206 protein-coding genes, 10 pseudogenes and 3 riboswitches are annotated in these 215,742 nt (G+C 70.3%); of the genes and pseudogenes, 127 read left to right on the plus strand and 89 right to left on the minus strand.

Annotated elements, in window-relative coordinates; genetic code table 11:
- Nucleotides 1-540 precede the first annotated feature (540 nt).
- A complete protein-coding gene (locus tag J7E91_RS00295) occupies nucleotides 541-1,389 on the minus strand; it encodes a hypothetical protein (RefSeq protein WP_214898333.1) in 849 nt (282 codons plus the stop codon).
- A gap of 126 nt (nucleotides 1,390-1,515) precedes the next feature.
- Between J7E91_RS00295 and J7E91_RS00300 the strand changes: the two genes are divergently transcribed.
- The gene (locus J7E91_RS00300; protein ID WP_214898028.1) at nucleotides 1,516-1,797 is read left to right on the plus strand and encodes a hypothetical protein; all 282 of its coding nucleotides are present in this window, start codon (nucleotides 1,516-1,518) and stop codon (nucleotides 1,795-1,797) included.
- A gap of 36 nt (nucleotides 1,798-1,833) precedes the next feature.
- Nucleotides 1,834-3,024 (plus strand): glutathionylspermidine synthase family protein, encoded by a 1,191-nt coding sequence (locus tag J7E91_RS00305; RefSeq protein ID WP_214898033.1) that lies wholly within the window; start codon nucleotides 1,834-1,836, stop codon nucleotides 3,022-3,024.
- Nucleotides 3,025-3,133: 109 nt separating this feature from the next.
- Here J7E91_RS00305 and rocD read toward each other — a convergent pair whose 3' ends face one another.
- Nucleotides 3,134-4,339, minus strand: coding sequence for an ornithine--oxo-acid transaminase (rocD, locus tag J7E91_RS00310; RefSeq protein ID WP_214898035.1), 1,206 nt, complete (start codon nucleotides 4,337-4,339; stop codon nucleotides 3,134-3,136).
- A 119-nt stretch (nucleotides 4,340-4,458) separates the two neighbouring features.
- Nucleotides 4,459-4,550, plus strand: a riboswitch (ZMP/ZTP riboswitch).
- Nucleotides 4,551-4,590: 40 nt separating this feature from the next.
- Here rocD and glyA point away from each other — a divergent pair.
- Entirely contained in the window at nucleotides 4,591-5,886 is a 1,296-nt protein-coding gene (glyA, locus tag J7E91_RS00315) for a serine hydroxymethyltransferase (protein WP_214898036.1), read from the plus strand.
- A gap of 31 nt (nucleotides 5,887-5,917) precedes the next feature.
- Here glyA and J7E91_RS00320 read toward each other — a convergent pair whose 3' ends face one another.
- Nucleotides 5,918-6,652, minus strand: a complete 735-nt coding sequence (locus tag J7E91_RS00320) for a hypothetical protein (protein WP_214898363.1) — start codon at nucleotides 6,650-6,652, stop codon at nucleotides 5,918-5,920.
- Nucleotides 6,653-6,957: 305 nt separating this feature from the next.
- Nucleotides 6,958-7,449, minus strand: a pseudogene (locus J7E91_RS00325) (RNA polymerase sigma factor); the annotation flags it as partial.
- Nucleotides 7,450-7,560: 111 nt separating this feature from the next.
- On the opposite strand from J7E91_RS00325, the gene trpS reads away from it, so the two are divergent.
- Complete coding sequence (trpS, locus tag J7E91_RS00330) at nucleotides 7,561-8,574, plus strand: tryptophan--tRNA ligase (protein ID WP_214898038.1); 1,014 nt, start codon at nucleotides 7,561-7,563, stop codon at nucleotides 8,572-8,574.
- 129 nt (nucleotides 8,575-8,703) lie between these two features.
- Entirely contained in the window at nucleotides 8,704-9,297 is a 594-nt protein-coding gene (locus J7E91_RS00335) for a 2'-5' RNA ligase family protein (RefSeq protein ID WP_214898040.1), read from the plus strand.
- Nucleotides 9,298-9,373: 76 nt separating this feature from the next.
- On the opposite strand, the gene J7E91_RS00340 is transcribed toward J7E91_RS00335, so the two are convergent.
- Entirely contained in the window at nucleotides 9,374-10,129 is a 756-nt protein-coding gene (locus J7E91_RS00340; RefSeq protein WP_214898042.1) for a decaprenylphospho-beta-D-erythro-pentofuranosid-2-ulose 2-reductase, read from the minus strand.
- 65 nt (nucleotides 10,130-10,194) lie between these two features.
- The gene (locus J7E91_RS00345) at nucleotides 10,195-11,580 is read right to left on the minus strand and encodes an FAD-binding protein (protein WP_214898044.1); all 1,386 of its coding nucleotides are present in this window, start codon (nucleotides 11,578-11,580) and stop codon (nucleotides 10,195-10,197) included.
- 183 nt (nucleotides 11,581-11,763) lie between these two features.
- On the opposite strand from J7E91_RS00345, the pseudogene J7E91_RS00350 reads away from it, so the two are divergent.
- The 4 genes and pseudogenes from J7E91_RS00350 to J7E91_RS00365 all read left to right on the plus strand — a co-directional run.
- Nucleotides 11,764-12,258 (plus strand): annotated as a pseudogene (locus tag J7E91_RS00350) (phosphatase PAP2 family protein); the annotation flags it as partial.
- A 211-nt stretch (nucleotides 12,259-12,469) separates the two neighbouring features.
- Nucleotides 12,470-13,414: a decaprenyl-phosphate phosphoribosyltransferase gene (locus J7E91_RS00355; protein ID WP_214898334.1), complete on the plus strand. Its 945-nt coding sequence runs from the start codon at nucleotides 12,470-12,472 to the stop codon at nucleotides 13,412-13,414.
- 17 nt (nucleotides 13,415-13,431) lie between these two features.
- Complete coding sequence (locus J7E91_RS00360) at nucleotides 13,432-13,860, plus strand: GtrA family protein (RefSeq protein ID WP_308375885.1); 429 nt, start codon at nucleotides 13,432-13,434, stop codon at nucleotides 13,858-13,860.
- A gap of 9 nt (nucleotides 13,861-13,869) precedes the next feature.
- On the plus strand, nucleotides 13,870-14,907 hold the full coding sequence (locus J7E91_RS00365; RefSeq protein WP_214898047.1) for a YihY/virulence factor BrkB family protein: 1,038 nt from the start codon (nucleotides 13,870-13,872) through the stop codon (nucleotides 14,905-14,907).
- On the opposite strand, the gene J7E91_RS00370 is transcribed toward J7E91_RS00365, so the two are convergent.
- The gene (locus tag J7E91_RS00370) at nucleotides 14,855-16,126 is read right to left on the minus strand and encodes a D-alanyl-D-alanine carboxypeptidase (RefSeq protein ID WP_308375886.1); all 1,272 of its coding nucleotides are present in this window, start codon (nucleotides 16,124-16,126) and stop codon (nucleotides 14,855-14,857) included. The two genes, J7E91_RS00365 and J7E91_RS00370, sit on opposite strands and share 53 nt — an antisense overlap.
- Nucleotides 16,127-16,298: 172 nt before the next feature.
- On the opposite strand from J7E91_RS00370, the gene J7E91_RS00375 reads away from it, so the two are divergent.
- Both J7E91_RS00375 and J7E91_RS00380 read left to right on the plus strand, forming a co-directional pair.
- Nucleotides 16,299-16,550: an SCO4848 family membrane protein gene (locus J7E91_RS00375; RefSeq protein ID WP_028812255.1), complete on the plus strand. Its 252-nt coding sequence runs from the start codon at nucleotides 16,299-16,301 to the stop codon at nucleotides 16,548-16,550.
- 2 nt (nucleotides 16,551-16,552) lie between these two features.
- Nucleotides 16,553-17,941, plus strand: coding sequence for a metallophosphoesterase (locus J7E91_RS00380; RefSeq protein WP_214898053.1), 1,389 nt, complete (start codon nucleotides 16,553-16,555; stop codon nucleotides 17,939-17,941).
- Between the two features lie 6 nt (nucleotides 17,942-17,947).
- On the opposite strand, the gene J7E91_RS00385 is transcribed toward J7E91_RS00380, so the two are convergent.
- From J7E91_RS00385 to J7E91_RS00395, 3 genes are read right to left on the minus strand one after another with little or no spacing between them, the layout of a single operon-like run.
- Entirely contained in the window at nucleotides 17,948-18,652 is a 705-nt protein-coding gene (locus tag J7E91_RS00385) for a TetR/AcrR family transcriptional regulator (RefSeq protein WP_214898054.1), read from the minus strand.
- Between the two features lie 11 nt (nucleotides 18,653-18,663).
- Complete coding sequence (locus J7E91_RS00390) at nucleotides 18,664-19,095, minus strand: DCC1-like thiol-disulfide oxidoreductase family protein (protein WP_308375887.1); 432 nt, start codon at nucleotides 19,093-19,095, stop codon at nucleotides 18,664-18,666.
- Entirely contained in the window at nucleotides 19,092-19,499 is a 408-nt protein-coding gene (locus J7E91_RS00395) for a hypothetical protein (RefSeq protein WP_214898056.1), read from the minus strand. The genes J7E91_RS00390 and J7E91_RS00395 overlap by 4 nt, the downstream gene beginning before the upstream one ends.
- A gap of 143 nt (nucleotides 19,500-19,642) precedes the next feature.
- On the opposite strand from J7E91_RS00395, the gene J7E91_RS00400 reads away from it, so the two are divergent.
- The 3 genes from J7E91_RS00400 to J7E91_RS00410 all read left to right on the plus strand — a co-directional run bounded on the left by J7E91_RS00400 (nucleotide 19,643) and on the right by J7E91_RS00410 (nucleotide 20,778).
- Complete coding sequence (locus J7E91_RS00400) at nucleotides 19,643-20,131, plus strand: MarR family winged helix-turn-helix transcriptional regulator (RefSeq protein WP_214898058.1); 489 nt, start codon at nucleotides 19,643-19,645, stop codon at nucleotides 20,129-20,131.
- Between the two features lie 215 nt (nucleotides 20,132-20,346).
- Complete coding sequence (locus tag J7E91_RS00405) at nucleotides 20,347-20,514, plus strand: hypothetical protein (RefSeq protein WP_251014978.1); 168 nt, start codon at nucleotides 20,347-20,349, stop codon at nucleotides 20,512-20,514.
- A 24-nt stretch (nucleotides 20,515-20,538) separates the two neighbouring features.
- The gene (locus J7E91_RS00410) at nucleotides 20,539-20,778 is read left to right on the plus strand and encodes a hypothetical protein (RefSeq protein ID WP_308375900.1); all 240 of its coding nucleotides are present in this window, start codon (nucleotides 20,539-20,541) and stop codon (nucleotides 20,776-20,778) included.
- A 4-nt stretch (nucleotides 20,779-20,782) separates the two neighbouring features.
- Here J7E91_RS00410 and J7E91_RS00415 read toward each other — a convergent pair whose 3' ends face one another.
- Nucleotides 20,783-21,712 carry an SMP-30/gluconolactonase/LRE family protein gene (locus tag J7E91_RS00415; protein WP_214898060.1) on the minus strand — a complete coding sequence of 310 codons (930 nt, stop codon included), beginning with the start codon at nucleotides 21,710-21,712 and terminating at the stop codon, nucleotides 20,783-20,785.
- A gap of 77 nt (nucleotides 21,713-21,789) precedes the next feature.
- Here J7E91_RS00415 and J7E91_RS00420 point away from each other — a divergent pair, with 77 nt between their 5' ends.
- Nucleotides 21,790-22,263, plus strand: a complete 474-nt coding sequence (locus J7E91_RS00420; protein ID WP_214898062.1) for an Lrp/AsnC family transcriptional regulator — start codon at nucleotides 21,790-21,792, stop codon at nucleotides 22,261-22,263.
- On the opposite strand, the gene J7E91_RS00425 is transcribed toward J7E91_RS00420, so the two are convergent.
- The 6 genes from J7E91_RS00425 to J7E91_RS00450 form a co-directional block, all read right to left on the minus strand.
- Nucleotides 22,239-22,733 (minus strand): hypothetical protein, encoded by a 495-nt coding sequence (locus J7E91_RS00425; protein WP_214898064.1) that lies wholly within the window; start codon nucleotides 22,731-22,733, stop codon nucleotides 22,239-22,241. The genes J7E91_RS00420 and J7E91_RS00425 overlap by 25 nt on opposite strands.
- A gap of 108 nt (nucleotides 22,734-22,841) precedes the next feature.
- Complete coding sequence (locus J7E91_RS00430) at nucleotides 22,842-23,609, minus strand: succinate dehydrogenase iron-sulfur subunit (RefSeq protein WP_069927308.1); 768 nt, start codon at nucleotides 23,607-23,609, stop codon at nucleotides 22,842-22,844.
- On the minus strand, nucleotides 23,609-25,363 hold the full coding sequence (sdhA, locus tag J7E91_RS00435) for a succinate dehydrogenase flavoprotein subunit (protein ID WP_214898066.1): 1,755 nt from the start codon (nucleotides 25,361-25,363) through the stop codon (nucleotides 23,609-23,611). Before sdhA ends, J7E91_RS00430 begins: the two co-directional genes overlap by 1 nt.
- Nucleotides 25,364-25,385: 22 nt before the next feature.
- Nucleotides 25,386-25,862 (minus strand): succinate dehydrogenase hydrophobic membrane anchor subunit, encoded by a 477-nt coding sequence (locus tag J7E91_RS00440; RefSeq protein ID WP_214898068.1) that lies wholly within the window; start codon nucleotides 25,860-25,862, stop codon nucleotides 25,386-25,388.
- A 7-nt stretch (nucleotides 25,863-25,869) separates the two neighbouring features.
- Nucleotides 25,870-26,250: a succinate dehydrogenase, cytochrome b556 subunit gene (sdhC, locus tag J7E91_RS00445; protein WP_078606921.1), complete on the minus strand. Its 381-nt coding sequence runs from the start codon at nucleotides 26,248-26,250 to the stop codon at nucleotides 25,870-25,872.
- A 148-nt stretch (nucleotides 26,251-26,398) separates the two neighbouring features.
- Nucleotides 26,399-27,016: a 2-oxo-4-hydroxy-4-carboxy-5-ureidoimidazoline decarboxylase gene (locus tag J7E91_RS00450; protein WP_214898338.1), complete on the minus strand. Its 618-nt coding sequence runs from the start codon at nucleotides 27,014-27,016 to the stop codon at nucleotides 26,399-26,401.
- A gap of 177 nt (nucleotides 27,017-27,193) precedes the next feature.
- Here J7E91_RS00450 and J7E91_RS00455 point away from each other — a divergent pair, with 177 nt between their 5' ends.
- The 9 genes from J7E91_RS00455 to J7E91_RS00495 all read left to right on the plus strand — a co-directional run bounded on the left by J7E91_RS00455 (nucleotide 27,194) and on the right by J7E91_RS00495 (nucleotide 35,541).
- Nucleotides 27,194-28,810, plus strand: coding sequence for a glycoside hydrolase family 20 protein (locus tag J7E91_RS00455; protein ID WP_251014980.1), 1,617 nt, complete (start codon nucleotides 27,194-27,196; stop codon nucleotides 28,808-28,810).
- A gap of 130 nt (nucleotides 28,811-28,940) precedes the next feature.
- Nucleotides 28,941-29,777, plus strand: coding sequence for a DUF4328 domain-containing protein (locus tag J7E91_RS00460; RefSeq protein WP_214898069.1), 837 nt, complete (start codon nucleotides 28,941-28,943; stop codon nucleotides 29,775-29,777).
- 34 nt (nucleotides 29,778-29,811) lie between these two features.
- The gene (locus J7E91_RS00465) at nucleotides 29,812-30,318 is read left to right on the plus strand and encodes a hypothetical protein (protein ID WP_214898070.1); all 507 of its coding nucleotides are present in this window, start codon (nucleotides 29,812-29,814) and stop codon (nucleotides 30,316-30,318) included.
- Between the two features lie 97 nt (nucleotides 30,319-30,415).
- On the plus strand, nucleotides 30,416-31,003 hold the full coding sequence (locus J7E91_RS00470) for a hypothetical protein (protein WP_214898071.1): 588 nt from the start codon (nucleotides 30,416-30,418) through the stop codon (nucleotides 31,001-31,003).
- 245 nt (nucleotides 31,004-31,248) lie between these two features.
- Nucleotides 31,249-31,617 (plus strand): hypothetical protein, encoded by a 369-nt coding sequence (locus J7E91_RS00475; RefSeq protein ID WP_214898072.1) that lies wholly within the window; start codon nucleotides 31,249-31,251, stop codon nucleotides 31,615-31,617.
- A gap of 182 nt (nucleotides 31,618-31,799) precedes the next feature.
- Nucleotides 31,800-32,429, plus strand: coding sequence for an RNA polymerase sigma factor (locus J7E91_RS00480; protein ID WP_214898073.1), 630 nt, complete (start codon nucleotides 31,800-31,802; stop codon nucleotides 32,427-32,429).
- A complete protein-coding gene (locus J7E91_RS00485; protein ID WP_214898079.1) occupies nucleotides 32,426-33,397 on the plus strand; it encodes a hypothetical protein in 972 nt (323 codons plus the stop codon). Before J7E91_RS00480 ends, J7E91_RS00485 begins: the two co-directional genes overlap by 4 nt.
- A gap of 396 nt (nucleotides 33,398-33,793) precedes the next feature.
- A complete protein-coding gene (locus J7E91_RS00490) occupies nucleotides 33,794-34,501 on the plus strand; it encodes an RNA polymerase sigma factor (protein WP_214898342.1) in 708 nt (235 codons plus the stop codon).
- On the plus strand, nucleotides 34,501-35,541 hold the full coding sequence (locus J7E91_RS00495) for a hypothetical protein (RefSeq protein WP_214898085.1): 1,041 nt from the start codon (nucleotides 34,501-34,503) through the stop codon (nucleotides 35,539-35,541). Before J7E91_RS00490 ends, J7E91_RS00495 begins: the two co-directional genes overlap by 1 nt.
- Before the next feature lie 739 nt (nucleotides 35,542-36,280).
- Here the strand turns inward: J7E91_RS00495 and J7E91_RS00500 are convergent.
- On the minus strand, nucleotides 36,281-37,216 hold the full coding sequence (locus tag J7E91_RS00500; RefSeq protein ID WP_214898087.1) for a L,D-transpeptidase family protein: 936 nt from the start codon (nucleotides 37,214-37,216) through the stop codon (nucleotides 36,281-36,283).
- Nucleotides 37,217-37,426: 210 nt separating this feature from the next.
- On the opposite strand from J7E91_RS00500, the gene J7E91_RS00505 reads away from it, so the two are divergent.
- From J7E91_RS00505 to J7E91_RS00515, 3 genes and pseudogenes are all read left to right on the plus strand, one after another.
- Nucleotides 37,427-39,007 (plus strand): methylmalonyl-CoA mutase, encoded by a 1,581-nt coding sequence (locus tag J7E91_RS00505; protein WP_214898089.1) that lies wholly within the window; start codon nucleotides 37,427-37,429, stop codon nucleotides 39,005-39,007.
- Between the two features lie 91 nt (nucleotides 39,008-39,098).
- Nucleotides 39,099-39,755 carry a leucine efflux protein LeuE gene (gene leuE, locus J7E91_RS00510; RefSeq protein WP_214898091.1) on the plus strand — a complete coding sequence of 219 codons (657 nt, stop codon included), beginning with the start codon at nucleotides 39,099-39,101 and terminating at the stop codon, nucleotides 39,753-39,755.
- 75 nt (nucleotides 39,756-39,830) lie between these two features.
- Nucleotides 39,831-40,013 (plus strand): annotated as a pseudogene (locus tag J7E91_RS00515) (hypothetical protein); the annotation flags it as partial.
- 81 nt (nucleotides 40,014-40,094) lie between these two features.
- On the opposite strand, the gene J7E91_RS00520 reads toward J7E91_RS00515, so the two are convergent.
- Both J7E91_RS00520 and J7E91_RS00525 read right to left on the minus strand, forming a co-directional pair.
- Nucleotides 40,095-41,441 (minus strand): alpha-2,8-polysialyltransferase family protein, encoded by a 1,347-nt coding sequence (locus tag J7E91_RS00520; RefSeq protein WP_214898095.1) that lies wholly within the window; start codon nucleotides 41,439-41,441, stop codon nucleotides 40,095-40,097.
- Nucleotides 41,441-42,430, minus strand: a complete 990-nt coding sequence (locus J7E91_RS00525) for a glycosyltransferase family 2 protein (RefSeq protein ID WP_214898097.1) — start codon at nucleotides 42,428-42,430, stop codon at nucleotides 41,441-41,443. The genes J7E91_RS00520 and J7E91_RS00525 overlap by 1 nt, the downstream gene beginning before the upstream one ends.
- Before the next feature lie 187 nt (nucleotides 42,431-42,617).
- Between J7E91_RS00525 and J7E91_RS00530 the strand changes: the two genes are divergently transcribed.
- The 20 genes from J7E91_RS00530 to J7E91_RS00625 all read left to right on the plus strand — a co-directional run bounded on the left by J7E91_RS00530 (nucleotide 42,618) and on the right by J7E91_RS00625 (nucleotide 65,970).
- Nucleotides 42,618-43,910 (plus strand): DUF6716 putative glycosyltransferase, encoded by a 1,293-nt coding sequence (locus J7E91_RS00530; protein WP_214898100.1) that lies wholly within the window; start codon nucleotides 42,618-42,620, stop codon nucleotides 43,908-43,910.
- Complete coding sequence (locus tag J7E91_RS00535; RefSeq protein ID WP_214898102.1) at nucleotides 43,907-45,160, plus strand: acylneuraminate cytidylyltransferase; 1,254 nt, start codon at nucleotides 43,907-43,909, stop codon at nucleotides 45,158-45,160. The genes J7E91_RS00530 and J7E91_RS00535 overlap by 4 nt, the downstream gene beginning before the upstream one ends.
- A 42-nt stretch (nucleotides 45,161-45,202) precedes the next feature.
- Complete coding sequence (locus J7E91_RS00540) at nucleotides 45,203-46,129, plus strand: N-acetylneuraminate synthase family protein (RefSeq protein WP_214898105.1); 927 nt, start codon at nucleotides 45,203-45,205, stop codon at nucleotides 46,127-46,129.
- A 22-nt stretch (nucleotides 46,130-46,151) separates the two neighbouring features.
- Complete coding sequence (locus tag J7E91_RS00545; RefSeq protein ID WP_214898108.1) at nucleotides 46,152-47,243, plus strand: hypothetical protein; 1,092 nt, start codon at nucleotides 46,152-46,154, stop codon at nucleotides 47,241-47,243.
- 244 nt (nucleotides 47,244-47,487) lie between these two features.
- Nucleotides 47,488-48,735, plus strand: a complete 1,248-nt coding sequence (locus J7E91_RS00550) for an amidohydrolase (protein WP_214898110.1) — start codon at nucleotides 47,488-47,490, stop codon at nucleotides 48,733-48,735.
- A gap of 137 nt (nucleotides 48,736-48,872) precedes the next feature.
- A complete protein-coding gene (locus J7E91_RS00555; protein WP_214898112.1) occupies nucleotides 48,873-49,916 on the plus strand; it encodes a BMP family protein in 1,044 nt (347 codons plus the stop codon).
- A gap of 236 nt (nucleotides 49,917-50,152) precedes the next feature.
- Nucleotides 50,153-51,679, plus strand: coding sequence for an ABC transporter ATP-binding protein (locus tag J7E91_RS00560; protein ID WP_214898344.1), 1,527 nt, complete (start codon nucleotides 50,153-50,155; stop codon nucleotides 51,677-51,679).
- Nucleotides 51,679-52,791, plus strand: a complete 1,113-nt coding sequence (locus J7E91_RS00565; RefSeq protein WP_214898114.1) for an ABC transporter permease — start codon at nucleotides 51,679-51,681, stop codon at nucleotides 52,789-52,791. The genes J7E91_RS00560 and J7E91_RS00565 overlap by 1 nt, the downstream gene beginning before the upstream one ends.
- A complete protein-coding gene (locus tag J7E91_RS00570; RefSeq protein ID WP_214898116.1) occupies nucleotides 52,791-54,053 on the plus strand; it encodes an ABC transporter permease in 1,263 nt (420 codons plus the stop codon). The genes J7E91_RS00565 and J7E91_RS00570 overlap by 1 nt, the downstream gene beginning before the upstream one ends.
- A complete protein-coding gene (locus tag J7E91_RS00575; RefSeq protein ID WP_214898118.1) occupies nucleotides 54,050-54,475 on the plus strand; it encodes a cytidine deaminase in 426 nt (141 codons plus the stop codon). Before J7E91_RS00570 ends, J7E91_RS00575 begins: the two co-directional genes overlap by 4 nt.
- A 5-nt stretch (nucleotides 54,476-54,480) precedes the next feature.
- Nucleotides 54,481-55,758: a thymidine phosphorylase gene (locus tag J7E91_RS00580; protein ID WP_214898120.1), complete on the plus strand. Its 1,278-nt coding sequence runs from the start codon at nucleotides 54,481-54,483 to the stop codon at nucleotides 55,756-55,758.
- 101 nt (nucleotides 55,759-55,859) lie between these two features.
- A complete protein-coding gene (locus tag J7E91_RS00585; RefSeq protein WP_214898122.1) occupies nucleotides 55,860-56,174 on the plus strand; it encodes an STAS domain-containing protein in 315 nt (104 codons plus the stop codon).
- 240 nt (nucleotides 56,175-56,414) lie between these two features.
- A complete protein-coding gene (locus J7E91_RS00590) occupies nucleotides 56,415-57,596 on the plus strand; it encodes a glycosyltransferase family 4 protein (RefSeq protein WP_308375888.1) in 1,182 nt (393 codons plus the stop codon).
- A complete protein-coding gene (locus tag J7E91_RS00595) occupies nucleotides 57,593-59,047 on the plus strand; it encodes an exopolysaccharide biosynthesis polyprenyl glycosylphosphotransferase (protein WP_214898124.1) in 1,455 nt (484 codons plus the stop codon). Before J7E91_RS00590 ends, J7E91_RS00595 begins: the two co-directional genes overlap by 4 nt.
- A 2-nt stretch (nucleotides 59,048-59,049) precedes the next feature.
- Nucleotides 59,050-60,357 carry an O-antigen ligase gene (locus J7E91_RS00600; protein ID WP_214898126.1) on the plus strand — a complete coding sequence of 436 codons (1,308 nt, stop codon included), beginning with the start codon at nucleotides 59,050-59,052 and terminating at the stop codon, nucleotides 60,355-60,357.
- Nucleotides 60,354-62,126: a lipid II flippase MurJ gene (locus tag J7E91_RS00605; RefSeq protein ID WP_214898128.1), complete on the plus strand. Its 1,773-nt coding sequence runs from the start codon at nucleotides 60,354-60,356 to the stop codon at nucleotides 62,124-62,126. The genes J7E91_RS00600 and J7E91_RS00605 overlap by 4 nt, the downstream gene beginning before the upstream one ends.
- Complete coding sequence (locus J7E91_RS00610) at nucleotides 62,116-62,874, plus strand: polysaccharide deacetylase family protein (RefSeq protein WP_214898130.1); 759 nt, start codon at nucleotides 62,116-62,118, stop codon at nucleotides 62,872-62,874. The genes J7E91_RS00605 and J7E91_RS00610 overlap by 11 nt, the downstream gene beginning before the upstream one ends.
- Complete coding sequence (locus J7E91_RS00615) at nucleotides 62,871-64,022, plus strand: glycosyltransferase (RefSeq protein ID WP_214898132.1); 1,152 nt, start codon at nucleotides 62,871-62,873, stop codon at nucleotides 64,020-64,022. The genes J7E91_RS00610 and J7E91_RS00615 overlap by 4 nt, the downstream gene beginning before the upstream one ends.
- Nucleotides 64,019-64,762 carry a lipopolysaccharide biosynthesis protein gene (locus tag J7E91_RS00620; protein WP_251014983.1) on the plus strand — a complete coding sequence of 248 codons (744 nt, stop codon included), beginning with the start codon at nucleotides 64,019-64,021 and terminating at the stop codon, nucleotides 64,760-64,762. The genes J7E91_RS00615 and J7E91_RS00620 overlap by 4 nt, the downstream gene beginning before the upstream one ends.
- Nucleotides 64,762-65,970 carry a GNAT family N-acetyltransferase gene (locus J7E91_RS00625; protein WP_214898134.1) on the plus strand — a complete coding sequence of 403 codons (1,209 nt, stop codon included), beginning with the start codon at nucleotides 64,762-64,764 and terminating at the stop codon, nucleotides 65,968-65,970. Before J7E91_RS00620 ends, J7E91_RS00625 begins: the two co-directional genes overlap by 1 nt.
- Here J7E91_RS00625 and J7E91_RS00630 read toward each other — a convergent pair.
- Entirely contained in the window at nucleotides 65,924-67,237 is a 1,314-nt protein-coding gene (locus J7E91_RS00630; protein ID WP_214898136.1) for a glycoside hydrolase family 26 protein, read from the minus strand. The genes J7E91_RS00625 and J7E91_RS00630 overlap by 47 nt on opposite strands.
- A 183-nt stretch (nucleotides 67,238-67,420) precedes the next feature.
- Nucleotides 67,421-68,713, minus strand: coding sequence for a cytochrome P450 (locus J7E91_RS00635; RefSeq protein ID WP_214898138.1), 1,293 nt, complete (start codon nucleotides 68,711-68,713; stop codon nucleotides 67,421-67,423).
- A gap of 342 nt (nucleotides 68,714-69,055) precedes the next feature.
- On the opposite strand from J7E91_RS00635, the gene J7E91_RS00640 reads away from it, so the two are divergent.
- Nucleotides 69,056-69,610, plus strand: a complete 555-nt coding sequence (locus J7E91_RS00640) for a tyrosinase cofactor (RefSeq protein WP_214898140.1) — start codon at nucleotides 69,056-69,058, stop codon at nucleotides 69,608-69,610.
- A gap of 16 nt (nucleotides 69,611-69,626) precedes the next feature.
- On the plus strand, nucleotides 69,627-70,490 hold the full coding sequence (locus J7E91_RS00645; protein ID WP_308375889.1) for a tyrosinase family protein: 864 nt from the start codon (nucleotides 69,627-69,629) through the stop codon (nucleotides 70,488-70,490).
- Between the two features lie 39 nt (nucleotides 70,491-70,529).
- On the opposite strand, the gene J7E91_RS00650 is transcribed toward J7E91_RS00645, so the two are convergent.
- Nucleotides 70,530-71,516 (minus strand): sigma-70 family RNA polymerase sigma factor, encoded by a 987-nt coding sequence (locus J7E91_RS00650; RefSeq protein ID WP_214898142.1) that lies wholly within the window; start codon nucleotides 71,514-71,516, stop codon nucleotides 70,530-70,532.
- Between the two features lie 101 nt (nucleotides 71,517-71,617).
- A complete protein-coding gene (locus J7E91_RS00655; RefSeq protein WP_214898143.1) occupies nucleotides 71,618-72,916 on the minus strand; it encodes an MFS transporter in 1,299 nt (432 codons plus the stop codon).
- Nucleotides 72,917-72,978: 62 nt separating this feature from the next.
- On the opposite strand from J7E91_RS00655, the gene J7E91_RS00660 reads away from it, so the two are divergent.
- Nucleotides 72,979-73,932, plus strand: coding sequence for a LysR family transcriptional regulator (locus tag J7E91_RS00660; protein WP_214898144.1), 954 nt, complete (start codon nucleotides 72,979-72,981; stop codon nucleotides 73,930-73,932).
- Between the two features lie 9 nt (nucleotides 73,933-73,941).
- On the opposite strand, the pseudogene J7E91_RS00665 reads toward J7E91_RS00660, so the two are convergent.
- Nucleotides 73,942-74,382, minus strand: a pseudogene (locus J7E91_RS00665) (ionic transporter y4hA); the annotation flags it as partial.
- A gap of 90 nt (nucleotides 74,383-74,472) precedes the next feature.
- On the opposite strand from J7E91_RS00665, the gene J7E91_RS00670 reads away from it, so the two are divergent.
- A complete protein-coding gene (locus tag J7E91_RS00670; protein ID WP_214898146.1) occupies nucleotides 74,473-74,748 on the plus strand; it encodes a hypothetical protein in 276 nt (91 codons plus the stop codon).
- A 123-nt stretch (nucleotides 74,749-74,871) separates the two neighbouring features.
- On the opposite strand, the gene J7E91_RS00675 is transcribed toward J7E91_RS00670, so the two are convergent.
- Nucleotides 74,872-75,648 carry an alpha/beta hydrolase gene (locus J7E91_RS00675; RefSeq protein ID WP_214898147.1) on the minus strand — a complete coding sequence of 259 codons (777 nt, stop codon included), beginning with the start codon at nucleotides 75,646-75,648 and terminating at the stop codon, nucleotides 74,872-74,874.
- A gap of 103 nt (nucleotides 75,649-75,751) precedes the next feature.
- Between J7E91_RS00675 and J7E91_RS00680 the strand changes: the two genes are divergently transcribed.
- Together J7E91_RS00680 and J7E91_RS00685 are read left to right on the plus strand one after the other, a co-directional pair.
- Nucleotides 75,752-76,906, plus strand: a complete 1,155-nt coding sequence (locus J7E91_RS00680; RefSeq protein ID WP_214898149.1) for an adenosine deaminase — start codon at nucleotides 75,752-75,754, stop codon at nucleotides 76,904-76,906.
- A 125-nt stretch (nucleotides 76,907-77,031) separates the two neighbouring features.
- Nucleotides 77,032-77,406, plus strand: coding sequence for an ATP-binding protein (locus tag J7E91_RS00685; protein WP_214898151.1), 375 nt, complete (start codon nucleotides 77,032-77,034; stop codon nucleotides 77,404-77,406).
- Between the two features lie 78 nt (nucleotides 77,407-77,484).
- Here the strand turns inward: J7E91_RS00685 and J7E91_RS00690 are convergent, their stop codons facing one another.
- The 5 genes from J7E91_RS00690 to afsQ1 all read right to left on the minus strand — a co-directional run bounded on the left by J7E91_RS00690 (nucleotide 77,485) and on the right by afsQ1 (nucleotide 81,253).
- Nucleotides 77,485-77,685, minus strand: a complete 201-nt coding sequence (locus J7E91_RS00690) for a PspC domain-containing protein (protein ID WP_028812196.1) — start codon at nucleotides 77,683-77,685, stop codon at nucleotides 77,485-77,487.
- A 93-nt stretch (nucleotides 77,686-77,778) separates the two neighbouring features.
- Nucleotides 77,779-78,333, minus strand: coding sequence for a VanZ family protein (locus tag J7E91_RS00695; RefSeq protein ID WP_308375890.1), 555 nt, complete (start codon nucleotides 78,331-78,333; stop codon nucleotides 77,779-77,781).
- Between the two features lie 93 nt (nucleotides 78,334-78,426).
- Entirely contained in the window at nucleotides 78,427-79,032 is a 606-nt protein-coding gene (locus tag J7E91_RS00700) for a hypothetical protein (RefSeq protein ID WP_214898153.1), read from the minus strand.
- A complete protein-coding gene (locus J7E91_RS00705) occupies nucleotides 79,029-80,579 on the minus strand; it encodes a HAMP domain-containing sensor histidine kinase (RefSeq protein WP_214898154.1) in 1,551 nt (516 codons plus the stop codon). The genes J7E91_RS00700 and J7E91_RS00705 overlap by 4 nt, the downstream gene beginning before the upstream one ends.
- Complete coding sequence (afsQ1, locus tag J7E91_RS00710) at nucleotides 80,576-81,253, minus strand: two-component system response regulator AfsQ1 (RefSeq protein WP_176733210.1); 678 nt, start codon at nucleotides 81,251-81,253, stop codon at nucleotides 80,576-80,578. The genes J7E91_RS00705 and afsQ1 overlap by 4 nt, the downstream gene beginning before the upstream one ends.
- Nucleotides 81,254-81,423: 170 nt before the next feature.
- Between afsQ1 and J7E91_RS00715 the strand changes: the two genes are divergently transcribed.
- Entirely contained in the window at nucleotides 81,424-82,179 is a 756-nt protein-coding gene (locus J7E91_RS00715; RefSeq protein ID WP_214898155.1) for a SigE family RNA polymerase sigma factor, read from the plus strand.
- Between the two features lie 168 nt (nucleotides 82,180-82,347).
- On the opposite strand, the gene J7E91_RS00720 is transcribed toward J7E91_RS00715, so the two are convergent.
- On the minus strand, nucleotides 82,348-82,983 hold the full coding sequence (locus J7E91_RS00720; protein ID WP_251015002.1) for a uridine kinase: 636 nt from the start codon (nucleotides 82,981-82,983) through the stop codon (nucleotides 82,348-82,350).
- 114 nt (nucleotides 82,984-83,097) lie between these two features.
- Here J7E91_RS00720 and J7E91_RS00725 point away from each other — a divergent pair, with 114 nt between their 5' ends.
- The gene (locus J7E91_RS00725) at nucleotides 83,098-83,511 is read left to right on the plus strand and encodes a hypothetical protein (RefSeq protein WP_214898157.1); all 414 of its coding nucleotides are present in this window, start codon (nucleotides 83,098-83,100) and stop codon (nucleotides 83,509-83,511) included.
- 66 nt (nucleotides 83,512-83,577) lie between these two features.
- Here the strand turns inward: J7E91_RS00725 and J7E91_RS00730 are convergent, their stop codons facing one another.
- Genes J7E91_RS00730 through deoC form a run of 3 tightly spaced genes read right to left on the minus strand, consistent with a single transcriptional unit; the run spans nucleotide 83,578 to nucleotide 86,877 of the window.
- Entirely contained in the window at nucleotides 83,578-84,474 is an 897-nt protein-coding gene (locus tag J7E91_RS00730; protein ID WP_214898159.1) for an aldehyde dehydrogenase, read from the minus strand.
- Nucleotides 84,467-85,921 (minus strand): aldehyde dehydrogenase family protein, encoded by a 1,455-nt coding sequence (locus tag J7E91_RS00735; protein ID WP_214898160.1) that lies wholly within the window; start codon nucleotides 85,919-85,921, stop codon nucleotides 84,467-84,469. Before J7E91_RS00735 ends, J7E91_RS00730 begins: the two co-directional genes overlap by 8 nt.
- Before the next feature lie 5 nt (nucleotides 85,922-85,926).
- Nucleotides 85,927-86,877: a deoxyribose-phosphate aldolase gene (gene deoC / locus J7E91_RS00740; protein WP_214898162.1), complete on the minus strand. Its 951-nt coding sequence runs from the start codon at nucleotides 86,875-86,877 to the stop codon at nucleotides 85,927-85,929.
- A 259-nt stretch (nucleotides 86,878-87,136) separates the two neighbouring features.
- Here deoC and J7E91_RS00745 point away from each other — a divergent pair, with 259 nt between their 5' ends.
- Nucleotides 87,137-87,736 (plus strand): hypothetical protein, encoded by a 600-nt coding sequence (locus tag J7E91_RS00745; protein WP_214898163.1) that lies wholly within the window; start codon nucleotides 87,137-87,139, stop codon nucleotides 87,734-87,736.
- Between the two features lie 87 nt (nucleotides 87,737-87,823).
- Entirely contained in the window at nucleotides 87,824-88,459 is a 636-nt protein-coding gene (locus J7E91_RS00750) for a PH domain-containing protein (RefSeq protein WP_214898164.1), read from the plus strand.
- 265 nt (nucleotides 88,460-88,724) lie between these two features.
- Here the strand turns inward: J7E91_RS00750 and J7E91_RS00755 are convergent, their stop codons facing one another.
- The 4 genes from J7E91_RS00755 to J7E91_RS00770 form a co-directional block, all read right to left on the minus strand.
- The gene (locus J7E91_RS00755; protein WP_214898165.1) at nucleotides 88,725-89,936 is read right to left on the minus strand and encodes a glycosyltransferase family 39 protein; all 1,212 of its coding nucleotides are present in this window, start codon (nucleotides 89,934-89,936) and stop codon (nucleotides 88,725-88,727) included.
- A 154-nt stretch (nucleotides 89,937-90,090) separates the two neighbouring features.
- The gene (locus J7E91_RS00760) at nucleotides 90,091-91,743 is read right to left on the minus strand and encodes a phospho-sugar mutase (protein WP_214898166.1); all 1,653 of its coding nucleotides are present in this window, start codon (nucleotides 91,741-91,743) and stop codon (nucleotides 90,091-90,093) included.
- Between the two features lie 291 nt (nucleotides 91,744-92,034).
- The gene (locus J7E91_RS00765; RefSeq protein WP_214898168.1) at nucleotides 92,035-92,865 is read right to left on the minus strand and encodes a purine-nucleoside phosphorylase; all 831 of its coding nucleotides are present in this window, start codon (nucleotides 92,863-92,865) and stop codon (nucleotides 92,035-92,037) included.
- A 102-nt stretch (nucleotides 92,866-92,967) separates the two neighbouring features.
- Nucleotides 92,968-93,405: a gamma-glutamylcyclotransferase gene (locus J7E91_RS00770; RefSeq protein WP_028812183.1), complete on the minus strand. Its 438-nt coding sequence runs from the start codon at nucleotides 93,403-93,405 to the stop codon at nucleotides 92,968-92,970.
- 192 nt (nucleotides 93,406-93,597) lie between these two features.
- On the opposite strand from J7E91_RS00770, the gene J7E91_RS00775 reads away from it, so the two are divergent.
- Together J7E91_RS00775 and J7E91_RS00780 are read left to right on the plus strand one after the other, a co-directional pair.
- A complete protein-coding gene (locus J7E91_RS00775) occupies nucleotides 93,598-95,037 on the plus strand; it encodes an NAD(P)H-quinone dehydrogenase (protein ID WP_214898170.1) in 1,440 nt (479 codons plus the stop codon).
- A 143-nt stretch (nucleotides 95,038-95,180) separates the two neighbouring features.
- Nucleotides 95,181-96,155 (plus strand): DeoR/GlpR family DNA-binding transcription regulator, encoded by a 975-nt coding sequence (locus J7E91_RS00780; RefSeq protein ID WP_214898171.1) that lies wholly within the window; start codon nucleotides 95,181-95,183, stop codon nucleotides 96,153-96,155.
- Nucleotides 96,156-96,175: 20 nt separating this feature from the next.
- On the opposite strand, the gene J7E91_RS00785 is transcribed toward J7E91_RS00780, so the two are convergent.
- Complete coding sequence (locus tag J7E91_RS00785; protein ID WP_214898173.1) at nucleotides 96,176-96,736, minus strand: TetR/AcrR family transcriptional regulator; 561 nt, start codon at nucleotides 96,734-96,736, stop codon at nucleotides 96,176-96,178.
- Here J7E91_RS00785 and J7E91_RS00790 point away from each other — a divergent pair.
- On the plus strand, nucleotides 96,735-96,968 hold the full coding sequence (locus J7E91_RS00790) for a hypothetical protein (protein ID WP_214898175.1): 234 nt from the start codon (nucleotides 96,735-96,737) through the stop codon (nucleotides 96,966-96,968). The genes J7E91_RS00785 and J7E91_RS00790 overlap by 2 nt on opposite strands.
- 64 nt (nucleotides 96,969-97,032) lie before the next feature.
- Here J7E91_RS00790 and J7E91_RS00795 read toward each other — a convergent pair whose 3' ends face one another.
- Nucleotides 97,033-98,787, minus strand: a complete 1,755-nt coding sequence (locus J7E91_RS00795) for a biotin carboxylase N-terminal domain-containing protein (protein ID WP_214898177.1) — start codon at nucleotides 98,785-98,787, stop codon at nucleotides 97,033-97,035.
- Between the two features lie 354 nt (nucleotides 98,788-99,141).
- Here J7E91_RS00795 and J7E91_RS00800 point away from each other — a divergent pair, with 354 nt between their 5' ends.
- Nucleotides 99,142-99,636 carry a resistance to Congo red protein gene (locus J7E91_RS00800; RefSeq protein ID WP_214898178.1) on the plus strand — a complete coding sequence of 165 codons (495 nt, stop codon included), beginning with the start codon at nucleotides 99,142-99,144 and terminating at the stop codon, nucleotides 99,634-99,636.
- 57 nt (nucleotides 99,637-99,693) lie between these two features.
- Nucleotides 99,694-99,945: a hypothetical protein gene (locus J7E91_RS00805; protein WP_214898179.1), complete on the plus strand. Its 252-nt coding sequence runs from the start codon at nucleotides 99,694-99,696 to the stop codon at nucleotides 99,943-99,945.
- Between the two features lie 126 nt (nucleotides 99,946-100,071).
- On the opposite strand, the gene J7E91_RS00810 is transcribed toward J7E91_RS00805, so the two are convergent.
- The 5 genes from J7E91_RS00810 to J7E91_RS00825 all read right to left on the minus strand — a co-directional run bounded on the left by J7E91_RS00810 (nucleotide 100,072) and on the right by J7E91_RS00825 (nucleotide 101,956).
- Nucleotides 100,072-100,686, minus strand: a complete 615-nt coding sequence (locus J7E91_RS00810) for a nucleoside triphosphate pyrophosphatase (protein WP_214898180.1) — start codon at nucleotides 100,684-100,686, stop codon at nucleotides 100,072-100,074.
- 20 nt (nucleotides 100,687-100,706) lie between these two features.
- Nucleotides 100,707-101,141, minus strand: a complete 435-nt coding sequence (locus J7E91_RS00815; RefSeq protein WP_214898181.1) for a type II toxin-antitoxin system VapC family toxin — start codon at nucleotides 101,139-101,141, stop codon at nucleotides 100,707-100,709.
- Nucleotides 101,138-101,380, minus strand: a complete 243-nt coding sequence (locus J7E91_RS00820; RefSeq protein ID WP_214898182.1) for a CopG family transcriptional regulator — start codon at nucleotides 101,378-101,380, stop codon at nucleotides 101,138-101,140. The genes J7E91_RS00815 and J7E91_RS00820 overlap by 4 nt, the downstream gene beginning before the upstream one ends.
- Nucleotides 101,381-101,417: 37 nt before the next feature.
- Entirely contained in the window at nucleotides 101,418-101,546 is a 129-nt protein-coding gene (gene mmpB, locus J7E91_RS36640) for a morphogenic membrane protein MmpB (RefSeq protein ID WP_285439013.1), read from the minus strand.
- A 71-nt stretch (nucleotides 101,547-101,617) separates the two neighbouring features.
- Entirely contained in the window at nucleotides 101,618-101,956 is a 339-nt protein-coding gene (locus J7E91_RS00825) for a TetR/AcrR family transcriptional regulator C-terminal ligand-binding domain-containing protein (protein WP_308375891.1), read from the minus strand.
- A gap of 21 nt (nucleotides 101,957-101,977) precedes the next feature.
- Between J7E91_RS00825 and J7E91_RS00830 the strand changes: the two genes are divergently transcribed.
- Nucleotides 101,978-102,154 carry a hypothetical protein gene (locus J7E91_RS00830; RefSeq protein WP_214898183.1) on the plus strand — a complete coding sequence of 59 codons (177 nt, stop codon included), beginning with the start codon at nucleotides 101,978-101,980 and terminating at the stop codon, nucleotides 102,152-102,154.
- A 59-nt stretch (nucleotides 102,155-102,213) separates the two neighbouring features.
- Here J7E91_RS00830 and J7E91_RS00835 read toward each other — a convergent pair whose 3' ends face one another.
- Both J7E91_RS00835 and J7E91_RS00840 read right to left on the minus strand, forming a co-directional pair.
- A complete protein-coding gene (locus tag J7E91_RS00835) occupies nucleotides 102,214-102,420 on the minus strand; it encodes an acyl-CoA carboxylase epsilon subunit (protein WP_214898185.1) in 207 nt (68 codons plus the stop codon).
- A 15-nt stretch (nucleotides 102,421-102,435) separates the two neighbouring features.
- A complete protein-coding gene (locus tag J7E91_RS00840) occupies nucleotides 102,436-104,022 on the minus strand; it encodes an acyl-CoA carboxylase subunit beta (RefSeq protein WP_214898187.1) in 1,587 nt (528 codons plus the stop codon).
- Nucleotides 104,023-104,127: 105 nt separating this feature from the next.
- Between J7E91_RS00840 and J7E91_RS00845 the strand changes: the two genes are divergently transcribed.
- The 5 genes from J7E91_RS00845 (at nucleotide 104,128) to hutH (ending at nucleotide 110,460) form a co-directional block, all read left to right on the plus strand.
- A complete protein-coding gene (locus tag J7E91_RS00845) occupies nucleotides 104,128-105,009 on the plus strand; it encodes a biotin--[acetyl-CoA-carboxylase] ligase (RefSeq protein ID WP_214898189.1) in 882 nt (293 codons plus the stop codon).
- Nucleotides 105,010-105,373: 364 nt separating this feature from the next.
- On the plus strand, nucleotides 105,374-106,519 hold the full coding sequence (locus J7E91_RS00850; RefSeq protein ID WP_214898347.1) for an adenylate/guanylate cyclase domain-containing protein: 1,146 nt from the start codon (nucleotides 105,374-105,376) through the stop codon (nucleotides 106,517-106,519).
- Nucleotides 106,520-106,558: 39 nt separating this feature from the next.
- The gene (locus J7E91_RS00855) at nucleotides 106,559-107,359 is read left to right on the plus strand and encodes an enoyl-CoA hydratase/isomerase family protein (protein ID WP_214898191.1); all 801 of its coding nucleotides are present in this window, start codon (nucleotides 106,559-106,561) and stop codon (nucleotides 107,357-107,359) included.
- Between the two features lie 44 nt (nucleotides 107,360-107,403).
- Nucleotides 107,404-108,552, plus strand: coding sequence for a diguanylate cyclase domain-containing protein (locus J7E91_RS00860; RefSeq protein ID WP_214898193.1), 1,149 nt, complete (start codon nucleotides 107,404-107,406; stop codon nucleotides 108,550-108,552).
- Between the two features lie 363 nt (nucleotides 108,553-108,915).
- The gene (gene hutH / locus J7E91_RS00865; RefSeq protein WP_214898195.1) at nucleotides 108,916-110,460 is read left to right on the plus strand and encodes a histidine ammonia-lyase; all 1,545 of its coding nucleotides are present in this window, start codon (nucleotides 108,916-108,918) and stop codon (nucleotides 110,458-110,460) included.
- Between the two features lie 53 nt (nucleotides 110,461-110,513).
- Here hutH and J7E91_RS00870 read toward each other — a convergent pair whose 3' ends face one another.
- Nucleotides 110,514-110,855 (minus strand): hypothetical protein, encoded by a 342-nt coding sequence (locus J7E91_RS00870; protein ID WP_308375892.1) that lies wholly within the window; start codon nucleotides 110,853-110,855, stop codon nucleotides 110,514-110,516.
- Nucleotides 110,856-110,964: 109 nt separating this feature from the next.
- Between J7E91_RS00870 and J7E91_RS00875 the strand changes: the two genes are divergently transcribed.
- The 4 genes and pseudogenes from J7E91_RS00875 to J7E91_RS35605 all read left to right on the plus strand — a co-directional run.
- A complete protein-coding gene (locus J7E91_RS00875; RefSeq protein ID WP_214898197.1) occupies nucleotides 110,965-111,291 on the plus strand; it encodes a hypothetical protein in 327 nt (108 codons plus the stop codon).
- Nucleotides 111,292-111,491: 200 nt separating this feature from the next.
- The gene (locus tag J7E91_RS00880; RefSeq protein WP_214898198.1) at nucleotides 111,492-112,760 is read left to right on the plus strand and encodes an Ig-like domain-containing protein; all 1,269 of its coding nucleotides are present in this window, start codon (nucleotides 111,492-111,494) and stop codon (nucleotides 112,758-112,760) included.
- A gap of 168 nt (nucleotides 112,761-112,928) precedes the next feature.
- Nucleotides 112,929-113,522: pseudogene (locus J7E91_RS00885) on the plus strand (ABC transporter permease); the annotation flags it as partial.
- Between the two features lie 29 nt (nucleotides 113,523-113,551).
- Nucleotides 113,552-113,638: pseudogene (locus tag J7E91_RS35605) on the plus strand (ABC transporter ATP-binding protein); the annotation flags it as partial.
- 82 nt (nucleotides 113,639-113,720) lie between these two features.
- Here the strand turns inward: J7E91_RS35605 and J7E91_RS00890 are convergent.
- Entirely contained in the window at nucleotides 113,721-114,182 is a 462-nt protein-coding gene (locus J7E91_RS00890) for a GNAT family N-acetyltransferase (protein ID WP_214898349.1), read from the minus strand.
- Nucleotides 114,182-115,036: a helix-turn-helix transcriptional regulator gene (locus J7E91_RS00895; protein WP_214898199.1), complete on the minus strand. Its 855-nt coding sequence runs from the start codon at nucleotides 115,034-115,036 to the stop codon at nucleotides 114,182-114,184. Before J7E91_RS00895 ends, J7E91_RS00890 begins: the two co-directional genes overlap by 1 nt.
- A gap of 119 nt (nucleotides 115,037-115,155) precedes the next feature.
- Between J7E91_RS00895 and J7E91_RS00900 the strand changes: the two genes are divergently transcribed.
- Nucleotides 115,156-116,205 carry an NAD(P)-dependent alcohol dehydrogenase gene (locus J7E91_RS00900; RefSeq protein WP_214898200.1) on the plus strand — a complete coding sequence of 350 codons (1,050 nt, stop codon included), beginning with the start codon at nucleotides 115,156-115,158 and terminating at the stop codon, nucleotides 116,203-116,205.
- Nucleotides 116,206-116,298: 93 nt separating this feature from the next.
- Here J7E91_RS00900 and J7E91_RS00905 read toward each other — a convergent pair whose 3' ends face one another.
- From J7E91_RS00905 to J7E91_RS00915, 3 genes are all read right to left on the minus strand, one after another.
- On the minus strand, nucleotides 116,299-117,369 hold the full coding sequence (locus tag J7E91_RS00905) for a DUF4034 domain-containing protein (RefSeq protein WP_214898201.1): 1,071 nt from the start codon (nucleotides 117,367-117,369) through the stop codon (nucleotides 116,299-116,301).
- 69 nt (nucleotides 117,370-117,438) lie between these two features.
- A complete protein-coding gene (locus J7E91_RS00910) occupies nucleotides 117,439-118,038 on the minus strand; it encodes a GNAT family N-acetyltransferase (RefSeq protein WP_214898203.1) in 600 nt (199 codons plus the stop codon).
- Between the two features lie 82 nt (nucleotides 118,039-118,120).
- Nucleotides 118,121-118,552 (minus strand): hypothetical protein, encoded by a 432-nt coding sequence (locus J7E91_RS00915; protein WP_214898205.1) that lies wholly within the window; start codon nucleotides 118,550-118,552, stop codon nucleotides 118,121-118,123.
- 328 nt (nucleotides 118,553-118,880) lie between these two features.
- Here J7E91_RS00915 and J7E91_RS00920 point away from each other — a divergent pair, with 328 nt between their 5' ends.
- From J7E91_RS00920 to J7E91_RS00930, 3 genes are all read left to right on the plus strand, one after another.
- A complete protein-coding gene (locus tag J7E91_RS00920) occupies nucleotides 118,881-119,648 on the plus strand; it encodes an SDR family NAD(P)-dependent oxidoreductase (protein ID WP_214898207.1) in 768 nt (255 codons plus the stop codon).
- Nucleotides 119,649-119,674: 26 nt separating this feature from the next.
- A complete protein-coding gene (locus tag J7E91_RS00925; RefSeq protein ID WP_214898350.1) occupies nucleotides 119,675-120,046 on the plus strand; it encodes a MerR family transcriptional regulator in 372 nt (123 codons plus the stop codon).
- Nucleotides 120,047-120,693: 647 nt separating this feature from the next.
- Nucleotides 120,694-120,936 carry a hypothetical protein gene (locus tag J7E91_RS00930; RefSeq protein ID WP_214898209.1) on the plus strand — a complete coding sequence of 81 codons (243 nt, stop codon included), beginning with the start codon at nucleotides 120,694-120,696 and terminating at the stop codon, nucleotides 120,934-120,936.
- Nucleotides 120,937-121,025: 89 nt separating this feature from the next.
- Here J7E91_RS00930 and msrA read toward each other — a convergent pair whose 3' ends face one another.
- Both msrA and J7E91_RS00940 read right to left on the minus strand, forming a co-directional pair.
- On the minus strand, nucleotides 121,026-121,688 hold the full coding sequence (gene msrA, locus J7E91_RS00935; RefSeq protein WP_374224593.1) for a peptide-methionine (S)-S-oxide reductase MsrA: 663 nt from the start codon (nucleotides 121,686-121,688) through the stop codon (nucleotides 121,026-121,028).
- A 137-nt stretch (nucleotides 121,689-121,825) separates the two neighbouring features.
- Nucleotides 121,826-122,932, minus strand: a complete 1,107-nt coding sequence (locus tag J7E91_RS00940; protein WP_214898211.1) for a hypothetical protein — start codon at nucleotides 122,930-122,932, stop codon at nucleotides 121,826-121,828.
- Nucleotides 122,933-122,991: 59 nt separating this feature from the next.
- Here J7E91_RS00940 and J7E91_RS00945 point away from each other — a divergent pair, with 59 nt between their 5' ends.
- Nucleotides 122,992-124,149, plus strand: a complete 1,158-nt coding sequence (locus J7E91_RS00945) for a cystathionine gamma-synthase (protein ID WP_214898212.1) — start codon at nucleotides 122,992-122,994, stop codon at nucleotides 124,147-124,149.
- 59 nt (nucleotides 124,150-124,208) lie between these two features.
- Here J7E91_RS00945 and J7E91_RS00950 read toward each other — a convergent pair whose 3' ends face one another.
- The 4 genes and pseudogenes from J7E91_RS00950 to J7E91_RS00965 form a co-directional block, all read right to left on the minus strand.
- Nucleotides 124,209-124,400 carry a DUF1059 domain-containing protein gene (locus J7E91_RS00950; RefSeq protein WP_214898214.1) on the minus strand — a complete coding sequence of 64 codons (192 nt, stop codon included), beginning with the start codon at nucleotides 124,398-124,400 and terminating at the stop codon, nucleotides 124,209-124,211.
- A 98-nt stretch (nucleotides 124,401-124,498) separates the two neighbouring features.
- Nucleotides 124,499-124,750, minus strand: coding sequence for a hypothetical protein (locus J7E91_RS00955; RefSeq protein WP_214898216.1), 252 nt, complete (start codon nucleotides 124,748-124,750; stop codon nucleotides 124,499-124,501).
- A pseudogene (locus J7E91_RS00960) lies at nucleotides 124,747-125,269 on the minus strand (sigma factor-like helix-turn-helix DNA-binding protein). The gene J7E91_RS00955 and the pseudogene J7E91_RS00960 overlap by 4 nt, the downstream one beginning before the upstream one ends.
- Nucleotides 125,270-125,301: 32 nt before the next feature.
- Nucleotides 125,302-125,850 carry a MarR family winged helix-turn-helix transcriptional regulator gene (locus J7E91_RS00965; RefSeq protein ID WP_214898218.1) on the minus strand — a complete coding sequence of 183 codons (549 nt, stop codon included), beginning with the start codon at nucleotides 125,848-125,850 and terminating at the stop codon, nucleotides 125,302-125,304.
- Between the two features lie 145 nt (nucleotides 125,851-125,995).
- Between J7E91_RS00965 and ilvA the strand changes: the two genes are divergently transcribed.
- The 3 genes from ilvA to J7E91_RS00980 all read left to right on the plus strand — a co-directional run bounded on the left by ilvA (nucleotide 125,996) and on the right by J7E91_RS00980 (nucleotide 129,229).
- A complete protein-coding gene (gene ilvA / locus J7E91_RS00970; RefSeq protein WP_214898220.1) occupies nucleotides 125,996-127,225 on the plus strand; it encodes a threonine ammonia-lyase in 1,230 nt (409 codons plus the stop codon).
- Nucleotides 127,226-127,406: 181 nt separating this feature from the next.
- On the plus strand, nucleotides 127,407-128,378 hold the full coding sequence (locus J7E91_RS00975) for an ATP-binding cassette domain-containing protein (protein WP_214898222.1): 972 nt from the start codon (nucleotides 127,407-127,409) through the stop codon (nucleotides 128,376-128,378).
- On the plus strand, nucleotides 128,375-129,229 hold the full coding sequence (locus J7E91_RS00980) for an ABC transporter permease (protein WP_214898224.1): 855 nt from the start codon (nucleotides 128,375-128,377) through the stop codon (nucleotides 129,227-129,229). The genes J7E91_RS00975 and J7E91_RS00980 overlap by 4 nt, the downstream gene beginning before the upstream one ends.
- 81 nt (nucleotides 129,230-129,310) lie before the next feature.
- On the opposite strand, the gene greA is transcribed toward J7E91_RS00980, so the two are convergent.
- Nucleotides 129,311-129,808: a transcription elongation factor GreA gene (gene greA, locus J7E91_RS00985; protein WP_214898226.1), complete on the minus strand. Its 498-nt coding sequence runs from the start codon at nucleotides 129,806-129,808 to the stop codon at nucleotides 129,311-129,313.
- Nucleotides 129,809-129,954: 146 nt separating this feature from the next.
- The gene (locus J7E91_RS00990; RefSeq protein ID WP_214898228.1) at nucleotides 129,955-130,374 is read right to left on the minus strand and encodes a DUF4307 domain-containing protein; all 420 of its coding nucleotides are present in this window, start codon (nucleotides 130,372-130,374) and stop codon (nucleotides 129,955-129,957) included.
- Nucleotides 130,375-130,471: 97 nt separating this feature from the next.
- Between J7E91_RS00990 and mca the strand changes: the two genes are divergently transcribed.
- A complete protein-coding gene (gene mca, locus J7E91_RS00995; protein ID WP_214898229.1) occupies nucleotides 130,472-131,353 on the plus strand; it encodes a mycothiol conjugate amidase Mca in 882 nt (293 codons plus the stop codon).
- Nucleotides 131,346-131,654: a hypothetical protein gene (locus tag J7E91_RS01000; protein ID WP_214898230.1), complete on the plus strand. Its 309-nt coding sequence runs from the start codon at nucleotides 131,346-131,348 to the stop codon at nucleotides 131,652-131,654. Before mca ends, J7E91_RS01000 begins: the two co-directional genes overlap by 8 nt.
- A 270-nt stretch (nucleotides 131,655-131,924) precedes the next feature.
- Here J7E91_RS01000 and J7E91_RS01005 read toward each other — a convergent pair whose 3' ends face one another.
- Nucleotides 131,925-135,149, minus strand: a complete 3,225-nt coding sequence (locus J7E91_RS01005) for a tetratricopeptide repeat protein (RefSeq protein ID WP_214898231.1) — start codon at nucleotides 135,147-135,149, stop codon at nucleotides 131,925-131,927.
- Nucleotides 135,150-135,255: 106 nt separating this feature from the next.
- Between J7E91_RS01005 and J7E91_RS01010 the strand changes: the two genes are divergently transcribed.
- Nucleotides 135,256-137,277, plus strand: coding sequence for a thioredoxin domain-containing protein (locus J7E91_RS01010; protein WP_214898232.1), 2,022 nt, complete (start codon nucleotides 135,256-135,258; stop codon nucleotides 137,275-137,277).
- Between the two features lie 28 nt (nucleotides 137,278-137,305).
- On the opposite strand, the gene J7E91_RS01015 is transcribed toward J7E91_RS01010, so the two are convergent.
- Nucleotides 137,306-138,523, minus strand: a complete 1,218-nt coding sequence (locus J7E91_RS01015; RefSeq protein WP_214898233.1) for a glycosyltransferase family 2 protein — start codon at nucleotides 138,521-138,523, stop codon at nucleotides 137,306-137,308.
- Nucleotides 138,520-139,734 (minus strand): glycosyltransferase, encoded by a 1,215-nt coding sequence (locus tag J7E91_RS01020; protein ID WP_251014984.1) that lies wholly within the window; start codon nucleotides 139,732-139,734, stop codon nucleotides 138,520-138,522. The genes J7E91_RS01015 and J7E91_RS01020 overlap by 4 nt, the downstream gene beginning before the upstream one ends.
- A 514-nt stretch (nucleotides 139,735-140,248) precedes the next feature.
- Here J7E91_RS01020 and J7E91_RS01025 point away from each other — a divergent pair.
- Nucleotides 140,249-141,625 (plus strand): glycosyltransferase family 39 protein, encoded by a 1,377-nt coding sequence (locus tag J7E91_RS01025; RefSeq protein WP_308375893.1) that lies wholly within the window; start codon nucleotides 140,249-140,251, stop codon nucleotides 141,623-141,625.
- Complete coding sequence (locus J7E91_RS01030) at nucleotides 141,622-144,087, plus strand: galactose oxidase early set domain-containing protein (protein ID WP_214898239.1); 2,466 nt, start codon at nucleotides 141,622-141,624, stop codon at nucleotides 144,085-144,087. The genes J7E91_RS01025 and J7E91_RS01030 overlap by 4 nt, the downstream gene beginning before the upstream one ends.
- 98 nt (nucleotides 144,088-144,185) lie before the next feature.
- On the opposite strand, the gene J7E91_RS01035 is transcribed toward J7E91_RS01030, so the two are convergent.
- Nucleotides 144,186-144,824, minus strand: a complete 639-nt coding sequence (locus J7E91_RS01035; protein ID WP_374224594.1) for a TetR/AcrR family transcriptional regulator — start codon at nucleotides 144,822-144,824, stop codon at nucleotides 144,186-144,188.
- Nucleotides 144,825-145,176: 352 nt separating this feature from the next.
- A complete protein-coding gene (locus tag J7E91_RS01040; protein ID WP_214898243.1) occupies nucleotides 145,177-145,887 on the minus strand; it encodes a hemolysin III family protein in 711 nt (236 codons plus the stop codon).
- Between the two features lie 222 nt (nucleotides 145,888-146,109).
- On the opposite strand from J7E91_RS01040, the gene J7E91_RS01045 reads away from it, so the two are divergent.
- A complete protein-coding gene (locus J7E91_RS01045; RefSeq protein ID WP_214898245.1) occupies nucleotides 146,110-147,954 on the plus strand; it encodes a phosphoenolpyruvate carboxykinase (GTP) in 1,845 nt (614 codons plus the stop codon).
- Nucleotides 147,955-148,148: 194 nt separating this feature from the next.
- Here the strand turns inward: J7E91_RS01045 and J7E91_RS01050 are convergent, their stop codons facing one another.
- Nucleotides 148,149-148,538 carry a hypothetical protein gene (locus J7E91_RS01050; protein ID WP_214898247.1) on the minus strand — a complete coding sequence of 130 codons (390 nt, stop codon included), beginning with the start codon at nucleotides 148,536-148,538 and terminating at the stop codon, nucleotides 148,149-148,151.
- 119 nt (nucleotides 148,539-148,657) lie between these two features.
- A complete protein-coding gene (locus tag J7E91_RS01055; protein WP_214898249.1) occupies nucleotides 148,658-149,869 on the minus strand; it encodes a pyridoxal phosphate-dependent aminotransferase in 1,212 nt (403 codons plus the stop codon).
- Nucleotides 149,870-150,209: 340 nt separating this feature from the next.
- On the opposite strand from J7E91_RS01055, the gene J7E91_RS01060 reads away from it, so the two are divergent.
- From J7E91_RS01060 to mptB, 3 genes and pseudogenes are all read left to right on the plus strand, one after another.
- The gene (locus tag J7E91_RS01060; protein ID WP_214898252.1) at nucleotides 150,210-151,055 is read left to right on the plus strand and encodes a serine protease; all 846 of its coding nucleotides are present in this window, start codon (nucleotides 150,210-150,212) and stop codon (nucleotides 151,053-151,055) included.
- Between the two features lie 129 nt (nucleotides 151,056-151,184).
- Nucleotides 151,185-151,830 (plus strand): annotated as a pseudogene (locus J7E91_RS01065) (trypsin-like peptidase domain-containing protein); the annotation flags it as partial.
- Between the two features lie 51 nt (nucleotides 151,831-151,881).
- The gene (gene mptB / locus J7E91_RS01070; RefSeq protein ID WP_214898253.1) at nucleotides 151,882-153,456 is read left to right on the plus strand and encodes a polyprenol phosphomannose-dependent alpha 1,6 mannosyltransferase MptB; all 1,575 of its coding nucleotides are present in this window, start codon (nucleotides 151,882-151,884) and stop codon (nucleotides 153,454-153,456) included.
- 34 nt (nucleotides 153,457-153,490) lie between these two features.
- On the opposite strand, the gene J7E91_RS01075 is transcribed toward mptB, so the two are convergent.
- Together J7E91_RS01075 and J7E91_RS01080 are read right to left on the minus strand one after the other, a co-directional pair.
- On the minus strand, nucleotides 153,491-155,092 hold the full coding sequence (locus tag J7E91_RS01075) for an amidohydrolase family protein (protein ID WP_214898255.1): 1,602 nt from the start codon (nucleotides 155,090-155,092) through the stop codon (nucleotides 153,491-153,493).
- Nucleotides 155,093-155,121: 29 nt separating this feature from the next.
- Nucleotides 155,122-156,429, minus strand: coding sequence for an amino acid deaminase (locus J7E91_RS01080; RefSeq protein WP_214898256.1), 1,308 nt, complete (start codon nucleotides 156,427-156,429; stop codon nucleotides 155,122-155,124).
- Nucleotides 156,430-156,521: 92 nt separating this feature from the next.
- Here J7E91_RS01080 and J7E91_RS01085 point away from each other — a divergent pair, with 92 nt between their 5' ends.
- The 5 genes from J7E91_RS01085 to J7E91_RS01105 all read left to right on the plus strand — a co-directional run bounded on the left by J7E91_RS01085 (nucleotide 156,522) and on the right by J7E91_RS01105 (nucleotide 161,040).
- Nucleotides 156,522-157,739, plus strand: a complete 1,218-nt coding sequence (locus J7E91_RS01085; RefSeq protein WP_214898257.1) for a sugar kinase — start codon at nucleotides 156,522-156,524, stop codon at nucleotides 157,737-157,739.
- A complete protein-coding gene (locus tag J7E91_RS01090; RefSeq protein ID WP_214898258.1) occupies nucleotides 157,736-158,506 on the plus strand; it encodes an IclR family transcriptional regulator in 771 nt (256 codons plus the stop codon). Before J7E91_RS01085 ends, J7E91_RS01090 begins: the two co-directional genes overlap by 4 nt.
- Entirely contained in the window at nucleotides 158,503-158,913 is a 411-nt protein-coding gene (locus J7E91_RS01095; RefSeq protein ID WP_214898259.1) for a RidA family protein, read from the plus strand. The genes J7E91_RS01090 and J7E91_RS01095 overlap by 4 nt, the downstream gene beginning before the upstream one ends.
- 128 nt (nucleotides 158,914-159,041) lie before the next feature.
- Nucleotides 159,042-160,523: a GntP family permease gene (locus J7E91_RS01100; protein WP_214898260.1), complete on the plus strand. Its 1,482-nt coding sequence runs from the start codon at nucleotides 159,042-159,044 to the stop codon at nucleotides 160,521-160,523.
- A gap of 115 nt (nucleotides 160,524-160,638) precedes the next feature.
- Nucleotides 160,639-161,040 (plus strand): hypothetical protein, encoded by a 402-nt coding sequence (locus J7E91_RS01105; protein ID WP_214898261.1) that lies wholly within the window; start codon nucleotides 160,639-160,641, stop codon nucleotides 161,038-161,040.
- A gap of 57 nt (nucleotides 161,041-161,097) precedes the next feature.
- On the opposite strand, the gene J7E91_RS01110 is transcribed toward J7E91_RS01105, so the two are convergent.
- Nucleotides 161,098-162,447 (minus strand): M14 family metallopeptidase, encoded by a 1,350-nt coding sequence (locus J7E91_RS01110; protein ID WP_214898263.1) that lies wholly within the window; start codon nucleotides 162,445-162,447, stop codon nucleotides 161,098-161,100.
- 214 nt (nucleotides 162,448-162,661) lie between these two features.
- Here J7E91_RS01110 and J7E91_RS01115 point away from each other — a divergent pair, with 214 nt between their 5' ends.
- The 9 genes and pseudogenes from J7E91_RS01115 to J7E91_RS01155 form a co-directional block, all read left to right on the plus strand.
- Nucleotides 162,662-163,969 (plus strand): Nramp family divalent metal transporter, encoded by a 1,308-nt coding sequence (locus J7E91_RS01115; protein ID WP_214898265.1) that lies wholly within the window; start codon nucleotides 162,662-162,664, stop codon nucleotides 163,967-163,969.
- Nucleotides 163,970-164,173: 204 nt separating this feature from the next.
- Entirely contained in the window at nucleotides 164,174-164,596 is a 423-nt protein-coding gene (locus J7E91_RS01120) for a hypothetical protein (protein ID WP_214898267.1), read from the plus strand.
- A complete protein-coding gene (locus J7E91_RS01125; protein WP_214898269.1) occupies nucleotides 164,593-166,395 on the plus strand; it encodes an alpha/beta hydrolase in 1,803 nt (600 codons plus the stop codon). The genes J7E91_RS01120 and J7E91_RS01125 overlap by 4 nt, the downstream gene beginning before the upstream one ends.
- A gap of 35 nt (nucleotides 166,396-166,430) precedes the next feature.
- A complete protein-coding gene (locus tag J7E91_RS01130) occupies nucleotides 166,431-166,970 on the plus strand; it encodes a hypothetical protein (protein WP_214898352.1) in 540 nt (179 codons plus the stop codon).
- 61 nt (nucleotides 166,971-167,031) lie between these two features.
- On the plus strand, nucleotides 167,032-167,466 hold the full coding sequence (locus J7E91_RS01135) for a hypothetical protein (RefSeq protein WP_214898271.1): 435 nt from the start codon (nucleotides 167,032-167,034) through the stop codon (nucleotides 167,464-167,466).
- Between the two features lie 164 nt (nucleotides 167,467-167,630).
- Nucleotides 167,631-168,773 carry a S8 family serine peptidase gene (locus J7E91_RS01140; RefSeq protein WP_308375894.1) on the plus strand — a complete coding sequence of 381 codons (1,143 nt, stop codon included), beginning with the start codon at nucleotides 167,631-167,633 and terminating at the stop codon, nucleotides 168,771-168,773.
- 135 nt (nucleotides 168,774-168,908) lie between these two features.
- Entirely contained in the window at nucleotides 168,909-169,763 is an 855-nt protein-coding gene (locus tag J7E91_RS01145) for a DUF5753 domain-containing protein (protein ID WP_214898275.1), read from the plus strand.
- Nucleotides 169,741-169,962, plus strand: a complete 222-nt coding sequence (locus J7E91_RS01150) for a DUF397 domain-containing protein (RefSeq protein ID WP_214898277.1) — start codon at nucleotides 169,741-169,743, stop codon at nucleotides 169,960-169,962. Before J7E91_RS01145 ends, J7E91_RS01150 begins: the two co-directional genes overlap by 23 nt.
- A 28-nt stretch (nucleotides 169,963-169,990) precedes the next feature.
- Nucleotides 169,991-170,293: pseudogene (locus J7E91_RS01155) on the plus strand (divalent metal cation transporter); the annotation flags it as partial.
- A 64-nt stretch (nucleotides 170,294-170,357) separates the two neighbouring features.
- Here the strand turns inward: J7E91_RS01155 and J7E91_RS01160 are convergent.
- The 3 genes from J7E91_RS01160 to bcp all read right to left on the minus strand — a co-directional run bounded on the left by J7E91_RS01160 (nucleotide 170,358) and on the right by bcp (nucleotide 174,346).
- Complete coding sequence (locus tag J7E91_RS01160; protein ID WP_251015021.1) at nucleotides 170,358-171,998, minus strand: chitinase; 1,641 nt, start codon at nucleotides 171,996-171,998, stop codon at nucleotides 170,358-170,360.
- Nucleotides 171,999-172,239: 241 nt separating this feature from the next.
- Nucleotides 172,240-173,748 carry a glycine betaine/L-proline transporter ProP gene (proP, locus tag J7E91_RS01165; protein ID WP_214898279.1) on the minus strand — a complete coding sequence of 503 codons (1,509 nt, stop codon included), beginning with the start codon at nucleotides 173,746-173,748 and terminating at the stop codon, nucleotides 172,240-172,242.
- Between the two features lie 130 nt (nucleotides 173,749-173,878).
- Nucleotides 173,879-174,346: a thioredoxin-dependent thiol peroxidase gene (bcp, locus tag J7E91_RS01170; protein WP_214898281.1), complete on the minus strand. Its 468-nt coding sequence runs from the start codon at nucleotides 174,344-174,346 to the stop codon at nucleotides 173,879-173,881.
- Between the two features lie 148 nt (nucleotides 174,347-174,494).
- On the opposite strand from bcp, the gene J7E91_RS01175 reads away from it, so the two are divergent.
- From J7E91_RS01175 to J7E91_RS01185, 3 genes are all read left to right on the plus strand, one after another.
- A complete protein-coding gene (locus tag J7E91_RS01175) occupies nucleotides 174,495-174,815 on the plus strand; it encodes a DUF3618 domain-containing protein (RefSeq protein ID WP_214898283.1) in 321 nt (106 codons plus the stop codon).
- Between the two features lie 50 nt (nucleotides 174,816-174,865).
- The gene (locus J7E91_RS01180; protein WP_028811655.1) at nucleotides 174,866-175,201 is read left to right on the plus strand and encodes a co-chaperone GroES; all 336 of its coding nucleotides are present in this window, start codon (nucleotides 174,866-174,868) and stop codon (nucleotides 175,199-175,201) included.
- Nucleotides 175,202-175,299: 98 nt separating this feature from the next.
- Nucleotides 175,300-175,367: riboswitch (guanidine-III (ykkC-III) riboswitch) on the plus strand.
- A 36-nt stretch (nucleotides 175,368-175,403) separates the two neighbouring features.
- Nucleotides 175,404-175,724, plus strand: coding sequence for a multidrug efflux SMR transporter (locus J7E91_RS01185; protein ID WP_028811654.1), 321 nt, complete (start codon nucleotides 175,404-175,406; stop codon nucleotides 175,722-175,724).
- A 24-nt stretch (nucleotides 175,725-175,748) separates the two neighbouring features.
- Here J7E91_RS01185 and J7E91_RS01190 read toward each other — a convergent pair whose 3' ends face one another.
- Nucleotides 175,749-178,223, minus strand: coding sequence for a transglycosylase domain-containing protein (locus J7E91_RS01190; protein WP_214898286.1), 2,475 nt, complete (start codon nucleotides 178,221-178,223; stop codon nucleotides 175,749-175,751).
- Nucleotides 178,224-178,432: 209 nt separating this feature from the next.
- Between J7E91_RS01190 and J7E91_RS01195 the strand changes: the two genes are divergently transcribed.
- From J7E91_RS01195 to J7E91_RS01210, 4 genes are read left to right on the plus strand one after another with little or no spacing between them, the layout of a single operon-like run.
- The gene (locus J7E91_RS01195; RefSeq protein ID WP_214898354.1) at nucleotides 178,433-179,233 is read left to right on the plus strand and encodes an ABC-2 family transporter protein; all 801 of its coding nucleotides are present in this window, start codon (nucleotides 178,433-178,435) and stop codon (nucleotides 179,231-179,233) included.
- Between the two features lie 46 nt (nucleotides 179,234-179,279).
- Nucleotides 179,280-180,131: an ABC transporter permease gene (locus J7E91_RS01200; RefSeq protein WP_308375903.1), complete on the plus strand. Its 852-nt coding sequence runs from the start codon at nucleotides 179,280-179,282 to the stop codon at nucleotides 180,129-180,131.
- 6 nt (nucleotides 180,132-180,137) lie between these two features.
- Entirely contained in the window at nucleotides 180,138-181,103 is a 966-nt protein-coding gene (locus tag J7E91_RS01205; RefSeq protein WP_214898288.1) for an ATP-binding cassette domain-containing protein, read from the plus strand.
- A 40-nt stretch (nucleotides 181,104-181,143) separates the two neighbouring features.
- Complete coding sequence (locus tag J7E91_RS01210) at nucleotides 181,144-181,941, plus strand: DUF1707 domain-containing protein (RefSeq protein ID WP_214898290.1); 798 nt, start codon at nucleotides 181,144-181,146, stop codon at nucleotides 181,939-181,941.
- 37 nt (nucleotides 181,942-181,978) lie between these two features.
- Here J7E91_RS01210 and J7E91_RS01215 read toward each other — a convergent pair whose 3' ends face one another.
- Nucleotides 181,979-183,271 (minus strand): SGNH/GDSL hydrolase family protein, encoded by a 1,293-nt coding sequence (locus J7E91_RS01215; protein WP_214898292.1) that lies wholly within the window; start codon nucleotides 183,269-183,271, stop codon nucleotides 181,979-181,981.
- Between the two features lie 203 nt (nucleotides 183,272-183,474).
- On the opposite strand from J7E91_RS01215, the gene J7E91_RS01220 reads away from it, so the two are divergent.
- Together J7E91_RS01220 and J7E91_RS01225 are read left to right on the plus strand one after the other, a co-directional pair.
- A complete protein-coding gene (locus J7E91_RS01220) occupies nucleotides 183,475-184,782 on the plus strand; it encodes a DUF445 domain-containing protein (protein WP_251015023.1) in 1,308 nt (435 codons plus the stop codon).
- A gap of 917 nt (nucleotides 184,783-185,699) precedes the next feature.
- Nucleotides 185,700-186,617, plus strand: a complete 918-nt coding sequence (locus tag J7E91_RS01225; protein ID WP_214898294.1) for a S1 family peptidase — start codon at nucleotides 185,700-185,702, stop codon at nucleotides 186,615-186,617.
- Nucleotides 186,618-186,899: 282 nt separating this feature from the next.
- Here J7E91_RS01225 and J7E91_RS01230 read toward each other — a convergent pair whose 3' ends face one another.
- Nucleotides 186,900-187,718: an excalibur calcium-binding domain-containing protein gene (locus tag J7E91_RS01230; protein ID WP_214898295.1), complete on the minus strand. Its 819-nt coding sequence runs from the start codon at nucleotides 187,716-187,718 to the stop codon at nucleotides 186,900-186,902.
- Between the two features lie 394 nt (nucleotides 187,719-188,112).
- On the opposite strand from J7E91_RS01230, the gene J7E91_RS01235 reads away from it, so the two are divergent.
- The gene (locus J7E91_RS01235; protein ID WP_214898296.1) at nucleotides 188,113-189,102 is read left to right on the plus strand and encodes a hypothetical protein; all 990 of its coding nucleotides are present in this window, start codon (nucleotides 188,113-188,115) and stop codon (nucleotides 189,100-189,102) included.
- A gap of 99 nt (nucleotides 189,103-189,201) precedes the next feature.
- Here the strand turns inward: J7E91_RS01235 and J7E91_RS01240 are convergent, their stop codons facing one another.
- The gene (locus tag J7E91_RS01240; RefSeq protein WP_214898298.1) at nucleotides 189,202-189,411 is read right to left on the minus strand and encodes a DUF397 domain-containing protein; all 210 of its coding nucleotides are present in this window, start codon (nucleotides 189,409-189,411) and stop codon (nucleotides 189,202-189,204) included.
- Nucleotides 189,411-190,256 (minus strand): helix-turn-helix transcriptional regulator, encoded by an 846-nt coding sequence (locus tag J7E91_RS01245; protein ID WP_214898300.1) that lies wholly within the window; start codon nucleotides 190,254-190,256, stop codon nucleotides 189,411-189,413. Before J7E91_RS01245 ends, J7E91_RS01240 begins: the two co-directional genes overlap by 1 nt.
- A gap of 167 nt (nucleotides 190,257-190,423) precedes the next feature.
- Between J7E91_RS01245 and J7E91_RS01250 the strand changes: the two genes are divergently transcribed.
- The gene (locus tag J7E91_RS01250) at nucleotides 190,424-191,116 is read left to right on the plus strand and encodes an ATP-binding protein (protein ID WP_308375895.1); all 693 of its coding nucleotides are present in this window, start codon (nucleotides 190,424-190,426) and stop codon (nucleotides 191,114-191,116) included.
- A gap of 47 nt (nucleotides 191,117-191,163) precedes the next feature.
- On the opposite strand, the gene J7E91_RS01255 is transcribed toward J7E91_RS01250, so the two are convergent.
- Both J7E91_RS01255 and J7E91_RS01260 read right to left on the minus strand, forming a co-directional pair.
- A complete protein-coding gene (locus J7E91_RS01255) occupies nucleotides 191,164-191,955 on the minus strand; it encodes a restriction endonuclease (RefSeq protein WP_251014988.1) in 792 nt (263 codons plus the stop codon).
- 374 nt (nucleotides 191,956-192,329) lie between these two features.
- On the minus strand, nucleotides 192,330-193,346 hold the full coding sequence (locus J7E91_RS01260) for an SEC-C domain-containing protein (protein ID WP_214898305.1): 1,017 nt from the start codon (nucleotides 193,344-193,346) through the stop codon (nucleotides 192,330-192,332).
- A 216-nt stretch (nucleotides 193,347-193,562) separates the two neighbouring features.
- Here J7E91_RS01260 and J7E91_RS01265 point away from each other — a divergent pair, with 216 nt between their 5' ends.
- Nucleotides 193,563-194,321, plus strand: a complete 759-nt coding sequence (locus J7E91_RS01265; RefSeq protein WP_251015026.1) for a class E sortase — start codon at nucleotides 193,563-193,565, stop codon at nucleotides 194,319-194,321.
- A gap of 182 nt (nucleotides 194,322-194,503) precedes the next feature.
- Nucleotides 194,504-195,076 (plus strand): hypothetical protein, encoded by a 573-nt coding sequence (locus J7E91_RS01270; protein WP_308375896.1) that lies wholly within the window; start codon nucleotides 194,504-194,506, stop codon nucleotides 195,074-195,076.
- A gap of 509 nt (nucleotides 195,077-195,585) precedes the next feature.
- On the opposite strand, the gene J7E91_RS01275 is transcribed toward J7E91_RS01270, so the two are convergent.
- Nucleotides 195,586-197,385: a triacylglycerol lipase gene (locus tag J7E91_RS01275; RefSeq protein WP_214898310.1), complete on the minus strand. Its 1,800-nt coding sequence runs from the start codon at nucleotides 197,383-197,385 to the stop codon at nucleotides 195,586-195,588.
- A gap of 761 nt (nucleotides 197,386-198,146) precedes the next feature.
- Between J7E91_RS01275 and J7E91_RS01280 the strand changes: the two genes are divergently transcribed.
- The 5 genes and pseudogenes from J7E91_RS01280 to J7E91_RS01300 all read left to right on the plus strand — a co-directional run bounded on the left by J7E91_RS01280 (nucleotide 198,147) and on the right by J7E91_RS01300 (nucleotide 202,100).
- Nucleotides 198,147-199,298 (plus strand): ISAs1 family transposase, encoded by a 1,152-nt coding sequence (locus J7E91_RS01280; RefSeq protein WP_308375897.1) that lies wholly within the window; start codon nucleotides 198,147-198,149, stop codon nucleotides 199,296-199,298.
- A gap of 37 nt (nucleotides 199,299-199,335) precedes the next feature.
- Nucleotides 199,336-199,804 (plus strand): annotated as a pseudogene (locus J7E91_RS01285) (sodium:solute symporter family protein); the annotation flags it as partial.
- A 90-nt stretch (nucleotides 199,805-199,894) separates the two neighbouring features.
- Nucleotides 199,895-200,197, plus strand: a complete 303-nt coding sequence (locus J7E91_RS01290; RefSeq protein ID WP_214898314.1) for a DUF6412 domain-containing protein — start codon at nucleotides 199,895-199,897, stop codon at nucleotides 200,195-200,197.
- A 149-nt stretch (nucleotides 200,198-200,346) separates the two neighbouring features.
- Nucleotides 200,347-201,114, plus strand: a complete 768-nt coding sequence (locus J7E91_RS01295) for a YidC/Oxa1 family membrane protein insertase (protein WP_214898316.1) — start codon at nucleotides 200,347-200,349, stop codon at nucleotides 201,112-201,114.
- A 122-nt stretch (nucleotides 201,115-201,236) separates the two neighbouring features.
- Nucleotides 201,237-202,100, plus strand: coding sequence for a fumarylacetoacetate hydrolase family protein (locus J7E91_RS01300; RefSeq protein WP_214898318.1), 864 nt, complete (start codon nucleotides 201,237-201,239; stop codon nucleotides 202,098-202,100).
- Between the two features lie 122 nt (nucleotides 202,101-202,222).
- On the opposite strand, the gene J7E91_RS01305 is transcribed toward J7E91_RS01300, so the two are convergent.
- Both J7E91_RS01305 and J7E91_RS01310 read right to left on the minus strand, forming a co-directional pair.
- The gene (locus J7E91_RS01305) at nucleotides 202,223-202,783 is read right to left on the minus strand and encodes a heme-degrading domain-containing protein (RefSeq protein WP_374224595.1); all 561 of its coding nucleotides are present in this window, start codon (nucleotides 202,781-202,783) and stop codon (nucleotides 202,223-202,225) included.
- Nucleotides 202,780-203,904: a Gfo/Idh/MocA family oxidoreductase gene (locus J7E91_RS01310; RefSeq protein WP_214898319.1), complete on the minus strand. Its 1,125-nt coding sequence runs from the start codon at nucleotides 203,902-203,904 to the stop codon at nucleotides 202,780-202,782. Before J7E91_RS01310 ends, J7E91_RS01305 begins: the two co-directional genes overlap by 4 nt.
- Before the next feature lie 56 nt (nucleotides 203,905-203,960).
- On the opposite strand from J7E91_RS01310, the gene J7E91_RS01315 reads away from it, so the two are divergent.
- The 5 genes from J7E91_RS01315 to J7E91_RS01335 all read left to right on the plus strand — a co-directional run bounded on the left by J7E91_RS01315 (nucleotide 203,961) and on the right by J7E91_RS01335 (nucleotide 208,599).
- Nucleotides 203,961-205,142 (plus strand): ROK family transcriptional regulator, encoded by a 1,182-nt coding sequence (locus tag J7E91_RS01315; RefSeq protein WP_214898320.1) that lies wholly within the window; start codon nucleotides 203,961-203,963, stop codon nucleotides 205,140-205,142.
- Between the two features lie 155 nt (nucleotides 205,143-205,297).
- Nucleotides 205,298-206,236: a hypothetical protein gene (locus J7E91_RS01320; RefSeq protein WP_214898321.1), complete on the plus strand. Its 939-nt coding sequence runs from the start codon at nucleotides 205,298-205,300 to the stop codon at nucleotides 206,234-206,236.
- 174 nt (nucleotides 206,237-206,410) lie between these two features.
- Nucleotides 206,411-207,190: an HAD-IIA family hydrolase gene (locus J7E91_RS01325; RefSeq protein WP_214898322.1), complete on the plus strand. Its 780-nt coding sequence runs from the start codon at nucleotides 206,411-206,413 to the stop codon at nucleotides 207,188-207,190.
- A gap of 115 nt (nucleotides 207,191-207,305) precedes the next feature.
- Nucleotides 207,306-207,872 carry a hypothetical protein gene (locus tag J7E91_RS01330; protein ID WP_214898324.1) on the plus strand — a complete coding sequence of 189 codons (567 nt, stop codon included), beginning with the start codon at nucleotides 207,306-207,308 and terminating at the stop codon, nucleotides 207,870-207,872.
- 1 nt (nucleotide 207,873) lies between these two features.
- On the plus strand, nucleotides 207,874-208,599 hold the full coding sequence (locus J7E91_RS01335; protein WP_214898326.1) for a class F sortase: 726 nt from the start codon (nucleotides 207,874-207,876) through the stop codon (nucleotides 208,597-208,599).
- Between the two features lie 10 nt (nucleotides 208,600-208,609).
- Here J7E91_RS01335 and J7E91_RS01340 read toward each other — a convergent pair whose 3' ends face one another.
- Together J7E91_RS01340 and J7E91_RS01345 are read right to left on the minus strand one after the other, a co-directional pair.
- Nucleotides 208,610-209,374 (minus strand): CbtA family protein, encoded by a 765-nt coding sequence (locus tag J7E91_RS01340; RefSeq protein WP_214898328.1) that lies wholly within the window; start codon nucleotides 209,372-209,374, stop codon nucleotides 208,610-208,612.
- Nucleotides 209,375-209,390: 16 nt separating this feature from the next.
- Nucleotides 209,391-209,609, minus strand: a complete 219-nt coding sequence (locus J7E91_RS01345; protein WP_028811616.1) for a CbtB-domain containing protein — start codon at nucleotides 209,607-209,609, stop codon at nucleotides 209,391-209,393.
- A 33-nt stretch (nucleotides 209,610-209,642) separates the two neighbouring features.
- A riboswitch (cobalamin riboswitch) is annotated at nucleotides 209,643-209,810 on the minus strand.
- Nucleotides 209,811-209,952: 142 nt separating this feature from the next.
- Here J7E91_RS01345 and J7E91_RS01350 point away from each other — a divergent pair.
- Nucleotides 209,953-210,984: a glycoside hydrolase family 6 protein gene (locus J7E91_RS01350; protein ID WP_214898361.1), complete on the plus strand. Its 1,032-nt coding sequence runs from the start codon at nucleotides 209,953-209,955 to the stop codon at nucleotides 210,982-210,984.
- A 68-nt stretch (nucleotides 210,985-211,052) separates the two neighbouring features.
- On the opposite strand, the gene J7E91_RS01355 is transcribed toward J7E91_RS01350, so the two are convergent.
- A complete protein-coding gene (locus J7E91_RS01355) occupies nucleotides 211,053-212,987 on the minus strand; it encodes a kelch motif-containing protein (protein WP_214898330.1) in 1,935 nt (644 codons plus the stop codon).
- A complete protein-coding gene (locus J7E91_RS01360) occupies nucleotides 212,984-214,933 on the minus strand; it encodes a glycosyltransferase (protein ID WP_214898332.1) in 1,950 nt (649 codons plus the stop codon). Before J7E91_RS01360 ends, J7E91_RS01355 begins: the two co-directional genes overlap by 4 nt.
- Nucleotides 214,934-215,742: the final 809 nt, after the last annotated feature.

Raw genomic sequence — 215,742 nt, forward strand, 5'->3', positions numbered from 1 at the left:
CCGCGGCTGCAGTACTAGGCAGTGCGGCCTATCTCGCTACGCGAAGTAGCCAGGATTCCGGCCGGCTGGACCTCCCTGAATTTGGACATAAGCGTGCTAGTTGCCCACCCTTGCCGACCGGTGATCACTCAAGGTCACGGAAACGCAGAGAGGCCCGGTACCACCCGCAGCGAGGCGAGTAGGTACCGGGCCGGAAAGCGCGGGGGGAAGGCGTGGGAGAGAAAGGTCAGCGAGCCCCTGCGCGCCCTTCTGACGGGCTCGGGTGAGCCTTGTGGGGCCCGAAGTAGCCTCACGGCGCTCTCAATGGCGCCACAGGGGGCGCGTGGGCGGGGGCGCTGGACGCCCTGTGCCGGGCGCTGCCGTGACGGCTCGCGCCCGCGTACGGGAGGAAGGGGAGCCCCGGCCGGACGGGGGGACCGACCGGGGCTCGTACGGGTGCGGCTGGCGGCCGCACCGGCGGCTCGCTCCACGCATGGGTGAACGATAAACCACCGCCGGCGAGCGCCTACGCCGGGGGCGGCTTCGGGGCCTCCGCGTCGGCTACGGGGCGTCGGCCGACCCCGGCGCCGCGATCGCCGGGGCCTCACCGAACCGGGCCAGGGCCAGCGCGCCCGCCACCGCCACCACGAAGCCCACGGCCGCCCAGGCCGCCAGGCCCTCGCGCGTACGGTCGCCGAGCCACACGATGCCCACCACGGCCGGACCGACCGTCTCGCCGACCACCATGCCCGCCGTCGCCGTGGTCACCGAACCGCGCTGGAACGCCGACGTGAGCAGCAGGAACGCCGTACCGCCGGCCAGGAGAAGGGCGTACACGGCCGGATTGGCGACGAGGGCCGACGGCGCCAGGTCGTCGATCAGCCGCACCGAGACCGACACCACCCCGAAGCCCGTGCCCGCGCCGAAGCCGAGGACCAGGGCTCGGGCCCGGCCCGGCAGGCGGCCGGCCACCGCGCCCGCGAGCAGCACGGCGAAGGTGACGCAGAGCAGGGCGTACCGCAGGGCGGGCGGGCCGTCGCTGCCCCCCTGCGCGCCGACGGAGAGCCCGAGCAGCGCCAGACCCGCGCAGACCACGGCCACCGCGGCCCACTCCAGGCCCCGGAGCCGGACCTTCAGTACGGGCGCGGCGACCACCGCGGTGACGGCCAGGCTCCCGGCCTGGGCCGCCTCGACGGCGTAGATGGGGATGGTGAGCAGGGCGACGACCTGGAGCGCGAAGCTGAGTCCGAAAAGGGCGAGACCGGCGACGTAACGCCACTGACGCAGAGCGCGCAGCACCAGCGTTACGTCGACTCCGCTGCCGGTGCCGAGCTGCGCGGCGCGGGCCGCGACGGCCTGGAGTACGGAGGCCGTACCGATGCAGACCGCCGAACTGAGCGCACAGATCATCCCAAGGATCACAAAACGACTCTAGATGGGTGGAGCTCGCGCACTGGGTTCCGGCGGCGGGAGCGGGCCATCTAGTCTGTCGGTCGGTCTGAGAATCTGTTCGAACGACGGGGGAGTGGCCGGTAGATGGCGGCACGACGGCGCAAACTGAGGTCGGGCACAGTCCTGCTCGGCGGCATGGGCGTCCTGGCGGCGACGCTCACCGCCTGCGGCTCGGAGCCGGACCGGCGGTGCGTGAAACCGGTCACCAAGGAAGTGCTGCCCGACTACGAGTGCGACGACGACTCCAGCAGCGGCAGGTACTACTACGGCGGCCACGTCAGCAACGGCAAGGTCACGGACGGCAGCTTCGACAAGTCCGCGGTCGACCGGGGCGGCTTCGGCTCCTCCGGCTCCGGCGGCGGCTGACAGAGCCCCCGGGCTCAGGCACCCAGGCACCCACTGATGAAGCGTCACGCGATCGAACCCCGCCCCGGCTGGCAGCAGACCGTCGAGGAGCAGGGCCTCATCTACCCGCTGACCCGTTTCCCCGACGGGTCGCTGCGCCCCTACTGGGACGAGAGCGCGTACTACGAATTCTCGCTGCCCGAGGTCGAGGCGATGGAGGAGGTCGTCGAGGAGCTGCACGCGATGTGCCTGGCCGCCGCCGCGCACATCGTCGAGCACGACCGCTTCGCCGACCTCGGCATCACGGACCCGCGCCTGGCGTCGAGGATCGCCACCTCGTGGCGGCGACGGGCCGAACTCCCCTCCATCTACGGGCGGTTCGACCTCCGGTACGACGGCACGGGTCCCGCCAAGATGCTGGAGTACAACGCCGACACGCCCACCTCGCTGGTGGAGGCGGCCAGTCCCCAGTGGTTCTGGATGGAGGAGCGCTTTCCCGGCGCCGACCAGTGGAACTCGCTGCACGAGCGGCTCGTCGACGCGTGGAAGCACCAGGCGCACCTCCTGCCGCCAGGGCCGCTGCACTTCGTCCACTCGGACGGCGACGAGCTCGGCGAGGACCTGATGACGGTCGCGTATCTGCGCGAGACCGCCCAGCAGGCGGGACTCGCCACCGAGGCGCTGTCCGTCGAACAGATCGGCTGGGACCGGCTCTCGGGCCGCTTCGTCGACGGACGGCTGCGCTTCATCCGCAGCTGCTTCAAGCTCTACCCGTGGGAATGGCTGACGACCGACCGCTTCGGGCCGCACGTCCTGAACACCCTCGACAACGGCGGCGGCACCGGCACCACCCTGTGGATCGAGCCGGCCTGGAAAATGCTGCTCTCCAACAAGGCGCTGCTCGCGATCCTCTGGGAGCTCTACCCCGGCCACCCGAACCTGCTCGCCGCCTACCTCGACGGCCCGCGCGAGCTGGCCGCTCCCGACGGCCCCGGTTACGTCGCCAAGCCGCTGCTCGGCCGCGAGGGGGCGGGCGTCACGATTCACGAGCCGGGCACGGCTCCTGCGGCGGCGCAGGAACAGCCGGTCTGTTATCAGGAGCTGGCCCCGCTCCCCGACTTCGACGGCAACCGTGTGGTGCTCGGTGCGTGGGTCGTCGAAGACGAGGCGGCGGGGCTCGGCATCCGCGAGTCGTCGGGCCTGATCACGGACGAGTACGCCCGCTTCCTGCCACACGTAATCCTCTGACGGCAGGCGGCCCGCGACGGGCCGCGCCCCGCGCCCCTGCCGTGCGTTCGCCGAGCCGTGCCGTAGGTGCCACGGCTCGGCGAACGCACGATCGCAGGCGAGCCCTTTCCTAGCCCGCCAGCACGGCGCCGAGCTGGTCGAGACCCCAGTCCAGGTCCTCCTTGCTGATCACCAGCGGCGGGGCGATCCGGATGGTCGAACCGTGGGTGTCCTTGACCAGGACACCCCGGTCCATCAGCTTCTCGGAGATCGCCCGGCCGGTGCCGCGCGACGGTGCGATGTCGATGCCCGCCCACAGCCCGCGGCCGCGCACCGCCTCCACCGAGCCGCCGCCCACCATCAGGCCCAGCTGCTGGTGGAGGTGGTCGCCCAGCTCGGTGGCGCGCTGCTGGAACTCGCCCGTGCGCAGCATCGCGATGACCTCCAGCGCCACCGCGCAGGCCAGCGGGTTCCCGCCGAACGTCGAACCGTGCTCGCCCGGCCCGTACACCCCCAGCACCTCGGCCGACGACACGACGGCGGACACCGGCACGACCCCGCCGCCCAGCGCCTTGCCGAGGATGTACATGTCGGGGACGACGCCTTCGTGCTCGCAGGCGAAGGTCTTGCCCGTACGCCCGAGGCCCGACTGGATCTCGTCCGCGATGAAGAGCACGTTCCGCTCGCGGGTCAACTCCCTTACACCCGCCAGGTAGCCGGCCGGCGGCACCAGGACCCCCGCCTCGCCCTGGATGGGTTCGAGCAGCACGGCCACGGTGTTGTCCGTCATCGCCGCGTCGAGCGCCGTCAGGTCCCCGTACGGAACGATCTCGAAGCCCGGCGTGTAAGGGCCGAAGTCCGCGCGGGCCTCGTGGTCCGTGGAGAAGCTGACGATGGTCGTCGTACGGCCGTGGAAGTTGTTGGCCGCGACGATGATCTTCGCCGTGCCGTCCAGCACGCCCTTGACCTTGTAACCCCACTTGCGGGCCGTCTTCACCGCGGTCTCCACCGCCTCGGCCCCGGTGTTCATCGGCAGCACCATGTCCATGCCGCACAGCTCGGCGAGCCGCGCGCAGAACTCGGCGAACCGGTCGTGGTGGAAAGCCCGCGAGGTCAGCGTCACCCTGTCGAGCTGTGCCTTGGCGGCATCGATGAGCCGACGGTTGCAGTGGCCGAAGTTGAGCGCGGAGTACCCGGCGAGCATGTCGAGGTAGCGACGGCCCTCGATGTCGGTCATCCAGGCGCCGTCCGCCGATGAGACGACGATGGGGAGGGGGTGGTAGTTGTGCGCGCTGTGCGCCTCGGCAGAGGCGATGGCGGCTTGGGTGGTCGACACGGGGTCTCCGATCGTCGAAACAAATCCATCCGGCGAGGGGCAGGCTGGTGCCCCTTTCTATCGTCGCTCGTATGCCGGACGAAGAAACCATGCTTGGCGCCGCGGCCGCTAGGGTGGCCGGTACGCACGGCGACTGGCGTACGCGGAACAGACCGCGGGGAATCCGTGCGGGGAACAACAGCACGAGGTGCCGCCCGCCTGGGCACCCCGGGATCACGACCGGACACTGACCGCTCGCCCCGGAGGACACGATGAATCTCCCGCCCAGCCACCCCGCGAACCTCCCCCTCAGCCACCCCGCACTGTCCGCCACGGACCCCGAACTCGCCGCACTGGTCGGCGCCGAGGAACAACTCCAGGCCGACACCCTGCGCCTGATCCCCAGCGAGAACTACGTCTCGCAGGCCGTACTCGAAGCCTCCGGCACCGTCCTGCAGAACAAGTACAGCGAGGGCTACGCGGGCCGGCGCTACTACGAGGGCCAGCAGAACATCGACCAGGTGGAGCGGCTCGCCATCGCCCGCGCCAAGGCCCTGTTCGGCGTGGACCACGCCAACGTCCAGCCCTACTCCGGCTCGCCCGCCAACCTCGCCGTCTATCTCGCCTTCGCCGAGCCCGGTGACACCGTGATGGGCATGGCCCTGCCGATGGGCGGCCACCTCACCCACGGCTGGGGCGTCTCGGCCACCGGCAAGTGGTTCCGCGGCGTCCAGTACGGCGTACGCCCCGACACCGGGCTCATCGACTTCGACGAGGTCCGCGACCTCGCGCTCAAGGAGCGCCCGAAGCTGATCTTCTGCGGTGGCACCGCCCTCCCCCGCACCATCGACTTCGCGGCGTTCGCGGAGATCGCCCGCGAGTCCGGCGCCGTACTCGTCGCGGACGTCGCCCACATCGCCGGACTGATCGCGGGCGGCGCCCACCCGTCCCCGGTCCCGCACGCCGACGTCATCTCCACGACGACCCACAAGACCCTGCGCGGCCCGCGCGGCGCGATGCTGATGTCCCGCGAGGAGCACGCGAAGGCCATCGACAAGGCCGTCTTCCCCGGCCTCCAGGGCGGCCCGCACAACCAGACCACCGCCGCCATCGCCGTCGCCCTCCACGAGGCGGCCCAGCCCTCCTTCCGCGACTACGCGCACGCGGTCGTCGACAATGCCAAGGCGCTCGCCGAGGCACTGCTCGCCCGCGGCTTCGACCTGGTCTCGGGCGGCACCGACAACCACCTGATCCTGATGGACCTCACCCCGAAGGACGTGCCCGGCAAGGTGGCGGCGAAGGCGCTCGACCGGGCCGGGATCGTCGTCAACTACAACACCGTCCCCTACGACCCGAGGAAGCCGTTCGACCCCTCCGGCGTCCGCATCGGCACTCCTTCCCTCACCTCTCGCGGTCTCGCCACCGAGCACATGCCGGCCGTCGCCGACTGGATCGACCGGGGCGTCACCGCCGCCCGCACCGGCGACGAGGACGCACTCGCCACGATCCGCGCCGAGGTCGCGGACCTCATGGCCGCCTTCCCGGCACCGGGCCTCTCGAGGGACTGACGTCACTCTCGTTCCGAAGGCGCAACCCGCTTTACGAATCGATGAGTTGCCGACGCGGCCCCGGCGGGCCCGGGTCCCACTGACCCTGATCCCGCCGGGCCGTGCCGCGCCGGACCAGAGTGACCCCGGCGAAGCCGATCAGGACCCCGGCCGCCGGCCCCGGTATCGCCCACCACCAGTCCGCCGAACCGGCGTCGCTGTCACCGGACCGCACCGGCGTGCCCGCGCCGGCTCCGGCCTCTCCGGGCACGGCATCTCCCGGCAGGGTCTTTCCCGGCTCTTCCCCGCCACGATCGCCCCCTTCGGCCAGGGCTTCGGCTTCGTACCTGCTGACGAAGTCCGGCGGGTAATTGCCTCCGCCGGTGCCCGGACCGGCCGCGCCCTCCGTGTCGCCCAGGACGCCCAGCGCGCCCAGCAGGCCGCGCAGCTTCACCGGGTTGTCGGCCAGATGCCAGCGCTCCGCGGGGACGGCCGGGCCGTCGGTCTGCGTACTGACCCAGATGGGCCCGCCCGACTTCGGCAGATGCACCCGGTCCACCCGCCACACGGACACATCGTGCCGCAGCCAGGTCACGGTGAGCCGGCGCCACGTCCCGCCCTCGTCCACGGCGCCGTCGATCTCCAGTGGCCGCTCACGCACGCCGTGCGCCTCCCCGGAGCCGAGGTACTTCTCCAGCTCCTGGTAGCGGGCGGCCGTGTGGTAGAGCGAAGCAGCCTGTCCGCTCTCCGGCGAGACCACCAGCACACTGGTCGGTCCACCCGCCACGCCCGGCGACGCGCCCAGCAGGACCACAGCCGGGCGGCCCCGCGCCGGGCGACCCGGGCGGCGGTGAGGCCGTCGGGTCGTACCGCACCACCACGCCGCCGAAGTCGAACCACTCCGCGACCGCCGCCCGTACCGGTGGCGTGAGCACCAGCACGACCAGCAGCCCCGACACGGCGGCGCTCAGCATCCGCCACCTGCGCCGCGCCCAGGCCCGCACCCGTTCCGCACGCCCCTGCGGCTCCGCCACCGGCACGGGCACCGCTTCCGCGATGATCTGCGCCAGCACCCGCTCGGCCATCGTGGCCCCGTCGACATCCGGACTTCACCGTGCCCCGTGGCCAGCCCAGTGCCTCCGCCGTCTCCGCCTCGTCCATCTGCAGCAGATAGCGGTACGTGACGACCCGGCGCTGTTCCTCATTTCAGCTCGTCCAGCGCGGCCAGCAGCTGCCTCCGCCGCTCCTCCGCGAGCGCCGCCACCGCCGGATCGTCCGATTCCGGTATCACCGGACCGGCGGCAAGCAGCGCCGCCTCCCGCCCCGTCGCGGCCCGCAGGCGACTCGCCGAGCGCACTGTGTTTCTCGTCTCATTCGCGACAATTCGAGCAACCACGGCCGGAAGGCCGAGCCCTCCCTGAAGCGCCCCAGCGACTGGTACGCCTTGAAGAAGGCCGCCTGCACCACGTCTTCCGCTTCCGCACCGGCTCCGAGGGCCACAGCCGCCCTGAGCGCGATGCCTGTGTAGGCGCGCACCAGTTCCGCGTACGCCTCGGGCTCCCCGGACCGTACGCGCGCGATCACCGCAGCATCGTCGATGCCGATGCGGTCCCCCTCCAGGGTCCCCTCCCGCGTCCTCACACTCTTGATACACCGGAGAGCCGAGTTGGGTTCCACACCTGAGAGAATGAGTTCATGGCCTCTGATCGTCCTCGCGTGCTCTCCGGCATCCAGCCCACCGCAGGCTCGTTCCACCTCGGCAACTACCTTGGCGCCGTACGCCAATGGGTCGCTCTCCAGGATTCGCACGACGCCTTCTACATGGTCGTCGACCTGCACGCGATCACGGTTCCGCAGGACCCTGCCGAACTGCGTGCCAACACCAGGCTCGCCGCCGCCCAGCTGCTGGCCGCCGGCCTCGACCCGGACCGCTGCACGCTCTTCGTGCAGAGCCACGTGCCCGAGCACGCCCAGCTCGGCTGGGTCATGAACTGCCTCACCGGCTTCGGCGAGGCCTCCCGCATGACGCAGTTCAAGGACAAGTCCGCCCGGCAGGGCTCCGACCGCGCCACCGTCGGCCTCTTCACGTACCCGATCCTCCAGGTCGCGGACATCCTGCTCTACCAGGCCCATCAGGTCCCGGTCGGCGAGGACCAGCGCCAGCACATCGAGCTGACCCGCGACCTCGCCGAGCGCTTCAACAGCCGCTTCGGCGACACGTTCACCGTCCCGGCGCCGTACATCCTCAAGGAGACGGCGAAGATCTTCGATCTCCAGGAACCGGCGATCAAGATGAGCAAGTCGGCGTCGACGCCGAAGGGCCTGATCAACCTGCTCGACGAGCCCAAGGCGACCGCGAAGAAGATCAAGAGCGCGGTCACGGACACGGACACCGTGATCCGTTACGACGCCGTGGAGAAGCCGGGCGTCAGCAACCTCCTCACCATCTACTCCACGCTCACCGGCGAGACGATCGCCGAGCTGGAGAAGAAGTACGAGGGCAAGATGTACGGCGCGCTCAAGACGGACCTCGCCGAGGTGATGGTGGACTTCGTCACGCCGTTCCGGACCCGCACCCAGGAATATCTGGACGACCCGGAGACGCTGGACTCGATCCTGGCCAAGGGCGCCGAGAAGGCCCGTACGGTCGCCGCGGAGACCCTCGCCCAGGCCTACGAGAAGGTCGGGCTCCTGCCCGCCAAGCACTGAGGGCGGGCCGTCGGCCGGATGTCCTGACCAAGGACTCTGGCCACGGAGGCGGCGCGCCCGCCACACTGCACACTGGCAGGACCACAAGCCCAGCACCACAGGACGTACCGGACGACGGAGGAGAACGACGTGGGGACCGTAACGCTCGGCGTTTCGATCGCGGTCCCGGAGCCGTACGGCAGCCTGCTCCAGGAGCGGCGCGCGAGCTTCGGGGACCCTGCCGCGCACGGCATCCCCACGCATGTCACCCTCCTGCCGCCCACCGAGGTCGACGCGGCGCTGCTGCCGGCCGTCGAGACGCACCTTGCGCAGGTCGCCTCGTCCGGGCGCTCCTTCCCGATGCGTCTGTCGGGTACGGGCACGTTCCGCCCGCTCTCCCCGGTCGTCTTCGTGCAGGTCGTCGAGGGCGCGGCGGCCTGCGCGTGGCTCCAGAAGCGGGTCAGGGACACGTCGGGCCCGCTCGTGCGCGAGCTCCAGTTCCCGTACCACCCGCACGTCACGGTCGCCCACGGCATCTCCGAAGAGGGCATGGACCAGGCGTACGAAGAGCTTTCCGAGTACGAGGCGGAGTGGGCCTGCGCCGGCTTCGCGCTGTACGAGCAGGGGGCGGACGGGGTGTGGCGCAAGCTGCGTGAGTACGCGTTCGGGGGCGGGGCGGCGGGTGTCGTGCCGGCCCAGAATTCGCCCGTGGACCAGCCCGCGGCCCCGTCGTTCCGCTCCTGACCGTAGGTGGCCCCTGACCGTGGGTGGCCCCTGACCCCGGCTGGGCCCTGAGGGGCTTTCCCCTGCCCGCCCCTCGTCACACCGGCAACCGCCGGAACAGCGGTCGCGGCACGTGCCGCAGCGCCGACATGACGAACCGCATCGTCCCCGGCACCCACACCGTCTCCGAGCGCCGCCGCAGCCCCGTCTCGATCGCCGCGGCCACCGCCTCCGGCGTGGTCGCCAGTGGGGCCTCCGGCAGGCCCGTCGTCATCTTCGAGCGGACGAATCCGGGACGTACGACCATCACGTGTACGCCCGTCCCGTGCAGCGCGTCGCCGAGGCCCTGCGCGAAGGCGTCCAGGCCGGCCTTGCTCGACCCGTAGATGAAATTGGCGCGCCGGGCGCGCTCGCCCGCCACCGACGACAGCACGACCAGTGAGCCGTGGCCCTGCCCCTGGAGCGCCTTCGCGCACACCAGGCCGGCCGAGACGGCGCCCGTGTAGTTGGTCTGCGCGACCCTGACCGCCGACAGCGGCTGTTCTTCGTCGTGTGCCTGGTCGCCGAGGACGCCGAAGGCCAGCAGCACCATGTCGATGTCGCCCTCGGCGAAGACCTTGCCGAGCTTCTCTTCGTGCGCCACGGGGTCGAGCGCGTCGAAGGCGACGGTACGGACCTCCGCACCCAGCGCGCGCAGCCCGGCCGCCGCCGTTTCGAGGGCGGGGGACGGGCGGCCGGCCAGCCAGACCGTACGGGTGCGGCGGGCGATCAGACGGCGGGCCGTCGCGAGGCCGATCTCGGACGTGCCGCCGAGTACGAGCAGGGACTGCGGGGTGCCGAAGGCGTCCTTCATGAAGCGCTCCTGGTCGGTCGGTCAGTCGGTCGGTCAGACGGTCGGTCGGTCACTCGGTCACCCGGTCACAGGGAAAGGCGGCGGGAGAGGTCCGACGTGAAGACGCCGCGCGGGTCGAGCTCCGCGCGCAGCGCCCGGAATTCCGGCAGCCGCGGATACATCGCGCCCAGCAGCTCCGGCCGCATCCGGGAGTCCTTCGCCAGGTAGACGCGGCCACCCGCCGCCACCACCTCGTCGTCCAGCTCGTCGAGGAACGCGCCGAGCCCCGGCAGGCCCGCCGGGATGTCCAGCGCGAGCGTCCAGCCGGGCACCGGGAAGGACAGCCAGCCCGGATCGCCGGCTCCGAACCGTTTCAGCACGGCGAGGAACGACGGGCAGCCCCGCCCCGAGATGCGGCCGACGATCCGGCGCAGGGCCTCCTCCTGCCCGTACCCGACGACGAACTGGTACTGGACGAACCCGCCGCGCCCGTAGATCCGGTTCCAGTGCGGGACGCCGTCCAGCGGGTGGAAGAACGTCGACAGCTTCTGGATCTCACCGGTCCGCGCGCGGGGTGCCTTGCGGTACCAGAGCTCGTTGAACAGCCCCACGGACGCCCGCCCGAGCAGCCCTTCGGGTACGAAGCCGGGTGCGGCCGGGAGCCTGCCCGGCCGGAACGCGAGCGGCGTTCGGCGGGCGCGCGTCGGGAGCGCGTCCAGCGCGGCGTGATCCCCCCGCGTGAGTACCGAGCGCCCCATGGCCGCGTCGCGCGCGAGCAGGTCGATCCAGGCGACCGAGTAGCGGTAGCGGTGGTCGGTGGCGGTGAGCCGGGCCATCAAGTCGTCCAGGTCGGTGGCGCGTTCCGTGTCGACGGACATCAAGGAGGTCTCGACGGGGAGGAGCTGGATGCTCGCCGAGAGGATGACGCCGGTCAGGCCCATGCCGCCCGCCGTGGCGTCGAAGAGGCCCGTACCGGAGGGGACGGTACGTACCTGGCCGTCGGCGGTGAGCAGTTCGAGGGAGAGGACGTGGCGGGAGAAGGAGCCGGAGCCGTGGTGGTTCTTGCCGTGGATGTCGGCGCCGATCGCGCCGCCCACGGTCACGTACCGCGTGCCGGGGGTGACCGGTACGAACCAGCCGAGCGGCAGCAGCACTTCCATCAGCCGGTGCAGGCTCACGCCCGCGTCGCACACCACGACGCCCGTCCGGGCATCGATCGTACGGATGCGGTCGAGGCCGGTCATGTCGAGTACGGAGCCGCCCGCGTTCTGCGCCGCGTCGCCGTACGCCCGGCCGAGCCCGCGCGCGATACCTCCCCGCACGCCGCGCCCGCCCCGCACGCCGCCCGTTCCGCAGTCGAGGACCGCGGCCGCCGCCTCCTCGTACGAACGGGGGCGGACCAGGCGGGCGGCGGCCGTCGGGGCGGTGCGGCCCCAACCGGTCACTTCCACTGAGGGGGTGTCGACAGGCATGGCAGTGACCGTATCGCCGGTAAACGTCGCAGTTCAGTAAATCGCCTGGTGTGCTGGGCGAATGGGTGATTGGTGGAGTGTCGTACGCAATTAACATGACTAGTCTGCTTAATCCGAGCAGAGTCGCCCCTTGCCTGCGCCCGACCGACCGGCCGGGCCGCCGCTACGGAAGAGGGGTGACAGATGCGAGAGGTTGATCGCCGTCTGCTGTCGGCCATGCGGGATTGCGGTACGGATCCACGCGTGGCGTCGGCCGCCCGGGGGCTCTCCTGGTGCGGTGAGCACGGCGCCGTCTGGATCGCCGCCGGCCTCCTGGGTGCGGGTGCCGACCACGAGCGCCGCGGGGCCTGGTTGCGTGGTACGGCGCTGATCGGTGCGGCGCACCTCGCGAGCATGGCCGTCAAGCTGGCCGTACGCCGCGCCCGCCCCCAACTCGCCGCCCTGAAGCCCCTGGTGAGCACCGCCGGCCGGCACTCCTTCCCGAGCTCCCATGCCGCGTCGGCCGCCGCCGCGGCGGTGGCCTTCGGCGCGCTGCGCCCCGTCGGCCACCACCTCGTGCCGCCGCTGGCCGCCGCGATGTGCGTGTCCCGACTGGTCGTCGGGGTCCACTACCCGAGCGATGTGGTGGCCGGTGTCCTGCTCGGCGGGATCACCGCCGGACTCGGGGCGGCCTGGATGGCAAAGCCGGCGCCGGCGCGGACCGCGACCTCCGCCTCCGCGCCCCTCCGCGCGCCCCTCTCCGCGCCCCTCCACGCGCCCGTCTCCGCCTCCGCAGTCGGGACCGTGGCCGAAGGCGGTGCCGCGCATGCCTGAGCGCAGCAGCAGCAACACCAGGACCACCGCAACCAGAAACAGAACCGCGACCGCAACAACCACCCCCACCACCGCGATGATCGGGCGGCCCCGCCGTGCCGCGCCGCGCCGGGCGCCCAGGCGGCGGCCGCTCAGCCTGCCCGCCGGGCTGCTGCGCACCGCGCGCCCCCGCCAGTGGGTCAAGAACGTACTGGTCCTCGCCGCGCCCGCCGCCGCGGGAGAACTGGCTTCCTACCGCGCCCTGGCCCAACTGGCCGTCGTCTTCCTGCTGTTCACCGCCGCCGCGTCCGCCGTCTACCTGATCAACGACGCGCGCGACGCCGACGCCGACCGCGCGCACCCCGTCAAGCGCCGCCGCCCCGTCGCCGCCGGACAGGTCCCCGTGCGCGTGGCGTACGCGGCCGGAGGGCTGCTCGCCGTCCTCACGCCGGTCGCCGCCGCCCTGCTCTGCAACGTGATGACGGCCGCTCTCCTCACTGCGTACGTCGTCATGCAGCTCGCGTACTGCATGCGGCTCAAGCACGTCCTCGTCGTCGATCTCGTCGTCGTCACCACCGGCTTCCTGATGCGCGCGATGATCGGCGGCGTGGCGCTCGACATCCCCCTCTCCCGCTGGTTCCTGATCACCGCCGGCTTCGGCGCGCTCTTCATGGTCGCCGCGAAGCGCTACTCCGAGGCCGTGCAGATGGCCGCCCGGCCCGGGCAGCGCGGCGCCACCCGCGCGCTGCTCGGCGAATACACCACCGGTTACCTGCGCTTCGTCTGGCAGCTCGCGGCCGGAGTCGCCGTACTCGGGTACTGCCTGTGGGCCCTGGAGAGCGGCGGCACGGCCAACGGCAGCCTGCTGCCGTGGCGCCAGCTGTCGATGGTCGCGTTCATCCTCTCCGTGCTGCGGTACGCCGTCTTCGCCGACCGGGGCACGGCGGGCGCCCCCGAGGACGTCGTCCTGCGCGACCGTGGGCTCGCCGTCATCGGGCTCGTGTGGGTGGGGATGTACGGGCTCGCCGTGGCCGATCTGTGAGACGCCCCGCACGGGGCGTGACCCGGTCCGAGCTGCGCGGCTTCGCGCTGGCAGGCGGCTGTGCGTACGCCGTCGACCTCGCGCTCTTCGGGTGGCTGCGCGGCCCGCTCGGCTGGGATCCGCTCACCGCGAAGGCGCTGTCGTTCGTCGCCGGATGCTCGGTCGCGTACGCCGGGAACGCACTGGGCACGTACCGGAAGCGGGCGGCGGACGGAACACGGGCCGTGGTCCGGGCCCGGTTACGGGTGCGCCAGTACGCCGTCTTCTTCGCCGTCAACGTCGCGGGCGCGGTCGTCCAGCTCCTCTGCCTCACCGCCTCGCACTACGGCCTCGGGCTGACCTCCCCCCGCGCCGACACCGTCTCCGGAGCGGTCGTCGGCATGGCGCTGGCGACCTGCCTGCGCTTCTGGGGGACCAGGACGCTGGTTTTCGGCCCCGGAGGGTAGGCGCACGTCATGGACTGGCTGAAGAATCTGCCCGTCGTCGGCCCGTTCGTGACGCGGCTGACGGTCACTCACGCGTGGCGTACGTACGAAACGCTCGATCGCGTCCACTGGACCCGGCTGGCTGCCGCGATCACCTTCATCAGCTTTCTCTCGCTCTTCCCGCTGATCACCGTCGGCGCCGCGATCGGCGCGGCCCTGCTCTCCGACGACCAGCTGCACCGCATGGAAAACAAGATCGCCGAGCAGGTGCCCGGCATCTCCGGGCAGCTCGACCTCGCGTCCCTCGTGGAGAACGCGGGCACTGTCGGCATCGTCGCCGGCGCCGTGCTGCTCTTCACCGGTATCGGGTGGGTCGGCTCGATGAGGGAGTGCCTGCGGGCCGTCTGGGAGCTGGACGACACCGACGAGGGGAACATCTTCCTCCGCAAACTCAAGGACGGCGGGGTGCTGGCCGGCCTCGGCGTCATCGGGCTTTCATCCTGGGCCGCCTCCTCGATCGGCTCGACGGCCGTCGACTGGACCGCCGAGCAGACCGGCGTGTCCCAAAGCGGCGCGGGCGGCGTGCTGTTGCGGATCGCCGCGCTCGCCCTCGCGGTCGGCGCGGACTTCCTGATCCTGCTGTACGTCCTGACGCTGCTGCCGGGGGTGCAGCCGGTCAGGCACCGGCTGATCACCGCTTCGCTCATCGGCGCGATCGGTTTCGAGCTGCTCAAGCTGCTGCTGGGCAGCTATATGAAGGGCGTCGCGGCGAAGAGCATGTACGGGGCGTTCGGCGTTCCCGTCGCACTGCTGCTGTGGATCAACCTCACGGCGAAGCTGCTGCTGTGCTGCGCGGCCTGGACGGCGACGCGGCACGACAGCGAGCGGGCGGCGGGCGAAGACCGGGATGCCGATGGCGAACGGCCGGACGCAGAGAAGGCCGAGGAGGCCCCGGCCGACGGCCCGCCTCCCAGCACCCCGCCGGCCGCTGGACCCCCGCCCGGCACCTCGCCTCCTAGCGGCGCGGGCGGCGACGCGACAGGGCGGGCAGCGGCCAGCGCCGGTTGACCAGGAGCGCCGCGGCGGCCAGTACCACCAGCGCACCGCCCGTGACCGCGACCGCCGTGCCGACGCCGCTGCTGCCGTCGTCGGTCGACGCGAGCTGCGTCTGCCCGTCCTCGGCGGCGATGTCACCGGTGCCCACGCCGCCGCCCTTCGCACCCTTGCCCTTGGCGGGCCCCGCGCCCTGGTCCGTCGCGGCGGACCTCGGCGGCACCAGTTCACCGACGGGGGTGACCTTCCCCGACGCCTCGAAGCCCCAGTCGAGCAGGCGGGCGGCCTCCTTGTAGACAGCGTTGCCCTCACTCGCCGACGGGTTCATGACGGTGACCAGCAGCACCTTGTCGCCACGCTGCGCGACACCCGTGAACGTCGCTCCCGCGTGGGTGGTGTTGCCGTTCTTGACGCCCGCCAGGCCCTTGTACGGCTCGACGCCCCAGGCCCCCGTCAGCAGGCGGTTGGTGTTCTGGATCTGGAAGCTCTCGCGCTTCTTCCCCTTCTTCTTCTCGCCCGGGAAGGTGGCGGTCGCCGTCGAGCAGTACTCGCGGAAGTCCTTCTTCTGCATCCCGCTGCGGGCGATGAGCGTCAGGTCGTACGCGCTGCTGACCTGGCCCTTCGCGTCGTAACCGTCGGGCGAGACGACAGTGGTGTCGAGCGCCTGGAGCTCATCGGCGTGCTTCTGCATGTCCACGACGGTCTTGTCCCACCCGCCGTTCATCTCCGACAGGACGTGCACGGCGTCGTTGCCGGACCTCAGGAACACCCCGAGCCACATGTCGTGGACCGAGTACGTGTGGTCCTCCTTGAGGCCGACGAGACTGCTGCCCTCGCCGAGGTCCGCCAGGTCGGTGTCCTTCACCGTGTAGACCTGCGACTTGGACAGCCGCGGCAGGACCGTGTCCGCGAACAGCATCTTCATGGTGGACGCGGGGGGCAGCCGCCAGTGGGAGTTGTGCGATGCGAGTACGTCGCCGGATTCGGCATCGGCGACGATCCACGACCGGCCGCTCAGCTCCTTCGGGAGCACGGGTGCGCGCGGGCCGAGCTCCACCTGCGTACCGGGGAGGCCGAGTTGTGTGCCGCCGACCGTCGACATCACGGCCGGGGGTTTCGGCTGCTGTGCACCTGGCTTGTCGTCTGCTGTTGCCGCGTGTGCGGGCAGTGCGGTGAGTGCGGGCAGCAACGCGGCGGAGAGGACCGTCAGTGCGGTCTTTTTAACGGCAGACACGGACGAGAACGTACAGGGCATGGATGTGGATGTGGACATGGCGGGGGTGAACCGCCGTGAGCTGCGCCGGGTCGGCCCAGCACCGGTGTCCGTACGTGCGTCCGTAGGTGCGTCGGGGCCTGCGGTCCCACCCCGGGGGCGGGAGGCGGGGGCCGGTGGCGATACTGGGCGTATGAAGCTCAGCCGCTCCGTCTCCTGGTTCCTGCTCGCCTTCGGGGTGTGGAGCTGGTTCATCTGGGTCACTTTCGTCCGGAACCTGTGGAAGGACGGCAGCGGCCTCGCCTTCGACGACGCGGGTGACCCGACCACGTACTTCTGGGTACATCTGCTGCTCGCCGTCACGTCCTTTCTTCTGGGGACGGCGGTGGGGGTGATCGGGTTCCGTGGTGTGCGGGCCCTGCGACGTGAGCGGAGACAGGGATAACTGTGGTCGTTGTCTTCGTTTTCATCGCGCTCTCGGTCATCGCCCTGCTGGCCGGGGCGCACTGGTACGTCTGGCGTCGGCTGGTCCGCGACACGACCGCGGGAGGCAGTGTCCTCCGGCGGGCGGGGACGGTGGCGGCTGTGCTGCTGCCGTTGCTGGCGGTCGGGGCGCTGGTGTCGGCACGGGCCGGCACGCCGTTCTGGGCGCAGCAGGTGCTGGCGTGGCCGGGGTACATGTGGCTGGCCGTGCTGATGTACCTGGTGATGGCGCTGGTCGTCGGCGAGGCGGTACGGCCGGTGCTGCGGTGGTGGTTGGGGCGTCGGGATGCCGAGGAGGCCACCGGGGTTTCGCCCCTCGCCTCCGCGCTTCCCCCGGCATCGGCCGACGGCTCCGCCGCGTCCGGGCCGCGAACCCCCCGTACGCGCGGCGGCGCCGGGACGTCAACGGCGCCCGCGGCCGGCGGCACGGACACGGTGACGGAACCCGAGGCGCCCGCACCTCCCGCGCCCGCGCCCGCGGCGCCGATCCCCGGCACCCGGCCCGGCGGCTCCACCGCCTCCGGGGACCTCTCGCGGCGCATGTTCGTGTCGCGGGTGGTGGGGGCGGGCGCCGCCGTGGCCGCGCTGGGCACTGTCGGTTACGGGACGTACGGCGTGCTGCGCGGTCCGCGGGTGAAGCGGGTCAGCGTGCCGTTGGCCAAACTGCCGCGTGGGGCGCACGGGTTCCGCGTCGCCGTCGTCAGCGACGTACACCTCGGTCCGATCCTCGGCCGCGCCCACACCCAGCGCATCGTCGACAGGATCAACTCCGTCCAGCCCGACCTGGTGGCCGTCGTCGGCGACCTCGTCGACGGGAGCGTGGCCGATCTGGGTCACGCGGCCGAGCCGCTGGCGCAGATCAGGGCCCGGCACGGGGCCTTCTTCGTGACCGGCAACCACGAGTACTTCTCCGGCGCCGAGCAGTGGGTCGACCATGTGCGCGAGCTCGGTCTGCGGCCGCTGGAGAACGACCGCGTCGAGATCGCGGGCTTCGACCTCGCCGGGGTCAACGACCTCGCGGGGGAGAGCGAGGGGCAGGGCCCCGACTTCGTACGGGCGCTGGGGGACCGGGACCGTACCCGCGCGGCCGTCCTGCTCGCGCATCAGCCCGTGGTCATCCACGACGCGGTACGCCACGGAGTGGACCTTCAACTGTCCGGGCACACGCACGGCGGGCAGCTGTGGCCGGGCAATTTCCTCGCCGCCCAGGCGAATCCGACGGTCGCCGGCCTTGAGCGGTACGGCGACACGCAGCTGTACGTCTCGCGCGGTGCGGGCGCGTGGGGTCCGCCGGTCCGGGTGGGCGCGGAGTCCGACATCACGGTGGTCGAACTGGCCTCGCGCCAGGCGTAGCCGCGGTCAGTCCGTCTTGCGGGCAGCGGCCGTCTGGGCCATCCCCGGCAGGAAGTCCGTGAACAGCTCGTGCACTTCGCGTACGAGCGGACGCAGCACCCGGAAGCGGGCGAGCGCGACCCCGCGCGTGGTGAGGCGGGCGCCGCGTTCGGCGAGGCGGCGGCTGCGCTCCCGGTCCTCGGAGCGGTCGAAGACCCAGTACAGGACGAGTCCCATCTGGGAGAGCCACATCAACTCGGGGAGGATGTCCCGCAGTTCCTCCGCGACCTTGGCCTTGGAGCCCGCCAGGACCTCCCGGTGCACGGCGATGGCCGCCTCGCGGGCGTGTTCCGACTCGGGGGAGAAGGGGCTCAGCGGGCTCTCGGGGTCGGCGGCGTTCTTGAAGAACTGGGCCGCGAACTCGTGGTACGGCGCGGCGATGTCGAGCCAGGCCTTCAGCACGCCCGCCAGGCGCGCTTCCAGGTCCGTCTCCTTGTCCAGTACGGGACGGACCGCCGCCTGGTGTTCGGCGGCGATCCGGTCGTAGAAGCCCTGGACGAGGTGTTCCTTGGAGCCGAAGTAGTAGTACGCGTTCCCTACGGAGACCCCTGCCTCCTTGGCGATGGCCCGCATGGTCGTCTTGTCGTAACCGCGGTCCTGGAAGAGCTGGAGGGCGGTTTCGAGGATGAGCGTGCGGGTCTGCTCGCTCTTCGGGGCCTTGTCTTCTTTCACGGTGTCCGAGCCTAACCGGGTACGGAGCACCGGTCGTCGCAGGGCGGCGCGAGGCCTGCCCCCGCCCCCGCCCCCGCCCCCGTCGCCTCGCGGTACTTGGCCGCCGCGAGCATCGTGACCCGTACGAAGGGGGAGCCCGCCGGGGTGGCGAGCCAGTGGGCCTTGGGCCGGTGGTCGGCCAGGGCCCAGAGGCAGACCACCCAGGCCGCGGGCCCGCCGTAGATCTGGCCCTTGTCGCCGATGACGGTGATCTCCCGCATGGTGCGGGCGTGGTCGAGGCGCGGGTACCTGCGCCGCGCCTCGTCCGAGCCGGCCGGAACCAGGTCCAGCGGTACGAGCTGCCGCTGGCGCAGCAGCCAGCTCCGCAGGTGGACGCAGAGGGCGCACTGGGCGTCGTACAGGACGGTCAGTCTGGTGACCGGGATGCGGGTCACCGTGCTCACGCCCCGGCGGGAGCGGTGGTCCAGCCCTGCGGCGGGACCGGCGGGACCTGCTCGCGCTCCATGATGGACCGCCGCCGGATCTTGTTGAGGACCCAGACGTTGCCGAGGTGCATGACGCCGAGGACGAGGAGGACGACACCGAGCTTCACCGAGAGCGCCTCGAAGAGCCCGCGGGCGTCCGCGACGGCGTCCGCGGCCTTGAGGTAGAGGGCGACGAAGCCGAGGTTGACGAGGTAGAAGCCGACCACCAGGAGGTGGTTGACCGCGTCGGCGAGTTTCTCGTCCCCGTGCAGGACGCTCGCGATGAAGATGCGCCCGTTGCGGCTCAGCGTCCGGGCGACCCAGATGGTGAGCGCCACGCTGATCAGCAGGTAGACGACGTAGGCGACGACAGTGAGGTCCATTCCCCACCCCTTCTTGAACGTGTTCAAAAGGCTGGCAGGGATGAATCTAGACCCATTTTTGAACATGTTCAAGTGGCTTGGCGGCCGCAGAGAAGTCCTCTTCGGGATAATCCGTCACGGATCGAATTGCTACGCTGGTGTGCATGACCGCCATGACGCCCGCCCGCACCGAATCGGACCTGTCCTTCCTCCTCGATCACACCAGTCACGTCCTGCGCACCCAGATGTCCGCCGCCCTCGCCGAGATCGGCCTGACCGCCCGGATGCACTGCGTACTCGTCCATGCCCTGGAAGAGGAGCGCACCCAGATCCAGCTCGCAGAGATCGGCGACATGGACAAGACGACGATGGTGGTCACGGTTGACGCCCTGGAGAAGGCCGGTCTCGCCGAGCGCCGCCCGTCCAGTACGGACCGGCGCGCCCGGATCATCGCGGTCACCAAGGAGGGCGCGCGCGTCGCCGGGCGGAGCCAGGAGATCGTCGACCGCGTGCACCGTGAGGCCCTGGCTGCGCTTCCCGAGGGGGACCGGGAGGTGCTCCTGCGCGCACTGAAGTTCCTGGTCAGTGACGGTCTGGCGACTCCGGTCGACCAGCCCCGGGCGGCCCGCCGCGCGCGCCAGGCCCAAAAGTAGGCCCGTAAGAAATAGTCTGCAACAAACCCATCTGCTACGGTCTCTCCTTTCGCCCCAACGGAGCAGGAGAGGCCGCATGTCTGCCGCATCCGCCCCGTCTCCCGCATCACCCGCCGCCCCCCGCTCGCGCCGGCTCGCCCTCGGAGTCATCGCCACCGGGATGCTGATGATCATCCTCGACGGCTCCATCGTGACCGTGGCGATGCCGGCCACTGGTGACGCTGTTCACCGAGCCCAAGGAAGGCTTCGGCCTCGCCCTCCCCGCGCTGACCACCCTCGGCATGTCCGGCGCGAGCGAGGAGGACGCCGGTCTCGCCTCCGGGCTGTTCAACACCACACAGCAGATCGGCATGGCCGTGGGCGTCGCGGTCCTCTCCGACTGAAACGCCGAGCAGCGCGTCCTGACCATCTCGTCCACCGCCGACCGCCTCAAGGTCCGTCAACTGCGCCGCGATCCGCATACGTCGCTGCACGTCGCCGGCCCCGACGTAGGGTCGTTCGCCGTCGCCGAGGGTGCGGCGGAGATAGTTGACCCGGCGGGCCGGGCAGCCCTCACCGAGCAGCCGGCGCCCGACCGGCGCGTGGTCATCCGCATCCAGGTGTCCCGCCTCTACGGAACCGCCCTCGACATCCCCGCCCAGGACTGACGGATCAGCGCGTACGGCGGATCCGGGGCGCCCCCGTCACGGACATCACCAGCGAGTACAGCGTCGTCGTCGCCGTGATGAACGCGCGGTTGCTCTTCGGGCCGCCGAAGGAGATGTTCGAGACGGCCTCGGGGACGAGGAGGCGGCCGATGAGCGTGCCGTCCGGGTCGTAGCAGTGGACGCCGTCGTCCATCGCCGCCACCCACAGCCGCCCCTCGTCGTCGAAGCGGAGGTTGTCGAACCGCGCGCCGTTCCTCGCCTCGGCGAACACCTTGCCGTCGGAGAGCGTGCCGTCCTCCCGTACGTCGAAGACGCGGATACAGCCGCCCCGCGTGTCGGAGACGTACAACTGCCGCTCGTCGGGAGAGAAGACGAGCCCGTTCGGCGCCTCGGTGCTGTCGGTGACGAGACGCACCTCGCCGGTCGCCGGGTCCGCCCGGTAGACGTTGCAGGAGCCGATCTCGCTCTCCGCGCGGTAGCCCTCGTAGTCGCTGGTGATCCCGAAGTCCGGGTCGGAGAACCAGATCGAGCCGTCGGAGTGCACGGTGGCGTCGTTCGGGCTGTTGAGCCGCTTGCCCTCGAAGCGGTCGGCGATGACGGTGATCCGGCCGTCGTGCTCGGTGCGGCTGACGCGGCGGTTGCCCTGCTCGCAGCTGATCAGCCGGCCCTCGCGGTCGAGAGTGTTGCCGTTCGTGTGCCCGGCGGGGGAGCGGAAGACGCTGACGGCGCCGGTCGTCTCGTCCCACCGCAGCAGGCGGTCATTGGGGATGTCGCTCCAGACGGTCTGCCGCCAGGCGGGCAGATAGAGCGGCCCCTCGGCCCAGCGGCAGTCGTCGTACAGCGTCTCCAGCCGCTCGTCCCCATTGGCACACCGTCCGGTGCGGAAGCGTTCGTCCAGGATCTCGTAAATCGAAGTACGGCCAGTGGAGGACATGGTCAAGCCCTTCTGCTGCATCGCTGAACATCATCCGGCTATGAATGACTATCGCAGGATGGGATACGGTGGCAAGCGTGGACCTGATAGACCGTGAACTCGTCGCCCTCCTCCAGCGGGACGCCACCCAGTCGTACGCGGCCCTGGGCAAGGCCGTCGGCCTCTCGGCGGGCGCCGCCCACGAGCGCGTACGCAAACTCCGCGAGCGCGGCGTGATCCGCCGTACGACGGTGGACGTCGACCCGGCGGCGCTCGGGCGCGGCGTACTGGCCTTCGTCCACGTCGAATCGTCGGCGTGGATGGGTGATTCGGCCGCCGCCTTCGCCGCGATCCCGGAGATCGAGGAGGCCCACGTCATCGCGGGCAGCGCGTCCGTACTCGTCAAGGTGCGGACCTCGACGACCGGGCAACTCCAGGACGTACTACGGCGGTTGTACGAGATCGAGGGCGTCAGCGGCACCAGTGCGACGGTGTCGCTTGAGACGTTCTTCGAGCGGCCCGTGATGCCGTACGAGCCTGACGAGCCTCAGGCGCTGAGCGAGCGGGCGTAGTTGATCTGCCCCATGACCGTGTGCAGGGTCTGCGGGCCGAGGGCCGGGACCACCGTGGAGTGATGGCGGCCGCCGCTGGTCACGGTGACCTGGACGTAGCCGGTCGTCACCTTCTCCTTCATCAGGAGGAAGAGCAGCCCGAGCAGGCAGAAGATGAAGAAGACGACGGCCAGCACGACTGCGGCCGTCGGCATCCGCTCCTCGGTGCGCGACATGTCGGTGACCGTCCACACCGCGCCCTTGAGCGGCATCGTGCCGGACGGGGTGACGATGGCGTCGGGCATGACGGTGATGTCACCGACCGACATGAGCGGCGCGCCCGCGAAACCCGCCGGCGGGCCGGTGTACGGCATCGGCGCCCCCGGCAGCGTCGGCTGCTGCGGGTAGCCGTAGCCGTAGCCGGGGACAGGGCCCCACTGGTAGGCGCCGTTCGGGTCGCCGTCCGTCGCGTACGGATTCGGATCACTCATGTTTCCGGGCTCCCCTCAGCCTGCTGCCCTGGTCCCCCCGATCCTGACACACAACGGCCCCGCCACCCGGAAGAACCGGGCGACGGGGCAGCGTTGTGCGCGTACAGGTCAGAAGCGGCGCGTGATCAGTGCGCGCTTCACTTCCTGGATGGCCTTGGTGACCTCGATACCGCGCGGGCAGGCGTCCGTGCAGTTGAACGTCGTACGGCAACGCCACACGCCGTCCTTGTCGTTCAGGATCTCCAGCCGCTGCTCGCCGCCCTCGTCACGCGAGTCGAAGATGAAGCGGTGCGCGTTGACGATCGCCGCCGGGCCGAAGTACTGGCCGTCGTTCCAGAACACCGGGCACGAGGACGTGCACGCGGCGCACAGGATGCACTTGGTGGTGTCGTCGAAGCGCTCGCGGTCCTCGGCGGACTGCAGACGCTCACGCGTCGGCTCGTTGCCCTTCGTGATGAGGAAGGGCATGACGTCGCGGTACGCCTGGAAGAACGGGTCCATGTCGACCACGAGGTCCTTGAGGACCGTGAGGCCCTTTATGGCCTCGATCGTGATCGGCTTCTCCGGGTTGATGTCCTTGATCAGCGTCTTGCAGGCGAGCCTGTTCTTGCCGTTGATCCGCATCGCGTCGGAGCCGCAGATGCCGTGCGCGCACGAACGGCGGAAGGTCAGCGTGCCGTCGGTCTCCCACTTGATCTTGTGGAGACCGTCGAGCACACGCTCCTTCGGGTCGATCTCGATCGGGAAGTCCTGCCACTCGGCCTCGGCGGAGATCTCCGGGTTGAAGCGGCGGATCCGGAACGTGACCGTGATGTACGGCGAGGGGACGGCCGCGGGCTTCGCGTCGTCGACCTTGTCCAGAGTCGGGGTAGCCATCAGTACTTACGCTCCATCGGCTGGTAGCGGGTCTGGACGACCGGCTTGTAGTCGAGACGGATCGACTGCGTGCCGTCGTCGCCGACCTCGCGGTACGCCATGGTGTGGCGCATGAAGTTGACGTCGTCGCGGTTCGGGAAGTCCTCGCGGTAGTGACCGCCGCGGGACTCCTTGCGCGCCAGGGCGGACACGGCCATGACCTCGGCCAGGTCGAGCAGGTTGCCCAGCTCGATGGCCTCCAGCAGGTCGGTGTTGAACCGCTTGCCCTTGTCCTGGATCGAGACGTTGAGGTAACGCTCGCGCAGCTCGCCGATCTTCTCGACCGCCGTCTTGATCGTCTGCTCGGTACGGAACACCATCACGTTGGCGTCCATCGTCTCCTGGAGCTCCCGGCGGATGTCGTGGACCCGCTCGCTGCCGGTGTTGCTGCGCAGGCGCTCGACCTGCGCGACGACGAGCGACGCCGGGTCCTCGGGAAGCTCGACATAGTCGTTCGCGGCCGAGTACTCGGCGGCGGCGATGCCGGCGCGCTTGCCGAAGACGTTGATGTCGAGCAGCGAGTTCGTACCCAGACGGTTCGCGCCGTGCACCGAGACGCAGGCGACCTCACCGGCGGCGTACAGACCTGGAACGACCGTGGTGTTGTCCGCGAGGACCTCACCCTTGACGTTCGTGGGGATGCCGCCCATGGCGTAGTGCGCGGTCGGCTGGATCGGGATCGGGTCCGTGTACGGCTCGATGCCCAGGTACGTACGCGCGAACTCCGTGATGTCCGGGAGCTTCGCGTCGAGCTGCTCCGGCGGCAGGTGCGTCAGGTCGAGGAAGACGTGGTCGCCCTCGGGCCCGCAACCGCGCCCCTCGCGGATCTCGGTGTAAATAGACCGCGAGACGACGTCACGGGACGCGAGGTCCTTCATGACCGGCGCGTACTTCTCCATGAAGCGCTCGCCGTCCTTGTTGCGGAGGATGCCGCCCTCACCGCGGGCGCCCTCCGTCAGCAGGATGCCCATGCGCCAGATGCCCGTCGGGTGGAACTGGAAGAACTCCATGTCCTCCAGCGGCAGACCACGGCGGTACGCCGCTGCCTGGCCGTCACCGGTCAGGGTGTGGGCGTTCGACGTCACCTTGAAGAACTTGCCGGTGCCGCCGGAGGCGAAGATGACCGCCTTCGCCTGGAAGACGTGGATCTCGCCGGTCGCCAGTTCGTAGGCGACAACGCCCGCGGACTTCTTGACGCCGTCGATCTCCTGCATGAGCAGGTCGAGGACGTAGAACTCGTTGAAGAACTCCACACCCTCCTTGACGCAGTTCTGGTACAGCGTCTGGAGGATCATGTGGCCGGTGCGGTCCGACGCGTAGCAGGACCGGCGGACCGGGGCCTCACCGTGGTTACGGGAGTGACCGCCGAAGCGGCGCTGGTCGATGGTGCCGTCCGGCGTGCGGTTGAACGGCAGGCCCATCTTCTCCAGGTCGAGAACGGAGTCGATGGCCTCCTTCGCCAGGATCTCGGCGGCGTCCTGGTCGACCAGGTAGTCGCCGCCCTTGATCGTGTCGAAGGTGTGCCACTCCCAGTTGTCCTCCTCCACGTTCGCCAGCGCGGCGGCCATGCCGCCCTGCGCGGCGCCCGTGTGGGACCGGGTGGGGTACAGCTTCGTCAGCACGGCGGTGCGGCTGCGCTTCGTCGACTCGATGGCCGCGCGCATGCCCGCGCCACCGGCGCCGACGATGACGGTGTCGTACTTGTGAATCTTCATGGTGGTTGCCTCAGCCCCGGGCCTAGCGGATGTTCGGGTCGAAGGTGAAGATCACCAGCGTGCCCAGAAGGACGGTGAACACCGTGGCGGTGTACAGCAGGTTCTTCAGCCAGAAGCGGGTGTTCGGCCGCTCCGCGTAGTCGTTGATGACGGTACGCAGGCCGTTGGCGCCGTGCAGCATCGCCAGCCACAGCATGAGCAGGTCCCAGGTCTGCCAGAACGGCGAGGCCCAGCGGCCCGCCACGAAGGCGAAGCCGATCTTGGACACGCCGCCGTCCAGCACGAGCTGGATCAGCAGGTGGCCGAGGACCAGGACGACCAGCACGATGCCGGACAGCCGCATGAACAGCCAGCCGTACAGCTCGAAGTTCGTGCGGGTCGACTTGGGCGTCTTCTTGGTACGAGCGCGGGGGGCCTCGATGACGGGAGCCGGGTGGTCCACGTCGTAGAGGCTCTCGCCCTCGACGGGACCGACGGTCGAAGCAGTGGTCTCAGACATCTCTGCGTCAGCTCCCGAAGACTTCGCGTACGGCGTGGCCGAGCACGGGGTAGAGGGCGCCTGCCATCAGCACGATCCAGATGCCCATCACAGTCCAGAGCATCTGCTTCTGGTAGCGCGTGCCCTTGGACCAGAAGTCCACGGCGATGACCCGCAGGCCGTTCAGCGCGTGGAAGAGGATGGCGGCGACAAGGCCGTACTCGAGCAGCGCCACGAGCGGGGTCTTGTAGGTGGCCACGACATCGTCATACGCCTCGGGAGAGACGCGGACGAGAGCGGTGTCGAGGACGTGTACGAACAGGAAGAAGAAAATGAGGACGCCGGTGACTCGATGAGCCACCCAGGACCACATACCTTCCCGGCCGCGATACAGCGTTCCAGCCGGCACGGAAAAACCCTCCGGGAGCGGGGATTGGGGCCATGCCGGCTTCTGTGTCGGTCTGGCCCGGCCGGGTACGGTCCACCGGCCCCGGCCATCGTAGCGACGAGTTGTCGGTTCGTTCGCGCGGGGTCCACTGGTGTGATCAAAGAGGCAATCAAACAGCCACGGACGGGCTATCGGGCCGGTCGGCGCGGCCGGTGTGGCCTGCAAGGTCGCCTCTTGTCGTAAGAACAGCCGCTTTCTGCGGATCTGAAATGAGATGGGCGAGCCGTCCCCGTGCCAGCCTGCGCAGCTCGTCGGCGGCGACCGCCTGTTCCTTCTCGGCTTCGTTGCCAAGCCGTGACCGGATGCCCGCCAGTACCTGGTCGAGATGCTCCTCGGGCGGGAAGCCGTCCAGGCAGATCACGAAGGCGTGGCCGAAGCTGCTCTCGTACGCCGCGTGGGCAGCGCGCAGCGCGGTGTGCGCGACGGCGGGGGCGCCCTCGGCCGGGCCCGCGGAGGATTCGCCGGTCAGCGCGTCCGCGATCTCGTCGCGGGACAGGTCGTACGCCGCCTCGTCGGCCGCGGCGAGCAGCGCGTCGAGGTCGGGGTACGGGCGGTGGCCGACGATGCGCCGCGCCCAGCGCAGGCTGTCGCAGCAGACGAGCAGGGCGGTCTCGGCGGCGTCGGCGGGCGCGGCGTTGAAGCGGTCGAGCCCGGTGGCGGTGGCGGCGGTGAGGGGTCTGCGGCTCTGGGCGGGGGTGGCCGTACGTCCCGGCGATTCGCTGGACAGCGTGAGCTCCTCGGAATGGGACAGGCGAGAAGGGTGGGGTGGCTGAGGCGCAACGCTAGCGATGCTTTGTGAGGGCTGTCCGACGGATGCGCGAATCTCACTCGAACGGGAGAGGTTGGACACACATACTGGACGATTGGTGGACGATTGAGGGTCTGATTGGGCATCGTTCGCCCAATGATGTCGCAATTCCGGGGGCCGCTGGCCATAGCCGCGGTCTCCCTGACCGTCCCGCTCATCGCCACCGTCACGCAGTCGGCGCCGTCCGCGCCGTCGGCGTCGTCGGCCACACCGGCAGCATCGCCGAAGCCGGCAGCACCAGCAACATCAGCAGCACCGTCGAAGCCGGCGAAGCCGTCCGCGAAGCCAGGACCGACCAAGGCACCCAGCGCCGTCCCCGCGGTTCAGGACTACGACGCCGCCTCCGGCCCCGGCTGGAAGCCCCAGCGCTCCACGCGTGTCGTCGTGGCGCCGGACAACAGCCGGGCGCTCGCCGACGAGGGCAAGCTCCTGGCCCAGGAACTCAAGCGCGGCTTCTCGGCCGCCGGGTCGGGCCGCGCGGGTGACATCGAGCTGGCGCTGAAGCCCGGGGGCGCGCCCGAGTCGTACACCCTCACTGTGCGTGACGGGCGTGTCCGTGTCACGGGTGCCGACGAGGCGGGTGTCTTCTACGGGACCCGCACCGTCAAGCAGGCCCTGGCCGCCGACGGCCGCCTGTCCGAGGGCGTCGTACGCGACAAGCCCGCCAAGCCGCAGCGCGGAGTGATGCTCGACACCGCGCGCAAGCACTTCAGCGCCGACTGGATCGAGGACACCGTCCGCGAGATGGGCGACCTCAAGCTCAACCAGCTCGGCCTGCACTTCTCCGACGACCAGGGTTTCCGTATCGCATCGGACAGCCACCCCGAGGTCGTGTCCCAGCAGCACCTCACCAAGGCCGAGGTCCGGCGGATCGTGAAGCTGGCCGAGAGCCGCCACATCACCGTGATCCCCGAGATCGACTCGCCGGGCCACCTCGGCGCGGTCATGGACGCGCACCCGGAGCTCCAGCTGCGCGACGCCCAGGGCGTGCCCGCGCGCGGCGCGGTGGACATCGCCAACCCGGACTCGGCGCGGATCGTGGACGATCTCCTGAGCGAGTACGCCGGCCTCTTCCCCGGCCGGTACGTGCACCTCGGCGGCGACGAGTACCAGGCGCTGACCAAGCGGAACCCGGAGGCCTCGTATCCGGGGCTCGCCCGTGAGGCGGTCCGTAAGTACGGCCCGAACGCGAAGATCCAGGACCTGGCCACCGGCTGGCTCAACGACCGCGCCGCGACCCTTCGCCCGCACGGCAAGAGCCTCAAGGCCTGGAACGACGGCCTGCACGCCGGCGGCGTCGTCAAGGCGGACCAGGACCGTGAGGTCGAGTACTGGACCGGCAAGGAGATCGGCGCGCGGGAGCCGCAGGAGTACCTGAGCGAGGGCCGCAAGCTGGTCAACGCCAACGACGAGTACCTCTACTACGTACTCGGCGAGCCCAACACCTTCACCTACCCGACGGGCCGCCGCATCTACGAGTCCTGGACGCCGCTGGTCCTGCGCGGCACCACCCCGGTGCCCGCCCGCTACGCGGACCAGATCCTGGGCGGCCGCCTCGCCATCTGGTGCGATCTCTCGAACGCGCAGACGCAGGAGCAGGTCGCGCGCGGCATCCACCTGCCGATGCGCGCCCTGGCCCAGAAGACGTGGGACTCGGGCAAGCCGGCCCTGGACTGGGAGGGCTTCAAGGCGCTGGCCGAGCGCACGGGCTGAGCTGCGGATTCGTGATGGACGGCCCGGTCGGCGGCAGCGTATGTTCCGCATGCTGCCGCCGGCCGGCGTCCGCACATTCGTCACGCCTCTGGGGAGGGGCGTTCCGGCGCTCTTGGGGGGCTGCCCAGTCATGCTGTGCGCTGATTGCGGGACAGAGAAGGTCACCACCGGTGAAGGGCTCTGCGACGGCTGCGTGATCGCCGCCGCCAAGTCCGAGCCGCCTCCACGCGCGCAGGCGGTGCCGCTGTCCGCCGGGCCCGCGGCCGTACCGCGCTCGCCGGTCGGGCTCTCGTACGCCGTGACGGCGCTGCTCTGCGCGATCGTCGCGGCCGACTGCTTCTCGCTCTTCGTCTCGTTCCGTGCGCGGGGTCAGTGGGGCGCCCTGGCGTCCGAGGGTTTCTCCTACATCGCCACCGCCGAACTGGAGCGGACCGAGACCCTGCTGGTCCGGTCGTCCCAGCTGTACGCCCCGGTGCTGGTGGTGACGGCCGTCGTCTTCCTCGTCTGGTTCTTCCGGGTACGGCGCAACGCCGAGGTCTTCGCTCCGGACCTTCAGCGCCGAGGGCCCGGATGGGCGATCGGCACCTGGTTCATCCCGTTCGCCAACTTCTGGATGCCGCGAGGGGTCGCCGTCGACATCTGGGCGGCGAGCAGGCGTGACCCGTACGGGCTGGAGACCGCGAAGCGGGAACCGAAGCTCGTCCTCGACCTGTGGTGGACGGCTTGGGTCGCGTCTTTGCTGTACGGCCGGTTCGCCGTCAAGACCTACGAGAAGGCCGAGGGGCCGGCCGCGATCCGCGACGCCCTCGACCAGCTGATCGTCGCCGATCTGCTCGACATCACGGCCGCCGTGCTCGCGATCCTCTTCGTGCGCGCGCTGACGCGCATGCAGCACCTCAAGGGCACGGCCGGGCCTGCCGGTTCGGCCGACCTGACCACAGAGCGACCTGTCGTGGGCAGAATGTGACAGGAACTGTTGGGGGCCGTGGGGGGAGCGGGGCATGGGTTTCTGGGGTTACTTCGTGGTGGGCCGCAGCGGGCGGCCGCTCGCGGAGCTGGCCGCGCTCGCGGACGTACGGGAAGGGCTGACGCTCCACGAGACGCGGGGCGACGGGTGGCAGGTGTGGGCGCGGCCCAGTGAGCCGCAGGTCGGTGACATGGGGGCGCTCGCCCGTGGCGTGTGCGGGGAGACGGGGACACCCGCGCTGTTCGCCTTCGTCATGGACAGCGCCTGCGTGGTCGTGGAGGGCGCCACCTCCGCGACGGCGGCCGGGTCCTGGTTCGGCTGCCTGGGGCGCGAGGCGATGGCGGCCTGTCTGAGCGCCGACGGGCTGGTCCTGGAGGACCTCTTCCTCTCGCCGCACGAAGCCGCGGCGAAAGCGGTGGAGTGGGCGGCCGCGACCGGGCGGACGGTGGCCGCGGGCGCACTGCTCGACGTACTGCGCGAAGAGGCGGACCCGGTGGCCGAGGAGCTGTTCGCGCGCTTCCTGGACCGGCTGGGACTGTGAGCGGCGATGAGCGGACTGTGACGCAATCGCGGCGCGGTACGCAGTCGGAAGGAGAAGGCCCGCACCGAGCGGGCCCTGCAGTGCCGAGGGAGGCACCGTGACCCTGGTGGAACTGATCGGCCGCGCCGACGAACGGACCCTGGCGGCGAGCGCGGTGGCCTGCCTGGACCGCTGCCTGCCCCTGCTGGAGTACGTCGAAGGCGCCGAGCGCATCGGCCTCGACACGGACGAGGCGCTCAAGCCGCTGTGGGTCGCGGTCGAGGGCGGCGACGCGTGGCTCGGCCGGCTGCGCAGAGTCGCCGCCGTGGTGGAGCGCGTCGCGGGCGCGGCCCCCGGCGAGCTGGCGGGCTTCGCCATCCGGATGGCCGCCGCGGTCCCCACCACCTATGACGGGCCCGCGCTGCGCGCCTGGGCCGAGGAGTGCTCGGCGGCGGTGCTGGAGGTCCATCTGCGGCTGGACGCGGTGGCGCCGGACGGCCACGAGGCGCGGGTGAAGGCGTACCGCAACGGCGAGACCGACGGCATCAGCCCGCTCACGGCCGGCGAACTGCGCCGCCAGTGCCAGCTCCTCGACATGCTCTCGGAGGACTCGGGCGGTGGCCTGAACCACGCCCTCCAGCTCTCCAACGAGGGCAAGCGCGTACTGCGGGCAGCGGCGTCGCGCCGGGCCCGCGGCAGCGCCTGAAGCGATGCGCGTGCGCGACAACACGACGGTCGAGAACTCACGGACCGGCGGACGGCATGCTGAGGACCCAGGCGGACTCGACGGCTGAGCCGTCTTCGTGGTCCCCGGCGCGTTCCTGGCGCTCCGCGACTGCATCGCAGCCACCGAACGGCGGTTCCGCCGTGTCGCACGGGCGTGCTGCCGGGGACAGACTGGGAGCAGGCGGAGGATCCCGAGCCTCCCAAGGGTCCCGCCGTGGAGGAGCCATGCAGGCAACGACCCGGAACGACGCTCCTGTCGAGATCGAGGGCGGCGGAGTGGAACTGCGCATGCAGGAGGTAGGCGGAGACATGACCGTCGCCTTCGCACGGTTTCCCAAAGGTACGGACATGGGGCCGCTGGCCAAGGGCCTGCCCGACGACCTGTGCCAGTGCCCGCACTGGGGATACCTGTTCAAGGGGCGGCTGAAGATGCGGACCAAGGACGGCGAAGAGGTCTACGAGGCGGGCCAGGCGTTCTACTGGGCGCCCGGCCACGTGCCGGAGGCCCTGGAGGACTGCGAGTACGTCGACTTCTCGCCGACCGAGGAGTTCAACGAGGTCATCGGTCACATCAAGGCGCAGATGGGCGGCTGACGGCCGAACCGCCGCAGGTCGCCGTCCGCAGGGCGCTCCGGCGCCGGATCCGACGGGGCGAGCCCGTGCTGGGAAGAGGCTGTGACGTTTCCGTGCCCGCGGGCGCAGAGCAATGGGGGGCCTCGTCCTCCCAGGGGGCATGGGCACGGTGATCAGTGCCGAGTCGGCACGAAGAGGGACGTGTGGCCAGGGGCGGGGAGCGGCGTCGTACGCAGGCGTACGACGCGGAGCTGGGCGCTGCCGTCGAGCGGGCCCAGCAGGGGGACGAGGACGGGTTCGCAGCGGCGTACCGGCTCGTGCATCCAGGGCTGCTCGGATACGTGCGGGGGCTGGTGGGGGAGGACGCCGAGGACGTGACGTCCGAGGCGTGGCTGGAGATCGCGCGGGACCTGGGGCGGTTTCGCGGCGACGGGGCGGGATTCCGCGGCTGGACGGCGACGATCGCCCGCCACCGCGCGCTCGACCATCTGCGCAAACAGAAGCGAAGGCCCCGTACGGCGCTGATCGAGCAGGACGTACTGGACCTTCCCGGCAGGCAGGACACCGCCGACGACGCGCTCGAAGCGCTGTCGACCGAGCAGGCGCTGGAAATGATCGCCGCGCTGCCGCGCGAGCAGGCGGAGGCGGTACTGCTGCGCGTGGTCGTCGGTCTGGACGGGCCCGCGGCGGCCAGGGTGCTGGGCAAGCGCAGCGGATCCGTGCGGACATCGGCGTACCGCGGACTCAAGCGGCTGGCCGAGCAACTGGCGGGCGGCGGCCGGGTGGACGCTGTGACGTCTCCGGCACCGCGCACGCTGAAGGATGAGACATGAGACGGGTATGGAAGCAGCCACAGGCGCAGGCACGGACGCGACGACGGACCGGGGCCGACGCGCAGGATCGGGAAGCGGTGGGTGAGGAGGCGGCCACGCGGGAGGTCGAGGCGTTGCTGGCCGCCGTACGCCGATCCGCGCCCCGCCCCGGCGGGGCGAACGAGGAAGCGGCGCTCGCCGCGTACCGGGAGGCGCGCGACTCCGGCGCGCATGCTGTCCCGGGGCGCTGGTGGCAGGCGCGCAGGCGCGACGACTGGCGGCCGTCCCGGCGGTGGCGCGGCGCACTTCCGGCCAGGGCGGCGTTCGCCTCGGTCGCGGCGACGGTGACGCTGGGTGGCGTGGCGCTGGCGGCGGGTACGGGGGCGATCCCGGCGCCGTTCGGCATCGGTGGCGGCGGTTCGGGCGGGCCCAGTGCGGCGACCGCGACCCGCACCGGTACGCCGCCCACGCCCGGCGCGGCGCGGGAGAGCGCGGCGGAGGGGGCGGTGCGCCTCCCCTCCGGCGGTGTCACCCGTTCCGGGTCGGCGCGACCGACGCGGGCGCAGGACGACGTGGCGCATTGCGTGGCGTACCTCGCGTCCAACGGGCGCTCGGTCTCCGGCCGCGGCGCGGCTTCCGAACGGCTGACGGCCGACGCCGCCGACGCCGGGCTGACGGTGGAGGCGTACTGCGAGGACTTGCTGGCAGCTGAGGAACGGCAGCCGGGGGCGGGCACCGGCGGAAAGGCCTCCACGAAGGCACCGAAGGGCTCGAAGGCCCCGAAGAATCCGGGAACGGCACCCAAGGCCCCGCCGGAGCAGCCCCCGGCGAAGCCGGACGACAACGCGGCCGGAGGCAGCGCGGTGAAGCCGACGGATCGTGCCGATCCGACGAAGCCCACGGACCAGCGCGAACCCGGCGACGGCGGCCGACCGGCAGGCAAAGGCACCACCCAGGGCAAGGGCGAGACCGAACCCCCCACGCCGTGACGCAGTGGTCACCGGCCCGGCGGGGCTCCGGGACGGCGTTCGGGAGGCCTGGGGGCGGCGAGCCCGGCGAGGGCTCGGATGCGACGGCACGCCGTGACGCCGTGGCGCCCAGGGAAGGGCCTCGCGGGCATGGGATAGGGCCGCCGCAGACCGAGGAAGGACGACCGGGGCCGCCACCCCCCACAGGAGAGGCCCCGGTCGCCGTCCGCGGACCGTGCGGCGGCCCGTACTACTCTCAGCGCCGGGCCTGCGTTTTCTGTCACACCGCTCTCTGTCAGCAGACAGTCGCGCGTTGTGCAGGTCGTGGACGTGACCCCTTCGGACGCCGTAGCGTGCTGACTCGCGCTGGGCTGCGCGGCAGCGGTGACCAGCTGCGATTTGGGACAGGTTGAGGGAGTGCTGGGGGACGACGCGGAGCTGACCGCCGCGGTGCTCGCGGCACAGGACGGGGACGAAGACGCCTTCCGGACTGTGTACCGCGCCGTGCACCCGCGGCTGTTGGGCTACATACGAACGCTGGTGGGCGAACCGGAGGCAGAGGACGTCGCCTCCGAGTCGTGGCTCCAGATAGCCCGCGACCTCGACCGGTTCAGCGGCGACGCCGACCGGTTCCGGGGCTGGGCGGCGCGCATAGCGCGCAACCGTGCCCTCGATCACATACGTATGCGCGGCCGGCGCCCCGTCGTCGGCGGCGACGAAACCGAGCTCACCACCAAGCCCGGCGCCTCCGACACCGCGGGCGAGGCGATGGAAGCCCTTGCCACCGGTGACACCCTCGCCCTCATCGCCCAGCTTCCGCAGGACCAGGCCGAGGCCGTCGTCCTGCGCGTCGTCGTCGGGCTCGACGCGAAGAGCGCCGCGCAGACCCTTGGCAAGCGCCCCGGCGCCGTGCGGACCGCCGCACACCGCGGCCTGAAGCGGCTGGCCGAGCTGCTGAACGCGGCGGACGCCGAGAGCGGTGAAGGCGGCAGGGGTACGGTTGCGGGCCCGGCCGGCGGGCGGGCGGAGCTCGGCGCGGTACCGCCCCAGCGAGGTCCGCGACCGGACCAGGTGACGTCCGCCGGTGTGACGCATTCGTGCGTGCGGACGCAGAAGGACATGTGATGGCCGACGAGCGTTACGAGTGGCTCGACAAGGACGCGGCGGAGCGACTGCTGCGCGGAGAACCTGTCGGCCCTGTCGGCGAACACGCACGCGCCCAGGCCGAGCGCCTCTCCGCCGCCCTCGACGGCGTGGCCCGGGCCGGCGGCCACGAGCCGGGTGAACTCCCCGGCGAGGCGGCCGCGCTGGCGGCGTTCCGCAAGGCCAGGGCCGCGTCCCCCGAGGCCGCCTTCTCGACGGTACGCATCGGACGCAGGGCCGCCGTACCCGTGCGCTGGGCACGCCCCGTACGCCTCGGGCTGGCCGGGGCACTCGCCGGTGTCGCGCTCGGCGGCGTCGCAGTGGCGGCGGGCACGGGCGTACTGCCCAGCCCCTTCGGCAGCGACACCGACCCCGCCCCGGCGTCCTCCGTGTCCGCCGCCGCGACACCACCGCCGGTCGTCTCCGGGACCACCACCGCTGAACCGGGCGACACCGGCCTTCCCACACCGGACAGCACCGGCACCCCCGGCGGCGCGCACGAGACGCCGGGCGGCGGGACCGGCAACGCCGAAACCTGGGGTACGCACGAGTCCTCCCCCGGGTCGGACACCGGCGTACCCCCCACCCACCCGGCCTGGCCCGGCGACGACGCACCGGGAACGGCCGACGGTGGGCCCGGTCCCGGTCCGGGTTCCGCCGACTGGTACCGCAAGACGGCCAAGGCCTGCGAGGACTACCGCGCGGGCAAGCTCGCCCCCGACCACGAACAACGCCTGGAGGCCGCGGCCAAGGGCCCCGACCGCGTGGAGCGCTTCTGCGACCGCGTGCTGGACGGCTCCGGTGACGTGAACGACGCGGGCGGTGGCGGAGACGAAGGCGGCAAGGGCCGCGAAGACAGCGGCGACAAGAACGGCAGGAACGGCGGAAGCGACGCGACCGACGGGAGCGAGGGCGCCCCCGCCGACATCCGCAGGATCGTGCCGCCGATCTCCTATACCCCGCCCCCCTCGCCGACCGTCGAGCCGTCCACAACCACCGGCGCCTCGGCCCACCCGGGCTGACCCACCGCGCCCCCGGCGGGTGCGGCTCACGCAGCCCGCGTTGCGGCAACCACCGGCGGACACGCCCAGCCCCGCCTCACCTGCCACGCCACCGGTGAGGGGACGTGCCGGGGCGCTCCGCAGGGCCGGGGGACGGCGCATGGCCACGCCCAGCGCCGCCTCACCTGCCAGGCCGCCGGTGAGGGGACGTGCCGGGGCGCTCCGCAGGGCCGGGGGACGGCGCATGGCCACGCCCGGCCCCGCCTCACCTGCCAGGCCGCCGGTGAGGGGACGTGTCGGGGCGCTCCCCGCAGGGCGTTGAACGCAACCCCCGCGAACGAACCCACACCTACCCGAACGTTCGACGCCCGAGGAGACGCCCCGGCGCGGCACCGCCCCCAACGCCCCGCGCACGCGACCCCCCGAAGCGACGCACACCGCACAGCCCCGACAGACGGAGTCCGGCGCAGCCGCCCGAAGCCCGCGAAGCCCCAGCGGCGCGAGGAGCGGCGTCCGAAAGCGGCTGCCCCGGCGCGGCACCGACCCCAACGCCCCGCACCTCGCTGACCTGCGCTTTCGCCCCCGACCTGGCGCAGGTGTGACGTTTTTCGAGTGGGTGACGCAGTACAGAGTGAGCCGACTGGTCATCGGCAGCGCGACGAGCCGGGGTTCCCCCCGTACCTTCGGCTCCGCGCAACAGGCGCGGGCGGGACACGTTCCCCCGGTCCCGCCCGCGCCACTTCTCCTTCTCCCTGGCCGGCTACCAGTAGATGACGACCTTGTCGCCGTTGCGCACCTGCGCGAACAGGCTCGCGATCTTCCCCTCGTCCCGGACGTTGACGCAGCCGTGCGACGCACCGCTGTAGCCGCGGGCCGCGAAGTCCGACGAGTAGTGGACGGCCTGCCCGCCGCTGAAGAACAGGGCGTACGGCATGGGGCTGTCGTACAGCGTCGAGACATGGTGCCGGGACTTCCAGTACACGCTGAACACCCCTTCGCGGGTGGGCGTGTACTGCGATCCGAACCGCACGTCCATCGCCGAGACGACCCGCCCCTCGACCATCCAGGACAGGGTGCGGCTGGTCTTGCTGATGCACAGGACCCGGCCCGTCATGCAGCGAGGGTCGGGCTTGGCGACCGGGTTGGCGGTCGTCGGGTGCAGCTCGGCGCGTGTCGGCTTCCTGGTCATCCCCAGCAGCTTGTCCCAGGTCACGGTGTCGGTCGTGCCCGTACGGGGCAGGCCGCGCTTGCTCTGGAAGGACGAGACGGCGGCAGCGGTGACGGGGCCGTAGTAGCCGGTGGGGGTCCGGTTGAAGTGGGCGATCTGACGGAGCCTGGCCTGCAGCTCGCGTACTTGCGCCCCTTCGGCCCCACTCGCCATGAGGACCTTGGGCGCGGGCGGCGCGGGTGGCGAGGTCTTCGGCTCGGCCGTCGGCTCAGCGGGTCCCTCCGACCTGCCCTCCGCCGGAGCCGCCTCGGACGACGCCGCCGCCACTGGAGCGTTCGCAGGAGCGTTCGCAGGCGTGTGCGCCGAAGCCGCTGCCGCCCGCTTCGCCCCACCCGCAGCCGCCGCCCCCGCCCCCGCCCCCGCCCCGGACGCCTGCGCCGTGCACCCCGCGGTCGTGGCCACCACGGCGGCCGCCGCCAGTGCCACCGCTCTGCGCATGGCTCTGCTGTTCCGCTGCTTCTCGTCCATTTCCCGCCCCCGGCATCTCGTTTGCCCTTAAGGACTGTTTCCCGCTCCGCCCGGTTGCGAAAGCCCCGCATGATGGGAAGAGCGACGTTGTGAGCAAGGTCCCAGCCTGCGGCTCTCCACCCGCCGCACGCCCGCCGCTACAGTCCGTCGCGAGGGTCGGTTAATTACCAGCCAGTACGTTCCCTGTACGTTCAGCGGGAGGCACAGCAAATGGCGCGCGAGTCGGAGTCGGGACTGCCTATTGAGCCGGTGTACGGGCCGGACGCCCTGGAGGGCTGGGACCCCGCGGAGAAGCTGGGGGAGCCCGGCAAGTACCCCTTCACGCGCGGCGTGTACCCCTCCATGTACACCGGCCGCCCATGGACGATGCGCCAGTACGCCGGTTTCGGCACGGCCACCGAGTCCAACGCCCGCTACAAGCAGCTGATCGCCAACGGCACGATGGGCCTGTCGGTCGCCTTCGACCTGCCGACCCAGATGGGCCACGACAGCGACGCGGCGATCGCGAGCGGCGAGGTCGGCAAGGTCGGTGTCGCGATCGACTCGATCGACGACATGCGCGTCCTGTTCGGCGGCATCCCGCTGGACAAGGTCTCGACGTCGATGACGATCAACGCGCCCGCAGCCCTCCTCCTCCTGATGTACCAGCTCGTGGGCGAGGAGCAGGGCGTACCGGCCGACAAGCTGACCGGCACGATCCAGAACGACGTGCTGAAGGAGTACATCGCGCGCGGGACGTACATCTTCCCGCCCAAGCCGTCCCTGCGGCTGATCGCGGACATCTTCAAGTACTGCAAGACCGAGATCCCGAAGTGGAACACGATCTCGATCTCCGGCTACCACATGGCGGAGGCCGGCGCCTCGCCCGCGCAGGAGATCGCGTTCACGCTCGCCGACGGCATCGAGTACGTCCGTACCGCCGTCGCGGCCGGGATGGACGTGGACGACTTCGCCCCCCGCCTGTCCTTCTTCTTCGTCTCCCGCACCACCATCCTCGAAGAGGTCGCCAAGTTCCGTGCCGCGCGCCGGATCTGGGCGAAGGTGATGCGCGACGAGTTCGGCGCGAAGAACCCGAAGTCGCTGATGCTGCGCTTCCACACGCAGACGGCGGGCGTGCAGCTCACCGCGCAGCAGCCCGAGGTCAACCTGGTGCGCGTCGCCGTCCAGGGCCTGGCGGCCGTCCTCGGCGGGACCCAGTCCCTGCACACCAACTCCTTCGACGAGGCGATCGCGCTCCCCACCGACAAGAGCGCCCGCCTGGCCCTGCGCACCCAGCAGGTCCTGGCGTACGAGACGGACGTCACGGCCACCGTCGACCCGTTCGCCGGCTCGTACGTCGTCGAGAAGATGACCGACGAGGTCGAGGCCGCCGCGCTCGAACTGATGGCGAAGGTCGAGGACATGGGCGGCGCGGTCAACGCCATCGAGCGCGGCTTCCAGAAGAACGAGATCGAGCGCAGCGCGTACCGCATCGCCCTGGAGACGGACAGCGGCGAGCGCGTCGTGGTCGGTGTGAACCGTTTCCAGCTGGAGACGGAGGAGCCGTACGAGCCCCTGCGCGTCGACCCCGCGATCGAGGCCCAGCAGGCCGACCGCCTCGCGAAGCTGCGCGCGGAGCGCGACCAGGCGGCGGTGGACGCGGCGCTGGTGGAGCTGAAGAAGGCGGCGGAGGGCACGGACAACGTCCTGTACCCGATGAAGGACGCGCTGCGGGCGCGGGCGACGGTCGGCGAGGTATGCGACGCCCTGCGGGAGGTCTGGGGGACGTACGTCCCGACGAACGCGTTCTGAGGCGCGGACGTGTCTCTCGTCGACGCGGACTTCCTGGACGCCATGTGAAACGCGGAGGCGGAGTGCCGTACGTACATGCGACACTCCGCCCATGCTGGGTGTAACCGATCTGCCGACCTACCTCGTCGGTCTCGTACTGATCATTCTTCTGCCGGGGCCGAACTCCCTCTACGTCCTGTCCGTCGCCGCGCGGCGCGGCATACGCACGGGCTATACGGCCGCCGCGGGCGTCTGGTGCGGCGACGCGGTGCTGATGGTGCTGTCCGCGGCCGGCGTGGCCTCGCTGCTCCAGGCGAACGCGCTGCTGTTCGGGATCGTGAAGTACGCGGGTGCCGGATATCTGACCTGGCTGGCGATCGGGATGATGCGCGCGGCCTGGTCGATGTGGCGCACGCGCAACGAGCGCACGGACGCGGGTACCGCCGACGCCGAGGCCACTGTGGCCACCGAGCGCCCGTTCCGCCGCGCTCTCGTGATCAGCCTGCTCAACCCGAAGGCGATCCTCTTCTTCATCTCCTTCTTCGTGCAGTTCGTCGACCCGGCGTACGCCCACCCCGCCCTCTCGTTCGTCCTGCTCGGCACCTTCGCCCAGCTCGCGAGCGTGCTCTACCTCTCCGCGCTGATCTTCGGCGGCACCCGCCTGGCCGCCGCGTTCCGCCGCCGCAAGCGCCTGTCGGCGGGCGCCACGTCGGCGGCGGGCGTCCTGTTCCTGGGCTTCGCGGCGAAGCTGTCATTCAGCAGCGTCTGAAGCGTCCGCCCCGCTGTCGCCGGTCCGCATGCTCGGCGAGCTCCTTCGGAGTTCCGCAGCGCAGCAGGGCGTGGGCGTAGGGGCATCTCCGTACACGACAAGAACCTCGCGGCGGTGCTCACCGAGCGCGCGCTGGGACTCCTTGACGACCACGCCGCGTCGGTGGCCGATGTGCACGGCCGGCAGCAGGAGCTGTGGAAGGTGACCGAGGCGAACGCCGCGGATCTGCGGGCGGTCCTCGGACGCCCGGCGTTCTGACCCGCTGACGCACGAAGAAGTGAGGGCGGGCCACTGATTCAGCAGTGGCCCGCCCTCACCGTCGTCGGCAGAGACCCGGCGTCAGCCCAGCGCCGCCTTCTTCAGCGTGGCCCGCTTGAAGGACCGGGCCCTGCGGACCACGCGCCGCAGCGTCGCGTTGCGCGGGATGAAGGCGAACTGCTGCGGGATCGCGCCCGGCAGCGCGAGCGTGGTCAGCCGGCGGCGCTTGAAATAGCGCCAGGTGGGGCCCTTGAGGTGCTGGGTGAGGAAGCGCTCGGCCGCCGGCCGCAGGTCGGAGCGGATCTGCGGCTGCATCGCGAAGCCGACCGCCTGGAGGAGGCCCGCCAGGTACGGCAGGGGAGCCGGGTCCGGGCGGTCGCCGTCGTTCGCCGTCAGGTCGGGGACCAGCGCGTCGACGATCGTGACGGGTACGCGGTTGCTGTTCTGGTACGGCGAGAGGCGTTCCAGCAGTGTGTCGGTCCCGGTGCGGGCCACCGGGATCTCGTAGAACGTGCTCGCCGTCATCAGCGCCGTCGAGAAGCAGCCGACCACCAGTGCGGGACGGAACCGCTGGTACAGCACCTCGGCCAGCACCGGGCTCTCCAGGACGGTGAGTTCGGCGCCCAGCGCCTGTGCCTCGCGCTCCAGCAGGCGCGACCAGCGGGCCGGCGCCGTGGGGTGCGGCTTGAAGACGATCTGCCGGTGGCCGCGGCCGACCGCCCCGCGCAACATCGTGACGTGGAGGTTCTCCTCCTCCTCGGCGGTCAGGATCGACAGCGCCGACAGGTACTGGCCGAGGAGCAGTGCCGAGCCCGTGGGCAGGGTCAACTCCACTTCCGCGTCGGACAGTTCCGTAAGGACCTTCCGGAAGGACTCCGTCGGTACGAGCTCCGGCGGTACGTCGAACTCCCCGAGCAGCAGCGGAGTCAGACCCGGTACGAGGTCCAGGTGGAGCAGGCGGCGTACGCGCGTACCGATCAGCGGGTCGATCTTGTTGCGGGTCGGGCCGTAGCTCATCAGCCCGTCGGCGTACACCTCGACCGGCGCGTCCGTGAAGAGCTGGGTCAGTGCCAGCGCCGGATTGACCTGGATGGATTCGACGACCAGCTCCACGGTGTCGTCGCCGAGGCCCCAGAGCAGCCGCAAGTGGCGTTCCCACAGCGGGATGTCGTCGACGCGCGGCGACCAGGCGCCGGGGTGGAAGGGCGCGATGGTCTCGTTCCAGGACAGTACGTCGTCGAAGCGGCCCCGCAGCCGTTCGAAGCCCGGCATCTCGTCGACGGCGGGCGTCGTCTCGGGCGTCGTGGCGTTGTTGCCGACCAGGAGCAGCCGTCGGCCGGCCGGAGCGAAGCAGTCGCTGTCGATCGCGGCGGCGAGCGTCGCGGCGCCGTACAGCGTGGAGGCGAAGAAGATCTGCGTGGTGGCCATCAGGCAGCGACCCCCGGCGCGGCGGAAGCGGACGCGGCCCGGCGGCGCAGGCGCCGCAGCCGTGCGGAACGCTCCACGTCCATGGAATCCAGCGCGTCCTTGAGGAAGTCCTGCGGCATCCGTTTGAGAGCCGCCGCACTCATCACCCGCAATTTCCGTGCCACGGCCGGTTCGAACCTTTCGATGCTTCCCAGGTGGTGGGAAATGATGGCGCAGTACGTGCGTACGGCTTTCGGGAGAAGCCGGTCGGCGTCCGGGTCCTTCGCCGTTTCCTCGATGACCTGATCGAAGGCCCGGATGAAATCGAGCTGCCGTACGTCGCCGATCTGCGTCAGCGACGACGCGACGCCCCGCCGGTAGAAGACGCCGAGCGTGCCGAGCGCCGCGAAGCTCTCGGCCTCCCGGTGCAGCCGCCAGATCCACGGCCGGTCCTCGGCCGTGCGCAGGCCGTCGGTGAAGTGCAGCAGCCCCCGGTCGGCGAGCCTGCGGTGGTACATGCCGGCCCAGGCGAACGCGTAGTCGACGGAGGTGGAACGGCCGGCGGGCAGGATCGCGTCGCGCGGCGACATGACCACGCCGCGCCTGCCGTGCGGGACGCGGTGGACCGTACGCGTACGCCCGGTGCACTGCACATGGTCGGTACGGACGAAGTCGCAGCCCAGTTCCTCCATCGCGGCCAGCAGGCGCGCGTAGTGGCCGGGGGCCAGCCAGTCGTCGCCGTCGAGGAAGGTCAGGTACTCGCCGCGCGCCGCGTCGAGACCGGTGTTGCGGGCGGTGGCCAGGCCACCGTTGGTCTCGTGTCTGACCAGGACCGCCCCCGGGAGGTCGCGCTCGGCGCGCTGGAGGATCTCCGGCGTTCCGTCGGTCGAACAGTCGTCGACGAGGATGAACTCGAAGTCGTCCCGCGCGTTCGCGCGAAGACTCCGAAGGGTGTCTGGGGCGTATGTCTGCACGTTGAAGAACGGCACGACGACAGAGAGCTTGACCACCTCCGTGACGCTAGGGCGCACCGCGGCATTCGTTGCGACCCCCGGAGGGATGCCGGGTGAACGAAGAATGGCGGAATGGTTAACCTGCCTGCTTTCCGGGCGCCGACGCCGATCGTCGATGTGCTGTTAACCGTTTGTTGCGGCTGAGTTGGGCCGTCAATCGGAATGCGTGCCTAGTTTCTTGGACGTGCCAGCAAGTACCAGCAAAGCCCTGCGGATCGCCGTGATCGCCGATTCCGATACGCGATGGAAATGGGGCGCCCTCACCGCCCGCCGTATAGCGCCGGAAGCCGAAGTCAGCGGATTTCTGCTCCGCGGCCGGGCCACCCCCACACCCCGCCAGCTCGCCGAGGTCGGCGTGCCGGTCGACGGTGTGCGGGAGGTGACCGCCGCCGAATTCATCGGGGAGGTCGAGCACGAGCCGTACGACGTCGTCCTGCTCGCCCTCGTCGGGGGAGCGGTGCAGGCGATGCTGCACGGCCTCGCGCCGCTGTGGCGGGACACCGACCGCCGGCCCGTCATCGGCACCGGCTATGTCGGCGTCGTCTACGAGAAGCTGGCCGACGGGCTGCTGCTGCGCCACGGCGCGGACATCGTCATCGCGAACTCGCGTCACGACGCGGAGCGCTTCCGCGCGGTGTACGAGGGCGTGGGCGCCGACGCCTCGGCCGTGACGGAGGCAGCGCTGCCGTTCCTGGGGGGCGCGCCTTACGAAGGCACCGACACCCGCACCGTCGTCTTCGCCGCGCAGCCCTCCGTCCCGCAGTCCCGCGCCGACCGCTCCTACCTGCTGCGCCGCCTCGTCCAGCACGCCCGGCTGCACCCCGGCCGCGAGGTGCTGCTCAAGCTCCGCAGCAAGCCGGGCGAGCACACCACGCACATCGAGGAACTGCCGTACCAGAAGCTCGCGGCCCGTATCGAAGGCGGCGTGCCCCCCAACTTCCGCCTCGTGTACGGACACATGGGCGAGGTCCTGGACCGCACCGACCTGCTCGTCACGGTCAGTTCGACCGCCGCCCTGGAGTCCCTGCACCGCCGCATCCCGACCGCCGTCCTCACCGACCTGGGCGTGCGCGAGGTCCTCGGCAACCATCACTTCCTCGGCTCCGGATGCCTCGCCTCCTGGGACCAGCTCGACGCCGGTCACCGGCCGCGGGCCGACGAGGAGTGGCTGGCAGGCCAGGGAGTGGCCGCGGACGGCTCGTACGAGACGGCCTTCGACGCCGTACGCGAACGGGTCACCGCACTCCTGGAGCGCCCCGGCCTGCCGCCGATCGCCCCCTACTACACCTCCGCCACCGCGCCGGGCTACCTCCCCGGCATCCTCGCCCGCCACCGCCTCGACGGCACGCACACCACCACCGACGTCACCGGCGTACGCCGCGTCCTGCGCGACGCCGTACGGGAGGCGGCGCGCGGGGCGTACCGCCACGGGGTGCAGCGCGTGGCGCCCGTCATCCGCCGCATGGGAGAACTATGAGCAGCCGGCCGCAGACCGACACCGACCCCGGGCGCGTGCCCCGCGTACTGGCCGTGATCCCCGCCCGCGGCGGATCCAAGGGTGTACCGGCGAAGAACCTCGCCCCGGTCGGGGGCGTGCCGCTCGTGGCGCGCGCCGTCCGGGCGTGCCTGGGCGCCGGCCGGGTCACGCACGTCGTGGTCTCCACGGACGACCCCGCCATCGCGGCGGCGGCGCGCGACGCGGGAGCGGAAGTGGCGCCGCGTCCGGCCGACATCGCGGGGGACACGGCCACCAGCGAGGCGGCCGTACTGCACGCCCTGGACGTCCATGAGGCGCTGCACGGCGCGGTGGTGGACGTGGTGCTGCTGGTGCAGTGCACGAGCCCGTTCCTGACCAGCGAGGACGTCGACGGCGTCTGCGCCGCGGTCACCGAGGACGGCGCGGACACGGCCCACACGGTGGCCCCGTTCCACGGCTTCGTCTGGCGGGAGGACCCCGAAGACGTGGCAGCCGCCGGGACCGGCGCTGTCGGCGTCAACCACGACAAGAGCTTCCGCCCCCGCCGTCAGGACCGTCCGCAGGACTTCCTGGAGACCGGTGCGGCGTACGCCATGGACGCCGCCGGGTTCCGGAAGGCCGGGCACCGCTTCTTCGGGCGGACCGCGCTCGTCGTCACGGACCCGGCCCGCGTCCTGGAGATCGACGACCCGCACGACCTGGCCCGCGCCCGCGCGCTGGCGCCGCTCCTCGACGCGCGGGCCACCTCCCTCCCGACCCGCGACGACATCGACGCCGTCGTCATCGACTTCGACGGCACCCAGACCGACGACCGGGTGCTGATCGACTCCGAAGGACGCGAACTCGTCGCCGTGCACCGCGGCGACGGGCTCGGCATCGCGGCCCTGCGCAAGTCGGGGCTCAAGCTGCTGATCCTGTCCACGGAGGAGAACGCGGTCGTCGCCGCACGGGCCCGCAAGCTGCGCGTCCCCGTGCTCCACGGCGTCGACCGCAAGGACCTCGCCCTCAAGCAGTGGTGCGAGGAGCAGGGAGTCGCGCCCGAGCGTGTGCTCTACGCCGGCAACGACGTCAACGACCTGTCCTGCCTGGCCCTCGTGGGCTGGCCGGTGGCGGTCGCCAACGCCCACGCCACCGTCCGCGGCGCCGCCCGCGCCGTGACGACCGTCCCGGGCGGAGAGGGCGCGATCCGCGAGATCGCCGCCTGGGTCCTCGGCCCGTCGCTCACCCACACCCCCATCCCCACCCCGTAACTCACCTCCCGTAACTCCCCCCCCGGTTAGGAAAAGAACGACATGAGCACCAACTCGCGCCTCCGCACCCTCGGTTCCAAGACCGCGGGCCCCGGCCAGCCCGTCTACGTCACCGGCGAGATCGGCATCAACCACAACGGCGACATCGAGAACGCCTTCGCGCTCATCGACGCCGCCGCCGACGCCGGCTGCGACGCGGTCAAGTTCCAGAAGCGCACCCCGGAGATCTGCACGCCGCGCGACCAGTGGGACATCGAGCGCGACACCCCGTGGGGCCGCATGACGTACATCGACTACCGCCACCGCGTCGAGTTCGGCGAGGACGAGTACCGCGCCATCGACGAGTACTGCAAGAAGCGCGGCATCGACTGGTTCGCCTCCCCGTGGGACACCGAGGCCGTCGCCTTCCTGGAGAAGTTCGACGTACCGGCCCACAAGGTCGCCTCCGCGTCCCTGACGGACGACGAGCTGCTGCGCTCGCTGCGCGCGACCGGCCGCACGATCATCCTCTCCACCGGCATGTCGACGCCGCGCCAGATCCGCCACGCCGTGGAGGTCCTGGGCAGCGACAACATCCTGCTCTGCCACGCCACTTCGACGTACCCGGCGAAGGCCGAGGAGCTCAACCTCCGGGTGATCAACACCCTCCAGGCCGAGTACCCCAACGTCCCGATCGGCTACAGCGGTCACGAGACGGGCCTCCAGACGACCCTCGCCGCCGTCGCTCTCGGCGCCGCGTTCGTCGAGCGTCACATCACCCTCGACCGCGCCATGTGGGGCTCCGACCAGGCCGCGTCCGTCGAGCCCGGCGGCCTCACCCGCCTGGTCCGCGACATCCGCACCATCGAGGCCTCCCTCGGTGACGGCGTCAAGAAGGTGTACGAGTCCGAGCTCGGCCCGATGAAGAAGCTGCGCCGCGTCGCGGGTGTCGTCGCCGAGGGCGCCGACCGCGAGCCCGTCGCGGTCTGACCGGAGAGACGGTCCAGTCGCCGTGAACGGCACCCCCGGCGCCCCCGCCACCGAGGCTCCCGAGGCTTATGGAACTCTCGCTTTCGTCGAGAGCCCGGTCCAGCTCCTGAACGTCCTGGAGTGGGCCCATGCCAAGGCAGGCCCCCAGGCGCGGACACGGCCGCACGACCTCACGGTCGTCGTCCTGTCGCCCACCGACCCCATGACCCGCGGCCAGCTGCGGCGCATGGCGGAGCTCGCACGCCACGAAGGCATGCGGGTGCGGTGGGAGGAGGCCCGGGGCGGGGCGGGGGCGCCGTTCCAGACGATCGGCGGTCTCGCGTCCGCCCTGCGGCGGGCACGCCGGATCGTGATCGGCGACCCGTTCTCGCGTTACGTACAACTGCTGCTGACGATCACGCGCGCCCGTGACCTGGTCGTCGTCGACGACGGCACGGCCACCATGGAGTTCATCGCCCAGCTCACCGGCGGCGAGCGTCTGGTGCGCTGGCACCGGCGCGGCGGCCGCCGGGGGCCGCGCGACCTCGTCTTCGGGCCGGTCTCGGCGGTCGCGCGCCGCCGCCTCACCCCGTCCCGGACCCGTACCGTCGAGGTCTTCACCTCGATGCCGGTCGAGGAGGCGCCGGGGGTCACCGTCACCGCCAACGACTTCGGCTGGACGCGCGCCCGCTTCGGCCCGCCCCGCGTCTCGCGCGGCGCCGACCTCGTCGGGACGTCGCTGGTGGAGACGGGCGTCGTCGACCCCGACCGGTACGTCGAGGCGGTCACCGCCCTGGCCCGCGCCCACGGGGCCACCCGCTACTTCGCCCACCGCCGCGAGAGCGCCGACAAGCTGCACCGGCTGGCCGTCGAGACGGGTCTGGAGATCGTCCGCCCCGACCTGCCGCTGGAGCTCATCGCCCGGCGCGGCCCGATCGGCCGGCTGGTCCTGAGCTTCCCGTCCACCGTGGTGCACACGCTCCCGCTCGCCCTGGCGGGCACGGGCGTGCGGGTCGCCGTCTGTGACGTGAACCCGCTATGGCTGAAGGAAACGGCCTCGCCCCGCGCCCAGGGCTTCCTGTCGGGCGTCACGACCACGGCCCGCGACGTCCAGCGGCTGCCCGCCCTGGGCTGAATGTCTAGTTCGCCACATATGTGACTTTGCCCACGGACTTAGGCGCTCGACCGGGGAAGGCGCGGGCCGGGGAGCAGGCCCATCGGGAGGTAAAACACCAGGCCGGCACGGGAACGAGAGCGGCGGAGCTTACCCGCCCAGCAGTACGCCCATGCATCGCGCAGCCGGTTTTCTTTCCCCTATGCGGCTGAAGTTTTGTAGATCGCTGGTTAGTTACCCCCCAAAGACGCCTACTCTTTCAGGGATGAGCCAGCTGATCTGCGAGTCCGAAGAAGCAGCACTGTCAGGGATGGTCCAGCTCCCCGGCACGCTGCCCGAGAGCCTGCGTCTTGAGCTGATCGCCTTCCGTCGCGACCTGCACATGCACCCGGAGCTCGGCAACCAGGAATTCCGCACCACCGCCGCGATCAAGGCCCGCCTAGAGCAGGCAGGCCTGGCGCCGCGCGTGCTGCCCTCCGGCACCGGACTCATCTGCGACATCGGCACGGACCGTCCCCGCCGGGACGGCGTACGCCCGATGCTGGCCATCCGCGCGGACATCGACGCGCTGCCCATCCCGGACACCAAGACGGGCGTCCCGTACCGCTCCACCGTCCCCGACCGCGCGCACGCCTGCGGCCACGACGTGCACACCACGGTGGTGCTCGGGGCGGGGCTGGTCCTCGCCGACCTGGACCGCCAGGGCCTGCTGCCGCAGCCGGTACGGCTGATCTTCCAGCCCGCCGAGGAGATGATGCCCGGCGGCGCGCTCGGCGTGATCGAGGCCGGCGGCCTGGGCGGCGTCGGCTCGATCATCGCGGTGCACTGCGACCCCAAGGTCGACGCGGGCCGCATCGGCCTGCGTACCGGCCCCATCACCTCGGCCTGCGACCGGCTCGAAATCTCGCTCGCCGGCCCCGGCGGCCACACCGCCCGCCCGCACCTCACCACCGACCTCGTCACGGCCGTCGCCAGGGTCGCCACCGACGTCCCCGCGCTGGTAGCCCGCCGGGTCGACGCGCGCGCGGGGCTCGCGGTGACCTGGGGCCGTATCGAGTCCGGCCACGCCTGCAACGTCATCCCGCAGCGCGCCGAGCTCGCCGGTACCGTCCGCTGCCTGGACCTCGACGCCTGGCACGAGGCCCCGGACCTGATCCATGCCGCGATCGACGAGATCGCGACCCTGCACGGCGCCAAGTCGGAGATCAACTACGTCCGCGGCGTCCCGCCCGTCGTGAACGAGCACTCCGTCACCGAGCTGCTCACCGACGCCATGGCCGCCCGGCGCGGATTGCACGCGATCGAGGACACCGAGCAGAGCCTGGGCGGCGAGGACTTCTCCTGGTACCTGGAGCAGGTCCCCGGCGCGATGGCCCGGCTGGGCGTACGCACTCCGGGGGACACCGCCCGGCGTGACCTGCATCGTGGTGATTTCGACGTGGATGAGGCGGCGATCGAGGCCGGAGTCGAACTGTTCACCGCCGCCGCGCTGCTTGGCGGACACCGTTCGTAATCAGCCACGGCGCCTTCCGTTCACGACGATCCGATAACAGCTGTCGTACGGTCGCTTATCCGGCATCTACGCGCGTTACGATCGCCGCGAAACCAGCGCCGGCAGAGGCGCTTCGGTCAGGTCGAAGGAGCCCTCCCTTGCGCCGCGTAACCAGGATTGCCACTGTGGCCATCGCGTCCACAGCTCTCGCACTTTCCGCCACCGCGTGTGGCAAGACGTCGGACTCCGGTTCCGGCTCGAAGGAAGCCAGCGCCGCCATCGCGTACGACATCGGCGGCCGTGGCGACCAGTCCTTCAACGACGCGGCCTACGCCGGTCTGTCGAAGGCCGAAAAGGACCTTGGCATCAAGGGCAACGACCAGGAGCCCTCCGAGGGCGAGTCGGACGCCGACAAGGTCCAGCGCCTCACCGAGCTTGCCCGCTCCGGCAACAACCCGGTGATCGGTGTCGGTTTCGCCTACGCCCCGGCCATCAAGAAGGTCGCGCCGAAGTTCCCGAAGACCACCTTCGGCATCATCGACGACACCTCGGTGACCGGTAAGAACATCGCGAACATGGTCTTCAACGAGGAGCAGGGTTCGTACCTCGCCGGCGTCGCCGCCGCCAAGGCCACCAAGACCAACAAGGTCGGCTTCATCGGTGGTGTCGAGGTCCCGCTCATCAAGAAGTTCGAGGCGGGCTTCGCCCAGGGCGTCAAGGACACCAACCCCAAGGTCGAGGTGCTGGAGCAGTACCTGACGCAGCCGCCGAACTTCGACGGCTTCTCCAAGCCCGACCTCGGCAAGGCCGCCGCCGAGGGCCAGCTCGACAAGGGCGCCGACGTGATCTACCACGCCGCGGGTCTCGCCGGCTCCGGCTCGATCGAGGCGGCTGCCACCAAGGGCAAGTGGGCCATCGGTGTTGACTCGGACCAGTACAACCAGGCCGGTCTGGCGAAGTACAAGGACAAGATCCTGACCTCCGTCACCAAGGACGTCTCCGACGCGGTTTACAGCCTGATCAAGTCGGTCAAGGACGGCAAGCCGCAGTCCGGTGAGGTCCGTTACGGCCTCGCCAAGGACGGTGTCGGCCTCTCCGACTCCAACCCGGAGTACAAGAAGATGACGGACCTCATCGCCGCCGTCGACAAGGCGAAGGCCGACATCATCGCCGGCAAGATCAAGGTCCAGACCGCGCCGTAAGGCCGCTGGTCAGGACGTGATCCTGGGGGCCCGGAGGGGCGGTTGTGCCGCCTCTCCGGCCCCCGGGCCGCATTCCGTGCCCGGTCTTTTCGTCATTTGGCATCGCTACGCGCGTAGACATTTCTTCAGCACGATAGTTTCGCCGCGCCCTGTCTCCTCCCGTCCACCGCCCTCCCGCTCCTTTCCGCCAAGGAGAGTGCGTCATCAACGCGTCCAGCCCGCCCCCCGCCGTAGAACTGCACGGCATCACCAAGCGCTTCCCCGGCGTCGTCGCCAACCACGACATCGACATCACCATCCGCAAGGGCACCGTGCACGCCCTCGTCGGTGAGAACGGTGCCGGAAAGTCGACCCTGATGAAGATCCTCTACGGCATGCAGAAGCCGGACGAGGGCACCATCACCGTCGACGGGGAGCAGGCCACTTTCCACAGCCCCGCCGACGCCATCGCACGCGGCATCGGCATGGTGCACCAGCACTTCATGCTCGCCGACAACCTCACCGTCCAGGAGAACGTCGTTCTCGGCGGCGAGAAGCTGTACGGCATCGGCAACAAGGCCCGCAACAAGATCAAGGAGATCTCGGAGGCGTACGGACTGAACGTGCGCCCCGACGCCCTGGTCGAGAACCTCGGTGTCGCCGACCGCCAGCGCGTCGAGATCCTCAAGGTCCTCTACCGCGGCGCCCGCATCCTCATCCTCGACGAGCCGACCGCCGTGCTGGTCCCGCAGGAGGTCGACGCGCTCTTCGCCAACCTCCGCGAGCTCAAGGCCGAGGGCCTGACGGTCATCTTCATCTCGCACAAGCTGGGCGAGGTGCTGTCGGTCGCCGACGACATCACGGTCATCAGGCGCGGTACGACCGTGGGCACCGCCGACCCGGCGAACACCACCACCAAGCAGCTCGCCGAGCTGATGGTCGGCAGCGAGCTCCCGTCACCCGAGACCCGCGAGTCGACGGTCACCGACGTACCGATGCTCCGCGTCGAGAACCTCCAGCTGAACGCCATCGACCCCGACGGCGCCGTACGCGAGGTGCTGGCCGGGATCGACCTCACCATCCACAAGGGCGAAGTCCTCGGCATCGCGGGCGTCGAGGGCAACGGCCAGGCCGAGCTCGTCGAGGCGATCATGGGCCTGCGCAACCCGGACGGCGGCGTCATCACGCTCGACTCCACCGACATCTCGCACGCGCCCACCCGCAAGCGCCGCGAGGGCGGCATCGGCTACATCCCCGAGGACCGCCACCGCCACGGCCTGCTGCTCGAAGCGCCGCTGTGGGAGAACCGCATCCTCGGCCACGTCACCGAGCAGCCCAACTCCAAGCGCGGGCTGCTCGACCTGAAGGCGGCCCGCAGCGACACCGAGCGGATCGTGCGCGAGTACGACGTCCGTACGCCCGGTATCGAGGTCACCGCGGCCTCCCTGTCCGGCGGCAACCAGCAGAAGCTGATCGTCGGCCGCGAGATGAGCCACGACCCGAAGCTGCTCATCGCCGCGCACCCCACGCGCGGTGTGGACGTCGGCGCGCAGGCGCAGATCTGGGACCAGATCCGCGAGGCACGCCGCGAGGGCCTGGCCGTACTGCTGATCTCCGCCGACCTGGACGAGCTCATCGGGCTCTCCGACACCCTGCGGGTCATGTACCGCGGCCGCCTGGTCGCGGACGCCGACCCGGCCACCATCACCCCGGAGGAGCTGGGCTCGGCCATGACCGGCGCCGCCAGCGGTCATCTGGAGCACGCCCCGGAGGACGAGGCCTGATGAAGAAGTTCGACAAGGACCGGCTGATCCTGGGCCTCGCCGGCCCAGTGCTCGCGCTGGTCGTCGCCATCGCGCTCACCTCGGTGGTGCTGCTCGCCTCGGGCCGCGACCCGTTCGAGCCGTACACGCTGATGGTCGAGAGCGCGCAGTACGCCGACATCCAGGTGCTCATCCTGAACCAGGCGGGTACGTACTACCTGGCGGCGCTCGCCGTGGCCATCGGCTTCCGGATGAACCTGTTCAACATCGGCGTCGACGGGCAGTACCGGCTCGCCGCGATGATGGCCGCGCTCGTCGGCGCGGCCGTCGAGCTGCCGGGCCCGCTGCACATCGCGCTGATCGTGCTCGTCGCGATGCTGACCGGCGCGTTCTGGGCCGGTATCGCCGGTGTGCTCAAGACCCTGCGCGGGGTGAGCGAGGTCGTCTCCACGATCATGCTCAACGCGATCGCCACCAGCCTGATCGCCTGGCTGATCCTCACCGACAACTTCGGTGTGCAGCTGCCGGGCTCCAACGACCTGACCACGGGTGAGATCGCCGAGTCCGGCTGGTTCCCGAGCCTGGACATGGGCGCCGGCGGCGAGATCTACGGCTTCACGTTCGTCGCCTTCGCGCTCGGCATCGTCTACTGGTTCATCCTCAACCGCACCCGCTTCGGCTTCGACCTGCGCGCCACCGGCGCCAGCGAGAGCGCCGCCGCGGCCTCCGGTGTCGACGCCAAGAAGATGATCCTCACCGCGATGCTGATCTCCGGCGCTGTGGCCGGTCTCGCGGGTATGCCCACGCTGCTGGGCGACACCCACACGTACAGCCTCAGCTTCCCGACCGGAATCGGCTTCACCGGCATCACGATCGCCCTGCTCGGCCGCAACAACCCGGTCGGCATCCTCTTCAGCGCCCTGCTGATCGCGTTCCTGGACAAGGCGTCCGCCGCGCTCGACCAGTACGGCTACGAGAAGGAGATCGCCACGATCATGCAGGGCCTGATCGTGATCGCGGTCGTCGTCAGTTACGAACTCGTCCGCCGCTACGGGCTCCGCCGCCAGCAGCAGAAGGTGGGCGAGGAGCTCGCCGCAGCCGCCCGCAAGAACCGTGAGGAGGTGGCGGCGTAATGAGTACCAGCACTGTCTCCGCCGTGAGCGCGGCGCCCAAGAAGAGCGCCCGCCGCAAGCTGTCCGTACCCGTCATCCTGCTGATCATCGCGGGCGGTCTCGCCCTGGTCTCGCTGGTGCGCATCATCAGCGGCGCCGACGACCTGACCTCCGTCGGCCAGGTCTCCGGCGCGCTCCAGCTCGCCATCCCGATCGGCCTCGCCGGTCTCGGCGGCCTGTGGGCCGAGCGCGCGGGCGTCGTCAACATCGGCCTCGAAGGCATGATGATCCTGGGCACCTGGTTCGGCGCGTACGCCGGTTACCAGTGGGGTCCGTGGGCGGGTGTCGCCCTCGGCATCCTCGGTGGCGCGCTCGGCGGCCTGCTGCACGCGATCATCACGGTCACCTTCGGCGTGAACCACATCGTCTCCGGTGTGGCCATCAACATCCTCGCCGTGGGCGCCACCCGCTACCTGTCCAACTTCACGTTCGACAAGGCCGCGGGCGGCTCCTCCAAGCAGTCACCGCGCATCGACGAGATCACCAAGGTCACCATTCCGGGGCTCTCCGACTGGCTACGGGACATCCAGGGCAAGCACTGGTTCTTCGTCTCGGACGTCGCAGGCGTCGTCGGCGGCCTGGTCACGAACCTCTCGCTGCTGACCATCGTCGCGCTGCTGCTGATCCCGGCCACGATCTGGATCCTGTGGCGTACGGCGTTCGGCCTGCGCCTGCGCTCCTGCGGTGAGAACCCGGTGGCCGCCGAGTCCCTGGGCGTCAACGTCTACAAGTACAAGTACATCGCCGTCGTCGTCTCCGGCGGCCTGGCCGGCCTCGCGGGCGCCTTCCTGGCGATCGTGGCCACCGGCATCTACCAGGAGGGCCAGACCGGCGGCCGAGGCTACATCGGTCTCGCCGCGATGATCTTCGGCAACTGGATGCCGGGCGGAATGGCGCTCGGCGCGGGCCTCTTCGGCTTCACCGACAGCCTCAAGCTGCGCGGCGGCGCCGAGAACGTCCACGCGATGCTGCTCCTGCTGGCGATCCTGCTGCTGCTCGTCGTGTTCTGGCAGCTTTACAAGAAGAAGTACGTGCCCGCGGCGATCTCCGCCGTGGCCGCGGTGCTCCTCTTCGTCTGGTACACCTTCACCAACGAGGTCCCGAGCCAGTTCGTGGACGCCGCGCCGTACATCACCACGCTGCTCGTCCTGGCGCTCTCCGCGCAACGGCTGCGGATGCCCAAGGCGGACGGCATGCCCTACCGCAAGGGCCAGGGCAAGTGACGGACGCCGCGGCGGCGGCCGACTGGGAAGCCCTGCGGGAGGCGGCGCGCGAGGCCATGTCCCACGCGTACGCCCCGTACTCGGGCTTCCCGGTCGGCGCCGCGGCCCTCGTCGACGACGGCCGCACCGTCACCGGCTGCAACGTGGAGAACGCCTCCTACGGGCTCTCCCTGTGCGCCGAATGCGGCCTCGTCTCGCAGCTCAACGCCACCGGCGGCGGCCGCCTGACGCACTTCGTCTGCGTCGACGGCCGCGGCGGCATCCTGATGCCGTGCGGCCGCTGCCGGCAGTTGCTGTACGAATTCGGCGGCCCCGCGCTGCTGCTCGACACGTCGGCGGGTATCCGTACCCTCGCCGACATGCTCCCCGACGCCTTCGGCCCCCAGCACCTGGCGCCCGGCACCCCGGAAGGAACCCGATAAACCCCATGGACGTCATCTCCGTAATCCGGACCAAGCGCGACAAGGGCGAACTGAGCCCCGAGCAGATCGACTGGGTCATCGACGCCTACACGCGCGGTGAGGTCGCCGACGAGCAGATGTCCGCCCTCGCGATGGCGATCCTGCTCAACGGCATGAACCGGCTCGAGATCGCCCGCTGGACCGCCGCGATGATCAACTCGGGCGAGCGCATGAACTTCGCCCAGCTCTCCCGCCCCACCGCCGACAAGCACTCCACCGGCGGCGTGGGCGACAAGATCACGCTGCCTCTCGCACCCCTGGTCGCCGCCTGCGGCGCGGCCGTGCCCCAGCTCTCCGGCCGGGGCCTCGGCCACACCGGCGGCACGCTCGACAAGCTGGAGTCGATCCCCGGCTGGCGCGCGCTGCTCTCCAACGAGGAGATGCTCAGCGTCCTCGAATCCACCGGCGCGGTCATCTGCGCGGCGGGCGACGGCCTGGCCCCGGCGGACAAGAAGCTGTACGCCCTGCGCGACGTCACGGGCACCGTCGAGGCGATCCCGCTCATCGCCTCCTCGATCATGTCGAAGAAGATCGCCGAGGGTACGGGCTCGCTCGTCCTGGACGTCAAGGTCGGCTCCGGCGCCTTCATGAAGAACATCGAGGACGCCCGCGAGCTCGCCGCCACCATGGTGGGCCTGGGCACCGACCACGGCGTACGCACGGTGGCTCTCCTCACCGACATGACGACCCCTCTCGGCCTGACGGCGGGCAACGCCCTCGAAGTCCGCGAGTCGGTCGAGGTGCTGGCGGGCGGCGGCCCCAAGGACGTCGTCGACCTCACCCTCGCGCTCGCCCGCGAGATGCTCGACGCGGCGGGCCTGAAGGACGCCGACCCGGCCAAGGCGCTCGCCGACGGCTCGGCGATGGACGTCTGGCGCCGCATGATCGCGGCCCAGGGCGGTGACCCGGACGCGGCCCTGCCGGTGGCCCGCGAGCAGCACGTCGTGCATGCCTCCGAGAGCGGTGTCCTCACCACCCTCGACGCGTACGCCGTCGGTGTGGCGGCGTGGCGCCTCGGCGCGGGCCGCGCGCGCAAGGAGGACCAGGTCCAGGCGGGTGCGGGCATCGAACTCCACGCCAAGCCGGGCGACAAGGTCACCGCGGGCCAGCGCCTGATGACGCTGCACACGGACACTCCGGAGAAGTTCGAGTACGCCCTCGAAGCCCTGAACGGCGGGGTCCTGACCGCCCCCGAGGGCACGGAGTTCACCCCGAACCCGATCGTGCTGGGCCGTATCGCCTGACGCGCGGGGACGAGTACGGCAGAGCGGGGCCGGTGGAATCCACCGGCCCCGCTCTTCTCGTTCACGGGGGCGTTCACGGGGGCGTCCACGGAGGCGCACCGATGAGTTACGGCCGTGGCCCGGGTCTGCCCCATGTGGATGCCACGACGCCGACCGTTCTCGTCGTCGTCGGCCGGGTGACCCCGGCCGACGTACCCCGTCTGTGCGACGAACTCGACGATCTGCTGTGCGGCGCGGCAGCCACCGAGGTGATCTGCGACGTCGCCCGGCTGACCGAGCCGGACCTCACCGCCGTCGACGCACTGGCCCGCCTGCGGCTCGCCGCCCGCAGAACCGGCTGCCGCCTGCGGCTGCGCGGCGCCCGCCAGGAGCTGCTGGCGCTGCTGCGTCTCGTCGGTCTTAACGACATCGCCTGAGCGATCACCCGATGGGCTGTTTCCGTAAAAAGCGGTCAACCGCTGAAGAGGCATGTCAATTCCGGGAGACGGCATTCCCTGACCGGGACTCCAAATGGCCGAAGGGGCGCGTTCAAGCGTGATTTTCCAACTGGCTTTCTGACAAAGTTCACTCCTGCTTTGGTCATCTTGTTTTGAAAGCCGAAACCCGCGTTGCTTTCTCGGTCAGTTTCTACGGTCCACGTACGAAGAGAGCCGCACGTGCAGCAACGAAGTTGGACTGAGCAGGGTCAACTGACGATTTTTCACCTGGTTCAGCCGGTGGAGGGCGGAGTCGCGCGCGTGGTCACCGATCTCGTCAGAGCGCAGGCGAGCGAAGGTCTGCGAACCGTGGTGGCCTGCCCCCCCGGCGGCACCCTGGCGTCGGACGCCGCCGAGGCCGGAGCGCACGTACACCCCTGGCCCGCCGAACGCGCTCCCGGCCCCACCCTGCCCGGCGAAGTCATGACCGCCGCCAGGCTGATCCGCCAGAGCCGCCCCCACGTCGTGCACGCCCACAGCGCCAAGGCCGGACTGGCGGGCAGGCTGGCCGTACGGGGCAGGGTGCCGACCGTCTTCCAGCCCCACGCCTGGTCCTTCGAAGCCGTGCGGGGACGGGAAGCCGCCCTGGCCCTCAAGTGGGAGCGGTACGCAACCCGTTGGGCCGCACGGACCCTGTGCGTCAGCGAGACCGAGCGCAGAACGGGTGAGGAGGCCGGCATCGCCGCCCGCTGGTCGGTGATCCGCAACGGCATCGACCTCCGCCACTTCCGCCCCGGCGAGGGCGCCGGCCGCTCCGCCGCCCGTGCCGCGCTGCCACTCCTCTCCGGGGTGCCCGCCGGAACGCCGCTGGTGGTCTGCGCGGGCCGCCTGTGCCGCCAGAAGGGCCAGGACGTTCTGCTGCGGGCCTGGCCGCGCGTGGCCTCGGCGGTGCCCGGCGCCAGGCTCGTCCTCGTCGGTGACGGACCGGACCGCGACCGGCTGATGGCGGACGCCCCGCCGGGCGTGCTGTTCGCGGGCGCGAGCCGCGACATCCGGCCGTGGTTCCACGCGGCCGACCTCGTCGTCCTGCCGTCCCGCTGGGAGGGCATGGCACTCGCCCCGCTCGAAGCCATGGCCTGCGGCAGACCCGTCGTCCTGTCCGACGTCAGCGGCGCCAGAGAGAGCCTTCCACCCGGCCACGAAGCCCACTGTCTCGTACCGCCCGAGAACCCGGTGGCCCTCGGGGCGGCGCTCACCACGCTGCTGGCCGACCCGGGACTCCGCGAGTCCCTCGGCCGCGCGGCACAGACCCACACCCGGTCGAGCTGCGACGTACGCCGGACCGCCGCGGCTGTCTCCGGCCTCTACCGGGAACTTGTCAGCCCTCACCGACCCATGACGAGGAAGCGCACGGAGCGATGACGACGGAGAGTGCATTCGCGCCCAACACCGCCCAGGCCACGGCCGTACCGCTCACGGCTCCATCGGTCCACCCGCCACGCAGCGCCACCGGCCGCCGCCCCGCGCCCCTCGCCACCCGGGGCATCCGCCGACGCGGCCCCGTGGCGGGACTGCTCGTCGCCGACGCGCTGGCCGTGGCCCTCACCCTGGCGCTGATGCCGTGGCCGGCCACGGTGTTCGCCCCACTCGCGGCGCTCATGCTCGCGCTGCACACCTACCGAGGCCTCTACCGCCCGCGCCTGTCCCCCTCGGCACTCGGCGAACTGCCCCCGCTCCTGCTCCTCGCCGTGATCCAGTGGTACGCCACGGCAGAGGCCCTCGCGGCGTACGCCCCGCAACACGCCGTCACCTGGAGCACCCTCACCCTCGCCGCCACCACGCACACACTGCTCGCCTGCACCGGCCGGGCCGTGGTCTACCGCACCCGCCGGCGGACGGCGGCCAGGCGCCCGCAGTCGGCGCTGATCGTGGGCCGGGGTCCGGTCGCCCACCAGGTCACTGCGGCCCTGCAAGACCGGGCCGAGTACGGACTGCGCCCCGTCGGCAGGGTCGACCAGACCCACACCTCACCCACGGACGACACCACCCGCACGGACACGCTGCCGGTCCTCGCCACCCCGGAGGACGTCAGCCGCGCGGTGATCCAGAACTCCGTACGCCACGCCGTCTTCACCCACCCGCCCGAGCCGGAACTCGTCACGCTCCTCGCCGACCACGACTGCCGGCTGTGGCAGGTGGACGGCAGCACACCCGGCACCCTCACGCACCCCCAACCCCCGGACCACCTCTGGGGATTCGCCGTACGCCCACTCCACACCGGACCGCACCGACCACTGTCACGCGCGGCCAAGCGGGCGATGGACACCCTGGTGGCCGCCGCGGCGCTCCTCGTGGCAGCGCCGGTCATGGCCGTATGCGCCCTCGCCGTACGCCTCTCCGACGGACCCGGCGTCATCTTCCGCCAGGAGCGCATCGGCCGCGACGGCCGCCCCTTCACCCTCCTGAAGTTCCGTACGCTCTGCCCCGCCGACGAGCACGAGTCCGCCACCCGCTGGAGCGTGGCCACGGACCACCGCATGAGCCTTACGGGCAACCTCCTCCGCCGCACGTCCCTCGACGAGCTTCCCCAGCTCTGGAACGTCCTGCGCGGCGACATGAGCCTGGTGGGCCCCCGCCCGGAACGCCCGTACTTCGTCAAGAAATTCAGCCACACCTACCCCGGCTACCAGGCCCGCCACCGGATGCCCGTGGGCATCACCGGCCTGGCCCAGGTGAACGGATTGCGCGGCGACACCTCCATCGAGGACCGCGCCCGCTTCGACAACCACTACATCGAGACCTGGTCGCTCTGGCAGGACGTGTGCATCCTCACGCGCACCGCCGCTTCCCTGTTCCGGCTCGGAGGCAGCTGAGCATGACCATGCTGTGGACGGCACCAAGCGTCCGCCGACTGCCCCTACTGCCCCTGATCGCGACAGTGCTGCTCCTGGCAGTACCGATCCAGACACCAGAAGCAGGAACATCCGCCAACATCACACCGGCGGACATCGCATCCTGCGCCCTGGTGATCCTCGCCGTCGCCGCAGCACTGCACCTCCGCCGACGCCCCCTCACACCCGCCGCCGCGCTCGTCCTGGGCCTCCCCGCAGTCGGCATCGCCGTGGCAACGGCGACCGCCGCGGACCCCGCGGCCGCCCTCACCGGATACGTCCGCTACCTCCAGGTCTTCGTCCTCGTCCCCGCAGCGGTGATCCTCCTCCTCCGCACCCCCCACCACTTCCGCCTCGTCACCGGCGCCCTGATCGTCCTGGCACTCGTCCAGGGAGCGACAGGCGTCTACCAGTACGCCACCGGCACGGGCGCGTCGTACATGGGCGAGGACATCAGGGCCGTGGGCACCTTCGGCCCCACCGACGTCATGGGAATGGCCACGGTGGTCTCGTACGGTCTCCTCGCGGCCCTGGCCCTGGCCCTGCGCCCACCCCACAACGCACCCTCCTGGCTGCGCCCCTGCGCGATCGCCACCGCGGCAACTCTCACACTCCCCCTGGCGGTGTCCTTCAGCAGAGGGACCTGGATCGCCACGGTGGTCGCGGCCCTGGCCATGATCTTCCTCACCGGCCTCCGCCAGGCGGCGAAAGCCCTGGCGGCCGTGACGGCAGCATCGGTCATCCTCGTGGGCGGCTTCGGCATCGGCTCCGAAATGATCTCCCAACGCCTCACCAGCATCACGGAGGTGACCGAAGCGCCCGACCGCTCGGTCAACGACCGCTACACGATGTGGGCCGCCGCGGCGAGCATGTGGCAGGACCGCCCCGCCACCGGGGTGGGCCTCAAGGGCTTCCCCGCCCACCGGGACGCTCACGCGTCGATCGGCCTCTCCTCGGGCAGCGACACGGCGGGCGCGGGCCAGTCGTTCCACAAGCAGCCACTGCTGTCCCCGCACAACATGTACCTCCTGATCCTCAGCGAACAGGGCCTGATCGGCCTCACGGCCTTCGTCGGCACCTGGGCGGCGGTCCTGACGGCGGGCCTGCGCAGACTCACCCACAAGGCCCCCCGCAGAGCCGCCGACTGCGGTCTGGCGGCCATGGGCCTGGCGATCTGGCAGACGGTCGACTTCCTGTACGCCGACATCGGCGGACCCACGACCGTGCTCACCGGCATCGTCCTGGGCCTGGCCGCCTGGTGGGCCCTGGCGCCGTCCGAGGAGACGGAATGACCGACGCTCCCGCCCCTCCGACGCGGCCCCACCCCGCCCAGCAGCCCGAAGTGCCGGGAGGGGACGTGCCGGGGCGCTCCCCGCAGGGCGTCGAACGCAACCACCCCGAACAAACCACCCCCCCGAACGTTCGGCGCCCGAGGAGACGCCCCGGCGCGGCACCGACCCCGGAGTCCCTGGAAGCGCGTACACCGAAGCTCGGCCGCTTCCTGGCGCGGGCCGCCGCCGTAACCGCCGCCCTGACCGCGGCAGGGGCACTGCTGGGCCTCGTACGGGACCAGACCATCGCCCACCTGTTCGGCGCGAGCGTGGAGAGCGACGCCTTCCTGATCGCCTGGACCGTGCCGGAGATGGCCGCCACCCTCCTGATCGAGGACGCGATGGCGCTCCTTCTGGTCCCGGCCTTCAGCCACGCCCTGGCCCACCGCGCCGCCCGGCGCACGCAGGACCCCACCCTGTCCTACGACGCCGTAAGGGCGCTGGTCCTGGCCACGCTTCCCCGGCTCTGTGCCGCCCTGGCCTGCGCGGCCGTGCTCCTGATCCTGGGCGCGCCCTGGCTCGTACGGCTCCTCGCGCCAGGCTTCAGCAACCCCCAACTGGCTGTCGACTGCACCCGCCTGACGGCCGTCACCGTGTTCACCTTCGGCATCACCGGTTACTTCAGCGCGGCCCTGCGGGCCCATGGCAGGTTCCTGCTCCCGGCCGGCGTCTACGCCGCGTACAACGTCGGCATCATCACCACGACGCTCACCCTGCACTCCCTCTGGGGCGTACGAGCAGCCGCGGTCGGCGTAGCCGCGGGCAGCCTCCTGATGATCCTGACCCAGCTCCCCACCTTCCTGAAGCTCACGAGCCTCCACCGCGCCCCCCGCCACCGCACCACTCCCGCCCCCACTCCCGCCACCGCACCCCTCCTGGCCACAGCGGTCCTGGCCCCCGTAGTGCTCTTCGCGGTAGGCCGCCAGGCCCAGGTCCTGGTGGAGCGCTTCCTCGCCTCGCCCCTCCCCGGCGGAGCGATCTCGCACCTGAACTACGCGCAGAAGGTGGCGCAGATGCCGATGGTGCTGTCCCTCATGATCTGCACGGTGACGTACCCGGTGGTCGCCCGCGCCATGGCCGAAGGGGACCGGGAGGGCGCCCGCCTCAGGGTGGAAAGGGACCTGGCCCTGGCCGGACTGGTCGTACTCCTGGGAACGGCGATGGTCCTCGGCTACGCGCCGCAGATCATCGAAGTCCTCTTCGAACGCGGCGCGTTCGACGCCCACGACACCGCGACGACCGCGACCGTCATGCGCGTGTACGCCGTCGGCCTGCTGGGCCACTGCCTGGTAGGCGCCCTGAGCAGGCCGTTCTTCTCCGCCGGCAGCACCACCTGGTACCCGGCGGCGGCCATGGCCGCAGGCCTGGTCGTCACCACCGCGGCCGGCGCGGCCCTGGCCGGACCGTTCGGCGTACACGGCATCGCGGCGGCCAACGCCGTCGGCATCAGCACCACGGCGCTGCTCCTCCTCGGCGGCCTCGGCTCGCGCGTGGTTCCCATCCGGGTACGGGCCGTCATCGCGTCCCTCGGCCGGCTGACGACCGCGGCGGCGGCGGCCGGCGCGGCGGGCTGGGCGGCCGCGCCAAGGGTGGCGGACCCCCTGCTGAGCGTGGCCGTCGGCTGCGTCCTCGTCCCCACCGTATTCGTCCTCTCCGGACTCGCGGTAAGAGCTCCGGAGGTCGTTCACCTGCTGGCCCTCACCCGACAGAGGTTCCGTCATGGCCGCTGACACGGCGACCCGTAGCACCGAACGCCCCGTATCCGGCCCCCACGGCCGGCCGTGGATCCTGATGTACCACTCGGTCGGCGACCCGGCGGACGACCCGTACGGCATCACCGTCTCCCGTGACCGGCTGGACCGGCAACTGGCCTGGCTGCGCCGCCGAGGACTCACCGGCGTCGATGTGGGCACACTGCTGCGCGCCCACGCGGCGGGCCGCGCCGGCCGCCTGGTCGGCCTGACCTTCGACGACGGATACGCCGACTTCCTGCACGAGGCCCTGCCGGTGCTGCGCCGGCACGAGTGCACGGCCACGGTGTTCGTACTGCCCGGCCGGTGCGGCGGCTCCAACGGATGGGACCCGCTGGGCCCGCGCAAACGGCTGCTGACCGAAGAGGAGATCTCCCGAGCGGCGAAGGCGGGCATGGAGATCGGCTCGCACGGCCTGTACCACCAGCGGCTGCCCGGCCTGCCCGACGGCGTACTGCGCCAGGAGACGCTCCACAGCCGGGAGTTGATCCGCGAAATCACCGGGACCGCCCCGGAGAGCTTCTGCTACCCGTACGGCACCGTCGACCAGCGAGCGGTCGACGCGGTACGCACCGCGGGCTACACGTACGGCTTCGCGATCGACCCCGGACCCCTGGTCGGCACGTACGCCCTGCCGCGCACACACATCAGCCACGCCGACCGCGGCCTGCGCCTGCGGGTGAAGCGCCTGCGGCACCGCTTCGCCCCGTCCGGTACCGGCCGATGAAGGCGCTGCACATCATCACCGGGCTCGGCATCGGAGGCGCCGAGCAGCAACTGCGGCTGCTCCTGCGTCACCTGCCCGTACCCTGCGACGTCGTCACGCTGACGAACCCGGGCCCGGTGGCGCACGGGCTGCGCGCGGACGGCGTCCGGGTCGCGCACCTGGGGATGAAGGGCAACCGGGACCTCAAAGCCCTGCCCGCGCTCACGCGACTGGTCCGCCGTGGCAAGTACGACCTGGTCCACACGCACCTGTACCGCGCCTGCGTCTACGGCCGGATCGCCGCACGGCTGGCGGGTGTCCCGGCGGTTGCCACGGAACACTCCCTCGGGAAGGCGGAGATCGAAGGCCGCCCGCTCACCCGCGGGGCCCGCGCGCTGTATCTGGGTACGGAACGCCTCGGCGCGGCGACCGTCGCCGTCTCCGCGACCGTCGCCGGGCGGCTGCGCGACTGGGGCGTGCCGGCAGCGCGAATCCACGTGGTCCCCAACGGCATCGACGCCGCGCGCTACCGCTTCGACGCCACACACCGCAGCGTCACCCGCGCCCGACTGGGCGTCCCCGCCGACGCGTTCGTGGTCGGCGGCGTAGGCAGGATCGTCGCCGGAAAGCGATTCGACGTGCTGGTCCGTGCGGTGGCGGCGCTGCCCGGAGCGTGGCTCCTGCTGGCCGGTGACGGCCCCGAACGCGACGCACTGCGCACGCTGACGGCGCGCCTGGGAGCAACGGACCGCATCCGCTTCCTGGGCGAATGCGACACCGCACTCAGCCCGAACCCAAGCCAGAGCCCCCCCATCCCCGCCCTGCTCTCCGCGATCGACGTCTTCGTGTCGACGTCACGCGAGGAGGCCTTCGGCCTGGCCATGGTCGAGGCGCTGGCCGCAGGCCTGCCCGTACTCCACCGCGCCTGCCCCGCCATCGACGACCTGCCGCCGGGCCACGCTCCCGGCGCCCGGCGCATCAGCGGCAGCGTCGGTGAGCTGACGGCGGCCCTGCGGCAGCGGATGGAGGGCGGAGTACGCCGGCTGGTGCCGCCGCCCGCCGTCAGCCACTACGACATCGCGCGCAGCAGCGCACGCCTCATGGACGTGTACGCACACGCCCTCGCCCCCGCCTCCGCTCCCTCGACCAGGAGAGAAGCACACCGATGACCGATTCACCCGAGCAGCAGCAGCCGGCCGCCCCCGGACGGTTCGGCCGACTCGTCGCGAAGATCAAACCCAAGATTCAGGCCATTCCTGTGCCCGTCTGGTGGCCCGTGCCCGTATGCGCTGTGCTCGGCACGGTGTGCGGAGTGTCCTACGGCGCCCTCCAGACCCCGGAGTACACCGCCACGAGTTACGTCGTAGCCGTTCCCGCCAAGGGCATCGAGCCCACCGCGGCCCTCGGCTACGCCCAGGCGTACGGCCGGATCACCACCAGCGACTCCACCCTCGCGTACGCGCGCGTGGCGGCGGGAGTTCCGCCGAAGGCACTGCGTACCCAGGTCAGTACCGAGACGTCCCCCGACTCGCCGATGATCGCGATCACCGGCACCGCCGACAAGCCCGCCGTGGCGGCGGACATCGCCAACGCCGTCGCCGAAGCCGTGTTCGTCAGCAGCAACCACGTCTCCAAGAACACCGGCGTCAAGCTGCTCGTCTTCTCCCAGGCGATCGCGCCGACCGAGGCCGCCTCACCGTCGCTCCCGATCAGCGCGGCCGTGGGCGGGAGCACCGGCGGCCTCATCGGCGGACTGGCCCTTCTCGTACGGCCGAAGCGCCCCCGCGCGACCGCGTCGGCGTCGGTGCCCGCACCGTCCGCCGCCCCCGCCGAAAGTCACCCCAATCCCAACGCCAACGCCAACGCCAACGGGACCGCGAACGCCAAAGCCGAGCGGGAGCTGGTGTGATGGCCGCGGCCGGGAACCAGTGGGGCCGGGACCGGGGCCTGACCGTCACGCTGTGCCGCGACCCCAAGCGGTTCGCCGCGCTCCAGGAGGAGTGGGACGGGCTCCGTCGCCGCTGCGCCTCGGCGACGCCGTTCCAGAGCCACGCCTGGCTCCACTCGTGGTGGCTCTCGTACGGCGGGAACGGCCGGCTCCGGGTCGTACTGGCCCGCCGTGACGGCCGGCTGATCGGCGCCGCGCCGCTGATGCTCGTACACCGCCCGATGCCGCTGCTCGTGCCCATCGGCGGTGCGATCTCTGACTTCTCCGACGTACTCGTCGACGACGAAGAGGCGACGAGCGCGATCAGAGCACTCGAACGAGGACTCGACCGTGCCGCCCGGCAGGCAGTGATCGACCTGCGGGAGGTACGGCCGGGAGCGGCGGCCGAGCGGCTGTACGAGCGGTGGACCGGCGCCCGGGCCCGGCTCACGGACTCGACCTGCATGGAGCTGCCCGCCGAGCCGATCGACGACCTCGTCAAGCGGATGCAGAGCAGCCGCGCCCAGCGCGTACGGGCCAAGCTGCGCAAGATCGACGCACTGAAGATCGAGAGTCACGTGGTCGCCGGGCACGAAGTGCCCGGCGCGGTCGGCCGCCTGCTGACGCTGCACGAACTCCAGTGGCGGGGCCGCGGCGTCAACGTGGAACACCTCAGGCCGCGCTTCGCCGAGCACCTGGTGCGCGCCGCGAGCCGGATGCTGAGGGACGGCGAGGCCGCGGTCACGGAGTTCCGGCTGGACGGCGAGGTGATCGCCGTGAGCATGACCCTCCAGTCGGGCCTGCTCTCCGGCGGCTACCTGTACGGGGCCGATCCGGGGCTGCGGGAGAAGAAGGTGGACGTGACGACGATGCTGCTGCGCCAGGAGGCGCACCTGGCGGCGGGCTCCGGCCGGGGCGTGCTGAGCCTGCTGCGCGGATCGGAACCGTACAAGAACCACTGGCGGCCGGAGACGGTCACCAACCAGCGGCTGCTGCTGGCCCGGTCCGGCCTGGAACCCCTGCTGCGCGTGCGCGAGTCGCAGGTGACCATGCGGGACCGGGCCGCCGAGACCGTGAGTACGCGCTTTCCCGCGGCGCGTGACTGGCGGGACCGGGTGAACAGCTGGCGGGCGGACGGCACCGTCAGGATTTCCAGCGCTCCGGGGATTCCGGCTTCACACAGAACGTGAAGTCCCGCAGCCACTGGTTGATCCATTCGCCGAACTCCTTCGGCATGCACCATTTCTCGGAGTCCGGCTTCTTCGGGGGCTCGGTGGGCGTGGGCTTGACCGGTTTGACCTCCGAGGGTTTCGTCGCGGACGGCGTGGGTGCCGGGGGCGGCGTCGGGTCCGACGGCGAGGGTGTGGGCGCCGGCGCGTCCGGCGTCTGCGTCTTGGGCATCCGCCACCCGGACAGCTTCGAACGGAAGACCTCCGAGGACCGGGGGTTCTCGTCGCACTGCCAGACGCCGTGCGGACAGTAGTCGGTGATGGTCTGGTAGAGCGGCTTGTGCCGGGCCATCCAGTCGAGCATCCCCCTCATGTACTCGGGGTTGTCACCGTTGCGGAAGAGCCCCCACTCCGGGTAGGAGATGGCCTTGTTGTGCTCGGCGGCGAAATCGACCTGCTTCTGCAGCCCGTACGGATCGGACACCTGATCGTCGAACGTGTCGCCGGGCGGCTGGTCGTACGAATCCATGCCGATGATGTCCACGACGTCGTCGCCCGGATAGCACTCGGTCCACGGAATCGCGTCGATGCCCCGGTTCGGGGCGAAGTCGAAGCGGAACTTCTGGCCGGGAACGGTACGCATCGCCGTGACGATGCGGTTCCAGTACTCCTTCCAGGAGTCGGGGTCGGGCCCGCAGCGATGCGAGTACGTGGTGCCGTTCATCTCCCAGCCGAGGACGATCACGGTGTCCGGAACGCCGAGCTTCACCAGGCGCGTGGCGAGTCTCCGGTAGTGGTGGTCGAAGCTTCCGTCGGCGCCCTCCTGAAGCAGGTCGCGCACCTCGTCGTCGGAGAGGTGCTCCTCGTTCCGCTCCATCATGGGCACATTGAGGACGAACAACCGGTCCTTCGCGCCGCGCCGCCAGTCCGCCCAGGACCGCAGGAACTCGGGACGGCCTTCGATGTTCACCCAGAGGTCGCCCGGCAGGTAGGTGTGCCCGACCGACAGTTCCGCACCGCCCAGCCACTCCGACAGCTCAGCCATTCGTGTCACGCCGTCAGGCCCGTAGTCGAGATACGCGCCGATGGCCGACACGGGCCCTTCGGACGGAACCGGGCCCGGCTCAGGACTCACAGCCGGACCCGGCTCGGGACTCACGGCCGGACCCGGGGGCGGGGGCTCGGTGGGGGATGCCAGCGCCCCTCCCGCGAAAGCACCACTGGCGACGGCGAGACTTATGGCAACCGTCCCGATACAGGTGCCGGTGAGACGGCGCCTCTTTGACATGACTCCTCCTACCGATCGGTCGTTGTTGCCGACGCTTCGACAGTAGGCAGGAAGTCGTACTAATGGGCTGTCTGAATGCTCGTCAGTAGGCCATTGGCGATAAGAGGCGTCCTTCAAATCGGCCACGCGAGTGAAATTGATGGTTCTGGCGGGACCGGCACCGGGACGGGTACCGGGACCGGATCAGGACGGTTCGAAAGCGAAACGCAGCGTGCGGACGCGGTTGTCGAAGTTCGAGTCGACGAGTTCCGGAATGCCCACCGCCCGCAGATCTCGCGGCCGGGTCAGCAGTTCATGGAACAGCGCCTTCATCTCCTGCCGGGCCAGATGTGACCCAAGGCAGTAATGCGGCCCGCCCCCGCCGTATCCCAGATGCGGATTGGGGTCCCGGGTGATGTCGAAGACATCGGGGTCAGTGAACACCGCTTCGTCGCGATTGGCGGAAGCGTAGAAGAGCACCACCTTCTCGCCGGGCCGGAATTCCCGGCCGCCCAGCGCGCATTCGGTCGTGACCGTACGGCGGAACTGAATGATCGGCGTCGAGTGGCGGACGATCTCGTCCACCGCCCCATCGGCGTACTGCTCGAAATCCGCAGCCAACAGGTCGCGCTGCTCGGGGTGTTCGGTGAGAAGCGCCAACCCGTGGGCGATCGCGTTGCGCGTGGTTTCCACCCCGGCGACCAGCAGCAGGGAGAAGAAGGCGCCGAGCTGGCGGGAGGAGAGCGACTGGCCGTCGATGTCCGCGCGTACCAGCGCCGAGATCAGGTCACCGGTGGGGTGGCGGCGGCGCTCACGGGCGAGCTTCGCCATGACGAGCTGCATATGGGCCAGGGCGCGCAGACCGCGTCCGGGCACCCGCAGCCGGGCCCGCACGCCGCGCTGCACGCCGACGTTCTCGGACGCGTGGTTGACGCGGTCGGCGATCTCGGGCCGGTAGCGCTCCGGGATCCCCATCAGGTTGCAGATGACCTCGAACGGCATACGGGAAGCGACCGACGGCACGAAGTCGCGCGGCCGCTCGACGAGCATTTCGTCCACCACACGCCTGGCGACGTCCCGGATGTCCTCCTCCGCGGCGGCGAGCAGGCGCGGCGTGAAGGCGCGGGAGACGATCCTGCGCATCGTGGCGTGCTCGGTGCCGTCCATATTGACCATCGAGTTACCGAACACCGCCTTGGCCCAGGCGGCCGGCTCCGGAGTGGTGACCCCCGGAGCGCTCGCGAACTGCCTCGGCTGCCGGCTCGCCTCCATCACGTCCGCGTGCTTCACCAGCGCGTAGAAGCCCTTGCCGGCTCTCCCGGCCCTGCGGGAGGAGCCCGGACTCTCCCCGAAGAGCACCGGGGCGTCGAGCCCGCGCAGCAGCGCGAAGGCCTTCAGTCGTTCGGAGCGCGGCAGTTGCCAGAACAGCGGATCGGCGAGATCGGCGTTGTGCGCGCGCAGCATCTGCTGCGTGGACGCCTGCGTCGGGATCTTCATACCCACACCCTTCAGGAGCTCGGGCGGTCGTTTTGGCCCGAACCAGTTGCTGCGGACGGGGGAACTATGCACTGGTTCGGGCGTTTGGCTCGTTCTTGCAGAGCAACAGCGTGTCTGCGAGCCGGAGGGAATGCACCTACTGATGAAGTTGACCACCCGAGGTTGTGTCGCGGCGGCATTTGAAGGGGACCTGGGTGCGCCGCGCGCCGTCTCCGAAGGCTCGGACTGAGGGGCGCGCCGGGCGCCTGCGAGAACTGTTTCGCCGATGCGTCGTTGTTGTCAGCACCGAGGCATGTGTACGTCGAGAGAGTGGATCAACGCGAGCGGCAAGGGGTATTCGGCATGGATCTGATCACGCGCAGGAGCGCAACGACCGTGCGAGGGGCCTTCCTGACGCGCCGCATCCTGCTGCGCGGCGCCTTCACGGTAGGCGTGATCGCGGGCACCGCGGGGGCGCTCACCCCGATCCTCACCAAGAGGCTCGGAGCAGGCACCCGCCCGGCGAACGGCCCGCAGGCGGCAGGGGCCGCAAGGGCGGCGGCGGTGGTGGCAGGGGCGGCGGACGCGGCACAGGAGCGGTTCGCCGAGACGTACCGCGGCCGGCACATCCAGGCGACCACGAGGGCCGCGTTGCCCGCGAAGCGGGCCTGCGGGTCAGACCGCGCCGGGTCAGACCGCGCCGGGGCGGTCGGTGACGCCATGACTGTCACCGCCGTACGGGACGTCGAGGTGCGCATCGACGGCAGGCCGCTGCACATCATGCGGCGCGCCGACGGCAGCTATCTGAGCCTGGTGAACCACTATGAGTCGTTCCCGACGCTCATCGGCGCGGCACGCGCCGCGGTGGACGAGCTGGGTGACGCCCAGCTGTCGGTGGCCCCCCAGCACAGCCTCTGAAGCCGGGAGGGCAGACGTGGTTTACACCCGGAAGAACCAGCGCGACCTCACCCGAACGGAGAAGAAGCGCCTGGTCAGTGCGCTCCTGGAACTCAAGCGCTCGGGGCGCTACGACGAGTTCGTGACCATGCACGGCCGGTACTACGTCCCGGACGCCGATGGCGGGCCGCGCGTCAGCCACATGGCGCCCTCCTTCCTCCCGTGGCACCGCCGCTTCCTCCTGGAGTTCGAGCGCGCCCTGCGGGCCGTCGATCCTGGGGTTTCGGTTCCGTACTGGGACTGGACGAAGGACAACACTCCGGCCGCCTCGCTGTGGGCGGAGGACTTCCTGGGAGGCGACGGCAGGGCCGGCGACAGGAAGGTGACGACGGGGGCGTTCGCCCACGCCAACGGGAACTGGAACCTCCGCCGACGGATCGGTGACCGCGCCTTCCTCACCCGCAACCTGGGCCGGCCCTCCGACCCTGTCTCGCTGCCCACCCGTCAGGACGTGGCCAAGGCGCTGAGCGACCCGCTGTACGACGCGGCGCCGTGGGACTCGACCGCGACCAAGGGCTTCCGGAACAAGATCGAGGGATGGGGGCGCGGCGGCACGGTCACGACGTACAACCACAACCGGGTCCACCGCTGGGTCGGTGGTGTGATGATGGGCGCCACCTCGCCCGACGACCCGGTCTTCTGGCTCCACCACGCCTTCGTGGACCTGCTCTGGGACCGCTGGCAGGAGGCCCACCCCGGCTCCGGTTATCTGCCGCGCGAGAAGCTGCCCGCGTCCGACCCGCAGCACGGGCGGGTCTTCAGCCTCAACGAGCCGATGCCGCCGTGGAATGTGACGCCCGCGCAACTGCTCGACCACAGCGGCGTCTACCGCTACGCCTAGCGCCGGACACGACTGCGGCCTCCCCGTTGCGTGAAGCTCCTACTCCTTTTCGAGCCGCGCGGGCAGGTCGAAGAGCGGGAACCAGCGCTTCGTGTCCAGGAAGGACGTGATGCCGCTGACCTTCCCGTCCACGATCTCGATGACCATGAGCGCCCAGGGCTCGAAGCCGCCGTCGCCGGACTGGCTCGGGTGGTAGTGGGCGAAGGCCGGCGTGCCGTTGGCCACGACTGGCACCAGCTTGGAGCCCCGGCAGACCTCGCCGACGCCCAGCATCCAGCCGACGATGTTGTCGTGGCCCTGCAGCCACAGGTCGTACGGCGGCATGGACAGCGTGGCGTCCTCGTGGAGCAGCGCGGTCAGGGCGGTCATGTCGTACCCCTCGAAGGCCGCGACGTACCGCTCCAGCAGCTTCTGCTGTTCCTCGTCCAGCGGATCGGCGGTATCCGTGTCCTTGGCGCCGTGTTCGGCGATCGTCGCGCGGGCCCGCTGGAGCGCGCTGTTCACCGAAGCGACCGTCGTCTCCAGCAGCTCCGCGACCTCGCTCGCCTTCCAGGCCAGCACCTCGCGCAGGATCAGCACGGCCCGCTGCTTGGGCGGCAGGTGCTGGAGCGCGGCGACGAACGCGAGGCGCACGGTCTCGCGCGACACGGCCGTCTCGGCCGGGTCGACCACCGAGGGCAGCACCCGCCCGTCCGGCACCGGCTCCAGCCAGGTGATCTCGGGACGGGAGTTGAGCGCGGCCTGCGCCACCGGGGTCGCGGCCGTGAGGTCCATGGGGCGGGCCCTGCGGTTGCCCGCGTTGAGCATGTCCAGGCATACGTTCGTCGCGATGCGGTACAGCCACGACCGCAGCGACGAGCGTCCCTCGAACTTGTCGAAGTTCCGCCACGCCCGGACCATCGTGTCCTGCACGGCGTCGTCCGCCTCGAAGGCGGATCCCAGCATCCGGTAGCAGTAGCCGGTCAGCTCGGTCCGGTGCTTCTCCAGCCGGGAATCCAGGTCCTGCGTCGTCACGGCATCAGTCATCGGTCCACCCCACTCGCGGCCTTTGGCACCAGCCCTTGGGAAGTTACCGGACCCCACTGACAATCATGGCCCAGCCGCGAAACCCGCCCCACCGGAGGGACTCAGGCCCGCGCCGCGCCCCTCGTCCGCAGCGCCACGAGCTGCCGCTGTTCGACCCTGGCGACCCGGGTCCCGTACAGCGTGATCGATACGACGCCGAGCACCGCGACCAGCCCGAGGAGCACGGTCCCCGCCCAGCCCCCGGCGTGGAAGGCCACCGCGCCGAGCGTGCCGCCGACGCTGCTGCCGAGGTAGTACGCCGACTGGTAGAGCGCGGACGCCTGCGCCCGCCCCGTCTTCGCCGTACGGCTGACCGAGGACGACGCCACCGCGTGCCCCGCGAAGAACCCGGCGGTGATCAGCACCAGACCCGCCAGGACGGCGGCCAGCGAATCGGCCACCGAGAGCAGCAGACCGGCCGCCGTCGTCGAGACCGCCAGGTACAGCGCGCCCCGGCGGCCCAGGCGGGCCACCAGCTTTCCGGCCGCCGCGGAGGAGACCGTACCGACGAGGTACACCAGGAAGACGGACCCGATGACGCCCTGCGGGAGGCTGAAGGGAGCCTCGACCAGCCGGTAGCCGATCACCGTGTAGACCGCGCCGAAGACCGTCATGAAGAGCGCGCCGATGGCGTACAGACGCAGCAGCAGCGGATCGGCGAGGTGACCGCGGACCGTCTTCGCCAGCGCCCTCGGGTTCAGCGAACCGGGCGTGAAGTGACGGGCCTTCGGCAGCATCAGCCGGTAGACCACCACGCACACCACGGCCATCAGGCCGACGGCGGCGAGCGCCGCGCGCCAGTCCCACACCTGGGCCGCCCAGCCGGTGACGATACGGCCGCTCATGCCGCCGATGGAGTTGCCCGCCACGAACAGGCCGATCGCGGCGATCAGCGCCTTCGGCCGTACCTCCTCCGCGAGGAAGGCCATCGCGGAGGCCGGCACACCGGCCAGCGCGGCGCCCTGCACCGCGCGCAGCGCCACCAGCCACTCCAGCGACGGCGCGAACGGAATCAGCAGGCCGACCGCGACGGCGACCGTCAGCGACACCGTCATCATCCGGCTGCGCCCGAAGCGCTCCGAGACGGCGCTCATCGGCAGTACGAACAGGGCCAGCGCACCCGTCGCGGCCGAGACGGTCCAGCTCGCGGCGCTCGCGCTCGCGCCGAAGTCGGCGGAGATCAGCGGCAGCAGCGCCTGCGTGGAGTAGAGGAGGGCGAAGGTCGCCACCCCGGCGGCGAAGAGCGCGAAACTCATGCGGTGGTAGCCGGGGGAGGAGGGGGCGAGACGGGAGTCGGTGTCGACAACAACGGCGTCGGCGTCCACTTGGGTGGTGGACGCCTTGGTACTGGCAGGAGGCATGCATCGAACGTAGACACAGCAAGTTCATGCGTCCAATGCACAAACCCGAGATAATCAATCCCATGGTGCATAACCCCAGCTCACGGTCCCGGCTGTCACCCAGCAGTTACGAAGAAGACATTCAGCAGGTACTCGCGCCGCGCCTCGCGTACTTCGCGGCGGTCGCCCGCCACGAGCACGTCACCCGCGCCGCCCACGAGTTGGCCGTCCCGCAGTCGACGCTTTCGCGCGCCATGGTCAGGCTGGAGGAGGACCTGGGCGTCGCCCTCTTCGCCCGCAAGGGCCGCACGGTCTCCCTCACCCCCGCGGGCCGCACCTTCCTCACCACCGTCGAGCGCGCGCTGTCCGAGGTCGAGCGGGCGGCGGACTCGGTACGGGCCGACGCCGACCCGGCGACCGGCAAGGTCGCCTTCGGCTTCCTGCACACCATGGGCTCGGAAACGGTCCCAGGCCTGATCCGCGCCTTTCGCGCGGACCACCCCCGGGTGCGCTTCCAGCTCGTACAGAACTACGGCGAAGCCATGATCGAGCGGCTGCGCGCCGGTGACCTCGACCTCTGCCTGACCTCGCCCGTCCCGGACGCCCCCGACCTGGTGGCCCGCCGCCTCGACGAGCAGCGGCTGCGCCTGGTCGTCCCCGACGACCACCGCCTGGCCACCCGCAAGCGGGTGCGCCTCGCGGAGGCGGCCGACGAGGCGTTCGTGACCCTCGAACCCGGCTACGGGCTGCGGCGTATCACCGACGACCTGTGCGCCGAGGCGGGCTTCAAGCCGCGCGTCGCGTTCGAGGGCGAGGAGGCGGAGACGCTGCGCGGCCTGGTGGCGGCCGGGCTCGGCGTCGCCCTGCTGCCGCCGCCGGCGGTGGCCCGGCCCGGCGTCAGGGAGCTGACGGTGACGGCCCCTCGCGCCGTACGCGAGATCGGCGTCGCCTGGCTGGACGGCCACCCGGACACACCCCCGGTGGCGGCCTTCAAGCGCTTCCTGCTGTCGCGCCGGGGCCATCTCCTGCCGGAGTAGCGCCGCACGTCACGGACTGACGGCGAGCACCATGTACGCCGCGAGGAGCGACAGATGTACGCCGCCCTGGAGCGGCGTCGCGCGCCCCGGCACGATGGTCAGTGTGCCGACGGCCACCGTGAGCGCGAGCAGCACCATGTGGGAGGCGCCGAGCCCCAGCAGCAGCGGCCCCTCCATCCAGACGGACGCCACGGCGACCGCCGGAATGGTCAGTCCGATGCTCGCCATGGCCGACCCGAGCGCGAGGTTCAGGCTGGTCTGCACCCGGTCGCGCCTGGCAGCCCGTACGGCGGCGATCGACTCGGGCAGCAGCACGAGCAGCGCGATCACGACACCCACCACCGAGGCGGGCAGCCCGGCCGCCGCCACCCCCGACTCGATCGTCGGGGACACGCCCTTCGCCAGCCCGACCACGGCGACCAGTGAGACGGCGAGCAGGCCGAGGCTGATGACCGGATCATGCCACCGACCCTGACAGAGGGGTGCGCCGGGCGCGCGTCGTGCGGCGCGGACGGCGGTGGCGGCGCTAGCGTCGAAGACATGCCTACGCCCACCACTCCGCAGCCCGACCGCTACACGGTGGAGATCAAGCCCCGGGCGGCCGATGCCGCCGGCCATCCCGACCATGGGTCCACGCTGCGGACGGCGGTCGTGGAAGCGACCGGCGGTACGGGGGCGTCCGGGTACCCCCGCTACGAGGGTGACGGCGTGGCGGCCGACATCGACCCCCGCACGCGCGCGGTGGAAGCGATCACCCTGGACGGCGCGGAGCTCCCCTACGGCTGGGTCGCCGAGGTGTCCCCACCGGAAGCGTGAGCGTGCGGGCCGCTGCGCGGGGCCTGTTCCCCACCCCGCCCCTTCCCGATCTGGGGCAAGCCCCAGATCGGGAAGGGGCGGGTCGGGGAAAGCCCCGCGCAGCGGTATCCGGGGCCGGGGGCGTTACCGGCGTAGTGCGTGGCCGAAGCCGGAGGCCAGGGGCATGCGCAGGCCCAGCGGCGGCGGCGCCGCCAACGCGTCGGCCACCGGCCGGGCGTACCCCCGGCCCAGAAGCGCGCCCAGCACGAAATCGGCCGCGAGCGCCAGCACCTCCGGCCGGTGCTGGCGCAGCGAGTGGCCGTCCGAGTGGACCTCGAAGCGGCACGTGTCGCGGTTGACCTTCTTCGCCCGCTCCGCCAGCCGGTACGACAGCTCCGGATCGGTACGTTCGTCGTTCGTGCCGTGCACGATCAGCACATGCCGCCCGGCCAGCTGCTTCACCGGCTCCTCCGCCGCCGCGACATCGTCGTCCGGCAGCCACGGCGCGAGCGCGAGCACGGAGTTGACGGCCGGATGGTCCGCCGCGTGCAGCGCCGCCCGGCCGCCCATGTCGATCCCCGCGAGGCACACCGGTACGTCGCCGTAGCGCCGTACGACCTCGTCCGCCGCCCACTTCGCGTCCGCCGCGAGCCGCGCGTCCGTACCGTTCCAGCCGCGGCCGCGGTAGCGCACGACGTGCGCGACGAGCCCCTCGCCCCGCCCCGCCGCGGCCAGACTCCGCGCCAGCGGCCGCACACCGGCGTACGCCAGCGGGGACGGTCCGCGCGCCGACAGCGGTTCGCCGGCGGGAAGCAGCAGGACCACACCGTGAACCGTGCGGTCACCGCCCCCGACCGCTCCGGCCGCTCCGACCGCCCGGCCCAACCGGGCCCCGGAAACCGGGATTGCTTCCTGTGCCATGACAGAGACAGTCTCAGAAGCGCAGGTGTACTCCACCCGTCCGCACGGTCACTGTTACGTATCGACAGAAGCGATCTACGCGCGTAGGCGCTAGAGTGCGCAGATGACGAGCGAGACCCCCAACACGCCCACCGCGGACCAGATCCGCCGCGCCCCGAAGGTGCTGCTCCACGACCACCTCGACGGTGGTCTGCGGCCCGGCACGATCATCGATCTCGCCCGCGACGCGGGTTACGACGCCCTTCCCGAGACCGACGCCGACAAGCTCGGCATCTGGTTCCGCGAGGCCGCCGACTCCGGCTCGCTGGAGCGTTACCTGGAGACCTTCGCGCACACCTGCGCCGTCATGCAGACGCGTGACGCGCTGTTCCGCGTCGCCGCCGAATGCGCCGAGGACCTCGCCGAGGACGGTGTCGTCTACGCCGAGATCCGGTACGCCCCCGAGCAGCACCTGGAGCAGGGGCTGACCCTCGAAGAGGTCGTCGAGGCCGTCACCGACGGCTTCCGCGAGGGCGAGCGCCGCGCGAAGGCGAACGGCCACCGGATCAGGGTCGGCGCGCTGCTGACCGCGATGCGGCACGCCGCCCGCGCCCTGGAGATCGCCGAGCTCGCCAACCGCTACCGCGACAACGGCGTCGTCGGCTTCGACATCGCCGGCGCCGAGGCGGGCTTCCCGCCCACCCGCCACCTCGACGCCTTCGAGTACCTCAAGCGCGAGAACAACCACTTCACGATCCACGCCGGTGAGGCCTTCGGGCTCCCCTCCATCTGGCAGGCACTCCAGTGGTGCGGCGCCGACCGGCTCGGTCACGGCGTACGCATCATCGACGACATCGAGGTCGCGGCCGACGGCAGCGTCAAGCTGGGCCGCCTCGCCGCGTACGTGCGTGACAAGCGCATCCCGCTGGAGATGTGCCCGACGTCCAACCTCCAGACGGGCGCGGCCGACTCGTACGCCGCACACCCCATCGGGCTGCTGCGCAAGCTGCACTTCCGTACCACGGTCAACACCGACAACCGGCTGATGAGCGGCACCAGCATGAGCCGCGAGTTCGAGCACCTGGTCGAGGCTTTCGGTTACACGCTCGACGACATGCAGTGGTTCACAGTCAATGCGATGAAATCAGCATTCATTCCTTTCGACGAACGCCTTGCCATGATCAATGACGTGATCAAGCCCGGATATGCCGAGCTGAAATCCGAATGGCTGTTCCGGCAGACCGTCACGACCAGCGGTTCTTCCTCCGCCCGAGGCTGAGTACGCCGCACCCGAGGCGGCCGGGAACGTCATTCCCGGCCGCCTCGGGTGTTTGCGGCGGAGACGGGGCGTGGCTAGCTTGCAGAGCCGCTTCCCCATTCCCCGTTTGCGAGGACGTTTTCTTCATGAAGCAGTCTGCTGCCAAGACCCTCGGTGCCGCCGCCCTCGGTGCTGCCTTCGCCGCTGCCGCCGCCGGCAGCGCCTCCGCCGCGCCGGTCGCCCCGGCCGTGCCCGACCTCACGGGCGCGGTCAGCTCCGCCACCACGACGCTGCCCGCGCAGGACGTCGTCGGCAAGCTCCCCGGCGGCGCCCCCGAGGCTCTGACCGGCGGGACGAGCACGCTCACGGGATCCGCCCTCACGCTGCCGACGACCGCCACCGAGGCCGTGGCCAAGGCGCAGGCGGCCGACGGGAAGGGCGGGTCCGGCAGCGCCGACCCGGTCAAGGGCCTGCTCGGCGGCCTGCCCGCCGGCACCGTTCTGCCGGGTCTCGGCGGCTGACGCACCCGCTCGGCGCAGCGACGCACCGCGCACGAAGGNNCCTTCGTGCGCGGTGCGTCGCTCGTTCGTACGCCGCCCTTACCAGGCGGTCTTCGTCGTCTTCTCGCCGGGCAGGAACACCCACAGCGCCAGGTACAGCAGGAACTGCGGCCCGGGCAGCAGACACGAAGCCACGAAAATCACTCGCATCGTGGTCGCCGAGGTACCGAAGCGCCGTGCCAGCGCAGCGCACACTCCACCGATCACTCGGCCGTTACGGGGGCGGACAAGGGCTGTCATGGCGGGCTCCTCGCGAGCTGGTCCGGGGGGTCACTTCCGGTGTGCCTCCCGATACCTCCATACTGCTCGCCGAGAACGGTTCAAAGCGTCCCTCTACGGGGCGATCCCGACCCTGGGAATCGTCCGGGTAGGCCCCTGAGACACCTCGTCCCGGCGCAGGACCCGGTCCTTTCCCGGTGCCCGCCGCTGCAGGCGGCGCAGCCGCGCCCGCCCCATCGGTACGACCGCCAGATGCGCCAGCGCCACCCCGGCCGTGTTCAGCAGCAGCGAGTCCACATCGACGACCCGGCCGGGCACCCCGGTCTGGAGCAGCTCGATCCCCAGCGAGAAGAGCGTCCCCGCCAGCGCCGTACGGGCCAGCGAGGCCACCGGCGACACGTACAGCCGGCCCCCCGCCATCGGCAGCAGTACGCCCAGCGGCGCCAGCAGCAGAAGCCCCTCGCAGATCCGTCGCGCCGCCCGGGCGGGACCGAGCGCCAGATCCGCCTCGATGCCGGCCAGCGGCTGGAAGTTCGGTGCGGTCACCCAGGGGACGTCCAGGGGGCGCAGCGTCAGTAACGCTACGAGCAGCAGATGCGCGACGAGGAGTAAGCCTCCCGTCGCGCGGAGGCGGATGATGACGGCACTGCCGTCCGAGCCATGTCGCACGCCCCCCAAGACGCGGGCACCGGTGGGATCGGTTCCGCCCCAGCGGCAGTGTGACGAGCCAGGCACACACACCGGCCGGACGGATCCGGCGGATCAGCGCGAAGGACGGATCTCACCCAGCGTCGGCAGCACCGATTCGGGCCTGGCCTTGAGCGCCGCCGTGCACTGGTAACCGCGCACCGGGTTGTCGGAAGGGCCGCCCAGCACCACCGACCGGTCGGGGCCGGCCGCCGCGCTGTCCGCGTACGTACAGACGATCTGCGCCAGCGCGTGGGTGGGCAGGTCCTCCGGCTCGCTGCTCAGTCGCAGCGCGTCGCGGGGATCACCCTTGCGGCCCCTGGAAACGGCCAGTGTCTCCCGTACATCAGTGGTGAAACCCGCCTGCTTCTCCTCGTCCGAGGGCTCCTTCTTGAGCTCGGCGAGGAGCGTCTGCGCGACCCGCACCCGGTCGGACAGCTTCTCCTCGGGTATCCGCACCGCCCGGTCCACCGGGACCAGCTGCGCCCCGCAGACCAGATACACCTGGAGCGGTACGCCGGAGGCACCCTCGCCGGCGGGCTCCTGTTCCGACAGCTCGCACGGCACCCGGGACGGGGCGGCGCCCGCGTCGACCGGCACCGAAGTGGTCCGGATCCCGCACCCGGCGAGCGCGGCGCAGAGCGCGGCGAGGGCCGTGAGACGGGTCAGCCTGCGCTTCACTGGCCGTCGCCCTCCTGTCCGTCCCGCACGCCGTCGTCCCCTCCGTCGTCGTCCCCGTCCGCGTCCGCCGTCCGCGACACGTCGAGCGGCAGCCGCAGGACGAAGACGGCGCCGCCCTCGGGCGAGTTCGACGCGGTGATGTCCCCGCCGTGGATGTGCGCGTTCTCCATGGCGATGGACAGGCCGAGCCCGCTGCCCTCGGAGCGCGGCCGCGACGCGCTCGCCTTGTAGAAGCGGTCGAAGACGTGCGGCAGTACGTCCTCGGGGATGCCGGGCCCGTGGTCCCGTACCTCGATCAGCAGCTCGTGGTCGACGGGCCGCACCGACACCCGCACCGGGGAGCCCCCGTGCTTGAGCGCGTTCCCGATCAGGTTCGCCAGGATCACGTCCAGTCGGCGCGGGTCGAGGCGCGCCATGATGCCGCGCTCGGCATCGAGATCCACCGCGTCCAGCCACGCGCGGGCGTCGATGCAGGCGGTCACCTGGTCGGCCACGTCGACGTCGTCCAGGACGAGCCGGGCCGTACCCGCGTCGAAGCGGGTCACCTCCATGAGGTTCTCCACCAGGTCGTTCAGCCGCCTCGTCTCGCTCACCACGAGGTGCACGGCGGGCGCGATCATCGGGTCGAGGCTGTCCGCCTCGTCCTCCAGGACCTCCGCCACCGCCGTGATCGCGGTCAGCGGCGTCCGCAGTTCGTGCGACATGTCGGCGACGAAGCGGCGGCTCGACTCCTCCCGCGCGCTCATGTCCGCGACCTTCTTCTCCAGCGACTCCGCGGCCTTGTTGAACGTCCGCGACAGATCGGCCAGTTCGTCCGTCCCCGACACCCGCAACCGCGTGTCGAGCTTGCCCTCACCGAGGCGCCGCGCCGCGTCCCCGAGCCGCTGCACGGGCTTGAGCACGGTCGTCGCGGCCGCCTGCGCGAGCAGCGCGGAGCCCAGCAGGGCGAGCGCGGTGGCGATCGCGAGGGACCAGGCCAGCGAGTTGAGGTCGTCGCGCTCCTGCTCCAGGGACGTGACCATGTAACCGGTGGGCCCGCCGCCGATCACCTTCGTACCCGCCACCAGGGACGGCTTACCCTTCGGGCTGATGCGCACCCAGTACAGGTGGTACGGAAACTCGTTGGCCTCCGTGACCTTCTGCCGCCGGTTCACCGCGTCCTGAAGCTCCCGCGGTACGTCCTTCAGCGTCAGGACATCGCTGTCCGAGGTGACCGCGATCGGCTTGCCCGGCTCCCGCTCGTCCACCAGCAGCACGCTGTAGCCGGGGCTGCCCCCCGCTGCCATCTGCGTCGCCGCCGCCTGGAGTTCGGCCTGCGTCGGCCGCAGCGGCAGCGTGGCCGCGCGGTTCTGCATCTCCTGGCGGAAGCTGCTCAGCGCCGCGTCCTGGGTACGGGTCAGTACGGCCTCGCGGTTGAGCCAGTACGCGATGCCCGACGCCGAGACGGCAGCCGTCAGCGCCACCAGGGCGAAGACGACGACGAGCCGCAGCCGCAGACTGGTCCAGCGCGGCCCCGCCTGCGGGGATTTCTCCGGGGCAGCGCTCACGAAGGCGAGTCCAGCCGGTAGCCGACGCCACGGACCGTACGGATGAGAGTCGGCGACGACGGTACGTCCTCGACCTTGGCCCGCAGCCGCTGAACGCACGCGTCGACCAGCCGCGAGTCACCGAGGTAGTCGTGCTCCCACACCAGCCGCAGCAACTGCTGCCGGGACAACGCCTGTCCGGGGCGGCGGCTCAGCTCCAGGAGCAGCCGCAGTTCGGTCGGCGTGAGCTGAAGGTCCTCGCCGTTCTTGGTGACCGTCATCGCCGACCGGTCGATCGTCACGTTGCCGAAGACGGCGGCGTCATTGGCCTCCCGCTCGCCCCGCCGCAGTACCGCGCGGATACGGGCGTCGAGGACCCGCCCCTGCACCGGCTTGACAACGTAGTCGTCGGCCCCGGACTCCAGGCCCACCACCACGTCGATGTCGTCGCTGCGCGCGGTCAGCAGGATGATCGGCAACTGGTCGGTGCGCCTGATGCGACGGCACACCTCGAACCCGTCGATGCCGGGCAGCATCACGTCCAGCACGATCAGATCCGGCCGCTGCTCGCGCAGCAGTTTCAGGCCGTCCTCTCCCGTCGCCGCGGTGGCCACTCGGTGGCCCTGGCGTGACAGCGAGAGTTCGAGGGCCGTGCGGATGGCGTCGTCGTCCTCGATCAGCAACAGGAAAGGCACAGAGGTCATTCTGGCCCATGGGCAAGGGCGAGTTCGACAGTTGGGCCACTCGCATCGCGCTCCGGTCCCTGTGACAGGCCTGTGACAGTCGGCGGACACCGCCATGAAACTGGCCCGGCAAGCTCATTGGCACACGGACAGCAACGGACTCCATTGACGGGGGGCGCGAGATGAACGCACTGCACAGCACCACCTCCAGCGCAGTTGTCACGCGTCTCCACGACATCACGAGGAGCACCGAGAAGTCCGGTGCCGTGGGCGGCGGACGGGGGTGCGCTCGCGGCATCGGACGCCAGCGCACGCAGCCTTTGCACGTGGCCGCGGTGCCGGACACTTCCGTGGGGGGCAACGGGGGATACGGGGGAGCGGCGTACCGGGAGGCCACGGGGGAAGGCACTTCGGTGTCGGAGGCGGAGTTCACCGCCTACGTCCAGGAGCGCCGCGCCTCCCTGTACGCGACCGCCTACCACCTGACCGGGGACCGGTACGAGGCCGAGGACCTGCTGCAGAGCGCCCTCTTCTCGACGTACCGCGCCTGGGACAGGATCAGCGACAAGGCGGCGGTCGGCGGCTATCTGCGCCGCACCATGACGAACCTGCACATCAGCGCCTGGCGCAGGCGCAAGCTCAACGAATACCCGACCGAGGAACTGCCGGAGACGGCGAACGACACGGACGCGATGCGCGGCACCGAACTGCGCGCCGTGCTCTGGCAGGCGCTCGCCCGGCTGCCCGAACTCCAGCGCACGATGCTGGTCCTGCGGTACTACGAGGGCCGCACCGACCCGGAGATCGCGGACATCCTCGACATCAGTGTCGGCACGGTCAAGAGCAGTATCTGGCGCTCCCTGCGCCGGCTGCGCGAGGACGAGGTCCTCAGCTTCGGCCGTGACGAGGAAGAGTCCTTCGGCGAGCTGGTGGCCTGAAGGTAACGGGGGATACGGAAGCCGCCGTTTCGGGGGAGACGGCGGAGCACGGGGGAAGCGCGGCGGGGCCGTACAGGCGGGGGAGCCTGTACGATCCCGCCGCGCTGTGCTTGTGGGGGTGGGGGTGCGGGTGGCGGAGCGCCGCAGGCGCCTTCTGCCCTTCGCCGGCTAGCGCACCGCCGGTGTACGGTGGCGGCCCGCCGCGGCGGCCGTGAGGCGGCCCAGCGCCTCCGCCTTCGCGCAGGGGTACGCCCCGAGCGCCGTCTGGCGCCCCACGATCGCCCGCTCGGCCCGCATCAGCCGCCAGCCCCTGCGCAGCAGGAACGGCACCGACTTGCGCCCCTCCCGAAGATCCCGCAGCAGCCGCCGCCGGAAGGTCGTCGCCGGACGCCCGCGCAGACAGAGCGCGTCAGCGAGTACGCCCAGCTCCTGGCAGCGCGCCACGACGTCCGCCGCGAAGATCCCCTCCGCCACGAACAAGGGGGTGCGCTCGATGTCCAGCGCTTCCTTGTCCACGATGGAGCTGGTGGCGATGGAGTACACCGGGACGGTCGTACGCCCCGTACGGCACAGCTCCTCGATCGCCGCCACGGCGGCGTCCGCGTCCCAGGACAGCGGGGAGTCCCAGTCGATGTCCGTGCTGCCCTCCACCCGCGGGAGCGTGGGATCGTCGCCCTCTTTGTAGAAGTCGTCGAGGCGCAGCACGGGCAGGCCCGAACGGGCGGCCAGCGACGACTTTCCGGAGCCGGAGGGACCGGTCAGCAGGACGACGCGCGTGGGTATGGGGGATGAACTCACGGGCAACCATTCTGCGGCATTGAGCCGGTCGGGGGACCCCACGGGAGAGACGTTGGTATCGAGCGTCACACCTCAACTACTCTGCGTGGACACTTGATTACTCACTCAGGCGGGAATCCCATGGCACGTCACGCACACCCCAAGTCCCAGCGGAGCGCTCTGCTGCGCGCAGGTCTGGCCGTCACCGCGGCCGGTGCGGCCCTTGCCGCGGGCGGTGGTGCGGCGCAGGCCGCACCGGCGCCGAAGGAGGCCGCGATCGACACACCTCTGCAGCACCTCCATGCGGAGAAAACGATGGAGGCCCTGGCCGGCGGGCTCGGGGCCGCGGCCGCCGGCGGTGTCGGCCCGGTCAAGGACTCCCACCTGAACCCGCTCGCCGGGACGGGCGTGGACCCCCTGGACAACGGACTGAGCACGCAGGTCGTCGACTTCCAGCCGGTCACCACGGCGGCGGCCACCACCCCGCTCACGCAGGACGACACGCTGCGGAAGCTGCCGCTGGTGGGTCCGGTGACGGGTGTGCTGCCGGGCTGACCCGGCAGCCGGGGACACGGACGGGCCCGTACCGCCGGTCGGCGATACGGGCCCGTCCGCATGGGGTCAGTAGGCGGAGCCCGACGCGCCCAGCGTGCCCGTCGGATGCCAGACCGTCTTCATTTCGAGGAAGGCCGTCAGGCGGTGCGTGCCCTGGTCGGCCGACCAGTCCCCGTCCACAGGCTGTGGACGCAGAACCCGCTTGAGGTTGTCCGCGGCGGCGATCTCCAGATCGCGCGCCAGGTCGGCGTCCGCGCCCGTCAGGTCGATCGCGTTGACGTCCTGGTGCGAGGCGAGCGGGGCCGCGATCTCGCGCGTACGCCCGGTCAGGATGTTGACCACACCGCCCGGCAGGTCGGACGTGGCCAGCACCTCGCCGAGGGAGAGCGCCGGCAGCGGGGACTTCTCGGAAGCGATGACGACGGCCGTGTTGCCCGTCGCGATCACGGGGGCGATCACCGAGACCAGGCCCAGGAAGGACGATTCCTGGGGCGCCACGACGGTGACGACACCCGTGGGCTCGGGGGTGGACAGGTTGAAGAACGGGCCCGCCACCGGGTTCGCGCCGCCCACGATCTGGGCGATCTTGTCGGTCCAGCCCGCGTACCAGACCCAGCGGTCGATGGCCGCCTCGACGACCTCCGCCGCCTTCGACTTGGACAGGCCCTCCGCGTGCGCCACCTCGTGCACGAACTGGCTCTTGCGGCCCTCCAGCATCTCGGCGACGCGGTAGAGGACCTGGCCCCGGTTGTACGCCGTCGCACCCGACCACGCGCCGAACGCCTTGCGGGCGGCGACGACCGCGTCACGGGCGTCCTTGCGGGACGCGAGGGGGGCGTTGGCCAGCCACTTGTCCTTTGAGTCCGTCACTTCGTACACCCGGCCGCTCTCGGAACGGGGGAACTTGCCCCCGACGTACAGCTTGTAGGTCTTGAGGACACTCAGACGGTTGGTGTCAGACATCGAGGTATGCCTCCAGGCCGTGACGGCCGCCTTCGCGGCCGAAGCCCGACTCCTTGTAGCCGCCGAAGGGCGAGGTCGGGTCGAACTTGTTGAACGTGTTGGCCCAGATCACGCCCGCGCGAAGCTTGTTCGCGACCGCGAGGATCCGCGAGCCCTTCTCCGTCCAGATGCCGGCGGACAGGCCGTACTGGCTGTTGTTGGCCTTGGCGACGGCCTCGTCGGGCGTACGGAACGACAGCACCGAGAGCACCGGGCCGAAGATCTCGTCGCGCGCGACGGTGTGCGCCTGCGTGACGCCCGTGAAGAGCGTCGGCGCGAACCAGTAGCCGGAGGAGGGCAGGTCGCAGGGCGCCGACCAGCGCTCGGCGCCCTCCGCATCGCCGGTGTCGGCGAGCGCGGTGATACGGGCGAGCTGCTCGGCGGAGTTGATGGCGCCGATGTCGGTGTTCTTGTCCAGCGGGTCGCCCAGGCGCAGCGTGGAGAGCCTGCGCTTGAGGGAGTCGAGCAGCTCGTCCTGGATCGACTCCTGGACCAGGAGGCGCGAGCCCGCGCAGCAGACCTGACCCTGGTTGAAGAAGATGCCGGTGACGATGCCCTCTACGGCCTGGTCGATGGGGGCGTCGTCGAAGACGATGTTCGCGCCCTTGCCGCCGAGTTCGAGGGTGACCTTTTTCGACGTACCCGCGACCTGGCGGGCGATCGCCTTGCCTACGGCCGTGGAGCCCGTGAAGGCGACCTTGTTGACGTCCGGGTGCTCGACGAGTGCGGCGCCCGCCTCCCCGTAACCGGGAATGATGTTGACGACGCCCTTGGGCAGGCCCGCCTGGCGGCAGATGTCCGCGAAGAACAGGGCGGAGAGGGGGGTCGTCTCGGCCGGCTTCAGGACGACCGTGTTGCCGGTGGCGAGCGCCGGGGCGATCTTCCACGCGAGCATGAGGAGGGGGAAGTTCCAGGGGATGACCTGGCCCGCGACGCCGAGCGGGCGCGGGTTGGCCCCGTACCCCGCGTGGTCGAGCTTGTCGGCCCAGCCCGCGTAGTAGAAGAAGTGCGCGGCGACCAGGGGGAGGTCCGCGTCGCGGGTCTCCTTGATCGGCTTGCCGTTGTCGAGGGTCTCCAGGACGGCCAGCTCGCGCGAGCGCTCCTGGATGATCCGCGCGATACGGAAGAGGTACTTGGCGCGCTCGGAGCCGGGCAGCGCCGACCACTTGTCGAACGCCTTGCGGGCCGCCTTCACGGCGCGGTCGACGTCCTCGGCGCCCGCGCGGGCGACCTCGGAGAGAACCTCCTCGGTGGACGGCGAAATGGTCTTGAAGACCTTGCCGTCGGCCGCGTCGGTGAACTCGCCGTCGATGAACAGGCCGTACGACGGGGCGATGTCCACTACCGAGCGGGACTCGGGAGCGGGTGCGTACTCGAATGCGGGTGCGGGTGCGGATGCGGATGCCATGGTGATCAGTCCACCGTCACGTAGTCGGGACCGGAGTAACGGCCGGTGCTCAGCTTCTGCCGCTGCATCAGCAGGTCGTTCAGCAGCGAGGACGCGCCGAAGCGGAACCATTCGTTGGTGAGCCAGTCCTCGCCGACCGTCTCGTTGACCAGCACCAGGAACTTGATCGCGTCCTTGGTGGTGCGGATGCCGCCGGCCGGCTTCACGCCGATCTGGATTCCAGTCTGCGCCTTGAAGTCGCGTACGGCCTCAAGCATCAGCAGGGTGTTCGGCGGCGTGGCGTTCACCCCGACCTTGCCGGTGGAGGTCTTGATGAAGTCGGCGCCCGCCAGCATGCCGAGCCACGAGGCGCGGCGGATGTTGTCGTACGTCGACAGCTCGCCGGTCTCGAAGATGACCTTCAGGCGGGCCTTGTCGCCGCACTCGGCCTTCACGGCCAGGATCTCTTCGTAGACCTTCAGGTAGTGACCGGAGAGGAAGGCTCCTCGGTCGATCACCATGTCGATCTCGTCGGCTCCGGCCTCTACCGCGTCGCGTACGTCCGCGAGCTTCACCGGGAGCGCGGCGCGGCCGGCCGGGAAGGCGGTGGCGACCGAGGCGACCTTGATGCCGGTGCCGGCCAGGGCTTCCTTGGCTGTGGCCGCCATGTCCGGGTAGACGCAGATCGCGGCGACGCGCGGCGTCGTGCGGTCGGTCGGGTCGGGATTGGCGCCCTTGGCGCAGAGCGCCCGGACCTTGCCCGGGGTGTCCGCGCCTTCGAGCGTGGTCAGGTCGATCATCGAGATGGCCAGGTCGATGGCGAACGCCTTCGACGTGGTCTTGACCGAACGGGTGCCGAGGGATGCGGCGCGCGCTTCGAGGCCGACGGTGTCTACGCCGGGGAGCCCGTGCAGGAAGCGGCGCAGCGCACCGTCGGACGCGGTCGCGTCGGCGAATGCGGGTGCAGTGGTGGGCATGGTCACCACTGCAGCATATCTACGCGCGTAGCGACCTGTACAGCCCCCGAGCTCGGCTTCGGTCCCCGCCTGCCGCGACGACGGGAGGAGTGATCTCTGTCGCACGCCGGTGACATGGAGCAGACGACTCCACCACATGCCGTCCATAGATTCAGCCATGCAGCCCGCCGCCCCTCATGGCCCCACACGACCGAGGGAGGCGGCATGCGACTCTCACCGGCCTTCCGCCGGTCCGCATCTCTCTGACCAGGAGACCCGCATGTCGAGCCCGAACTTCCGCCGTCGTACCGCCGTCCGCGCCCTGACCACCGGGGCTCTGGCCGCCGCCCTCCTCGCCCCAGCGGCCACGGCCGTCGCGGCCGGCCCGGCCGGGCCCTCGACCGCCGTGTCCGCCCGCACCTTCACGTCCGCCGCCGAAGCGGCGGCCAGGGCGAAAGCGGCCACCCCGGTCCGTGTCCAGAAGCTGGTCGACGGCAGCACCGCCAGGATCTTCAAGCTGGGCGCCCGCCACTACCGCATGGACAACGTCTCCCGCGACGGCTACCTCGTCGGGACCCTCGTCGCGAGGAACGCCGACGCGGGTGGCCAGCACAACGGCATGTTCGTCGTGCTGACGGCCGACGGCGACGTCGTCTCCTGGGTCGGCCGCGAGCACTACGGGGCGGGTTCGTTCGCGCTGCCCGACGGCAGCACCGCCAAGGTCGCCAAGGTGGCGGCGGGCCACTTCACCCTGAAGATCGTCCACCAGGGGCGGGTCATGGCGACGCTGGTCGCCAACCAGCGCGACGCGGCCGTGAACGCCAACGGGATGTACATCGTCCTGAACCCCGACGGCACTCACAGCGCGTGGATCGGCTGACGCCCGGATAACCGTGGCGGCGGGGGCGTTGCCGTAACGCAATGTTCCCGCCGCTCCCGGTCGTCGCGGTTCAGGCAGAATCACCTCATGACAAGCAGCCCCAAACCGCCCGCCGAGCCGTCGTACGCCGACCGGGTCTTCCGGTCGTCCTCCGCCCTCGCCGGTGGAGTCCTGGTGCTTCTGCTGGCCGCGTGGGTCGGCGGCGACGCGCTGGTGCGCGGTGAGGGCCGTACGCCGTGGGCAGCCGTGGCGGGGCTGCTGTTCGCCGTACCGCTGGTGGTGGCCTTCACGCTGCGGCCCGCCGTCTTCGCCAACGACGACCGGCTCCGGATCCGCAACCCCTTCCGTACGATCACGCTGCCCTGGGGGGCGGTCGAGGGCGTACGGGCCGGTTACTCCAGCGAGGTGTTCGCGGGCGGCAAGAAGTACCAGCTGTGGGCGATCCCCGTGTCGCTGCGGCAGCGCAAGCGCGTCGCCCGTCAGCAGGCCAGGCAGGCGTCGGACGACCCGTACGGCAGGACGTCCGCGACCGCCGACGTCACCGACGCGCGGGCGCGCCGGGCGCCGGCCGACCAGACCGTCGACGACCTGCGCGAGCAGGCGGAGCGGTGCGCGTCGCGGCCGACAGCGCAGGGCGAGCCGGTCGTGCGCTGGGCGTACGAGATCCTCGCGCCGTGTGTGGTGGGGGCCGTGGCGCTTGTGGTGCTGTTCGCCACTGGGTGAGGGTGGTGCGGCGGGGGTCGGGGGCCCGCGCTTCGGGGTCGGTGCCGCGCCGGGGCGTCTCCTCGGGCGTCGAACGTTCGGGTAGGTGGTGGTTCGTTCGCGGTGGTTGCGTTCAACGCCCTGCGGGGAGCGCCCCGGCACGTCCCCTCCCCGGTGGCGTGGCAGGTGAGGCGGGGGTGGGGGCGGTGCATGTGCCTCGGTGGTCTTGCGGGGAGCGCCCGGCACGATCCCTTCCCCGGCGGCGTGGCTTGTGCGGCGGGGTGACCTACGGCGGGCCCGGCCAGATCAGTTGCATGTATGCGCCGAACCACACCGACGAGAGCGCTGTGCCGCCCACTACTAGGGCTCCGGTGAGCCGCCTGGCCCGCGCCACCGCCAGCGCGACCGGCAGCAGCAGGGGGAAGCCGGGGACCAGGAAGCGGGCGCGCGGGAAGTAGACGCCGCCGCTGCCGAGGACGACCAGGAGCAGTACGCCGGTGAAGACCATCAGAGGCAGCGGCAACCGTTCGGCGGCGCACAGCAGGAACAGGGCCACGGCCAGGAACAGCACCAGCGTCACCACCACCAGGAACAGGTGCGGCTTCGCCTGGTAGAGCAGCAATTGCCGCATCTCGCGCAGCGTGTCCGCCCCGCCGTCCCACTCGTTGAGCCACAGCTTCTGTACGGCGAGGTAGCCGTCCCAGCGGCCGAGCCGCAGGCCCACCCAGGCGACGTAACCGGACCACCCCAGCGGCGCGATCAGTCCGGCGGCGAGCACGGCGGGGCGCGGTCTCCCTTTGTTCCGCCAGGAACGGAACAGCGCGACCGCCGCGGCCACCGACACCGCCGCGGCGACCGCAACCCCGGTGGGCCGGGTCAGGCCGGCGAGCGCGGCGAGGGAGCCGGCCCACAGCCAGCGGCCGGTGAGGACGGCGTACAGGGACCAGGCCGTCAGCGCTGTGAACAGCGACTCGGTGTAGCCCATCCACTGGACGACCGCTGCCGGCATGCAGCCCCAGAGGACGGCCAGCAGGGTGCCGACGCGGCGGCCGTACAGCCGGTCGCCGATGGCGAAGACGCCCCAGGCCGCGACGAGCGAGCAGGCGACGGCGAGCAGCACGCCGACGCTGGCGCGCGAGCCCGGCGTGACGCCCGCGACGGCCTTGACGAGCACCGGGTAGAGGGGGAAGAACGCCAGGTTGTTGGCGTTGTGGGCGGTGCCGAGGGCGGAGTCGTAACCGCTGTCGGCGATCTCCAGGTACCAGCGCGAGTCCCACGAGGTGGCGAGGGCGGGCCACAGGCCGTGCCCCTTCAGGTGGGCCCACTGCGCGAGGACCAGCACGCCCAGGAGGCGTACGGCGACGTATCCGGCCAGGGCGGGGGCGGCCCGCCGCAGGGACGTGGCGAGCCGGCCGCGGGTTCCTTCGTACGGGCGCCGGGCGGCCGGGACGGCCGTGCGGGACCGGGCGGCGGTCGCCGGGGGTGCGGTCGGGGGCACTGCGACAGCTCCTGGGACTCGGCGGGGGATACCGGGTCACCCTTCCTCGCGTGATTGGGCGAGGGCACGGGGCGCTGCGTCAACTGCCGTACGCAAACCACTCGTCCGGGCGGTCGGCCCCAGGGCAGGGAACCGGCCGCCCGGACGCGGCGGTTCAGATGCCGGCCGCCGCCGACAGGTCGCGCTTGATCGCGGCGAGGATGCCCTCGGCCCGCTCCTTGGCCGTCGCCAGCTCGCTCGCCCCGGCGACCGGGACGACGGCCTCCAGGTAGCACTTGAGCTTGGGCTCGGTGCCGCTCGGCCGGACGATCACGCGGGCCTTCACCTCACCGTTGAGGTAGTAGCGCAGGCCGTCGGTGGGCGGAAGCTTGTCCGTGCCGCGTGTCAGGTCCTCGGCGGAGGTCACGGTCAGGCCCGCGAGGGAGGTGGGCGGCTGGGCGCGCAGCCGGGCCATCGCGTCGGCGATCACCGTCAGGTCCTGGACGCGGACCGACAGCTGGTCGGTGGCGTGCAGGCCGTGCTCTACGGCGAGGTCGTCGAGCAGGTCGAGGAGCGTGCGGTCCTGGGACTTCAGGACGGAGGCCAGCTCGGTGACGAGGAGCGCCGCCGTGATGCCGTCCTTGTCGCGTACGCCCTCGGGGTCGACGCAGTAGCCGAGGGCCTCTTCGTAACCGTAGCGCAGACCGTCGACGCGGGCGATCCACTTGAAACCGGTCAGGGTCTCCTCGTACGGCAGACCTGCGGCGGCGGCGATCCGGCCGAGGAGGGACGACGACACGATCGACTCGGCGAACGTGCCGCTCGCGCCCTTGTGGACCAGGTGGGCGGCGAGCAGTGCGCCGACCTCGTCGCCGCGCAGCATCCGCCAGTCGTCCGTGCCGGGCAGGGGCACGGCGACGGCGCAGCGGTCGGCGTCCGGGTCGTTCGCGATGATCAGGTCGGGCTGCGCGCGGCGGGCGGTGGCGAAGGCCAGGTCCATGGCCCCCGGCTCCTCCGGGTTGGGGAAGGCGACCGTGGGGAAGTCCGGGTCCGGCTCGGCCTGCTCGGCCACCTGCACGGGCTCGGGGAAGCCGGCGCGGGCGAAGGCGGCCGTCAGGACCTCCTTGCCGACGCCGTGCATGGCCGTGTAGACGACGCGGGCGGTGCGGGGGGACCCCGGGGTCAGGACCTCGTCCGTACGGGCGAGGTAGGCCTCCAGGACCTCCTCGTTGAGGGTGAACCAGCCGGTGTCCGGGCGCGGTACGTCGGCGAGGGACGCCACGGCGTCGATCTCGGCGGCGATCTCCGCGTCGGCGGGCGGCACGATCTGCGAGCCGTCGCCGAGGTAGACCTTGTAGCCGTTGTCGCGGGGCGGGTTGTGGCTCGCGGTCACCTCGACACCGGCGACGGCACCCAGGTGCCTTATGGCGAAGGCCAGTACGGGAGTGGGCAGCGGGCGGGGCAGGAGGGCGGCGCGCAGGCCGGCGCCGGTCATCACGGCGGCGGTGTCGCGGGCGAAGTCGGCGCTCTTGTGGCGGGCGTCGTAACCGATGACGACGAGGCCGTCGGTCCGGCCCTTGGCCTTGAGGTACGCGGCGAGGCCGGCGGCGGCGCGGATGACTACGGCGCGGTTCATCCGCATGGGGCCCGCGCCGAGTTCTCCGCGGAGGCCTGCCGTGCCGAACTGGAGTGTGCCGGCGAAGCGCGCGGCGAGCTCGCCCAGATCCCCGGCTTCGATGAGCTTGCCGAGTTCGTCGCGGGTCTCGCTGTCCGGGTCCTCGGCCAGCCAGGCCCGCGCCCGTGCGATGAGCTCCTGCTCCTGCTGCACGATGTGGTCACCTCTCGTGTGTGGTGCGATGCGATTCGCCTGCGGCGGGCTTGTTCCCCACCCCGCCCCTTCCCGAACTGGGGGCAAGCCCCCAGACCCCCGGACGCCCTTCGGGCGTGTCCTCAAACGCCGGACGGGCTGGATGTGCCGCGCAGCGGCAACTCTCAGCCCCTCCGGCGTTTGAGGAGCGGGGTCTGGGGCGGAGCCCCAGTTCGGGAAGGGGCGGGGTGGGGAAAAGCCCCGCAGGGCCGGGTCCGGGGCGGAGCCCCGCGGGGTGGGCCTGGGCCGGGGTCAGATGCGTTCGAGGACCTGGGCCAGGAGGGCGCCCATGCGGGTGGCCGAGTCGCGGCCCGCCTGGAGGACTTCCTCGTGGTTCAGCGGTTCGCCCGTCAGGCCCGCGGCCAGGTTGGTGACCAGCGAGATGCCGAGCACCTCCGCACCCGCCTCACGCGCGGCGATGGCCTCCAGGACCGTGGACATGCCGACCAGGTCGCCGCCCATCACGCGGACCATGTTGATCTCGGCGGGTGTCTCGTAGTGCGGGCCGGGGAACTGGACGTACACGCCCTCCTCCAGGGTGGCGTCCACCTCCTTGCACAGCGCGCGCAGGCGCGGCGAGTACAGGTCCGTCAGGTCCACGAAGTTCGCCCCGATGATCGGCGAGGTGGCCGTCAGGTTGATGTGGTCGCTGATCAGGACCGGCTGGCCGGGGCGCATGCCCGGACGCAGGCCGCCGCAGCCGTTCGTGAGGACGATGGTCTTGCAGCCGGCGGCGACGGCGGTACGGACGCCGTGCGAGACGGCGGCGACACCGCGGCCCTCGTAGTAGTGCGTACGGCCGAGGAAGACCAGGGCGCGCTTGTCGCCGATCTTGTACGAGCGGACCGTGCCCGCGTGTCCGGCGACGGCCGGCGGCGGGAAGCCGGGCAGCTCGGTGACCGGGAACTCGTGCTCGGGCGCGCCCAGCGCCTCGGCGGCCGGCACCCAGCCCGACCCCATGACGAGGGCGACGTCGTGGGTCTCGGCGCCGGTCAGCTCACGCAGGCGGGCGGCGGCGGCGTCGGCTGCCGCGTGGGGGTCGGCGAAGCCGTCGGTGGGGGCGGGGGTAACAGATGCGTTCACGCCGACGAGGGTAACCGCTCTTCCCCTACGCGCGTAGATGTCACTGCTTACGGTGTTGCGATCGTTGCTTTGTCGGATCGGACAAAGGCACCCGCAAGGCCCTCAGCAGGGGCGCTTGCGCAGCTCCATGACGTAGTCGTGCGGCGCGCCCGCCGACTCCGCCGCGTCGGCGATTTCCCCCAGGTAGCGGGCGGAGGGAAGCCCGCCCTCGTACCCGTTCAGGACGTACACCCAGGTCGGCTCCTCGCCGTCCAGCGTGTGCACCCGCACCCGCATCCGCCGGTAGATGTCGAGTCCGACACCTTCCCAGCGGTCCATGGAGTCCTCGTCCATCGGAGCGATGTCGTAGAGCGCGACGAAGACCTGCGAGCGCGGGGCCTCCACGATGGTGGCGAGCGCGCCCTCCCAGCCCATCGACTCGCCGCCGAAGGTCAGCCGCCAGCCGTTGAGCCAGCCGGTCCCGCGCAGCGGTGAGTGCGGTGCGCGGCGCGTCATCAGCCGCGCGTCGAGGTTGCCGGCGTACGCGGCGTAGAGCGACATGTGATCGAGGGTACGGGAGGGGGTGGGGCGGCGGGGGCAGCAGAGCGGTGCGGCCGGATGGAGGCCCCGGGGCGAAGCACCTTGAAGCGTGCGGGACAATGGAGTACGTACTGCATTCCCCCCGGGCGATCCCCGGATCCCCGGCCGAGCGGGCAGGCGGGCCGGGATTGACAATGCGAGGCGGACTTTTTCGTGACCCGGATCGTGATCATCGGTGGCGGACCCGGCGGATACGAGGCGGCCCTGGTAGGCGCCCAGCTCGGCGCGGAGGTGACGGTAGTCGACAGCGACGGTCTGGGCGGGGCGTCGGTGCTCACCGACTGCGTACCGTCCAAGACTCTGATCGCCACGGCTGAGGTGATGACGACCTTCGACTCTTCGTACGAGGAGTTGGGCATCATCGTGGCCGACGACACGCCGCACGTGGAGCAGGCGGCCCGCGTGGTCGGCGTCGACCTGGGCAAGGTCAACCGCCGTGTGAAGCGCCTCGCGCTCGCGCAGTCCCACGACATCACCGCGTCCGTCACGCGTGCGGGCGCGCGCGTGCTGCGCGGCCGGGGCCGGCTGGAGGGCCAGCAGGGCGCCGACGGCTCGCGCACGGTCGTCGTCACGTACAGCGACGGCAACGAGGAGCGCCTCACCGCCGACGCCGTACTGATCGCGACCGGCGGGCACCCGCGCGAGATCCCCGACGCGCTCCCGGACGGCGAGCGGATCCTGAACTGGACGCAGGTGTACGACCTGAACGAGCTCCCCGAGGAGCTCATCGTGGTCGGCTCCGGTGTCACGGGCGCCGAGTTCGCCGGCGCGTACCAGGCGCTCGGCTCGCGCGTCACCCTCGTCTCCTCGCGCGACCGCGTGCTGCCGGGTGAGGACCCGGACGCCGCCGCGGTCCTGGAGGACGTCTTCCGGCGCCGCGGCATGAACGTCATGGCGCGCTCGCGCGCCGAGTCCGCCAAGCGGGTCGGCGACCGGGTGGAAGTGACCCTCTCCGACGGGCGTGTCATCAGCGGTACGCACTGCCTGATGGCCGTCGGCGCCATCCCGAACACCGCGGAGATGGGCCTGGAGGAGGCCGGGGTCCGGCTGCGGGACTCGGGCCACATCCTGACCGACAGGGTTTCGCGCACCAGCGCGCCCGGCGTGTACGCCGCGGGTGACGTCACCGGGGTGTTCGCGCTCGCTTCCGTCGCGGCCATGCAGGGCCGGATCGCGATGTACCACTTCCTCGGTGACGCGGTGACCCCGCTGAACCTCAAGACCGTATCGGCGAACGTCTTCACCGACCCCGAGATCGCGACGGTCGGCTACAGCCAGTCCGACGTGGACTCGGGCAAGATCGAGGCGCGCGTGGTGAAGCTGCCGCTGCTGCGCAACCCGCGCGCCAAGATGCAGGGCATCCGCGACGGCTTCGTCAAGATCTTCTGCCGTCCCGGTACGGGCATCGTGGTCGGCGGCTGCGTCGTCTCGCCGCACGCGAGCGAGCTGATCCACCCGATTTCGATCGCGGTCGACAACAACCTGACCGTGGAACAGATCGCGAACGCGTTCACGGTGTACCCGTCCCTGTCGGGATCGATCGCCGAAGTCGCACGGCAGCTGCACACCCGCAAGACGTCCGCCGAGGCGTAACGGGCGGGGCGGCGGGGCGCTCACGCGGCCTACGCATCCGGCGTACGCCGCGTATACCACTCCGCCCCGCAGTTTGCGTACAACTTCTGTTATTCGGCGCAAACTGCTGAGAACTATCGGCTGCTGGGGTTACTGTCAGTTTCGTGTTCGCTGCAGAACGTCGTCAATTGATCCTCGAAATGGTGCGCGCCAACGGGGCTGTATCGCTCCGTGAGCTCGCCCGCGTCGTCCAGACCTCCGAAGTGACCGTACGGCGGGACGTGCGGGCACTGGAGGCAGAAGGACTCCTCGACCGCCGGCACGGCGGTGCGGTACTGCCGGGCGGATTCACGCGGGAGTCCGGCTTTCCGCAGAAATCCCATCTCGCGACCGCGGAGAAGACGGCCATCGCCGACCTCGCCGCGGGACTCGTCGAAGAGGGCGAAGCCATCGTCGTCGGCGCCGGGACGACCACGCAGGAGCTGGCCAGACGGCTCGCCCGGGTCCCCGGGCTCACCGTCGTCACCAACTCCCTGCTGGTGGCCCAGGCGTTGGCGCACGCCAACCGCGTCGAGGTCGTCATGACCGGCGGCACACTGCGCGGTTCCAACTACGCGCTGGTCGGCAGCGGGGCCGAGCAGTCCCTCCAGGGGCTGCGGGTCTCCAGGGCCTTCCTCTCCGGCAGCGGGCTGACCGCCGAGCGCGGCCTGTCCACCTCCAACATGCTGTCGGCGAGCGTCGACAGGGCGCTGGTGCAGGCCGCCGCCGAGGTGGTGGTCCTCGCGGACCACACCAAGCTCGGCACCGACACCATGTTCCAGACGGTGCCCACCGACGTGATCACGCGCCTGGTCACCGACGAGCCGCCGCCGCACGATGACCGTGCGGCGACCGAGCTGCAGGCCCTGGCCGATCAGGGAGTGCAGATCGCCGTCGCGGGGCCGGGGGCGGCGGGCTCCGGGGGTGACGGCGTCCCGACCGGGCGCCAGCCCCGTCGCGACATGCCCCTGCCCGGCCAGCGGCGTACGCATCCGGGCGGTCCGGGGGGCGGTGCGCAACTGCGCAGCGCCGGATCGCTGGCGGAGCCGCAGCCGGGACCGGCCGAGCGGGCGCGCGTCGCCGACATGCGCCGCCGCTGAAGCAGGCGGCGGTTACGTCGTTACGTCGCCGCTGTCTCCGCCCGCAGGCCCTTCAGCGTCAGCGTCAGCAGACGGTCGGCCAGCTCCGGGTCGTCCGGGGCCTGTTCGGCGGCCAGCGCGATGGCGTTCGTCAGCTGCATCAGATCGCCGATCGACACGTCGGGCCTGACCGCGCCGCTCTCCTGAGCCCGTACGAGCAGCCGCTCACCGGCGGCGTTCATCGGCGTACTGCACCGCGCCAGGGCCGAACTCCTGTCGCGCGAGGCCGACATGAGTTCGCGCGCCAGACCCCGGTACTCACCCGCATGAGTGACGATGTCGCGCAGCCAGGTGACGAGCGCCGAGCAGGGCGCCTCGCTGTCCGCGAGTTCACGGGAGTGGGCGAGGAGTTCGTCGACGGCGCCCTGGAAGACGGCGCTCATCAGGGCGTGCCGGGTGGGGAAGTGCCGGTAGAGGGTGCCGATGCCCACTCCGGCGCGGCGCGCGACGTCTTCCAGCGAGGCGTCGGTGCCGTGCTCGGCGAAGGCGGTACGTGCCTCCGCCAGCACGCGCTCGTAGTTGCGCCGGGCATCGGCCCGCATGGGCCGCACACCCGCCGCCGACGCGGACCCCTGCCGCGCCTCCACCCCGGGCCCGGAGGCCGACGCAGGCCCGGCCCCGGGCGCTGAAGCGCGCGCCGGCCGGGACCCCGGCCCGGACGCCGACGGCGGCCGGGGCGTCGGCGCTCCCGGTGCCCCCGGCGGCTGTCGTCTGCTCGTCGCCATGGCCCTGCCCTTCTCCTGCTCCGGTCTCCAGGATGCCATTGCGAGCTGAGGGCCCCGCCGGTGTCGGCGGGGCCCTCAGCTCGGGTACGGCTCTGTCTGCCTGCGGCCGGACGTCAGTCCTTGATCTCGCAGATGACGGCGCCGGAGGTGACGGACGCGCCGACCTCGGCGGCCAGGCCCTTGACGGTGCCGGAGCGGTGCGCGTTCAGCGGCTGCTCCATCTTCATGGCCTCCAGGACGACGACGAGGTCGCCCTCCTTGACCTCCTGGCCCTCCTCGACCGCGACCTTGACGATCGTGCCCTGCATGGGCGAGGCGAGGGTGTCGCCGGAGGCGGCGGGGCCGGACTTCTTCGCGGCCCGGCGCTTGGGCTTGGCGCCGGCGGCCAGGCCGGTCCGGGCCAGGGACATGCCCAGCGAGGAGGGCAGCGAGACCTCCAGGCGCTTGCCGCCGACCTCGACGACGATGGTCTCGCGGCCGGACTCGTCCTCGTCCGCGTCCGCGCCCGGCACGGTGTAGGCCGGGATCTCGTTGACGAATTCCGTCTCGATCCACCGTGTGTGGACCCTGAAGGGGTCGGAGGTGAACGCCGGGTCCGCGACGACCGCGCGGTGGAAGGGGATGGCCGTGGCCATGCCCTCGACGTTGAACTCCGCGAGCGCACGCGCGGCACGCTGGAGCGCCTGCTCACGGGTGGCGCCGGTGACGATCAGCTTGGCGAGCAGGGAGTCCCACGCCGGGCCGATGACCGCGCCGGTCTCGACGCCCGCGTCCAGGCGGACACCGGGGCCGGACGGCGGCGCGAAAGCGGTCACCGTGCCGGGGGCGGGCAGGAAGCCGCGGCCCGGGTCCTCGCCGTTGATGCGGAACTCGATGGAGTGCCCGCGCACGGCCGGGTCGTCGTAACCGAGCTTCTCGCCGTCGGCGATGCGGAACATCTCGCGGACCAGGTCGATGCCGGTGACCTCTTCGGAGACCGGGTGCTCGACCTGAAGGCGGGTGTTGACCTCCAGGAAGGAGATCGTGCCGTCGACGCCGACGAGGAACTCGACGGTGCCGGCACCGACGTAACCGGCCTCCTTGAGGATGGCCTTCGACGCGCGGTACAGCTCCGCGTTCTGGGCCTCGCTCAGGAACGGCGCCGGGGCCTCCTCCACCAGCTTCTGGTGGCGGCGCTGGAGCGAGCAGTCACGGGTGGAGACGACCACGACGTTGCCGTGGGCGTCGGCCAGACACTGGGTCTCGACGTGACGCGGCTTGTCGAGGTAGCGCTCGACGAAGCACTCGCCGCGGCCGAAGGCGGCTACGGCCTCGCGCACTGCGGAGTCGTACAGCTCCGGGACCTCTTCGAGCGTACGGGCGACCTTCAGGCCGCGGCCGCCGCCGCCGAACGCCGCCTTGATGGCGATCGGCAGGCCGTTCTGCTCGGCGAACGCGACGACCTCGTCGGCGCCCGAGACCGGGTCCGGCGTACCGGCGACGAGCGGGGCGCCCGCGCGCTGGGCGATGTGCCGGGCCGCGACCTTGTCGCCGAGGTCACGGATGGCCTGCGGCGGCGGGCCGATCCAGGTCAGCCCGGCGTCGAGTACGGCCTGGGCGAACTCGGCGTTCTCGGAAAGGAAGCCGTAGCCGGGGTGAACGGCATCTGCCCCCGAATCCTTGGCGGCCTGGAGCACCTTGGCCATGTCCAGGTAGCTGGCGGCCGGGGTGTCACCGCCCAGAGCGAACGCCTCGTCGGCCGCGCGGACGTGCAGAGCGTCCCGGTCCGGATCGGCGTAGACGGCTACGCTCGCGATCCCGGCATCCCGGCAGGCCCGAGCAACGCGGACAGCGATTTCGCCTCGGTTGGCGATGAGCACCTTGCGCACGATTGGCTCCCTCCTTGAAACAAGCTGAGTTTAGGGACTGCCGACACGGACCTACGACCCATCCCCAATGGTGAGCTTGCCCACACGGAGCGTGATACGAGTCTCGCTCGAGTCGCGAATTCCCTTGTCGCACCACGGTACGACGGGTTCCTTCACCGCACAGTAGCCCTCAGGTGTGGCGCAGGTCTCTGTCCGGCCGACCAGTGGGGCGGCAGCTTTCTTTGTCGACTCCCTACGAACGGCCGAATGATTCTTTGCCCTCGGACCGGCGACGTCCGCCCCCTTGTACAGAGGATTACCCGTTAGTAGCGTTTGGCGCGTCGCGTTCGTACTAGGGGTAACAGCCGGAAGAGGGTGGGCGCCGTGGCGCGCAGACCGATAGCTGCCGCGGCTGCGGCCGTGCTGTTCGTCGAAGCCGTCGGGATCGTGTTCGTCCACTGGATCCTCGGCAAGGTCGTCAGCGGCCAGTCGATGTCCCTCGCCGGTCTGGACCCCGACGTGATGTCCACGTCGACGCTGGTGATGGGCGGCGGCTTCGGTCTCTACCTGGTGACGTGCGGCGTCGTCCTGCTGCGCGCCGCGCTGTCGGACCGTGCGCCGGGCCGCCTCGGGCGGATCCTGCTGATCACGTGCGCGGTGGTGCACGGGGTGCTTGGGGCGCTGTGCGTCGGGCTGGTCGGCTGGGCCGCGTTCGTCGTGCTGATGGCCGCCCTCGGTCTGATCGTCCTGTCGGTCATCGCGTACGGGAAACGGGACGAGCGGCAGGGTGCTGATGGTGTCGCGGGCCCCGGGGACGCTTCGGGCGCCGCGCCGGCCGGGCCGGAGAACGGGGCCCCCGCGCCGGCCTGACGGGCGGGCGGCGGCCGGCGGGCGGGCGACTCAGAACGCGAACCGTGGCGCCTCGCGGTGGCGAACTGGCTGGCCCGCAACCGGGGGATCAGGGTGGACGCCGGTGAGGTCCTCGTCACCTCCGGCACCGCCCAAGGGCTCGGGCTGCTGGCGCAGGCGCTCCGGGACGACGGGATCCGCGCGATGGCGGTGGAGGACCCGGGGCCGCTCGGGGCGCGGCACCACCTGCACGACCGGCAGTTGGAGACCCCGCCGGCGCGCGATTCGGCGACACCGGGCTGGCGGCGGCGGCGCTCGCGCGCGGCGTGAAGGTGCAGCCGCTGTCGTGGCACAGGCAGCGCGCCGGTCACCCCGGCCTTGTGCTCGGTTACGCCGCGACGCCGCCGGGCGGGATCGCGGAGGGAGTCGCCACGCTGGGAGAGGCCTTGTCCGAGGTCACGCCCAGAGGGCGGTGATCGGCGTCCCCAGCTCACCGAGCAGGCGGCGCAGGAGCGGCAGCGACAGGCCGATGACGTTGCCGGGGTCGCCGTCGATGCCGTCGATGAACGGGGCCGAGCGGCCGTCGAGGGTGAAGGCGCCGGCGACGTACAGGGGCTCGCCCGTCGCGACGTACGCGGAGATCTCGGCGTCCGTCGGCTCGCCGAAGCGGACCGTGGTGGACGCGGTGGCGGAGGCGCGGCGGCCGGTGGCGGTGTCGATCACGCAGTGGCCGGTCCGGAGGATGCCGGACCGGCCGCGCATGGACTTCCAGCGGGCGGTGGCGTCCTCGGCGTCGGCGGGCTTGCCGAGAGCCTGGCCGTCCAGCTCCAGTACGGAGTCGCAGCCGATGACGAGGGCGTCGGCGGCCTCGGGGCGGGCGGCGACGGACGCGGCCTTGGCCTCGGCCAGTACGAGCGCCAGCTCGCCCGGCGTGGGCGCGGTGATCGCGTCCTCGTCGACGCCACTGACGACCACCTCGGGGGCGAGCCCGGCCTGACGGAGGAGCCCGAGGCGGGCGGGGGAGGCGGAGGCGAGAACGAAGCGGCGGCGCGGAGCAGTCATGCGGTTCATCGTACGAGGCGCGGGGCGGCTCAGGCGTCGAGCGGCAGGATGCGGAAGGCGTTGAAGCCCTTGGTCAGCGGGGTGATGGCTCTGAAGTCGCGCTGGTCGAGGGTGAAGATCCGGTCGGTCCGGTACCGGTCGGCCAGGACCACGCCGACGGCGTCCGCGAGATCGAGCCGCAAGCCTTCGTATTTCTGCCGCACCTCGTGCGCTGCCACGAGGTCCACGGGGTGCAGCGGTGGCAGTTTGTACTGGCCGTCCATGAGGCGACCGTTGAGCGCCTCCATGACGAGGAGGGCCTGCGGGAAACCGAAGTCGCGGTGAACGAGGTGGTCGAGTTCGGTGACCACCAGTGGCGAGATGGCGAGAGTCTCACCGTTCATGATCTCGGAGGCCGAGGCGTACAGGGGATGGTCCATGTCGAAGGCCGCGAAGAGAGCGGAGGTGTCCGCCACGACGATCATCGGCGTGCGGACCGCTCTTTGATGTGTTCGTAGATGGCGTCGTCCATCTCGTCGGCGGTCACCAGGCGGCCACCTCTGAAGGCGGGCAGGGGGTGGGAGCTTTTTGGCCGGGACGAGGTGTCGAGCAGCTGGGCGATGCCTCGACGAATGAGTTCGGCCTTGCTGATGCCTGTAGCTGCCGACTCGGCGTCCAGCCGGAGCTCAAGCTCTTCGGGAAGGTACACCGTCGTCTTTATCATGCCACGCATGGTACCACCCGTATGGCACGGGTGGCAGCTAGTGCACGCCCAGTACGAACATCGCCAGCACCATCGCGAGTGCGAGCAGGACGCCCGCGCGCCGGAGCATCGCCTGCATGTCACGCAGCTCCTTCGGGGGCTCGTTCTCCGGGTCGGACCACAGCATGCCTTCGATCCTGGGGATGGCACGGCTTCGGCGCCTGAGTACCTGTACTCAGGCGGGCCAGTACCAATGGACTAATTCCGGGTGAACAGTCCCGCCCGTGCCGCCGCCACCGCCACCGCCGCCGCCCGCTCGACGCACGGTGCCCACTCCCGGATGCGCGTCGCGCAGAAGCCGTTCAGCGCGGTCGCGCACTCCTCGTCGCACGCCGCCGCCGCGATCACCGCCTGGAAGACCGGGCCCATGCGCGGATCGGTGAGCGTCTCGCGTACGAGACGGGCGTTGGCCAGCAGGTCACCCTCCAGCGAGCCGGTGTCCGAGGCGGGCACGGACTGCTCGGCCATGTCGGGGCCTGCGGGATCGTCGGCTCCACCCTGCTGCCGCTCAAGGGCTCGGACCACTGGGGCTCGCACGCGGCGCGGGTCAGCGACGAGGTGAACCACTGGATCCGTACATCGGGCGAGTTCGACGCGTACGCCGACTTCGGCCGGGCGCTCGCCGACCCGGCCGACCCCGACCGCCTGCACCCGGCGTACGACTACGGCGACGCGCTGCACCCCAACGACGCGGGCTACCGGCTGACGGCGAAGACCGTCGTCGAGGTCCTGTGAGGCGACAGCGATGAAGGCCGGACCCGCTCGCGGGTCCGGCCTTCACGTCGTCGTCGCCTCTAGCCGGGCCAGTACGTCCGGCCCCAGGCCGTCGGCCCCGGCTGCGGCAACCGGCGCCGCGCCACCCTGGCCGGATCCGACCACGCGGCCGGCGGTTCCTCCGCGCCGGACGGCGAGCCGGCCGCCGCCGCGGCGCGGGCCTGGACCACCGCGAGGGCGGCGGCCAGCTCCTCGGGGGTCGGGTTGCCCCGTATGACCTTGATCATCGTCAGCTGCCCTTCCTAGAGCGGGATGTTGCCGTGCTTCTTCGGGGGGAGGGATTCCCGCTTCGTACGCAGCTGACGCAGCCCGCGCACGATGTGCCGCCGCGTCTCCGACGGCATGATCACCGCGTCGACGTAACCGCGCTCGGCGGCGACGTAAGGATTCAGCAGCGTGTCCTCGTAGTCGGCGATCAGCTCGGCGCGGGTCGCCTCGGGGTCGTCGGCGGCCGCGATCGTACGGCGGTGCAGGATGTTGACCGCGCCCTGCGCGCCCATCACCGCGATCTGCGCGGTCGGCCACGCCAGGTTGAGATCGGCGCCCAGGTGCTTGGAGCCCATGACGTCGTACGCGCCGCCGAAGGCCTTGCGCGTGATGACGGTGATCAGCGGGACCGTCGCCTCCGCGTACGCGTAGATCAGCTTGGCGCCGCGCCGGATGATGCCGCCGTACTCCTGGTCCACGCCCGGCAGGAAGCCCGGCACGTCCACGAACGTGAGCACGGGGACGTTGAAGGCGTCGCAGGTGCGGACGAAGCGCGCGGCCTTCTCGGAAGCGTTGATGTCCAGGCAGCCCGCGAACTGCATCGGCTGGTTGGCGACGATGCCGACCGGGTGGCCCTCGACCCGCCCGAAGCCGGTGATGATGTTCGGCGCGAAGAGCGTCTGCGTCTCCAGGAACTCGCCGTCGTCCAGCACGTGCTCGATGGCCGTGTGCATGTCGTACGGCTGGTTCGCGCTGTCCGGGATGAGCGCGTCCAGCTCGCGGTCCTCGTCGGACGTCGCGAGGTCCGCCTCCTCCGGGAAGGCCGGCGGCTCGCTGAGATTGTTCGAAGGGAGGTACGAGAGCAGCGACTTGACGTAGTCGATCGCGTCCTTCTCGTCGCCCGCCATGTGGTGCGCGACGCCCGACGTGGTGTTGTGGGTGCGCGCGCCGCCGAGCTCCTCGAAGCCGACGTCCTCGCCGGTGACCGTCTTGATGACGTCGGGTCCGGTGATGAACATGTGCGAGGTCTGGTCGACCATCACCGTGAAGTCGGTGATCGCGGGCGAGTAGACCGCGCCGCCCGCGCACGGGCCGACGATGAGGCTGATCTGCGGGACCACACCCGACGCGTGCACGTTGCGGCGGAAGATCTCGGCGAACAGGCCCAGCGCGACGACACCCTCCTGGATGCGCGCGCCGCCGCCGTCGTTGATGCCGATGACCGGGCAGCCGGTCTTCAGCGCGAAGTCCATGACCTTGACGATCTTCTCGCCGTAGACCTCGCCGAGCGACCCGCCGAAGATGGTGAAGTCCTGCGAGTAGACGCAGACCGGGCGGCCGTCGACCGTGCCGTAGCCGGTGACGACACCGTCGCCGTACGGGCGGTTCTTCTCGATGCCGAAGTTCGTCGAGCGGTGCCGGGCGAACTCGTCGAGCTCGACGAACGACCCCTCGTCCATGAGCAGGTCGATCCGCTCACGGGCCGTCAGCTTGCCTTTGGCGTGCTGCTTCTCGACCGCGCGCTCGGAGCCGGCATGCGTGGCTTCGTCGATACGTCGCTGCAAATCCGCGATCTTGCCCGCGGTGGTGTGGATGTCGGTCTCGGTCTCGGGCTCGGACATCGGGATGCGGCTCCCTGCCTGGTCAGCGGACGGCTACTGGCACGTAGCGTATCGGCGCGTGTGCCGCTCGGCAGTGCGTCGTTTGCCACACCTACGCTGGGTTGCATGACGCCTCCCGATGCTTCAGAGAACCGCTGGTCCGACCTCGACCGGCCGCCGCTCAGCGCCCTCGCGCTGCGCCGCGCACTGGTGCGGGAGGGCGGTCTGTGGACGTCCCTCGAGGTCGTACCCACCGTCGGCTCCACCAATACCGACCTGGCCCGCCGGGCAAAAGACCTGCCCGAAGGCGCGGTGCTCATCGCCGAGGAGCAGACCGAGGGCCGCGGACGCCTCGACCGGCGCTGGTCGGCGCCCGCACGCTCCGGGCTCTTCTTCTCCGTACTGCTGAAGCCCACGGAGGTGCCCGTCGAGAAGTGGGGCTGGCTGCCGCTGCTCGCCGGAGTCTCGGTGGCGACCGCGCTGTCCAGGTCCGCGGGCGTCGACACGGCGCTCAAGTGGCCCAACGACCTCCTGGTGACGGTCGGTGGCGAGGAGCGCAAGGCCGGCGGCATCCTCGCCGAGCGGGCCGCCGACGGTGTGGTCGTCGGCATCGGAATCAACGTCAGCCTGACCGAGAAGGAGCTGCCGATCCCCGGCGCCGGGTCGCTGGCACTCGCCGGAGCGGTCTCGACGGACCGCGATCCGCTGCTCCGCTCCGTCCTGCGTTCGCTCGGTCAGTGGTACGGCGCCTGGCGGGCGTCCGGCGGCGACCCGGCGGCGAGCCGGCTCCAGGAGGCCTACGCGGCGGGGTGCGCCACGCTGGGCCGTACGGTCCGGGCCGAGCTGCCCGGCGGGCGGTCGGTGACCGGCGAGGCGGTGGCGGTCGACGGCCACGGGCGGCTGGTGCTGGCGACGGCGGAAGGGGTTCAGCAGCCGGTGGGAGCGGGTGACGTCGTACACCTCAGGCCGGGGGCGAGTACAGAGGAGACGCGCGATACGGGGGAGTGAGCCAGGGCACACCTGCCGTATCGTTGAGGCGATCCGCGACGGATCGGCGCGACAGACGATCGGCAGGGCACAAGGCAGTGCGCAGGGAACGGGCAGGAGGCGGTAGGTGACCGTCGACGACGCGGGGTCCTCTGCGGAGGCGCGGCGGGACTCGGGTACGGGTCCGGAGCCGGGTGCGGTTGCGCCGTCCGGTCCCGGTGCGGGTGAGGCGTTCCCTGTGGGTGCGGAGTCCCCTGTGGGTGCGGCAGACCCGTCCGGCGCGGGCGCGGACACGTCCGCCACCGGAGAAGACCCCCACGAGACCACGCCCGGCGCGGACGCGCGGTCCGGTTCCGGGGGCGGTACGGGCCCCGGGCGCGGAGTCCTGCGGGCGGACGGCAGCGAGAGCGGGGTGCCCGCCGCCGTGGAGCCTTCGCCGTACCCCACGCCCCACCACGCCGTCGACCACACCGCCGAGCCGACCGACGACCCTCTCGCCATCCGCCTCGAACAGCTGATCCTCGGCGCCGAGCGCCGCTACACCCCGTTTCAGGCCGCCCGTACGGCAGGCGTCTCCATGGATCTCGCCTCCCGGTTCTGGCGGGCCATGGGCTTTGCCGACATCGGGCAGGCCAAGGCTCTGACCGAGGCCGACGTCCTCGCGCTGCGGCGGCTCGCCGGTCTCGTCGAGGCGGGGCTGCTCAGCGAGCCGATGGCGGTGCAGGTCGCCCGGTCCACCGGGCAGACCACCGCCCGGCTGGCGGAATGGCAGATCGATTCCTTCCTGGCGGGTCTGACCGAGCCGCCGGAGCCCGGCATGACCCGTACCGAAGTCACGTATCCGCTGGTCGAGCTGCTCCTGCCCGAGCTGGAGGAATTCCTGCGTTACGTCTGGCGGCGCCAGCTCGCCGCCGCGACCGGCCGGGTCGTCCAGGCCGCCGACGACGAGGAAATGGTCGACCGGCGGCTCGCGGTCGGCTTCGCGGACCTCGTCGGGTTCACGCGGCTGACGCGGCGCCTGGAGGAGGAAGAGCTGGGCGAGCTGGTCGAGGCGTTCGAGACGACCTGCGCGGACCTGGTCGCGGCGCACGGCGGCCGGCTCATCAAGACGCTCGGCGACGAGGTGCTGTACGCGGCGGACGACGCGGGCACGGCGGCGGAGATCGCGCTGCGGCTCATTGAGACGATGGCCGCGAACCCGACGATGCCGGCCCTGCGCGTCGGCATCGCCTTCGGCACGGTCACCACCCGCATGGGCGACGTCTTCGGTACGACGGTGAACCTGGCCAGCAGGCTCACCTCGATAGCGCCGAAGGACGCGCTCCTCGTGGACGGGGCGCTCGCCGAGGAGCTGTCGCGGACGGGTGACGCGCCGGTCTCCGAGGCGCAGGCGGCGGCCGAGGCGGAGACGGCGGAGAAGGAGGGCGTCGCGCCGCCCTCGTACCGCTTCGCGCTCCAGCCCATGTGGCAGCGGCCGGTGCGCGGGCTCGGCACGGTCGAGCCATGGCTTCTGACCAGGCGCGCCACCTAGGATCCTCCCGGTAACGATCGTTAACCGGGAGGGTGCGGCATGACTGGGGAACAGGAACGCTTCGGGGAGTTCGTCGGCGTACAACGGCACGGGTACGTTGCCGAGCTGGTCCTGGACCGGCCCAAGGCGATGAACGCGGTGTCCACGGACATGGCCCGTTCCATCGCGGCGGCGTGCGACGCGCTGGGCGCGGATCCGGGGGTGCGGGTGACGGTGGTGACGTCCAGCCACGAGCGGGCGTTCTGCGTCGGCGCGGACCTCAAGGAGCGCAACTCCTTCACGGACGCCGAGCTGGTACGTCAGCGGCCGGTCGCCCGGGGCGCGTACACGGGCGTACTCGAACTCCCCATGCCGACGATCGCCGCCGTGCACGGCTTCGCGCTGGGCGGCGGCTTCGAGCTGGCGCTGGCCTGCGACCTGATCGTGGCGGACCGTACGGCGGTGGTCGGGCTGCCCGAGGTGTCGGTGGGCGTCATCCCGGGCGGCGGCGGTACGCAGCTGCTGCCCCGGCGGGTCGGGGCGGCGCGGGCGGCGGAGCTGGTGTTCACGGCGCGGCGGGTGGAGGCCGCGGAGGCGGCCGCGCTCGGCCTCGTCGACCAACTGGTGGACGCCGGGCAGGACCGCGAGGAGGCGCTGGCGCTGGCGGCCCGGATCGCCGGGAACTCGCCGGTGGGACTGCGGGCGGCGAAGCGGGCGATGCGGCTCGGGCACGGTCTTGACCTGCGGGCGGGCCTTGAGGTCGAGGACGCGGCGTGGCGGTCGGTGGCCTTCTCGGGCGACCGGGCGGAGGGGGTGGCGGCGTTCAACGAGAAGCGCGCACCTCAGTGGCCGGGCGAATGAGATCAGATAGGTACAAATCTCCTCAAGCTACCTAAGCTGAGGGGATGGGTGAGGATGTGCGGCTGCGGGCCGTCGTGACGCTGGCGCAGGCGATGGCGGCGGCGCGCACCCCGCGCGAGTCCTGGCGAGCGGCCGCGCTGGGGGCGAAGGAGGCGCTGGGGGGCAGCTTCGCGGCGGTTTCGGTCTGGGAACGCGAGCTGGGGCGGCTGCGGGTGCTCGTCAACGCGGGGGTGCGGGCGGAGGGGGAGGAGGAGTTCCCCGAGGCGGAGACGTATCCCGTGCACCAGTTTCCGGAGATCGCGGAGTTCCTGCACGAGAAGTGGGCGGGCGGGGGTGAGCCCAACGCGTGGGTCGAGACGGCGGAGGGTGCCACTGGCGCTTCCGCCGCAGGCCCCGCTGGGTACTGCCATCAGCGGGTGGCGGCGCTGCGCAGGCGCGGGCGCGGGTCGTGCGTGGTCGCGCCGATCGTGCTGCGGGGGCAGGCGTGGGGGGAGCTGTACGTGGCCAGGCCGGCCGGGGCGCCGGTCTTCGGTCGTTCCGACGCGGACTTCGCGACGGTGCTCGCGTCGGTGGTGGCGGCGGGCATCGCCCAGACGGAGCTGTTGGAGGAGGTCCGCAAGCTCGCGTTCACGGACCCGCTGACGGGGCTGGCGAACCGGCGGGCCGTCGACATGGGGCTCGACGAGGCGGTGGAGCGGCACCGGAAGTCAGGGACGGTCGTCAGTCTGGTCGTCTGCGACCTGAACGGCCTGAAGCGGGTCAACGACTCGCTCGGGCACGCGGTGGGCGACCGGCTGCTTGAACGTTTCGGCTCGGTGTTGTCGGTGTGTGGCGCGATGCTGCCCGGCGCGCTGGCGGCGCGGCTCGGCGGCGACGAGTTCTGCCTGCTCGCGGTCGGGCCGTCGTCGGACGCGGTGGTGAAGGTGGCCGGGGATCTGTGCGTACGGGCGGCGGAGATGGACCTGGGGGAGGGGGTCGCGTGCGGGGTCGCTTCGACGGGTGATCCGATCGGCCCGGTCCGTACCGCGCGCCGCCTGTTCCGGCTCGCGGACGCGGCGCAGTACCGGGCGAAGGCGGCGCGGTCGGCGCGGCCGGTGGTGGCGGGGCGGGACGGAGCGGTGCTCCAGCTCGCGGACGCACCGCCGGCTGCGCCGCACGATCGGCGGAGTTTTCGGGGGGTGCGGCCGGAGTGAGGGGTGGGGGTGGGGTGCGCGGGTGGTGGCGCGTGGTGCGGGTCGGGGTGCGGGGTGCCGCTACGCGGGGCTTTCCCCGACCCGCCCCTTCCCGAACTGGGGCTCCGCCCCAGACCCCGCTCCTCAAACGCCGGAGGGGCTGAGAGTTGCCGCAAGCGGCAACATCCAGCCACCCCCGGCATATCCAGCCCGTCCGGCGTTTGAGGACACGCCCGTAGGGCGTCCGGGGTCTGGGGCTTGCCCCAGTTCGGGAAGGGGCGGGTAGGGGAACAGCGCCGCAGGCACCCCTCGCCCGGCCCGGGTAAGGGGTCAACCGCTGGTCGGGTAGTGACAGGAATGGATTCAGTCCGTAGGGTTCTGAATATGGATATGCACACAGTCGTGCTGGGGACGTCCGGAACGACCGCAGCGGATGTAATCGCCGTCGCCCGGGACAACGCCAGGGTCGAGCTCTCCCAGGAGGCCGTCGCCGCCCTCGCCGCCTCCCGCGAGATCGTCGACGCCCTGGCCGCCAAGCCGGAGCCCGTCTACGGCGTCTCGACCGGATTCGGCGCCCTCGCCACCCGGCACATCAGCCAGGACCTGCGCGCCCAGTTGCAGCGCAACATCGTCCGGTCGCACGCCGCCGGCATGGGCCCGCACGTCGAGCGCGAAGTCGTACGCGCGCTGATGTTCCTGCGGCTCAAGACCGTCGCCTCCGGCCACACCGGCGTACGCCCGCACGTCGCCCAGACCATGGCGGACCTCCTCAACGCCGGGATCACGCCCGTCGTCCACGAGTACGGTTCGCTCGGCTGCTCCGGCGACCTCGCCCCCCTCAGCCACTGCGCCCTCGCGCTCATGGGTGAGGGAGAGGCAGAGGGGCCGGACGGAATCGTCCGGCCCGCCGGCGAGCTGCTCGCCGCGCACGGCATCGTCCCCGTCGAGCTGCGCGAGAAGGAAGGCCTGGCCCTCCTCAACGGCACCGACGGCATGCTCGGCATGCTGATCATGGCGATCGCCGACCTGAAGCGGCTCTACACCTCCGCCGACATCACCGCCGCCCTCAGCCTCGAAGCCCTCCTCGGCACCGACAAGGTCCTCGCGCCTGAACTGCACGCCATACGCCCCCACCCCGGCCAGGGCGACTCCGCCGACAACATGCTCCGGGTCCTCGCCGGTTCCGGCCTCACCGGCCACCACCAGGACGACGCCCCGCGCGTCCAGGACGCCTACTCCGTGCGCTGCGCCCCGCAGGTCGCCGGTGCCGGGCGCGACACCATCGCGTACGCGCTGACCGTCGCCGAGCGGGAGCTCGCCTCCGCCGTCGACAACCCGGTCGTGCTGCCCGACGGCAGGGTCGAGTCCAACGGCAACTTCCACGGGGCGCCCGTCGCGTACGTACTCGACTTCCTGGCCATCGCCGCCGCTGACCTCGGTTCCATCTGCGAGCGCCGCACCGACCGGCTCCTCGACAAGAACCGGTCGCACGGGCTTCCGCCCTTCCTCGCCGACGACGCCGGTGTCGACTCGGGCCTGATGATCGCCCAGTACACGCAGGCCGCCCTGGTCAGCGAGATGAAGCGGCTCGCGGCGCCCGCATCCGTCGACTCGATCCCGTCCTCCGCGATGCAGGAGGACCACGTCTCCATGGGCTGGTCGGCGGCGCGCAAGCTGCGTACGACGATCGACAACCTCACCCGGATCGTCGCCGTCGAGCTGTACGCCGCCACGCGCGGCATCGAGCTGCGCGAGGGGCTCACGCCCGCGCCCGCCTCCCAGGCCGTCATCAAGGCCGTGCGGGAAGCGGGAGTGGAAGGCCCCGGGCCCGACCGCTACCTGGCTCCCGACCTCGCCGCAGCCGACGCCTTCGTACGGGCGGGCAGGCTCGTCGAGGCCGTCGAGCCGGTGACCGGGCCGCTCGCGTAATCCGGAGAAGTAATCCGGAGAAGTAACCGCAGAAGCAGAGCGAGGGCCGTGCGTCAGATGACCGGACGCGCGGCCCTTCGCATCGAGTACGTCATGAATCCGGCGCCCACGCCGAGGAACGCGGTGCCGCCGATCAGGTACGGGGTCGTGTCCACGCTGCCCGTGTCGGCGAGCACGAGGTCCTGCGAGGCGCTTCTTCCGGCGGCCGGTGTCTGAGCCTGGGCCTCGGCCCGCGCCTGCTCCTGGGTCTGCTCCTGGCCCTGCTCCTGAGCCTGCGACTCGGGCTGGGGCTTCGCCTCCTTCTCCGCCGTCGCATTGGCGGACGGGACGAACCACAGAGCACACAGCAGTGTGCCCGCGGCGGTGGCGGTCAGCAGCGGTCGGCGTGCGGACACGTAATCGATCCCCCTTGAGGCAACCGGGAATTGGCCGTGTACGCCGATGCTAATGAAAGCAGCGGGTCGCAGGAAAGTCGCGAGAGCCCGGAGGCCTACGCTCCGAAGCATGAACGCAACTGACACGTCACGCTTTGTCCGGCTCCAGGTGGAATTGGTGCTGGAAATTTCCGATGCCAAGCAGCTCACCGACGCCGCTCTCGCCCACGTAACGGAAGACGCCCACGCGGCGGACGTCGAACGCACGCATGCCGAGGCCGCCGTGCGGGAAGACGTGGCGGAGGCCCTTGCCCACCTCGTGGACCCGTTCGATCTGATCAGCGAGGTACCCGGAGTGGAGCTCGCGCAGGCCTCGTGGAGCAGCGAGCGGATCGACTACAACCCCGACGCCGTGGAGTGGGACCTGGATGAGGACGACGAGGAGGGCCCCGCGTAACTTCATCGGTGCGCCCGGCGAAGAAAAGCGCGCCGTCGCCGCAACCGGCGGCGGCGTGGCTGCGTCGGTCACTGTGATCAGTGGTGTTCCCCACATTCCCCCCAGATGTGGAACGGACGAATCGGTACAGGTGTTTAGGACATTGGCAGGGTGATGCTGCCCAGCGGCTCTGCCCGGGGATTTGTGGGGAATCGGCAACGATGGAGAAGCGTGTGATGACGGACAGCAAGCGGCGCAGGGGCCTCATGGCCGCGTCCGCACTGCTAAGCGGCGTTCTGGTCCTTTCGGCCTGCAGCGACGGCGGTGACAAGGGCGGCAGCAGCGCCCAGAGCTCGAAGAAGTCGCAGGCCGAGGTGGACGAGGCGGCGGCCAAGGACACCTCCAAGGCCCGAATAGCGATCACCCCCAAGAGCGGCGCCGACAACGTCAGCATCAACCGCGGCACCAAGGTCACCGTCAGCGAGGGCAAGCTGACCGAGGTCACGATGACCTCGACCGCCGGTGCGAAGGTGGCCGGCACGATCGCCGCCGACGGCAAGAGCTGGAAGCCCGACACGCAGCTTGAGCGCGCGACGACGTACAAGATCTCCGCGACCGCGGCCGACTCCGCAGGCCGCGAGGCGCACGAGAACGGCTCCTTCACCACCCTCTCGCCCGCCAACAGCTTCATCGGCAACTTCACGCCCGACGACGGCTCCAAGGTCGGCGTCGGCATGCCGGTGTCGATCAACTTCGACAAGCCGATCACCGACAAGGCCGCCGTCCAGAAGGGCATCACGGTCACGTCGAGCAGCGGCCAGGAAGTCGTCGGCCACTGGTTCAGCTCGCAGCGCCTGGACTTCCGCCCCCAGGAGTACTGGAAGGGCGGCTCCACGGTCACCCTGAAGCTGGAGCTCGACCGCGTCGAGGGCGCCGAGGGCGTCTACGGCGTCCAGGACAAGACCGTCACGTTCACGGTGGGCCGAAACCAGGTCAGCACCGTCGACGCCAAGACGAAGACCATGACGGTCACGCGGGACGGCAAGACGGTCAAGACCATCCCGATCTCCGCGGGCGCGCCCGAGAACCCGACGTACAACGGCCAGATGGTGATCTCCGAGAAGTTCAAGGAGACCCGGATGAACGGTGCGACGGTCGGCTTCACGGACGACGACGGCAAGGGCGAGTACGACATCAAGGACGTGCCGCACGCCATGCGGCTGTCCACCTCGGGCACGTTCATCCACGGCAACTACTGGGGCGCCGACTCGATCTTCGGCAGCGCCAACACCAGCCACGGCTGCGTGGGCCTGAACGACGCCAAGGGCGCGAACGACCCGAACCAGCCCGGTGCCTGGTTCTTCAACAACTCGCTCATCGGCGACGTGGTCATCGTCAAGAACTCCCCGGACAAGACCATCAAGCCGGACAACGGCCTCAACGGCTGGAACATGGACTGGGAGCAGTGGAAGGCCGGCTCCGCGGTCTGATCCCTCTCCTTTCCCCGTAGCGGTACGGCGGCGGGCGCCACCCTCAACTCCGGGGGTGGCGCCCGCCGCCGTTCGCGTTCCTGGCCGTCACCACCGTCCCGGCGGCTTCTCATGCGGCGCTCAGACCGGCCTTATCCAGCCATCACGAGCCGCCCATACCTTCGCGCCATGTTCCTCACCTACCTCCGGCGCGAGCTGCGCAGGCGCAGAAAGGCGGCGTTCGTCGTCGCCTCAGGGCTTGCGCTGGACATCGCGCTGGTCATCGTGGTCAGTTCGGTCTCGGCCGGCATGGGCCGCGCCCAGGACAAGGTCCTGGAATCGCTGTACGGACTGGGGACCGACATGACGGTCACCTAGGCCGCGGTGCCGCCCGGCGAGAACGACACCAGCCGTCGGCCCCGCTTCGAGTTCGACGCCAAGGACAGCGGCGACGACAAGGAGCAGAGCAGCGACCGGGTGATGGTGCAGGGCTTCCAGACCCTGGCGTCCTCCACCATCGGCAAGGTCGCGGAGCAGGACGGGGTCGCGGACGCCGTTGGCGGTCTGAGCCTCCAGGTCCTCAAGGTCAGCGGCCAGTTCAAGCGCGGCGAGGTCGACAAGGCGCAGCCCGCCCGGCCGGGCGGACCCGGCGACGGTGACGGCGACGGTAGTGGCGGCGAGGTGCGGGGCGGCGGCGCCGCCTTCGGTGTCGACTCCTTCTCCGTGTACGGAACCGACGTCACCGAACCCGCGCTCGGCCCGCTCACCTCCTCCAGGATCACCTAGGGGCGCACCTTCACCGAGGCCGAGACACCCACGACAGCGCCATCGCCCGCCGCGCACCGCGCGTCGCCACGATCCGCAAGGGGCGCGTCACGGTGACGGAGAACGCGACTGCCGCCCGAGGGCGGGCCGCGCGTGGCCAAGATCTGACCCGGGCCGGTTCAGCGCTCGGGCCGGTTCAGCGCCCGGATGACCGGTTCAGCGCTCGGGCGCCCATACAAAGCGGACGTCCGGCTCGCGCTCCTCGTTGCGCGAACCGTCCGTCCGCTCGGCCGCGCGGAAACCGTGCCGCTCGTAGAAGCGCTGGGCGGGCTCGTTGACCTGGAAGGTCCACAACTCGAGGCCGCCGGGCGACCGTTCCTTCGCGAGCTGTACGAAGCGGTCGCCGATCCCGCGCCCCCGGTGCTCCGGCGCCAGGTACAGCTGCTCGATGCGGCCGGGCTCCAGCGCCATCATCCCGACCACGGCGCCGCCGTTCTCCGCCACCCACGTCTCCTGCTCCGGCACCACGACGTACCGGAAGAAGTCCCGCACCGCGTCGTCGCCGTGCGCCCGCTTCACCGCGGGCAGCGCGGCGTCGTACGACCGCAGCCACACGTCGGCCACGGCAGCGGCGTCGTCGGGGCCGGCCGCCCGGCGCAGGGCCACCGCCGCGTCGATCACCCGCGTACCTCCATGTCCACGTTCGCGCCCCAGTTCGCCAGCAGCCGCAGGGAGTCCTGCGAGGGCGAGCCCGGCTCCGCGTGGAAGGTGACCAGGCACTGCTCCGGGTCGTCGGGCAGCCGAAGCGTCTCGTACGAGAGTGTCAGTTCACCCACCAGAGGGTGGCGCAGGCGCTTGGTGCCGTGCCCCTTGTCCTTCACGTGGTGCGCGGCCCACAGATTCCTGAACACCTCGTTCTTCACCGACAGCTCGCCGACCAGCGCGGACAGCAGCGGATCGTCCGGATGGCAGCCCGCGTCCAGCCGCAGGTAGCTGACGACCTCGCACGCCTTGAGCTCCCAGTCGACGAACAGGTCGCGGCAGTTGTCGCCCAGGAAGAGGAGGCGGGCGATGTTGCGCTCCTCGGCGGGCAGCTCGGTGACGTCGCCGAACAGCGCGCGGGCCATGCGGTTGAAGCCGAGGATGTCGGTGCGCCGCCCCATGACGTACGCCGGCACCCCCTCCATGGCGTCCATGAGCTGCTGCATCCCGGGCCGCAGCCGCTGCGGCCGCGCGGGGCGCTTCCGCTTCTGCGACGGCTTGGCGAGGTGGGTGAGGTGGTCGCGCTCGGCGTCGGACAGGCGGAGGGCGCGGGCGATCGCGTCCAGTACTCCCATGGACACGTTCCGGCCGTTGCCCTGCTCAAGACGCGTGTAGTACGCCACCGAGACCCCGGCCAGCTGCGCCAGTTCCTCGCGGCGCAGGCCGGGGACGCGGCGGTGCCTGCCCAAGTCGGGCAGGCCGACGTCCTCAGGTTTGAGCCGCGCGCGGCGGGATCGGAGGAACTCACTCAGTTCGGCGCGCTGATCCATAACAGCCAAGTATCCCCGGTCGTACGACGGTGATCCTGTCCCCGCCAGTGGTATGCACAGCAGACGTACGCACAACAGGGGGCTGGGTGGATCCGCGCAGCTCAGGCAGGCTGTCCACCATGACTACTGCTACCTCTGTCAATGCGTACGCCGCTCCTTCCGCCAAGGCCCCGCTGGAGAAGATCTCCGTTCCGCGTCGCCCGGTCGGCGAGCACGACGTGATGATCGAGATCAAGTACGCGGGCATCTGCCACTCCGACATCCACCAGGTCCGGGACGGCTGGGGCGAGGGCATCTACCCGATGGTTCCCGGCCACGAGATCGCCGGCATCGTCACGGAGGTCGGCGCCGGAGTCAGCAAGTACGCGGTCGGCGACCGGGTCGGCGTGGGCTGCCTCGTCGACTCCTGCCGCGAGTGCGAGGCCTGCCTCGCGGGCCAGGAGCAGCACTGCGCCAAGGGCGCGATCGGCACGTACAACGCTCTCGACAAGAACGGCGAGCCGACCTACGGCGGCTACTCCACCCACCTCGTCGTCGACGAGAACTACGCCGTGCGCATCCCCGAGGGCCTTTCGCTGGACGTCGCCGCACCGCTGCTGTGCGCCGGCATCACCCTCTACTCGCCGCTCAACCACTGGCAGGCGGGCCCCGGCAAGAAGGTCGCGATCCTCGGCCTGGGCGGTCTCGGGCACATGGGCGTCAAGATCGCCGACGCGCTGGGCGCCGAGGTGACCGTACTGAGCCAGAGTCTCCGGAAGAAGGAGGACGGGCTGAAGCTGGGCGCCGACCACTTCTACGCGACCAGCGACCCGAAGACCTTCGAGGAACTGGCCGGCTCCTTCGACCTGATTGTCTCGACGGTCTCCGCGCCGCTGGACATGGACGCGTACCTCGGCCTGCTGAAGGTGGGCGGGGCCTTCGTGAACGTGGGCGCCCCCGAGGAGCCCAACTCCATCAACATGTTCTCGCTGATCGGCGGTAACAAGACGCTGGCCGGTTCGATGATCGGCGGCATCGCCGAGACGCAGGAGATGCTCGACTTCTGCGCACGGCACGGGCTGGGCGCGGAGATCGAACTGATCAGCGCGGACCAGATCAACGAGGCGTACGAGCGGGTCCTGGCGAGCGATGTCCGCTACCGCTTTGTGATCGACGCGGCGACGATCTGAGGATGCTCTGAGGACGCTCTGAGGGCTGAGGCTGAGGCTGAGGGCCGGCGGCCGGCGGTCGGCGGGGTGACGCGGGGGCACCCGGCCTGCCCACTACGGGCGGCCGGACCCCAGCGCGGCGAGGCCGCGGGCGTGGTCGAAGGCCAGCGCGGGGTCGTTCGCGTCGGTCCACGGAGCGGCTCCGCACCAGCCTCCGATCAGCCGGAACTGGGCAAGGGCCTCGGCGTAACGCCCACTCTTCACCAGCGTCGCGGCGAGCAGGTGCCGTATCTGGGGCAGCCGGTGGTCTTCGGGGGCCGCCTGCGCCAGGTCTTCCTGGACGCGGGCGAGCATGGGCTTGGTGGCCCAGGTGCGGTAGGCCTGGTCGCCGTCCTGGAGCACAGCCTCGTGCACGGCGTGCAGATAGACGCCGGAGAGCAGGGAGCCGGCCGGCGCCGACTCCGCCGCCTCCTTGGCGAACTTGAACATGAGCTTGTGCGAGCCGTACCACTTCTGGCACCAGTACTGGAGTGCCTGCCAGTGGGCGTCGTAATGCTGCGGCGCGCGAGCGGTCAGTTCCGCCCACAGCTGCCGGAACTCGTCGTGCGAGAGCCCGAGTCCGCGCGCTGCGGCGACCATCGTGACCCACGGCGACGGGTCGCGCGGCGCCAGCCTGGCTGCCTCCTGGGCGGCGTACATCGCGGTGGGCAGCAACTCGGCGAAGAGCTCCAACTGGCCGTCCGAGGTCTGCTGGACGTACTTCTCACCGCGCGCCGCCCAGGCGCGCAGGAGGAGGGCATGCGCGTGTACGACGACGGCGTCGGCGTCCTTCGGCCGCTCGGCGCGCCAGATCCGCAGCCAGCGTTCGTCCTCGACCGCGATGTCCGCGAAGACCTCGACGAGCCGCCAGCGCGCCTCCCAGTCCTCGTCGTCCGTGGTTGCGGCCAGCAGGCCGGCGGCGGGCTCCCAGTCGCCCCGGCAGGCGGCTTCGACAGCGATGCGCAGCGCGGGTTCGTCGCGGGGCGGGCCGGAACGCCGGCTGTCGAGCTGATCGCGGGGGACGAGGCCGTAGGCGCTGGCGTCGAAGCGCTTGGCCTGCTGGTTGCGGAGGGCGATGCGGGTGACATGGACGAGAGCCCAGGCAAGACAGGCCAAGCCGACGATGGTGACGAGGTTCGTGAACACGAGACGTGATCATTGCTGGTCAGGGTCACGTTATGCGAACGAGCGGGACAATTACTGGACTCGCTGGACTCACAGGGTGGAGTGGCCGGCGTCGCTGGGGCCGCCCTTCCACTGGCTGCGTTCGAGGGCGTACTCGACTTCCCCGTGCTCCGAGCCCTCGATGGTGTCGGGCCAGTCCCCGAACCAGCGGCGTACGAAGATGAGGCCCGCCTTCTCCATCACGCGCCGCGAACGGGCGTTGACGTACATGGTGTTCGCGGTGACCCTCCGCACGCCGAGTTCGGTGAACCCCTTGGCGATCAGGGCGCGGGCTCCCTCGGTGGCGTAACCGCGCCCCCAGGCGGCCCGGCCGAGCCGGTATCCGAGCTCGACGACATCGGCGCTGTCGTCGGCCAGCGGCCGGAACTCGAACCAGCCGAGGAACGCTCCTGTCGTCTTCTCCTCGGCGGCCCAGAAACCGCGGGTTCCGATGCAGGGATATTCGTGCGTCAGTTGTGGCAGCACGCGCTCGATGACGAATGAACGGGAGGTGGGGCGCCCTCCGTTGATGAAGCGCATGACTTCGGGGTCACTGTCGAGTGCGACGAGCCGTTCGATGTCGCTGTCGATTTCGCTGTCACGGAAGGGGCGGAGGATAAGCCGTTCCGTCTCCAGGAAGATGCTGCGCATCTTCTGATCGTCGCGTCTGCGGCTGGTTCCGGCCAACGAATAACGGACGAATGAGCGGAGGGGGGCGGGTGGTGTTGTGTTGTCAGCCGCTGGAGGCGAGAACCGCTCGGACGAACTCGGCCGGTGGCGCGTAGCCGTGGGCCTCGACGTAGTGGGTGATCAGCTCGGGTGCGGCATAGACGACGCCCTCACCGATGACTCGTATCTCGGCACTGCCGCGCGGACAGTTGTCACGCGCACCGACGAGCCCGAGCAGCCTCGCGGCACACCAGGGGCAGAAGTGATAGCCGCGGGTCTGCTGGACGCGGTGGGTCTGCTGCATGCCTTTGAGCGCGTCCACCAGGCCGGGTGGGGCGTCGCCCTTGGCATACGGCCTGACCCGCGCGAGCCAGCCCACATTCACTTGCGGCAGACCACGGAAGGCGCGGGAGACGGGGCCGTCGGTTTCTCCGGGGCCGGGTGAAGATCTGTCGGTGTCGTAGGTGTACGGCGTCAGGTCTGCGTAGTAAGTCATGGTTGCTGTCTACCAGTGGCATTGCGGTGCGGGGGTATGGGCGGGGCCGGGGGCTACGGGGTGTGGCGGGGGTGTTGGTTGGCAGGGGGCGTTGGTTGCTTCTGGGGAAGCCCACGGGGAAGGCCCGGGAAGTGGTTGCTTGTGCGCTGCCGGGCGGCGGGTTCGGTGGGTGGGGCGCGTGAGGTCTAGGGGGTGGTCTGCCCATGCAGTTGCTTTAGGTCGGCGAGGGGGTCGTGATCGGCTTCAGTGGATGTAAGTGGCTGGGGTGCAGAAATTTGCTTCCTTCCCGATGAGACGTTGACCTTGCCGCTGGCGGCAGGGTTGCACGATGACCGGCATGAACAGCACCGCACCGCAGAGCAGCAGGATCGTCGTCGTCACCGGAGCCGGCACTGGCATCGGCCGGGCAACTGCCCGCGCCTTTGCCGCCGAGGGCGCCCACGTGGTCGCGATCGGACGGCGCAGCGAACCGCTCAAGGAGACTTCGGCCGGGCACGACCGGATCATGCCGCTGCCCGCCGACATCACCGCCCAAGGGGAGCCCGAGCGGATCGTCCAGTCCGTCGTGAAGGCACATGGTCGATTGGACGTGCTGGTCAACAACGCCGGCATCGTGCGCAGCGGCGCCCTCGGCATGCTGAGCCCGGAGCTGATCACGGATCAGCTTGCCACGAATCTCGTCGCCCCAATTATGCTGGCCCAGGCTGCGCTGCCGTTCCTGGAAACGTCGGGCGGAGTGATCGTCAATGTCAGTACGTCGGTGGGGCAGCGGGCTTGGCCCGGCAGCTCCGTCTACGCGGCGACCAAGACTGCCCTGGAACTGCTGACTCGCAGTTGGGCGGTTGAGCTGGCACCCCGCGGTGTCCGGGTGGTGGCGGTCGCCCCCGGCGCGATCGACACCCCCATCGGAGAGCACCAGGGCCTGACGTCTGAGCGGATGGCCGCAGTGCGGGAGTGGCAGCTGGCGCACACTCCGCTGGGCCGGATAGGCCGCCCCGAGGAGGTGGCCTGGGCGATCACCCAGCTCGCCGCACCGGCTGCATCGTTCGTCACCGGAGTCGTACTCCCAATCGACGGCGGAGCCGTCGTGGCGTGATAGGAGTGTCTTGGGAGGTGGGACGGGTGCGGATCGGTGAGCTGGCCAGGACAACTGGGACGACTGCTCGTGCGCTGCGGCACTACGAGCAGGCCGGGCTGATCTTCTCCGAACGGGCCTCCAACGGCTACCGCATCTACGACGAGCAGGCGGTGGTGCGGGTCCGCAACATCCGCTACCTGCTCTCCGCCGGGCTCACCCTGGACGACGTGCACGTGTTCCTGCCGTGCCTGGACGGCGATGTGGCTGCCGCACCGCCCTCAGACACGGGCTTGCGGGTCGCACAGGAGCGGTTGGCGGTCCTCAACGAACGAATCGCCGCCCAGACCGAGGCCCGCGACCGGTTGGAAACCGCACTCCGGGAGCAGGCCGGCGGTCGGGTCCGCTCGGTGGCCTAACCAGTTGTCTCACCGGAATTTCCTGTACCTCGGCTACTCACTCCCGTTGAGCGCAGGTCTTCCAGCCCGCCGACCGCTCTTCGGCTTCTTCGTCTGATTGCGGATCCAGCGGCCGGGCTCGACGGTGTCCCGCCCGGCGCGGCTTCGAAGCACCGGCCATCGATTGGGCTTCTTGACTGCTCGGGGGTAGTTCCCCTAGCTCGGCCGCCGGGTACTGCTCGCGGTCCAGCAGTGCCGTGCCCAGGTACCAGGTAGGCGACCTTGTTGTCCTTCAGGAAGGTGATGACGCGCAAGATCGTCTGCTTGGGCAGGGTTCGGCCTTCCCGTCCTGCCCGAAGTCGGACCTCCTTGCCCGGTCGTATCATCGACAGGTAGGAACCGTCCGGCAGCTCTTCGCGGGCGGTGCCGAGGTGGTTGGACTGGAGCCTGACGAGCAGGTTCGCACCGGTCACGCTGAAGGTGTGGGCGAATTCGACCGACCAGAAGCCGCGGTCGGCGATGACCAAGTCGCCTGGGCCCGTGGAGCTGGCCAGCGGGTAGGCCAGGCTGCGTTCGCCGTCGCGGTAGCCGCCGAGGCCGGGCATCGACGACCCCGCGTTCCGATTTCGGCGAGCACCACCGCCCTCACTTGTGGGAAACCGAAGGGGATGCCGCCGGTGGACGGCCCGTCGAAGGTGTCGCCGTTGCTCACTGAGTCGGGAAGGTCGAACTGGGTGCCGTCCAGGGCGAGCAGCCGCAGCCTGGCGGCGGCACTCACCACGTGCCTGAAGCATGCTGCGGACGAGACGCGGATACGCGGCTGGATCGCCGAGCTGGAGAGTGCCGTCCTCGGCATCGAGGACCTGCGTCGGCGTGCCGCAGCCCTCCGGGCGTCGGGACGCCACCCCTGACGGACCGGCACGGCACGGTATGGCCAACAAACCACGCCACGGGCGGCCCCCCGTGCCTCGTACCCCGCGCCCCGCCCGAGAGCCTGGGCTCAGCCGTTCGCCTTGGCCACGCCGATGGGGCAGCTCACGCCCGTCCCGCCGATGCCGCAGTAGCCCGCCGGGTTCTTGTCGAGGTACTGCTGGTGGTACGGCTCCGCCGGCCAGAAGGGGCGGGTGTCCGCCGGGAGGATCTCTGTGGTGATCGTTCCGTGGCCGGAGTCCGTCAGGACCTTCTGGTACGCCTCGCGGGACGCCTCCGCGGCCGCCGCCTGGGCGGGGGAGTGGGTGTAGATCGCCGAGCGGTACTGCGTGCCCACGTCGTTGCCCTGGCGGAAGCCCTGGGTGGGGTTGTGGTTCTCCCAGAAGACCTTCAGCAGCTGCTCGTACGAAACGGCCGACGGGTCGAAGACGACACGGACCGCCTCCGTGTGTCCCGTCAGGCCCGAGCATGCCTCCTCGTACGCCGGGTTCTCCGTGTAACCGCCCTGGTAGCCGACGAGCGTCGTCCAGACGCCCTCCGTCTGCCAGAACTTGCGTTCCGCGCCCCAGAAACAGCCCATGCCGAAGTCGGCGATCTCCAGACCGTCGGGGTACGGGCTCACGAGCGGGTTGCCGAGGACCGTGTGCCGGGAGGGGACCTCGAACTCGGGGGTCGGGCGGCCCTTCAGGGCCTGCTCCGGGGTGGGGAGCTGGGGGGTACGGCCGAACATCATGCGGATCTCCTCCTGGACGGTCTGCGCCTAGGGACAACGCAGGGCGGGGGCGGAGGATTCCACGGAGGCCGGACCTGCGCCTTTTGCGGTCGGTTGATCGGTACGGCGCAGGTCCGTGCGGACCGGTCCCGCAGTCCTCAGCCCGGCAGCGTCGCCGGGCTGCCGCCGTTCGCCTCGTAACCGGCGACCGCCAGCGCCCGGTACACCGCGTAGTCCGCCGCCGGGTCCGGGCTGTGCGTCCACGGCAGCGCGCCGACGTGACCGTCCACGTGCCGCAACTGGTTCATCGCCTCGGACCAGCGTTCGGCGCGTACAAGGAAGAGGATCAGGAGGTGGCGTACGTGCGCCAGCATCGGGTCGTCCGGGCGCGCGGCGTGCACTGCGTAGAGCGCGCCCTCCATCGCCTTCGTCACCACCGCGCTCTGGTAGAAGCCGCGCACCAGATTGACCTCGGGCAGGTGCTCGTACACCGCGAACAGGGGCAGCGCGGCGAGCAGCGAACCCTGCGGCGCGCGGGCGGCGGCCGCCGTCGCGAAGGCGTCGGCGGCCTCGCGCGACCCGTGCCACTTCTCGCTGCGGTAGCTCAGCGCGGCGAGGTGCGCGCCCATGTGGTCCGGCGCACGGTCCAGGATCTTCGCCCACAGCTGGTCGAACTCCGGCTCGGGGTAGGCCAGTCCGCGCGCGACCGCCAGCTCGGTGATGTACGGAACGGGGTCGCCCGGGGCGAGGAGCGCCGCCTCGCCGCATACCGTGCGGGCCTCCTCCAGGATGATCCGGAAGTCGTCCGTGCCGGGCGTCGACGTACGCCACGCCTGCTGCACCAGGAACTCGGCATGCACCTGCGCGCCGCCCGCGTCCTTCGGCGACTGGGCGCGCCAGGCCCGCAGCCAGCGCCCGCCCTCGCCGGGCTGCTGCGCCAGCTCCAGCGACGCCGCCCCGGCGAACGCCTGCACGCGCTGCCAGCGCACCTCGCCCTCCTTCGGTGTACCCGCGAGGAGCTGGGCGGCAGCCCGCCAGTCCTGGGAGCGCTGTACCACTTCCAGTACGTCTTCCAGGTCCTGGTCCGGGCCCGGCATCCGGACGTCGAGCAGCTCCTGGCGTACGAAGCCGTAGTCGGCCGGGTCGGCGGCGTCGGGGGAGCCGGGCGCGACGAGGCGGATGCCGCCGGCGCGCCGGCGCAGTACGACAGGGCCGATGACCGCCGCCAGCATGCACAGAGCGATCAGGAACCAGAGAATCTCCATGGCCCCATTGTCCCGGACCGCGCGGGGACCCGGGCGCCGACGAACTACGCTCGTTTCCCATGAGCGACCAGCACAGCGACCAGCACAGCTTCGAGACCCTCGCGATCCACGCCGGAAACACCGCGGACCCCCTCACGGGCGCGGTCGTACCGCCGATCTATCAGGTGTCCACGTACAAGCAGGACGGGGTGGGCGGACTGCGCGGCGGCTACGAGTACAGCCGCAGCGCCAACCCGACACGCACCGCCCTGGAGGAGAACCTGGCGGCGCTGGAAGGCGGCAGCCTCGGGCTGGCCTTCGCGTCGGGCCTGGCGGCGGAGGACTGCCTGCTGCGGACCCTGCTGAGCCCCGGCGACCACGTGGTCATCCCGAACGACGCCTACGGCGGCACCTTCCGGCTCTTCGCCAAGGTCGTCTCGCGGTGGGGCGTCGACTTCTCGGTCGCGGACTCCTCCGACCCGGCGGCGGTACGGGCGGCCCTGACCCCGAAGACCAAGGTGATCTGGGTCGAGACCCCCTCGAACCCGCTCCTCGGCATCAGCGACATCCAGGCGCTCGCGGACGTCGCGCGCGCGGCCGGCGTACGCCTGGTCGTCGACAACACCTTCGCGAGCCCCTACCTCCAGCAGCCGCTCGCGCTCGGCGCCGATGTCGTCGTGCACTCGACGACGAAGTACATGGGCGGGCACTCGGACGTCGTCGGCGGCGCGCTGATCGTCAACGACGCGGCGCTGGGCGAGGAGCTGACGTACCACCAGAACGCGATGGGCGCGGTCGCCGGGCCCTTCGACGCGTGGCTCGTGCTGCGCGGCATCAAGACGCTCGCGGTGCGGATGGACCGCCACAGCGAGAACGCCACGCGTGTCGCGGACCTGCTGACGCGGCACCCGCGCGTCACCCAGGTCCTTTACCCGGGGCTGCCGGAGCACCCCGGTCACGAGACCGCGGCCAAGCAGATGAAGGCGTTCGGCGGGATGGTGTCGTTCCGCGTCGAGGGCGGCGAGGAGGCGGCGGTCGAGGTCTGCAACCGCGCGAAGCTCTTCACGCTGGGGGAGTCGCTGGGTGGAGTGGAGTCGCTGATCGAGCACCCGGGCCGGATGACGCACGCGTCGGCGGCGGGGTCCGCGCTGGAGGTTCCGGCGGATCTGGTGCGGCTGTCGGTGGGCATCGAGTCGGGTGACGACCTGCTGGCCGACCTGAAGCAGATGCTCGGCTGACCCCGGCGGGGACGAAGTGCCCGCCCGGGCGGCGCTCGGGCGGGTGCGGCTCAGACGGCTCAGATGCCGGGCTTCTCGTCCTCCAGGGAATCCCTGACCATCTGGCGCAGTTCGGGGGTGTCCTGGTGCTCGTGGACGGATATCGCGTGCTCAGTGGCCGCCCGTACGACTTCCTCCTCCTCGCCGGCGATCCTGAGGGTGCAGTTGCTCACGCTGGGGGTCTTCCGGCAGTCGGCGACTTTTCTGGTCACAGTGACCGGCCTCCTCCGGCTCGTACTGCGCGACTGTCTTCGATTCCTTCCATTCCAGCCTAAATCCGGGCGAGGTCGGACATGGGGGGCGCACGGACCTACCAGCCCTCCAGCGGCGGCGCGACCTCCGACGGCGGCGCCACCCACGGCTGCTCCACCAGGGCCCACACCGTGAACGTCACCACCGCCAGCCCCAGCAGCAGCCACATCAGCCGCCGCGCCAGCACCCGTCGGCGCAGCAGTCGCGCCCCGCGCTCGACGGCGCGCGGGCCCAGGTCGGCGGGGACCGGCGGGTGCGGTCCCGCCAGCATCCGCCGCACCTCGTCCTGCTTGCGGTCGGGGAAGCTCACGGCGTCGTCACCTCCGCCGCCGACCCGGCCGCGGCGGGCGGCGTACTCCGCATCGCGGCTGTCGCGCGCGTACAGATCGCCCTGACCCGCTCCGCCGGGAGCCCGAGCTGCGCCGCGGTCTGCTCCTCGGCGACGCCCTCGTACAGGCGCAGGACCAGGACCAGCCGCTCCTGCGGCGTCAGCCGCTCCAGCACCCCGCCCCCGCCCCCCGGCGACGGGTTCGCGGTGGTGAGGCGCGCAGAGCCGGCCGTGCTGGTGGTAGCGCCACGTGGTGCGGGCGAAGCGGGCGGCGAGGTCCTGGCGGCTGTGGTCGTACGGGTCCTCGCCGCGCAGCCGTTCCCAGTCCGCGTACGTACGGGCGAGCGCGGCCGTCAGCAGTTGCCGCGCCCGCGCGTTGTCGTCCGGCGGCTCCGCCGTCAGCAGCGTCGCGGCATGCAGCAGCCGTCCTGCCGCGCCCGCGACGAACGCCTCGAACTCACGGGCTCTGCGGCGATGCCGAACCGCCTGCCGCTCTCGCACGCCCTCATATCAGGCCAGGAACCGGCCCGGGGTCAAGAGGCCGGCGGCGCCTCTGAGCCGGTGGCTGCCCCCTCCGCGCCGGGCTCGGTGCCGCCCTCCGCCCCGGCCGCACTCTGCCGGGCCGACAGCGCGGAATTGAAGCGCGTGAGGAGCGTGCAGAACGCGTCGCGCTCCTCCTCGGTCCAGCCGTCCGTCACCTGCGCCATCAGTTCGCGCCGCGACGAACGCACCTCGTCGAGCCGCGCCTGGCCGCGCGGCGAAAGCTGGAGCACGACCGCGCGGCCGTCCTCCGGGTGCGACGTGCGCTTGACGAGGCCCGTGTCGACGAGCGGCGCGACCTGCCTGGTCACGGTCGACGAGTCGATCCCCATGCCCGCGGCCAGCGCCTTGACGCCCATCGGGCCTTCCTGGTCGAGCCGGTTGAGCAGCAGATAGGCCGCGCGGTCCATGGAGTTGCGGACCTGGCCCACGCCGCCGAGCCTGGTCTGCTCGGCGCGGCGGGCGAAGACGGCCACCTGGTGCTGGAGGGCATCGAGGAGGCCGGTGTCCGGATCAGTCGTCATGTCCTGGGAAGTGGGCATGGCTGGGGGCTCTCTTCGTGCGGTGGTCGGTTTGGTGGGGGACAGAGTACGCGGGTGGCAGCGGGTGCGTACCGGCGCTGCGCGAAACGGTCGGAAGCCTCGCCCCCGGCGGCCGCCCGACCGCTGAGCTGCCAGACTTGCGGTCATGAGCTTCCGTACGACCGATCCCTTCCGCAACGTCATCCTCGACGACATACGCGGGGCGCAGAAGATGCTCTCCGGGGTGGTCAGGACCACGGCGATGGAAGGCAGCCGGCATCTGTCGCAGCTGGTCGGGTCCCCGGTCCACCTGAAGTGCGAGAACCTCCAGCGGACCGGTTCGTTCAAGCTGCGCGGCGCGTATGTACGGATCGCCGGGCTGTCCCCGGAGCAGCGCGCGGCCGGCGTCGTCGCCGCCAGCGCCGGCAACCACGCCCAGGGCGTCGCTCTCGCCTCGACCCTCCTCGGCGTACGGTCCACGGTCTTCATGCCGGTCGGGGCGCCCCTGCCGAAGGTCGCGGCGACGCGGGAGTACGGCGCCGAGGTGCGCATGCACGGTCAGGTGGTCGACGAGGCGCTGGCCGCCGCGCAGGAGTACGCCGACCGGACGGGTGCGGCCTTCATCCACCCCTTCGACCACCCCGACATCGTCGCGGGCCAGGGCACGCTGGGTCTGGAGATCCTGGAGCAGTGCCCGGAGGTACGGACGATCGTCGTCGGGGTGGGCGGTGGCGGGCTGGCCGCCGGTATCGCGATCGCGGTCAAGGCGCTGCGCCCCGACGTGCGGATCATCGGCGTACAGGCGGCGAACGCGGCGTGCTATCCGCCGTCGCTGGCGGCCGGGCGGCCGGTGTCGGTCGACACGAGGCAGACGATGGCGGACGGCATCAAGGTGGGGCGGCCCGGCGACGTACCTTTCGCGGTCATCAATCACCTGCTCGACGGTGTCGTCACGGTCACCGAGGACGAGTTGTCGAGTGCGCTGCTGCTGTGCCTTGAGCGGGCCAAGATGGTCGTCGAGCCGGCCGGTGCGAGCCCGGTCGCGGCGCTGCTGAGCAAGCCGGAGTCGTTCGAGGGTCCGGTGGTCGCGGTCCTGTCGGGCGGCAACGTCGATCCGCTGCTGATGCAGCGCATCCTGCGGCACGGCATGGCGGCGGCGGGCCGCTACCTGTCGCTGCGGCTGCGACTGACCGACCGTCCGGGCGCCCTGGCGGCGATGCTGGGGGTGCTGTCCGTGGTCGACGCCAACGTCCTCGATGTGGGTCACGTACGGACCGATCCGCGGCTCGGACTCACGGAGGTCGAGGTGGAGTTGCACCTGGAGACGAAGGGCCCCGAGCATTGCGCGGAGGTCAGGTCGGCGCTGCGGGAAGCGGGATACACGGTGATGTCCTGAGGGCCCGGGTCGCGACGGCTCGGTTCCCCGAGGGCTTCTTCGAAAAACACCTCGCCGTGACGCGATGTATCGCGTTACGGTGGAATCTCGTGCGCGCAACCCTGCTGCTCAACCGGGCGGGGCAAGACCGACAAACCTAATATTCGCGTAGGAATTCGCCAAAAACATATGGGGGACCCTTATGCCAGGCGCCATCCACGCCGAAGGCCTGGTGAAAACCTTCGGCGACGTAAAGGCTCTCGACGGTGTCGACCTCGATGTGCCGGAAGGCACGGTCCTCGGCCTCCTCGGCCCGAACGGGGCAGGGAAGACCACCGCCGTGCGCGTGCTGACCACACTGCTCCAGCCCGACAGCGGCAAGGCGGTCGTCGCCGGCATCGACGTCCTCAAGCACCCCAACGAAGTACGCCGGTCCATAGGCCTGTCCGGCCAGTTCGCCGCCGTCGACGAATACCTCACCGGGCGCGAGAACCTCCAGATGGTCGGCAGGCTCTACCAGATGTCCGCGAAGGGAGCGAAGGCCCGCGCGGACGAACTGCTGGAGCGCTTCAACCTCGCCGACGCCGCCAACCGTACGGCCAAGACGTACTCCGGCGGCATGCGCAGGCGCCTCGACCTCGCCGCCGCCCTGGTGGTCAGCCCGCCCGTGATGTTCATGGACGAGCCGACCACCGGACTCGACCCGCGAAACCGCCAGCAACTGTGGGAGGTCATCCAGGAACTGGTATCCGGCGGTACGACGCTGCTGCTCACCACCCAGTACCTCGAAGAGGCCGACCACCTGGCCCACGACATCTGCGTCATCGACCACGGCCGCGTCATCGCGCGCGGCAGCTCCGACCAGCTCAAGGCCCAGACCGGCGGCGAACGCATCGAGGTCGTCGTCCACGACCCCGAGTACCTCACCGCCGCCGACGAGGTACTGCGCGCCTTCGGCAAGGGCGCGAGCAAGACCGAGCGGCACACCCGCAAGATCACGGTCCCGGTCACCGGCGGCGCCAAGCTGCTCGCCGAGGTCATCCGCGAACTGGACATCCGCGGGGTCGAGATCGACGACATCGGGCTGCGCAGGCCCACCCTCGACGACGTCTTCATCTCCCTGACCGGTCACGCGGCCGAGGCCGCGGAGGAAGAAGCGGAGGCCGCCAAGTGAGCGCCGTAACGGACACCGCACCCGGCACCCGTGCCCCGCAGCCGCGCGGCGGACTCTCCCAGTCGGTCACCGACTCGCTGGTCATCGCCAAGCGGAATCTGATCCGCATGGCCCGGATCCCCGAAATGGTCATCTTCGGGCTGATCCAGCCCGTGATGTTCGTGGTCCTCTTCAGCTACGTCTTCGGCGGCTCCATGAGCATCGGCGGCAGCCTCGACCCGGAGCGGTACCGCGAATTCCTGATGGCGGGCATCTTCGCCCAGACCGTTACCTTCGCCACGGCCGGCGCGGGCGCGGGCATCGCGGACGACATGCACAAGGGCCTCGTCGACCGCTTCCGCTCCCTGCCCATGGCGCGTGGCGCGGTCCTCACCGGCCGCACTCTCGCCGACCTGGTGCAGACGGCGCTGACGGTCGTGGTCCTGGCCGTCGTCGGCCTGCTGGTGGGCTGGCGCGTTCACGAGGGCATCCTCAAGGCGCTCGGTGCGTTCGCCCTGCTGCTGTTCCTGGGCTACGCGTTCTCCTGGATCGGCGCGCTGATCGGCCTGTCGGTCCGTACCCCTGAAGCGGCCACGTCGGGCGGCCTGATCTGGCTGTTCCCCGTCACTTTCGTCTCGAACGCGTTCGTGGACCCGACGATGATGGCCTCCTGGATCCGCCCGATCGCCGAGTGGAACCCCTTCAGCGCCACCGTGCAGGCCTGCCGCGAACTCTTCGGCAACCCGGGCGTCGTCCAGTCCGACGCCTGGCCCATGCAGCACCCGGTCCTGGCCTCGCTGCTCTGGTCGGCCCTGATCATCGTGGTCTTCAGAACCCTGGCAGTGCGCAAGTACCGCTCGGCCTCGATCTGATACGAGGAGACCCCCGGCCGCCTGGTGGCGGGCGGGGGTCTCCTCGTGTCTGCCGGGCGAGGCGGCCGATCCGGTGGGCGCTCAGCCCTGGTACGGCGTGGCGTCGAGGATCTTCACCGAGGCCTTGTTGCCGTTCGGCAGCTCGTACTGCGCGTCCTCGCCGACCTTCTTGCCCATCACGCCGGTGCCCAGAGGGGACTGCGGCGAGTAGGTCTCGATGTCGGCGCTGGCGTACTCGCGGGAGGCGAGGAGGAACGTCATCGTGTCGTCCTCGTCGCCGTCGAAGGCGATCTTGACGACCGTGCCGGGGGCCACGACGCCGCTGGTCGTGGGGGCCTCGCCGACCTTCGCGTTCTCCAGGAGCTGGGTCAGCTGGCGCACCCGGAGCTCCTGCTTGCCCTGCTCCTCCTTGGCGGCGTGGTACCCGCCGTTCTCCCGCAGGTCCCCCTCCTCGCGGGCAGCCGCGATCTTGCCGGCGATCTCCGTGCGTGCGGGACCCGACAGGTACTCCAGCTCGGCCTTGAGCTGGTCGTACGCCTCCTGGGTCAGCCAGGTGACGCTTTCGCTGGTCTGGGTCACAGGTGCTCCTCGTCGGTACTTGGAATACAAAGCAAGCATCGCCCTACCCAGAAGGATGTGCCTCCACGGGCGGGCGAAACCACGAGCCTAACAATTCAGGCGGAAAAGGGGGAGGAGGAAAACTGCCGGAACGGGATCACCGCAGGTCAGCCGGTGGAACCGCCGTCTGCCGTGCAGCCTGTCAGCTCAGTGCTCGTCGCCCTGGCCGTCGTACGCACCGTGTAGATCTCGTCGATGCGGTCGGTGTCCGTCCTGTCGATACGGACGTCCCTGCGGCCCACTTCCGCGCCGTCCTCCGAGAGCGAGCGCAGCGTGCACGTGCCGGTCGCGTCCGCCTTCTTGCGTACCTCAAGGTGAACCTTGACCTCGGAGTCCGACACCGTGTCGAACTTGATCAGCTCGGCGCTGATCCGCTGGCCGGCGATGTAGTCGTAACCGAACCAGGCCGTCATGGCGAGAAGCGCGGCACCCAGCACTGCGCCGACGACCTTGAGCCTGCGGTCCGCGCGCTCGTCCGCCGAGCGGCCGTAGCGGCCCTCGGGAAGGTCCTGACGCACCGCGCCCATGATCGTTCCTCCTGGATCCGGAACTCCGGAATTTTCCGTCCCCCGATTCGGTCACTATAGAAGCCGCTTATTGCGCCGAATCACTGAGGATCGAGTCTTGACTGAGCAGCTGCGACTGATGGCCGTTCACGCCCACCCCGACGACGAGTCGAGCAAGGGTGCGGCGACCATGGCCAAGTATGTGTCCGAGGGGGTGGACGTGCTGGTCGTGACCTGCACGGGGGGCGAGCGCGGTTCCATCCTCAATCCGAAGCTCCAGGGCGACAAGTACATCGAGGAGCACATCCACGAGGTCCGCAAGAAGGAGATGGACGAGGCCCGCGAGATCCTGGGCGTCCGCCAGGAGTGGCTCGGCTTCGTCGACTCGGGTCTTCCCGAGGGTGACCCGCTGCCGCCGCTGCCGCAGGGGTGCTTCGCGCTGGAGGATGCGGAGGTGGCGGCGGGCAGGCTGGTGAAGTCGATCCGTTCGTTCCGTCCGCAGGTCATCACGACGTACGACGAGAACGGCGGCTACCCGCACCCCGACCACATCATGACCCACAAGATCACGATGGTGGCTTTCGAGGGGGCGGCGGACACCGAGAAGTTCCCGGAGGCGGAGTTCGGCCCGGCCTACCAGCCGCAGAAGCTCTACTACAACCAGGGCTTCAACCGGCCGCGCACCGTCGCGCTCCACGAAGCGCTCCTGGAGCGCGGCATGGAGTCGCCGTACGGCGAGTGGCTGGAGCGGTGGAAGGAGTTCCAGCGGGACGAGCGGACGCTGACCACGTACATTCCGTGCGCGGACTTCTACGAGATCCGTGACAAGGCGCTCATCGCGCACGCCACGCAGATCGACCCCGACGGCGGCTGGTTCCGCGTCCCGATGGACGTCCAGCGGGAGGTCTGGCCGACGGAGGAGTACGAGCTGGCCAAGTCGCTCGTCGATACGTCCCTCCCCGAGAGCGACCTGTTTGCGGGCATCCGCGACAATGCCTGATGTGAACGTAACCCTGGCAATGACGCAGTTCGTGCCGCTCGCCGCGGACAAGTTCGACAAGAACAAGGTGACCCCGGGTGTTCTCGGGTTCCTGGTGTTCGCGGCGCTTGCCGTCGGCGTGTGGATGCTGATGAAGTCGATGAACCGGCACATGGGGAGGGTGAACTTCGAGGAGGCGCCGGATCCGGCGGCGGAGGGGGAGAAGGCGTCGGCGTCGGCGTCCGTCCCCGCTTCTGCTTCCGGCTCCGCTGAGGCGCCGGCCTCGGGGGACCCTGCGGGGGAGCGACCGAAGGAAGCGTAGGTCCGGGGGTGCGGGGGCGGGGGCCCTGCGGGGCTTGTTCCCCACCCCGCCCCTTCCCGAACTGTGGCTCCGCCCCAGGCCCCGGTCCTCAAGCGCCGGACGGGCTGGGGCGGGCCGGCGGTTGCTGGGGCTCCGCCTCAGACCCCGCTCCTCAAACGCCGGAGGGGCTGAAAGGCCGCCCCCCCCCACGCGGCGGAGCCGCAAATGTCGCGGCAGGGGAGGGGCGGGTAGGGGGAACACAGGCGCCCGGGCCCGCACCGCGCCCCGCCCTCACCCCCGTCCCACCCCCACCGGCACCCCCATCACCTCCCGCGCATGACGGTTCGGGACCATGTTTAGTCGCCATGCCTGCCAGCCCTCCGCCAGGTCCACGCCCCGCTCCAGGACCAGGCCGTATGCCTCCGCGCAGTCCTCCAGCTTGCCGTCGCGCGTCGGGTGGGGCGCGCGGAGCAGCTGGGCGAGTTCCTCCTGGGCCACCGCCGTGCCGACCTCCGAGCCGCCCGGTGAAGCGAACGGCAGCAGCGTGCAGCGCAGGAAGCGCGCCCAGTCCGCGCCGCGCTGGTCGTCGTACGACGTGAAGAGACGCACCGCCTCGTCGCACAGCTCCAGCGCCAGTGCCGGGCGGTTGTTGCCCGCGTCCACGATCGCCAGCTCCAGGCACGTCCACGCCTCGCCGTGGGCGACCCCGATGCGGTGGAAGTCGGCGCGCGCGTCGACCAGGAGCTGGCGCGCGAAGCCCGAGTTACGGAGATTGCCCGTCTGGGCCGCGCGCTGGTCGCGCGTGACGCGGCCCGAGTGGTGGCGTGCGCAGGCCAGCCCGTACACGTCCCGCATCCGCGAGAACATCCCGCGCGCCCGCTCCAGCTCCCGCACCGCCTGGTCGGCGTCGCCGAGCTCCTCCAGCGCCTGCCCCAGGTAGTAGAGGGTCCATGCCTCGCCGCGCGCGTCCTCCGCGTCGCGGTGGCGGGACAGGGCCTGGCGCAGCTGGTCGACGGCCGGGGCCGGATCTCCGTCCACCAGGCGCGCGCGGCCGAGCTGCGTCAGGGCCCACGCCTCGCCGCGGCCGTCGCGCGTACGCCCGTACAGATCCAGCGCCTCACCCAGCTGCACCTCGGCACGCGGTACGTCGCCCATCCGCAGGTAGACCTGCCCGAGCTGGAAGTGCGCCCACGCCTGCCCGTGCAGGCTCTCGCTCGCGCGGTGGAGGGTGAGGGCGGTGTCGAGGTGGCTGACCGCGTCGGCGAGGTTCGCCCGGTCGCGCTCCACCGCCGCCAGCGCGTGCAGCGTCCACGCGCGGTCGGCGGCCAGCCCGTCCGAGGCCTGGAGCGCGAGCGCCTCGCCCAGCTTCGCCGCGGCCTCCCGCAGGTTGCCCTGGTGGTGGAGTGTGATGCCCAGCGAACACAGGGCGCGGGCCGCGCCGGCCTCGTTCTGCGCCTCGAAGTACAGATCGACGACCGAGGAGAGCGTCGTACGGGCCTTGTCCAGCTCGCCGAGCTGGCGGGCCGCGATGCCCGTACGCCACTGGACCGAGCGGACCAGCAGGCCCTGGTCGACGGCCTGCGCCAGCTCGCTGATCTCGCCCAGCCGGTAGAGGTCACCGCGCAGCAGGCAGTAGTCGCACAGCGCGCCCAGCAGGTTCAGCACGGCCTGCTGGTCGACCCCGTCCGCCTGCCGCAAAGCCGCCGTGATGAAGCTCGACTCGTCGTCCAGCCAGCGCAGGGCCGCGTCGAGGGAGGTGAAGCCGTGGGCCCCGAAGTGGTCGGCGCGTGTTGACGTCTTGCCGTCCACCAGGCGGATCACCGAGTCGGCCAGCTCGCCGTAGTTGCGGATCAGTCGCTCCTGCGCCGCCGCCCGGTCCGCCGGTTCCTCCTCGTCGAGCAGCCGCGCGTGCGCGAAGGCCCGTACGAGGTCGTGCAGGCGGTAGCGGCTGCCCCGGACGTGGTCGATGAGGCCCGCCCGCGCCAGCGCGGCCAGCAGCCGCTGCGCCTCGTGCTCGTCGGTGGCCAGCAGTGCCGCCGCCGCTGCCGCGCCCAGGCTCGCCCGGCCGGCGAGCGCGAGGCGGCGCAGCAGGCGGCGGGCCGCGTCCGGCTGGTCGCTGTAGCGCAGCCACAGCGCGCGCTCCACCGGACCGACGGGACCGTACGCGGCGAGATCCGTCGCCAGCGCACGCGGAGTGCGCGGGCCGAGGGAGGAGCCCGCGACGCGCAGCGCCAACGGCAGCCCGCCGCACAGCTCGGCGATCTCGTCGGCCGCCTCCGCGTCGTACGGCCCCTCCTTCTCCTCCGCCACCTCCCGCAGCAGCTCCTCCGCGCCCACGGAATCCAGCGCCTCCACCGGCAGCTGGTGCACCCACGCCGGGATGTCGGCGGGCAGATCGAGCGGCTCGCGGGCCGTCACCAGCACCAGACTGTCCGAACGCTCGGGTACGAGCGTGCGCACCTGCGCCGCGTCCGAAGCGTCGTCGAGCACCACTGTCACCGGCAGGCCCGTCAGATGCTGGTGGTACAGCTCGGTCAGCCGGCGCAGCTGCTGTTCCTGCGAAGACCGCTCCCGGAAGAGGAGCTGCTCACGCGGCGCGCCGAGCCGGTTGAGCAGGTGCAGCAGCGCCTCCCGCGTCGAAAGCGGCGTCTCACCGGTCGTGTCGCCGCGCAGATCCACCACGCACGCGCCCCGGAACTGGTCCCTGAGGTGATGTGCCGCCCGCACGGCCAGCGTCGTACGCCCCGAACCCGGCGCGCCGTGCAGCACCACGACCGTCGGCCGCGTCTCGGTGCTGGCCCGCGCCGCGTGCACCCACTGCGCGATCTGCCCCATCGCGCCCCGCCGCCCCGCGAACGGTCCCTCCGGCTCCGGCAGATGCCCGAAGGACTGCTCCAGTACGGACCGTCTGCGCGCCGCCTGGCTGCGATCGGTCCCGCGCAACTGCCCGACGACGGTGGTTTTCTTCGCCGTACCCGTACGCCCACGGGGCGCGGCCAGCAGCACATGCTGCTGGTCCAGGAACGGCCGTATCCCCCGCACCTCCAGCGCCGTCAGCCACTGCAGTCTCAGCTGTTCGGACCCGCCGGGCTGGGCCAGCGCGCCGGCCCTCCGGTGAGCGGCGGGCCAGTGCGAGGCGGTGACCTTGGCGACGGTGGCGGCGGCCCCGGCGACCGCGACGACGGCCCCGGCGGCCAGCGCGGTGCCGGCGTCCGTACCGAGGGCCATGTCCGCGCCGAAGGCGGCAAGCGCGGCAACGGCCGTGACCAGACCAGGGGTCGAGAGATCCGCACTGCCGAACCGTTCCGCCAGCGACTCCCGCCCGGCCCGCGCCTCGTCCAGCGCCCTGACGTACGCGGCGTACTCCTCCTGCGCCCCGGCCGCCATCTCCTCCAGCGCGGCCCGCCCCCGCATCAGCAGCGCCTGGGCGTCGACCCGCCCGCCCGACCGCCGCGCCTGTTCCTCGACGGCCCGTACCAACAGCCGCTCCGCCTCGGCCCGGTGGCTGTCCCGCATGTGCGTCCCCCTCCGCCAGCGATGATTCGCGGGACAAGTGTCCTGCTTGACGCGCGTCAGCGCGAGAGAGTCCGGTGATCGGGGAGGGGTCGTGCAGGATGGAGGTATGCCGAACCGACTGGCCCATGAGACCTCCCCCTACCTCCTCCAGCACGCCGACAACCCCGTCGACTGGTGGCCCTGGTCGGCCGGCGCGTTCGAGGAGGCGCGAAGGCGCGGCGTGCCCGTGCTGCTCAGCGTGGGGTACAGCAGCTGCCACTGGTGCCACGTCATGGCTCACGAATCTTTCGAGGACGAGCCGACCGCCGCGTACCTCAACGAGCACTTCGTCAACGTCAAGGTCGACCGCGAGGAGCGGCCGGACGTGGACGCCGTTTACATGGAGGCCGTGCAGGCCGCCACCGGGCAGGGTGGCTGGCCCATGACCGTGTTCCTGACCGCCGACGCCGCGCCGTTCTACTTCGGGACGTACTTCCCGCCCGAGCCCCGGCACGGCATGCCGTCGTTCCGGCAGGTTCTGCAGGGGGTCAGTGCCGCGTGGACCGATCGGCGGGAGGAGGTGGCGGAGGTCGCCGGGAAGATCGTGCGGGATCTGAGTGAGCGCTCGCTCACGTACGGGGCGCCCGAGCTGCCGGGGGAGGAGGAGCTCGCGCAGGCGCTGCTCGCGCTGACGCGGGATTACGACGCCACGCGCGCCGGATTCGGCGGGGCGCCGAAGTTCCCGCCGTCCATGGTGCTGGAGTTCCTGCTGCGGCATTACGCGCGCACGGGGTCCGAGGGCGCCCTGCAAATGGCCGCGGACACCTGTGAGGCGATGGCGCGCGGGGGAATCTACGACCAGCTCGCCGGTGGCTTCTCGCGGTATTCGGTCGACCGCGAATGGGTCGTGCCGCACTTCGAGAAGATGCTGTACGACAACGCGCTGCTGTGCCGGGTGTACGCCCATCTGTGGCGGACCACCGGATCGGAGCTCGCCCGGCGGGTGGCGCTGGAGACCGCGGACTTCCTGGTGAGCGAACTGCGTACGCGCGAAGGCGGATTCGCGTCTGCGCTCGATGCGGACAGCGACGACGGCACGGGCAGACATGTCGAGGGCGCGTACTACGTATGGACGCCCGAGCAGCTTCGCGAGGTGCTCGGTGAGCAGGACGCGGAGTTCGCCGCCCGGCTGTTCGGGGTGACGCAGGAGGGGACGTTCGAGGAGGGCGCGTCCGTGCTGCAGCTCCCCGTGGGGGAGGGGGTGGCGGACGCGGCGCGGGTGGCCGATGTCCGGGCGCGGCTGCTCGCGGCGCGCGGCGGGCGGGAGCGGCCCGGGCGGGACGACAAGATCGTGGCCGCCTGGAACGGGCTGGCGATCGCCGCGCTGGCCGAGACGGGGGCGTACTTCGACCGGCCGGATCTTGTGGAGCGGGCGACCGAGGCCGCCGATCTGCTGGTGCGGGTGCACATGGATGAGGGGGCGCGGCTCGCTCGTACGTCCAAGGACGGGAAGGCCGGGGCGAATGCGGGGGTGCTGGAGGACTACGCCGATGTGGCGGAAGGGTTCCTCGCGCTCGCGGCGGTGTCGGGGGAGGGCGTCTGGCTGGAGTTCGCCGGGTTCCTGCTGGACATCGTCCTCGACCAGTTCGTGGGTGAGGGCGGGACGTTGTACGACACGGCTCACGACGCCGAGACGCTGATCCGGCGGCCGCAGGACCCGACGGACAACGCGACGCCTTCGGGGTGGACGGCGGCGGCGGGTGCGCTGCTTTCGTACGCCGCGCATACGGGGTCGGAGGCGCACCGGAGCGCGGCGGAGCGGGCGTTGGGCGTCGTGAAGGTGCTCGGGCCGCGTGCGCCGCGGTTCATCGGGTGGGGTCTCGCGGTCACCGAGGCGGCGCTGGACGGGCCGCGCGAGGTGGCGGTGGTGGGCGCGGGCGATGATCCGCTGACGAAGGAACTGCGCCGGGTGGCGTTGCTGAGCGGGGCGCCGGGGGTGGTGGTCGCGGTGGGTGAAGTGGGCAGCGACGAGTTCCCGCTGCTGGCGGACCGGGGGGCGGGCGCGTATGTGTGCCGGCACTTCGTGTGCGATGCGCCGACCAGCGACCCGGCGGTGCTCCGGGAACGACTGGGCGAGGCGGTCCGCTAGCCCCGGCCCCCGCCCACCCCCGCCCGCGTCAGCCCCCGCCCGTCGGGTCCGGAAGTGGGGTTTCGAGCGGGACCGGGGCCGGGGCCCGGCGGGTGCGGGACCGGGTCCGGCGGTACAGCCAGCGGTCCACCAGCAGGAAGCGGCCCGCGAAGACCACCACCATGCTGACCGCAGTCGCGGGCACGGGAGCGAGACCGCCCCAGGTGATGATCAGGGCCGCCAGCGGCAGACGGGCGACGAGGTCCGCGTTGCCCACCGCCGCGAAGGTGAGCAGGCGTACCGACCTGCGGCGGTGCCCCCGCCGCAGGCGGTAGAGGAGCGAGTCGACCAGGACGAAGTTCCAGAGGAGCCCCGCCTGGTTGGCGATGATCTCGGCGGGGGCGTAGTGCATGCCGCCCCGCCCGTTGAGCAGCCACAGCAGTGCCAGGTTCGGTACGAACCCGGTCAGGCCGATCAGGCCGAAGACCGCGACCCGCGCCCGGGGGTCCGACGTACGCAGGGTCACCAGGTGGCGCAGGAAGCGCAGGCCCTCCTTCACCGTCGACTTGGACTCACCCGCGTGCCGCTCCCCGAAGGCGTACGGCACTTCGGCGATCCCGCGCGGCCGGCACCGTACCGCCAGTTCGAGGAGGATCTTGTAGCCGAGCGGCTGGAGGCCGTCTTCCCCGGTGGCCGCCCGGTCCACCGCCTCCCGGCGGATGGCGAAGAAGCCGCTCATCGGGTCGGTCAGGCCGCGCAGCGCCCGTGGGAAGAGGGACTTCGTGACGAGCGTGGACGCGCCGGACACCAGCATCCGGTAGCCGCCCGCGAGCCCGGACCGGCTGCCGCCCGCCGCGTACCGGCTGGCGACGACGAGCTCCGCGCCCGTCGACCTGCCCCGCGCGAGCAGCTCGGGCACGAGCTCCGGCGGGTGCTGGAGGTCGGCGTCGATGACGACGATCCAGGGTGCGGTGGAGCGGGCGATGCCCTCGACGACCGCGCCGCCGAGGCCGCCCGTCGCCACCGCCCTGTGGTGCAGGACCACGGGCAGCGGGCTGGACCCCGCCGCGTCCTCGATGACCTCGCACGTGTGGTCCGTCGAGTCGTCGGCGAAGATCACCTCGGCGGTGATGCCGGCCGAGGCCACGGCCGCACCGATCCTGTGCAGAAGCTCCCGGATGTTGCCGGCCTCGTTGAAGGTGGGTACGACGATGGACACATCGAGCGGAGTGTCGAGCGGCGTATCGAGCGGCGGTTCCGCCGTCACCGTGCCTCCTGCTGGGGCTCCAGGTGGGCGCCGATGTGGGAGGTCAGTTCCCAGTCCCTGCGCCCGGTGTACTCGCGCCAGACGGCGCGCAGCGCGGCCGCGGCGAGTACGACGGCGTACACCGGGCCTCCGATCGTCAGCTTCACGTACTGCCACGGACCGATCCGGAAACCGTACTCGCGGCCGAAGTCGTGCAGGGCGACGGCCTCGAAGACCGTCATCGCGGCCATGGGGACCATCGGCAGCCACGCGACGAGCGCGATGGGCAGGGATACGCCGCCGACCCAGGCCAGCAGCAGGCCCAGCGGGATCATGATGCCGGTGGCGGCCTGGAGGAAGGGCGTGGAGAGGGTGTAGCGGGCGAGGAGGCGCTGGCGCCGGCTGGGGAGGCGGCGCCACTCGCCTTTGCGCAGGACTTGCAGGAAGCCCTGGTTCCAGCGGGTGCGCTGCTTGTAGAGGGCGAGGAGCGTGTCGGGTGTCTCCTCGCGGGTGACGAGCGCGGCGTGGTACGCGACGACGACCTTGGCGCCGCGTGAGGACAGCCGTACGCCCAGGTCGCAGTCCTCGGCGAGGCAGTCGCCGTCCCAGCCGCCGGTCTCGCGCAGCAGCGCGGCCCGTACGAAGACGGTGTTGCCGCCGAGTGGGATGAATCCCTTGCGGGCGTGCAGGTGCAGCCGGCTGCGGAACCAGAAGAAGTACTCCAGGCAGTTGCGCAGGCTGTACCAGCTGCTGTCGAAGTTGACGAGCTGTACGCCGCCCTGCACCACGTCCGCGTCGTCGCGGCGGAAGGCGAAGTCGACGTGGCTGAGGAGCTCGGGGTGGACGATGTCCTCCGCGTCGAAGACGCCGACGACGTCGCCCCTGGCGTACGGCAGCGCGGTGTTGAGGGCGCGCGGCTTGTTCTTGGCCTCGTGGTGGTCCACGACGGTCTGCACCATGTGCGGGTGTTCGGCGGCCAGTTGGTGCGCGATGGCCGCGGTGCCCGGGTCGTCGTGGCCGACGATCAGCACGATCTCGAAGCCGGGGTGGTCGATCTTCAGCATGTTCTCGACGGTGTGCCGGAGCACCGTCTCCTCATGTCTTGCCGGGACGAGCAGCGAGAAGGACACCCCGTGGTGTCCGTCGGGTTCGGCGAAGGCGGTGGCTTCCAGCGTCTCGGGCGTGCGCCAGGCGTGGACCATCCACCAGAGCGTGACGCCGGCGGTGGCCATGAGTATGAGCGAGTCCAATAAAAGGACAGCGGAGACCATGTAATTCCCCCCTTGGTCTTCCTCGGTGTTCGGTTGTTTATCTCCCCGTCCGGGAAGCTAGCAGGTCATTGTTTTGTACGGCAACGACGCCTGGACAACACCGCGCCACCACAAGCGGAATCCAAGATTCTTCTTATGTGGCGTGCCCGGTGTGTGCCATGCTGCTGCGGCATGCCCGGGTCCGGGGGGTCGGATCCTGGGAACTGCAGACCAGGGGGGTCTTCAGGGTGGGGGGATCTGCATGAGCAATGCTGTGCTGCGCGCCAATACCCGCAACAATCCTGAATTACGACCTCGTCACGCCGCGTCCACATCTCAGAAAACTCCGGAATCACCGGGCAGGCCGACGTTTCTCAGAGATTTCGCCTGGGTGGCGCCGCTATTGATTGTGGTCGTTTTCGTACGCGCGTGGAACATTGGAAATTTCCCGTTCCCGAATGACGACGAGGGCACATATCTGGCCCAGGCCTGGGCCGTGCGGAACGGGGACCTCGCCCACTACACCTACTGGTACGACCACCCGCCGTTCGGCTGGATACAGCTCGCGGGCCTCTCCTGGCTGCCCGGCTGGCTCTTCCCCGGACTGCCGACGTTCGTCCAGGGCCGCATCGCCATGCTGCCCTTCGTCGCCGCCGGCGCCGTCCTCGTCTTCGTCGTGGGCCGCCGCATCGGCTTCGGCCGCCCCGCCGCCGCGTTCGCCATGCTGCTGTACGGGCTCTCACCGCTCGCCGTGACCCTGCACCGGCAGATCTACCTCGACAACTTCGCGGTCGTCTGGGCGCTGGCCGCCTTCGCGCTCGCACTGTCCCCGCGCCGCCACCTGTGGCACCACATCGCCGCCGGCGGCGCCTTCGCCCTCGCGGTCCTCTCCAAGGAGACGATCGCCGTCCTGCTGCCCGTCGTCCTGGTGACGCTGTGGCACGGCAGCCACCCCAGGACGCGGAAGTTCTCCTTCGCCGGCTTCGGCTCGGGCCTGGTCCTCACCGGCCTCTTCTATCCGCTGTACGCGACCCTCAAGGGCGAGCTGGTGCCGGGCGCCGGCCACGTCTCGCTCATCGGCACGCTCAAGTTCCAGCTCGGCGGACGCGAGGGCAGCGGCTCCGCCTTCGAGGACGGCACCGACGCCAACACCCTCATCCTGGACTGGTTCTCGCGCGACCCCTATCTGCTGGCCGCCGGCTGCGCGGCCGCCGTCATCGGCCTCGCCGTACGCCGCCTGCAGCCCGTCGCCCTCGCCGTCCTGGTGCTGGCCCTGGTCGCGCTGCGCCCCGGCGGCTATCTGCCGCAGATGTACGTCGCCCAGCTGCTGCCCTTCCTCGCGCTCACCGTGACCGGGCTGGTGTGCGCGGTGATCGCTCTGGTCCCGTCCCGCCACCGCGCGCTGCGCCCGGCAGCGGTCACCGCCCTGCTGGCAGTGGCCGCCGTGTTCGTGGCCCCGCACTGGTACCGGCAGGACCGGGACACCGTGCTCGGCGACGACAACGGCGTCTACCACGCGGCCTCCCGCTGGCTGCGCGAGGCGCCGGTCGCCGACCGCGAACGTACGCGCATCGTGACCGACGGCGTGCTGTGGCTGGACGCCGTCGAAGCCGGGTACCGGCCGGGCACCGGCGCCATCTGGCACTACAAGCTCGACCAGGACCCCGCGGTCGCCAGGACGCTGCCGCGCGGCTGGAAGGACATCGACTACGTCGTGTCCACGCCCGCCCTGCGCGGTGAACAGCACAATCTGCCCACGCTGCGCGACCTGTTCGAACACAGTGAGCCGGTCGCGAGCTTCGGGGAGGGGGGCGGCCGGATCGACATTCTCAAGGTCGACCGGCCCGAGGAGCTCCAGGAGGGGGAGGGATGACCCCGTACCACCCGTACCGCCCGTACAGAAGAAGCACGGGAAGAACCAGGCGCGGCAGGAAGCGCCTGTTCCTCACCGCGTTCGCCCTGGTCGCGGCAGGGTTCGGGCTTGCGCCGCTCGACGCCCGGCCCGCCAGCGCCGCGCCGAACCTGATAGTCAATCCCGGCCTGGAAACGCTCGACGCGCAGGGTGAGTTCCCCGAGTGCTTCGAGAAGTCCGGCTGGGGCGACAACGACTTCACCTACACGGTTACGGACGACGCGCACGCGGGGGAACGCGCCCTGCGCATCGACCTCACCCGCCGCACCGACGGCGACCGCAAGGTGATGATGCTGGAGAACGAGTGCGCGCCCAAGGTCACCGAGGGCCATCAGTACGACCTCTCCCTCTGGTACAAGTCGACGTCGCCCGATGTCGCCATGACGCTCTTCCGGCACGACAAGACGGCGGGCTGGGTCTTCTGGGCCGACCTCAACACGCTGCCCCAGAGCGGGACTTACGCCCGTACCGAGGTCCGTACGCCGGTCGTTCCCGCGAACACCGATCAGATCACCTGGGGCGCGGCCCTCTACGGCGTCGGCTCGCTCACCACCGACGACTACGCGATGGTGGACGCGACCGTCGTACCCGAGCCGCCCGTCGACCCCTGCGAGGGCAAGGGCCCGGAGTGCAAGGGCGAGTGGACCGTGCAGACCGCGCCTTCACCGGTGCGCGCCATCCACTCCGTACTGCTGCACACCGGAAAGGTGCTGCTGATCGCCGGCTCCGGCAACGACCGTGACGCCTTCGCCGCGGGCACCTTCAAGTCGTCGGTCTTCGACCCGGTGACCGGCAAATACACCGACATCCCGACGCCCGAGGACTTCTTCTGCGCCGGACACGTGCAACTGCCGGACGGGCGCGTCCTGGTGGTCGGCGGAAACAAGGACTACGCGTCGGCGGACGGGACGGTCGGCTACAAGGGGCTGAAGAGCAGTTACGTCTTCGATCCGAAGGTCAACAAGTACGTCAAGGTCAACAACATGCTGGCGGGCCACTGGTATCCGTCGGCGACCGCGATGGGCAACGGTGACGTCGTCGCACTGGGCGGTCTCGGCGAGGACGCGGCCGGGACGGTCGTCAACGAGCACTTCAGTTACGCGCAGAACAAGTGGCTTCCGATGGGCGAGGCCAAGCAGGCATGGTCCTTCTGGGGCCTGTACCCGGCGATGATCCTGCTCCAGGACGGCCGCCTCTTCTACAGCGGCAGCCACACCTTCGGGGTCGGCCTGCCCGGCACCGGAGCCTCCGTCTACGACTACGACAAGGGCACCATCACCGACGTACCAGGGCTGCGGAAGAAGGACGAGCGCGACCAGTCCGCGTCGCTGCTGCTGCCGCCCGCCCAGGACCAGAAGGTGCTCACGGCGGGCGGCGGCAACCACACCGTCTCGCCCGACGCGCACCGGCTCGTCGACCTCATCGACCTGAAGGCCGCGTCGCCCGAGTACGTCGCCGGGCCGGACCTGCCGCAGGGCAAGTACAAGGACGGCACGTTCCAGAAGGGCGCCGAGGGCAAGGTCTATCTGTCGGCGGTGATCCTGCCGGACGGCAAGGTCCTGGAGACGGGCGGGGCGCTGCACACGTACCGCGAGGACCCGGTCTTCGAGGCGTCGATGTACGACCCGGAGACGAACACGTTCGAGCCGGGACTCGCCACCGACCCCGTGCCGCGTACGTACCACTCCTCGTCCACGCTGCTGCCCGACGGCCGGGTGCTGAGCGTCGGCGACAACCCGGGTGACGGGTCGTTCGACCAGCGGGTGTCCCTCTACAAGCCGCCGTACCTCTTCAAGGGGGCCCGTCCGAAGATCACTTCGGTGGCCTCGCAGAACTGGGCGTACGGCTCGGCGCAGCGCATCACGGTCGACAAGCCGGTGGTGAAGGCCTCCCTGATCCGCCCGGCCGCCGTCACCCACTCGTCCGACCCCAACCAGCGCCTCGTGGACCTGCCGATGACGGTCGACGGCAACACCATCGCCCTCTCCCTCACCAGCAACCCCAACCTGGCGCCGCCCGGCTGGTACATGCTGTCGGTCGTCGACGCCAAGGGCGTGCCCTCGGTGTCGAAGTGGGTGCGGATCGGCCCGCAGGGGCAGGTCGCGGCGGAGCGCGTGCTGAGTTACGCCGACGAGCTGGCGGCGGCGCCGAGGGCGCCGGGGCACGCGGACCACGGGAAGCCGAAGGCCGGGAAGCGGGGCGTGAAGCTGCCCGAGGGGTACGACGGCTGCGACCACGCGTACGGCACGGTCAGCACGTGCGTGCCGTGGACGTTCCCGAAGAAGGTGCCGGTGGCCGACCGGTGCGAGTGGCTGAAGTCGAAGGGGTACGGCGTGCTGGACGTGCGGCGTGACCGGCACGGCCTGGACCGCGACAAGGACGGCAAGGCGTGCGGGAAGGGAGACTTCCGCAAGCGCCGCTGACCGCCCCGGCGCGGCGGCGGATCCGCCGCCGGTTTTCAGCGACCGGCGCCGGCGGCCCGGACCTCAGGTGGTCCGGGCCGCCGGTTCGTCGCCGGGCTTCACAGCCGGAACCCGGCGTTGAGGGTGTCCAGCGTGCGGTCGACGAGGGCGAGCAGGTCGTCCTGCCTGCCGTGCTCGGCCCAGTACACGGTGGTCTCCATCAGGGCGGCGACGAAACCCATCGAGACGACCCGCACTTCGAGATCGTCCGCGTGCCGCCCGGTCCGCTCGGCCACGACCTCGCACAGCTTGCGCCCGGTGACGGACATGCTCTCCATCATGCGCGCGCGTACGGCGGGTACTTCGGTCAGCAGCTTCGAACGCAGCAGCATCTCCTCGGGCTCGTGGGCGAGGGAGTGCCGCAGGGTCTGGGTCACCACGGTGCGCAGGGACTCGACGAGCGGCTCGTCGGCCGGGCGGGCGCGCAGGGCGGATTCCATCAGCGGGTCGTACTCGTCGGTGATGACGATGTCTTCCTTGGCCGGGAAGTAACGGAAGACGGTCGACGGCGAGACCTCGGCGGCCTCGGCGATCTGCTCGACGGTGGTGGCCTCGTACCCCTGCTCGGCGATCAGCCGGTAGGCCGCGGTGCGGATCGCGATCCGGGTCTTGAGCTTCTTGCGCTCGCGCAGGCCCGGGCGGCGGGGCGGCGCGGTGTCGGCGAGGGGGTGGGGGGTGTCGGCGGCCATGCCCGCCATTGTCGGGCATGGCCGCCGGGGTCTCCGGCTGCCGCCGGACGACTGTCAGTGGGGCATGTCACGATGTGTGCGGGGTAGGTGAACGGTCCGTGAATACGGATGGATGTGCGGGCGTGTGCAGGGTGCGGACGCCGGTATGGAAAGGGGGGCAGCCGGGATGCGGGGAATCGTCAACGGGCTGGCCGTGGTCGTGGCGGCGCTGTGCGTCGCGGGTTTCCTGGTGGGCGGCGGGGTCGCCGTGCTCGGGGTGGTGCTGGCGGCGGTCGCGGTCGTGGCATGGCAGGTGGCCGCGGCGTCGAGGCCACGGCCACTGCGGGTGGAGCCGGTGAGGGGACTGGGCGGGCGCGGGCCGTCAGGCCGAATACGCGACCAGCGAGATGCCTACGTAGTGCGCGATGAAGGCGGCCAGGGTCAGTGAGTGGAACACCTCGTGGAACCCGAACCACCGCGGCGACGGGTTGGGGCGCTTGAGGGCGTAGATCACGCCTCCGGCGCTGTAGAGCAGCCCGCCGGTGATGATCAGGACCAGTACGGCGATGCCGCCGGCGCGCATGAAGTCGGGGAGGAAGAAGACCGCGGCCCAGCCCATCGCGATGTAACAGGGGGTGTACAGCCAGCGCGGGGCACCGACCCAGAACACCCGGAAGGCGATGCCCGCCAGGGCCGCCGCCCAGACCGCCCACAGCAGAGTGCGGCCCGTGGAGTCGGGCAGCAGGAGCATCGTGAGAGGGGTGTAGGTACCGGCGATGATCAGGAAGATGTTCGCGTGGTCGAGTCTGCGCAGTACGGCCTCACCGCGCGGCCCCCAGGTGCCGCGGTGGTAGACCGCGCTGATGCCGAAGAGCAGGCAGGCGGTCAGGACGTAGATCCCGCAGGCCACCCGGGCGCGGGTGGAGTCCGCGAGGGCGATGAGCGTCAGACCGGCGACGACCACGGCGGGGAACATCCCGGCGTGGAGCCAGCCGCGCAGCTTCGGTTTGACCGGGGTCGGCAGATCGATTTCGACAGGCCCCTCTCCGGGACCGTCTGGGTTCGTCAGTTGATCGGACTCGGCGGAGGTCATGCGCGCAATATTACCTACGCCACCGTAGGTTACGCCCAGGTAGGGGTGGAAGGAGTGGCCATGCTCACGTGAGAGGTCCCCTGGACATATGGGCGCGCGGCACGGATCATCAGATGAGTGCGGTCGGCACCGGATGAGCGCCAACGAAACAACGTCGTCAAGCATCCGGGTCGCAGCCCCCACGGGGCATACACCTAAAAACACCCTCACTTAGGAGCAACCGTGGCGCGCGAGAACGCGGCTCCCACCACCCTTCCGACGAACCACCAGGAGCTGATCTCCTGGGTCGACGAGATCGCAGCCCTCACCGAGCCGGACCAGGTCGTCTGGTGCGACGGCTCGGAGGCCGAGTACGAGCGGCTCGCCGAGGAACTCGTCGCCAAGGGGACGTTCAAGAAGCTGGACCCGGTCAAGCGCCCGAACTCCTACTACGCCGCCTCCGACCCGAGCGACGTCGCCCGCGTCGAGGACCGCACCTTCATCTGCTCCGAGAAGGAGGAGGACGCGGGCCCGACGAACCACTGGAAGGCCCCCGCGGAGATGCGCGCCATCTTTACGGGAGAAGGAGACAGTTTCCAGGGCGAGAAGGGCGTCTTCCGCGGCTCGATGCGCGGCCGCACCATGTACGTCGTGCCGTTCTGCATGGGCCCGGTCGGCTCACCGCTGTCCGCCATCGGTGTCGAGATCACCGACTCGGCGTACGTCGCCGTCTCGATGCGCACCATGACCCGGATGGGTCAGGCCGTCCTCGACGAGCTCGGCACCGACGGCTTCTTCGTCAAGGCCGTCCACACCCTCGGCGCCCCGCTCGCCGAGGGCGAGGCCGACGTCCCGTGGCCGTGCAACTCGACGAAGTACATCTCGCACTTCCCCGAGGACCGCGAGATCTGGTCCTACGGCTCGGGTTACGGCGGCAACGCCCTGCTCGGCAAGAAGTGCTACGCCCTGCGCATCGCGTCCGTCATGGCACGCGACGAGGGCTGGCTGGCCGAGCACATGCTCATTCTCAAGCTGACGCCGCCGAAGGGTGAGTCGAAGTACGTCGCCGCCGCGTTCCCGTCCGCCTGCGGCAAGACCAACCTCGCCATGCTGGAGCCCACGATCTCCGGCTGGACCGTCGAGACCATCGGCGACGACATCGCCTGGATGCGGTTCGGCGAGGACGGCCAGCTGTACGCGATCAACCCCGAGGCCGGTTTCTTCGGCGTCGCGCCCGGCACCGGTGAGCACACCAACGCCAACGCCATGAAGACCATGTGGGGCAACTCCGTCTTCACGAACGTCGCGCTGACGGACGACGGCGACGTGTGGTGGGAGGGCATGACCGAGGAGGCGCCCGCGCACCTCACGGACTGGAAGGGCAACGACTGGACCCCGGAGTCCGGCACCCCCGCCGCCCACCCCAACGCCCGCTTCACCGTTCCGGCCGGCCAGTGCCCGATCATCGCGCCCGAGTGGGAGGACCCCAAGGGCGTACCGATCTCGGCGATCCTCTTCGGTGGCCGCCGCGCCACCGCCGTGCCGCTGGTGACCGAGTCCTTCAACTGGCAGCACGGTGTCTTCCTCGGCGCGAACGTCGCCTCGGAGAAGACCGCCGCCGCCGAGGGCAAGGTCGGCGAGCTGCGCCGCGACCCGTTCGCCATGCTGCCGTTCTGCGGCTACAACATGGGCGACTACATGGGCCACTGGGTCAAGGTCGGCGCCGACAAGGACCCGGCGAAGCTCCCGAAGATCTACTACGTCAACTGGTTCCGCAAGAACGACGAGGGCAAGTTCGTGTGGCCCGGCTTCGGCGAGAACAGCCGCGTGCTCAAGTGGATCGTCGAGCGCCTGGAGGGCAAGGCCGAGGGCGTCGAGACCCCCATCGGCATCCTGCCGGCCAAGGGCTCCCTGGACACCAAGGGCCTGGACCTCTCCGAGGAGGAGCTGGACTTCCTGCTCACGGTCGACAAGGAGGTCTGGCGCGAGGAGGCCGCCCTGGTCCCCGAGCACCTCAACACCTTCGGCGACCACACCCCGAAGGAGCTGTGGGACGAGTACCGCGCGCTCGTCGAGCGCCTGGGCTGATCCCGGCTCAACTGCCCCAGCTCAACTGAGCTCCGCGGCCGGGCCTTCCTGACATCCGCCCTGACCTGTGGGGTCACCGGCCCGCCGCGGCACAACCCCCGAAGCCCCCTCACGGCTTCGGGGGTTGTTCTTCGTGCCAGGTGAATCAGTGGCACCCGGCCCGTGCGCCGCAGAGGCACGCGGGCCGGGGCCCGTCAGTGGGCTCCGACGAGGCGGAGTTCTTCGAGCGCGGCCGCGTGGGCGTCCATGCGCTCGGCGGCGAGGATCGCGACCGCCGTGTCGGCGCGCGAGGCGGCCACGACCAGCGCGCGGCCCGCGAGCTCGTGCGCGCGGCGGTGGAGTGCGGTCGGGGCCGCGTGGGTGAGGCCGGCGTGCCGGGCCGGCGGGGCGCCGCGCAGCCGGGCGACCTGAGTGGCGATACGGTCGGCCGCCGCGCCGAGGCCCAGCTCGTCTGTGACCGCGAGGAGCGCCGCCAGGTGCCCGGCGAGCTGGATGTCCAGCTCCTCCTCGCGCGAACGGTGCGGGAAGTCGGCCCGGTCGGCGGCCATGCGGTGGACCGACTTGTTGCGGATCGGCTCGTACATGGGGATGGCCTCCTGCCAGGGTCAGGAGACCAGCCTACATTAGATTCTGTCTAAAGTTGAGCCGAGTCGCGGTGACGTCCCGACGCGATCCCGCGCGATCCGGCGCGGTTCGCGCCTGCCTACGGCTGTCCATATCCGTCCAGGAAAGTGCCGATACGCGTCACCGCGTCCGCCAGCTCCTCCACCGCCGGGAGCGTCACGATGCGGAAGTGATCGGGCTCCGGCCAGTTGAAGCCCGTACCGTGCACGACCATGATCTTCTCGGCCCGCAGCAGATCGAGGACCAGCTCCCGGTCGTCCTTGATCTTGTAGACCTTGGGGTCGAGACGCGGGAAGAGGTACAGCGCACCCTTGGGCTTCACGCAGGTGACGCCCGGAATCTGCGTGAGCAGCTCGTACGCCGTGTTCCGCTGCTCCAGGATCCTGCCACCCGGCAGCACCAGGTCCTCGATCGACTGCCGCCCGCCGAGCGCCGTCGCCACCGCGTGCTGCGACGGCATATTGGCGCACAGGCGCATGTTGGCGAGGATCGTGAGCCCCTCGATGTACGACGAGGCATGCGCCTTCGGGCCGCAGACCGCCAGCCAGCCGCTGCGGTAGCCGGCGACGCGGTAGTTCTTCGACAGGCCGTTGAAGGTGAGGGTGAGCAGGTCGGGCGCGATGGCGGCGGTCGGGGTGTGCGTGGCGCCGTCGTACAGGATCCGGTCGTAGATCTCGTCGGAGCAGACGACCAGGTTGTGCCGGCGGGCGATCTCGGTGAGGCCGCGCAGCATCTCGTCGTCGTACACCGCACCCGTCGGATTGTTCGGGTTGATGATGACGATGGCCTTGGTGCGGTCCGTGATCTTGCGCTCGATGTCGGCGAGGTCCGGCATCCAGTCGGCCTGCTCGTCGCAGCGGTAGTGCACGGCCGTGCCGCCCGCCAGCGAGACGGACGCGGTCCACAGCGGATAGTCCGGCGCCGGTACGAGCACCTCGTCGCCGTCGTCGAGCAGTGCCTGCATCGACATCTGGATCAGCTCGGAGACGCCGTTGCCGAGGTAGATGTCCTCTACGCCGAGGTCGATGCCCTTGGTCTGGTAGTGCTGCATGACCGCGCGGCGCGCCGCGAGCAGGCCCTTCGCGTCGCCGTAACCGTGCGCACCCGCGAGATTCCGGAGGATGTCCTCCAGGATCTCGGGCGGGCACTCGAAGCCGAACGCCGCCGGGTTGCCGGTGTTGAGCTTGAGGATGCGGTGACCCGCCGCTTCGAGCCGCATCGCCTCCTCAAGAACGGGGCCGCGGATTTCGTAACAGACGTTGGCGAGCTTCGTCGACTGGATCACCTGCATAACGGCCACCTTACGGGCGCATAACAAGACCCGCTTCGTGTTTTTGGCCACGTGGGCTGACGACCGGGTCCGCCCCGCCCCTGACCTGCGCCGCACGCGGGCTGGACCCGTGGCCCGTACGCCCACAAGACTGATCGCCCTTACGCGAGAACGGGGGGCGATCATGTCGCGCCCACGAGTACGTCAGGCAGGCCTGGGCGGGCCGGCAGGTGGCGCGGCGGGATCGAGCGGGGCCTGATCGCGCTCTTGTCCGGCATGTGGGATCACCTCGACAATGCGCATGACAAAACCGGAGTGGTCGCACTCCGGTCACACAGGTCGTTCAAGAGGGGACCCCCACATGAAGAAGCCTCTCGTCGGCGCGCTCTTGGCCCTGCTGCTCTTCGGAGCGGGAGCGGCGCCGGCGGCCGCGGAGACCCGCAGCAGCCCTCAGCGGGTCCGACCGGCGGTCAAGGCGGTCGACTTCGCCGGAACGGTGGCGCTCAGCAACTGTTCCGGCTCTGTTGTGCGTACGCCCGACTCGCAGCCGGGTGACCCGGCACTCGTACTGTCCAACGGGCACTGCCTGGAGAGCGGCTTCCCGGCTCCGGGGCAGGTCATAGTCGACCAGCCGTCCTCCCGTACCTTCAGCCTGCTCAACTCCACGGGCGCCAGGGTGGCGACGCTCCGGGCGAGCAAGATCGCGTACGCGACGATGACCGACACCGATGCCTCGCTGTACCAACTCACCAGCACCTACGCCCAGATCAAGACCGCACACGGCATCGACGCCCTGCAACTGAGCGCCACGCGCCCGGTGCAGGGCACGTCCATCAAGGTCGTCTCCGGCTACTGGAAGCGGATCTACAGCTGCGCCATCGACGGGTTCGCGTACCGGCTGAAGGAGGGCGCCTGGACCTGGAAGGACTCGGTCCGCTACACCTCCGTGTGCAAGACCATCGGCGGCACCTCGGGCTCTCCGGTGATCGACACGGCCACCGGCAAGGTCGTCGCCGTGAACAACACCGGTAACGAGGACGGCGCGCGCTGCACGGACAACAACCCCTGCGAGGTCGACGAGAGCGGCAACGTGACCGTGCGCAAGGGCATCAACTACGGCCAGCAGACGTACGGTTTCGTCGCCTGCATCGGCGCCGGCAGCAAGCTCGATCTGTCCCGCTCCGGCTGCAACCTGCCCAAGCCGTAAGCGTGTTGGACGCTCCGGAGCGGCTGCCCGGCCGCTCCGGAGCGCGGCAGCATGTCGAAACCCCTTGCTCGGGACATGCGCGTCCCCCAAGAATGCCCATGACGAAAATCGTCGTTCACGGCGTTCGCATCCGCGTCCGAATCCGGGTCCGGTGCCAAGTCCAAGCCCGTCGTCGTCGACTTCGCCGGGACTGTGGCGCTCAGCAACTGCTCCGGATCCGTGGTGCGCATGCCGCACTCGCAGCCGGACGACCCGGCGCTCGTGATGTCCAACGGACACTGCCGACACGGACGTCTCGCTGTACGAACTCACCAGCACCTATGCGCAGATCCGCAGCCAGTACGGCATCAAGGCCCTGGAGCTCAACGCCACCCACCCGGTGAAGGGCCGGTCGGTCAAGGTCGTCTCCGGTTACTGGAAGAAGATCTACAGCTGCGGCGTGGACGGCTTCGCGTACCGGCTGAAGGAGGGCGTGTGGACCTGGAAGGACTCGGTCCGCTACACCTCCTCCGACACCTGCCAGACCATCGGCGGTACGTCCGGCTCACCCGTGGTCGACACCAGGACGGGCAAGGTCGTAGCCGTGAACAACACGTCCAACGAGGACGGCGAGCGCTGCACCGTCAACAACCCCTGTGAGGTCGACCGGCGCGGCAACGTGACCGTCCGCCACGGAGCCCGCTACGCGCAGCAGACGTACGGCATCGTGCGCTGCGTCGCGCACGACAGCAAGATCGACCTGGACCGCAAGGGCTGCAAGCTGCCCAAGCCGTAGCGGTCAGGTGCGCCACCGGCCGTTCACCCCACTCGGATAAGTTGACCGGTCATGGGGACGCTGAGCGCTGTCGGGTACCGCCGGCTGGGTGCCGTCGGATCGGTCGCGGCAGCCGTGGGCGGCATCGCCGCCGGGCGGCTGCCGGCTCGCGACCCGTGGGGGATATGGATCCCCCACGGGTCCGCGACGACCGTGGCGGCCGCTGTCCTGGCGTACCTGGGCCTGACCCTCCTGGTCGTGTCCTGGTGGCGGTACGGGCGGCTGGTCGCCCGGGGCGCGGCGGGCGGGGTGCGCGAAACGCTGGTCACGCTGGTCTGGTGGGCGGCGCCCCTGGTCCTGGCACCGCCGCTGCACAGCGCCGACGTGTACAGCTACATAGCCCAGGGCGCGATGGTCGTCGAAGGCCACGACGTCTATACGTCCGGCCCCTCGGTGCTCGGCCCGGACGAGCTGGGAGCCGACGCCGCGGCGAGCAGCGGCAGGCACTGGACCGACACCCCGGCCCCGTACGGGCCCGTCTTCCTCGTCCTGGCGAAATGGGTGGTGCTGGCCACGGGCGGCCAGACAGTCCCCGCCGTGCTCGGGATGCGGCTCATCGCACTCGCCGCACTCGCCCTGACCGTCTGGGCGGCACTCCGCATCGCCCGCGCCCACGGCGCCAGTGAGACCGGCGCGCTCTGGCTGGGGGCGCTCAACCCGCTGCTGCTGATCCACGTCGTGGGCGGCATGCACAACGACGGCCTGATGATCGCCCTCATGCTGACGGGCGTGGTGTGCGCGCTGCGCGGCCGCTGGGTCCTCGGCAGCGCGGTCGTCGCCCTGGCGATGATGGTCAAGTCGCCGGCCGCCGTCGCCCTGCTCTTCATCGGCGCCCTTGTCGTACGCCGTACCTCCGGCCCGCTCCCCTGGCGCGTCGTCAAGGCGTTCGCCGTCCCGGCTCTGGTGGCGGGGGCGGTCGCCGTGGCCACCACCCTGCTCAGCGGCACCGGCTTCGGGTGGCTGCGGACGCAGAGCGTCGCCGGGACCATCCACACCGCCCTGTCCGCCTCCAGCGACATCGGCCTGGGCGTCGGCGAGCTGACGCACCTGCTGTTCGGCTGGGACCCGCAGCCGGTCAAGAGGGCATTCCAGACTCTCGGCCTGGCCCTCGCACTCGCCGCGATCGGTTACGCCGCCCTGGCGACCTTCCGCAGGGTGCGCCCCTGGCGCGGCGCCCCGCCCCTGCACCCGGTCCACGCCCTGGGCGTCGCCCTGCTGGCCCTGGTCGCACTCTCCCCGATGGTCCAGCCGTGGTACGTCCTCTGGGGCATGGCGGCGATCTCCGCCACCGCCTGGAACGGCAGGCTCGGCCGCGCACTGACGGTGCTGTCCGCCGCCCTGGTCTACGAGACCCATCCCAGTGGCGGCACCCCGTGGTACGGCTTCTGCATCGCGGGCGGCGTGTGCGTGCTGGGCGCGGCAACGCTGTGGCGAGAGCGGCGCGCCGATTCGCCGTCACCGGCGGCGGGGCTCCGGCGTACCGCCGGGCCGGCGAGCGGGTCCGTACGACAACCGTCCGCGCCCATCGGCCTGCCGTCGACGAGGGCGTCGGTCGACGGGGCGAAGAGGACGACTTCGGCGCGGTAGCCGGTCCGCCGCATTCGGCTCCGGAGCCGCGTCCTCAGGCCGTACGCCGCACCGACCGGCCCGCGAGGACGTCCGTCCGCCTCCCGTCCTCGATCACGAACCGGCCGTCGACGAAAACGTGCGGTATGCCCACCGGCAGCGTGCGCGGGGCCTCGAACGTCGAGCCCGCCGCCACCGTGTCCGGGTCGAAGAGGACGAGGTCGGCGCGGTAGCCCTCCCGTACGAGCCCCCGGTCGGGCAGTCGGAGCCGGGCGGCGGGGCGCGAAGTGAGGTGCGCGACGCACTCCTCAAGGGAGAGGACGCCCAGGTCGCGGGCGTAGTGGCCCAGGTAGTGGGGGAAGGTTCCGTACGCGCGCGGGTGCGGCTTGTAGCCCTGGAGGATGCCGTCGCTGCCGCCGGTGTGCACGCGGTGACGCATGATCGCGCGGACGTTCTCCTCGTGACCGACGTGCTGAAGGATCGTCGAGCCGAGGTTGTCGTTGATCAGCAGACGGCGGGCGGTGACCCAGGGGGCCTCGCCGCGCTGAGCGGCGGACTCGGCGATCGTCTTGCCCACACAGCTCGCCATGCCGGGGTCGCTGACGCCCGAGATCTCGATCGTGTCCCACTCGATGGGGACGCCGTGGCAGCCGTCCGCGCCGACGACCTCCATGTGGTGGCGGATCTTCTCGGCGCTCTCGTCGTCCCGGAGGCGGGCGAGGACCGCCTCCGGGCCGCCCTCGCTCGCCCAGCTCGGCAGCATGGCGACGAGCGTCGTGCAGCCGGGCGTGTAGGGGTAGGTGTCGAGGGAGATGTCCGCGCCCTCGTCCAGCGCCTTGTCGAGGAGGGAGAGGAGATCGGGCGCCTTGCCCTTGTTGACCCCGAAGTTCATGGTGGCGTGGGCAAGATGCAGCGCGCAGCCGGCGTTGCGGGTCAGGGTCACCATCTCCTCGTACGCCGCGAGGGCTCCGGCGCCGTACGAGCGGTGATGCGGGCAGTAGTAGCCGTCGTACCGCGCCACCACGCGGCACAGCTCGGTGAGTTCGGCGTCGTCGGCGTACATGCCGGGGGTGTAGGTCAGGCCCGACGACATGCCGACGGCGCCCTGCTCCATGCCCTCGGCGACGAGCTGCTTCATGCGGGTGAGCTCGGCGGGGGTCGCCGGGCGGTCGTCCCAGCCGGTCGCGTACATGCGGACGGTGCCCTGCGGGACGAGGTACGCGGCGTTGACGGCGATGCCCTGGCGGTCGAGCCGGTCGAGGTACTCGCCGACGGTCCGCCAGTCGAAGTCGATGTCGGATCCGTCCCCGTTCCAGCCGGTGATGGCCCTGCGCACCTCGGTGAGCGTGCGGTCGTCGACCGGCGCGTACGACAGGCCGTCCTGGCCGAGGACTTCGAGGGTGACGCCCTGGGCGGCCTTGGCACTGTGGTCGGGATCGCGGAGCAGGGCGAGGTCGCTGTGCGCGTGCATGTCGATGAAGCCGGGGGAGAGGGCCAGGCCGTGCGCGTGCAGCGTGCGGCGCGCGCCGAGCCGTGGCCCGCCGTCGCCCTCCCGCCGGATCGCGGCGATGCGGCCGCCGTCCAGGCCGACGTCGGCGCGGTAGGAGGCACCGCCGGTGCCGTCGATGACGCGGGCGTCACGAATGACGAGGTCCATGGCTGTCGCCTCTCTGCCGAGCACGGGTGTCAGAAGAACGTGCGGATGTAGTCCGTGACCGTGCCGTCCGCCTCGACCAGAGGGATCAGCTGCCACTTGTCGAAGGACGTGCACGGGTGGGACAACCCGAGGCCGAGCCAGTCGCCGACCTCCAGGTCCGCCCCCGGCTCCGTACGCACCCAGCCGTGCTGGTCCGACAGGCCGGTGACCGTGATGCCGGCCGCCGGCCGCACCTCGCCCGTCCCCGCGTCCCGTACCACCTGCGCCTCCGGCAGATCCAGGTCGTACGCCGCGTCGCGCTTGCCCGCGTTGACGAAGGCCTGCTCGGGCGTGGGACGGGAGACGACCTGCGCCCAGAGGCGGAACGCGGGCTGGAGCGCACCCTCGTCCGGGACCCGGTTGAAGGGGGTGAGGTGGCGGTAGTGGCCGTCGTCGTGCGAGACGTACGCGCCGGAACGCAGCAGCTTGAGCACCGGCAGCGAGAGCGCGGGAATCTCCGCGAACACCTCCGCCACCGCGTCGAACCACGCGCTGCCACCCGCGCTGATCACGATGTCCGAAGAGGCGGCGAACCGGCCCGCCTTGTCGAAGTCGGCCGCCAGGGCGACCAGTTCGCGCACCCACGCGCGGACCTTGTCCCCGTCCGCCTGCGGTACCTCGCCCTCGTACCCGGCCACCCCCACCAGGCGCAGCTTCGTCGTGGCCGCCACCGCGTCCGCGACCGCCGCACAGTCGGCGGCCGTCCGGGCGCCGGTACGGGCCCCCTCGCCCGCGCCGAGTTCGACGACGACGTCCAGCGGGCGGGAGGCGGAGGCCGCCCGGAGCGCCTCGTCCATGAGCTGCACGCCGCGCACGGAGTCGACGTAACAGATGCAGCGGAAGCCGGGGTCGGCGTCCAGTTCGGCGGCCAGCCAGCGCAGGGCGGCCGCGTCGACGACCTCGTTGGCGAGGAAGATCCGCTGGATGCCGTACGCCCGGTAGACGCGCGCCTGGTGCGGCACGGCGGCGGTGATGCCCCACGCGCCGTACTCCAGCTGGCGCGCGAAGAGCTGCGGTGACATGGACGTCTTGCCGTGCGGCGCGAAGGCGAGGCCGTGGCGCTCGGCGTACGTCTCCAGGAGTGCGAGATTGTGCTCCACCGACTCGGCGGAGAGCGCGAGCACGGGGGTGGTGAACCCGCCCGTGAAGAGGTTGCGGCGCTCGGCGGCGAGTTCTCCGACGGTCAGCCCTTCGGCGTCGGGCGGGAGCGCCTTGAAGCGGTGGTCCACGCGCTCGTCCGCGAGTCCCGCGAGTCCCGCGAGTTCCGCGCGTCGTCCGCCCGGGTTACCGACGGCCATGGGAGCCTCCTCGTACGTCGTGTTGCAGCATATGCAACGACCATTGCGTATATCGCTGAACGCTGTCTAACATCCGAGCCGACGCAGGGTCAATGGTGAGCAGTGGTGAGTCAGTGGTGAGGAGCCCGATCGTGACCGCGCCCGCGGACGAAGCAGCAGCAGTGGTGGAGGTGGTCTGCCTCGGCGAGTCCATGGTGACGTTCCTGCCCTCCCGGCCCGGCCGCCTCGCCGACGTACCCTCCTTCGGCCGAGGCATCGGCGGCGCCGAGTCCAACGTCGCCTGCGCCCTCGCCGCCGCCGGGCACCGCACGCGGTGGGTGGGCCGGGTCGGCGCCGACGGCTTCGGCGACCACCTCGTCGACGCCGTCGCCGCGTACGGCGTCGACACCTCCGCCGTCCAGCTCGACCCGCACCGCCCCACCGGCATCTACTTCCGTACGGCGACCGACCGCGACGCCGACGGCTTCGAGGTCGCCTACTACCGCGCCGGATCGGCCGCCTCCGCCATGTCCCCACGGAACATGCCGCTCGACGAGCTGGCCGCCGGCCGCGTACTGCACCTGTCGGGGATCACGGCAGCGCTGTCGGCCGACTGCCTGGCCCTGATGCGTACGCTGACCGCCCGCCGCCCCGGCCGCCCCCTGGTCTCCTTCGACGTGAACCACCGCGCGCACCTGTGGCGCGAGGCCGAGGGCCCCCGCGTCCTGCTCGACCTCGCGCGCGGCGCGGACCTGGTCTTCGTCGGCGAGGACGAGGCGGAGACGGCCTGGGGCGTCGTGGGGGCGGAGGCGATTCGTGAGGCCCTCCCGGAGCCGTCGGTACTGGTGGTGAAGCAGGGTGCGGCGGGCGCGGTGGTGTTCGAGCGCTGCGCGGCTTCTTTCCCCAGCCCGCCCCTTCCCGAACTGGGGGCTCTGCCCCCAGACCCCCGCGCCTCAATCGCCGACGGGGCTGAAGATCCAGTGGCGGGGCGGGGGAAGAAGCCGCGCAGCGGCCCCGACACCGTCGCCTTCGTGCCCGCCCCCCGCGTCGACGTCGTCGCCCCCGTCGGCGCCGGGGACGGCTTCGCCGCCGGATTCCTCTCCGCGACCCTGCGCGGTCTGCCCGTACGCGACCGGATCCGGCACGGTCACCTCATGGCCGCCGCCGCCCTCACCGTCCCCGGCGACCTCGGTACGCCGCCGTCCCGCGCGCACGCCGACCGCCTCGCCGCACTGGACGCGGATGCCTGGGGGAAACTTCGTCTCGGCCCCGGCTGGACCGACGTAACGCAGCCGAAGGGAGCCGCCGACCAGGAGGTACGTACGCCATGAGCCAGACCGTCGACCGCGCGCTGAGCATCCTGCCGCTGCTCGCGCAGGGACCAGCCGACCTCGGCCAGGTCGCCGAACGCCTCGGCGTCCACAAGTCCACCGCGCTGCGCCTCCTGCGCACCCTCCACGAGCACGGCCTCGTCTACCGGCAGCAGGACCAGCGCTACCGCCTCGGCGCCCGCCTCTTCGCACTCGCCCAGGAGGCCGTCGAGAACCTCGACGTACGCGAGATCGCGCACCCCCACCTCGCCGCCCTCAACAACGAGTGCGGGCACACCGTCCACCTCGCGGTGTACGAGGAGACCGAGGTCGAGGTCCTCTACATCGACAAGGTCGAGAGCCGCTACCCGGTCCGCATGTACTCGCGCATCGGCAAGCCCGTCGCGATCACCGTCGCCGCCGTCGCGAAACTGCTGCTCGCCGACCTCCCCGAGGCCGAGCGCCGCACCATCGCGGAGAAGCTCGACTACCCCACCTACACGTCCCGTTCGACGCCGAACGCCGCGGCCTTCCTCAAGGAGCTGGCTCTCGTACGCGAACAGGGCTGGGCCACCGACCTCGGCGGCCACGAGGAGTCCATCAACTGCGTCGGCGCCCCCATCCGCGGGGCCGACGGCCGGGTCGTCGCCGCCATGTCGGTGTCCGCGCCGAACGTCGTCGTCACCGCCGAGGAACTCCTCACCCTCCTGCCGCTGGTGCGCCGCACGGCCGACGCCATCAGCAGGGAGTACTCAGGCAACACACCTGCGAAGGAAGCACGCGCATGAGTGAGAAGACCGCGATCACCCCGTCCACCCACACCGCCCCGCCCGCCAAGTTCTCCCACGGCGTACGCAAGGGCAACATCCTCCAGGTCGCCGGACAGGTCGGCTTCCTGCCGGCCGTCGAGGGTCAGGCGCCCACCCCCGCCGGCCCGACGCTGCGCGAGCAGACCCTCCAGACCTTCGCCAACGTCAAGGCGATCCTGGAGGAGGGCGGCGCGAGCTGGGACGACGTGATGATGATGCGCGTCTACCTCACCGACACCGGCCACTTCGCCGAGATGAACGAGATCTACAACCAGTACTTCGAGGAGCAGGGCCTCAAGGAGGCCCCCGCCGCCCGTACGACCGTCTACGTCGGTCTCCCGGCCGGCCTCCTCATCGAGATCGACGCGCTCGCCGTCCTCGGCTGAGCCGACGCGCACCGCCTTCTCCCCCCTCCCGCACGCCGTACGTCGTCACGGCGCGGCGCCCACCGCCCGGGCGCCGCGCCGCGATACCCCCTGCCCCGAAAGCCCCATGGAATTACGAGGTCCTCCTCATGCCGCTCGCCGCCACCGCCCCCGCTCCCGCGGAGACCCCACCCCACACCGGCGGTCTCCTCACGCTCATCGACGGCACGGCGGGTCTGCTGACCGTCGCGACCCTCGGCATCGCCCTGCTCCTCCTCCTGATCATCAAGGTCAGGCTCCAGCCGTTCGTCGCCCTGCTCGCCGTCTCCATCGCCGTCGGCCTCGGCGCCGGCCTCTCCGTCACCGAACTCTTCGGTACGGTCCAGAAGTCGGCCGTCGTCTCCGTCATCGAATCCGGCATGGGCGGCATCCTCGGCCACGTCGCGATCATCATCGGCCTCGGCACGATGCTCGGCGCGATACTCGAAGTCAGCGGCGGCGCGGAGGTGTTGTCCGCCCGCCTCCTGGGCCTCTTCGGCGAGAAGCGCGCCCCGCTCGCCATGGGCCTCACCGGCATCGTCTTCGGCATCCCGGTCTTCTTCGACGTCGGCATCTTCGTCCTGGCGCCGATCGTGTACGCCGCCGCCAAGCGCTCCGGCAAGTCGATCCTGCTGTACGCCATGCCGCTGCTCGCCGGCCTCTCCATGACCCACGCGTTCCTGCCCCCGCACCCGGGACCGGTCGCCGCCGCCGGCCTCTTCCACGTCTCTCTCGGCTGGGTCATCCTCATGGGCATCGTCTGCGGCATCCCCGCCGTGCTCGCGGCCTGGGCGTACGCCGCCTGGATCGGAAAGCGCGTCTTCGTCGAGGTCCCGCACGACATGGTCGAGGCCGCCGAGGACGCCAAGGCCGCCGTCATCGCGGAGCAGACCGCCGCGGGCCGGCCTCCGCAGGAGCAGCCCGTCTCGCTCGTGACGGTCCTGAGCATCATCGGTACGCCGCTGGTCCTCATCCTCGCGGCGACGTTCTCCTCGATCGCGCTGGACCCCTCGACCCTCCGCTCGGTCATCGAGTTCTTCGGCAACCCCTTCGTCGCGCTGACGATCGCGCTGCTGATGGCGTACTACCTGCTCGGCATCCGGCGCGGCTGGTCGCGCAAGTCCCTTGAGCAGGTCTCGACTTCGTCCCTCAAGCCCGTCGGCAACATCCTGCTGGTCGTCGGCGCGGGCGGCATATTCGGCGCCGTACTGAAGGCGAGCGGCGTCGCCCAGGCGCTCTCCGACACCTTCAACGACGTGGGCCTGCCGGTCATCGTCCTCGCGTACCTCATCTCGCTCGTGCTGCGCGTCGCGCAGGGCTCGGCGACGGTCGCGATCGTCACCACGGCCGGCATCGTGCTCCCGCTCGTCGAGAACGGCGACCACTCGCAGGCCTTCCTGGCCCTGGTCATCATGGCCATCTCGGCCGGTTCGATCTTCGCCTCGCACGTCAACGACGGCGGTTTCTGGATCGTCGCCAAGTACTTCGGCATCTCGGAGCGGGACACGCTGAAGTCCTGGACGATGCTGGAGTCGGTCCTGTCGGTGGCCGGTTTCGCCGTCGCGGCCCTCCTGAGCCTGGCGATTCACTGACCAAGCCGTACCGTACGACCAGAGGGTGTCCCGGGACCCGTCCGTCCCGGGGCGCCCTTTCGTCGGTCGGCGATACTGGGCCCCCTCAGAACGAAAGCCGAGGAGGCCGACCCCAGTGGATCCCCAGCCGCAGTACCACCCTCAGCCGCAGCAGGGATTCGGCCCGCCGCCCCCGGCTTTCGCCCCCGCACCCGGGCCACCCGCGCCCTTCCCCGGGCCGCCGGGGCCCGCCGGCCCCGACTTCCTGGCCGCGGACCGACGTAACGCCGTCGTCGTCGACGCCGAGGGCGTCTCGCTCGAATGCAACGGCGCCACCATCGACTTCCCCTGGCGCGACATCCAGACCGTCCACTACAAGCCGGGCCCCGGCGGCGGGGTCCTCATGGTCGCTGTCGTCCTGCCCGACGGCCGGTTCTACGAGGGCGTAGTCGCGGCCCGCAACCAGGCAAAGCTCCAGGCGTGGCTCGCGGAACTCGCCTCAGTGCTCGGCTATTACCTGGCGGGCCGAGGCCACTAGACGCGGCTGAAGGGAGCCCGTAACGGACCCCCTTCAGCCACCTCGGACGGCCGCCCCCTAGCCGCAGTACTGCTGCTCCTTGCCTATGGACCGATAGATACAGTCCGAGTTCTCCAGCAGTTGCAGCACCGCGTCCCGGTTGCGGCTGGTCTCGCGCTCGATCACCTCGTCGGGCGGGTAGAAGCCGCCGCCACTGGAGCCGCGCGGGTACATCTCGAAGGTGTAGCCGAAGATCTTGTGCGCGCCCCACAGGTAGTCGTCGATCGACCCGTCGGTGATGTAGAGGTCGCTCGACTGCTGCGGCGTGTAGCCGTTGCTCGCCGCCATCTTGCGGCCCACCGTCGCGAACGCGTCACGGTCGTCCTGGGTCAGGCCGGGGGCTGTGTCGTTGTACGTGTAGCCGTACGGCCACAGCACCAGCTCGCTGTACGTGTGGAAGTCGATGCCCGCCTTGATCTGCTGCTTGCCGCCCACGACGCGGGAGCGGACGAAGTCGGCGACGACCTTCACCTCGGGGGCGGACTCGGGGGCCGAGCCGCGGTAGGTCTCGGAGCCGTACGAGCCGGAGGAGCCGCCGCAGCAGCCCCACTTGAAGTTCCAGTTGCGGTTCATGTCCGTACCGACGGACGACGAACCGGAGTTGGGCTGCCGGTTCTTGCGCCAGCTGCGGTACGAGCCGGAGGCGATGTCGTACTCGCCGCCGTCGGGGTTGAGGTCCGGCACGATCCAGATCTCGCGGTTGTTCACGACGTTGGTGATCCGGGAGTCCGAGCCGTAACCCGCGCCCAGCTCGCGCAGCAGGTAGAGCGCCATCTCGACGGTCAGGTGCTCGCGGGCGTGCTGGTGGTGGGTGAAGAGGACCTCGGGCTCGTTCTCGTCGGTCGCCACGTTGTCGCTGATCTTGATGGCGATGAGATCACGGCCCTGGTACGACTTGCCGATGACGCGCTTGCTCATGAGGTTCGGGTACTGCTGGAGGCGCTGGTTGATCTCCGCGTTCATCTCGGCGTAGTTGTGATAGCGCGAGTCGGCGGGCGGGAAGTCCAGCGGCTCGACGGCCAGTCCGTCGGTACGGGCGGGCGGTCCCGGCAGTGCCTTCGGCGCGTATCCGAGCGCCTTGAGCCGCCCCAGCTGCGCGGCGTTGGCGCTGACGACGACCGAGTGGTCGTCGGCCTCGTCCACCGAGACTCCGGTGGCCGCGACGGCGGTACGGGCGGCGGCGGTGGCCGGGCCGTGGATCTCGTACTGCCTGATCACTTCTTCCGCGGTGGCGGCGGGCGCGGGCCGCGCCCCTGTCGTGGTCGCGCTCGCGGTGAGCGGCGCCGCCACGGCGAGGGCCACGAGGGCTGCGAGGCCCGCGAGGGTGGCGGACTTGGCGGACCCTCTTCCGCGTATGCGAAGTCGCATGCTGTCTCCTGGGTGGGGAGTGTGGGGGTGTGCGACGCATGTCGTGCGGGTGTTCGGTCTTCGGTGTTCGGGCATATGGTGAGCGCATGGCATGACCCCGTCAAGAGCGACCTTCGGCCATCCGGCCCGCCGTGCCGTACCCCTTGCGCGAGCACCCCTCGTCCCGCTTTGGTGATCTCGATCACCTACGGGGACGAGCGGGAGGATGCCGGCGATGGCAGGAACGACAGAGAGCGGCACGGGAGAGGCAGTCGCCCAGCCGCGCAAGTCCAGTTGGAAGTACATCGGCCCCGGCATCGTCGTCGCCGCGACCGGTGTCGGAGCCGGTGACCTCGTCGCGACGCTGATCGCGGGCAGCAAGTTCGGCTACACGCTGATGTGGGCCGCCGTCATCGGCTGCGTCGTCAAGATCTCGCTGGCCGAGGCCGCCGGCCGCTGGCACCTCGCCACCGGCCGCACCCTCTTCGAGGGCTGGCGCAGCCTCGGCCAGTGGACCACCGTCTACTTCGCGATCTACGTCGTGGTCTGGGGCTTCGTCTACGGCGCGACCGCCATGTCGTCCTCCGCCCTCCCGATCGTCGCGCTCTTCCCCGACGGGCCGGGCCTCAAGACGTGGGCGATCATCACGGGTCTGATCGGACTGGTCTTCGTCTGGTTCAACCAGTACGCCGTCTTCGAGAAGGTCATGACGGTTCTGGTCGGCGTGATGTTCGTGGTCGTGGTGTACGTCGCCTTCCGCGTCGGCCCCGACGTCGGCGCGTCGTTCGCGGGCCTGGTCCCTGTCCTCCCGGACGGCTCGCTCCTCTACACCCTCGGCCTGATCGGCGGCGTCGGCGGCACGATCACCATGGCGGCGTACGGCTACTGGGTGAACGCCAAGGGCTGGACCAACACCGGCTGGATGAAGGTGATGCGCCTCGACAACCGCGTCGCGTACATCACCACCGGCATCTTCGTCGTCGCGATGCTGATCGTCGGCGCCGAGCTGCTGCACTCCTCCCAGCTCGCCCTCACCAAGGGCGACCGCGGCCTGATCGACCTCGGCAAGATCCTGGAGGACCGGTACGGCGCGGTGACGGCGAAGCTCTTCCTCGTCGGCTTCTTCGCCACGTCCTTCTCGTCCCTCATCGGCGTATGGCACGGCGTGAGCCTGATGTTCGCCGACTTCGTCGAGCGCCTCCAGCGCGACCGCAAGGGTGCCCCGGTCGACGTCGGCACGGTGGAGGAGGTCGCGGCCGGCGCGAAGGAGCGTTCCCTCCCCTTCCGGGCGTACTTGCTGTGGCTGACGTTCCCGCCGATGGCGCTGCTGTGGCTGGACCAGCCGTTCGGCTTGGTCGTGGTGTACGGCGTGCTCGGCGCGTTCTTCATGCCGTTCCTGGCCCTGACGCTGGTGTGGCTGCTCAACTCTTCCCGTACACCCGCGGAATGGCGCAACGGCCTGCTCAGCAACGTGATGCTGGTGGCGGCGGGCCTGCTGTTCATCGTGCTGTGCGTGCAGCAGGTGCGGGAACTGCCCTGGTAGCGGCCGTTGATGTATGTACTCATTCATCGAGAGGAGAGGTGAGGCTAATCGCCCTTGCGTGCCCGGCGATTGGGCTGCTACGGCGGGGAAGTTCATCCCGAGGTTGATCCCCTTCGCACTTGCATACGAGGTGCGCCGATGCGCTAGCGTCGCTCGGGCAGCGCGGCGCAGGTGCGTTGGGGAGTGACACGGGGGGCGGAGTCCATGGCGTGGGATGAGTGGGAGCAGCTCAAGGCCGAGGCGGCCAAGGCGGCGGAGGCGCGCATGTCGCTGGCCTCGGCTGCACCGGATGGTGCGGGCGGCGGGGGAAAGCTGAAGCACAGTGGCGGGCCGTGGACCAGTGCGTCCGGTGCCGCGGGCATGTTGCAGACCAGCACGCAGACGAGCCGCAGTCGGCTTCGTCCCGCGCATGAGGGCATCGCGTCCGGGGCGGCGGGGCTTGCGTCCGTGGCGATGCTGAACGCGGTACTGGACTCGTGGGAGAAGCGACTCGCTGCGGTGCGGGGTGAATGCGACTACCTGGAGAATGCGCTGCTGAAGGTCGCCAAGGAGATGGGCGAGACGGAGACTGCGGTGAAGAGTTCCTTGAGTGCCGTGAAGACGGCCATTGCGGGTGAGCGCCCGTGACCGGCACGACGCTGACCTGGCAGCGGCTGCGCGACCTGAAACGGTCGGAGTTCGAAGACGCCGGTGACGGCTGGCACGAGGTCTCCGGCAGGGCCGATGCCGACCGGGGCAAGGTCGACAGGACCATGACGGCGAAACTGCGAGAGACTCAGAAGAGCGATTCGGCCGAGGCGGCCCTGAAGAGGCTGGAGCGGCTGAGCCGCAATTTTCAGTATGTTCACACCGAGGCCGGCCTGATCCGTACGGCTCTGAACGGCCTCGCCTCCGAACTTGCGGGGCCGCAGGAGCAGTTGGCGCGGGCTCTGGAAGACGCCGAGAGCCTGAAGTTCACCGTCCACTCGGATGGTTCGGTCAGCTACCCGGCCGCCGTAGGCGAGACTCTGCTGGGCAAGAAGGAGCAGCCGGGCGGCACGGCTCAGGGCAGCGGGCGGTTCCCCCTGGAAGCACCTCCGCTGACCGAGCAGCCCGGTCTTCCTGGAGGCCGCTTCGACCCCAACCCGAACGCGGTCAAGGCGCAGGCAATCGCGGACCGTATCGCGCGGGCGGTGCGGTCCGCCGCAGACATCGACGGCCGGTACGTGCAGGCGCTGAGCAAGCTCAAGGCGGCCGGCGGGCTCGATGTCACCAAGGCGACGTTGGAAGACGTCTTCCGCGACACGGATGCGGTACGCACGGTCGCGGGCCGGTACCTGGGCGACACCATCCCCGAGGACAAATCCCCCGCCGAGCGCAAGAAATGGTGGGACGGCCTGACCGACGAACAGCGGCAGGAGTACGTGACGATTGTCCCGGACTTGGTCGGCAGCCTCGACGGAATTCCGGCTGCGGTACGGGACGAGGCGAACCGGAACTATCTGCCGGTGCTCATCGACAAGCTGGAGGGCCAGGACGGCGACGATGCCCAGACCAAGCTGGCTGCACTGCGGGGCATCGAAGCGAAGCTGAACGAGCCCTCCAAGGTGCCGATGTACTTGCTGGGCATCGGGGGCGAGGGCAATGGGCGTGCCATCGTGGCGTACGGCAATCCGGACACGTCGCGGAACGTCTCGGCGTATGTGCCGGGGCTGGGGACCAAGCTGAACCAGGAATTCGTCGATGACACCTTGAAGCGGGGTCTGGACACCGCGAAGGGTGCACAAAAGTACGACGAATCCAGTGCGGCGATTGTCTGGCTCGGCTACGACGCTCCGAATTTCGCAACGGTCGCAAGCACGAGCAACGCCGAGGAAGGTGCCCCGGTCTACAACCAGTTCATGGCCGGACTGGGCGCCACCAACGAGCACAAGGACCCGCACCTGACAGCGATCGGCCATTCCTACGGATCGCTAGCGGTCGGTACGGCTGCCCAGCAGGACGGCGGCATTCCGGGAGCTGACGACATCATCCTGCTCGGTAGTCCCGGCACTGGCGTCGACAGGGCAGAGGACCTCGGCGTCGGCAAGGATCACGTCTTCGTCGGAGCGGCCGACAACGATCCGGTGACCAAGCTCCCCTCAGGACAACAGAGCGTGGCAAGTGGCGTTGGGTTGGTCGCTGCAGGGCCACTGGGCGGTTACATCGCCGGTGATATCGCTGACCAGGGTGACGACGACCTCTACTTCGGCAAGGACCCGGCCAGCGTGGCCTTTGGCGCCCGACGTTTCGAGGTGGACGACGGAGCCCGCCCCGTCCTTGAATTGGGCGCGTTTGACGCTCACTCCAATTACTTCACCCCTGAGAGGGATCGGAATTCCGCAGAAAGTATCGCCAAGATCGTCGCAGGGAATTCTGAAAAGATTAAGACGGAGGAGTGGCGGTGAAGCAGCTGTTGAAAAGGGCGCTGCCCCTTGTTCTGATGAGCTCTCTGCTGGCTGGTTGTGGAATTCTAGATGACAGGCAGACAGGAGTCGCGGCAATGAATATGCAAGAAGCGGCGGAGCGATTGGACTCTATGCTGGACGGGACGATCAGCGCCATTAAGCCGAAAGTCCAGTGGGCGCACGATGACACAACGACCGGAAGTTGCTCGCTGACTCGGCGTCGGACAGTGATGACAGTTATTTCCGAGCAGCGGCGCGGAAGCTTCCTAGGTGTGGTTGAGCGGTTCTGGAAGAAGAGCGGTTACCAGATCACCTCGGTGGACAAAGATAAAGACTTTCCCGCTGTCTTTGCTCAGACGGCTGACGGGTTCGGGATCTCCTTGACCATTGCAGACAAGGGTCAGGCGTACTTCGAAGGGGACAGTCCGTGTGTGAAGAAGGCAAAGGTCGCCAATCCCACCGCAAAGCCGAACGGTCCCGACTATGCCGGCGTTCCAATCCCTCGCCCCAATGTGCGCTCCGATTTCTGGTCCGCCAACACCCCGGTCCCGCCGCGCTCCCCGAGCGCAGGCTGACGGCGGGCATCGTGGTCGATGCAGGTGTTGGCCGGGCAGTTCAACGGCGAGGGGAGCGGTCGTGAGCGACCTTGAGCGTGGCGTCGGTGCGCTGAAGCGATTCCAGACGCGGGTGAACGCGTTGCTGGCAGATTTCGAGGGCGGGGCCGGCAGTAGCGCCAAGGTGGGTGAGCAGCGGGTTGCTCGGGCCTCCTTCAGCGGCCTGAACGCGAAATTCGACGAGGCGGATTCGCTCTTCGGCCAGTACAACCGCGTCCACGAGGAGCTTGTTTCACTCTCCAAGACCCTTGGCGCCCAGATTGAGGGGCTGAGTATCGCCGTGCACGCTGCCGAGGTCGGCTTCGACAAGGTGGAGGAGGATGTGCGGCGACGGTACGCGGCGATCCAGACACGTATCAAGGCGGAGCAGGACGTGCAGTGGGAGCGGAAGAGGAGCGCCGAACCCAAGCAGTCGGGTAACGACGACGCGCCTGCTACGAAGGGCTTGGCGAACTGATGAGTTCCGTAGCGATGGATCGCGTCGGTACGGCAGGAATTGGCCCGGTCCGGGGCCGCGGCCGGGGGGACCGACCGTCTCACGCCTTGCGGTCAGGCGTGCTCTGCGCGCTGGCCGTGGTCGGCGCTTGGGCTGTGGTCGTCGCCGGTACGGCCCCGCCTGCCGTGGCCGCGGATGCGCGGTCGAAGCAGTGGTACCTGGACGCGATGTATGCCGAGGAGATGTGGAAGGTCACCACCGGCGAAGGCATCAAGGTCGCTGTCATCGACTCCGGCGTCAATCCGTCCACGCCTTCACTCAAGGGGCAAGTTCTGAAGGGGGTGAACGCCACTGACGAAGCGGGCGGATCGACAGACGACTACAACGGGCAAGGGACGACCACGGCTGAGTTGATTGCCGGTACGGGGAAAGGCGGTGGCCTGCGCGGTCTTGCACCAGGAGTAAAGATCATACCTGTACGGATCCCCCTCCTCGAGCACGATGAGGTGCCTCAAATTAACGATCCTCTGGACGGTGCCATCCGGGCTGCGGCGGACAGTGATGCGCAGATCATCAATATTTCGGTCGGGAACCAATACGCCATCGGTCTGAACATGTTCGGGGAGCAAGCGGCGATGGAATACGCCGTGCGCAAGGGCAAGCTGTTGATCGCAGGCACGGGCGACAACGCCGAGAAGGGGAACAAGACACAATATCCGGCCGCGTATCCAGAAGTCGTCGGTGTTGCTTCGAGCGATCGTGGGGGCCGGGCGACCCGGCAATCCCAACACGGGAAGCATGTGGATATTTCGGCTCCCGGCGAGGACATCCCGCGCTGGTGCGACGCTGAGTTCCAGAGCTATTGCGACGATGGCGGTGGAGCCGTGGCCGCCACCGCGCTCGCTTCCGCCTCTGCCGCTCTGGTCTGGTCCGTCCACCCGGAATGGACTGCGAACCAGGTCCTCCGTGTTCTCTTCGACACGGCCGACCGGGAAGGCTGGGTGGAAGGCACCCATAGCTATTACTCGGGCCATGGTGGGATCCGCCCGGGTATGAACGTCCTCGACGGCAAGGGCAACCCAGGCGCCCCCGACGCCAACCTCCTCCCCGACGAGGTGATGCCCAGCCCTTCAAGCCCGCCCACCCCCTCTGCGCCAGCTGCGTCACAAGCCTCGAAGGCCAAGCACGGAGGCGATGCCATCGTGGCAGGGCCCAGCGAGAAGGCCCAGGGCGATGGTCGGTTGGGCCTGATCATCGGTGCGGCAGCAGCCGCGGCGATCCTCGCGTTTGGCGCCTTTGCCGTAGTCCGAAAGCGCCGAAACAGCTGACCCGTGACGGGTGGGGAGCATGGCGGTACACCTTTCGATGCGCTGTGTGACGAATTCCTCACGCGGTGACGCGGTCCGCCCTACCGTAGAAGCTCTTCGGGCTTCACACGGTCGGGGCGTGGAAGGTGGTCAACTGTGGGTCGACGTAAGGATCTTGACGCATCGCTGAGCGTGCCGTCGTTCTACGGCGGCGAGCTGCGATGGAAGCGGGAACGCGAGGGGCTGACCCTCGCCGAGGTGGTCGACGGCAGCTTCTACAGCGCCACGCTCCTGAGCGAGATCGAGCTCGGCAACCGAAGCATGCCGCTGGCCCTGGCCCGGCACGTCGACGAACGGCTGAAGACGGACGGCTTTTTCGTACGCCGCTGCGAAGACGCCCGTCGGGCCCGGCAGTCCGGGCATGCGGAGTACTTCGCGGATGTGGCGGAGATGGAGCGGTATGCGGAGGTGGTCGAGGAGTGGGCGCCGATGCTCGTTCCTGGTCTGTTGCAGACGAAGGCGTACGCGCGGAAGATCATCCGAACCGGTAGCCCGTGGTTGTCGCCGGAGACTGGGGGCAAGCAGGTCGACGCGAGGCTGAAGCGTGCGGAGATCTGGGAGCGCGAGGCGCGTCCGGCGTACTGGGCAATCGTGCACGAGACCCTCGTGCGTCGGCCGTTGTTGCCGCCGGGGGAGATGGCCGAGCAATTGGCACACATTGGGCAGGTGGTGCGCTCCGTGCAGGGCGTTCTCCAGATCGTCCCGGACACGGCCGCCGCGTATCCGCTCATGATGGGCATGGTCAAGGTAATGACCTTCCCGGACGCCCCGCCGGTGATCTACACCGAGGGCATTCACCGCGGCCAACTCATCGATTATCCGCCCCTCGTGAAGGACTACCGCAGGTCGTACGGTCTGCTCAGGGCCGCCGCACTGCCACCCGAGGCGTCCCTGGCCTTGATCGAGTCAGCGGCGGAGGACTACAGAAATGCAGCAGAGCAACAGGATTGACCTCGGCTCCGTGCGCTGGCGCAAGAGCAGCTACAGCAATTCGAGCGGCGGTGACTGCGTAGAGGTCGCCGACGGCATCACCGGCGTCGTGCCCGTGCGGGACAGCAAGAGCGCGCCCCACGGACCCGCCGTGGTCGTCTCGACGGGAGCCTGGGCCGAGTTCGTCATGGCGGTCCGGCGCGGTGAGGTCTGCGCCTGACGTATCAAGATAAGGCGACGTGGGCACGGTGGAGGAGGTCGCGGCCGGCGTGAAGGAACGCTCGCTGCCGTTCCGGGCGTACCTGCTGTGGCTGACGTTCCCGCCGATGGCGCTGCTGTGGCTGGACCAGCCGTTCGGGCTTGTCGTGGTGTACGGCGTGCTCGGCGCGTTCTTCATGCCGTTCCTGGCGCTGACGCTCGTGTGGCTGCTCAACTCCTCGCGTACGCCCGCCCAATGGCGCAACGGCATGCTCAGCAACGCGATGCTGGGGGCGGCGGGCCTGCTGTTCATCGTGCTGTGCGTACAGCAGGTGAGGGAACTGCTCGGGTAAGAGCTTCCCGGCAGCGCCGCCGCGAGGAGCGTGAAGCGGCGGCGCTGCACGGAGCCTGTCGTGACTACGGCAGGTTGTGCACGTGCGGTCCCACCGCGTTCGACCAGGCGTTGCCGGCCGTCGCGTCCCAGTTCGTGGACCAGGTCATCGCGCCGCGCAGACCGGGGTAGGTCTTGGCGGGCTTGAAGGACCCGCAGTTTGTGCCGCGGGTCAGGCAGTCCAGGGCGTTGTTCACGATGGACGGTGCGACGTACCCACTGCCCGCGCCCCGCGTGGACGCCGGTACGCCGATGCCGACCTGGCTCGGGGCCAGACCGCCCTCCAGCTGGATGCAGGCGAGCGCGGTGAGGAAGTCGACGGACCCCTGCGAGTAGACCTTGCCGTCGCAGCCGAGCATGGAACCGCTGTTGTAGTACTGCATGTTGACGACGGTCAGGATGTCCTTCACCGCGAGCGCCGTCTTGAAGTACTCGCTGCCGGTGGACTGCATGTCGATGGTCTGCGGCGCCATGGTGAGCACGAGTCCGGAGCCCGCCTTGGCGGAGAGCTGGCGCAGCGCCTTGGTGAGGTACGTCGAGTTGATGCCGTGTTCGAGGTCGATGTCGACGCCGTTGAAGCCGTACTCCTGCATCAGGGCGTACGCGCTGTTGGCGAAGGCGGTCGCGGAGGCGTCACTGTTGATGGTGACGTTGCCCTTCTCGCCGCCGACCGAGATGATCACGGACTTCCCGGCGGCCTTCTTCGCGGCGATGTCGGCCTTGAAGTCGGCGGCGCTCGCGTACCCGACGGCCGGGTCGAGGTTGAAGACGATCTGGCCGGGCGTGGCGGTCGAGTCGGCGAAGGAGACGGCGATGATGTCGTACTGCGCCTGCACGTCGCGGAGCTTCTGGACGGTCGCGCCGTTGTTGAAGTTCTGCCAGTAGCCGGTCAGCGCGTGCTTGGGCACAGCGGGGCCGGGGCCGGGATCGCCGCCGCCGGGCGCGGTCCGGCCGCGGACGGACGCCGACTTGGGTGACTCGCCGGCGGAGTTGGTCGCGGTGATCTGGAAGTCGTACGCCGTGTCCGCCGCCAGCCCCGAAACGGTCGCCGAAGTCCCGGTCACGGACTGGACCTTCGTACCGCCGCGGTAGACGTTGTACCCGGTCGCCCCGCTGACGCCGGACCAGGAGAGCGCGACGGACGATGACGTCGTGGCGCCGACGGTGAGCCCGGATGGGGTGGCGGGGATGCCGGGTTCGGGGTCGGTGCCTCCGCCGCCGTCGGGGCCGAAGACGGATACGTCGTCGACGTAGTAGGCGCTCTGGCCGTACCAGCCGTGGGTGTAGACCGTCACCGAGGTGGTGGCGGGGCCGGCCTTGAAGCTGGTGGTGAGCTGCTTCCAGCCGGACGAGTCGGGCGTCCAGGTGGAGACGTCGGTGGTGCCGGTGCCGCTGGCCCCGAGGTACGCGTATCCGCCCTGCACCCAGGCGCTGAGGGTGTACGTAGCACCGGGCTTGACGGTGACGGTCTGCGAGCAGCGGGCGTTGTCCTGCCCGCCGGGGGTGGCTTTGAGGGCAGCGGCGCCACCGTGGGCGGGGGAAGAAACGGTGGCGCCGCTGCCGGCGGAACAGGCCCAGTTGCTGAGCCCGGACTCGAAGCCGGCGTTCTTGGCGACGTTCACGTCGGCGGCGGCCCGGTTCGCGGCTTGGGTGGCGGGGGCGGCCAGACCGGCGGTGAGGAGGGTGGCGGCGGTGAGAGCTATGAGGGGAAACGCGGGGCGGTCCACTTACGGCCTCCGGTGGGGGAGTGTGGGGAGGAGTCGCAGGGACGGTGGCCACCGTTTGTTGTTGGTCGTTAAAATGGTTCAGACCAATCGGGTTGTCAAGACCTCTGGCACAAGGGGCCCTTGAGCGCTCAGGGCGGCCAGGGGCCCCTGAAGTAATCCCCCGGCCGCCCCTGGCCCCGCGTCAGAACCTCGGCCCCGGCGTCTGCGCCGCCACCAGTTCCGCCGCCTCTTCCTTCGTTTCCACCGAGGGGGGTGAGCCCGTCAGCGGCTGCTTCGCCGTTTCCTTCATGCACGCCACCGCGATGATGCCGATGAGTGCCGCCGCCATCGAGTAGTACGCCGGCATGAGGTTGTTGCCGGTGATGCTGATGAGGCCCGTGATGACCAGGGGCGTCGTGCCGCCGAAGAGGGACGCGGAGAGGTTGTAGCCGACCGACAGGGAGCCGTACCTCACGTTCGTCGGGAACAGGGCCGGGAGCGCCGCCGACATCGTGCCCAGCAGGCAGACGAGAGACAGGCCCAGCATCAGCATGCCGGCGGCGATGGCCGGGATGCTGCCCTGCTTGATCAGGAGGAAGGACGGGAGGGAGAGGAAGAAGAAGCCGAGCATGCCCGCCATCAGCAGCGGCTTGCGGCCGAAGTGGTCGTTCAGGCGGCCGGCCTGGTTGATCACCGCCATCAGGCAGACCATGACGCCCAGCAGGATCAGCAGGCCGTGCGTCTCGCTGTAGCCGAGCTCGTCCGAGAGGTACGTCGGCATGTACGACAGCAGCATGTAGTCGGTGACGTTGTATGCGCCCACCAGGGCGATGCACAGAATCAGCGTCGGCCAGTACTGCCGGAAGATCTTCGCGAGGTCGCCCTTGGCGGTGGTCTCCACCGTGTCGGCGGCCTCGGACGCGCGGACGTTACCGCTCTCCAGTTTCTGGAAGGCGGGGGTCTCGTCCAGTCGCAGTCGCAGGTAGAGGCCGACCAGGCCGAGCGGGCCCGCGACCAGGAACGGGATGCGCCAGCCCCACGCCTCCATGGCGTCGGAGCCGAGCCAGGCCGTCAGGACCGTGACGAGCCCGGCCGCGCCGGTGTAGCCCGCCAGGGTGCCGAACTCCAGGAAGCTGCCGAAGAAGCCACGGCGCTTGTCGGGGGCGTACTCGGCTATGAACGTCGACGCGCCGCCGTACTCACCGCCCGTCGAGAAGCCCTGCACCAGCCGGAAGAAGATCAGCAGCACCGGCGCCCAGAAGCCGATCGTGGCGTACGACGGGATCAGGCCGATGGCGAACGTACCGATCGCCATCATGATCATCGTGAGGGCGAGGACCTTCTTGCGGCCCAGCCTGTCGCCCATCGGGCCGAAGACCATGCCGCCGAGGGGCCGCACCAGGAAGGCCACGGCGAAGGTCGCGAAGGAGGAGAGGAGCTGGGCCGTGTCGTTCCCGGGCGGGAAGAAGACGTGTCCGATCGTCACCGCCAGGTAGCTGTAGATGCCGAAGTCGAACCACTCCATGGCGTTGCCCAGCGAGGCCGCCTTGACCGCCCGCTTGACCGCCGCCTCGTCCGTGATGGTGATGTCGGAGCGGCGCAGCGGCGGGTTCTTCCGCCTCCTGGCGGCGCGGAAGAGCGTGTGGTGGCGCTTGATCGCTTCGGGGTCGGCCACGTGGTCGGGGCCGGAGCCGGGGCCGGTGGCCGCCATGGCAGGTTCCTTTCCTCGGACGCGTTTCCCATGTCCAAGTGGAACCTCTGCCTTCTATTTCGTGCTGCAAACCAAGGCCCCCTGGTCCGGGACCTTGGTCACAATGCCCAGGGGGCCGGCGTGCCCCGGTTCAGATGCCCAGGTCCTTGATGATCTTCGCTACGTGGCCGGTCGCCTTCACGTTGTAGAGCGCCCGCTCCACCTTGCCGTCCTCGTCCACGACGACCGTCGAGCGGATCACGCCGGTCACCGTCTTGCCGTACAGCTTCTTCTCCCCGAAGGCGCCGTACGCCGTCAGGACCTCCTTGGACGGGTCGCCGACCAGCGTGACCTTGAGGTCCTCTTTCTCGCGGAACTTCGCGAGCTTCTCCGGCTTGTCGGGGGAGACGCCGACGACGTCGTATCCGGCCCCGGCCAGCAGCTCCAGGTTGTCGGTGAAGTCGCAGGCCTGCTTGGTGCAGCCGGGAGTAAGGGCGGCCGGGTAGAAGTAGACGATGACCTTGCGGCCCTTGTACGAGGAGAGGGAGACCTCGGTTCCGTCGGCGTCGGGCAGGGTGAAGTCGGGGGCGGTGTCGCCGGGCTGGAGTCGCTCGCTCATCGGGTGTCGGTCTCCTCGTGCGGGGAAAGTACGGCCGTACGGACCCGAGGGTAATGGGGGTGCCGTGGGGTAGGGGACGGGCCGAGCTGACAGACTGTCGATGAAGGACTACCGGATTCGGCCCACGACCACCCACGGAGGCAGCGCAGTGTCGGATGCCAGGACCCCTGCGCAGATCGAGGCGGACATCAAGAGCCGGCGTGACCAGCTGGCCGTAACGCTCGACGAGATCGGGGTGCGGCTGCACCCGAAGACGATCGTCGGTGACGCGAAGGCCAGGGTCGCGGCGACCGTGGACCAGACCGCGGGCCGGGCGTTCGTCGCGGTGAACCGGACGGTGTCGGACGTGAAGGCGCAGTTCGTGGACGAGGACGGCTCGCCGCGCCTGGAGCGGGTCATTCCGGTAGCGCTGGTGGCCGTGGGGCTGGTGGGGCTGCTCGCGCTGTCGGCGCGTCGCAGGCGCGGCTGACCCTGCGGCCGGTGGCGGGCGCGGGGTCAAGGACAGGTAGGTTCGGGGGCGTGAGCGAGAACACCACGCACGACAAGCTGCCCATCCGGATGCTGCACGACCGGGTGCTGGTCAGGTCGGACAGCCCCGAGGGCGAGCGCCGCTCGGGCGGCGGCATTCTGATTCCGGCGACCGCCGCGGTCGGCAAGCGGCTGGCCTGGGCCGAGGTCGTAGCGGTCGGCCAGAACGTACGGACCGTGGAGCCGGGCGACCGGGTGCTGTACGACCCCGAGGACCGGGCCGAGGTCGAGGTGCGCGGCATCCCGTACGTACTCATGCGGGAGCGCGATCTGCACGCGGTGGCCTCGGAGCGGGTCTCGGAGGACTCGACCGGCCTGTACTTGTAGGCACAAAGCTTGTAGGCACAATGCCGTCAGCGGCGGAAGCTGTTCGAGCGAGCGGGCCGGTGACCCGGCGATCAGGGTCACCGGCCCCTTTCGCTGCCCTTTTGCTAGGTTGGAAGCACCCCCGACGAGACGCGCCGTACCGGGTTTTACGCAAAGACGACGCACCCCCGTTGATTCCGCGTTCGTTTCGGAGGTGCCCGTCATGGCCTGGGTTCTGCTCGTTGTCGCCGGTCTGCTCGAGGTCGGCTGGTCGATCGGGATGAAGTACACCGACGGCTTCACGCGGCTCTGGCCCAGTGTGTTCACGGGCGCGGGGATCGTCGCGAGCATGCTGCTGCTGTCGCACGCCGCCAAGACGCTGCCGATCGGTACGGCGTACGGCGTGTGGGTCGGTATCGGCGCGGCCGGTGCGGCGGTGCTCGGCATGGTCGTGCTCGGTGAGCCGGCGACCGCCGCCCGGATCTTCTTCGTGTGTCTGCTGCTGGTCGCCGTCGTGGGGTTGAAGGCGACCTCGGGGCACTAGCGGTTCTGTACGCGAGGCAGTACGTCAGGCGCGGCCGCGGGAGCCGTTCGGTGCGCCGCCGCCCGGTGGGCCGGTGGCGCCGCCGGTGTCGGCCCCGCCGTCCGTGCCGCCGGTGTCCGTCGTTCCGCCATCGGTCGCGCCGCCGGTGTCGGCCCCGCCGTCCGTGCCGCCGGTGTCCGTCGTTCCGCCATCGGTCGCGCCGCCGGTGTCGGCCCCGCCGTCCGTGCCGCCGGTGTCGGTCGCACCGCCGTCGGTCGCGCCCGTACCGCCCGTGTCCGAGGCGCCGCCCGCGTCCTGGCCGCCGGTCGTCGGGCCCTGCGTCGGGTCGTCGGGGCTGTCGCTCGACGGCGGTTCCCCGGAACCCTCGGACTCACCGGTGTCCGGTTCGTCCTCGGACGGCGGCGGGGCCGACTCGTCCGAGCCGGCCGCCGTCTCCAGGTCGAAGTCCCGCACCGGCTGGTCCTTGAGCGCCGCGGCCGTGAACTGGCCCCAGACCTGCGCGGGCGCCCCGCCTCCGTTGATACGCGGCAGGCCGAGCGCGCCGTACAGCGGCTTCTGTACGCCGGTTTCCGGGTCCTGGCCCATCACCGCGACGACCGTCGCCAGGTCCGGCGTGTAACCGGCGAACCAGGCGGCCTTGTCCTCCTCGGCGGTGCCGGTCTTGCCCGCCGCGGGGCGGCCCGCGGACTGGGCCGCCGTGCCCGTACCGCCGTCGACGACGCTCCTGAGGATCGACGTCGTGGTGTCGGCCGCCTCGCGCGAGACCCCCTGCCCGGAATCGGAGCCGGAGCCGGCGTCCGCCGCCTGGGGCAGGGCGACGGTCTGGCCGTTCTTGGTGATCTTCTCGACGATCGTGTACGCGCCGTGCTTGCCGTGGTTGGCGAGCGTCGCGTACGCCTCCGTCATGTCGAGGACGCTGGCGGTGGCGACGCCGAGCGCGATCGACGGGTACGCGTCGAGGCTCGGGGTGTGCTCCGGGATGCCGAGGGCCACGGCGGTGTCCTTCACCTTGGCCGGGCCGACGTCCTGTGCCATCTGCGCGTACACCGCGTTGACGGACTTGTCCGTGGCGGTGCGGACGGTCACCGGGCCGTACGAGCGCTGGTCCTCGTTCTCCGGGGCGTACCCCGTCGGCCCGTTGGGGCCTTCCACCATCCGCTTGTTGGTGCCGTCGTACATGGTGTTCGGGGTGATCTGCACGCCGTCCTGGGTGGTGGAGCCGTTCTCGACGGCCGAGGTGAAGACGAACGGCTTGAAGGTGGAGCCGACCTGGTAGTCGCGGCGCGTCGCGTTGTTGACGTACTGCTTCGTGTAGTCGATGCCGCCGTACATCGCGACGACCTTGCCGGTCGCCGGGTCGATGGAGGCGCCGCCGACGCGCACGTTGCGGTCGACCTTGCGGTCCTTGCTCGTCCGCGACATCACCTTGTCGTCGACGGCCTTGGCGAAGGCGTCCTGCTTCGGCTTCTCCAGGGTCGTGGTGATGCGGTAGCCGCCGGTCGCGAGCGTGTCCTCGTCGATGATCTTGTTGTTGGTGAGGTAGTCCTCGACGGCCTGCACGATGTAGCCGCGCTGCCCGGAGAGCCCGGAGGCCGGCTTCGCCTCGTGCGGCGCGGGGAACTTCACCGCGGCGCGATCGGCGGCACTCAGCCAGTTCTCCTTCACCATGCCGTCGAGTACGTAGTTCCAGCGGCCCAGGGCCGAGGACTTGTTCTCGGGGTGAGTGGTGACGTCGTACGCGCTGGGGGCGTTGAGGAGGGACGCGAGGTAGGCGCCCTCGGTGGTGGTGACCTCGTCGATGTCCTTGCCGTAGTACGCCTGGGCGGCGGCCTGGATGCCGTACGCGTTGCGGCCGAAGTAGCTGGTGTTCAGGTACCCCTCGAAGATGTCGTTCTTGCTCTCCTCACGATCCAGCTTGATCGCGATGAAGAACTCCTTCACCTTGCGGGTGACCGTCTGTTCCTGGGCGAGGTAGTAGTTCTTGACGTACTGCTGGGTGATCGTCGAGCCGGACTGCTTGCCCTTGCCGGTGAGGGTGTTCCAGCCGGCGCGGAGCATGGCCTGGGGGTCGACGGCCTGCTCGGAGTGGAAGTCGCGGTCCTCGGCGGCCAGTACGGCGCGCTGGACGGACTTCGGGATCTGGGCGAGCTTCACGCTCTCGCGGTTGACCTCGCCGTCGCGGGCGAGCTGGGAGCCGTCGGCGTAGAGGTAGACGTTGCTCTGGGAGGTGGCGGCGCTGTTGGCTGCCGGGATCTTGACGAGCGTGTAACCCGCGAAGAACGCGCCGAACAGGAGCAGCGCCAGCAGCAGGAACGTACCGAGGAGCATCCGCCAGGTCGGGACCAGCCGGCGCAGGCCGGTGCGCCGGGGGCGGATCTTCTTGCCGTTCTCGTCACGCTTGCCGGCCTTCTTCTTCCCGGCCTGCGGCTCCGCGTCGACCGTGGGGTCGGATGGGTCCCGGGGCGCCCACCCCTGGGGCTGCTGTGGCTCGTCGCTCATGCTGGTGGAGACTCCCTGGGCACGGCCAGAGGTTCACTCTCCGGCATAACGGTGTCGTATCGGGCGATTCGGCTGGTACGCCCATAGTGCATGCACTCGGAGTCCTGCCCCCGAAGCGCCGTTCCAAAATGCCTGCGGCGGCTGACCCCATTGGGCTAGGGCGGGGCGTTTTGGGGCTTTGGTCGAATCGAGGGGGGCTTGGGGTGGGGGTGCGGTTATACGCGGTCGTCGCGGCCGGGGGTTTCCGGCGGCACGCGACGTACCGGGTGGCGACGGCGGCCGGGGTGTTCACCAACACCGTCTTCGGCTTCATCCTGGCGTACACCTTCACGGCCCTGTGGGACGAGCGTCCACAGCTCGGCGGGTACGACCTGTCGCAGGCCCTCACCTACGTGTGGCTCGGGCAGGCGCTGCTGATGACCGCTGCCTTGATGGGCGGCGGCTTCGAGTCCGAGCTGATGGAGCGGATCCGTACCGGCGACATCGCGATCGACCTCTACCGCCCCGCCGACCTGCAGTTCTTCTGGCTGGCGGGCGACCTGGGGCGGGCCGCCTTCCACCTCATCGGGCGCGGCGTCGTCCCGATGGCGACCGGCGCGCTCGCCTTCGACCTGGCGCTGCCCGCCGACCCGTTCGTGTGGGCCGCCTTCCTGGTCGCCGTCGCGCTCGGTGTCGTCGTCAGTTTCGCGATCCGGTTCCTGGTGGCGCTGTCGGCGTTCTGGCTGCTCGACGGGGCAGGTGTGGCGCACATCACGTGGCTCGTCGGCCTCTTCTTCTCCGGGATGGTGCTGCCGCTCACCCTCTTCCCCGGCGGCCTCGGCACACTCGCGCAGGCGCTGCCCTGGTCGGCGCTGCTCCAGATCCCGGCCGACGTCTTCCTCGGCAAGCACACGGGCTGGGATCTGGTCCGCGCGTACGGCTTCCAGCTCGGCTGGGCGGCGGTGCTGCTGACGGCCGGGCGGCTGCTCCAGTCGGTGGCGACGCGCAGGGTGGTGGTCCAGGGTGGCTGAGGCGACGAAGGCGGCTGAGGCGACGGAAGCGACGGAGACCACGCCGGTGGCCGGGAGGGCCGAGGTGGGTGAGGTGCTCGGGGCCGCCGCGCAGCTACGGGCCGGGGTCCGGGCGTACCGGATGATCGCGGCGATGTGGATCCGCTCGACGATGGCGTACCGCGCGTCCTTCGCGATGGCGGCCCTCGGGAACTTCGCCGCGACCGGCCTCGACTTCGTCGGCATCCTGCTGATGTTCTCCCACGTGGACGCGCTCGGCGGCTACACCCTGCCCGAGGTGGCCTTCCTCTACGGCACGGCGGGCGCGGCCTTCGGCCTCTCGGACCTGGTCATGGGGTCGATGGACCGGCTGGGCCAACGGGTGCGCGACGGCACGCTGGACACCTTGCTGGTACGCCCGGTCCCGGTCCTCGCGCAGATCGCGGCCGACCGCTTCGCGCTGCGCAGGCTGGGCCGGATCACGCAGGGGCTGCTGGTGCTCGGGTACGCGCTGGTGGTGCTGGACATCGAGTGGACGCCGCTGAAGGTGCTCATGGTGCCGATGATGGTCCTGAGCGGGGCGGTGATCTTCTCGTCGGTCTTCGTGGCGGGGGCGGCGTTCCAGTTCTGGGCGCAGGACGCCTCGCAGGTGCAGAACTCCTTCACGTACGGCGGCACCACGCTTCTCCAGTACCCGCCGACGGTCTTCGCGAAGGACCTCGTGCGCGGGGTGACGTTCGTGCTGCCGCTGGCCTTCGTCAACTGGCTGCCGGCGCTGTATGTACTGGACCGCCCGTACCCCCTGGACCTGCCGTCCTGGCTCGCCTTCCTGCCGCCGCTGGTGGCGGGAGTGTGCTGTGTGCCGGCCGGGGCGGCGTGGCGGGTGGGCCTTCGTTCGTATCGCAGCACGGGGAGCTGATGCCGGATGGAAAGTGACTTCATCGAGCTGGAGGGCGTCGAGAAGTTTTTCGACGTACGCAGGAAGACAGGGCGGCTGAGGCGCGAGAAGACGCGGGTGCGGGCGGTCGACGGGATCAGTTTCTCGGTGCCGCGCGGCGAGATGGTCGGCTACATCGGGCCGAACGGGGCGGGCAAGTCCACCACCATCAAGATGCTCACCGGCATCCTCACGCCGAGTGCCGGCCGCGTGCGGGTCGCGGGCATCGATCCGGCGCGGGAGCGAACACGGCTCGCGCGGCACATCGGGGTGGTGTTCGGGCAGCGTACGACGCTGTGGTGGGACCTGCCGCTGCGCGACTCGTACCGGCTGATGCACCGGATGTACCGGATCCCGGACGACCGCTTCAAGGTGAACATGGCGCGCTGCGTCGAACTCCTCGACCTGGGCGAGCTGCTGGACGTACCGGTACGGCAGCTGTCGCTGGGTCAGCGGATGCGGGGCGACATCGCGGCGGCGCTGCTGCACGACCCCGAGGTGCTGTATCTCGACGAGCCGACGATCGGCCTGGATGTGATCTCGAAGGCCAAGGTCCGGGACTTCCTGCGGGACTTGAACGCGGAGCGCGGCACGACGGTCCTGCTGACGACGCACGATCTGACCGACATCGAGCAGCTGTGCAAGCGCGTGATGGTCATCGACCACGGGCGGCTGGTGTACGACGGCGCGCTGGCGGGCCTGCACGAGGTGGGCGAGAGCGAGCGGACGCTGGTGGTGGACCTGGAGCGCGAGCTGCCCCCGGTCGAGGTGGCGGGGGCGCGGGTGGTGAAGGTGGAGGGGCCGCGGCAGTGGCTGGCGTTCCCGGCGTCGGTGTCGGCGGCGCCGCTGGTGGCGGCGGTGGCGCAGCGGTATCCGCTGGTGGACCTGTCGGTGCGGGAGCCGGACATCGAGGCGGTCATCGCGAAGATGTACGCGGACCGCTCGGTGCTCTGAACACTGGGACGGTCGGTTGGAGTTGACTAGTCTGAACGCCATGGCCAGTGAACTTCCGGAAATGCGCGCTTCTGACGCGGAGCGTGAACGAGTCGCCGAGGTACTGCGTGACGCCGTCGCCGAGGGGCGGCTGGACATGGAGGAGTTCGACCAGCGGCTCGATGCCGTCTACAAGGCGCGTACGCACGGCGAGCTGGAGCCGCTGGTCCGCGACCTGCCGGCACCGGGCAGCAGCTCGGCGGCGCTCGCCTCCCCGTCCGCCTCGGGTGCGCGGGTCTACTGGCCGGCCCGGATCGGCGGCCCGGCGACGTCGAACGGTGCCTTCGCCTTCTGGGGCGGCTTCGGGCGCCAGGGCACGTGGACGGTGGGCCGGACGTTCACGGCGTTCGCGATGATGGGCGGCGGCGAGATCGACCTGCGCGAGGCGCGCTTCGAGGACCGCGAGGTCGTGATCCGCTGCTTCACCATCATGGGCGGCATCCAGGTGACGGTGCCGCCGGGCCTCGACGTGCAGGTCAAGGGCGTCGGCATCATGGGCGGCTTCGGCGACGTGACGGCGAAGGGCGTGCCGGAGGCGGACAACCGGGTGGCGCCGGACTCGCCGCGCGTGACGGTCACCGGGTTCGCCCTGATGGGCGGGGTCGGTGTGGAGCGCAAGGTCACGCGCGCCGAGAAGCAGCGCCTCAAGGAGGCGCGCAAACAGCAGAAGCTGGCGAAGAAGGCGGAGTCGGGGCCGGGGTCCGGGTCCGGTTCCAAGTCCGGTTCCGACTCCTCGTCCGGGTCCGAGTCGGAGTCCGGGTCTGATTCCTGGTCCGGTTCCGGTTCCGGGTCCGACTGACCGCAAGGAGCTCGACTGCGGCCCGACCGACCCGCGCTCAGACCCCGGCCGCGTCCGCGCTCCGGTTCAGGGAGGCGATGTCGAACGCCGTGCCCATGCGCCGGTAGCCCTCGTCGCTCGGATGCAGGTGGTCGCCCGAGTCGTACGCCGGAAGGAGCCGGTCCGGGGCGTACGGGTCGCGCAGCGCCTGGTCGAAGTCCACGACCGCGTCGAAGACGCCGCGCGTACGGATCGCCTCGTTGACACGGTCCCGCACCGCTTCGAGCTGCGGCGTGTGGGCCCGCGTCCCCTCGAACGGCATGATCGTCGAGCCGACGACCCGCAGGCCGCGCGCCCGTGCCTGGCGCGCGAGCTGGTCGAGGCCCGCCGTGATGCGCGCCGCGTCGAGCTCGTGCGGCGGCCGCAGGATGTCGTTGATGCCGAGGACGACGACGACCGCCTTCACGCCGGAGCGTGAGAGCACGTCACGGTCGAAGCGGGCGAGGCCGCTCGGGCCCGTACCGTCGCTCAGCAGCCGGTTCCCGCTGATGCCCGAGTTGAGGACGCCGTAGCGTCCGTCGAGACGGTCGGCGAGGACGTCCGTCCAGCGGCGGTTCGCGCCGGCCGTGGACGTGACGCCGTCGGTGATCGAATCGCCGATGACGACGACGGCGCCCTCGGACTTGCCGCTCAGGACGTCGACGGCGGTGAGGTAGCGCCAGTACGGCGTCTGCCCGGTGTAGGCGTCCCCGAGCGGGTCCTCCGTGCGGTCGCCTTCCGCGACGTACGACGTCTGGCGGGCTCGCGGGTGGTGCGTCACCGGGCCGCTGGGCGTGGGGGAGTAGGTGGTGACCAGCAGGTCGGCGTCGTACGGCACATTCAGCGGGGCCGGGTCGCTGACGACCTGTCCGCCCGGCGGGACCACGACCGAGGGCGAGCCGCCGAAGTGCAGGCGGCGCATCGTGCCGTTCGCGGCGGTCGGGGCGCCGGGGGTGGCGGCGACGGCGATCGAGGCGTGCGTGATGTGCAACGGCTGTACGCCGAAGAGGTTGGAGAGGGTGATGCGGGCGCTGGTGCCGCCGATGCTGGTGTGCACGACGTTACGAAGCGAACGCCCGGGGAAGCCTTGTTCCGTGCCCAGCTCGGCGAAGGCGGGCGCGGTGGACCAGGTGCCGATCCAGGAGGCGGAGGTGGCGGGGGCCGCGGAACGCAGCGGCGTACGGGGACGGGTCTGTGTGTCGTCGTCAGAACCGTGACCGCCGAGCGTCGCTCCGGCGAATATGGCCCCCGAGATGAGGACCACCACCGCGGCGAGCGCGGCGAGCAAGGCATAACCGTTGCGCTTGGTCATGCTCGGTGTATCTCCTCGGGCGCAGGGAGCCCGAGGCTCCGTTCGAACTCACTCAATGATGCGCCATTGCACCGCCCTGGTAGACGTCGGGAACTCGCAGTGCGTTCCACGAGTAGGTCAGGTAGGGAAAATCAGGTACGAGATGGTGCGTACGAGGCGGACGGGTGGAGCGGATGGATCGCAAGACGACGGGAACTGACGACATGTACGACAAGGAGGTTCCCGGGCCCTCGGCCGCCCCGCTCCCGCCCTTCGCGTACAGCGCCGCCGACGAGGAGAAGCGCCAGGGCGTACGCCGCATGAAGGCGACGGCCACCGGGCTGCTGGTCCTGGTCGCGCTGATCTACGTCCTCGCCACCTGGGCGGAGCGGTCGGGCGTCGGCGGCTGGCCGGCGTACGTCGCGGCGGCGGCCGAGGCGGGCATGGTCGGCGCGCTGGCGGACTGGTTCGCCGTGACGGCGCTCTTCAAGCGCCCGATGGGCCTGCCCATCCCGCACACCGCGATCATCCCGACGAAGAAGGACCAGCTGGGCACGACGCTCGGCTCCTTCGTCGGCGAGAACTTCCTCTCCGAGGACGTCGTACGCACCCGCCTGCGCGCCATCGGCATCGGCTCCCGCGTCGGCGCCTGGCTGGCGGAGCCGGACCACGCCGACCGGGTGACGGAGGAACTGTCCACGGCCCTGCGCGGCGCGTTGACCGTGCTGCGCGATTCCGACGTGCAGGCGGTCGTGGGCGAGGCGATCACGCGGCGGGCGGACGCCGCGGAGATCGCGCCGGGGATCGGCAAGGCGCTGGAGAACGTCGTCGCGGACGGCGCGCACGACCGCGCGGTCGATTTGATCTGCACCCGCGCGTACGCGTGGCTGGTGCTGCACGTGGATGCGGTGATGGAGGCGATCGAGGGCGGGGCACCGGGCTGGACGCCGCGTTTCGTGGACCGGAAGGTCGGTGACCGCGTCTACAAGGAGCTGCTGCGCTTCATCTCCGAGATGCGCGACGAGCCGGACCACCCGGCGCGCGGCGCGATCGACCGCTTCCTGACGGACTTCGCGTCGGACCTCCAGTCGGACGCGGACACGCGGGCGAGGGTGGAGCGGCTGAAGTCGGAGATCCTGGGGCGGGGCGAGGTCCAGGACGTGATCGCCTCGGCGTGGGCGTCCGTACGCACGATGATTATTTCGGCGGCGGAGGACGAGCAGAGCGAACTGCGCCTGCGGGTACGGGCCTCGCTGCTCTCCCTGGGCGGACGGCTCGCGACGGACGGGCGGTTGCAGGGGAAGCTGGAGGGGTGGCTGGAGGACGCGGCGGTGTACGTGGTGACGACGTACCGCGGCGAGATCACTTCGCTGATCAGCGACACGGTGGCGGGCTGGGACGCGGAGCACACGTCGAAGAAGATCGAGGCGCACATCGGCCGGGACCTGCAGTTCATCAGGATCAACGGCACGGTGGTGGGGGCGCTGGCGGGGCTGCTGATCTATACGGTGTCGCATGCGGTGGGCGGTTAGGCGAGGGCTGTGGCACAGGGCGTACGCGCCGGGCGCGCGACCGCCTGTCGTCGGTCACGCGCCCGGCCTGTGGGGGGCTTGGTGAGTTGTACGGGCGGAAGGCGTGGGGCGTTCAACGGCGCGCCGTTCCGGTACCGCGACCGCCGAAGAGGCACCCCTGAGGGCACCCCGGTCACTTCTGAGGGTGCCTGGTCGGCCGCGCTGGGCTGCGCCACTGACCAGAACCGGACAGGCGTACTCGGCGTACGAACAGTAGGGATCGGCGCATAACGCTGCACGGGCTCGGTGCGCCGCCCGTGGGCGGGGGCGGCGGAGCGGCCCCGGGGCAGAGGGTTCGGCGGTCGTGCGGTGGGGCGGTGTGCGGCGGAGGGCGGCCGGTGAGCCGCTGGGGGCTGGAGGGGCGCCAGTGCAATAGCTACGGACTTCGGCGGCACCCGGACGGGGGTGCGGTCCGCGTGTGCCGGGGTGCCTGCGGGGGGCCGTCCGGCAGCGAAGGGTCCGGTCCGGGCGGCCCTGAACAGCGGAAGTGGCATCTCGCGCTCCGGTTGCGGGACCCGTGGGTGCGCACGCGCAGTACTCCGGCGCTCCTGAACCGCGAGTCAGCTGACGACAGGTCAGCAAACATGCGTGGCATCGCCGAGCCTCCCGAGCGGCGCCTCCGCTCCGGCCGGTCGCGCCGCCGCGGTTCCCGCCGGCCGCGACGGCCGTCGCGGGCTTCGCGCCGTCGCATCGGACACGTCGCTGGTGGGCGCGCGTAGAGCGGCTGAAAGACGCTCTTGTTGACGACTCAACAGCACCCCAGGATTCCTACCACGTCGTTGACAGGATCATGACCGCTACGGATGGTCGTCCCGCATCGGCGTGCTGACGGGCCCGCCTACCCAGCGGGCCCCTGGGATCCCCCACCGGAGGATGTAGTGAACTTCAAGCGCCTGTCTCCCCTCGGCGGCGTCGCGAGACGTGCACGGCTGATCGCCGTCGCATCGACTCTGCTGACCGTCTCCGCGCTTGCCACCCCGATCGCCTCGGCCGAATCCGGCGACGGCGCCCGGGCGACCACCGCCCAGCTCGCGAAGACGGGCGACGCCGTGCTCGGCGCGGATGTGCCCGGTACCGCGTGGTACACGGACAAGGCGTCGGGCAAGGTCGTCGTCACGGCGGACGACACCGTCTCGGCCGCCGAGATAGCCAAGATCAAGAAGGCGGCGGGCGCACAGGCCGACGCCCTGGAGATCAAGCGCACGCCCGGCAAGTTCAACAAGCTCATCGCGGGCGGCCAGGCCATCTACAGCGGCAGCGGCCGCTGCTCGCTCGGCTTCAACGTCCGGAGCGGCACGACGTACTACGCCCTCACGGCCGGCCACTGCACCAACGGCACCGGGACCTGGTACACCAACTCCGCCAAGACCGCGGTGCTCGGCTCCACCACCGGCTCCAGCTTCCCGAACAACGACTACGGCATCATCCGCCACTCCAACGCCTCCGCCGCGGACGGCCGGGTCTACCTCTACAACGGCAGCTACCGCGACATCACGAGCGCCGGCAACGCCTACGTCGGCCAGTCCGTCCAGCGCAGCGGCAGCACCACCGGCCTGCGCGGCGGGACGGTCACCGGCCTCAACGCGACCGTCAACTACGGCAACGGCGATGTCGTTTACGGCATGATCCAGACCAACGTCTGCGCCGAGCCGGGCGACAGCGGCGGCTCGATGTTCTCGGGCAGCACGGCGCTGGGCCTGACCTCGGGCGGCAGCGGCAACTGCTCGTCGGGCGGTACGACGTTCTTCCAGCCCGTCACTGAAGCCCTGAGCGCCTACGGCGTGAGCGTCTTCTAACCACTCCTGCTCCCACACCCCAGCCAGGAGCCGGCGGCCTTCCTCGGACGGCCGCCGGCTTCTGCCGCACACGGGCGGGCCGCAGCGCACCACCAGGTGCACTGGCCCGCCACACGCGCGACACGCGCTGGGCGCGTGACCGCCTGTCGCCGGTCACGCGCCCACCTGTGGGGGGTGCCCGGTAGTACGTACGGACGGCCACGCGTGCTCAACGGCGCGGACGGCGACGGCACGGCACCCTGCCGACACCACCGACGCCGGCCGCCCGAACGGCCGCAGTGACTACTCGCAGGCCACCCCATCCCCGTCCCGGTCGAGGTGACGCCCGTAACCGGGGTCGCCCACGCGAATCGGAGCCGCACCGGCGGCGCGTACGGCGTCACAGTTGGCGTACGACGCGCTCCCGCCACCGCCTCCGCCACCGGACCCGCTACCGCCTCCGCTACCGGACCCGCCGGACGTTGTACTGCTGCCCCCACCACTCGACCCGTTGTACGGCTCGCACCCGACCCCGTCACCGTCCCGGTCGAGGTGACGCCCGTAGCCAGGGTCGCCACTGCGGACAGGGGCGGCGCCGGCGGCGCGGGCGGCGTCGCAGTTGTCGTAGTACACCGGCGGCGGGGCAACCGTCTTCGGCTTCGTAGCCTTCGCAGGCTTCGGCGTCTGCGTCGCTTTCGGCGTGACCTTGGGCGCGGGCCTGGTCACCGTGATGCGTACGACGGCGGTACCGCTGAGCTTCGGCGTCGTACCTTTCACGCCTTTCACGTCGAGCCGGTACGTGAACTCGTCCTCGCCGCCGTAGCCGGCGGTGGACGTATAGGCGATGGAGGTCCCGTCCAGCTTCACGCTGCCGTGCGCCGGCTGCACATCGACGGAGAGAGCGAACTCCTCCGCCTCCAGCTCCGCTTCGACAGCCCGCGCCTTCCCGCCCGAGGCAGGCACGACGGTGTCGTTGTCCAGGACCTTTACCACGACCGGTTCGGCGGCGTCGGCGCTCTCCTCGTCGTCGACAAGCTCAAGTTCCGCTTGGGGCTCCGGCTCCGACGGGGTGGCCTTCTCCGAAGCCGGCCGCGGAAGCGGCAACCGCCTTGTCACCGTCATCGCTGACCCCACCGGCGCCCCCACCGCACCCCACGAGCGCGACGGCGAGAAGCGCCACTCCCGCCGCAGACGCGCCACGCGCAGATATCTCTCTGACCGCCATGGGCCCCCAAGTAATCGCGTACGAGCTGAGGAGGCAGACGATCCCAGTTGTGTCCGTCACATCAGGGCGATGTGAAGAATCGGCATCCGTTTGTGATGAAAGAGTGCGCGCCCGCTCTGGTCGACGGGCGGGACGGGCCCCGGCGCCCTGACGTCCCGACGCGCCCCGCAGTGTCGGCCACGCGGGCGATCCCTGGGCCCGCAGGGGTCCGGCGAGGACAGAAGTGACGAGCCGTCATGTTCTTCTGGTTACCAGCGTCCCTCGCACCCCCGCGCAACCCGGAGGAGCCCCATGTCCCGCTTCCCACGCCTGGCCGCAATGGCCACGGCCGCAGTCGCCCTCGCGGCGCTCGCGTCGGCGCCCACGTCAGCCGTCGAGCCGACGCTGACCGACCCGCGTGTTGTCGAGCACTTCGACTTCGAGGCGGGCCAGACGCCGGAGAACATCGCGCTGGAACCCGACGGCTCGGCCAATGTGACGTTCGCCTTCGCCCGCCAGGTCGCCCGCCTCTCCCCGCACCACGAGCCGCGCATCATCGCCGAGCTCCCCGCTGTGGCGAACCCGAGCACCCCCATCTCAGAGGCCGCGGTGACGACGGGCATCGCGCGGGCCCACGACGGCACGCTGTACGTCAACTACGCGACCGGAACGAAGCTGACGGGCATCTGGCGCATCAGCCCCAAGGACCACACGGTCAAGCAGATCGCCTGCCTGCCGAAGGACGGCTTCCCCAACGGCCTCGCGCTCGACGAGCACCGCGGCGTGCTGTACGCCGCCGACTCGGTGCACGGCACCGTATGGCGCGTCCCGGCAAAGGCCGCGGCGGGCCACGACTGCGTCAAGCCGAAGGCATGGGCCAGGGGCAGCAAGCTCGACCGTGCCGCCGCGCCGACCGGGATGGTCGGCGCCAATGGCCTTCAGCTGCGCGACGACGCCGTGTGGGTGACCAACTTCGACAAGGGCCTGCTGCTGCGCATCCCCGTGAAGAAGAACGGGTCCGCGGGCCCCATCCAGACCAGGGCCACCGGCCTGACGGGCATCGACGACTTCGCCTTCACCGGCCGTGACGACACGATCCTGGCCGCCCTGATCACGGAAAACGAGGTGGCCCTCGTACGACCCAACGGCACGCACTCCGTCGTACTCACCGCAAAGGACGGCCTGTCGAACCCCACCTCAGTGGCAGTACGCGGCAAGACGGTCTACGTACCCAGCGCCGCCTACTTCACCATGGAGGACCCAAACCTCCTCCTCGCCACCCTCAACAAGCACCACCGCTAGTCGGCCCTGCCGAATCGCGGGCTGACCAGGCGGACGGGGTTGACGCCCAAGTCCAGCCCGGTCAGCCCGCTCGGCTGTTGCCGACACCGCCCCTCGACGCTAGCGCGCCCCGAACTCCCCACCCCGCACGGCACGAACAAACCCCACCCACGCCCGGCGCGACACGGCGATACACGCCCCATCAGGCACCTTCGAATCACGCACGGCGGCATACGCGGCACTCCCGTCAAGCCCCGCCACCTCGACACACTCGGTCCCGCTGCCGCCGCTGTAAGACGACTTGATCCATTGGGTGCCGTCGTGATTCATCAAAGCTCCTCGGAAGCCTGATTCAGGAGTGCAGTTGAGGCGCTGAGGTCCAGCGCCTGGGCTTGCAAGTACTGGAACGCCAACTTATAGCGTTCGAGTTCCTCGGGCTTCTCCATGAAGAGACCGCCGCCGATGATGTCGACGTACACCACGTCGAGTTCAGGTGATTGACCTCCGAGAATGACGAAGCTTCCAACGGCTGCGGCGTGTGCCCCGCTGGCGAACGGCAGTATCTGAACAGTGATGTGGGGACGCTTGGCCAGTTCCAGAATGTGCCGGAGTTGCTCCCGCATCACTGCGCGGCCCCCGACCACGCGGCGCAGGACAGCCTCGTCGACGACGGCCCAGATGTGCGGTGGGTCATCCCGATCCAGCAGCTCCTGTCGCTTCATGCGGATGTCGACCATGTGCGCAATCTCCTGCTCGGTGCAGCGCATCTCGGAAGCGCGATGCACGGCCTCGGCGTACGCGCGCGTCTGGAGCAGGCCCGGGACGTACATGCAGGAGTAGTGGTCTTCGCGGACCACCTCGTCTTCGAGGGTCAGCATGAGGTTCATCGACTCGGGGATCGGATCGGCAAGCGACCGCCACCAACCGCGGATTTTGGCTTCCTTGGCCAACTCGACAAGGGTCTGACGCTCTTCTTCCAACGCCCCATACTCCCGGCAAAGCGCCTCCACCACAGGCCACTTGACCGACCCGCCCTTGGTTTCGTATCGGCTCAGCGTGGCTTTGGAGATGCCGACGAGTGCTCCGGCTTCCTCGAGTGAGAGCCCCTTGCGCTCACGCAGTCGGCGCAGGTCCGCGCCGAGTTGACGCCTTCGGGTAGTCGGTCCAACTGGCACGGTCGTGGCCCTTCGTGTCGATCTCCCAGAGCGTGCACGGTGCGGAGCCGTACAGGCAAGACAGCGCACGCCAGGGGCGCGCGAGGTACGACCGTGCTCCCTCAACTCGTAAATGAGAGTTCCATATTGAGAGTTTCACTGTCACCCTGTGTGTGGATGTAGGCGCGTTGCGCAATCACCGCACTCATGAAGGTGAGGGCTTCGGGATGGATGAATGCCAGTGCGAGGTTTCCAGGAAGGCGTGGGAGCTGCCCTTCTTGGCGGAAGCCGAAGAGGTCGCTGGTCTACGACGCGTGATGGCCCTGCATCTCAGACTGTGGGGCCTGTCTGAACTCACCGACGCCGCACAGCTCTGCGTGACGGAGCTGGTAACCAACGTCCTCACCCACGTAGGCGCGGGCACGCCAACGACGCTGACCGTCTCCATGGCCGGCACGCGCCTCCGCATCGAAGTCCGCGACCCGGACGCACGCGCACTGCCCACATTGCTCGCAGCGACGGACGGTGACGAGTCGGGCAGGGGCATGGCCATCATCGAGGCGATCACGGATCGCTGGGGCGTCATCCTGCGAGCCGATTCGAAGGTGACATGGTGTGAACTACCTACGAACCTCACTGCATCAACAGGCCACACAGGAGGCCGCCGCGTGACCAGGGCCGAGACGTTCCTGACGCTCTACCGCGGTGACATGCACCCCACCATCGACCCCGCGGGCCCGCTGGGCCTGGCGGTGGCGGAGGAGATGACGATCGCCCTAATCGTCGACCTCCTCCACTGGCTCCGGGCCCACGGCTGCGATCCAGACGAGACCCTCGACCGCGCCCAAACACATTTCGAGGCCAACTGGGGGAGGGTCTGACTGGGCGTTGCTGCTATCAGTAACCTTCGCGCACGTTCTCTGCCTGCTCAGTCGCGACTGGTCGCGTAGGCATCGCCTTTCGGCCAGATTGCATATGCAGCAACCTCATCAGAGTGGCAAAGGTGTATCAGGTCCTGGCGAGGGCGGGACGGTAGCAACAGGGCGATGTCTGGTCGTGGAGCTATGTAGCGTCGATAGTCGAAAAGTTGCCCGATGGCCATGCGGATCGCCTCGCGGGTTACGGTTCCCTTGGCCTCGATCAGTATGTTGTCCGTGGCGTCGTAGAGATCCGTAAACAAGGGTTTCAGCTCTCCGGCAGGGACGATTCTCTTGCGCCTGACTTCGTGCCCCTGTGACCTCAAGTATCTGCGGTACGCCGTGACGAGCTGCGCCTCCCGCCGATCGGCAAGGCGTGGTGCGCTGCTCGGATTTACAACCATCCGTTCCACGTTGTGCTGCTCAACGTCGACATCTTCGACGACTGTAGAAGTAACCGGAGTAAACGGCAGCTCCACCTCAGTTGCGGTCGAGTCAACTGGGCGAAGCCTGAACATGATGACGCTGCGGATCTCTCCGTCAGTGTCCGGAGCGTCTGTGGTGTACCACGGGCGCTCCGAGTCGAGGGTGAATTGGCCCAGGTGCTCTACGACTCCGCGAGCGGTCGATCGGAAGAGATGGAGTGACCGTTGATCCTCCATGTGATTGAGGATGGCCAGGTTGCCGCGGATCATCTCCTGGTCACCGTACTGGCCTTGACCGCAGTAGTGGTAGCAACCATCGGCACCCCAACCGTCGAAATAGCCATGCTGGTGCCCCCGCGAGGGGTCGGTGAAGAGCATGACGTGAGGGGTCGTCCCTGACGGGCTAATCCCCCCTTGCCAACTCCCGCCGTACCGCATGTGTATCTCGCGTCGTTTAATTACTGCGCCAACGGCTATTTCCAATTTAAGCCTCCCAGTGGTGTTGTCACGAGTGGTGCAGTTTAACTGATGGGCCACCAGCTAATCGGTTGCGTAGCAGGGCGCAAGCGTGCGCCGCTGTCAGCAATTTCAGTTGTTGGTGTCAACCACGAGGGATTCGGTGCGGCTCTTATCGATGGCAGTGGATTGTCGTGAGGCCCAGTGGTGCTGCCACGAAGGCGCGCAGGGATGCCTCAAGCCAGCAGCCAGCCACGGCAATGTGAAGGCTGCTGTGGGCAGTAAGGCGGGGACGGTTACGGGACGTCGGGGGTGCCGTGGCAGTTGCGGTACGGGGTGTTCGAGCCGCACCAGCACGGGGCGTTGCGGGGTGGGGGCCAGGTTGTTGCTCGGCCTCGGGCTGCCAGGGTTGTGGCGTACTGGGGGAGGAGTGAGGCGTCTGCGGGGGATGCTGACTCCGATGCGGCGAACGCCTCGTACGAGGGGACTGTTCCTCTTACGATGCCGAGGTGGCGGGCGCCCGCTGCGGACAGGTCCCGTAGCGACGACTCGACCGCGGCGAGGTGGGCCTCGTACGTCGGATAGTCCGTCGTGAGGACGGGGTACGCCGTCAGGAGTTCGCGCAGCTCGTCCTCCGGCCAGTGCAGCATCGCCACCGGGAACGGGCGGGAGAGCGCGGTGCGGTACGTGCCCAGCTCGGCGCGCAGGCGGGCGATCTCGGCCTGGAGCTCCGCCGGGTTGTCCGAGCCCAGCGACCACAGCCGCTTCGGGTCGTGCAGCTCGTCCAGGGTGATGGGGCCGGCGTTGACGGTGTCCGCCAGCGCGTCCCACTCGTCGTGCGGCAGCCCCAGCATGCGGCGTACGCGGTGGCGGCCGGTCAGGAGCGAGTGCGACGTGTACGGGATCTCCTCCGACGGTTCGATGAGGAGGGTCAGCGCGGTCGTGAACGCGTCGTGGGACGCCTGGAGTTCGTCGTGGGTTTCCAGGGCCTCGGCGATGATCTCCCACGGCGCCGCCTCGCGCGGGGCCGCGGCGCGGATGCCGTCGATGATCGCGCGGGCCTCCGCCTCGTGGCCGTACTCCCACAGATTGGCCGCCTTGAGGGCCTTCACGAGCGGTGGGTTGTCCGGGGTCTTCGCCAGGAGGTGGTCGTACAGCGTGGCCGCGCGGGCGCGGTCGCCCGCCAGCTCCAGGTGGGCCGCGGCCTGGAGGTACAGCGGCTCCTTGTCCTCGGGATACTGCGCCGCGGTACGCAGCAGGCGCTCGGCTTCGGCGGTGTGATCGGCGTGATCGGCAGACGTGTCGGGGCGCATGGTCCACACCGTACTGCTGTACGGGGTGTAGGTGAGAGAGCCCGGAGCGGTGGGAGGCGGACGCGATGGGCGCGACTCTGGAGAGTTGTCGGGGTACCGCCTATCGTGCCCGCCGTGCGGGAGCGGGAGCGAAGGCGCGGGCAGAGACGCGGGCAGAGGCGGGTCCCGGTGGTGGTGCAGGGCGCCTCCCGGAGGCGTGCGGTGGCCGCGCGCGGGTTGTGGGTGAGTGCTGAGGCCGCGGTGACGTTCGGGGTCGTCGTGCTGCTCCTCGTCGTACATCAGCTGTGGTGGACCAACCGGCAGGCCCGGGACGGCGCCGAGCGGAAAGTGCAGGCGCTGGAGAGGGAGTGGGAGCAGGGGGAGGGTGGCCCCGCGCCCTCGGCGCCGGCCGCGGACGTGCCTGGTGGTGGGCCGTCCGGTGACGGGGTGGTGGGTGAGGCGCCTGATTCCGGTGCGGCGGGTGGAGGTGGTGCCGGTACGGCCCGGCCGCGCGGCGGCGACCGTAAGCCGTCGGGCCCCCGCTGGGATCAGGCGTACGCCATCCTCCGCATCCCCCGCCTCGGCGTGACCGCGCCCGTCGCGCAGGGCGTCAGCAAGGGCGGCGTACTCGACAAGGGGTACGTCGGGCACTACCCGCAGACGGCGCAGCCCGGCGGGGCCGGCAACTTCGCGCTCGCGGGGCATCGCAACACGCACGGCGAGCCGTTCCGCTACATCAACCGGCTGCGGGCCGGAGACGAGGTGGAGGTCGAGACGAGGGAAGCCGTCTTTACGTATGTCGTCGACAAGGGGCTCGCGCAGACCTCCGCGCGCGACGTCGGGGTGATCGCGAAGGTGCCCAGGAGCAACGTCCGTACGGGAGCCGGGTACGGGGATCCCGGGTATTACCTGACGTTGACGACGTGTACGCCCGAGTTCACGTCCAAGTACCGGCTGGTGGTGTGGGGGAAGCTGGCGGCGATGCGGCCCCGGTAGTTCCTCCCCCGGTGGCCGTGCTGGGGACTGTGGCTCCGTTGTGGACTGTGGCGGCCGCTGCGGCCTGGGGGAACGTACCCGGTGGGAGTACGATGATCGGACGTTCTGGGTAGGGCCGGGCTCGTGCCGGGCAATGATCGCATTGCCTCTTTTCGGCACGGGAGTTGAGGAGAATCGCGCGCGTGCATGTCCGTCGGCTGCCCTCGTGGGCCTGGGTTGCCGCACTGACCGTGGTGGCCCTCGCGGTCGTCACCGTGCTGGCCGTGCAGGCCGGTCGCTCGAAGCCGCCGGGCGCGGCGCCCTTCGCGTCGCGGCCCACCCCGGCGCCGTCGCCGGAAACGCGCCGGTCCACTCCGCCGCGCAAGCCGCCTCGGGCTGAGGTGCCGGTCAATTCGGGCGAGGGTACGCGCATTGTTTATTCGCTCGGGCAGAAAAGGGTCTGGCTGGTTGATGCCAGTAACAGTGCCCGTCGCTCTTTCAGCGTCTGGCCCGGATCGGTGAGCCCGGCGAAGGGGTCTCACCTGGTCTCTTTCCGGCGGCCCGAAGGTACGGGGTCCGACGGGGTGAAGATCGAGAACGTCGTCTACTTCTCCACGAACTCCGGCATTTCCATCGCATTCTCCAACGCCGTCGACGGCTCGTCGCCGCAGCCCGCGCCCGGTGTTCAGACGGGCGGGATCCGAGTGCGCGCCGACGACGGTGACGCCATATGGAAGTTCGCTGATGTGGGGGCAGTCGTTTTCGTGGTCGATTAGGTCGTGCCGATGGCCGTGTTCATCAGGGCTTCGGCGTGAAGCCGGTATGACCGTTTCGTGATCATGGAATGTCCAGGATGCGGAGTGGTCGGGTGGCGTCGCGGGCGTTTCTTCTGAGAGCGGCAGCGATGCTGTGGCGGCCGGTCAGGCGGAGGGCGCCGATGGCGAGGTTGTTCGTGTGGATGGAGGCCCTGGACCCGCGCCCGGCGGTCAGGGCCTCCATGCTGTTCCGGGCGCTCTGCCCGCCTGGCCATTGGGTGAACGCGGCTGCCGAACCGATGGGCCGTTACGTACCGATCCTGCAAGCTTGGGGGCGCGGTAGCGCCGCACCGCATGACGGTCGCGCCTGCGTCGTCTTCTTGCTCGTGCTCGCGCGGGCTGGGCTGGCTTATCGCTCGACGACAATCAGCGTTGCCGTTGGCGGTGGAGGAGCCGCAGGCCGTCTTCGACGTGCGGTCATCAGGACCACGGTGTCTGCAGACGAACTACGGTTAGCCATGCCCGGGGCGTTAGTGAGGGCAGGGGGCAAGGTTCGCCCAGTCCCGCTGCCCAGCGACGAACTGCTCCACCTTGCCGTCTCTCATGCTGAATACGATGACCTTGCCCGAGAATTGCGGCGCGGTGGGCGCGAACACGAGTTCCTCAAGTCCGTCGTCGACGAAGGTGCTGGAGATCTCTCCGGCGTAGGTGCGCATCACGTCGTCTCGTGTGCTGCCGATGTGGATCCCAGAGGCTGTCGAGACCGAGGTCGCTGGCTTCGATACGGAGATGGCGACGAGGCTGTCATCCACGAATCGCAGCAGTAGTCCATCTGGCCCTCCGGATATGGCCAGATGCGCACAGGCAGGGTTGCCCGCCAGTGGGATCGATGCCCCAACCGCCTTCTCTGCTTGGGTGCGGCTCATGCCCACCTTCAAGGGGCCCAATCCATTTACGGTGATACGTTCGCGGCTCAAGTCAACCCGTACGGAAGCCTCCGGCTCTTCGGCAGCGCCGTGTGTCACGAACCGTTTGCCGTCCCAGGTCCAGGTGACATGGCGGGGTCTTGATGGGGAGCCATGGGTATCTCCCGGCCCGTAAAATCTGAGATCCGCGGCAATGCGGTCTTTTCTGATCGCTACGGATCCTGGCTGATATTCGGGAGGCAGCCATTCTCCACCACTCAGATTTGGAATCCGTGCTAGCTCTCTTCCGTCACTGGAGCGATAGACACGCAACTCTTGAGTAAAGAAGTTGCTCGGCTGAGGACTGCAGGAGAACAGCACGGCTGTCACGTTGCCGAGACGTGGAAGCATCCCCTGGACCGTCTGCTCAACCCGCACCTCCCAGCGGTTATACGCACGGCCGATGCCGCTACCCCTCGCCGTCCCAGTGCCATTGCGGACGGCGACCTTCACCGGCCTGTCGGCGATGTCATCGCAGGTAAGGCCGTAGGTGCGATTCTTCCAGTCGACTGCTCCGGGGGGCGGCGGCTTCTTTGAAGGGGCGGACTCCTTCACGACCTTTACCGCGATGCTCGCCAGCTGAGAGTTCATGTGAAGGCTTGTGTGGAGGCAGGTCTGCCCGCCACCGCGTGCGCCAGGTTTGCTGCAGACAGCAATTGGGCTATTCGGCTTCCTCGCCGTGGCCGATTGCGCACTTACTGCCTGGTCGCCGAAATCAAGTCCGAATACCCTTGCGGGTAGCCCATTAGTCATCTTGCCGGCGAGTCGGTAAACGCGTGGTGAATTAACGCCCGTAGGCCATGGGGGCAGGTTGGCGATTTCTGAATTCCTATTTCCGAGTGCCCGACCCGCCGAACTGTCCACAACTTCCCGATTCGGCACTGCTGCGCACATAGGTGAATTTGGAACCAGTCCCCATTTCCTCCGGGGGTCGAGGTTCGAGGCACCGCGAGGGGGCCTCCTGCCGTCACAGACGGCGACGATGGCATCCGCTATGAAGCATTCAGTCTGGCGTTCCTTCCTGGGTTTGGCTGCGCACTCGGCCACCCACGAACCCTCGTAGGGGGTACCAAGAGTGACGACGGCGGCGATGTTAGCGCCTACTCCTCCGCCGCCTTCATCCTTGGAGCCAGCAGCCCACTGCGTGGCAAGTCCGCCCATGGAATGAGCCACCACAACCACTTTCCGCTTGGTTATGTCTTTGAGGCACGAAATCGTATCAGCGAGTCTCTCAGCCGTGCTCTTCTGACCGTTTGGCCTGTGCGTCACCCAATTGGTGCTGGATGCGCCGTAACTGAAGGTGAGGGCTGCGGTGGAGCCAATATCGGAGATCATATTGACGAGCGTCTTGTCCGCGCCTCTCACCTTCGGCACTTTATGCCGTATCTCTCGGTCGGCAGAATTAACGGTACCCCCTGTCCACATTTCAGCAGCAGAGTTAAACCCGTGCACGAACAACACGGGAGTCACACCCTGGGCCGACGTTTTCCCTCCCACTTTCTTGGCCCCACAATTGGGGTCAGGCGGCGCCATCGGTTTGGCGTGGGTGCTGCTAGTGAGTCCTGTAGATGGGCCAAGGGAAATGGCGATGGCCAGGACGCCGACGAACAAGGCGAATGCGATACACCTTGCACCAGGCGTGAGGTAACGGGACATGATCCGACCCTTGTCGACGAGGGGAATGGTGTCAGCGTCGTAAGGTTCAGGTGGTATTGCGTTGCTGGTCTGTCTGGTCTTTGGCTCAGGGAGCCTCTCGCAAACCAGGGGCTTATTTGAGCGAACTGCCCCGGGAGGGTCGTCTGGCCTGAGAGGGCGCAAAGTCAGCTGACGCCCGAAGCCCTTCTTCCCGTCAGCCGGCGAGTGACGTGCTGCCCGCCACGGGTACAAGCACCAACAAGGCGCGTACTACTACCATGCGCCGCGGTGCCGAGTTTCGCATGTCGGCCCAACCGGCAGGGCGTCGGCGTGAAGACGCTTGAGGAGTATTCGCCCCAACTGCCCTTGGGCGATCGAGGTGGTGGCGACGTGCGGCAGGCACGGACGCCAGCGATCATGTGAGTGTCGAAGTCCCATGATCTTGCTGGAAGTCCGTGCCTGCCGTTGTTGAATCATCGCCCATACCTCCTGTGCTTGACCAACTTGCCGCCTCGACCCCGCTGCTGGCAGAGGAGCATCCTGGCCTACTGGCCCGCCTCGCGACGGTGACGGACCCGCGCGATCCGCGGGGTCGGCTGCACCACTTGGCCGGCGTACTGGCCATCTGTGCTGCCGCCGTCCTGACGGGCGCGACCTCTGTCCTGGCGATCAGCGAGTGGGCGGCTGACGCCTCGCAGCCGGTCCTGGCCCGGCTCGGCGCCCGCCGCGACCCCTTCACCGGTCGCCACCGCGCACCCTGCGAGACCACCATCCGCCGGGTACTCGCCCAGGTCGACGGTGACGTCCTCGACCGGGTCGTCGGGAGCTGGCTGTCCGCCAGACGTCCGCAGGCCGGCGGACGGTCGCTGCGGGCGGTCGCGGTCGACGGCAAGTCCCTGCGGGGTGCCGCTCGCGCCCACGGCCGGAAGATCCACCTGCTCTCTGCCGTCGACCACGCCACCGCCGCCGTACTGGGCCAGGTCGACGTCCGCGAGAAGACGAACGAGATCACGTGCTTCCAGCCGCTGCTGGACGACATCGACCTGACGGGCACAGTGGTGACCAGCGACGCGATGCACACGCAACGCGAGCACGCCGAGTACCTGACCGAACGAGGCGCCCACTACATCGTGATCGTCAAAGGCAACCAGAAGAAGCTCCGCAAGCAGATGAAGTCGCTTCCCTGGAAGGAGATCCCACTCCAGAACCGCACCACCGAGAGCGCACACGGCCGAGGTGAGATCCGTCGGATCAAGGTCTGCACTGTCGTCGGCCTGCTCTACCCCGGCGCCACCCAGGCCATCGAACTCAAGCGCCGCAGAGTGAACCGGAAGACCGGCAAGGTCAGCCTCAAAACGGTGTACGCGGTCACCAGCCTGAGCGCCGGGCAAGCAACACCGGCCAAGCTCGCCTCCTGGATCCGCGGCCACTGGTCGGTAGAGGCACTGCACCACGTGAGGGACACGACTTTCGCCGAGGACGCTTCCCAACTCCGCACCGGCAACGCGCCCCGCGCGATGGCCACCTGGCGCAACCTCGCCATCGGCGCCCTCCGCCTGACCGGCCGCCACAGCATCGCTGCCGCCCTCAGAAGAAACGCCCGCGACGCCACCCGACCACTCCGCATCCTGGACATTCCATGATCACGAAACGGTCATACCGGCTTCACGCCGAAGCCCTGCCGTGTTCATGCTGGTGATCGGGACGATGTGGGGGCGCAGCGTCCTGTCGCTCGTGCCCGGGTGGAGCGCGAACGAGCGGCAGAAGCGGGCCTCGCAGGTGGTGGTCGTGGTGGCGGGGGCGCTGGCGTTGGTGATGACGTACACCGCGCCGAACACGCTCGTACGGCTCTCGCTCATCTCGTACGAGGGCATGGCGCAGCTCGTACCGATGCTGCTGCTGGGACTGGTGTGGCGGCGGCTGACGCTCGCGGGGGCGGTGAGCGGGCTTGTGGTGGGGGGTCGGGGCGGTGTGCGGGCTGGTCTTCACGGGGCACGACCCGGCCTGGGGGATGAACGCGGGAATAGTGGCGCTCGCGGGGAACCTGGTGGTCGCGTTGTGCGTCAGTCATTACGGGCCGCGGGATTCTGACTCGCGGCCCGATGCGCAGGTTCTTGCCCTTGCCGTTGCCTCGGACCGGCGGGGGTGAGGGAACCGGCAGGGGGCGTTGTCAGTGCCGGGCGTTAGCATCATCGGAGAACCGGTCGATGTGCCGGTGAGTCACTGAGAGGAGGGGAACATGATCAGTTGTTCGGCGCGGTTGTTGCGCACGGTCGGTCTTGTCCTCTTCCTGGTGACCGAAGTCCTCCTTGTCGAGAACGGCAGCTTCTCCGCCGCCGTCGCGCTCGCCGCCACCGCGGCGGCCGGCTCCGCCCTCACCGCCTGCGCGCTCCTCGCGGCGCGTTCCGTTCCCGCCGTGCCCCGCACGCGGGTGCGTACGGCGATACGGGACCGGGAGAAACGCACCGCGTTTCTGCCGCAGCGTGATCCCGATGCGCGGGGGCGGACCAGGCCCCGGGCGCCGGGTGTCGTCGTCCTGTGACGACCACCGCGTAGGGCGCGCCGCTTCCTGAAGTGCGTTGAGCCGCTGCTCGCGTACGTGCACTTACCTGCCTCGCGTACGTACCTCGCGTGGGTCGTCATGCCGATTTGTCTCTCTTCCGGCACGACGAGACCCTCGGAGGGCTCACCATGTCCGTCTTCGCCAGCCTGGTCGCACGCCTCGCGGACCTGCTCGAACCGTTCTTCCACGCCTCTGCCGCAGCCGCCGCGATCGTCCTGTTCACGGCGTGCGTACGACTCGCCATCCATCCCCTGTCGCGGGCGACGGCCCGCGGTCAGAAGGCTCGCACCAAGCTCGCGCCGCAGATCGCCGAGCTGCGCAAGAAGCACCGCAAGAACCCGGAGCGCCTGCAGAAGGCGATCTTGGAACTGCACGCCAAGGAGAAGGTCTCGCCGCTGTCGGGCTGCCTGCCCAGCCTGTTCCAGCTGCCGGCGTTCTTCCTGATGTACCACCTCTTCTCGAACCAGCAGATCGGGGGCGAACCGAACGAACTCCTCACCCACACCCTCTTCGCCAGCCCGCTCGGCGACCGCTGGACCGACGCACTGGCGGACGGTGGGATTGTCGGGGCGCAGGGGCTGCTGTACGTCGCGCTGTTCGCGGTCGTCGCGGCGGTGGCCACGTTCACTTACCGGCGTACGAAGCAGCAGATGGCGGCGTCCCCCGGTATGCCGGTCGCGGGCCCGGACGGGGTGCAGCTGCCGGGCGCCGGGGCGATGGGGGCGATGACGAAGGTGATGCCGCTGATGTCCTTCGCCACGCTCATCACGGTGGCGGTGGTGCCGTTGGCCGCCGCGCTGTACGTCGTCACCAGCACGACGTGGAGCGCGGTGGAGCGGGCGTGGCTGTACCGGGACATACCGGCCGGCGGGGGCGCCGTGGCTACCGCCGGGTAAAGGTCCAGTCCGTGAACGGGGTCTTGCGGACTGGACCTTGACCTTGGAGGATCGGCCAATCCTCCGATGGCCGCACCCATCGGCCGGGGCCGAACGCGACTCTCGACCAGAGGAGACTGACCTTGAAGCTGCTGCGTGTGGGAACGGTGGGTGCCGAACGTCCGGCACTGCTCGACCAGGACGGGACGCTGCGGGATCTGTCCGGTCTCGTCACCGACATCGACGGCGACCTGCTCGCCGACGAGGCGGCGCTGGGCCGGATTCGTGCGGCTGCGGCGGGCGGTGAACTGCCGGTGATCGACGACGAGGCCGGGACGCTGCGGGTCGGACCGCCGCTCGGGCGTATCGGAAAGATCGTGTGTATTGGGCTGAATTATCACGATCACGCGGCCGAAACGGGGGCGGCGATACCTGCCGAGCCGATCATCTTCTTCAAGGCTCCGGACACGGTCGTCGGTCCCGACGACACGGTTCTCGTACCGCGCGGCAGCACGAAGACCGACTGGGAGGTCGAGCTGGCCGTGGTCATCGGCCGTACCGCCCGCTACCTGGACTCGGCCGAGGACGGGCTCGCGCATGTCGCGGGGTACGCGGTCGCGCACGACGTCTCCGAGCGCGAGTTCCAGATCGAGCGCGGCGGCACGTGGGACAAGGGCAAGAACTGCGAGACGTTCAACCCGCTGGGTCCGTGGCTGGTGACGGCGGACGAGGTGCCGGATCCGCAGGCGCTGGGTCTGAAGCTGTGGGTGAACGGTGAGCTGAAGCAGGACGGCACCACCGCTGAGCAGATCTTCCCGGTGGGTGAAGTGGTGCGGTACGTCAGCCAGTTCATGACGCTGTATCCGGGTGACGTGATCAACACGGGGACGCCGGCCGGTGTGGCCATGGGGCAGGCGGAGCCGAAGCCGTACCTGCGGTCGGGGGATGTGGTGGAGCTTGAGGTGGAGGGGCTGGGGCGGCAGCGGCAGGAGCTGAAGGACGCGTAGGCGTTTGCCGGTGCCGGGGGCCGGGGGTTGCTGGGGCTCCGCCCCAGACCCCGCTCCTCAAACGCAGGAGGGGCTGGATTTGGTTGCGGCAACCATCCAGCCCGTCCGGCGCCCGCCCCCCCTCAGGACCGGAACTGCTCCAGCGCCTCCACCACCAGCGCGTGGTCCTCTGCCTGGGGGAGGCCGGAGACCGTTACCGAGCCGATTACGCCCGCGCCCTCCACCGCGATCGGGAACGCGCCACCGTGCGCCGCGTACACGTCCGGGTCCAGGCGCGACGACTCCTCGAACGTCATGCCCTTGGCGCGGAAACGCGTGCCGACCAGGTACGAACTCTCGCCGTACCGCTCCACGACCCGGCGCTTGCGGTCGATCCACGCGTCGTTGTCCGCGCTCGACCCCGGCAGCGCGCAGTGGAAGAGCTGCTGCGCGCCGCGCCGGATGTCGATCGCCACCGGGGCGTCACGCTCGCGTGCGAGCTCGACGAGGAGGCTGCCGAGCGCCCACGCGTCCTCGTGGGTGAAACGGGGGAGGACCAGGCGGCGTTCCTGGGCGATCAGTTCGGTGAGCAGTTCGGTGGGCAGCGCGGTAGGCAGTTCGGTGGGCAGTCCGGTGGGCAGTCCGGTGGGCAGTCCGGCGCTCGGCAGGCCGGGATTCGGGCGGCCGGGGCTCGTCGACGTCATGACCGGACCTCCACCGTTACGCCCTCGCGGGCCGAGCGGCGCGCCGCCTCCAGTACGTCGAGTGCCGCGGCCGCCTGCGCGGCGGTGACCGGCGGAGCGGTGCCCGCCCGCACGGCGGCGGCGACGGCCGCGTAGTACGCCGGGTAGTCGCCCGGCAGCGTCGGGACCGGGCTGCCGCCGCCCGTCGCCGGGGACTCGCCCGCGCCGATGCGGCCCCACGCCGCCTCCGGCTCCTCGCCCCAGTTCCCGTCCGCCGCGGGCCGCTTGCCCTCGCGCAGCGCGCCCTCCTGCGGATCGAGGCCGTACTTCACGTAGCCCGCGCGCGAGCCGAGCACGCGAAAGCGCGGGCCGAGCTGCGCGGTGGTGGCGCTCACGTACAGGTGCGAGCGGACGCCGTTCGCATGCGTGATCGCGATGAACGTGTCGTCGTCCGCCTCCGCGCCCGGGCGGCGTGCATCGGACTCGGCGTACACCCGCACCGCCGGGCCGAAGAGCACCAGCGCCTGGTCGACGACGTGGCTGCCCAGGTCGTACAGCAGCCCGCCGATCTCCGCCGGGTCGCCCGACTCCCGCCAGCCGCCCTTGATCTGCGGGCGCCACCGCTCGAAACGTGACTCGAAGCGCTGTACGTCGCCGAGCTCACCGGAGGCGATCAGCTGCTGGAGAGTGAGGAAGTCGTTGTCCCAGCGGCGGTTCTGGAAGACGGAGAGGAGCAGGCCGCGGTCTTCCGCGAGCGCGGCGAGCTCGCGCGCCTCGGCGGGGGTGCCGGCGACCGGCTTGTCCACGACCACCGGCAGGCCCGCCTTGAGGGCCGCGGTGGCGATCGGGACGTGCGTCTTGTTGGGGGACGCGATCACGATCAGGTCGAGCTCGTCCGCGCGCGCCCACAGCTCGTCGGGGGAGGCCGCGAGCCGGACGCCGGGGAACTCGGCGCGGGCCTGCTCCTGCCGCTCGGGGTTCGAGGTGACGACCGTATCGAGGGTGAGACCCTCGGTCGCGGCGATGAGGGGGGCGTGGAAGACGGAGCCCGCGAGGCCGTAGCCCACGAGCCCGACGCGCAAGGGGTCGTGGGGGGCGCGGGTTTCGGTGCCGTTGGTGGTGCCGGTGCCAGTCGTGGTCATGCCTCCCACTTAAACAACGCTGTTGCCAAAGCGCAAGCGCGGTGGACAATGGGTCCGTGAACAGGAGCAATACAGGCGCGAACCTGCCGGCACTGCGCAACCACAACGCCGCCCTCGTCCTCGACCTGCTGCGTACGGCGGGCGAGGCCGGCATCAGCCGCCTGGAGCTCGCCGAGCGCACCGGCCTCACGCCGCAGGCCGTCAGCAAGATCACCGCGCGGCTGCGGGGGGAGGGCCTGGCGGCGGAGGCCGGCCACCGCCCGTCGACGGGCGGCAAGCCCCGGACAGTGCTGCGGCTGGTCCCGGACGCCGGGTACGCGGTCGGGCTGCACCTGGACCGCGACGAGCTGACGGCGGTTCTGGTGGACCTGGCGGGCACGACGGTCGAGACGCGGCGGGCGCCGCTGGACCTGGGCGCGGGTGCGGAGGTGGTGCTGGAGGCGGCGTCCCGCGAGATCGCCGCGCTCGGCTTTCCCCCGCCCGGGCCCTCGGGGCGGCAGAGGCTGCTCGGCGTGGGGGTCGCCGCGCCCGGGCCGCTCGATCACGGGCGGGGGGTGCTGCATCGCGTGACGGGGTTCCCGCAGTGGGACGGGTTCGCGCTGCGGGACGTGCTGAGCGAGCGGCTCGGGCTGCCCGTGGTGCTGGACAAGGACACGAACGCCGCCGCGCTCGGGCTCGCACTGCGTGCCCGCCCAGCCGGCGGGTCCTTCGCGTACCTCCACCTCGGTACCGGGCTCGGTGCCGGACTCGTGCTCGGCGGGGCGCTCTATCGCGGGGCACGCACCGGAGCGGGGGAGTTCGGGCACCAGACCCTCCAGATGGACGGGCCGCCCTGTTCCTGCGGTGGTCGCGGCTGCATCGAGGCGCTCTGCCTCGCCGCCGTCACCCGCGGCGACATCGCGGAGGCCGCGCGGCTCCTCGGGACCGGGGCCGCCAACCTCGTCGGGCTGCTGGACATCGACCGGGTGCTGCTCGGCGGCCGGGTCGTCGCCGCGCAAGAGGACGTGTTCGTACGGGGTGTGGGGGCGGTACTGGCCGAGCTCGCCCAGCGCGAGGGCGGCGGGCCCGCGGTGCCGGTGGCCGCGGCGGGTGGCGACGGGCGCGCCGTTGCCGACGGGGCGGCGCAGCTCGTCCTCGCGCCGGTTTTCGGGCATGCGAACGTCGCGTTCCCGAGTGGAGGGAGCGGGGCGGAAGTGGCCGGCAGTGGGCCGATGGGGGGATTCGCCGTGGTCATATGAACGTATCGGGGCGTGGCGTCCGAGGGGCCGTCGTGCGGGGGTGGCAGGGTCACGGACGATGACCGGGTGACCCCGACCTGCAAAGGCTTCTCATGCGACTGCGCATTGCCCTCGCCCTCGGAGTTGCGGCAGTTGCCCTGGCTTCTTCCGGGGCCGTGGCTGCCCATGCCGATGAGGACGCCGCGAATTTCGCCGCGCCCTTCCGCGTCGCCCTGGACAAGCGTCCCTCCTGCGGCGACCCGGCCTCGTCCGACTTCCCCCTCACCACCCGCCTGCGCGGTGGCCCTGACACCTACCGCGCGGGCGGGGCGGCCGGCGAATGGTCCCTGGAGCTGACCAACACCACCGGCGAGAGCTGCCGCAACATCCACCCGGTCATCGTCCTCATGGACCGCGAGCGTGAACTGGACTCGCGGCAGATGGAGTTGGAGTTCCAGGACAGTGCCGGGCGGTGGATCGACGTACCCTTCCACACCACTGACGAGGACGAGCACATCGGCGTTTTCGACGGCGGCTTCCCCGGCTTCACCGTCGCCGCCGACCGCACCGTCACCGTCAAGGTGCGGCTCGCCTTCGACTCCGACGCCGCCCCCGCTCGCGCCGTCGCCAACGCCGCCGTCGTGCAGCGGCAGCCCGACGACGGCGAGTGGGTCGGCGAGTCGAACGACTACCGCTTCACCGTCACGGGCCGAGACGGCGACCGAGACGCAGGCCATGACACCGACACCGGCGCCGACACCGACGCCGACACCGACACCGACGCCGACACCGACACCGACGCCGACGCCGACACCGACACCGACCCTGACACCGACCCTGACACCGACACCGACCCCGACACCGACCCTGACGCCGAAACCGACCGTGACCCCGACCCCGACCGGTCTCCGGCCCCTGAGCGCGAGCCCGCGCCCGACATCACCCTCGACGACGGTACGCCGCGCATCCGCGAGCACCCCCACGCCCTCGCCATGACGGGCCGCGACCCCGGTCCGCTGCTCGCCCTCGGCGCCATCGCCGGCGCGCTGCTCCTCGGGGGCGGAGCGCTCGTCGCCGGGTCCCGGCGCCTCCGCGCGCCGCAGCGTCGCGAGTGAACGCGCCCCGGGGCGCCGGGCCACCGGCGCCGGCTTCCACCGCACCGCCAGCAACAACTGGTATTGGCTGATCGCCGGGGTCAAGATCACGGCAGCCTGATTAGGCTGGGGGCGCCCGGACGGTGTGGTCCGGGCGCCCCCAGCTTTTTTTTGCGTACGGCAGGAGTCCGGCACATGGCAGAGCGCAAGCCGATCGAATCATGGCTCACCGATATGGACGGCGTCCTCATCCACGAGGGAACGCCCATCCCCGGAGCCGATGCCTTCATCAAGCGGCTCCGCGAGTCGGGCAGGCCCTTCCTGGTGCTGACGAACAACTCGATCTACACCGCCCGCGACCTCCACGCCCGCCTCTTCCGCATGGGCCTGGACGTTCCGGTCGAGAACATCTGGACCTCGGCGCTCGCCACCGCGCGGTTCCTCGACGACCAGCGGCCCGGCGGCACGGCGTACGTCATCGGCGAGGCGGGACTGACCACCGCGCTGCACGACATCGGTTACGTCCTGACCGACCACGAGCCTGACTACGTGGTTCTGGGCGAAACGCGTACCTACAGCTTCGAGGCACTCACCAAGGCCATCCGCCTCATCAACGCCGGCGCGCGTTTCATCTGCACCAACCCCGACGAGACCGGCCCGAGCCGGGAGGGGCCGCTGCCCGCCACCGGCGCCGTTGCCGCGCTCATCACGAAGGCGACCGGCAAGGACCCGTACTTCGCCGGCAAGCCCAACCCGCTGATGATGCGGACCGGGCTCAACGCGATCGGCGCGCACTCCGAGACCAGTGCGATGATCGGCGACCGGATGGACACGGATGTGCTGGCGGGCCTTGAGGCGGGCATGGAGACGTTCCTGGTCCTGACCGGTCTGACGGGGCCCGCGGACGTCGACCGCTACCCGTTCCGGCCCTCGACGATCGTCGATTCGATCGCGGACCTGGTCGACCGCGTCTGATCGCTCGCTGATCGCTTCCTGACCGCTCCAGAGGTCCGTACGGCGCAGTGGCGGGCCTCTGGAGATGCGGAAACCGGCCGTACCGGTGAATCTTCGTAGTACCAGGAGGTTCACTATGCGCTCACTGCAACTTGCTCTCTGTGCCGGTGTGGCGGCCGCGGCGGTCCTGACGCCCGCAGCCGCCGCCCACGCCGGCAACGAGGCCGGGGGCCGGGTCGTCGTCACCCCGTCCACCATCGCTCCGGGCGGGGAGGTGGATCTGCGGGTCGACGTGTGCCGGGGCAGACACGCCACGGGTACGTCCGACGCCTTCTCGTCGCCCGCCCACTTCAGCCCCGCGGCGGACCGCGGCGACCTCTTCGCCGAGGCCCGCATCCGCTCGGACGCCGAGGCCGGGGACTACGAGATCCGGGTGAAGTGCGAGGACGGCGGCCGGGCGAGCGGCACCGTCACGGTCGCCCACCACCACGAGCCCACGCACCACCCGACCCACCACCCGACCCACCACGCAACGCCCGTCGCACCCGTGCACGCGGGCGGCGGCGGTACGGCCGAAGTCGCCGCGGCCGACGAGGGCGGGCCCGGGACGCCGCACACCGTGATCGGCCTGGTACTGGCGGGCGTGGCGGCCGTGGCCGTGGCGTACCGGAGCGTACGCCGCCGTCGTACGGACTCGGACTGACATGTCCGCCGAGGACCGTCCCGCCGACGGCGGTGGCAGCGGCAGCGGCGAGGGCAGCGGCGGTGGACGGCTGCTGACCGGTGTCGCATGGGCGGTGCTGCTGCTCGGGCTGTGGCTGTGGGGCCGCGAGGTGACCGAAGGCCCCGGCGGCAGCTCGGCGCCGACCACCGGAGACGTGGCCGCTGTCGGCCGTCCGCTGGGAGTGCCGCTGCCTCCCGCGCACCCACCGGTCGACGGCGCGACACCGCAGCACCTCGACGTGCGCTCCATAGGCATCACGGCGCCCGTCGTGCGCCGTGGGCTCGACCGGTGGGGCGCCGTCGATCCGCCGCCGTACAACCAGTCCTCGAAGGTCGGCTGGTACGGGGAAGGGGCCAAGCCGGGTGCTCCGGGAGTCGCCCTGTTCGTCGGCCATGTCGACACCGAGAGCAGACCGGCCGTCTTCTACGGGCTGAGCGCCGCGCGCCCCGGCGAGAAGATCCGGGTGACGGGGGCCGGCGGCGAGAGCCTGGAATTCACCATCGACGACATCCAGGTCTTCACGCGTGAACGCTTCGACCCGCAGAAGGTGTACGGCCCCCGCGAGAGCGACCGGGCGGAACTGCGCCTGATCACCTGCGGGGGCACGTACGACAAGAAGGCCCGCACGTACACGGCGAACGTCGTGGTCTCGGCCTACCTGACTGGTGCGGGTACGGATACGGGTTCGGGTACGGGCAAGGGCTGACCGGACGCCGTTACGCCGCCACCGGCGCCGCAGCCGGAGCCGTGCGCCCCGCGGCCCGTAGCCCCAGCGCCCCGAAGACCCCCGCGAACACCGCCCACAGCACCGCGTGCGAAGCCAGCGACAGCATGCGGAAGTCCCACAGCAGCGTCGCCGCCACCGGGACCTCGTCCGGGTTGCCCGGCAGTGCGAAGAGCACCGCGAGCGTCGCGATCCCCGTGACGGCCACCGCGACGTGGCGCACCGGAACCGACCTGTCCGCGAGGCGTACGTACACCTGCCAGGCCAGCACCATGCCGAGGACGCCGATCACGACGGCGGCCAGCCACAGTGACTGGCGGTTGGCGACGGTGCCGGAGTCGCCGACACCCGGAGGGTTGGCCGGGTAGCGCAGTCCCGGCAGCAGCGAGACCGCCACGAAGGCGGCCGCGCCGAAGGCCAGGGCGCGGGGCCACGGCCGTTCACCGAGGCCCGTACGGCGGTGCACCAGGGCGTACGCGAGGGCGAAGAGCACGCCCAGCGCCAGCCCCGCCACGACCGCCGTGACGACCAGCCCGAAGTGCTGGGTGGACCGGGAGAACAGTTCCTCGTGGTGCTGGACGGCCGTGGCGGCGGCCCCGTGCGCGTGTTCTTCGGCGGCGGAGCGTGCCTCTTCGAGCCGGATCGCGCGGTCCATCAGGGGTTCGGCGAGGAGCAGGGAGAAGAGACCGGCGGCAAGGCCGGCCACCCCGCCCGCCGCGAGCCCGCGTCCGAGCAGGGGCAGTACAGGTGTTGACATGGTGCGACGGCCCCGATCAGTGGCAGGGGGCACCGAAGAGGTGCCGGCCGTCGTGCGAGAACTCGTGCAGGTAGTCGCCCGTCGCGGAGACGACTGTGCCGTTGTCCATGAAGACCGCGTAGAGCGCGATCACGGCGATGATCGCCGCGGCGGCCATGATCAGCCAGTCGCGGGTGGTGGTCGTGGCGGACTCGACCGCCGCGGTGTCGGTGTGCTGCGCAGTGTGCAGTGACATACCGGTGTGCCTCCTTCTGAGGTTTCCACGCCCCAATGCAGGAGGACGACGGGTCAGTTCCTGACTTCCGTACGGGGGCCTTGGGCTCTCGTACGGTCACAGTGGCGGGACCGTCCCGGCTTCGCACCGGGTTCCTGTCCACCGTCGCCTCGATGTGTGTGGAGTTGTCTTCCGGAGAGTCCCAGCCTGGCTGAGCACTGTCAACAGGCCATCGCGGGTGCGCCCCTCGCTCCGGGCCGGTGTGTCAGGATGGTTTCGACCGGATGTGTCCGGGGAGAGGGGCCGGGGGGGTCCTCGTATGTGAGTTTTTCAGTGCATCGTGAGTGCAGCCAAGGGGGAGTGGATGTACGGCAGTTACAGCGGCCGTAGGCGCAAGGGTGTCCGGGTGGCCGCGGTGGGGGCTGTGGGAGCCGCGCTGCTGCTGACGGGCTGCACCTCGTCCGGCGGTGGCGGGGGCGAGGCGACGAACCAGCCGCCGCTGAAGCAGCAGCCGAAGGGCAGCGACCCGTACTGGGTCAATCCGGAGGGAAGCGCCGCCAAGCAGGCCGCGGCGTACGCCAAGGAAGGCGACGACGAGAAGGCCGCGCTGATCAGGAAGATCGCCGAGCAGCCGGCCGCCGAGTGGATTCTTCCGGAGAACGCGGAGGCGCAGGCCAAGGGGTACACGGAGGCGGCCGAGAAGGCCGACCGTGACGCGCTGCTCGTCCTCTACAACATCCCGCACCGTGACTGCGGGCAGTTCTCGAAGGGCGGCGCGGCCGACGGCAACGCCTACCGTGCGTGGGTCGACGAGATCGCCAAGGGCATCGGCAACCGCCCGGCGACCGTGATCCTGGAGCCGGACGCGTTGCTGCACCTGGTCGACGGGTGCACGCCCGAGGAGTTCCACGAGGAGCGGTACGACCTCCTCAAGGGAGCCATCGAGCGGCTCAAGCAGCAGCCGAAGGCCAAGGTGTACCTGGACGCCGGCAACGCGGGCTGGAAGTCGCCCGATTCGCTGTTCGAGCCGCTCCAGCGGGCGGGGATCGCGAAGGCGGACGGCTTCTCGGTGAACGTCTCCAACTTCCAGACCACCGAGGTCAGCAAGGACTTCGGCAAGAAGCTCTCGGCGAAGGTCGGCAACAAGCCCTTCGTGATCGACACCAGCCGCAACGGCAACGGCCCGTACACCGGGGGCGACCCCGCGGAGAACTGGTGCAACCCGCCGGGCCGCGCGCTCGGTGAGAAGCCGACCACCAAGACCGGCGACGACCTGGTCGACGCGTTCCTGTGGATCAAGCGTCCCGGTGAGTCGGACGGTGACTGCAAGGGCGGCCCGAAGGCGGGCGAGTGGTACGAGGAGTACGCGCTCGAACTGGCCCGCAACGCGAAGTAGCGGTCGCGCCGCAGGACACGACGGGAGGGCCGCCCGACGGGGGCGGCCCTCCCCTCATGTCCAGGGGTTTACGGCACCTCGATCCAGACCCCCTCGGACGGCGTGCCCTGATCGTCCGTCACGAACAGCATGTAGTAGCCGGACGGGACCAGCGCCCGGTTCTTCGGCACGGTGACCGAGATGCCGTCCTTCGTCTTCTTCATCTCCAGCGCGACCGTGCGCTGGTCGACGTCGGTGACATGGGTGACGGCGCTGGGCCGCATCAGTTTGGCGTCCTTGACGGCCGCGGCGTGCGCCGACTTGAAGGTCGCCGTACCGCCGCGCTTGATCGTCTTCGGGCCGCCGGTGAGCTCCGGCCGCGCGTCCCGGAAGAGGTACGGCGGCGTGTAGATCTCGATGCGCTGCTCGAAGACGCCGGGCCGGGTGTTGGCCTTGTCGGAGTACAGCGAGTCGGATCCGAAGATCATGACGCGTCCGTCGGGGAGCAACAGCGAGCCCGAGTGGTAGTTGCGGCCCACCGCCGGGTCGGCCACCCGGCGGTACGTGCCGGTCTTGGCGTCGTACAGCCGCGCCTGGAGGATGTCGGAGCCGCCGCGCCCGCGGTAGTCGCTGGAGCCACCGGTGATCAGGACGGTGTCGTCGGGCATCAGGGACGCGCTCGGGTAGCGGGTGCCCTCGTCGAGCGAGTCGCCGTCCCTGAAGCGCGGGTTCGGCTCCTTGAGGTCGACGAGGCGCGACTTCTCGCTGGACTTCTCGGACTCGCCGACCCCGCCGCCGCCGATGACCATGTACTTCTCGTCCTGGGCGGGAGGCAGCCGCACGGTCGCGGAGGTCTCCATCATGTCCGGGTCGCTGAGGCCGGGGATCTTCTTGAACTTGTTGGTCTTCAGGTCCCAGATGCCCGGCTCACGGCCCTCGTCAGCGGGCCCGTACCCGGCGTTGGAGCCGGAGTAGAAGAGCTTGCCGTTGTTCATCAGGAAGATGGCGGGGTACGTCGGGAACTTCCGGATGACCCCGGTGTACTCCCACTTCTTCGTGACGGGGTCGTAGATCTCGTCCTTGCCGGGGACGATCTGGCCGATCTCGTCCAGGCCGGACAGCGACAGGACCTTGCCGTCCTCCAGCGTGGTCAGCGTCGGGTACCAGCGGGCCTCGTTCATCGGGTCGACGGTGATGTACTTCTCCGCCACCGGGTCGAACTCGTAGGCGTCCTTGATGCCCTGGAAGTCCTTCTTGTCGAGGGCGAGCTTCTGGGCGATGCCGTACACGTTCCTGGCGTCGGCGCCCGACAGGCCGTGGACCCGGTAGTTGTCCTCGGTGCCGGACTCGTACTTCTTGCCGGACACCTTGGCCTCGACGTAGATCCGGCCGAGCCCCGCCTCGGTGCGCAGGAACCGGCCGGTCTGCTTGTCGAAGATCTTCTTGGCCTTCTCCACCAGGACCGGGTCCTTGGAGACGTACGTCTTGCCGTTCTTCTTGCCCGTGAAGATCGTGCCCGCGGGCAGCGTCTTGGGGGCGTCCGGGTCCTCGTTGTGGACGATCATCAGGCCGCCGGCCTTGGTGACGTCACCTTCGAGCTTCTCGTACCGCTTGGTGCCGCCCGCCACGAGCAGCTTCCCGTCGGGCAGCTGGGTGTGCCCGGCGCAGAACATGTCCTTGGGCGTCGGGATCTTCTTGTACGTGTTGGTCTTCGGGTCCCACAGCACCGACTCGAACTTCTTGGCGTCGAAGTTCTTCTGGTTGTTGCCCGAGCCCGCGATCAGCAGCACCTTGCCGGTGTGCAGCAGCGCGGCGTGGATCGTGTTGATGCGGAACTCGGACGGGACGTCGAGGAAGTCCCAGTGGCCGTTCTCCGCCTTGTACTCGGGCCGGTTGATCTTGTAGTCGTGGTACTGCTCCGAACCGAAGCGGTAGAGCGCGGGCCCGTTCATCCCCGCCAGAGCGAGCACCACCGCACCCGTTATCGCCAGGCGGCGGGTGCGGCGGCTCGGACGGTAGTTCATTTCTTACGTCCCCCAAGGGCGATCTGCATGGTCTGGTCGGAAGCGGCCCAGGTGGGCTTCGGCTGAGGTGCGTGGGCCTCCGGCGGGGGACCGGCCGGCGACTCCGACTGGCTCGGCGGCGGCGGCCCGTGCCGGTCCGGCTTCTTCTTGTTCTTCTTCGCCTGGCGCATGGACCAGCGCCAGGCGAAGATCGGCGCCGCCGTGATCAGCAGGGCGAGCGTGGCCCAGGTGATCATCGCGGGGTGGTTGTGGCCGAAGAAGAAGGAGGAGACGAGGGACCCGCCGAAGACCAGGATGAAGAACAGGTGGATACGGAAGGTGCCGAAGAGGGTGTCCGGGCTGGAGGAGTCGCCCTTGGGCGTCACCACGAAGCCGGACTTGCGGCGCAGTACGGCGTCCATGAGTGAGCGCGCGTAGATCGGGGCCGAGAGCGCGGACATCACCATGCCGGCCAGGCCGCCGGAGCCCTCCGGCTCGTGCGGCGAAACGTTGTGGCGGCGGTTCCAGATGTAGAGGCCGATCTGGAGCGCCGAGGCGTTGCCGTACAGCATCATCCAGATGGCCGGGTCGATCTGGACGCCCGAGGCGCCCATGCCCAGGAAGAGCGCGCAGCTGAGCGCCGCGAGGATCCAGTTCATGGCGGACATCGGGTAGAAGATGATCATCATCGTGTAGTTGAAGAGCTTGCCCGTCGGCAGCGAGCCGAAGCCTCTCCAGTACTGCTTGAGGATCGTCTCGTACGTGCCGCGAGACCAGCGCAGCTGCTGCGTGAAGAAGTCGGTCCAGGCGGTCGGGCCCTCGCCGACGGCCAGCACGTCCGGGGTGTAGACCGACCGCCACTTCTTGCCGGTGGCCGGGTTCGTGGCGCGGTGGATCTCGAAGCCCGTCGCCATGTCCTCGGTGATCGAGTCGTACAGGCCGCCGATCTGCTTGAGCGTCCTGATGCGTACGGCGTTGGAGGTGCCGACGAACATGGGAGCGCCGTAGCGGTTGCCCGCGCGCTGGATCAGGGCGTGGAACAGGAACTGCTGCGACTCGGCGGCCTTGGTGACGAAGGTGTCGTAGTTGCCGTACACCTGCGGCCCGATGACGAAGCCGATGTCCGGGTCGCGGAAGTAGCCGAGCATCCGCTCCAGGTAGTTGGGCAGCGGCACGTGGTCGGTGTCGACGGAGGCGAAGAAGTCGTAGTTGTCGCCGTGCGCGTCGAGCCAGGCGTTGTAGTTGCCGTGCTTGGTCTTGGCGCGGTGCGGGCCCTTGGCCTGGTTCCACTTCGCGACGCCCTTGCGGGAGAAGTGGTGCACGCCGAGGCGCTCGCAGACCTCCCTGACCGCCGGGTCGTTGCCCTCGTCGAGGAGCCATACGTGCATCAGGCCGCGGTGGCGGATCCTGACGGCCGCCTCCAGCGTCTTCGTCACCATCTCCAGCGGCTCCTTGCCGGGCACGAAGGAGGTGAGGAAGGCGACCCGGGTGCCGGTCTCGGGCACGACGGGGACGGGGTCGCGGGCGACCAGGGTCGCGTGCGCGTTCGACAGGACGTTCATCGTGCGGAAGAGCTCGATCAGTCCGATCGAGACCAGCATGACGATGTCGAGGATCAGCAGCGTGTCGTTCTTGAGGTTCGGGTCGCGCTCGGTCCAGTGCTCCGGCTGCATCAGCCAGACGAACAGCCCCAGCGACAGCAGCGGCGCGGCGCACAGCAGCAGGGCGGCGCGGATGCGGTGCGGTTCCTGCGAGAGCAGCGAGCGGTACTGCACGGTGTACGGCTTGGCCGGGTCGGGCTGGGTCAGCGGCCCGGCGAGGCGGCTGTAGTGCTCGTAGTCGTACCTCGGCAGCGGCTTCTTCGCCCGTATGCGCGACCCGCCGGTCCGCAGCTGCGGGGGTACCCGAAGCTGCGCCGTCCGGGAAGGGTCGTTGTTGTGCCGGGCGCCGGTCGGCGTCGACGTCATTGGTCATCCCCCCGCACGCATGCTGGCTGCGTGTGTTCGTCGGTCTCTTCGCCCGGTGCCGGCCCCCTCGGCCATCCCGGACGCACAAGTGTCCTGCTGTCATCCCTTCAGACATGGGACGACAACCTTCCGGTTGCATGATGCCCGCCCCGGGATCTGTTCACGAACGGGGCCCCCGCCCCCTGTGCGCCGTCAGCCCCCCGGCTGTCGGCTGCCCCCAACTTGCCGAAACCGCCCGGCCCATGGGAGCCAATGGCTCCAGGACAGGGTCTATGACACCCGCCTTGATCGCAAGGGCGAAACAAGGTGTTTACCGGTCATACGCGGGCTTTGGGGACCACCTGCGACATGGGTTCGGTGCGGTTGCGTCATGGGCGCGACAGGGGTGTGAGTTGTCCGGAAATCGTCGAAGCCCCCTCACGCTCAGTGAGGGGGCTTCGACGTCGTGTGCGCCGCCAGGGACTCGAANNCAACTGAGCTAGCGGCGCCTGCCTGACTCCGAGAACTTTACCCGACCGTCGCGGGTGCTCCGGACCGGCCACACCGCGTACTGTCCGTTTGGTTACCATTTGGACAGTCAACATGTGTTATGTCCGGACAGTTGAAACACTGTCACCCGTGCAGACGCGCCAAAAAACCCACGGGAGTGGAACCGCATGACGATGCCGGTTTTCGAGGAGTACGAGCCCGCGGCCGACTGTGGCTGCCCGGGCTGCGCCCAGGAGCGCCGGGCCGCCGCCCTCGGCCTGTCGGTCGCGGCCGGCGGCCACCCGGCCGCCCACGGGGCCCGCCGCGCGCTGGTGCTCGCC

Source organism: Streptomyces sp. ISL-99 (genome assembly GCF_018614005.1).
GTDB classification, from domain to species: Bacteria; Actinomycetota; Actinomycetes; order Streptomycetales; family Streptomycetaceae; genus Streptomyces; species Streptomyces flavidovirens.

What these genes read in the sequence shown, in the direction of transcription:
- J7E91_RS00295 (WP_214898333.1), bottom strand. Translation starts at nt 1,389, where the DNA reads ATGATCTGTGCGCTCAGTTCGGCGGTCTGCATCGGTACGGCCTCCGTA.
- J7E91_RS00300 (WP_214898028.1), top strand. Translation starts at nt 1,516, where the DNA reads ATGGCGGCACGACGGCGCAAACTGAGGTCGGGCACAGTCCTGCTCGGC.
- J7E91_RS00305 (WP_214898033.1), top strand. Translation starts at nt 1,834, where the DNA reads ATGAAGCGTCACGCGATCGAACCCCGCCCCGGCTGGCAGCAGACCGTC.
- glyA (WP_214898036.1), top strand. Translation starts at nt 4,591, where the DNA reads ATGAATCTCCCGCCCAGCCACCCCGCGAACCTCCCCCTCAGCCACCCC.
- trpS (WP_214898038.1), top strand. Translation starts at nt 7,561, where the DNA reads ATGGCCTCTGATCGTCCTCGCGTGCTCTCCGGCATCCAGCCCACCGCA.
- J7E91_RS00340 (WP_214898042.1), bottom strand. Translation starts at nt 10,129, where the DNA reads ATGAAGGACGCCTTCGGCACCCCGCAGTCCCTGCTCGTACTCGGCGGC.
- J7E91_RS00345 (WP_214898044.1), bottom strand. Translation starts at nt 11,580, where the DNA reads ATGCCTGTCGACACCCCCTCAGTGGAAGTGACCGGTTGGGGCCGCACC.
- J7E91_RS00355 (WP_214898334.1), top strand. Translation starts at nt 12,470, where the DNA reads ATGATCGGGCGGCCCCGCCGTGCCGCGCCGCGCCGGGCGCCCAGGCGG.
- J7E91_RS00365 (WP_214898047.1), top strand. Translation starts at nt 13,870, where the DNA reads ATGGACTGGCTGAAGAATCTGCCCGTCGTCGGCCCGTTCGTGACGCGG.
- J7E91_RS00375 (WP_028812255.1), top strand. Translation starts at nt 16,299, where the DNA reads ATGAAGCTCAGCCGCTCCGTCTCCTGGTTCCTGCTCGCCTTCGGGGTG.
- J7E91_RS00395 (WP_214898056.1), bottom strand. Translation starts at nt 19,499, where the DNA reads ATGGACCTCACTGTCGTCGCCTACGTCGTCTACCTGCTGATCAGCGTG.
- J7E91_RS00400 (WP_214898058.1), top strand. Translation starts at nt 19,643, where the DNA reads ATGACCGCCATGACGCCCGCCCGCACCGAATCGGACCTGTCCTTCCTC.
- J7E91_RS00415 (WP_214898060.1), bottom strand. Translation starts at nt 21,712, where the DNA reads ATGTCCTCCACTGGCCGTACTTCGATTTACGAGATCCTGGACGAACGC.
- J7E91_RS00425 (WP_214898064.1), bottom strand. Translation starts at nt 22,733, where the DNA reads ATGAGTGATCCGAATCCGTACGCGACGGACGGCGACCCGAACGGCGCC.
- J7E91_RS00430 (WP_069927308.1), bottom strand. Translation starts at nt 23,609, where the DNA reads ATGGCTACCCCGACTCTGGACAAGGTCGACGACGCGAAGCCCGCGGCC.
- sdhA (WP_214898066.1), bottom strand. Translation starts at nt 25,363, where the DNA reads ATGAAGATTCACAAGTACGACACCGTCATCGTCGGCGCCGGTGGCGCG.
- J7E91_RS00440 (WP_214898068.1), bottom strand. Translation starts at nt 25,862, where the DNA reads ATGTCTGAGACCACTGCTTCGACCGTCGGTCCCGTCGAGGGCGAGAGC.
- J7E91_RS00455 (WP_251014980.1), top strand. Translation starts at nt 27,194, where the DNA reads ATGATGTCGCAATTCCGGGGGCCGCTGGCCATAGCCGCGGTCTCCCTG.
- J7E91_RS00460 (WP_214898069.1), top strand. Translation starts at nt 28,941, where the DNA reads ATGCTGTGCGCTGATTGCGGGACAGAGAAGGTCACCACCGGTGAAGGG.
- J7E91_RS00465 (WP_214898070.1), top strand. Translation starts at nt 29,812, where the DNA reads ATGGGTTTCTGGGGTTACTTCGTGGTGGGCCGCAGCGGGCGGCCGCTC.
- J7E91_RS00475 (WP_214898072.1), top strand. Translation starts at nt 31,249, where the DNA reads ATGCAGGCAACGACCCGGAACGACGCTCCTGTCGAGATCGAGGGCGGC.
- J7E91_RS00485 (WP_214898079.1), top strand. Translation starts at nt 32,426, where the DNA reads ATGAGACGGGTATGGAAGCAGCCACAGGCGCAGGCACGGACGCGACGA.
- J7E91_RS00495 (WP_214898085.1), top strand. Translation starts at nt 34,501, where the DNA reads ATGGCCGACGAGCGTTACGAGTGGCTCGACAAGGACGCGGCGGAGCGA.
- J7E91_RS00500 (WP_214898087.1), bottom strand. Translation starts at nt 37,216, where the DNA reads ATGGACGAGAAGCAGCGGAACAGCAGAGCCATGCGCAGAGCGGTGGCA.
- J7E91_RS00505 (WP_214898089.1), top strand. Translation starts at nt 37,427, where the DNA reads ATGGCGCGCGAGTCGGAGTCGGGACTGCCTATTGAGCCGGTGTACGGG.
- leuE (WP_214898091.1), top strand. Translation starts at nt 39,099, where the DNA reads ATGCTGGGTGTAACCGATCTGCCGACCTACCTCGTCGGTCTCGTACTG.
- J7E91_RS00520 (WP_214898095.1), bottom strand. Translation starts at nt 41,441, where the DNA reads ATGGCCACCACGCAGATCTTCTTCGCCTCCACGCTGTACGGCGCCGCG.
- J7E91_RS00535 (WP_214898102.1), top strand. Translation starts at nt 43,907, where the DNA reads ATGAGCAGCCGGCCGCAGACCGACACCGACCCCGGGCGCGTGCCCCGC.
- J7E91_RS00540 (WP_214898105.1), top strand. Translation starts at nt 45,203, where the DNA reads ATGAGCACCAACTCGCGCCTCCGCACCCTCGGTTCCAAGACCGCGGGC.
- J7E91_RS00550 (WP_214898110.1), top strand. Translation starts at nt 47,488, where the DNA reads ATGAGCCAGCTGATCTGCGAGTCCGAAGAAGCAGCACTGTCAGGGATG.
- J7E91_RS00565 (WP_214898114.1), top strand. Translation starts at nt 51,679, where the DNA reads ATGAAGAAGTTCGACAAGGACCGGCTGATCCTGGGCCTCGCCGGCCCA.
- J7E91_RS00570 (WP_214898116.1), top strand. Translation starts at nt 52,791, where the DNA reads ATGAGTACCAGCACTGTCTCCGCCGTGAGCGCGGCGCCCAAGAAGAGC.
- J7E91_RS00580 (WP_214898120.1), top strand. Translation starts at nt 54,481, where the DNA reads ATGGACGTCATCTCCGTAATCCGGACCAAGCGCGACAAGGGCGAACTG.
- J7E91_RS00585 (WP_214898122.1), top strand. Translation starts at nt 55,860, where the DNA reads ATGAGTTACGGCCGTGGCCCGGGTCTGCCCCATGTGGATGCCACGACG.
- J7E91_RS00595 (WP_214898124.1), top strand. Translation starts at nt 57,593, where the DNA reads ATGACGACGGAGAGTGCATTCGCGCCCAACACCGCCCAGGCCACGGCC.
- J7E91_RS00600 (WP_214898126.1), top strand. Translation starts at nt 59,050, where the DNA reads ATGACCATGCTGTGGACGGCACCAAGCGTCCGCCGACTGCCCCTACTG.
- J7E91_RS00605 (WP_214898128.1), top strand. Translation starts at nt 60,354, where the DNA reads ATGACCGACGCTCCCGCCCCTCCGACGCGGCCCCACCCCGCCCAGCAG.
- J7E91_RS00610 (WP_214898130.1), top strand. Translation starts at nt 62,116, where the DNA reads ATGGCCGCTGACACGGCGACCCGTAGCACCGAACGCCCCGTATCCGGC.
- J7E91_RS00615 (WP_214898132.1), top strand. Translation starts at nt 62,871, where the DNA reads ATGAAGGCGCTGCACATCATCACCGGGCTCGGCATCGGAGGCGCCGAG.
- J7E91_RS00620 (WP_251014983.1), top strand. Translation starts at nt 64,019, where the DNA reads ATGACCGATTCACCCGAGCAGCAGCAGCCGGCCGCCCCCGGACGGTTC.
- J7E91_RS00625 (WP_214898134.1), top strand. Translation starts at nt 64,762, where the DNA reads ATGGCCGCGGCCGGGAACCAGTGGGGCCGGGACCGGGGCCTGACCGTC.
- J7E91_RS00630 (WP_214898136.1), bottom strand. Translation starts at nt 67,237, where the DNA reads ATGTCAAAGAGGCGCCGTCTCACCGGCACCTGTATCGGGACGGTTGCC.
- J7E91_RS00635 (WP_214898138.1), bottom strand. Translation starts at nt 68,713, where the DNA reads ATGAAGATCCCGACGCAGGCGTCCACGCAGCAGATGCTGCGCGCGCAC.
- J7E91_RS00640 (WP_214898140.1), top strand. Translation starts at nt 69,056, where the DNA reads ATGGATCTGATCACGCGCAGGAGCGCAACGACCGTGCGAGGGGCCTTC.
- J7E91_RS00650 (WP_214898142.1), bottom strand. Translation starts at nt 71,516, where the DNA reads ATGACTGATGCCGTGACGACGCAGGACCTGGATTCCCGGCTGGAGAAG.
- J7E91_RS00655 (WP_214898143.1), bottom strand. Translation starts at nt 72,916, where the DNA reads ATGCCTCCTGCCAGTACCAAGGCGTCCACCACCCAAGTGGACGCCGAC.
- J7E91_RS00660 (WP_214898144.1), top strand. Translation starts at nt 72,979, where the DNA reads ATGGTGCATAACCCCAGCTCACGGTCCCGGCTGTCACCCAGCAGTTAC.
- J7E91_RS00670 (WP_214898146.1), top strand. Translation starts at nt 74,473, where the DNA reads ATGCCTACGCCCACCACTCCGCAGCCCGACCGCTACACGGTGGAGATC.
- J7E91_RS00675 (WP_214898147.1), bottom strand. Translation starts at nt 75,648, where the DNA reads ATGGCACAGGAAGCAATCCCGGTTTCCGGGGCCCGGTTGGGCCGGGCG.
- J7E91_RS00680 (WP_214898149.1), top strand. Translation starts at nt 75,752, where the DNA reads ATGACGAGCGAGACCCCCAACACGCCCACCGCGGACCAGATCCGCCGC.
- J7E91_RS00685 (WP_214898151.1), top strand. Translation starts at nt 77,032, where the DNA reads ATGAAGCAGTCTGCTGCCAAGACCCTCGGTGCCGCCGCCCTCGGTGCT.
- J7E91_RS00690 (WP_028812196.1), bottom strand. Translation starts at nt 77,685, where the DNA reads ATGACAGCCCTTGTCCGCCCCCGTAACGGCCGAGTGATCGGTGGAGTG.
- J7E91_RS00715 (WP_214898155.1), top strand. Translation starts at nt 81,424, where the DNA reads ATGAACGCACTGCACAGCACCACCTCCAGCGCAGTTGTCACGCGTCTC.
- J7E91_RS00725 (WP_214898157.1), top strand. Translation starts at nt 83,098, where the DNA reads ATGGCACGTCACGCACACCCCAAGTCCCAGCGGAGCGCTCTGCTGCGC.
- J7E91_RS00730 (WP_214898159.1), bottom strand. Translation starts at nt 84,474, where the DNA reads ATGTCTGACACCAACCGTCTGAGTGTCCTCAAGACCTACAAGCTGTAC.
- J7E91_RS00735 (WP_214898160.1), bottom strand. Translation starts at nt 85,921, where the DNA reads ATGGCATCCGCATCCGCACCCGCACCCGCATTCGAGTACGCACCCGCT.
- deoC (WP_214898162.1), bottom strand. Translation starts at nt 86,877, where the DNA reads ATGCCCACCACTGCACCCGCATTCGCCGACGCGACCGCGTCCGACGGT.
- J7E91_RS00745 (WP_214898163.1), top strand. Translation starts at nt 87,137, where the DNA reads ATGTCGAGCCCGAACTTCCGCCGTCGTACCGCCGTCCGCGCCCTGACC.
- J7E91_RS00750 (WP_214898164.1), top strand. Translation starts at nt 87,824, where the DNA reads ATGACAAGCAGCCCCAAACCGCCCGCCGAGCCGTCGTACGCCGACCGG.
- J7E91_RS00770 (WP_028812183.1), bottom strand. Translation starts at nt 93,405, where the DNA reads ATGTCGCTCTACGCCGCGTACGCCGGCAACCTCGACGCGCGGCTGATG.
- J7E91_RS00790 (WP_214898175.1), top strand. Translation starts at nt 96,735, where the DNA reads ATGGGCCGCACACCCGCCGCCGACGCGGACCCCTGCCGCGCCTCCACC.
- J7E91_RS00785 (WP_214898173.1), bottom strand. Translation starts at nt 96,736, where the DNA reads ATGCGGGCCGATGCCCGGCGCAACTACGAGCGCGTGCTGGCGGAGGCA.
- J7E91_RS00810 (WP_214898180.1), bottom strand. Translation starts at nt 100,686, where the DNA reads ATGAACCGCATGACTGCTCCGCGCCGCCGCTTCGTTCTCGCCTCCGCC.
- J7E91_RS00815 (WP_214898181.1), bottom strand. Translation starts at nt 101,141, where the DNA reads ATGATCGTCGTGGCGGACACCTCCGCTCTCTTCGCGGCCTTCGACATG.
- J7E91_RS00820 (WP_214898182.1), bottom strand. Translation starts at nt 101,380, where the DNA reads ATGATAAAGACGACGGTGTACCTTCCCGAAGAGCTTGAGCTCCGGCTG.
- mmpB (WP_285439013.1), bottom strand. Translation starts at nt 101,546, where the DNA reads ATGCTGTGGTCCGACCCGGAGAACGAGCCCCCGAAGGAGCTGCGTGAC.
- J7E91_RS00835 (WP_214898185.1), bottom strand. Translation starts at nt 102,420, where the DNA reads ATGATCAAGGTCATACGGGGCAACCCGACCCCCGAGGAGCTGGCCGCC.
- J7E91_RS00840 (WP_214898187.1), bottom strand. Translation starts at nt 104,022, where the DNA reads ATGTCCGAGCCCGAGACCGAGACCGACATCCACACCACCGCGGGCAAG.
- J7E91_RS00845 (WP_214898189.1), top strand. Translation starts at nt 104,128, where the DNA reads ATGACGCCTCCCGATGCTTCAGAGAACCGCTGGTCCGACCTCGACCGG.
- J7E91_RS00855 (WP_214898191.1), top strand. Translation starts at nt 106,559, where the DNA reads ATGACTGGGGAACAGGAACGCTTCGGGGAGTTCGTCGGCGTACAACGG.
- J7E91_RS00860 (WP_214898193.1), top strand. Translation starts at nt 107,404, where the DNA reads ATGGGTGAGGATGTGCGGCTGCGGGCCGTCGTGACGCTGGCGCAGGCG.
- hutH (WP_214898195.1), top strand. Translation starts at nt 108,916, where the DNA reads ATGGATATGCACACAGTCGTGCTGGGGACGTCCGGAACGACCGCAGCG.
- J7E91_RS00875 (WP_214898197.1), top strand. Translation starts at nt 110,965, where the DNA reads ATGAACGCAACTGACACGTCACGCTTTGTCCGGCTCCAGGTGGAATTG.
- J7E91_RS00880 (WP_214898198.1), top strand. Translation starts at nt 111,492, where the DNA reads ATGGAGAAGCGTGTGATGACGGACAGCAAGCGGCGCAGGGGCCTCATG.
- J7E91_RS00895 (WP_214898199.1), bottom strand. Translation starts at nt 115,036, where the DNA reads ATGGATCAGCGCGCCGAACTGAGTGAGTTCCTCCGATCCCGCCGCGCG.
- J7E91_RS00900 (WP_214898200.1), top strand. Translation starts at nt 115,156, where the DNA reads ATGACTACTGCTACCTCTGTCAATGCGTACGCCGCTCCTTCCGCCAAG.
- J7E91_RS00910 (WP_214898203.1), bottom strand. Translation starts at nt 118,038, where the DNA reads ATGCGCAGCATCTTCCTGGAGACGGAACGGCTTATCCTCCGCCCCTTC.
- J7E91_RS00915 (WP_214898205.1), bottom strand. Translation starts at nt 118,552, where the DNA reads ATGACTTACTACGCAGACCTGACGCCGTACACCTACGACACCGACAGA.
- J7E91_RS00920 (WP_214898207.1), top strand. Translation starts at nt 118,881, where the DNA reads ATGACCGGCATGAACAGCACCGCACCGCAGAGCAGCAGGATCGTCGTC.
- J7E91_RS00930 (WP_214898209.1), top strand. Translation starts at nt 120,694, where the DNA reads ATGCCGCCGGTGGACGGCCCGTCGAAGGTGTCGCCGTTGCTCACTGAG.
- msrA (WP_374224593.1), bottom strand. Translation starts at nt 121,688, where the DNA reads ATGATGTTCGGCCGTACCCCCCAGCTCCCCACCCCGGAGCAGGCCCTG.
- J7E91_RS00940 (WP_214898211.1), bottom strand. Translation starts at nt 122,932, where the DNA reads ATGGAGATTCTCTGGTTCCTGATCGCTCTGTGCATGCTGGCGGCGGTC.
- J7E91_RS00945 (WP_214898212.1), top strand. Translation starts at nt 122,992, where the DNA reads ATGAGCGACCAGCACAGCGACCAGCACAGCTTCGAGACCCTCGCGATC.
- J7E91_RS00965 (WP_214898218.1), bottom strand. Translation starts at nt 125,850, where the DNA reads ATGCCCACTTCCCAGGACATGACGACTGATCCGGACACCGGCCTCCTC.
- ilvA (WP_214898220.1), top strand. Translation starts at nt 125,996, where the DNA reads ATGAGCTTCCGTACGACCGATCCCTTCCGCAACGTCATCCTCGACGAC.
- J7E91_RS00975 (WP_214898222.1), top strand. Translation starts at nt 127,407, where the DNA reads ATGCCAGGCGCCATCCACGCCGAAGGCCTGGTGAAAACCTTCGGCGAC.
- J7E91_RS00990 (WP_214898228.1), bottom strand. Translation starts at nt 130,374, where the DNA reads ATGGGCGCGGTGCGTCAGGACCTTCCCGAGGGCCGCTACGGCCGCTCG.
- J7E91_RS01000 (WP_214898230.1), top strand. Translation starts at nt 131,346, where the DNA reads ATGCCTGATGTGAACGTAACCCTGGCAATGACGCAGTTCGTGCCGCTC.
- J7E91_RS01005 (WP_214898231.1), bottom strand. Translation starts at nt 135,149, where the DNA reads ATGCGGGACAGCCACCGGGCCGAGGCGGAGCGGCTGTTGGTACGGGCC.
- J7E91_RS01010 (WP_214898232.1), top strand. Translation starts at nt 135,256, where the DNA reads ATGCCGAACCGACTGGCCCATGAGACCTCCCCCTACCTCCTCCAGCAC.
- J7E91_RS01020 (WP_251014984.1), bottom strand. Translation starts at nt 139,734, where the DNA reads ATGGCCACCGCCGGCGTCACGCTCTGGTGGATGGTCCACGCCTGGCGC.
- J7E91_RS01030 (WP_214898239.1), top strand. Translation starts at nt 141,622, where the DNA reads ATGACCCCGTACCACCCGTACCGCCCGTACAGAAGAAGCACGGGAAGA.
- J7E91_RS01035 (WP_374224594.1), bottom strand. Translation starts at nt 144,824, where the DNA reads ATGGCGGGCATGGCCGCCGACACCCCCCACCCCCTCGCCGACACCGCG.
- J7E91_RS01040 (WP_214898243.1), bottom strand. Translation starts at nt 145,887, where the DNA reads ATGACCTCCGCCGAGTCCGATCAACTGACGAACCCAGACGGTCCCGGA.
- J7E91_RS01050 (WP_214898247.1), bottom strand. Translation starts at nt 148,538, where the DNA reads ATGTACGAGCCGATCCGCAACAAGTCGGTCCACCGCATGGCCGCCGAC.
- J7E91_RS01055 (WP_214898249.1), bottom strand. Translation starts at nt 149,869, where the DNA reads ATGCAGGTGATCCAGTCGACGAAGCTCGCCAACGTCTGTTACGAAATC.
- J7E91_RS01060 (WP_214898252.1), top strand. Translation starts at nt 150,210, where the DNA reads ATGAAGAAGCCTCTCGTCGGCGCGCTCTTGGCCCTGCTGCTCTTCGGA.
- mptB (WP_214898253.1), top strand. Translation starts at nt 151,882, where the DNA reads ATGGGGACGCTGAGCGCTGTCGGGTACCGCCGGCTGGGTGCCGTCGGA.
- J7E91_RS01075 (WP_214898255.1), bottom strand. Translation starts at nt 155,092, where the DNA reads ATGGACCTCGTCATTCGTGACGCCCGCGTCATCGACGGCACCGGCGGT.
- J7E91_RS01080 (WP_214898256.1), bottom strand. Translation starts at nt 156,429, where the DNA reads ATGGCCGTCGGTAACCCGGGCGGACGACGCGCGGAACTCGCGGGACTC.
- J7E91_RS01085 (WP_214898257.1), top strand. Translation starts at nt 156,522, where the DNA reads ATGGTGAGCAGTGGTGAGTCAGTGGTGAGGAGCCCGATCGTGACCGCG.
- J7E91_RS01090 (WP_214898258.1), top strand. Translation starts at nt 157,736, where the DNA reads ATGAGCCAGACCGTCGACCGCGCGCTGAGCATCCTGCCGCTGCTCGCG.
- J7E91_RS01095 (WP_214898259.1), top strand. Translation starts at nt 158,503, where the DNA reads ATGAGTGAGAAGACCGCGATCACCCCGTCCACCCACACCGCCCCGCCC.
- J7E91_RS01100 (WP_214898260.1), top strand. Translation starts at nt 159,042, where the DNA reads ATGCCGCTCGCCGCCACCGCCCCCGCTCCCGCGGAGACCCCACCCCAC.
- J7E91_RS01110 (WP_214898263.1), bottom strand. Translation starts at nt 162,447, where the DNA reads ATGCGACTTCGCATACGCGGAAGAGGGTCCGCCAAGTCCGCCACCCTC.
- J7E91_RS01115 (WP_214898265.1), top strand. Translation starts at nt 162,662, where the DNA reads ATGGCAGGAACGACAGAGAGCGGCACGGGAGAGGCAGTCGCCCAGCCG.
- J7E91_RS01120 (WP_214898267.1), top strand. Translation starts at nt 164,174, where the DNA reads ATGGCGTGGGATGAGTGGGAGCAGCTCAAGGCCGAGGCGGCCAAGGCG.
- J7E91_RS01130 (WP_214898352.1), top strand. Translation starts at nt 166,431, where the DNA reads ATGAGCTCTCTGCTGGCTGGTTGTGGAATTCTAGATGACAGGCAGACA.
- J7E91_RS01150 (WP_214898277.1), top strand. Translation starts at nt 169,741, where the DNA reads ATGCAGCAGAGCAACAGGATTGACCTCGGCTCCGTGCGCTGGCGCAAG.
- proP (WP_214898279.1), bottom strand. Translation starts at nt 173,748, where the DNA reads ATGGCGGCCACCGGCCCCGGCTCCGGCCCCGACCACGTGGCCGACCCC.
- bcp (WP_214898281.1), bottom strand. Translation starts at nt 174,346, where the DNA reads ATGAGCGAGCGACTCCAGCCCGGCGACACCGCCCCCGACTTCACCCTG.
- J7E91_RS01185 (WP_028811654.1), top strand. Translation starts at nt 175,404, where the DNA reads ATGGCCTGGGTTCTGCTCGTTGTCGCCGGTCTGCTCGAGGTCGGCTGG.
- J7E91_RS01190 (WP_214898286.1), bottom strand. Translation starts at nt 178,223, where the DNA reads ATGAGCGACGAGCCACAGCAGCCCCAGGGGTGGGCGCCCCGGGACCCA.
- J7E91_RS01205 (WP_214898288.1), top strand. Translation starts at nt 180,138, where the DNA reads ATGGAAAGTGACTTCATCGAGCTGGAGGGCGTCGAGAAGTTTTTCGAC.
- J7E91_RS01210 (WP_214898290.1), top strand. Translation starts at nt 181,144, where the DNA reads ATGGCCAGTGAACTTCCGGAAATGCGCGCTTCTGACGCGGAGCGTGAA.
- J7E91_RS01215 (WP_214898292.1), bottom strand. Translation starts at nt 183,271, where the DNA reads ATGACCAAGCGCAACGGTTATGCCTTGCTCGCCGCGCTCGCCGCGGTG.
- J7E91_RS01220 (WP_251015023.1), top strand. Translation starts at nt 183,475, where the DNA reads ATGTACGACAAGGAGGTTCCCGGGCCCTCGGCCGCCCCGCTCCCGCCC.
- J7E91_RS01230 (WP_214898295.1), bottom strand. Translation starts at nt 187,718, where the DNA reads ATGACGGTGACAAGGCGGTTGCCGCTTCCGCGGCCGGCTTCGGAGAAG.
- J7E91_RS01235 (WP_214898296.1), top strand. Translation starts at nt 188,113, where the DNA reads ATGTCCCGCTTCCCACGCCTGGCCGCAATGGCCACGGCCGCAGTCGCC.
- J7E91_RS01240 (WP_214898298.1), bottom strand. Translation starts at nt 189,411, where the DNA reads ATGAATCACGACGGCACCCAATGGATCAAGTCGTCTTACAGCGGCGGC.
- J7E91_RS01255 (WP_251014988.1), bottom strand. Translation starts at nt 191,955, where the DNA reads ATGCTCTTCACCGACCCCTCGCGGGGGCACCAGCATGGCTATTTCGAC.
- J7E91_RS01260 (WP_214898305.1), bottom strand. Translation starts at nt 193,346, where the DNA reads ATGCGCCCCGACACGTCTGCCGATCACGCCGATCACACCGCCGAAGCC.
- J7E91_RS01290 (WP_214898314.1), top strand. Translation starts at nt 199,895, where the DNA reads ATGATCAGTTGTTCGGCGCGGTTGTTGCGCACGGTCGGTCTTGTCCTC.
- J7E91_RS01295 (WP_214898316.1), top strand. Translation starts at nt 200,347, where the DNA reads ATGTCCGTCTTCGCCAGCCTGGTCGCACGCCTCGCGGACCTGCTCGAA.
- J7E91_RS01305 (WP_374224595.1), bottom strand. Translation starts at nt 202,783, where the DNA reads ATGACGTCGACGAGCCCCGGCCGCCCGAATCCCGGCCTGCCGAGCGCC.
- J7E91_RS01310 (WP_214898319.1), bottom strand. Translation starts at nt 203,904, where the DNA reads ATGACCACGACTGGCACCGGCACCACCAACGGCACCGAAACCCGCGCC.
- J7E91_RS01325 (WP_214898322.1), top strand. Translation starts at nt 206,411, where the DNA reads ATGGCAGAGCGCAAGCCGATCGAATCATGGCTCACCGATATGGACGGC.
- J7E91_RS01330 (WP_214898324.1), top strand. Translation starts at nt 207,306, where the DNA reads ATGCGCTCACTGCAACTTGCTCTCTGTGCCGGTGTGGCGGCCGCGGCG.
- J7E91_RS01335 (WP_214898326.1), top strand. Translation starts at nt 207,874, where the DNA reads ATGTCCGCCGAGGACCGTCCCGCCGACGGCGGTGGCAGCGGCAGCGGC.
- J7E91_RS01340 (WP_214898328.1), bottom strand. Translation starts at nt 209,374, where the DNA reads ATGTCAACACCTGTACTGCCCCTGCTCGGACGCGGGCTCGCGGCGGGC.
- J7E91_RS01345 (WP_028811616.1), bottom strand. Translation starts at nt 209,609, where the DNA reads ATGTCACTGCACACTGCGCAGCACACCGACACCGCGGCGGTCGAGTCC.
- J7E91_RS01350 (WP_214898361.1), top strand. Translation starts at nt 209,953, where the DNA reads ATGTACGGCAGTTACAGCGGCCGTAGGCGCAAGGGTGTCCGGGTGGCC.
- J7E91_RS01355 (WP_214898330.1), bottom strand. Translation starts at nt 212,987, where the DNA reads ATGAACTACCGTCCGAGCCGCCGCACCCGCCGCCTGGCGATAACGGGT.
- J7E91_RS01360 (WP_214898332.1), bottom strand. Translation starts at nt 214,933, where the DNA reads ATGACGTCGACGCCGACCGGCGCCCGGCACAACAACGACCCTTCCCGG.